The following is a 230,686-nucleotide window of genomic DNA, read 5'->3' as shown; positions in this document are numbered from 1 at the left end:
TTCACGCTCCGCACGATCCACTTCCGCGCGAACGGATTCGCCCACTTTCAATTCTCCCGCTTCCACAGTTACCAAATGTACGTGTTGGCCGTGTGGAGCTTTAAAGAGTCCTTTTACCTTAGCTGTAACTGAACCCCCAGTAAGCACACCCGTGTCACTTACTTGTCCGCCGCTCTCAGCATAGAACGGTGTTGTATCAAGAATAACTTGGCATTCTGCGCCTTCACTGGCGACATCTACCAATTCATCACCCACAACAATAGCCAGGATTTTCGACTCTGTTACCGAGTCATTATATCCAACAAATTCACTTTTAACCGTCAGGTCTGCTAGTGCGCCTCCCTGGATCTTCATGCTGCCGCCATCATGACGTGCAGCTCTCGCACGGTCACGTTGCTCCTGCATAGCCGCATCAAAACCTTCTCGGTCTACAGTTAAACCTTGCTCCGCTGCGAAATCTTCGGTCAGGTCAAATGGGAACCCATAAGTATCATATAACTTAAATGCATCGGCTCCAGCAATATTGCTGAGACCCTCTGCTTTTGCTTTAGCACTGATCTCACCCAAAATAGCCAATCCGTCAGACAATGTTTCGTGGAAACGTTCTTCTTCAGTACGAATAATCTTTGCGATATATTCGCGGTTGTCCACAACGGATGGATAGTAGACACCCATAATTTCGCCAACGGTTTCAGTCAGCTCATACAGGAATGGACGATCCAGACCCAAGGTCTTTCCGTACCGAACAGCACGGCGAAGCAAACGGCGGATAATATAACCGCGTCCTTCATTAGAAGGAAGTACTCCATCCCCGACCGCAAAAGTAACGGTACGCACATGGTCAGCGATTACTTTAAGCGCGATATCCTGCTCAACGTTATCTTTATAAGTTACACCCGCGAGCTGTGCTGTCTTTTGAATAATAGGTTGGAACAAATCAGTGTCGAAGTTGGAATCTACATCCTGTAGAATGGATGCAAAACGCTCCAAGCCAGCCCCTGTATCAATGTTTTTATTCGGAAGCGGCGTATAGCTGCCATCCTTGTTATGGTTGAATTGTGAGAACACCAGGTTCCATACTTCTAACCAGCGTTCATTTTCTCCACCTGGATACATTTCCGGATCGCTCATATCACTGCCGTAAGCTTCACCACGGTCATAAAAGATTTCCGAGCAAGGACCGCATGGGCCTTCGCCAATATCCCAGAAATTATCGTCGCCCAGCTTAATGATGCGTTCAGCAGGCAGGCCAACCTTTTCATTCCACAGCTTAAATGCCTCTTCATCCTCTGCGTACACCGTTACGGAAATACGTTCCGGGTCAAAGCCGATCCACTCTTTGCCGGTTAGGAACTCCCAAGCCCATGTGATAGCTTCTTCTTTGAAATAATCGCCGATGGAGAAGTTACCCAGCATCTCGAAAAATGTATGGTGACGGCGTGTCTTACCCACATTCTCGATATCATTGGTACGAATACATTTTTGTGAGTTAGTCAGGCGCGGATTTTCTGGAACCTCCCGGCCATCGAAGTACACTTTCAAAGGTGCCATACCCGCATTGATCCACAGAAGCGAAGGATCGTTGTGAGGAACGAGGGACGCACTTGGTTCAATCTTGTGACCTTTACTTTCAAAAAACTTAAGCCATTTGGAACGAATTTCACTTGCTTTCATCATTTACAGCTCCCGTCTCATCTTTTTACTTCGGCATTTACACCGGAAATTACAAAATACCTAAAAAATAAAAACAAAAAAACGCCCCTGAATAATTCAGGGACGATTAATATCGCGGTACCACCCTGGTTATCGCCTTGACCCCACTAATGGGACAATTGCAGACGATCGCCTTGTCGCGGCTGATAACGGGCGCCCCCGGTGAGCATTGATCTCACACTCCGAAATTAGCTTTCCACCGGCCTGTCTTCAAGGTTCTCACAGCCATTACGAAACGTTTCGTAAAGGAACCTTTTCTCTGATCAAGCCATCCTCCGGTGTACTTCATTTTCATCAACGATTTGTCCGATTTGCATTTTAACATTTCAAGTATAGCCAGTGCCCTTGCTTCTGTCAATCTGGGGATGGGCGAATGTGAAGAATAACACATGATTTTTGTAACAGTAAACTTGGACTCAAAAAGGATATAGTGAAATCTAAGGTTAATTTGGAATATTTTGTATCAGGAGGACTGCCGTCGATGCTTCACTCCAAGGAGTTCAATCTATCATCGATTTTTGAAGCAAAGCCTACACACTACCTTTTTATAGCGAGCCTCATTTTTATTCATATTATTTTTACTCTTGCGGTTAATCTCATCCTTTTTGAGCATGGATATTTAAGTTTTATTGCCAAAAACACAAACCACTGGATCAATGAAACGTTAGCCGCCAATCTAGTTGGGCTTCTCTTAGAAGTAATTATTTTTTTGATTCTGATAGCTAAAGTTTCGCCCCGGGATTTTGGGTTAAAAATAGAAAAATTAAGAGCCGGACTGCTGGGTACCTTTCTGTTTTGGCTCGCTATAAATATAGTAGATTTGTGTATGGTACACCTGAATCACTCAGAGCTAACACTTAACAATGCTATCTTCAGCCATTCAAATTTAGTTTTCGGTGAAATTCTAGGTCAAGTCTTGGGAAATGCTTTATTGGAAGAAATCTTATTTCGCGGCTTCCTGCTCGTTCAAATCTATCTATACTTAAAAAAAATCAACAACAAAACTACACGGATGATCTCTGCAATGCTGATTTCACAATCGATCTTTGCCACCATACATATCCCAAACCGGATTTACTCAGGATTAGTTGGAATGGAGTTTGTTTATGATTTTATCATGCTTCTAATTCTAGGAATTATATTCGCTCTACTCTATATCTTAACCCGAAATTTATTTTTCGTGATCGGCGTTCACTCATTAATGAATATTCAGATAGTGTTTTGGAACAGCAATTTCACATATACGGCAACTTTATTATGTGTCTTATTACTGACCTGTCTTTTGCTTTGTATAAAAAGGAAAACATTTCGTGCGCAGCAACGGGCGGATATGGGGCTCTGATAATTAGAACTTTAATTATTCACAAAAAGAAGTTCCCCCCTTTAAGCAGGAGGAACTTCTATCACTATTACTATAATGTCTCTATTAATTCGCACCCTCTGCAATAGCTTTATAAGCAGCTAAATCCGTATAAACTTCCTCTTTAAGCGGATTGCGTTTATGCTTGATGATTTTATAGAAATGATAACCAAACACTGCAATATTAGCAGCTAAAGATAATGCACTTACTATCCACAGAGCGGTTTCACTATGAGAGGATTGTACAGAGAACTTTGACTCACCAACAAACGCCGGGAACGACATCGTAAACATCATCCAAATCGCCAAAGTCTGTGCACGATGCTGCAGCCATGCCCCTTTTTTAAAGAAGAACGCCGGGATGGTACAAGAGATCAACAATGCTGCACCTGCATAGAAGGAATGGTCAGAAACTGCATTATATACATAGGCAAAGTTCCAAATGTCATAAGCAATGATCCAGAACCAAAGCTGGTCAGGCCACAACATATCTTTACTCTTATCTTTACTGATCACAATACCCATCCAACCAGAAATCGTAATAATGTTCAGAATACCTGCGATCCCGTTCATAATGTTCCAAGGACCACCTACCATCATTACGCCATCCACCATACCTTGCAAGCTGTACACTTGGAAATCACGAATAACTGCTTCAAGAATGTTAACTGCAAGGATAATAGCCGGGAACATTAATATATATTTATTTTTGTCCCATCCTTTAACATAACGGATAGCCATAAACCCTATACATCCTGCCAAAGCAGAATATACTTTTACCCAGTGAAACCATGTTCCAGTACTGGAGCCTTCTCCTGCCGTATTTGGCCAAACCGCTATGGTAAGAACAATAGGGACAACTATAAACAGAATGATTGAGAACCACTTGCTCTTCCGTGCTATTTCATTTACAAACATTAATCCTGCTAGTACTACTAACCACATTAGCGCAGAGTACCAGGGAATCGATTCGAATAAAAACATGTTTTACTCCTCCTTGTAGGTTGGTGTATGTAATCTGTGTCTCAGGTCCAATATAGCCCATCCCTCTTTAAACGATCAAATCGCTTAAAACGTTGATTTATCAGTGTTTTTTTAGTTTCATTTCAAGTTGAGTTTACACAACCCTAGCACTAGAATTCGCCAAACTTTCTACCTTTCTTCTGAGAAATCTATTAGAATACATGTCTATAGAACTATATACTGCAAACCTAACTTGAATGTAAAAAAACCTTGTCGACAAATTTCTTTGTGGACAAGGTTCCTCTTTAATGTTATTCAAAAGAATCGTTCAACCAAGTGTTTCGCGTATATAATACAATTCTCAAGTGTAGGGAAGTTCATGATTTCTCCAGCTAAATAGATATTGTTTTTCCCCTGCATCTGATCAACCCGTTCATAAAATCCCTCATGTAGCGCATTAGAATCCACATGTGGGAAATGCCTCCAACGCTTCATCATATATAGTCGAATGCTCTCTCCGCCCAGCTCGCGAAGTTTATTTTCTACCGTCTCTCGCATTTCCAGATCAGTCATAGCTTCATTCTCTGCTACATAAACCGTAACTAGATCCGTAGTTCCCATATCTGCCCACCGATAGTACCATGCCATCATATGCCCTTTACGTTCAGGGTACATATTCCGGGGGATATAGCCAGAAAGCTCCGGCAACCCCTTCACTCTATACGCATATACCCTAAACCATTCATAGGTTATATTCGCTAATAAAGTTTTGTCCTCACTTGACAGGCTAACTGTATCGCCCATTTGCTCTAAAGCTGCTGTATAAATGACCTTGTCAAAATAAAAGATGTCCTGACTCGTCTCTACTCGAACCTGCCCATCTTGTTCTTGCTCCATAAAAAGCACTTCACAAGTCAGGCGTAGATCGTTTACTTGGTCGGCCATTCGTCTGATCAGCTCAGTAACACCCTTAGGCCAGGTTATCATATGAGTAATTTCAATAAACGACAACAGATTATCATAGCTTAGAAATTTCAGCACATATGCAGCGGGAACATTATGGATACCACCGAATCCAAAAGTATTAAAATAATGCATGTAGACCTGCTCAAGGACAGACAGCTTATTCTCTACACACCACTGCGAAAATGGCTGACATAAATCTGGCGGTAAGTGGAGAAAACCCGGTTCTTGGAGAGACTCATAGCGTTTCAGAATATCCGGCAATCGTTTGAATTCTTGTGTAAACGCCTCTATCTGCTCCATGGGAATTTGTGAAGTTTTTCTCCCATTATTATCAAAAAATCCACGTTCTAACAATGGTCCCCTATCCATAAGATCAAAATCTCTCATAAAATCCATCGTATGTTTATAGGTAGGCAGGCCGATTAGCGTCCCCATTTCATAACTTTTTCCTTTGTACTCAATAGAATGACACTTTCCTCCTACTCTATCCGACTTCTCCATGAGGGTAATGTTGGTATATCCTTTTTTCGCTAATTCATAAGCAGCCGTAACCCCAGAAATCCCTGCACCGATGATTCCAATTCGGTCTTTATTCTTCGTGTTTGTCATCATCCGTTATCTCCTTGTAAATAACCATAATGGCAAAGTTTCTCGTTGTCCCGTATAGGCAAGTGCGACATCCGATGGTATTTTACCTTGATTAGGTCCGTCTGTAATTTGCCTGCTGAAGTTGTAGGTTCTCAAGTATTCATGTAAGCGCTTTTCTAAAATCTCAAAAGAATCTATCGTATCATCTACCCAAGCCTGCTGGTAGAATTCTTTGGTCAACACCGCCGCAAATTGCTGCAAGGGCTGAAATATCTCTGTTTGGTCTACCGTTATAGCTACTTGATTAATATTGTTCTTATGTAAAAATTCACTATATTTATGTTTTCCTCTGTCCCAGTTCGTAATGAATTCACGGCTTTTGTTCGTAACCAGATTATCGATATGAAAATCTAATGTCTTCATCAATGGGAGAACTTTCAGATGCATAAAATCTATAAAATGAATGGTAGATTTCCGATTGTATAGCTTAACTAGACCTAGTCTGGAGTAGGCATCATAAATTACATATTGATATACCTTTCCGACCCTCGGGAAAACTCCCAAATAGCTAATACTCTGCTGACACATATACCCGGGATGAGCATTTATCGGATTCTTCATCTTATAATCTAGTATTTTCCGTTTCTCTTTAAATCCTTTAGTGTGAGTGGATTGTGCGCCATTCCTCTTCTTTGCTTTGATTTGATTGGCGTAAGCTTCACGTTCTATTCGTTTATTTAGTCCGTTTCGACGTAGTACATTATAAATACCGGATTCCCCTATTTGCATACCTTCATCTTGCAGTTCATAAAAGATGCGTTTAGGCCCATCCTCAGGAAATCTGGCGACGTACTCCAAGATCAATCTTTCCGTTCTCTTATCTACTTTATTAGGCATTACCGGCTTTCTTTTCTTCTCCCCAAGTCCATCCATTCCATGTTGTTGATAAGCTTTAGACCACTTATAATAGATCGTCCGGGAAATGCCAAACTCCTTACAGGTTTCGCTCACATTCTTGCTGATGGCCCCTTGCATGAGGATATGATATTTGCTGTTCGCATTCACCTATTTGCACCCCTCCTATCTTTATTTTATACATAGTTAACGTTTAATTCATTACTATTCTTAAAAAAATGGGAGAACGCTCAAAGCGTCTCACCATTCCGAACAAAATGCGTTATGTATTTCCCTGCGGAAATCTCCAAGCAATTTAGTCGTTGGCCATATGCACAGCCACCATCTATGCCAATTTTATCTCCCAGTGGACTAAACCAGATTTCTTCTGAATCATGCAGATCCATCGTCGAAGTATGACCGAAAACAACCGTTTTGTTAGTGCTAACTACCGGATTCTTATAAAAGGGTTCTCTAATCCAGATAAAATCATAAGGGTCCTGCTGTTTCCAATCCTCTATTAATGGATTAATGCCTGCATGAACAAAAATATGTTCTTCCGTCTCATGATAAAGCGGCAATGTGCTCAGAAAGTCTATATGATGTCTATAGTCCCGCCTAATTTTTTCTTTTAGCTGCATATAATCCTTCCAGCCAAAATCCTTCTGCAAACCTTCGTAGCCCGCCTCGCAATAGCTCATCAGTGTATGAAATCCGCCGTTAGTTAGCCAATGGGTATCCAATTTATCATCATCGCTGGTGAGCGCATCGTAAGCCATTTTATCGTGATTTCCTTTGAGAACTATCGCTCCACATTCTTGCTGCAGAGTCATCACTTGCTCCACAATTCCTTTACTGTCCAGACCTCTATCCACATAATCTCCCATTAAAATAAGCTTATCCTCCGCCGGGCGATAATTCACTTTTGATAATAGGGCATTGAATTCTACATAACTTCCGTGAATGTCACTAATTGCAAATATTCTGATGATAATCACTCCTTGCTCTAAGATGCAAAAAAAGATGTTCCCGCAGGTCTGCAGGAATATCTTTTGATGTTGGGCTTTCTATACTGAATCTATAACTAATGGCTCCTCATCCGACTGTGGAAAAAAATGACGGCTTCTGACCTCATGCACCGCTTCTTGAAAACGATCGCACAAAAAGATCAGCTGGTCGATCTCTTCCTTACCGACCTTTTGCGTGATTTCACTCAAAATGCCGGAATAGGATGCCATCTGCCTGCTATAAATCTGCTCTCCAAGCTCACTCAGACAGATATATACGACCCGACGATCTGTATCGGATGTTGTACGCACTACGTAACCTTTTTCCTCCAAAGTATTTGCCATTTGCGTGGCAGTAGGTCTACTTATCTGGAGCAGGTCACTTAATTTAGAAATCATAACTCCCCGGTGCTGTTTGTCACCTTCAGTGGCTTTCTTTTGCTTCATTACAGTGTGAATGACGTACATCATAACAAACTCTCTATACGATACTACATCAATCGAGTAGGGGCGAGCAGTCAGACGCTTTATATTTTCAAGGGCTATGATCAGCTTCTGCTCTTGATTGTCATGGGTATCCATAGGGCACCTCCAATATACCTCAATCTAATTAGATTACTTACCTATTCCCAAAAAATCAAGTCAAATTCAAATTCTCTTTAAATTAAAATTTAATAATTAACCTGTTGTGCTAATTGATGAATTTGTGTATTATACATAAATGATAGTTTGGCTACCTAATTATTACGACATGAATTCCCAAACTACAATATATAGAAGTTAAAGGAGAGGAACTGCTCTGGAGCATCTCACTCAGAAAAAGAAAGTTACAATTATGATTGCTTTAATGGCGGCTATGTTTTTCGCAGCAATCAACCAGACGATTGTGGGCACAGCAATGCCCCGAATTATTGCGATGCTTGGAGGTATTGAACATTATACCTGGGTAATTACCATCTATATGCTCACCTCAACCATTGCTACCGTACTTGTCGGTAAGTTATCCGATATTTACGGAAGAAAGCCCTTCCTGTTATCAGGGATTGTCATTTTTATTATAGGTGCTTTCCTATCCGGATTGTCGACCAACATTTTTCAAATGATCACTTATCGCGGGATACAAGGTCTAGGCGGCGGGATTCTAATGTCGGCTACCGTAACCGCTGTAGGTGATTTGTTCGCTCCAAGAGAGAGAGCCAAGTGGACTGGAATTATGATGGCGATATTTGGTTTCTCCAGCGTAATTGGTCCTACCCTTGGCGGATTCATGGTAGATCACATGGCTTGGAAATGGATCTTCTGGATCTTCTTACCTTTCGGGATCGTGGCCTTCTTTATGATTTTGAAAATGTTCCCTAAAACAACGCGTTCTACATCTGAGTCCATCGACTACTTAGGCTCCATTTTCCTTTCCCTGACCATCGTTGCGCTCCTGCTGGGCTTTTCATGGGCGGGAACAAAATATGACTGGGGTTCTCCGGAGATTCTAGGCTTGTTTGGGGCTTCCATTCTGGGTCTGATTATCCTGATTCTGATTGAACGTAAAGCTAAAAGCCCAGTATTGCCATTATCCTTATTTAAAAATTCCATCGTATCCATCTCAATGATTGTCGGCTTCCTGATGAATGCTGGTATGATGGGCGCAATGATCTACCTGCCTTTCTTCGTGCAAGGGGTAGAGGGCGTCTCCCCAACTAAATCTGGTTTTATCAATATGCCAATGTCACTTACTATGATTGTACTAAGTACTTTAGTGGGAAGATGGATCTCCAAAACAGGAAAATATAAACGTTATGCTCTAATGGGGATGCCATTCATGGTTGTAGCCATGATATTAATGGCCTTTATGAGTAACATTGCTACGGCTGTAGTCAGCATGATTATCTTCGGGGTTGGGTTAGGACTATCGATGCCTGTATTTACACTAACCGTACAAAATGCTGTAGCGCCTTCAATGCTAGGTGTTGCTACTGCTACAAATACTTTATTCCGTAATTTAGGTGGAACCATAGGTATTGCCATCATGGGTACCATTATGAACTCCTCATTAACGAAAAAATTAGAGGCAGCGGTGTCCTCTGGCAAAGGTCCGGATTTATCCAAACTTGATCCTGAATCCGCTAAACAGCTTTCTGCCTTTATGAATCCTCAAATGCTGCTAGATCAGCCTAAGCTTAAAGAATTGCATGCAACACTGCCAGAGCAAATTCAGCCGCTCTTCAATCAATTGATTGAGATGCTGCGGAACGCACTAAGCGATTCCCTGACAGTTGTGTTCTTAAGTGGTACGGCGCTGTTAGTTATCGCAGCACTGCTCGTTCTGTTCCTTAAAGAGATTCCATTACGTAGTGGAGAGAAAAAAATGGAGACACATGCAGAGGATAAAAACGGGAGTAAAAAACTCGAAAAATCTGTGCCTGCTGCACATTAATCACAAATAACCTTACATTAGAGATGTCCGTAAACAGCTTAGGCTGTGCGGCATCTCTTTTTTTATAAGAAGGGCTAGGATTCGTTTGGTTGATCGTTCAATTCTTCGAAGTAAACATAGACTCCGTTTAACAGCTCCATTAACGTATCCGTCTGTTCTTTGCCCATGTAATCAATCATACCTTTAAAGGTATTCCGGGATTTCGTTACAGCCATCTCAGCCAGATGCTCCCCTTTTTCCGTAAGCGTGATCTCGCTAACTCGGCGATCCTGTGCATCAGAAGTACGCACCACATATCCTTGTGCAATCAGACTATTGAGCATTTGGGTAACCGTAGGAGAGGTGACTTTCAGAAACTTGCTAATTTCCGAAACCGTCTGTCCCTTCTTCCCTTCCCGTTCTTTACCAAGCTTTAAAGAAACCAACATCCGGACCTCACTTGGCTTCAAGCCCCAAATCGTGGTTTTACGCCAATTCATTCTAGCGAATTGTTGGAAAGCCTCCATTAATCCATCCACATTCTGATATTTCTCTTCGTTCATCAGTACACCCCATAAAATCATTTAACACTAAGTATAGCCTAATATGACGTAAAAAAGAATTGATAGATGTCAGATTACCCATTTTCAAAAAATAACTAATGGGATGTATAATATAATAATCATCCTAAATTGAAAGTGGGTATCTAATTTGTCCTTTTCTTACTCTACCTATGACGCTCTAGGACTTGCTTCACTTGTCAAAGCACGTGAAATTTCACCTCGTGAGCTGGTCGAAGCCGCCTTTGCTCGGTTAGATGAGGTCAATCCGGTCATAAATGCGGTGGTGCGCACCCGTCGTGAAGCTGCTCTTAGAGAAGCCGACGAGATGCCTGTTCAGGATAACACTCGGCCGTTTGCTGGCGTTCCGTTTCTATTAAAAGATATTTCCCAATCTATCGCTGGCGAGCCCATCACTTGTGGGGCTATGCTGATGAAGAACAATGTCGCACGGTGGGATTCAAATTATGTTGCACGAATTAGGAAAGCCGGCTTTATTCCACTTGGCCATACGAATACACCCGAGTTCGGCTTAAAAAACATTACAGAGAATGTCCTCCACGGCCCTGCTCGTAATCCTTGGAATCTCGAATATTCTACTGGAGGTTCAAGTGGCGGAGCCGCGGCGGCTGTAGCTTCTGGTATCGTTCCAGTAGCGGGAGCCAGTGATGGTGGTGGCTCCATCCGTATTCCCGCCTCATTCACAGGCCTATTCGGACTTAAACCCACGCGCGGGCGCACACCAGTAGGACCCGGAGTCGGCCGTCAATGGCAAGGGGCTTCTATTGATTTTGCCTTAACCCGGTCCGTTCGCGATAGCGCTGCTATGTTAGATCTGCTGCAGGTTGTGCAGCCAGAAGCCGCCTTCCAGACTCCGTTATACCCGGGCGTATATCTGGATGATCTGTTTAAGCCTACGCAACGTAAACTACGAATTGGATTTACGACTGCTTCCCCAGTAGGTACGCCTGTCTCTGAAGAGGCCGTAAATGCTGTTCTCAAATCCGTGAAATGGCTCGAAGCTGAAGGACATGCGGTTGAAGAAACAGAAAGTCCTGTGAATGGCACAAGACTGATGGAGAACTACTATACGATGAATGCCGGAGAGGTAGCAGCGATGTTCGTCTCCCTGGAGAGAAATATGGGACGTTCCATAACTGCTTACGATGTCGATATCATTACGTGGGTCCTTGGTGAGACCGGAAAAAATGTTTCAGCGGCCGAATTCGTACATAGTCTGGATGAATGGGACGTTGCAGCCGCCCAAATGGCGGAACTGTTTAATCATTACGACTTATATATAACACCTACGAATGCAAACTCTGCTCCCAAAATTGGTGAATTAACGCATAAACCTGCAGAGATAGCAAAGCTGCTGCACGTAAACGAATTGCCAAAAGAAGAACAGAGCCGCTTAATTTACGAGATGTTTGAGCCAAGCCTAACCTATACACCGTTCACCCAGCTCGCAAATCTGACAGGCCAGCCTGCAATGAGTGTGCCCGTCCATAAGTCAGCAAATGGCCTGCCGCTAGGCGTTCAAGTCATGGCGAACAAAGGCCGTGAAGATTTATTGCTTCAGCTTGCTGCCCAGCTTGAACAATCCGCTCTTTGGGTCGGCATGACTGGAAATCCGCTGTTCACCTGATCAATTAAGGGTGATGCTCTCGCAGCTCAAGCTCCCCTTACTCTTTCCCGCAAATGCCATAGAAGAAAATATGGATGGCTTCCTCGATGAAGGCATCCATATCTTCCTGTTTGCTAGCTTCGTCTAGAAGTTCACCTGCATTACGCATATACATCCCCATTAGTGAAAGTATCCCTTTGGTGGATACTTTATTTGAGATTTCTCCCCGCGCTTTCCCATCCTCGACCATCTTCACCAGCACCGGCAAAATGTCATTCGCATATCGTTCCTCAATATAATGGAACATTTCTTGATCCTCAACCATAAGCTCCTTCACAGTTGCGGGAGATAAACCGCTGTAAGTTTCCCTCTCCATGGTTAGAATGTAACCAATAATCTCCTTTAGAGAATGCTCTTGATAAATGTAATCTTCAAATTCCTGAATTTCCTTCTGAACAAAGTCTTTAAAAGACTCACTAAGCAGCGCTTCCTTACTGCCAAAATAATTATAAATCGTCACCTGAGAGACCCCTGCTTCTTTCGCAATATCAGCGATCCGTAGACGTTTCGGTTCCCAGTTCTTGAGCATCTCCATGGTAGTTTTCATAATTTTGAGTTTAATCTGTGCTGCTCTCTTCTCAAATCCATTCATAGTTTCCACCCTAACTTCGTTATTAAGTATGCATATTCAAATTTAATGAAATATTCCATTTCAATTATTTCATAATTATATTGACTTCATTAACCACTAGGAATAATATAACATATGAAATATCTGATTCATAATAGTTCATTATTTTGCGGCGGGGGTGGCAGCATGCTGGTAGTAGAAGGCTTAACTAAACGATTTTCGAATGGCAAAGGAATCGAAGATGTAACATTTACCGTAAATAAAGGCGAGGTTTTTGGATTTCTGGGTCCTAACGGTGCGGGTAAATCGACGACCATACGGCATATCATGGGTTTTATGAAACCAGATCAAGGGCATGCGAGTATCCATGGGCTTGATGTATGGAAGGCACAAGGGACAGTCCAGAAGCATATCGGCTACTTACCCGGTGAAATCAACTTTTTTGATGGGATGACGGGTCTTTCTTTCCTTAAATTTATCTCAGCCATGCAGGGAATCAAAAATACTACCAAACGCGAGCAGCTGATTGAACGTTTGCAATTTGATGCCACCACTCCGATCCGAAAAATGTCAAAGGGAATGAAGCAAAAGGTCGGAATCGTCGCTGCTTTTATGCACAGTCCTGACGTTATTATTCTGGATGAACCTACCTCGGGTCTCGACCCGCTCATGCAAAAGGTATTTATTGATCTGGTACTGGAGGAAAAATCAGCCGGAACCACCTTTCTCATGTCCTCACACAGCTTTCAAGAAATTGAACGCACCTGTGACCGCGCCGCAATTATCAAAGACGGACGGATTATCACCGTAAAAAATATTCATGAACTGCAATCGATGCAACGGAAGCTGTTTGAGGTCATTTTTGCGAATAGTGAAGATGCAGTGGATTTTGCCGCCTCCGGCCTACAAGTGGAAGCTCATGAGGGAAATAAGGTCCGCATAGCTGTGCAGGGCAATTATGACCGATTCATCCGGGAAACTGGAAAATACAATATCCGCAGCATCGACGTATTCACGCAAAATCTGGAGGACATCTTCATGGACTATTATGACCGCGAGGGGGTAGTGTAATGAATCTTCCGCTCTATAAGGAAATGATGCGAGTGAACCTGAAAGGAATATTGAATTACGCCTTTGGTTCTGCCTTCTATATTCTGTTTATGATCTGGCTTTATCCTGGGATTGCGGGGAGTACACAAGCAATTGATGACCTTATTAAGGCGATGCCAGAGGGTGTGGGTAAAGCCTTTGGGCTAAATAGCGGTTTTACTAGTGCAGAAGCTTTTATCTCCGGAGAATATTATGGACTTATACTAGTTCTGATTCTATCCATAGTTTGTGTGCAAATGTCAACGCAGCTTATGGCTCGACTCGTGGATCACGGCTCCATGGCCTATCTGCTCATAGCCCCAACTACACGGAGAAAAGTCGCTACCACGCAGGCACTTGTTCTCACTACAGCATTACTCTTAATTATGGGTGTAACCACCCTCGCCGGATTATTAGGTAAAGCATGGTTCCTTGGCAGTGAATATGACTTTAACAGTGGTCGCTTCGCTCAGCTGAATACCGTGGCGTTTTTATTGTTTTTTGCGGTAGGCGGCCTTACCTTTCTCGTGTCCTCTGTATGTAATGACGAGAAAAAAGCACTCGGAATTTCCGGCGCCATCGCCTTCGGATTTTTCACTCTGGATCTACTCGGTAAAATAAGCGACAAACTGGAAGGACTGCGTTTCCTAACCTTATTCTCCTTCTATCAACCCGGGGAAATCGTTCAGGGCAACGTGGAGATTATTCAGGTCTCCAGTTGGCTGCTGTTGATCGGAGTGTTCACCTTTTCCTTGGGAGTAGAGCTGTTCAGAAGACGGGATCTTCCATTATAAGAGTACCTCATTTGATCAACTCGCTTTTACGCATTCCCAAAGCAACTATCGGACACCGTTGACCTTAAATGCAACTTTATCACAAATTTGCGTACCTAACGGACCCTAAAGTCGTTATTGGCTTGAAGAACAGCAAAAATGAACCTTTTCTAAAGGAATAGCTGCACTGGGGTCCGCAACCTTGCTCAAATGTCCAAAAATTTGCAAATAGCGTCAGCTGAGTCCTTAAGCCTCAGGAGGGTTATAACTATGACTCTTATAAAAAACAACAGAGCAGTGTTTCTCCACCTCTGGGAGAATCATTGCTCTGTTGTTTTATGCGACAAATCCCTTTTTATTTCGTATCCGGTCTAGGTACACCAAAGTTTGGCGTTCCGTCTTCATTCCACTGGATTACTTGCACACGTGCGTGACGATTCGGATCGTAAAGCGGATCACCGACAATTTCCTTATAGCTTCTAGCATGGAAAACAAGGATATCCTGTGTGCCATCCTCAGAGACAGTAAAACTATTATGTCCCGGACCATATTGGCCGTTTTCCTCAGAAGTCGTAAACACAGGTTCAGGTGTCTTGACCCATGATTTTGGATCCATCAAATCACTATTCTCATCAGCAGTCAACAATCCCATACAATAGTTGTGATCTGTTGCACTAGCTGAGAAAGTCATGAAAATGCGTCCATTACGCTTAAGGATTGCTGCGCCTTCATTCACCAAAAATCCGATTTTTTCCCAATCGTATTCAGGAGTGGTGATGCACACCTGCTCGCCTTTTAGTGTCCAAGGGTTCTCCATTTCGGAAATATAAATATTTGAATTGCCAGGGATAGCAGGATCTTTTTGTGCCCAAACGTAATATCTAACTCCTTTATGCTCAAAAGTTGTTGCATCCAAGGCAAAAGATTCCCATTTTGTTTTTATTTGACCCTTTTCGACCCATTCACCCTCTAAAGGATTTGCGGATGAGTTTTCTAGTGCAAACATGCGATGATCAAATAAACCATCTTTCGTATCAGAGGTATGTGCAGCTGCATAATACACGTACCATTTCCCATCAATATAATGAATCTCTGGCGCCCAGATATTAGCACTCATCAAGCCCGTTTCATGCTTAACCCAAATGGTCTTCCCTTCAGCCTCAGCTAATCCTTGAATGGATTCAGAACGGCGAAGCTCAATTCTATCGAACTCTGGAACTGAAGCTATGAAATAGTAGTACCCGTCAGTATGTTTATAGATCCAAGGATCTGCTCGTTGCTCAACTAGTGGATTTTTCACATTAAATTCTCTCACAATGACAACTCCTATATTTATCTCTTTTTTTATATTTGCAGGTCACCAAAACACACCCTTCCTTATAAGAAGTCAAGGTGTATTTAAGTTTAAATTCATTCGATCTAACCTTTGATACCCGAATTCAGGTTGATGGATTGAACAAAGTATTTTTGTGCAAAAACGAATAGCAGCAATGTTGGAATAATCGCCATGATTGCCGAGCCCATTAATTGTCCGATCATACGATAGTTTCCGTAGATATCTTGCAATAAGAGCAAACCAGCGGTAATTGGCATTTTGTCTACATCTGTGTACACAATAACCGGCCAGAGGAAGTCATTCCAAGATCCAGTAAAGGAGAACAATCCGCAAACAATCAATATTGGTTTAACTAACGGCAATATAATTTGCGCGAAAATTCTAAAGTCACTAGCACCATCAACTTTAGCCGATTCATCTAATTCTTTTGGGATACCGTTCATAAACTGTCTGACCAAGAAGATATTACCCATACCCGCAAGACCAGGGATAATCATAGCCCAGGAAGTATTCACCCAACCAAAGGAGTCAATGATTTTATAAGAAGGAATCAAGTTAACAACACCCGGGAAGAAGGAGATCCCCAGCAAAGTAAAGAACAATGTGTCTCTTCCTTTAAACTTAATACGGGTGTATCCAAAACCTGTAATCGAAATAACAATAACAACCAGAATGGTGTGAGATGTGGCAATAAACAATGAGTTACCTAACCAACGTAGAATTGGAGCTGTAGAGGTATTGTTTAGGATTGTAACGTAGTTCTCAAAGACCCACTCTTTAGGAAATAGTCTAAAGCCCGAGGATACTACTTCCGTTTGTGATCTAAATGAGGTGGAAATCCCGAATATAACAGGAATGATCCAAATCACACATAGGATACCTAGAAATATATAGGAAATATATTTTGAAATACTTACACTGGAGGAGCCTTTTATTTTGCCTGTTGTATTTACAACTGGATTTACTGCCTGGTTTGACATTTTAGTACACCTACCTTTTCCATTTCCTTGTTAGTCAATTAGTTTCTGCGAACCTATGAAGCATTTCGGTTCATTACAAAATATTGCAGCGCTGAGATCACCAAAATAACTAATCCCAGTAAAACTGCCATAGCTGATGCCATCCCGGCGATGGACTCACCGTTACCGAAAGCTAATTGACGAATATACATCATTAGAACGTGTGTACTTTGTCGAGGTCCGCCATCGGTCATCATTAACGGTTGGCCGAATACATTAAAGGCACCCGCAGTTGTCATAACAAAGGTATAAATTAATGGAAAACGAATAGATGGCAAGGTAATACTAGTGAATTTTTTAATAGAACCCGCACCATCGAGCTCAGCCGATTCATATAACTCTTGAGAAACGCCACTTAAGGAAGCACGATAGATAATCATGTTGCCCCCAATACCACCCCATAAAGTAATTACAATGATAATAATCCACGCATAGGGTTGATTTGCAGGCCAAGCAATTTGTGATCCAAATAGATTACCAGTGATCCCAAGTTGCTTATTAAAGATCAACAGCCAAATCAGTGCTGCCGCAGAAATTGAAATCAAGCCAGGAATATAAAGAATAGATTGAATTAAGCTCTTCATTTTAACTTTTTTATGTTCCAACGCCACCGCGACCATTAATGGAATAATAATCAGCAACGGAACAGACATAGCAACGAAAATCAATGTATTTTTTAGACCTCTGAAAAATTGAGTATGAAAGGTTGAACTGTTGTCAAAAAGAATAGCCTTATAGTTATCAAAGCCTACCCATACCGGATCACTCATTAAATTCCATTTTGTAAATGAAGCATAAATCCCATAAATCGTTGGCAATAAAATGAAGACAGCAAACAAAATGACATGCGGACCTACAAAGAAAGCAGGTGCCCAATTGATTTTCTTTTTCATAGGAATTCATTTCTCCTTTTGCACAAAGTAATGCACCATAACATGGCACATTACTTCGTACAATCTATTCTATTTTGCTTTATTTTGCTGCACTGCTGCTTTCCGCAATTTTATCTTCAACAAATTTTTGCATCGTTGCCAAAGTCTCATCAATATCAACGTTGCCACGCACGATATCCGCACAGTAAGTATCTACAGCTTCCGCAATGTATGGGTAGTATTCATAGGTGTAAATGTATAGGGATTCGATTTCTTTTTCATCAGATGTAAAGAAGGATTGCATATAGTCTTTGTACTCAGGGCTTTGGTTAACTACGTTACTTGCTACGTTTTGTCCAGCTTTTGCCCATTCCATCGAATTCGTACGAACATATTCCAAGAAGTTAGCAATACCCACTTCTTTTTCGTCTGTTCTCTTATCATTCTTCAACATAGCGAACAAGTGAGAAGAAGATCTGTTGGTGAATTTATCAGGAGTAGGAGAATAAACATTGGTCACGCCAAAGTTCAAGCCTTCAACCCCAGCATGTGCTGTAGAACTCCAAGTTCCGTCTGTCGAGAAAAGTACATTTTGAGATTGGAACATCAAGTAACCGTCTTCACCAAATGGAGTCATCAGGCCAGCATCGGCGATTTTCTTAACATTTTCAAACGCTTGTTTAAATACAGGGGTATTAACAGCCGGTTTTCCATCGACTTGGATATCCCCGCCCAAATCTTGAATTTGAGCCAAGATAACCCAGCCCAGCAAGGCATCATTAACTACGTAATCGCCTTCATCCAATTTACCTTGTAAGGAAAGCATTTCATCAATAGTAACAACGTTATCATCCAAGAAGGATTCAGCGTTATATTTTTTCAGCAAATCTTTATTGTAATACATTACGTTACTATGAATATCAAGAGGAACTGTGTATTGAGTTCCATCGATATTACCAGTGTTCCAAGCTTGTGGTAAGTAATTTTCAGCTTTCAGTTCAGGTTGTGCTGGCAATACGGTATCTTGCATGGATTCCAGTACACCTTGTTTAACAAACCCAGGAACACGGTCAGCGTGGATAATTGCTAAATCAGGAACACCTTTGCTAGATGCCAAAACTGTAGAAATTTTTGTGTACATATCAGCCGTAATAACATGTTTTACTTTGATTTCGGGATTCGTTGCATTGTAGTTTTTAACAATTTGATCCATATAAGCACCGTCATCACCGGTCAGCGGTGTCCAGAACGTAATCGTCTTACTATCATCTTTACCACCGCATCCTGCCAAAACTGTCGATAATGTTAGAACCGTTGCTAATAAAACTCCAAATTTCTTTTTCATTACTCTCTCCCCCTGCAGCTGTAATGTTAAGATAACCATTCATGTTCACTTTCTTTGAAAACGATTAACTTGAGATTAGTATACATTCATTGTGAAAGCGTAGTCAATAACATTTAAATAAACTTAACAGAATTTTTTTTCGTTTAATTAACCTTTTGATTCATCTCTCGGAGATGAAAGCGATATTATATTTACTTCGGTTACCTTTCATGTTACTTTATATATAGATTAATAAACTTTACAGTATATGAAATAACTTTGAAAGAAGTGGGTAAAATGCAGTTGGAAATCGACAAATCCTCTCTTGTTGTTTACGAAGCTTTAGCGAGTGAAGTACGCATCAAAATTATTCAGTTGCTCTCCAAAAATAAGATGAACATCAAAGATTTGGCAGAAGAACTTAAAATAAGCAGTCCTATCGTTACCAAACACATTAAAAAACTAGAAGATGCAGGGCTCATAAAAACTGAAAAGGTGCCTGGTAAATCAGGAATGCAAAAAATCTCAATCCTTAGGGTGGATCATATTGAGATTAACTTCCCGAAAAAAATCTTTCACTCCTTTGCCTCCTACGAGACATCAGTGCCGATTGGTCATTATACCGATTATGATCTGAAACCTACTTGCGGACTTGCTACGGATAAGGAGTTTATCGGCAGAGTAGACGAACCTAAGTATTTCATGGATTCTAAAAGAGTGGACGCAGAGATTCTCTGGTTCACGCAAGGTTATGTGCAATATAATATCGCTAATTTCCTAAAAAAAGAGGAAACCCTACAGCAATTTGAGATTAGCTTAGAGCTTTCTTCCGAATTCCCCTTTGCTAATGACGTATGGCCTTCAGACATCACCTTTTCTTTGAATGGCTTGGAATTAGGGACTTGGACGAGCCCCGGAGATTTCGCTGATGCTAGAGGTAAATTCACACCGGAATGGTGGCCTCACAATATCAATCAATACGGATTGCTAAAAACGATTAGAATTACAAACCACAATGGAACTTATATTGACGGTGACCCGCTGTCTCAGGTTTCGATTGAGGATTTAGATACTAATTGTGATCGTTGGACCTTTCGGATCGAAGTGAAGGAAGATGCAAAACACGTAGGAGGAGCAACGATTTTCGGAAAAAAATTCGGAAACCATGATCAAGATATCATTTTCAAATTGTACTATCTGTAAATTTTTCATTTATGATCTAAGCAAAACTGGTTTTTTTGCGGGGGTGAACAACTAATTAGCTATTCTTCTTTAGCTCCCCCCCACCTGTTATGCCCTATCCCCTCTCTTTATCTTGCTGATATATCCCGCCTAGTCATCCATTCACTGTATTTCACTCTTATCCACTTCAGCAGTAATCACCAGTAGTTAAATCATTTGCCTCTATTTTGAATTTATAATTTATAAAAATATAAAAAGATTCATAAATCATTAAATTTCTGTTTGACTATTTGCTGATATCATGCTTAAAATGAGAGCATTATAAAACGTTTTCCGTATTATGGTTTAGTAATACATAAATTAAAACCATTTTCATATTCGAAAGCGTTTTTTTAGTAGCTAATTATGTAAGCGTTTTACATTTTTTTCAGTAAAGAAGGGAGGAATTGGAAAAATACGCGTGACAAGCTCTACATCACTAGAATCGGAGGATCATACATTTGAGAAAAACTACTGGTAAACTAACCGCTTCCCTGCTTGCACTCACTCTATTAGTGCCTGCTCCATTAATTTCTGCAGCTTCTGCAAGCGATTCCAAATCAGTCGCATTATCCACTCAGCAACAAACCGCCGATTATTCCGGTCACTGGGCACAAAAAGATTTTCAAACCTGGGTAGATAAGGGCTTGATTCAGGGTTACGGAAACGGAATATATAAGCCAAATCAAGAAATCAACCGTGCAGAGTGGGTTACTCTGGTTAATCGGGTCTTTAATTTGCAGGAAAAAGCCGAAATAGGCTTCACGGATGTTTCCACGACAGGTGCTTACTACAGCGATATCCAAAAAGCAACCGCTGCAGGATATGTAACAGGATACAGCGATGGCACCTTCCGACCCGCACAGCAAGTAAGCCGTCAAGAAGCTGCAGTAATGTTATACAGACTGTTCCAACTCAACTCATCTGTTGGCACTTCTGCACCAAAGGATGCTGCTGATTTGCCAGAATGGAGCCAAGAAGCAGTATTGTCTTTACTTGGTGAAGGTTATCTGCAAGGCTACACTGACGGCAGCTTTAAAGGAACTCAGGCTGTAACAAGAGCGGAAGCACTGCGCATGATTGAGAAGCTTGGCGGAGAAATCACGCCTAAGAGCGGAAGCTATTCGGGGATTAACACTCGGAATATGGTTATCAGCAGCCCAGGCGTAGAGTTGAAAAACTCCACAATCTCAGGGAATCTCTACCTTACCGAAGGTATTGCTGAGGGCGATGTCACACTGAATAATGTCACTGTTAAGGGAAAAGTATTCGTTTCTGGTGGCGGTGAGAACAGTGTCGTACTAAGCGACTCCAATGCTGCTGAAATGGTAGTAGATAAGCATAACGGCAAGCTGCGAGTCGTTACTAGAGGCACAAGTGCCGTACCAAACGTACGCGTACATTCCAGTGCAATACTAGAGGAAGATGCATTAACGGGGGCAGGTTTCAGCCGGGTTATTGTTGAGAATACGCTGCCTAAGGATTCCATCCTCAAGCTGAAAGGAAGCTTTGATTCCGTTGAGCTTCAAGCGTTGGGAGAGCCTACACTCCATCTGACAGCAGGCAGTATTGCTGAAGTTACACTGAAGCAAAAAGCCAAGCTGCGTGTAGAGGCAGGTACAGAAATCAAGAATCTAATCCTTGGTTTCAACGATATCCTAACCATCCAAGGCACGGGTAAGGTTATCTTTGATAGCAAGTACAGTCAGTTAATCCATTTTGAAACACCAACTCCAACGGCTACGGCAACCACTGGTACCGGTGGATCTAACGGCGGTTCTGTTGCTACTTCGGCTCCGGAAGTTACAGCTACTCCGGCCCCAACGGCTACACCAGATCCAACGGCTACACCAAATCCGACGGCTACACCAGATCCGACAGCTACACCAAATCCGACGGCTACACCTAGTCCGGGAGCAACTGCACCAGCACTCACCAATGTCTCGGTACATGATCCATCGGTGGTAGTGGATAATGGAACTTATTATGTATTTGGCTCCCATATCGATGCGGCCAAATCAGATGATCTGATGAACTGGACACAGTTCACTAATGGTTATACAACACCGGGCAACGTGATTTTTGGTGATCTGTCCAAGAATCTGGCAGAATCCTTTAAATGGGCTGGAGAGAACGATTCGGACAGTAAAGGCGGATTCTCCATCTGGGCACCGGACGTATTCTGGAATAACGATTATAAGAACGCTGATGGAACAACTGGCGCTTATATGATGTATTACAGCGCTTCTTCTACTTATATCCGTTCGGCGATTGGCTACGCCACTTCGCAAAATATCGAAGGGCCTTATACTTATGGAAATACCGTAATTTATTCCGGTTTCACCAAGGAAGAGGCTTATGACAGTGACAGTAAAGTAAATAAGAAATGGGACAATACAAATATCAAGGACCTTATCGACAATGGAACGTTGGAAGGTGTCAATCCAGATTGGTTTAATGCAGGTGGTTTGTATCAAAACAAAACCTATACAAATGCAATTGACCCAACTATTTTCTACGACAAAGACAACAAGCTTTGGATGACTTATGGTTCATGGTCAGGTGGTATATTCATTCTGGAGATTGATCCAGCTACCGGAGAACCTAAATATCCAGGCAAAGATGGAAAGACCGCTGATGGACGTCTTATCGACCGCTATTTCGGAACCCATATTTCTGGCGGAATGACCAAATCGGGTGAAGGTCCGTATATCGTTTACGATAAGGATACTGGTTACTACTTCTTGTATGTAACTTACGGTGGACTGGACTCCAAAGGCGGTTACAGCATGCGGCAGTTCCGTTCAACAAATCCGGACGGCCCTTATACGGATGCAGCAGGACAGAATGCTGTTCTAACTACCGATGGTGACAACACACCATATGGTAATAAGCTATTAGGAAACTTCATGTTTACAAATCAAAATGCAGACCCGAATTTCCAAACGTATGGTTATGTGTCCTCAGGACATAACTCGGTACAATATGATGATGAAACGGGTAAAATATTTAACTTCTTCCACACTCGTTTCCCACTCCGTGGTGAAACACATGAACTTCGTGTGCATCAAATGTTCACTAACGAAGATGGCTGGCCAGTAACTGCCGTACATCGTTACACGGGTGAAACTATTGGGGCTGTAGCACGGGATAATGTTGTCGGCTCTTATCAGTTCGTTAACCACGGCAAGGATGTTTCAGGCGTTATCAAACCTACAGTAGATATCGAGCTAAAAAGTGACGGAACGATCGCTGGATCGTTAACCGGAACTTGGGAATTGAAGGATGAGTACTTCGCTCATTTGCTCATTAACGAAACGGAAAATGGAAGCACCGTACAACATCTCTACAAAGGTGTATTTGTGAAGCAATGGGATTCCTCACGAAAACAGCATGTTATGACGTTCACCGCAATGTCAGATCAAGGGATCACTATCTGGGGCAGCCAGATGGAATCGATGAGCGTTGAGCAGATTTTGAACAATATTGCTGCAGGCTTGAGTATTGGTGACACAAGAAAAATATACGATGACATCATCCTTCCTACGGAAGGCTTGCGCGGAGCAGAAATTTCATGGTCCTCTTCCAATGAGGCTGTAATTGCTAACAATGGTAAGGTTACTCGTCCTGAACTTGGACTTGGAAACGCTACAGTTGAACTGACTGCTACAATTAAGCTAGGTGAAGTCGCAGTAACTAAGACCTTCACCGCCGTTGTTATGGAAAAAAAGAGCACGCAATTGGAAGACGGCTTAGTAGCTGCCTTTGACTTTGATGGCGACCTTGCAGAAAATGGGGATCGCACAGCTGACGGCATAGTCACCGGAAATCTGATCAACAACACTGAGGATGGAGACATCACTTTTGAGGCTGGTAAAGACGGTCAGGCAGCCAAGTTTGATGGTAAATCCGGTGTTCGTCTACCTGACGGATTAATTCAAAGTAGCGCATATTCGGTAGGGATGTGGCTGAACCCATCCGAATTAAAAGCTTTTACTCCTGTATTCTTCGGTGCTAAAACCGAAACGAACTGGTTCAGTCTCCTGCCATATGGAAACGGTGGAGCAACCACCAGACTCTGGTTCGGTAGCGATACTTGGCTAGATGCTGATACAGGCTTACAAATTCCAGTTAACCAGTGGACGCATATTGCCTTCACTTACAATGCTGGAACAGTCAATATGTACGTAAATGGTATATTGAAATCCTCCGGAAAAGGATTCACAGATATTTTTGATACAGAAAACGGTGTATTTGCTCTTGGTGTGAACTACTGGGATGCACCATACAAAGGTTTGGTTGATAAATTCCGCGTGTATGATAGAGCATTGTCTGCGGAAGCTGTGGGCTGGCTTGTAAACGGTGAGCCTGATACGAACATTAAAGTAAGTAATATTTCATTCAGTGAAGCTGTTAAATCAGTAGCTGTAGGAAATACTTTCACCCCTCAAGTAAGTGTGCTTCCAACCAATGCCGGAAATAAGGCGCTAACTTGGAGCTCTAGCGATTCCAGCGTAGTGGCTGTTGACGCAGCGAGCGGAATAGTAACAGCACTAACTGTCGGTGGCCAAGCTGTAATTACTGCAACAGCGACTGATGGAAGCGAAGTTTCAGCCAGCTACACAGTAAATGTAACTGATGGAAAAGTAGCTCATTATGCTTTTGATGGCGACCTGGATGACTCCTTCCAATTGAACGGAAAAGGCGAAGTTACAGGAGCAAAAGTAGATAGCCCAACAGTAGGCAATATCACATACGGTAACGGTGTCCTCGGCCAAGCTGCAATATTCAACGGTACCTCCGGTATCCGTTTGCCTGATGGATTAATTGACAGCAATACCTACACCGTATCTATGTGGCTAAATCCTGAACAACTTACAGATGCAACAACTACTTTCTTCGGCGCTGCCACTAAAAATAGCTGGATTAGCTTCGTTCCTCAGAACGGTGGCGGTAAAACGTTGTTATGGTCCGGAGAAGCTTGGTATGATGCTATTTCTGCCATGAAGATTCCAGTAAATACATGGACACATGTTGCGTTTACGGTCAGCAATGGTACCGTAAAAGTTTACCTCAACGGAGTAGAGCAGTTCTCTGGTGAGGGCTTCCCGAATGTCTTTAAGAACAAGAACGGCGTTTTCGCTCTAGGCGTCAACTATTGGGATGCACCATTTAAGGGTATGATTGATGAACTGAAGATTTACAGCAGAGCGCTCAAGTCAGATGAAGTACAGGCAGAGTATAGCTCGAACGTAGATTAAGCAAGATTTGATTTGAAAAGAGAGCGGAGCCACAGGCTCCGTTCTTTTTTTAAAGTCCCATATTGTAAAAAAAGTATTTAACTAATATAATCATTAACTATACATCCGAAATAAACGTCGATTTTTATATTGTTATTAATAAATTTCTTAATCATCGGCGATTAGCCCATAAATTTTAATTGGAGGCCATTTATGAAACTTGACCTGTCGGAAGAATCCCTTCCCGTCTATGAAGCTTTAGCCAGCTCAGTACGCCTGCATATGTTGCGTTTGCTTGCCGAAAATCCTATGAATGTTAAGGAATTGGCCGCAGCAGTAAATTTGAGCAGCGCCATTATGACTATGCATGTGCGTAAGCTGGAAGCTGCCGGACTGATCCAGACGCATATGGCACCTGGTCGAAGTGGTCTGCAAAAGATCTGTACTCTAGCTGCTGAAGGAGCAGAAATCACCTTCCCAGGCAGACAGATCAATGAGCGCAAAAGTTATCGCAAGGAAATTCCGGTTGGACATTACTCCGACTTCCTGATCGAGCCAACCTGTGGTCTTGCAACTACTGAGAAAGTGATCGGCAGTTTTGATGATCCCCGCTATTTCTGGGATCTTGAGCGTATGAATGCGGGGATTCTTTGGTTCGGCAAAGGATTTATCGAATATAAAATCCCTAATTTCCTCCTCTCCAGCCAGCATCCTGAGGAACTGATTATAACCATGGAAATTGCTTCCGAAGCACCTTCCATTAATAATAATTGGCCTTCGGATATCACATTCACTCTGAACGGAGTGAAGCTTGGATTCTGGACAAGTCCCGGTGACTACGGGGATAGCCGTGGTAAATATACACCGGCCTGGTGGCCAGCACTCACGAACCAATACGGCTTGCTCAAGCAGCTGCGCATTACAGCAAAAGGTACATTTATGGATGGTTTGAAGCTCTCAGAAGTTACCCTTGATCAAGTGAATATCCGTGACAAACAGTGGTCTTTCAAGCTTTCCGTAGATGAAGATGCCGAGCATATTGGCGGGATTACTCTTTTTGGCAAAGGTTTTGGAAATTATAATGAAGATCTAATCGTTGAGTTGTTCTATACGGATAACCAAGAATAAAGCCGCATTCACCTCCCATTGGAGAGTCGAATGCGGCTCTTATTTTAGCTTAATTCTTTTCGATAAAGGGACCCCACAAGCCACCCCCCGGCAATGGACAACTACGTTCCTTAAGCTTGGCTACTACGGGGATGATGCAGCCGCAAGCGACGCAAGTTACCCCTTCGTGCAGCTTAGGGCAAGTCCCACAAAGGGCAACCCGTTCAGCGTAAACTTCATCCGGAACACAAAACTCTGGCTTAAACATGGAAGAAGACAAGATCCGATTAATCTGCGTTGGCGTAACTTTATAATCCTCTCTGCATCCCTTGCATGTTGATGTTGTTGACATGGTAACACCACCTTAAGCCTTCGGCGTAATCTCCAGCACAGTTACTGACATTGGAGGCAGTTCAACATTAAGAAGATCGCCCTCCAGAGTGAAGGCAGTGAAGGCTTGCGGCACTACCGCCTCCGGTTGGCTGAAGGTATTGTGAGCATCAATTTTATCACCGGCAAGTGTTGTGCCTGTCACTTCAACCTTCTTCCCGGAAAGACCACGAAGCTCAAGTGGAACAGCAGCAGAAGCAGCATGGTTCAAGTTGCAAAGACTGACATGGATGATTCCAGAAGCAGTTACGGAAGCCGAAGCAGATACTTCAGGAATCTCACGGCCTTCAAAGCTGTAAGTGCCACTTTCCAGTGCTAAATCCAGCAACTCCGCATCCTGATGGACTTTAAACATATTAAATACATGATACGTTGGGGTCAGCACCATCTTTTCCCCTTCGGTCAATATAACTGCCTGAAGTACGTTAATCGTCTGCGCAATATTTGCCATCCGTACCCGGTCACTATGTTTATGGAAAATATTCAAGGTCACGCCTGCTACAAGAGCATCCCGAATTGAATTTTGTTGATACAGGAATCCTGGATTCGTCCCCGGCTCTACATCATACCAAGTTCCCCACTCATCTACGATAAGACCTACTCTTTTATCCGGATCATATTTATCCATAATAACGCCATGTCTGGTGATCAGCTCATCCATGCGAAGGGCTTTCTCTAATGTACTAAACCATTCACTCGTTTCAAAGCCTGTAGCTGCACCTTTATTCTCCCATGCTGGACCAGGAATTGTATAATAATGCAGGGTAATCGAGTCCATAAAGCGTGTTGCCTCACGCATCAGAACCTCCATCCAGTGATAATCATCCACGTTAGGACCACAAGCAATCCGGTGAATACGATTGTCCCCGTAATTTCGTACATACGTCTGATATTGGCGATAAAGATCTGCATAATATTCTGGACGCATATTCCCGCCGCAGCCCCAGTTCTCATTCCCCACGCCAAAATAAGTCACAGCCCAAGGCTCTTGATGACCATTCTGCTGGCGAAGCTCGGACATTGGAGATACGCCTCCAAAGGTTAAATACTCCACCCATTCGGACATCTCTTGAACGGTACCACTGCCCACATTACCGTTAATGTAAGGCTCACATTCCAGCATCTCACATAATTCCATGAATTCATGCGTACCAAAATGGTTGTTCTCAACCGTTCCGCCCCAGTGAGTGTTAATCATACGTTTACGACCTTCACGGGCTCCGATACCATCTTTCCAGTGATATTCATCCGCGAAACAGCCACCTGGCCAGCGTAGTACAGGAATTTTAATTTCCTTAAGCGCTTTCACGACATCATTACGAATACCGTTGGTGTTAGGAATAGTTGAATCTTCTCCAACCCAAATCCCTTCATAAATGCAACGGCCAAGATGCTCAGAAAAATGTCCGTAAATATTTCTGTTAATCGTCCCTTTGCGAATGTCAGTATTAAGGATCGCACGTTCTGCCATGGTTAAATACCGCCTCTCAACGTTTATATTTTTATTAACTAATTAATAATTATATAAACATTATAAGACGCTGCTTAGGTATCCGTCAATCTCCAATATGAACAAAAGCTATTCTTTATCAATAGGTTTCTTTATCCCGTCTTCATAATAGTCAAAAATCAGCTGCTGCTGCGTTCCTCTTACCCCGTAAAACACATCAGAAATTTGTTTCCCCTTACGTCTTAACTCGTTCTCCAGCCACTCTTGGGTCAGGCCATTATCCTTAAGATTATCTGCGAGCATTATTCCATCCATAATCAATTCAACGGGAAAGCTCTGAGGAACGGACAACAGCTTTAGATCTTTTCGGGTAACATATTGGTACTCTTGTTTCTTTAATACAGACACCATTCCGTTATCTTCCAGCACAGCGTATTCTACTACCTCTAGATTAAAAATTTCCTTTTCTCTCAAGGCCTGATCCAAAGAGTCCAACGAATACCTTACCTTTTTCATATTTTGCTCAAGAATTTTCCCATCCTCAATAAGTACAGTGGGTGAACCTGAAATCCAGCTTCTCATTTTACGACTTTTTAAAGCGATGATAGATAGTAAAAAAGATGTAACGGTAACAACTATAAGCGCCAGGATCATGTAGGAAGAATGCAGCTGTTTATTAAACGCCAAGTTCGCGGCTATTGAGCCCAATATAATACCCGTCACGAAATCGTGGAAGGTCAAGTTAGATAACGTTTGTTTTCCCAATATTTTGGCGATCAGCAAAAGCATGATCATAGCAACAAACGCCCTAAGCACAATGTCCATATACACCTGCATCTCTATGCTCCCTTCCTATTCAATCCTCCATTATTCACAAACCGAGTAGAAATGAAACCTCGACGAAAGCTCTGCCCATCCAAACCTGCCGATTTCTCTAAACGCCAAAAGGGCTCTGGAATGGTTCTACTGAACCTTCCCAAAGCCCTGGCTTCAAATTCCTACTTTTCAGTCTTAATTGCTAAAAGATTGTATAGAACCATTGCACTCTCAGCTCGAGTTGCTGAGCCTCCCGGAGCGAATTGCTGGTCACTTCGACCCTGGATAAGTCCAAGGGCTTGGGCAGCAATGATCGATTCACGGGCCCATGAGGCAGCCGCACGCAAGTCACCGAATTGGATTACAGGCTTTGGTTCCAACTTTTTCCCGCTGACATATTGGTAGGCTCGCATCACCATGACCGCCATCTCTTGGCGGGAAATAGGGGCTTCTGGAGCGAAGCGAGTCTCACTCACCCCATGGACTATCCCCGCCTCTACAGCCTGCGCCACTTCCTCCGCATACCACTCATCCGCAGATACATCCGCAAATGCTGTAGATGATTTCCCTTCAAGTCCTAGCAAGCGGATCAGCATAGCTGTAAATTCTGCACGGGTCACAGAGCGGTTCGGCTCGAAATTCCGAAGTCCGACTCCTTGAATCAGATGTTTGGCCGTTAGCTCTTGTACAACCGCCGCCGCCCAATGTCCAGAAGGAACATCGTCATACGATTTGTTGTATTCCAGCACGGCATATGTGCCTAAGTGTTCGGTGCGCAGAGCCACCTTGCCCTTCAGCCAGGAACCGCCCGCATACTCTATATTTCCGGAATCCGGAAAATAATAGCCGCCGAGCAAATTCCTTTTGGCCTCAGGGTAGGCGTTAAGCTCTAATGTAACTGGCTCAACAAATTGGTGAAGTATGCTTCTTATACCGTCACTAGCAACAATATACAGGTTAAAAAGAAGGAACTCTCCTGCCTGGTTTAGCACTGCACCAGATTTCTTCTCTGCGCTAGCTAGTATTCTCTGCGCCGCTTCCCCATTCACCTCAGAAGCCTCCAGAAAGATCTGGCTGCCGGCCAATTGCTCCGCAGGAATCAAACCCCGTAATTGTTGAAGCACCGCTGCCGGAAGGGTCACATTAAAGTTAGAAGCCTCTACCCGAAGCGGCTTCTGTTTGAGCATGTCTGCTGCCATCCCCGGCAATACTAGCATTCTCAATTTACCCTCGTAGACAATGGCTGCCGAAAGATCGTTCAACGAAGCTGCGTTTAGTTGCAGCCGCCCCGCCGTTACCTCCGGTACGGAAGGCACTTGTGGTTGCGGACTCGGAACAGTTGAAGTATTGTCTTCCGCTTGTAGAATCTGAAGCCTCAGACTGCTCTGCCGTCCTCCGTAACTTGCAGTAATCACAGTCATGCCCGGATCAAGTGCTTGCAGCTGCCCCGTTGCCGTTACTGTGGCTACCTTCCTGTTACTGCTCTCGTAGATCACACCCTCGGTTACCGTAAGGTGGCTATCATCACTATATACCGCCGTTGTGATCACCTTACCGCTCTGCCCTATTTCCAAGGATGTCGGACCGCTTAACAAAATAGAGACGAGCTCCGGCAGTTGTCCATACACCTTTAATAAATAGGAAGCGGTCATGTTGTCATATACGGATGAAATAACCGAAACGCCCGGTCCTTTAGCTTCAATATGGCCATCTTTGCCTATACTTGCGACGTTAGGATCGCTGCTCTCATAGACTATACCTTCGGTTACTATATAACGGCTGCCATCGCTGTACACTACCGAAGTAACCGCCGTTCCGGTCTCCCCGACAGCCAGGCTTTCCGGGCCGCTAATTGCCGTTGAGACTCTTTCTGTAGGCTCCATGACTGTCACCTGAAGCTGTCGGAAAGGCTCTACATTTCCAGCCTTATCCACCGAACGATAATCGATCCCGAAGGTTCCGGGGTTCTCGATATATACGCTCTGAGTAACCGTATTCCATGCACCACCATTGAGCCGGTATTCTGTCCGCTTGACTCCCCAGCCGACAGCTCCCCCATTGGATTGGTCGGTGACATCAAAAGTGATATTGACTTTGCCCTTATATGCGCCCCCTTCTCCTGTTTCTCCAAGTATGGTAGCCTTCGTGACTGGAGGTGTTGTATCTTTCGGCAAAATTTCCAGATACGCGGCATATTTGCCATTCTCATTCTTACGGCTTCTTATGTCTGTGGCGAGATTATAGCCTACCTGCCTAAGAGCCAGACTTATCACCGGATCGGAAGGGAACTCCGTGCCAACCCATGAGGTAATATCTAACTGCCGCCACTGCTCCGGTCCGGAAAAAGTCTGCAGCGCAGCTTGAGTACCGATTTTTGGAGCATTATTGTAATTTAGCGTTGCCTCCGTCCAATCATCATCTTGGACTCCAAATACACCGATATCGGACAAAGTGCCTGCCCCGTCATTTGTCTTTCCGAACACATTCAGCTTCACAGAACCAACTTCACCGAGAAATGGACTCAGATCGAATTTTAGATAAACCCTTCTGTCTGTGTCCCCGCTGCCATTTCTGATCTGCAAGTAATTGACCGAACTATAATTGACTGCAGCTTTCGATCCTCCATTGACATACGCATCTTCAGAAACATACAGCTTCGTTATTGCCGCTTCGTCTGGTTCCGAATCGGAAGGCTCAGAAGGCTCGGCATTCGGATCAATTCTGAACTTGACAACATGGCTTTTTCCTTTGGACCCGCTGGTATGAATTGCGAGTTCAATCCTCGGTGAGGTCTGCAGTACCGTTACGGTTGGATCTTTCATCAGCTCTTCCAGCGCGGTTCTGCCGACATCCACATTCACCACAGATTGAGACTGTGTCGGATCCGAAATGGCTATCGTCAGTTCATCTCCAGACTCCTTGATAATAATGGAGGCTGGATGATTGGCGCGCACGGATTCGATCATTCCCGGTACCCAGAAGTTCATAGCCGTAAGTCCCAGCTTCTGTTCCTTGACGGCTTGCACACTATCCGTGTTGGCTATAATTTCGATGTCAGGACTACTGCTGTAGCGCGCTGTCGCCGTTTCATCCTGATTCGGCAGAAGCACATACGAATACGATTGATTCACCGGATTCGTTCCTTGAGCAATCGACAGGCTGGCATAATTTCTCGTAATCGGCTCCGTTGATCCCCCTTGATTAATATCCTTCCATGCGCCAGTCCGAGACTCACGCAGACCGTCTATCGTTGGGGCATCAGGGAAATAATAACCGATTCCCGAGCCGGGAACATTGCCTTCCAGATGTGCCCAATGCACCTGATTCATTGACTCAGACCAACCCAGCGCGGATGGCTTGGCCTCTCCGTTGACCGTAAGTACATTGTCTCCGCTCGCCTTGAGCTTACGGTTATCTACGATGGTCTCCACCTTGCGGTTATCCGTGCTTGTAATGCCTGCCCCAAGTGCTACGATTTCATCATCGAACATGAACCAGGACTTTTTACCGGACAATGTGCTGTTATCCGGATCCAGATCCATGCCGGCCGCTCCATAAAGGCCGTCTATGGATGATCCTCCCACCCATGTTTTAGATGTAGTCTTGGCTGCACCGCGACTTGCCCCATCCGATGTAACCCCAGGCAGACGATAAGCGTTCACGGTCGGCCAGAATGCATCTGCATATTGATCCAGATCCTGATTATACAGATAGGTCATGCCTTCGCCTGTATACCAGCCCTTCAGATTCTCTGTGCCCGCTTCATAGTTGGCAATTCGGGCCGAAGACATGCTGATCCCAAAGGCATATCCAGGCCGATGGTGGACAATCCGGTCCATAGCCGAAAACTGCTTATGCACAGTAAGGTCTCCTGATGGCTGCACCTCTGGATCGTCCATAAGCTCCTGGAGCAGAACAATATCGGCTACTCTTAGACCGTCGTAATAACTTACTACCGTATCGGCTTCGAACCAATACTTCACCATCGATTTAAATCGGGCCGCTTGCTCCGGTGGCGCGGAAGAAGCCAGCCGCAAAATATGCGACCAAGGCACGAGCTGCCGGTTTCCCCGGGCTATCGATCTACCGAACACCATATCCATCATTAATTTTCTGTAGACAAGAGGTTCATAAGAATCCATTACCCAGTTGTATACATTCTTCATATTGGTGTCAGTCAGCGGCCAAGAGGACCCTGTCAGCAAAGTCATCATTTTCATCATATCGCCAAGCAATACAGCCCCATAACTGCCGGTATAAGCAATATTATTATGCTGGATAAAGGAGCCGTCCTCATAAAATCCGTCTCCGCGGGTCACATAGGGTAATACTTGGCTAACTGCATCCCGCCCTTGTTTGATCTTCGCGCTGTCACGATTATGAATGCCCCTCAAGACCACTGCCAGTGCTTTATCCAGCCGATTCGCGCCGGTTTCCATCAACGAGGGTTGATTGGTCCGTTTGGTTGGGTCCGGGCAGAATTTATCAATGGCTTTGGTATATTTGGTAATCTGATCGGCTGACAAATACTCGAACATTAAGGCCATCGTATCTCCCAATGCAAGCGGAATGCCGATCTCCCATTCGAACCAATTGCCTTTCTCCAGTTTGGTTTCGTTATACCAATTCGCGTATAGGAAATCTAAACCGTCCAGAATATCTGATTTCAACTGCATATTCTCGTACAATGGTGAGCCGGATGTTGAAAAAGCAATAGCCATATCCTTCAACCGGTTATAAGAGGCTGCCGTATCAAAAGCATCCGCTGTGCTGCCCGGCTTATCGCTCCATAAATAAGTACGGTTCATTTGCTTGTTCATCGTATCCCAGAATCCAGTTCGCTCCTGATTACTGATCTTATCGGATAAAGTCTTTATAGACTTGGCAATGTCCGGGTTATTCGGGTCGAAGGATTGCCCTCCGGTCAAATACTCCACCCATCTTCCACGAAGCTCGTCATATTCGTCTTTTGGAGTCTCTCCTTCAGTAATATTAAATTTCAATACATGCGTTGCCCCTATAGAATTCTTCACATCCACCGTTATAACTGTATTTCCCGAAGCTTGCACTACATCCGTCTTGCTATCTTTGCTGAGCAGTGTCAACCCCGGTATATCCAGTTCCAGGGACAATAGGTTTTGCGACTGAGTAGGATCAGACACCGAAACGACAAGCTCCTGATCGATCTGCCGAATCATCACGGAAGCTGGATTGAGTGCCTTGATGGAATCTACCGTTCCTGGATTCCAGAAATTAGCGGCGGTTATGCCCAGCTTCTTCTCTCTGACCGCATGCACATCCTCTGTATTGCGCAGCACTTCGATATCCGGGTTGCCACTGTAATCCTCAGTACCTGAAATGTCACGATTAGGCAACAGAACATAGGAGTATGAGCCATTCGTAGGCGTATCTCCATGCTCAACTGCCAGGCTTAAATAGTTGCGCGTAATGGGAACATCGGATTGAGTGGCATTAATCTCTTTCCAACTGCCGGTTCTGGCTTCACGTTGCGCCAGTATACTTGGAGCTTCAGGGAAATAGTAGCCCACGTCGGCACCTGGCACATTACCCTCCAGATGGGCCCATTGAATGTTCTTTAACGTCGCTGACCATCCGGACTGTGACGGTTCTACAGCTCCGTTGATTAGAAGTTTGTTGTTTCCCACTTCGTTAAGCATCCGGTTATCGATAATCGTCTCAACAGACTGCGGGCCGGCAGTTGATTTGGAAATTCCCGAACCAAGCGCCACAATCTCATCATCGAACATAAACCAGGATTTCTTGCCTTGCAAATCGCTACCGGTCACTTGGGAGAGTGAGAAATCCATACCTGCTGCACCGTATAGGCCTTCCAGCGACGATCCACCCACCCAGGTTTTCGGATTCATGTAACTTTTCCATTCCACAGGCACCATTCCCTGCCCCGATCCATCCGTTGTCGTGCCAGACAAGCGGTAGGAATTGACGGTAGGCCAGAAGTCATTGCGGTATTGGGTCAGATCCTGATTGTATAAATAGGTCATCCCAATCCCCGTATACCATCCTTTCAGGTTCTCGTTGTTCCCTTTCTCAAACGCCGAGATGCGATTCGAGAACAGACTCAAGCTGAAGCCGTAACCTTCGCGTAGATGAACCACCCGGTCCATGCCGGCGAATACCTGATTCTTAATGAGAGCTCCTCTTGGATTGATCTTCCCGTCATTCATCAGCTTTTTCACAATCGTTATATCGGCAAGCGACAACCCTTCATAATAATTGCCGGATGTCATATTCGCTGAAATCCATTCTTTCGCCGCTTGCTTAATAGATACTGCAATATTCTCCGGAGCAGTTTCAGCCATCCGCAGCAAGGTGACAATTAACCCTCTTGCGCTGCCGCTTCCTTTTCTAGATATACCTCTGCCATTTACCGAATCCATAAAATGACCGTTGTAGATCACCGGCTCGTAAGTCTGAGCCACCCATTCGTAAATGTTCAGAACATTCGGGTCCGTTATTGGCCATGGAGAATCGGTCAGCAGATAAGACATGTCCGCCGTCCCTTTGAGCCAGACCGAACCATATCCTCCCGTATAGGCAATATTATTATGCTGAACGAGGGAACCATCCTTATACACACCGTCACCATGAGTCGTGTACACATACTCGGAGCCAATGGAATCACGGCCCTGAATGATCTTTGCACTGTTGTTGCCAATCACGCCTCTTACCGTGACCACAAGCGCTTTATCTAGTAGATTTGCTCCCGTCATCTTCGTGCCCTTAACGCCAAGAACCGACCCTACTTTGGGGTCTGGACAGAAGGCATCAATAGCCGCAAGATACTGATTGATTTGCTGCGGTGTTAGATAGTCATACATGAGCACCATAAGATCATTCACAATCTGCGGCGTGCCAATCTCCCAGTCCCACCAGTTCCCATAAGCGCTTTTGCTCGGATTATAGCGGTTTGTATACATCCAATTGATTGCGCTTACAATATCGTTCGCCAAAGCGCTGTTGCCGTAAAGCTCCGATCCCTCCACAGAATAGGCCAATGCCATAGTCTTCAAGCGATTGTAAGCGCTTGTAATAAACTGCGAATCTGTAGTGCTCGCGGTATCACTCCACAAGGAAGTGCGGCCGGAGGATTTATCCATACTCTCCCAAAGTGCAGCAGCCGATGCAGCCTGAGCGCTAATACTAGCAGCTATATCAGGATCACTCCCATCGTATTGACCACCACTTAATCGGTCGTACCATTTCAGCCTCAGTTTATTGTAGGCCTGTATCGTGTCGGGAGCTTCGACAGTAACCAGACATTCAGCTGCAAGGCTACCATCCGGTGTGGCGATCTTGATGGTCGAAGAACCGATCCCCGTACCCATTACATTACCAAGTGCGTCCACAGTCGCAGCTTCTGGATTGCTCGAAGTCCACACTACCGTTTTATCCACCGCCGTTATAGGGGATAAAGTCGGCAGAAGTGCAACCGTGTCCCCTTTGACCATAGAAAAGGCCGTACGGTCTAGCGCAATTCCTGTAAGACCCGCATATTCCTCCAATGCGATATCATCTATCCATAGCTTTCCTTTTCCAGTCTCCAAAAAAGGCTCGATGACTAGCTTCGTCGCGTTAGCCGGCATAGTTAGAAGTACTTGCTGCATACTCCAGTCCTGTGTGCCTGTTATTTTGGGAGAGGAAGGTCCATCTCCCACTTTGGCAGTATTGTAATACTGTGTTCTAAAGTAGGCTCCCTGTCCAGTGACGTTGTCCGTCTTTAGCCAGACTTTAAGTCTGTAGGATTTACCGGGGATAACCGAAGTTACCCCCTGATTGATGGAAATCCTGCTTGTGGCAAAGGCATCGAACAGCATGGACCGGGTTCCTTCATGCGCAGTGCCAGCGTCTATCTTGATATTCGCTGTTTTATTCGTGCCTTTCCCGCTACCTGTAGGGACCCATAAGCTCCAGCCCACCGGAGCAGCGTCTGTAACCCCTGTCCAGGTTGAGTCAAGGGCTGTCGTTGTATTCTCAAAGCTTCCGTTAAGCATAAGATTTGATGCAGCCGCAGATGCCCTGCTATGCGAGGGATAAAGAACTCCCCCACAGGAAGAAAAAAGATCAACAATGAGAACTAATACTAAAAATAGACTTGGTTTACGCATTTGTTCACCCCAATCTTAGAATTGGTTAAAGCTAAAGGCATCTACAAGTTATCATCCTGCACAAAATTCAACACGGCGTCATCGACGGCCGAAGTTCTTCCCAGATCAGGAAGGTTCACAAGCTCAATCTCGCAAGTCTCCGCATGGCCATGCAGCTCCAAAAGAACCAGCTCATTGCACCCCTTGCGCAAGAGTGGACCAGGGATATATAGCGCCCGCTGCGGTCCAACGTTCCAGTAACGGCCCAGATTAAATCCGTTAATCCAGGCGACCCCTTTATTCCATCCATCGAATCGTAGAAAGGTATCGCCAATCTCCTCCGCCTCGAAGCTCCCCCGGTAGAATCCGGGCAGACCCGAAAGGGGCGCAGCTTGCTGCTTCTCCACCGGATGCTTCTTGTACGCTAGTGAAGCCAGCTGTTCCTGTTCCAACGGCAAAGTACGAATCGTCCAGTTATATTGCAGCTGGTTATCAATCCGAACCCCGTCCAGAATCCCTTTCGGATCGCGAATGAGCGGCCCGTAATTGATTCGTCCCATGTTCTCGACGAGGATATCCAGCTGCGCTCCCCCAGCGGGGATGGAAAGTTCCAGTGGCAGCGGATTCCAGCGCTCAATCACCCCAAGCACCTGTCCATCCAGGAAGACCTGGGCCCGATCGCGCACGCCCTCGATGTAAAGCTTCTGTCTGGACCGCGGTCCCTGCACAAAAGTGCTGTACAATATAAAACCATAGGATTGTCCGAGCTTCTCCATCGGCTGTACACACACGCTGTTCACCGTCTCTGATAACTTCTCCAGATTGGAAGCCGTGAATAGTTCCGCTCTTTCCGTCAAAGCGACTTTCCCGTAAGAAATCTTCGGAATCGGCTCAGGGAGTGGACAAGTCGGGGCAAATCCATGGTTGCTGAGTACCGACCGGACAGCTTCAAATTTCGCCGTCGTATCTCCCCATTCCGTGAGCGGGGCATCATAGTCATAGCTTGTAGTCGTTGGCTCGTAGGTGACGATATGATTCGCACCATTATAGAAACCAAAATTGGTTCCACCATGGAACATGTACATATTAAATGAGGAGCCCTGGGTCAGAATCTCATCCAGAACACCTGCTACATCCCCGGCATCGCGTACATGATGATCCTCCATCCAGTGATCAAACCAGCCGTTCCAGTATTCCATCACCATAAGCGGCTCTTCAGAGCGGTATTCCCGATATTTGCGGAAGGATTCCTCTGTACTGGAGCCGAAATTGACTGTCGCATGCACATCCTCCAGTGTTCCGCCGAGCAACATCTCATCAGTTGGCCCGTCGGAAGTAAAGAGCAGCACATCGATCCCTCTGTTGACCAGTCCATCACGCATATAGCCCAGGTAGCCACTGTCATTACCATAGCTGCCATATTCATTTTCTACCTGAACGGCCAGAATTGGTCCGCCATGTGTGGAGAGCAGCGGAACCAGCAGAGGAATTAGCTCATCGTAATAACGGTCTACCTTGCTTAAATAAAGAGGGTCACAGCAGCGAAGCTGGAGTTCCCCGTAAGCTAGCAACCAGCCCGGCAGGCCTCCGAACTCCCACTCCGCACAGATGAATGGACTCGGTCTGACAATAACATGAAGCCCAAGCTCCCCAGCCAGCTCGATAAAAGATACCACATCGGCCATGCCATCAAATACGAACTCCCCTTCTTTAGGTTCATGTATATTCCAGGCGATGTAGGTCTCCACGGTATTGAATCCGCAGGCTTTCAATTTCAGCAGCCGGTCTTTCCAATATTCAGGCACAACCCGAAAATAATGAATGGCTCCCGATACGATACGATAAGGCTGTCCGTCCAGCAAATAGTGTCCGTCGTTCCAGGTGAGCAGGCTCATTATCGACAACCTCCTTTATTAATATTTATTCTAACGATTCCCCGCAGTGGTAGACGGCAAGCCGTCTGATCTTGGGGCTTGCGGCAGCTTCTGACACCCGTAAGCGGATTTTCTCTGCAACAACCGGAGGGAAGGCGTCGATTTTCTTATGGCCAATCGAACTGCCACGCTTCAACTCCAGCCACGCTCCGTTGCTGTACGCTTCCAGCATATATCCTTCTACTCTTTCGCCGTAAGCGATATCCTCCATAATCTCGACATGATCAATTACAGTAGCTGCTGGCAATTCCAGTTCAACAATATCTCCAGTACCTGCTGTTACCGCCAGAGCCTTGTCAAATCTGCGTCTTATCTCCTTGCCGAATTCCAGCAGCCGCTGCACATCAGCCTCCGGAAACAGCCCGCGGTTGTCAGGGGCTACATTGAGCAGCAAAGTTGCCCCATGTCCAACCGAACGATAATAAATATCCATTAGCTGCTCCAGAGACAGCAGCAGATGCTCCTCCTCAGGATGCCAGAACCAGCGGTCTTTACGGATGGGCACATCGCATTCCGCAGGCACCCAGCTCGGCGTTCCGGGAAGCCAGTTCAATGAAGCTTCACTGAACATGCTACCCCGCGCAGAATTCGCAGTGTTCCAGCATGGATAAGGAGCAACGCCATCCTCATTGCCAACCCAGCGGATCGTTGGTGCCCCCATATTAAACACCATGGCGCCTGGCTGATGGCGCTTGATCAGATCCATAATCCGCTGCCAATCGTAATTGCGGCCCTCCGACCCTGCGCCGTCGAACCAAATTTCCGTAAGCGGACCATAGCCCGTAAGCAATTCCTGCAATTGCAGGGCATAGAAATCATCGTACGCTTGCGGATCTGCATAACAGGGCTCATGTCTGTCCCACGGAGACAAATAAATGCCGAAGCCAACTCCAAGTTCACGGCAAGCCTCCGCGCATTCCTTGACGACATCGCCGCGCCCTTCTTTCCATGGGCTAGAAGCCACAGAATAAGTACTTGTCGCAGTCGGCCACAAGCAGAAGCCATCATGATGTTTAGCTGTCAGTATAAAATAACGGAATCCAGCTTCTTTGGCTGTACTAACCCATTGGTGGGCATCCAAATGAAGCGGATTGAAGACCGCAGGTGAATCATTGCCTTCTCCCCACTCCTGATCGCAAAACGTATTGATGCCAAAATGGCAAAACATCCCCAGCTCCAGGTCCTGCCACTCCAGCTGTTCCCTAGAAGGCAGCGCCAGTTGCTCTTCCGGCTTGTTCTGTGAAAATCTGCTTTCCATCATTTCTACACTCTCCCATATGTTTGTGTAGGCCCAATATATAAATAAGGCTTTGGAAAGCCAGTTGATGACCTTCCAAAGCCCCGTCCACAACTTGTGATACTTGCTTATTCCCTATTTATTTGATAACACCTTTTTCGTTGATAATTTTTGTTGCTTCATCAACCATCCATTGCTGCACCTTATCAATCGATTCATTTCCAAGCATAAATCTGCTGAAGCCGTCATCGATTATTTTGGTCAATTCGGACGTTGCCGTCGTCATCACCTGTGCACCATCAAGGAACTGGATTGCACTGTCAAAGAGTGTATATTTGAGTGAATCCATATCATACATATCCTCTTTGCCAGCTACCAGCTTGGTCAGCAAGGCTTCATTATCCGCTTTTTTATAACCGGAGAATTCCAGTCTGTTATCACTAACAGCCGTTGACATAAATCTCATCAGTTGGAAAGACGCCTCTTTGTTCTTCGAAGTAGCGCCCATCGCCAGCATATTGCCGCTGGTGAAGTATTTGCCCTCGTATTCTTTTGGTTCCGATCCTGCCGGAGGCACCGGTACCGGAGCAAAAGCTGTCTTGAAATCATGCGGATACTGCTCAGTATTGCCCGGATCAGCAATCGTCCAGTTACCAGCCAGAATCATAGCGGCTTCTTCATTAAAGAATTCCGTGCGGTAATTGAGCTTAGCCGCTAAAGCATCTGCATAAGTTTTCGCAGATTTATCAGCAGACTCCATATCTTTGCGCAGCTGGAAGAAGTATTTATAGGTTGGATCCGCGAAAATGGTCGTCCCGTCATCATACACGAATGGATCTTTCATCATCGTTTGGGCCGGTGCGTTCATATACAACTCCCAGGTGTGGAAGTATGTGCCGTAACGTTTGTCTACGCCTTCACCTTTGGTCAGTTTTTTAGCATAGTCGCGGTAGTCATCCCATGTCCAGCCAAAAGTAGGTACAGGCAGCCCAGCTTCATCCAGTGCATCTTTGTTCAGCATTACATAGTTGCTGCTCTTGGTATATTGCATCCCATAATAGTTGTTGTCTACCTTAGCATTCACATAATATTCATCCTCAGGAACGAGGTTATCCTTCTCATAGAATTCATTCAGCGGGGCAAGTGCTCCCCGGGTCGCCCGTTCAAGTACGCCTCCAAGGCTTGGTACCTGAACAACGTCAATCGCTTCGCCGGATGAAATCAGGAAGTCGAGTTTCTTCAGCATCTCCACAGAATCACCGGGAACGAGTGTCACATGCTCTACCTTGATATTTGGGTTCTGATCCATAAATTCCTGCAGCATGGCATCCGTGCCTGCTGATTGGGCTTCATTGTCCCAGTTGTAATATTTGATGGCGACTTGCTTGTCCACCTTGGTGTTCCCGGTATTCGTACTGGCTTCAGCACCGCCATTCTTCTCTGAATTTCCGGAATTTCCACAGGCGCTTAACGTTAAGGAAACCGCCAGCATGGAGCCTAGTACAACGGATAATCTTTTTTTGCCCTTTGTTTTCATTTTACTTCCCCCCGCACTGAAATTTAAGTATAGTGCCTTGTTCATTTCTTATTATAGGCACCCGCTGTACAGGCCAAGTGCACAATTTTGCTGTAGTAGGATCACATTTTTGACTTTTACCCTCTTTTGCAGACTCGCAAGTCAGCCCTTTACGCCTCCCAAGGAGATTCCGTTAATGACTTGCTTTTGCAGGGCAATGAACACGATGACCAATGGGATGATCGCCGAAACGGCTGCCGTCATCATAATCGCATAGTTGTTCGAATAATCGTCCCGGAACAGTGTCATACCGAGTGGGATAGTGTACAGATTCTTGTTTAGCAAGAAGATCAGCGGATTCTGGTAGTCATTCCAGGTCCAGATAAATTTAATGATCGCCACGGTAGCGAGCACCGGCTTGCAGAGCGGAACAATGATAGACCAGAATATCCGCAAATGGCCTGCACCATCAATTCGCGCCGCTTCAATATATTCGTCGCTGATACCAATCATAAATTGCCGCAGCAAGAACGTGAAGTAAATGGAGAACATACTCATTAATACGATAGCAGCATGAGTATCATAGAGGCCGAACCAACGAATCAGCAGAAAACGCGGAATCAGCGTGGCCTGGTCAGGAATAATCATGAATGACAGCAGCGCCAGAAAGACCATATTCCGTCCTTTAAACTTGATTTTGGTCAAGGCATACGCCGACATAGATGAAATGATCAGTGTGATGCAGGTTGTAATAATCGCAACTTTAAAGGAGTTTAAATAGAAATGGGAGAAAGGTACCCGTCCCATCCAAACCATCTTGAAATTATACGCTACATTGATCTTCTCGGGAATCCATTGGATCGGGAAGCGCATTACATCTTTTTCATATTTGAAGGCTGCGGAAATCATCCAGATCAGCGGAATAAGAAATACAATGGACAAAGCCCCCATGATGCAGGTAGTGATCACTCTGGACATATTTTTTCTAATCAGTTGCATGTTAATCTCCCCCCTTTATTCTTCATTTCTCATTTTCCAAGTGGCTGCGGTAATCAAGCCGATGACAGCGAATAGCAGCCAGGAAATTGCAGAAGCGTAGCCCATGTTGTAGTATTTGAACCCTTCCTCATAGATCCTGAACACAAGCACGGTAGAAGAATTATTCGGGCCACCTTCGGTCAAAAAGGCGATGATGTCGAACACCTTAAACGAGCCAATCAGCATGGTAATAAGCAGGAAAAATGTGGTCGGACGCAGCATCGGAACTGTGATGGCAAAGAATTTTTTCAACGCGCTGGCGCCATCTATTTCGGCGGCTTCGTAGATTTCATCGGAAATATTCGTCAAGCCAGCCATATAGATAATTATGGTGTACCCAAGACTCGCCCAAGAACTGATAATAGCAATGGATAACAGTGAGGTCTTTGGATCAACTAGCCATTTCGGAGGGCTGGAAATTCCAAACTCCATCAGCAACTGATTGATCGGTCCAAGAGACGGATGGAACAATGCACTCCATACGGCAGCTATCGCAATAATCGAAGAAATATAAGGAATAAAGAAAGCCACTTTAAAATAATTTTTGAGGAACACACTGTTTTGAATCAATGCCGCGAGCACCAGCGCAATCGCAATCGGGATCGGCACGGTCATAATCATATAAAAAGCATTGTTCTTCAAAGCTTGAATGATACTCGGATCATGGAACATTTTGATATAGTTATCCAATCCGATGAACTCGATTCCTTTGACTCCCGACAATAGATCCCATTTCGAGAAGCTCAAATAAAGTGAGAATCCAAGCGCAAATACATTAAGAAAAAGCATCCCGACAATTTCCGGTGCCAAAAACAGCCACCCGGTTAAAGCCTCTTTCCGTTGCGGAGTCCAGAATTTCCGCTTCTCTTGCAGAATTTTTGGCACAGGTTGTTTTGCAGCCTCCACGTTGTATCACCTCGACAATTTGATTTGTCATTATAGTAATACATCCGCCTTCCGCAAGAAGGAGTGATTATGACCCGGAATGTGCAAGATTTTGACCTTTGTACGCCGACAACAAAAAACCGCCCTAGAGGGGCGGCGAGTCTGTTCATATCATTAACAATTGTGCTTCTCAGCGTACCGAATGTTTGGATTTATATTCGCTTGGCGTTGTTCCTACATATTTTTTGAACACTTTTGAAAAATAGGTTCTGTCCGAATATCCCAGGCCGACGGCCAGCGATTCCAGGTTCTGGCTGGAGATTTTCAGCATTTTGGTAGCGACCTTCATCTTGTGCTGATGCACATAGTCCGTAAAGGTCAGGCCAGTCATGCGCTTGAAATAACGCGAAAAATAGCTTGGATCCAGAAACAGATAACGTGCCATATCAATTGAAGTGATATTATCGCCTAGATGCTGGTCGATATACTGCTGGATAAGCTGCAGCTTGGGCTCCTGCGGAGAAGTTCCTGCCACCTGCTGCTTGCTGCCTGTAATCTGTACAAGCTTTCTCTCCACCAGTTCCATCGTATCTTCAAGTGTGCGGGTCTGCACGAGATAGACGAACAGATCCTCATCGAACATCAGGCTCGTAAACATTAACTCGATGCCGCGGAGCATAAAGGATAAATCCCGGGCGAAATCGCCAGGATGAATAGACATAACTTTTGCAGTCCTAGCGATTTCCTGTAGAGTGCCACGGATGGCTTCAAGGTCTTTTTTAATCACGGCCCGTTCCATCTGCGGGATATAGCTGTCCAGAAATCCTTGGGGTGCAGGCTGGAAACGTGGAGAAGCGATTTGCAAAGTATCCAGAACCGTGTAATCCGCACTTGCATAGAACTCGCATTTGTCCTGAACAATCTGCCGATGGATCTGGCCAATCGCCTGTAGCTCCATTTTCTCTGTGACGGCAATAATGCCCGGTTGAATCTTAAGAAGATGGGAGCATTCAGAACACAGCCGCTGTAAATAATCGTGAAAATGAAGACTGGCATTCTGCGCCAGATTCACACGGTAATTATATAAAATCACAATATTCTTTTGCTCCAAGAAAGGCGTAACCCCTTCACACGTTTCGGACAATTCCAAGGCTATATTGTAAATAGCATATAAAATAAGTGGATACTCACTCTGCTTGTATCGCTTGTCAAAACTGGAAAAATGAATACTGACCGTGCCCAGCATAAACCACGGATACGTCCAGGATATGCCGATTTGCGCCGCATAGGCCAGTGTGGTTTCAGGCGGAGCACCGCCAATCACCCTTTGCAGCAGGTTCTGCCGGAAGAGCTGGCTGTTGTAGCCTGTCTCCCCATGGCTGATCAACCCGATCTTCGACTTAAGCAAGTGTACGGACTTGGCAAGGCTTTTCTCCAGTTGCTCTTCTGTAAGCTGGTCCTTGATTAAATAATCATCCACTTTCAGCTTTACCGCTTGCTGAGCATAATGGAAATCCTCATGACAGGTCAGGAAAATAATTCTGACCTCCGGCTTCATGCGGGTGAAGCAATCGGCTAGCTCAATCCCGTTCTTTTGCGGCAAACCAATATCCGTGATCACAATGTCAGGCTGCACTTCCTCAAACATTAATAACGCCTTGGCACTGGAATAGGTGCTGCCGACAATCTGCAAGCTATGTGCCTCCCAGTCAATCATCTGCTGAAGCACTTTGAGCATAGGAACATCATCGTCTATGAGCATCACTTTATACATCAATATCCCTCTCTCTCTGACAGATTAACCTGATGATTGCCTTGCGGCAAATACAGAGAAACGGACACCCCACCCTGCGGCAGATTATGCAGCGACAAGCGGGTATCCTGACCATAGGTCAGCCTCAGCCTTTGAACCACGTTCATTAACCCGACCCTTTGATAAGCTTCATCCTGTTCATCGTCCTTATACAGTAACCTGCGGTTCAGGCCCGCCAGAACTTCAGCCCCTGCACCGCAGCCATTATCTTCAACTTCAATCATGATCCCATCAGGGACCGTTCGCGAGCGAACGACAATACGCGGTGCCGGGTGGTCAACCAATCCGTGGACGATTGCATTTTCTACAAGGGGCTGCAAAATTAGCTTAGGGACGATGAGCTTCTCTGTATCCTTTTCCAGATCGACCTCCAGTTCAAGAGGGATTTCGTTACGGATCTTCATAATATCGATATAATGGCCAAGCAGTTTGCATTCTTCCTGCAAGGTAGCCGGTTCATTGACCTTCAAATAAGCCCGGAGCAGACTCATTAATGAATCGATGATCCCGCTATGCAGCTTATCTTTGGCCAAAATAAGGCTACATTTAATCGAATTCAACGTGTTGATCAAAAAATGGGGGCGAATCTGCATAAACAGCGCCTCCAGCTCCATCACCCGCTTCTGTTCCTGCTCCAGCTCGATGTCGTGAATCAGTCCTTGCAGCTGGTCCAGCATAGTATTCAACGTCTGCCCCAGCTCAGCGATTTCATCCTTGCCCTTGACCTCCAGCCTGACATCAAGATTCCCCATCCCGAACTGGCGCACAACGCGCTGCAGCTTCATGATCGGACTATGCAATCTTTTGGCAATCAGCATGGAGGTAGCCGAAAAGACAATAAATAAGAGGAGTACCAAGCCAATGCCACTATAAAACGTCCGCGAGATCTGGCCCGACCATTCTTTCTCCGAAGCTTCATAGATCAGCTGCCAATTGGATTTGTCGATAGCTCTGGCTGTACGAACGCTTCCTCTCGCTTCCTTGCCTTCTGGAGCCAATTCTGAGTTCCCAGCGATCAAGCCTCCTCCAGAATCAAATAATGCAACCTTGCCAAATTCGACGGGTCCGAGCAATTTATTGAAATAGGATTCAGGAATTGAGATCAGCAGCACGGACACCTGCCGTTTCTCCCGGCTGTCATAGATTACTCTGGCAATATAATAGCTGCTGCTTTTACCGGAACCGCTGTCAGCCATCCCAAGCCATTGCAAGGTCTCCGGTTCGTGGATATTGACACGGCTCATCAGCTTGTCCAGGTTAGCATTGATTACAGATAAATTCTCCGTCCCAGAGGAGATCACAAAGTGTTTCCGGTTGACCAAATACATGCGAATATTATTATTCAACGGCTTAGAGTTAATGAGCGAAAACACATCTTGAATTTGCGTAAAATGTACGTAATCCTGATAGCTATTTAGCCGCTCAGTATCCGCAAATGACTTCAGATTAGCGCGGAAATTGGTATCGTTTACAATAAAATGGGAAGCGAACGTCACATCATCAATAGTTTTGTTTAGTTCGTCAATCATAACGTTCAGGAAGTTATCGTTGCTGAGCTGCAGCTTCTCTACCATCGTATCCCGGATGAGCACGAAGGAGATGATCGATACTGCAATCAGCGGGATAAAAATCAGCAAAAGAAATGAAACCTGGATACGTCTATAGTAAGTGAATTTGAACATGTTTTCTCCGCGCCTCTCTCATGCTCTTTTCTTTTATTCTATCAGCCCGTTGTCCAGTATTCATACATTATCTGATTACCGTGACTTTCTTTTGACCGTCTGCAGAAACCATAAGCACTACTTCTCCAAAAATTTGTACGCCTTCCACTACATAGGAATCTAAATGACTGGATGGAATCTCGTGGCTGATCACGATAATATGCTCCTCATTCCTTTCGGGGAGGATGATGCGGCAGGCCTCCGCCTGTGCAGCAGCCACCGGTTCACCCGTATGGCGGTAAATCGGCACCTGTTCGACCAGCGGACAGAACAACTCACCCGCAGGCTGCGGGTACAGCACCTGCATGATCGAGACCGTTCCTTTCCCCTTTCGGGAGTACACAGCATACTGATTGGGTTCCAGCAGATTATATTCGCGGGAGATTACCCCAGCATCCATCCTGCCCTGAAGACCATCAACATGAACAGGAAGGATACAAAGATTGGCTTCCCGCTCATTTTTTGTACGGCATATTAGCGTTCCATCTTCCATCTGAACCGTTCCGGGTGCAAAATGAAAATGCTGGGAAAATGTATGCTCCTGCCGGGAACTGAAGCTGTCCACCAGAAGCCAGTAAAAAGGCTTAATAAATAGGATCCTCCTTAACGGGTAGACCGGATCATCCCAATGACGGTAGCCGTCATGGCTGCCCTCTACATAATCAAAGTCCGGATGGCTGATCCATTGGCAGCCCGTTGGCTTCGCAATCTGAGAGAAGGACCATGTATCCGTGACTTCGGTAAATCCAATTCCGTCGACAGTGGTCGTATTATGGGCAGCGCTTTCTTTTAGCGCTTTTCTAAGTGGTGTATGATCACTATAGTTGTATCTGCCAAGATCGGTAAGCAGATCCCGCCCATAGGCATACAGATCGAAATGTAGCAGATCCGCGTGCCCATGTCCACCCCCAAGCGGTCCGCAGTGAAAATATAGGTACAAATCCTGCTCGTCCCAGCCCGTTCGCATCACATAATGACCGGAATGTGCATAAGAGCGTGACAAGTTTGGCGGTAGCTCCGCATTCAGCCGCTCGTAGCCCTCAACTCCATTTATCCCAAACAACCAGGCATTGTCATAATCCATTTGATCGTATCCGCCAAAGCGGAGTACAGCATCCTGAAATAACCAGCCCGCATAAGTCAAAAGCGAACGGATATCGCTGTCATCACTATCGCCAAGCATCGGCTGCCGGTGATTCGGCTTGGCCCAATACAATGAAGCGACAGCCATTTGCTGAACCTTTTGCTGAAATTCTTCCTGAAGCTCCAGTCCGTTCAATCGGGCTAAGTGGATGCAGTCGAGAAAACATACCAAAACCTCATGGTGATAGGTGGGCGATTGCTCCCAGTGGATGCCGTCCGCCATAATCTGAATTCGCGCCGTCTCTCCCAATCTCTCCTCACTGAGCTGTCGCCAGTTATTGGCGCTAGTGAACTCAGGGAAGTAGAGCGCAGTTTGGAACAAACCACAAGTCTCCAGCACCCCCCAGTTGCTGATCTTCTTCCAGCCCGTAAACGATAAAGCTAAATATTGGCCGTGTTCATGGAGAGATATCATCACTTTGGCCAGCAGCGTCGGTGTGAACAGCGGACTATCCTGTATATAAGACAGTGCTTTAATCCAGTTAGCACAACGAAGGCCCGCTTCAATTGTGCGCCATGTCAGCGAATCATTCGCAGGCTTGTCTGGAACGGGGTTACGGTCTATCCAATCTTCAAGCTGGCAGCAAAATGCTCTTGCATAAACCTCTTTACCTGTTATCGCATATACTTGTCCTAATGCCACCCAGTAGCGGTGGCGATTCAGCATATAAGCCCATTCTACATCCTTGTCCGGAACATGACGCCAGTCAATTTCTTCCTCAAAGGTAACCGGAATGCGGCTGCGCTCCATATCCCAGGGAAAACGAAAGAGAAACGTCTGCTCCACAACTTCATCCGCTGTCTTCATTACAGCTTCCAGCTCGTCTGCACAATAAAGCCGTACATAGTCAATAAGCTGCTGCTTCCGGTTATCCTCTTTCCGCCAGCCCGGCGTGCTCCGTCGGGTCAAATACCGATGTAATTCAGTCAGCGCATCGTCCTGCCGCGCTTGGCTGAGCGCATTCTTCACTAGAGCTAAAGCGGGCAACTCAAGGTCGAGCAGCGCAAAGACGGCATAGGGGGAGATTTGTCGGCCATCAGCGTTCATACCAGTACCCCTTGTTGCCTTTTTGCAGCCGCATCAATGCTTCAAGATAGAAATAATCTCCCCAGATCATGAAGTCATCTGGAGACAGATCGCCGCGCACATGATAAGAACCATGCTTCAGCAGCCCCTCCGCCTCTTCGCCGAGCGTGGAATAGTTCTGCACAAGCGAAGTCATCGACTGCATTAATCCCTGCTGAAAATAAGCCCGCTCCGAATCCTCCCCATCCATTAGCTCCAGCAGTTCCTGTAGTCCGGCTGCTACTATTGCCGAGGCCGAGCTATCCCGGTAAGTATCCGGAGATACCGGAGCATTAAAATCCCAGTAAGCGACATGATCCTGCGGCAAATGCTCCAGAAAATAGCGGGCCATCCGCTTGGACGTTTCCAAATACAACGGATTTTTGGTATAGCGGTAGGATAATGCAAAACCGTAAACACCCCAAGCCTGCCCGCGCGTCCAGGTCGATCCGTTAGTAAAGCCCTGATGAGTGGCGCCGCCAATCGGCTCTCCGGTCTTCGGGTCGAAGAAAAACGTATGGTAAGAGCTGTCATCTCCCCGTACCAGATACCGTCTCGTTTTCTCCGCCTGCATGACCGCCACCTCCCTGTATTCGGAATCACCGGTCTGTTCTTCTGCCCAATACAAAAGGGGAAGGTTTAACAGACAATCAATAATGATCCGCCCGCCTTCCTGAGTATCCCCCTCCGGTCCCCAAGCCTGAATATAACCGCCAGCTGTACGCCAGCGCTTCAGCAGCAGGTCTGCCGCCTGCAATGTCAGTTGACGCGCTGATTCGTCTTTATCTATAATCCACTGGGCTTTAGAGGATAACGAATACAGGAAGCCGATGTCGTGATGATCAAGCACGGTCTTTGCCGCGAAACGGCGGCGGAAATCTTCTACGGTATGGGATGCCGCAATACGGAAGCTGTCATCCCGCGTATATTCATAACACAACCACAACATGCCGCTCCAAAATCCGTTAGTCCAGTCGTCGTTGTTATTGAGCTGATAAGTTCCATTCCTGCTGACATGAGGGAAACTGCCCCCGAACCGGTCTATGTTCTTACGTACCTTCTCTATCGCATCTTCAATCGCACTACTCCACATAAGTTCCTTGCTCCCTTCAGGCTCTTCGTTTCTTACGTTTCATGATAAGGAGAGTGAACAGGATCTAATAGGGGCGATTTTTGCTTTGATGTGCATTATTTTGACTTTTGAATGACGTGAAGTACTGTAAGTTTACTTTCCAATCATAGGCATCAAATCAATATAGTAACAAAAGGTATAACTGTTTATGGGAAAATACGTTAAAATCAGAGAGTGACATACATCTTTCATTCTTTTTTAGAAACGGAGTGTCCTATTAATGAAAAAGCTAGGTGCATTATTTTTATCCATTTTCATGGTTATGTCTGTCTTTACCACTGCGCATGCTGCTGAAAAGCCTGTCGGTGTATGGATTGATGGAACCGAAATAAAGTTAGGCAATTCTAACCCTGTTGTAGAAAAAGGAACGACCCTAGTTCCTATGCGTCCCCTGCTAGAGAAGCTTAATGTAAATATTAATTGGAATAAAAAAACCCAAACCGTAACAGGGACCAAAAATGGACTGGCCCTCTCACTGACCATCGGTAGCACAACCGCAACGGTAAACGGGGAGAAGAAAAAACTAGAGGTGGCTCCTAAAACCATCAACAATGTCACCTATGTTCCTGTCCGCTTTATAGGAGAAACGATCGGCTATAAGGTGGAGTGGAGTCCAGCGCTGCGCACCATCACTTTTGTGGCCGATACTCAAGCTGCCGGAAGCACCGGATTCTTATGGAAAGTGGAGAACAACGGCAACACCGTCTATCTGCTTGGTTCTATCCATGTGGCTAACGACAAAATGTACCCGCTGCGTCCGGAGATTGAAGCTGCTTTTGAAGCCTCGCAATATTTAGGTGTCGAAGTAGATATCTCTAAGATTGATCAAGCTGAGATCCAAAAGTTTATTTTGGAAAAAGGCTCTTATACAGATGGAACCAAGCTCAAGGATCATGTATCCGCAGATACATATAACAAAGTAACTCAGCTGCTAAAAGCAAATGGTCTGGCGGAAAATGCATTCGATTCCTTCAAACCGTGGGTCGTTACCCAAGGTGTCTCAAGTCTACAGATGCAAGTTACAAGTTATACGGCGGATACCGGCATTGATTTATATTTTTTACAAAAAGCAGGCAAGCTGAACAAACCTATTATTGAACTGGAAAACACACAACTGCAGCTGAATATGTTCGACCAGTTCTCAGATGGATTGCAAGAAAAGCTTCTTGTCGACACACTCGGCAGCCTCAATCAAACGGACAATACTTCCGCAGCAGCTTCGCTGGATGCACTATCCCAAATGTGGATGCAAGGTGATGAGCAGTCGCTCGTAGCGATGACAAAAGCGGTCGCGCAAGAGCCAGAGTATTATAAAGGCCTGGTTTCGGATCGTAACGTCAACATGGTGAAGCATGTAAAAGAATATTTGAATAGTGATAAAAAAGCGACTTACCTTGTCGTCGTTGGCGCGCTGCATATGCTCGGTGACGATGGTATCGTGACCCAATTGCAAAAAGATGGCTTTAACGTCGTCAAACAATAATTGTTTTAGCTAAAATAAACAAGGCTGTCTCTTAGTCATCTACGATGATTATGGAGACAGCCTTTTATTTTCACTTTTTTTAGCTCAATCTAAGAGTAGAAGTTGGCTTAACATGTGGACAGAGCGGAGGGCCCTCCGGGATTCTGGAGAAACGCTCCCTACGAACCCAAAGCCGCTTGTTCATAAACGGGCTACTACAATTTTATTAACTGATCTACCTTAACTGGAAGTCCAGTAGCTATTGAACGATTTGCCGCAATCCCGGTCATAATAGACAACGCTCCGTCCACATGGGATGCCGCACGATTAAAGCGATCCTCCAGCGGACGTTCAAAAATATCACGCAGCATCACAGGATCTCCGCCTCCGTGCCCCCCAACTCCTTCTTCAATCTCCACTTCATAAGGTGCTGCGAAATGAGGGAAGACCGTGATCCGCTTGTCTTTTAACGCCCCTTCATCTTCCTTATTTCCTCCGGCATTTACATAAGACTGTTCGACGACCTTTACTTCCATCCGCCCCTTCGTTCCATTAAATACTACAATGAAACCCTCCCAAGGCAGATAAGCATTAAGTGAATAATTCATAATCGTCTTATTTTTGTATTTGACCATAACCGCCATCGTATCCTCAATGCTGATATTATCACCGAACACACTTTGGTCACGCAGGTAGCCATCCTCATGCTCCGTATCCAGATACATCTGCTTTAACTGCTCATTATCTTTAAGATGCAGGGCAAACGGATCGTTTTCCGCCGCACTGCTACCATGAGCACGCTGATAAAACTCAGTCACCCCGCGCTTCTCCGCGTTTTCTCTGCCATAAAATCTTAGATCACCCATCGCATAAACCGTATCTGGGCGCGAACCCAGCCAGAAATTCATCAAATCGAAATGATGTGTGGATTTATGAACCAACAGACCTCCGCTGTTCCGTTTATCACGATGCCATCTGCGGAAGTAATCCGCCCCATGCTGCGTATTTAGCAGCCACTCGAAGTTGACGGAAAGTACTTCTCCAATCGCGCCGTCCATAATGAGTTCACGGATTTTGGTGTTGTGTGGGGCATAGCGGTAATTGAAGGTCACACGCAGCTTTTTCCCAGTCCGCTCAATCGCTTCAAGAATTTCCTGACATTTCTCTTCATCCACTGTCATCGGTTTCTCCGAAATAACATCGCAGCCAAGCTCCATCGCCCGGATAATGTAACGATGATGCGTGCGGTCAATACTCGTGACAATAACCGTGTCAGGTTTGGTTTCCTCAATCATACGGTCAAACTCCTGAGCTTTATAGGTAGGAACCGCTTGATATTTATATTTTTCCTCCAGCAAACGGTTCGCATAATCCATTCTTGCTCCATTCACATCACAAAAGCCTACAATCTCAGAGGTTTCACGATAATTCGTGGTGATCTCACCATAAAAAAACTCCGCTCGGCCGCCGGTTCCTACGAAAGCATATTTCTTGTTGGACATCAGGATCACTCCATCACTTATTGATTTAAAAGCGTTTTCTTCTTATAGTGTATAGTATAAAATATATCTTAATCTAAGCGATTATTAGCAGAAATAACAAAAAATTTGCATATATTATCCTCATTATCAGAAAGGAGCAGATTTAGCATGGAACAGGAGCCTCAGCCTCCTTTTATAATTGAGCAAATAAAAAGAGCCGGTCCATTCAGCATGGATTCCGACCATTATCACGATACTTATGAAATTTATTATTTACTCGCCGGGGAACGCAGTTATTACATTAACAATCTGATCTACACCTTGCGTAAAGGTGATCTGATTTTTATTAACAAGAACGAGCTCCATCGTACCACCTCTAAAGGCTCTGCAAGCCATGAACGGATCTTAATTAACTTTGAGGAAAGCTTTCTGCAAAAGACATTGGCGCACTTCGAGCTAGATTTTCCATTTATGTCTACACAAAGCTTGCTTTTGCGGCCCGGAGCACATGAACAGGGGGCCATTGAATATCTTCTTTTCAGCATGCTAAAAGAACAAACAGAACCACGGACACAGCAAATCCCCTATCTGCAGACGCTGCTCATCCAACTATTTATTGAAATGAACAGAATACAGGAAATAAGCCGCGAGCCCATTGCCCCTGAGAGCAGTGAGAAGCAGCTAAAAGTCTACGAAATTATCGATTTTTTACAAACACATTATGCTGAAAAGCTTACATTGGAGCGGCTATCTGAGACTTTTTTCATCAGCAGCACCTATCTCTGCCGTGTGTTCAAGCAGACAACTGGCTTCACCATCGTAGAATATCTAAACTATATTCGGATCAAGGAAGCCCAACGTCTCTTGCAGAGCACCAACGCTAAAGTTACGAACATCGCCGAGGATACCGGCTTTGACAGCATCGCCCACTTCGGGCGTGTGTTTAAACAAATCGTTAAACGTTCGCCTTTGCAATATCGCAAGCAAAACCGCTGATCCACAGCTAGAAATCACAACCAGTTCTCTTTGTAGCCGCTCCGTCGATCAAAAGTACCTTATGTGAACTGCCATGGGCATGGGGGCATCTGGGACGGGAGCATCGGGAGCATCGGGGGCATCAGGGGCATCAGGAGCATCAGGAGCATCAGGAGCATCAGGAGCATCAGGAGCATCGGGAGCACCGGGAGTATCTGAGCAACAACAATATCCCGTCACTAGATTACCTTTTCGCGCGAACAAAGTTCATGAGGCTATCGGACCCAGTGGACCTTATTCGCAGCATAATCGCTATTTTGGGATTTTATCGGACCCCATAGTCGCTATTGGCATAAAAAGCTACCTATATTAGCCGTTTTCGAAGCAATAACGTCACTGGAGTCCGAAAATGGCCCCAAAAGGCGATAAATCTGCAAATAACGTCATCTGAGTCCGCATAACTTTGTCTAGCAGGAGTAATCGGCGGTTTCGGGGGGCCGGGGTTTCGGGGGTTTAAGCAGCACTGTAACGCATAACAAAGAGCAGCGATCCCCACTAATGGAGTATCGCTGCTCCGCTGTAATTTTGTGATTAATACGGTCGTCTCATTCCTCATCATGCCATTCATTTTGCTTCGTCATGTGATTTCATTTCCAAATCTCGTACGAGCCTGTGAACCTCAATTCCGGCCAGCAGCACGATGCCAATCCCATGTGTATCGTTTAATTGCCAGGTCAATTCATCTTTATAATACAGTTTGTTAAACGAATAACCCGAACCGCGGCAGACACCGTAAACATTGCCTTGTTTGTCAATACAATAACGGGTTAAACCACTCCAGCCGTTGATTGCAGAGGTTACGTATGACTCTGGTTCCAGCAGCCAACCGCAGCGTACGCCTCTAGCAAAAGCGTAAATAAACATAGAGGTACAAGAAGCCTCCGCGTAGGACTTAGGGTCCGTCAACACTTGATGCCATAGGCCCCGCTCATCTTGCAGCTTAAGATAGCCTTTACTAAGCTCGCGGAAATAATCAAGCAAATCAGCTCGCAACGGATGTTGCTCAGGCATAACTTCAAGCAGCTCAGTCAGCGAGAAAATCACCCAACCATTACCTCTGCCCCAAGGCACGCCATTGGGTTTATTAAACTTATAATCATACACATGATGCATAATGCCAAGCTCCGGCTGGAACAGCCGCTCCTTGTAATGTAAAAACTGCACCGCCGCATCATCAAGATAAGCCGCATTTCCGGTCATTTCATAATATTTGCTTAGAAATGGCGTGCTCATATACAGATCATCACACCACATCGTCTGCTGCATAAAATCAACTGTGCCACTGGTCCGATACAAAGCTCCGTCAGGCAGCCTGCTCTGCACTTTAGTAATGTAATTGGCAATTTCAGCAGCAGCTTCCGGTGCGCCCTGTAGTGAACGAAGCTTATGTGCTTCCAGCATCGTTGCCCCGAAGGATCCGCAGTCGTCCAGCGAATCCATCAGCGCCAGCTGATGATTGATGCCCGGAGCGCCATAACGTCCAAGGTCCCATAAGGCATATTTATGGAGCCCTGTACATTGCTCAATATGGTGTTGTGCATATTCGGCATAATGGGGGGCCTTAAGCTCTACTCCTGTTCTCAGCAATCCGTACAGGGTTACGCCTAGAGGGTAATTCCAGCGCCCAAACATAACACTCTCCAAATAAGGCCTAACCCAGCTATTCGGTTGGTCCACACGCCAAAAGGTTACTTCATCCGCTTCCCCAAATAAAGTATCCATAGAGGTCAGTTCTAAGACTTTCGTCGCTGCCTCCTTGGTGAACAATCCAAGGTACAACCATGGATCAGTTAATCCTTCAACGGGATATGGTTGCACGAGACTACTCTGAACACCACCAGACCGTACGTCCAGTTCAAATCCCCAATTCCCCTCTCCACAGATGGACTCCACGACGAGATCATGTAGTCCATAACCAAGCTCCAGTTGGATATCAAGCATACCTTTCACGTTCTGATGCTCAGCTACAAGTTTCCCATTCACATAGATAGAGATTTCAGCCATTCCACGATAGCTACCATGCAGACGAATGTCGTCTTTCTGTAGGCTGTTAACTTCCAGCTTACACCAAGCATACGCCTTGGCTCCCAGCATTTCCCCAAATATGCGTGAACAGTTGCCAGTTGCCTGTTCCTGTGGCGACCATTGCTGTGTCGGAAACCAAACGCAGCGAGCTGTCATTTGCTCTTCAGTGAATTCAGCTTCCAGCCAAGCTGCCCAAGATGTCTGCTGGGGTCCACTATAAATCCAACCTTCACAACCGCTTAACTGCGCCGTTGGAGTAAGAAAGTGTACTGGTGCACCTTTGACACTGCCCGTTCCAAAAACCCCTCCGCAACCTGTACCTGTTGCAACATACTCCAGTACCAGATGGTTCCAGCCTTTATCCATGCCCGCCCGAAAAAACGTCCTTCTGTCCGGAAACACATCATCATTTAGATTGGAGCTAAACACCAGCCGTCCATTTATGTAAACCTTAACTGGACTATAGCAACTAACTGAGAAAGGGGCATCTACCTCATTGTCACTCCACAGCTTTCCCCACACATATACGAATTGTCCTGCCGCTAGCTCCGGCAGTCGTTCTTCCAGATTCATATCGTAACGGCAGTCGCGGAGCCGGTTGAAACCACTCTGCGAATGTACCCGGTACACCGGAGGCTGCGGGGGATAGGCACCGATAAAACGGCTGGCCACTGCGGCCAGTACATTTTCGATTTTGCCCCCATTATATTTGGCAATACAATCAGGATCAGGAAAGTATTCTGGAATATAAGTACTCACTAAGCGTATCCTCCTTCACACCGTTATTTCTCCACCGGGATACAGCGTCGAGTTGTACAATCTTTTAGGCTGAGGTAACGATTTCTCAGAGGCACAGGTACTAATATCTATCCACTCGCTTGAATATACCGTTGCGGACTCATCATTATAAATTACAACCTGTTCCCTGCCACATCCCAGAAGATCGCCGTGAACGGCATAACCTTCCTCCTTGAATTCAGCTACAACCCGCATATGTCCATCGTACAAAGCAGGATATACTCCGCCTCCCCGGCGGTACGCAAGAATATAATCCGGAGAACCCGCTTGCCAGTTGCTCACGGCTTCAACTATAGTCAGCCAACCGTCGCTTGTACGTTCTTCTTTCCACAGTTCCTTGCCATTACAGTCTAGAAGAAACAACGCATCCTTGCCCTTCAGCTCTTTGCCGTCATCTTCGCGGATCATTCGGTCCAGCCCGGCAACCTGAAGGCCAGGCAGTTCAGGCCGGAATCGGCCTAACGCCAGATGCTGTGACTCGATGGAGCCATCATAACGCCAAAGCTCTTGTCCGTCCCGGTCATACATCACCGTTACGCTTCCGCCGACAACCAGTTCAGGATAGCCATCTCCATTCACATCGCCAACCCAAATACAGTCCGCATGGTCATCAAGATCATGGCAGCTCCATAATAAATCACCTTTAGAATCAAGCAGATCATAACCTGCCATCACTTGATCCTGTCCATTTCCATGAAGATCGTGAACCCACGGATAATGTCCTACATTGCCTTTATGCGTCCATAATAAATTGAAATCCTGATCCATGGCCCACAGTTGATGATAACGGTCCTTCAGAATGATGTCGGAAGCATGTTCTTGCCCTGTTAGATTGGCGATGATAATGCAATCATGTGCATGTTCTGCCGGTAAGTCGTATATGGATTTAACCGTTCCTGTTGAACCTTCAAGAATATGAAACCGTCCATCCATTACACATAATACTTCCAGCGCCCCATCACCATCTAAATCATAAATTTGCGCTGGATAGTCCGAGCCTTGGCTGCCAGCGTCAGGATCGGGTGTGCCCACCTGCCACAGCAGCTTGCCACCCATATCAAAAGCAGTCAGGCATTGCACCTGATGGGGAATATAACGTACATCCTGGCGATTATCCGGCTGAACCAGCAGCATTTCCGCACGTCCATCCCCATTCAGATCGCCAATAAGCATTTTGCAGCGTGGACCGGCAGCGGAAATATCTACTTTTGCCAGCTGATAGACTAATTGTGTGTCCTTCGTTTTCATTAGAATCCTCCTGTCTTCTCTCTTCGATTAGATCTCCGGGAAACGGACGGTTTGTCCGCCTGCTACTTCTATAATCAAACCGTCGATTTCCAGCCAGACAGATAGCGCTCCCGGATTATATACAAAATCCCGAGCAGCGGAGAAAATAAGGGCTTCACAAGCCTTCATATAATGAACGAGTTCAATATTTGTCGCGTACCAGATTTCCTCTAGTCCTCCCACTGCTTCACAGAAGCTTTCCATCAGCTCCCAGTTATTATCGTTATCAAATTCATAACTATGGCCCCACACATACATCAGATATAAATACTGCCGTTTATGCAGCTTCACGAACTGCTCCGCATGCTCCAGCAAATGATCATTATGATGGCAAGTCCCCCGCCATTCCAGCCAATCCTCCGGCAGCCCAAAGCCGCCGCCAGTGGTCTGTACCACACGGGCATATTCCATGCCTAAATGAGGCAAAAACTTCTTTATCTCCTTGTTAAAGGAACCGTTAGGATAAGACATTCCCCGTATCGGCACCTGGAGCAGCGTCTCAAAACACTTTCGATCCTCCATAATCTCATGGATGATTTGCTCCTGCGGACAACGGGCCATCGTCGGATGGTGTTGCGTATGAACAGATACCTCATGTCCCTGGTACAGCTCAGTTATTTCATCTGCCGTAATACGATCACCTTCACCCAGCAGGCCAGAATTGAGATGAAATGTTCCTCTAATCCCATGGCGGTTAAATAGTCCTACCAATCTTTCGTCAGCCCGTCTGCCGTCATCATAGCTCATTGTAAGCGCCTTATGTCTGCCCTCAGGGTAACAATAATAAATAATAGACATCAATCTGAAGCCTCCTTCGCATTACTGTCCAAAAACCGTCAGATTTGAGTATTCAGCCATCAGGGGTGCCATCTGTCGGAACCCAATTTTCCCACCTGTCAGTAGCGACCCATAGGTTTCACCATCATCTATCCATGTAAAAACCGGCAGTTCATTGATTGCAAAAGACAGCATAGGACCACGCTTCACCACTAACATCCGGTAGGGCTCAGTCATGTCGCTGACGTCCGGAAGCGGATCAGCTGCCTGCGCAACCAGATGAAAACCATAGCTTTTACGCAAATTACAGGTATGAAATTCACGTTCTTCCACCCAACGCCTGCGAAAATACGAGATATGATACGTATCTATCTGCCCGTGATGGTATTGATCATATTCACCCGTACGGCGAGCAAGCGTGGAATCAAATAAATCCTTCCCACCCTCTCCTTTGGCCGCGATAAACAAAATCGCCAACCCCGGCTCACGCAATGGGCGGAAATTCCAAGATACGGCGAGGTCTGCCGGGAACTCTTCTGGACACCAGAGAACGACATTTGCTTGTTGTCCGGCCTCGGCATGGATAGTACTCTCCAGTCTCATTCGCTGCAAAGGGAAGGAAACCGCTCCCGCTCCCTCCATCTGGAATCCAGCGATATCACTAGTTGAAGCGAGGGGATTATGGTAGATTGGTTTCCATGCTTCAGGGATCAAACCACCTATACCCGTGTCCTGCATCGGCCTAGCCATAAAACATTCCTCCCCACAATGAAGCCTTTAATTCGCGCGTTCCGGTAAAGCACTACCGATTAATTCCAAGGCAATGATCGTATTTAAAGACCACTGCGAGGCTTCATTTGTATTCATCCAATCGATCTCATTTAACTCAGTCATATAAGTGACCCGATCAGCTTCCTCCTGTAGATTCACACAACCAAACGGATTCTCTAACAAAATCGACCAGCACCGCTCTGCCGTCGCTGGATCCTTGCGGTAATATGCTCCATATGCAGCAATGGCTACGCTGAGTACAGGATGCTCAAAACGGAGTTTTCCTGAAATCAACCCTCCTGTAAATGCGTCCTTCTCTTCTTGTGGCAAATTATAAAATACGCCGAACTCAGCCAGCATATCTTCCCAGTCCGGGTCCTCCAGCATTGCCGCCAGCTCGAACCACACCTGCGGACCTCCCATGCTAATCGCTAAATGACGCCCCCAGTTATCGTCGCCCATTCCTGACAATAGGCCAGTTGCCGGATCATAACCATATGTGGGACCAGATAATAGCCGTAAATTTGCCCTTTTGATGCAATCCATGCCTGTTATAATCTTGTCACGATAAGCGATATCCTCGAACCGCTCCCAGCGGGTCATCCAATTAGAGCTAAAGGCTGCCCAGTCCGGACCCACCCTAACATGAGTCGGGAATTCATCCTTCGGAAAATACGCCCGCATCGGGTCCAGAGTAACTGTTGAATAATCAGCATCCTTTACACTGTCCATAATATCGCCGACCCGCTCGTCTCCGGTCAGATAATAATAGTAGCGATGCAGACCCGCCATGGCGATACGAGCCTCTTTGCAGCCGCAGCCCCAGTGGATGACATTATGCCGCGAGCCTAGTCCGGCGTATTCGCCAAAATGATATACATCTACCTCACTCGTATGCCTGGTCATAGCTTCGGCCATACGGAACACATCCGCTCTCCCGGACCGGAGAAACGTTACCCACAACCACATATTTGGCACCAGCTCGGAATTCTGCCAGGCGCAGCCGCCAAGATCATAGTTCCATACATGTCTGACCGGATCGTAGCTGTGCATGAAATCTCCATAGTCCCAGAATCCATACCATTTGCGCTGCTCGATCTCTTCCTGGTAAAAGGAGATGATCCCGTCCAGCCGCTCTTCCAGATATGCCTTGGCTGGCGTGCTCCGATCAGGCAAACTCCAGAAACCAAAAGCACCCGCTTCATGATAATAAGTTGGTTCGCAAACCAGCAATGAAGGTTCTTCAGCTTCTGCCTGCATCCGCTGCAACAATTCAGGCCCGGGAGTCTGCGCCGTACACCAGAATGTTAGCTCGCTAGTATTAGCGATACCAAATGGAGTGGCCCGTAATTCTTCTGCACCTTCATACGAGGATTCCACATGTGTTTTCGTATCATAATGCCGCAAGTCCATAGCTGCCGCATCAGGTGACCAGAACCAGACAGTAAGCGCTGCCGCGTCAGTGGCAATGGAACCAATCTCCATTCCTGCCGGATGCTTACGCCAGAAATTCTTCATCCCGATTGCTAGCCCTCCGCCCTCTGCCCCAACATAACCAAGCCCACCTGCCCGGCGGCCTTCTGCTGCCTTGATCCAAGCGCAGCCATCCTCTGTCCGTTTCCAGATCCCATAATGCTCGGAAGAATCTTGAACCAGCCGAAAGCTGCCCCAAGTGGCGGAGTCATCCAATAAACTAAGGAAATAGGCATCCTCTTCTGGATTAAATTTCACAGCACATCCTGCTACCTGATCGAGGAATAAATCACGGTACTTACCTTTGGTTCGCCGTGTATGCAACGTCTTAGGAGACTCGCTAAACAAGCCGCTATCTCCGGCAAAACGAACATGGCGGTTGTAAAGAGGTCCACGCATCGGCACTGTGAATTCTATTCCCAATCCTTTAATAAAATCCTGCTGTGGATTACCGTCATAATGAAACGTATGAACTAATCGAATAGACTCCAGCCCAGCATAAAAATATAAACGTAACGTATAGGGAAGCCACTCACGAGCACTGTGCGAAGCTTGGTGAAGTCCATCTAGCTTCACCACTGCGCGAACAGGTCCGCCCTGTTCAAGGATGGCACTTAACGTTCGTCCTGCGAATCGCTCCTCACGTATGCTCAGGGTGCCAGCACCCTCATCTCTCTGTTCACGTATACATACAAGCTCGCCATTACTGCATACTTCGGTTCCTTCCGTGTCCGCCGGATTTCTGCGCACAATACTGCGGATAAGACCCTTCCCCTGCTTGTTAACCGTGCAAATAATAACACCTGTATCTATAATGAAAGCTTCCTCTGTTTCCTGCACAGTGAGTCGCTCAGTCACTTCCGTAGCTGGAGTCGCTTGATTTATTGTCATTGTCGCTAATGAATCCTGCTGAACATCCGAATTTTTGTTTACTACCGAGTGCGTGGACCATTTGATGCTCCCGTCTGGCCAAAAAGCTGCTGGCCAGCTTTGCAGCGGCACATGCTTTTCGTTCTTCGGCATACTTAAGCAGAGATTCTTTAACGCTTCCCTGTCGAGCGCTCCTTTTTTCCAAGGAACCCCCCAGGTAACACCCACATCAATAGCGGGCTTTTTTAGCCAATGCAGGCCAATCGGCAGAGCCGTAGGCACAACAACCATCTCCTTCATACGTTCTTCGCCGCACGTCCTCTTTACTTTTAAAGAGCTTCATTATTATGGCTTAGCTCTCTATAGCGGCTTGGGGTTATTCCCTCTTGTTTCTTAAAAATCCGGTTAAAATAGCTATGCTGATAACCCACCTGTTCAGCTACATCGTTAATTCGCAGCGAGGTATCACGCAGCAGCTCCTTGGCTTTATCAAGCCGTAATTCGGTCAGATAATCGATGAAATTTTTCCCGGTGACCCGTTTGAATGATTTACTCAGTAAAAATGGGCTGATCCCTGTATAATCCGCACATCCATCCAGCGAAATATTATCCATATAATGCTCATTGATATACATCATGGCATGCTCAATCGTCCGTTTGATTCCGGCATCAGAACGCTCACTCAGCTCCGTCAGATACGGTGCGACTACCTTTTCCTGAAACCAGGCAAGGATAAGCTTCGGCTCATGAATTTGCGACAGTGCCGCGTACAGATTAGCCCCTTTGAACAGTTGGTTTGGATGAATGCCTGAGACCATAATGGCGTGCTGAATACTGCCTAACAAATGAAGCATGCCCTGCTGCACATCAATCACTTTTGCCCCATTGGCACACAGTGCCTCCAGAAATTCCTCCAACAGCCGGTAAGCCTCTTCCGCTTCTCCTGTGCGCAGGGCCTGAATCATTCCGCGCTCCAAAGTGAACGAATATTGCGGTTCTGGCGTACTTTGCCCCTCACGATCCAGTAGCTCCATATTAATAATCTGGTTCTCACCACCAAACTGGCGATAACTAGCGGCTTGCTTCGCAGCCTCGAACGCTAGCGGAATACCGGATATCCTTCCAACCGGTGCACTAAACGCCACTGTTACCCTCATTTTTAACATGCGATTAATCGTTCCTGTCAGTTCTTCGCTAAAGGCTTGCACCGCTTCCAGCGATGGATTCGCAACGGGTTCGATAAGAAGTAATCCTGCCGTGAGATCATGGAAATTGATAATATCAGCCTGCTTAAAGTGCTCGGCAGACAATTCTCCGATAATATTGACGGCGGCGAATGATACAAGACTTTCATCACCGTTGCGGAACTTCCCCTCCTGGCTGGAGATGCCTGTAAGCTGAATATAAAGAATAATATAATGACAATCCTCTACTTCCCACTTAAAGCGCCGCATCCGGCTTTGCAGATCCTGCTCAGAATAAGAATATAAATACCCCTGAAACAGCTGATGCAGAAAGCTTTCTTTCACATGTGGAAGCTGCTCGGAAAGAGTGTACTTCAGGGCATGGCTCTCCCCGTGCAAGTTCTGCCAATGCCGTTCAATCAGAATGAACTCATCCTCCCTACTCGCAGCCGCCGCTTGGTCAGGCAACAAAGTCTGCAGCAAACGTCCTATCGGTGAATAGATCTTACGGGAAGCAAACCAAGACAGAATCGCCGCCAGCAGCAAAGCACTAAAGCTAACTAAAAATATCAGTCTTGAAATGAAGACGACAGGTGAAGTTATGCTGGTTATCGGTGAAGCGGACACATAGAGCCAGTCTGCGGAGAGTCGGGAAAACTCACCATAAGTCACTGCATATGTAGCCTTACCCCAGTCGAAGAGAAAAGAGGACTCAAGATTTGACTCATGGTTCGCGCCCCGTTCCACAATCTCATTATGCAATGCGGTAAGTAAGGGAGAATCCTCGGCACTGTCTCCAGCAGATACGTACAAATCCCCCGTCGTCTGCAGCAAAAATGTCTCGCCGCTATTATAAGGTGTCATAGTTCGTAGCATCGCAGCTACTTTCTCCGTATCCATGCGGAGCAAAAGAGCCCCGAAGGGCTTCAAGCTTCCGCCCGGAATATGATGGACAAGCGTTAATTCTTTGACATTTGGTTTATTGGGATCGAATGCCCACTGCGTCCAATAGGTGCTTTGTTCAGTATCAATCAATTTGTCATATTGACCAGAAACCATGCTGGAGTCAATCGTGCCATATTCGGGATTAAATAGTAATGGATGATCTCCTGATAGATAGAGTTCAACGTTACTCGTCATCGTGTTCGAGCCCTGCATCACTACGAGTGTCTTCGTAATATCCCAAGCCCGCTCATGATCCTGAATAAAATCAAGGCCATTCAAGCTGTAATCAAACTTGGGATCAAAAGCCCAATGTGCCAGCATCAGCTCCAGATTGGACAGCTGATCATCAATATTAGCCGCCCGCTGTTCAATCTGCCTGTTATGCATCTGCAGCAGCTCGCTCTCCAGACGTCCCCCTGCCATCCAGTAGACAAGCGCACCAATAATAAACCCCGGAATGGATGACACCACCAGCATAATGATCAGGTTTTTCCGATAATACCGGCCTTTACAGCCTGACCAGCCTTTTGTATAACGCTTCCATTTCGCCACATTTCTCATCACTATGCTCTCACCAGCCGAATCGGATAAATTTGAAGTGCAATCGAACCACATTCGTTTTGCTCCTCAGATCCTTTCCAGCCGGATAAAAGCACTAGGAAGGATCTATTGGTCAGCCTTAGCGTATAATTCGTTCATTTCCTTTACTAAATCATCTCCACCTGTTTTTCTCCATACGTCAAATGCGGATTTCAATTCAGCTTCATCAATTTGTCCTACAATATACTTTATGCGTGCATCATTAATTACATTGTCGAGTTGAGCACCCTTTTGCGAATATACTGTGGAAATAAAGGCCTCTGCCGGATTAACCACGATCGAAGCTTCATTTGCCTTTTGAACTTCAGTTTGTTTAAGACGCAGCGGCGTTTGTGCTACAGTCTTGGACTTATCCTCAGGAATATAGGCCAATATTTGGTTTAGACCTTCCACTTCTGACTCCACAAGTACAGTGTCTTTGGAGCGTTCAATAAAACCATCCACCATAGTGTAGTGAGTACCTTCCAAACCAAAACCTAACATCGTTTGTAATTCCGGATTATTGATTTGATCTAGAAAAGCCAGTACCCGTTTCAGTTCTTCTTCGCTCTTCACAGATGATTTTGGAATAGCCAGCATGCCCGAGAAACCAGAGGTCGGCAATGTGTGTAGCTTGCCATCCGTACCTGTTACGCCCCCGCTTACATCTACATAATGTTTATCCGGTTCGTCTTTGCCTTCTTTTTCTAGCGCAGCGTGAATTTTATCATCCACCCGGGCGCCTGTATCGACCACATCGACGATTACTCCTGCCTTATTGTTCACGATCGGATCTGTCCATTTGGCACTGTCCATTACAGCAAAGTCGGAGTTGATCAATTTCTCATCATACAGCTTCTTCATGAACTTAAGCGCTTCCAAATATTCTGGATATTCATGCTCAGGCACCAGCTTGCCATCTTGCACGCCCCATTTATTCGGTGTTCCAAACCATAACTTAATGGTATCAAAACCGCTGGCCCACTGGCCGCTCCATTTGACAAGCACCATGCCATACGTATCCTCTTTACCATTGCCGTCTGGATCTTTTTCCTTGAACGCTTTCAGCATATTGTAGAAATCATCCACCGTCTGCGGTGTTTGCAACCCCACCTTCTCCAGCCAATCCTTGCGGAAAACCATACCGTTACGGCCGAGTACACGCCCCCGATAGATCCCGTAATTCTTCCCATCAATGGCCGAGTTTTTCAGAATAACCGGGTTCGCTTGGCTTAAATTCGGATAATCCTTAAGGTAAGGCCCTACTTCCCAGAATGCACCCGATTTGGCAGCGTTCACAAAACTAGAAGCCTTAACATCCCCCACGTAGATAATGGTCGGCAGCTTCCCAGAAGCTAGCGTAATATTAAATTTATCTGCATAAGATGCATTCGGGACCCACTCAAAGTGGATTTTTGTATTGGTCTGTTTCTCCAGTTCAGCAGCAACCGGACTGCCATCCTTCGGATAATTTGTTTTGAATATCGGCAGCATGAGGGTCAGATCCAGCGGGGACTCGCTTTTCTCTTCTCCAGTATTACTACTTCCCTCACTTTTGCTGTTAGAACCTGCAGATTCATTACCTGAGCAACCTGCAACAACAGTTGTAACCATCATAGCCACAAGTAAAAGTAACAACCAGCGCTTCTTTTTTACCGAACGATTAGCTTCCATTATTATACCTCCAAATTGGAATAAGTTAAGTTTGTTATCCTTTAACAGAACCCAGCATCACCCCTTTAGCGAAATGTTTTTGCAGAAATGGGTACACACATAAAATTGGTAGAGTACCTACTACAATAACCGCCATTTTAATCGACTGCTCCGGTGGCTGCACAAAGCTTGGATCCATAGAACTCATATCGCCAGCCGCAGATTGGGATAACATTACGATCTGTCGCAGCATCACCTGCAAAGGCCATTTTGTCGGATCCGTAATATAGAGCAGTGCCGAGAAGAAATTGTTCCAATGTCCCACAGCATAGAACAACGTAAATGTAGCGAGAACCGGTTTGGATAAAGGAAGGACTATCTTCCACAACAAGCCCAGCTCAGAACAACCATCAATACGCGCCGCTTCTTCCATTTCTATAGGCAGCTCCTGAAAAAAGTTTTTGACAATAATCAGGTTAAAGGCGCTAATTGCTCCCGGTAAAATAAGAGAATTGAGCGTATCCAGCAGATGCAGCTCCCGAATGACGAGATAGGTTGGAATCATTCCTCCACCAAACAGCATCGTAAAAATAACAAGGTTGAGTACCAAATTACGGCCCATCAGATATCGTTTTGCCATCGGATAAGCCATAGTTACCGTGAAGAATAAATTAACGACAGTTCCGATTACCGTAACATAAATAGAAACCCCTATACTGCGCATAATCGTATCTGTTGAAAAGATAAATCGGTAGGCGTCAAAAGAAATCGTGGTCGGGATCAGGAATACGGCACGTTTAGTAATTTCCGCATCTGTAGCGAAGGAGCCCGAAACCACAAAGAGGAAAGGGAGAATCGCTACGATTCCGATAATCCCTAAAAATATATAATTGAATATATCAAATGCAGTTCCACCCGTACTCTTGTATTGTTTGGCCACGGCAAGCTTCTCCCTTCTCAATAAAGTCCAGATTCACCAAATTTTTTGGCGATCCAATTCGTTCCGAGCACAAGCGTCACACCGATTATTGATTTAAATAATCCAACAGCCGTGCTGTAACTAAAAGCTCCCTGGGTAATCCCCAGTGCGTATACATAGGTATCGAACACCTCACCTACTTCACGATTAAGAGCATTCATCATTAAATAAATTTGTTCAAAACCGTTATCCAAAATCGTTCCCATCCGAAGAATAAGTAAAATAACGATTGTACTGCGGATAGCAGGCAACGTAATATGCCAAATCTGCCGCCACCGGTTCGCACCATCTACTACCGCAGCCTCATATTGCTCCACATCTACACCGGCCAGCGCTGCCAGGAATATAATCGTCCCCCAACCGCACTCCTTCCAGATCGTCTGGAGAATAATCAATGGACGGAACCAGTCAGGATTAGCTAGAAAGTCTATTTTCCTGCCTGTAAACGTATACAAAAACTCATTTACAGTCCCGCCTTCCGTAGTTAAAAATACATAGCTCATACTGGCCACAATGACCATGGATATAAAGTGCGGAACATAAATCATCGTTTGTATCGTCTTTTTATAGAAGGAAAGCCGTATTTCGTTTAGAAGCAGTGCCAGAATAATCGGCGCCGGAAAAAAGAAAATCAAATTATAAAACGATAACAATAACGTATTGCGCAGCAGCATAAAGAAATCAGGATTCTGGAAAAAAACACGAAAATGCTCAAAACCTACCCATTCACTTTTCTGAAAACCAAGGAACGGCTGGTAATTCTTAAAAGCCAGCAGCACGCCCCACATCGGAACATATTTGAAAACAAGAAAATAAAGGACTCCAGGGAGCAGCAGAATATATAACCATTTATCACGTTTAAAACGTTTCCATCTTCTTACCCGGATATTTCGATAGGTCTGCGGCTTTGGCTGTTGTTCTGCAGTTCCCGGAACTGTTACGTGCTTCATCCTGTTCACCTCCATTTGTCATGTACAGCTCGCGATTACTGTAGCCATGGATTACTGCAATCACCCTTACTGCGACTCCTATTATGCTGCTAGTGATTTTTTCCAGCAATCGGACTTTTTTGAACGCTTTATATAAGCTAAAAATCCCATTTTATCTAAAAAGTCCAAACCGCGCAAAAGTTTACTATTGTCCGTAAGACATTAAGCACCTATGATTCCAAGTGATGATTTCCAGCAAATGTTTGCCTTAAAGGAGGAACTGAATTGAAGAACAAGCTATACTACGGTGCTGCTTGGTATCCCGAGCTATGGAGTGAAGAGGTGCTTAAGCAGGACATCCTTCTAATGAAAGAAACGGGGATTAATATCGTACGAATCGGAGAATTCATTTGGTCTGCTTTGGAGCCAGAAGAAGATAAGATTGATATCGGCCCCGTCGTGAAATATATCGAAAGGTTACATAGAAACGGAATTGACACAGTAATGTGTACGCCGACACCGACACCCCCCATCTGGCTTACTCATGGACATCCTGAGCGCTGTTATGTGGATGAAAGCGGAACGGTAATGGGACATGGAGCACGGCAGCATATCTGTACGAACAATCCTTATTTTCGTGAGCGGGCAGCCATTATTACGGAGCATATTGCCAAGGAGACCGGAGCACTGCCGGGGTTAACCGCCTGGCAGCTTGATAACGAATTCAAAGCGCATGTGGCGGAGTGTATGTGTGAGACCTGTAAAGGCTTATGGCATATCTGGTTGCAGCAGCGCTACAGCTCCATTGAAAGGTTGAATGAGGCATGGGGAACAGCCGTCTGGAGCCAAACTTATCAACGTTTTGATCAGGTGCCACAGCCAGGACCCGCACCTTTCCTCCACAATTCATCCCTGCGGACGATGTACCGCTTATTTTCAATGGAAAAGATCGCTGAATTCGCCGATGAACAGGCTGATATTATCCGCCGCCACTCCACTGCGCCAATTACCCACAACAGCAGTGTCGCTTTTCATCTAGATAATGAGCGGCTATTTCAAAATCTCGACTTTGCTGCCTACGACACCTATGCCTCACAGGAAAATATGCATGCTTATCTGCTTAACTGTGATCTGTGGCGAAATTTCAAGCCGGGAAAAGATTTCTGGATAATGGAGACCGGACCCTCGTTTGCCGCATCTTTAGTCAGTTTTGGTGTGCCCCATCCGAATGGATATCTGAAAGCAGAAGCAGTTGCCGCCTATGCGCTGGGTGCAGGTGCATTTTGCTATTGGCTCTGGCGCCAGCATACTTCCGGAAGTGAACAAACACATAGCTCGATCCTTAGTGCCTGGGGAGAACCAGCTCTAGGGTACGTTAATGTGCTGGAGGCCAATCAAGCACGGCGGGAAATTGAACAAATTATGCTCTCCACCCGGCCCCTTCGGGCAGATGTTGCGATCACCTATTCGGACAGAACCAAAGCTTATCTCGCAACTGAACCTCATCGGAAGCTAAATTATCGTAGTCTGCTGGGCGATTTCTACAAAAGAATTCTTCATATGGGCATTCACAGGGATCTGCTGCCCGAAGGCGGAGACTTAACCGGATACAAGCTGTTATTCACTCCATTCGTACATTATTTGTCCCCCGAGTATGTGCAAAGTGCCCTGGCCTTCACAGCAGCTGGCGGGATTTGGATTGTCGGTCCTCTTACCGGAGGACGAACGAAGGAGCATACCCTTCATACGAATGCCGGACTTGGGGAATTGGAGCGGTTAGCAGGCGTCAAAACTAAGTTTACCTATCCGCTGGAATCAACAGGCACGATTGGACACGCTTTTGGGGTATCTGCTCCCTTGTCCTTGTGGAGTTCTGTTTTTGAACCCGTTTCAGAGTCCGTTTCCAGTATCGGAATGGTTACGGAGGGGGTGACGCCGGGGTTGTCCTTCCTGACGGAGCAGCCTTACGGACAAGGTACTATTGTTATGCTGGGTTCAATGCCTGCCGGTGAAGAAGGCGACCTAATGTTATATAAACTCATTGATCATTATGCAGAACGTGCTGGTGTCACCCTACGCAGTAATGTCACTAAGGGAACCCTTGTCTGCCCTAGAAGCGATGACCAGGCTGCCGAAGTCTGGACCCTTGTAAATATGGATGGACACGGGGGAAGTCTCACACTCCCGCGGGACGGACATGATGTTCTCTCAGGCAAATCCGTGGCCTGCGGCCCCCTCTCCCTTGGTGCATATGAGTACCGAGTAATCCGGTTATAAATACTTATCCTTGCAGCATAAAAAGCCGCTAACTCCTTGGTCACCCAAGCGGTTAGCGGCTTCGTTTCCGTTATTTCAACTTTTTATAACGCCTTTTTTAAGAATAACGTTCCCATACAACGCTTCCTCACCTGTAACTATCACTGCATAACTTTGCTTAGAACGGTTATAGAAATCAAAACGTTCCTCCTGTTTAATCGTGGCTTCAGCATCATGTTTGGCGATGATAGTCTCGTATGTGGTCCAAATGACCGGCACAGTTGGATCTCCTGCAACCACTGCCATAAAAGCCACCTGTTGCTCTGCGTAATGATCCAGAGGTAACAACTCTAAGATGGCATCCAGCAGTTCGGGAATACCGATGCCATCATATCTCAGTACCCTCGGATTCAACGAATGTCCGGGATAATTCGCATCAGCCAATACAAGCTCATCCCCATGACCCATCTCCATCAGAATGCGTACCAGCTCCGGAGACAGCAGCTTAGGAATTCCTTTTAACATAAGGCACCTCTTTACTTCCCATAAAATGATCGCAACGCTACCAGCTCATCAATCCGATGCTGTGGCAATTCTCTCTCCCCGCCAATCATCCGGGTAATGAAGGTGAGCTTGGCGGTATACTCAAGCCGCTCCATATTCAGATATGCTTCCATAACATCTTCTCCCCAAGTAAGGGCTCCGTGATTCTCGAGCAGAACCGCAGTTTTTTTGCCCAGGAAAGGCATCAGTGAATCTGGAATTTCTTCCGTCGATGGTGTTCCATATTCCGCCAACGGAATATCTCCGATCATAATCACCGACTCTGGCATCATCATCTTGTCGAGCGCCTCACCTTTTATGGCAAATGCAGTAGCATACGGGGGATGTGCATGGACCACACCCTTCATCTCTGGCAGCTCATTATAAATTCTTAGATGCATTTTTGCTTCCGTTGAGGGTCTGTAGCCTTCAGCTGCTTCAAGGACTTCACCTTGCAGATTCACTTTTACAAGCATATGAGGCTCTAAATATCCCTTACTCACCGCTCTGGGGGTAGTCAGAATTACATTCTCTGATAAGCGAGCAGAAATATTCCCATCATTAGCCGCGATAAAATCTTTATTAAACAGGTTTCTCCCGATATCACAAATCTGCAAACGTAATTTTTGTTCCAAGGTATCCATAGGGTTTCTCTCCTCGTATCCTATTTTTCACAAACCTTCACCAAAGAAGGCTGATATGTCTTAAAGGCAAAAGATCTTTCCACTACCTGCTTGCCCCCGGAGATTTCCAGTTCCCCTAGGGCAGCCAGTTGAATAATTATATTGCCAATTGCACTGGCTTCCACAGGCCCCGCTACAACTTTTCTCCCCGTAATATTAGCAGTAAGCTGACAGAGCAGTTCATTCTGAATCCCACCACCGACCATATGAATGATATTGATTTTTTTGCCGGTGATCTCTTCCATTTCGTCAATCGTATGGCGATAGGACTCTGCTAAGCTCTCAAGTATGACGCGTATAATCTCAGCTTTCGTATAAGGGGCTTGCTGGCCTGTTCGTTCGCAATATTCTCTAATCCGTTGGGTCATCACACCGGGTGTACTGAACAGCTCGTCATTCGGATCAATAATTGCTGGAGCATGATTTATGGTTTCGGCTAGCTCAACCATTTGGCCTTGGCTGACGTATTTTCCCGCTTCGGCCCAATTCCTTTGCAGCTCCTGCAAAATCCATAGTCCCGTTATATTTTTGAGCAAACGATTAGATTGGCCGTAACACTGCTCATTTGTGAATCCGTATTCATAGCTTTTCTCTGTAATGACAGCTTTAGGCGTCTCCATGCCCACTAACGACCATGTACCACAGCTAATAAATGCTGCATCTTCCTTTAGAGAATAAGGAATAGAAGCTACTGCTGAAGCCGTATCATGAGAAGCACCCGCAATTACCTCCGTTGAACCTACGCTAAGCTCCTCTTGAATTACCGGAAGGATAGAACCAATAACCGTTCCCGCTTGAACCCGTTGTGGCACTATACCAACCGGGATATTAAGCCTGCTGAATACTTCAGTGGAGACTTCACCAGATACAGCGTCCATTAAGCCACTTGTACTCCAAATCGTGCTTTCTGCTGCCGCGATACCAGAGAATAAATAGTGGAACAGGTCTGGCATCATTAAAATAGTATCTGCAACCTCTAGCAGAGAATCGTTATCCTGAAAATCAGCAAACAGCTGATAAACCGTATTAATCAAGCTCGGTTGAATACCTGTAATGCTAAATTGCTCCCTTGGTGGAAGCAGCGCCTCCAACCCTAGACGATGACTTCTCATTCTCCTATCCCTATAATGATGGGGGGAATAGAGCAACATCCCTCTTTTATCAATAAAACCGTAATCGACTCCCCACGTATCCACGCTTAGAGACCTCAATTTTCCATGCGCCCTATAAGCTCTCTGGATTCCTTTTTTCATTTCGTGGAAGAGCTTCAAAACATCCCAATACAAATGCCCGCCAACATACACCGGCGTATTAGCAAACCGATGAATTTCTTCTATGCGAAGGGTGTTACCGTCATACAATCCCAACATCACTCTTCCGGAACTGGCGCCAAGATCCATAGCCAGAAGCTTAATCGTATCACCCATTTCAAGCACACCTGCTCCACAAGAAGATTTTAATATAGCGGTCCGAAATTCTGACAGGCTCTGTAATCTGCTCCTTCCAGATTCTCCGTCCCAAATAACGACCACACCCGTGGTCTGAAAATACATGATTCCTCAACGTTATGCATACTTACTGGAATGCGTAAAATCGACGCCAGCGTAATCAGATCCGCCCCGATATGGCCATAACTGATCGCCCCATGATTCGCGCCCCAATTATTCATGACATCATATACCGATTGGAATGAACCACTGTTAGTTAGCTTAGGAGCGAACCAGGTCGTCGGCCATGTCGGATCTGTTCTTTGATCCAAAGTATGATGAACCTCTTCAGGCAGCTCTACGGTGTAACCTTCAACAAGCTGAAGAACAGGTCCAAGCCCCTTCACCAGGTTCAAACGAGCCATAGTAACCGGCATTCCGCCTTGGGTTAAATAATCGGTAGAGAAGCCGCCTCCCCGGAAATATTCTTGAGAAGCTGGCCGGAATTGTGTATTGCTTAGACAAGCCTCAGCCTCTTCGTCTGTAATCTCCCAAAAAGGTTTGATTGCAGGCTTACCCTCTATCCTTTGCTCACCTGTACCATCAAGCGCTGCCGAACCAGAGTTGATCAGATGCAGTATTCCGTGAGCTGCTTCTCCTTCCAATTGATGACCCGTCACTCGCTTCACAGCATCGGGACTCCAGAAGGTTCGGACATCCGCAAAGATTTGTGCTGTATTCGTAAGCAAATAATTGAACAGCATCGTTACCCCATTCAAGCTGTCATTCTCTGTCGCTACGAGATAAGGTGCACGTTTGCCGTTCCAGTCAAAAGAAGAATTCAACATCGTCTCCATGAAATCGCCGTTAGGGAAATGGTCCGTCCATTGTCTCTGGCCTTGGAAACCGCCAACAATTGCATTGTGGCCGTTAGCTTCCTCTTCAAAACCAAGCTCAGCGAGAACCGGATTGCCGATCATCAGGTCGCGGGCGATCAATGTCATTTTCACACAGGTCTCCCACTGCTTCTCTTTCTCTTCTGCACTGATTTGCAGATGCGGCGGATTATTATCGGCGCCAACTTGGCAGTTTTCTTTAGTCCACGCTAGCGCACGCTTAAATTCCTCTTTATCATAAATCTCTTCTTCAAAGCGCCGGACATATTCAGACATATCTATATATTCATTGCGCATGCCCAGATACTCTTGGAAAAACTGTTCATTCACAATGGAACCCGCAATCCCCATCGAAACAGAACCCATAGATAAATATGATTTCCCCTTCATTTGAGCAACTGCTAAGCCTGCTCTAGCAAACTGCAGCAATTTAGACTGCACATCCGCTGGAATCTCTTCACTGCTAGACTCTTGAACATCTTCACCATAGATACCAAACGCAGGAATTCCCTTTTGAGCATACGCCGAGAGAACAGCAGCTAGATACACAGCACCCGGCCGTTCCGTTCCGTTAAATCCCCACACGGCATGCGGAATGGATGGATCCATATCCATTGTCTCTGAGCCATAACACCAGCAAGGCGTCACGGTGATCGACACCCCTACGTTAGCCCCGGAGAATTTCTGAGCCGCAGCAGCAGCTTCTTTAACTCCACCGATCGTAGAATCGGCGATGATGCACTCTACAGGACTCCCATTCGGATACCTTAAATTCGCTTCAATAAACTTAGCCACCCGCTGAGCCATGCCCATCGTTTGCTCTTCCAGTGATTCACGAACGCCTCTTCTTCTGCCATCAATGGTTGGGCGGATACCAATTTTCGGATAGTTTTCTATCAATGCCGTTCCTCCTCAAGATCATCTTAGAGTCATCGTTAATAGATCTATTTCTCCTTCATCATAAAATCTGCAAGCGCTTTAGTCAACACAAAACAACATATTACCTAAACAAAAGTGTGGTTTTATGTGATATAATTATTATATATTGTGGTTTTATGTGAATATGTAATTATTTTTAGATTTAAACAACAATGTAGTACACTAGAAAGCAGACGATTTATATATAAAGGTGAGTGAACGAATGAAAGCATTTGAACGACGGGATCTAATTATTAAAGAGCTTTACAGACAGAAGAAGGTCCATGTCGCAGAGCTAGCGCAAAAATTCAACGTCTCGGAAGAGACCATTCGGCGGGATCTAGATAAACTGGACAAAGAAGGCCTTGCCAAAAAAAATTATGGTGGAGCCATTCTCAACGCCCATACCAATGAAGATCCTTCCTACATCAGCAGACATCAGGTCAATATTGAAGCAAAGCGAATCATAGCCGATAATGTACTGCAATTAATCAATGATGGAGACAGCTTAGTGACAGATACGAGCTCAACGGTGTTTGAAGCCTTGCGTAGAATTATTGAGGAGAAAAACAATCTGACAATTATTACGAACTCTCTGGTGGTATTATCCGAATTTCAACACTCCGGTCAAAAGCTGATTTCCACAGGTGGAATTTTAGGTCCCGAGACCAGCTCCTTTGTTGGAAATACCGCTTCACAGACGATTCGAAAATATAATGTGGATGTAGCTATATTCAGCTGTAAAGCATTGTCCATGACAGGCGGGCTAAGTGATTCAAATGAAGAAGAAAGTGAACTGAAGGTGCTTATGCAGCAGCAGGCAAATAAAGTGGTTCTGCTCGTAGATCACTCCAAATTTGACCGGACTGCGTTCATTAAGTTGTTCAGCTTTGATAGAGTGGATTATATTGTTACAGATCAGAAGCCTTCTGAGGAATGGACCGATTTCTTAAATAATTACCATGTATCTCTTATCTATGCGCCCGCTGAGTGATCAGCAGGTGCATAGATAAAGAGAGATAATAACTTTATAACTTAGTTGTTTAAAAGACCACTTTCCAAGACGACCTTCAGCCATTCCCCAGCAATCAGATCATGCCCGGCAGTCGTCGGATGAACACCATCCCAAAGCCAGTAGGCTGCTTCTGCTCTCTCCACAGCTGCATTGAAAGCATCCTGTAAAGGTACATAGACCGTATCAAATTGCTCAGACAGCTGCTTAACCACTCCCTGATAATGTGTAATCTTCGCTTCCCATTCTGCCCACTGTTCAGCTGGAGCTCCGGTATTTAAAATAAAAGGCTCACATAAAACCAGCTTCGTATGTGGCAGAACTTCACGTGTTTCTTCAAGTACATGACGGTAAGCGCGTTCAAAACGGTCCGTAACTCCACTTGGTTCCCCTTTCATCATTCTCCAAATATCGTTAACCCCAATCAATATACTAATGATGTCAGGCTGCAAGCTAATTGCATCTTCATTCCAGCGTGCATATAAATCGGAGATTCGATCTCCACTCACTCCGCGGTTATAGAATACCAGATTCTCTTCTGCCCGCTCATTCCCTAGCTTGCCACCGATGATATACGCATAGCTATGTCCAAGAATATGATTCGGGTCTTCATCACGACCCCGATTCCCATCCGTAATGGAGTCACCCTGAAATAAGATCACTTTTGATTTTTTAGTAGCTGGATTAGTCATTGAATCTTTCATCTCCTTGATTACTAGTATATTAATCATTCAACTTGAATGTCTCCTATAATACAAGTAAAGTTATCATATAGAATACAAGGAGGAAAGAGAAAAATGAAATATAGAAGACTAGGCAATTCAGGGCTCAAAATCAGTGAGATCGGACTAGGCAGTTGGCTTACATATGGAACAGCAGCAGAGCAAAAGGCAGCCGATGCTTGTATCAGCAAAGCTTTTGAATGCGGTATCAATTTCTTTGATACGGCTAATGCATATAACCGTGGTGAAGGCGAAAAAGCGATGGGTGCTGCTCTACGCTCCTATGAAAGATCATCTTATGTGCTAAGTACAAAGGTCTTTTTCCCCATGGGAGACGATGTTAATAACCGTGGTTTGTCCCGGAAGCATATTATGGAGCAATGTGAAGCCAGCCTCCGCCGCTTAGGCACCGATTATATTGATGTATATTTTTGTCATCGCTTTGATACAGAGACCCCTGTAGAGGAGACTCTACGCGCGCTGGATGATCTGACGGCTCAAGGTAAGATTCTCTACTCCGCTGTTAGCGAATGGAGCGCAGCCCAAATCTCCAATGCAGCTGGTATCAGCCGCAGACTGAACCTGCGTCCACTGATCTCGAATCAACCCATCTATAATATGTTCGAACGTTATATTGAAGATGAGGTCCTTGAAGTATCCCAGCGTGAGGGGCTGGGCCAAGTGGTCTTCTCTCCACTAGCGCAAGGAATTCTGACTGGCAAATATAAACCGGGGCAACAACCTCCAGCAGGAACCCGTGCAGCGGATAATTCAGTTAATGGTGTGATCTCCAGCTACCTCCGTGATGATGTGTTGTCTGTGGTTGGACAGCTGGATGAACTCGCTCACAGTTTAGACCTGAAGCTTTCGCAATTGGCATTGGCATGGATTCTACGCCAGCCTGGTGTAAGTTCAGCATTAATTGGTGCCAGTAAGCCAGAACAAGTTGCAGAGAACACCAAAGCTGTAGATGCGGTACTCTCCGCAGATACTTTACAGAAGATCGAGGAGATTCTTAAGCCGGTAGCTGATTTTGCTCCTGCCAGATAACCTTTTGCACAATTGCCATATAGTACACAAAAGAGGTTGTGCCAAAAGCCATCACCATGGCTTAGGTACATCCTCTTTTTCTTTAAGAAATCAATTTAGACTCTTCGGCTTGTTCAGATGCCTTATGGATAAAAGGCTCCAGTGGTTTCTTGAGGAGTAATGCCAGCAAGAGTGCCAGCACACCGAAGATAATCAGATAAATCACATCACGAATCGCCACTTCCGGCAGAATTCCCCCAACCGCCTCCCGCATCAGACTAATTGCATAGGTAAACGGCATATACGGATTTAATATTTGAAAAAAACGCCCAGTCGTACTAATCGGAAATGTGCCGCCGGAGCTAGAGAATTGAAGCACCATGAATACGATCGCTATCCCTTTTCCCAGGTTGCCAAATACAGCGACAAGCGTAAACACAATGGTTACGAACACGATGCTGATTAACACTCCAAAAAGTACAAACCACACCTTATTCACCACATAACAGTGCAGAATAAAAATGTTGCCAAGGACAGCCACCAGCCCCTGAAGAATTCCCACCGTAAGGAAGGTCAGCAGGCGGCCAAAATATAGTTGATATCTTTTGTACGTTAGCCCCCCCGTATCCACACCTGTGCGGAGAAGAGAGACAAGCAGTGTGCCTCCGACCCATAAGGAAAGTACGACATAAAAAGGAGTCATTGCTGAGCCGTAATTCGGAATGGGATATAACTTATTCTCTTTTAACACTACCGGATTGGCCAAAAAATCACTTTTGCTCTTAATATCTCCTCCGAGCAGTTGCGCAATTTCCCCCAGATCAATCTCTTCTTTAATTTGGCGGATCGTGGAGGCGGCTTTTCGAATCGAGTCTTCCAGTACTGGAAGATCATTTCTCACCAAATCTGCGGCAAGCGCCACTCCTTTGTCTGCACGGGGGAGTCCTGTACGTATCAACTCCGAGACCTGATGAACCCGCTCTTCTACAGTAGGCAGATCCTGACGCACGAAATTCGCAGCTTGCTGTATCTTTTCCCCTGCAGTAGGTAAGCTGCTCTCCAATAGCGGAAGTGTATCTCGGATGAAAGCACCAAAGCCCTGGGTCTGATCGGCAACCCCACTGCCTGCTGTGTGGACCGCTTCGCGTATAGCTGGCAAATCCTGCTGCAGACTAGCTAAGCTTGTCTGCCCGAACTCAATCGCCGACATCGTCTCTTCCAGTAGGGTACCCAGCGCGGGTATACGATCTGGCACCTGCTGCAATGCGGTGGCTGTGACATCTGCCGCCGAAGTTATTTGCTCCAGTGTATTTTTTATGGCAGGGATAGTCGACGAATCATATCCTGAGATAAGCTTCGCAATCGCCAGCTTCCCAAGACCAGACTTTAGGAACAATTGGTTAATTGCACTGGAATCAGCGGTATCCTTATTCTGAAGGTCAGCCGCCATAGCATTTACCAAGGACTTCTGACTGTTCAAAACACTGTCTACACCTTTCAATGCCGCAAGATCAGCAATAGACACTGTTTCAGGTGAAAATGTGTTCAATGCATTTAACATAGAAAGTGTGTGTTCAATCACGCTGCTTCCTGCAGCCAACTGTGCTGAGAGTAACTCCAACTGCTCACGTACAGCTTGTGGCTCGTTATCCTCTCCCTTTAACTGTTCAGCAAGCTTGACCACTGAGCTCTCCGTTTGCTGTAGGAGATTAAGATTCTGTTTGACAGCTGCTGGAACAGCTTCAAATGCAGCACTGCTCTTCTCCAAAAATTGTTGAAGCTCCAGAACAAAATCATTTCCGGCAGTGGCAATCTTTTCTGCCTCAGGCAGTGCTGTTAAGGCAGCATTAACGATTTTATGCGCTTCCGTAAGACCTTGCGAGGCCTGAGCCATGATCTGTTCAACTTCACCATAATGGTTATCAAGTTGAACGATTAGCTGTGCCGCTTCTTCAATCTTGGGCAGCTTGTCCTGTAGCCCCCCTAAATGATCTAAGGTACTCGCGATTTGCGGCCAATGCTCAGCAATTTTCTCTAAAGCCTCACCCGCTTTTTCCACCTCTGGCAGCTTATTCTCCAATGTGGAAATACGCTCTGCTGAGGCATGAATCTGCGGCCAATTTTCCTGAATTTTTAATACACGTTTACCTGCGGTTTCAATTTCTGGCAGGCTCGCCTCTAATTTAAACAATCCTTTTTCTACCTTGCGTATAATGGGCAATTCAGATTGAAATTCCTTATCGATTTGACTTAAAACAGTAAATACCGTCTCACTAATCGTTTCCGTGAAATTCTCACTGATCTGTGTGGTGATTGAAGTGGCGCCCTTATCCGTGATTTTAGGAGCAATCGCATTTATTTTCTCATTGACGGTATATTCGATCTCTGGTTTCACAATCGTTCCTTCAAGAATTCCAGTCATTCGTTTGGAGAAATTAGCAGGGATAACAATACTGGCATAGTAGTCTCCGCGTTTGACACCATTATGTGCAGTCTCTGCATCTACAAAGGTCCAGCCCAAGTTTTTATTGCTCCGAAGACTTTCCATGACCTCATTGCCGATATTAAAATCCTTCTCCTGCACCTTAGTACCTTCATCTAAGCTGGTAACAGCAATTTTAATGCCAGAAGTATTGCTATAAGGATCCCATACTGACGCAACGTTCACCCAATCATACACGGAGGGCAATACCACCAAAGCGGCAACCAGCAATACGGCCACAGGAACTCTGAATAAGTTACGCCAATCGTTCCTATAAATCCGTAGTATTCCGCCCATTCGCTGCTCCCCCTAATCTGCATGTTTTGATATTTTAATATGCCCGAGGAGACAAGCTTTTACTATTCATTTTAGGGAACTCATGACTTCTCATTGCTTTTTAAAAAAACTTTTAAAAAAATGCAACAAAAACTGCTCTTCTCACGTAAAGAGTAATATAAAACCCGTTTAAGAAAAAACAGAGCGGGTAATAAGTTCTATACAACGTCTTACATATCTCAAGGGGGAGATTAATAATGTTTAAGAAAAAGTCAGCGTATGTGTTACCGGTTGTTGTTCTGTTGTTTCTTTCCCTCATTACTTCTGCAAGTACCGTTGGAACACGGGTAGATGCGCAAGATAGTGACAAGACCCAGCATCAAACAGTTTACTTTCATACTATTGAATCCGACCATGGCAAGCTCTCCGGTACGACCGATGAAATAAACTGGTATCAGGGTGCTGATGCCGATCGAATCTTTGCTGAAAGAGATCCAGAAGCTGCAGCAGAAATAGGCGGAGCTCCAGACAGTTATTATATTGTAAATGATGTTGATACTCTGACAACTTATCCGATTGCGGATAACGCCACAGTGACGATGCAAATTTTTGATCACACTGGCAATATGGATGACTTGGATATCAACTGGAATGAGTCCATCACCTTACAGCAATTTATGGATCAATTTAATAAAACGGATGTCATCGACTTGAGTCAGTTCCCGTATCACATCACCATTCAGGACGGCGTAATTACTTCTATCGTTCAACAATATATACCTTAAGGTGCAACATAAGAAAGAGGGTTACTCAGCAGCCATGCACATGGCTTATAAGTAACCCTCTTTTTTTATTTCCTTAACGAATTATTGTTTAGCTGCATCCTTAACGGGAACCCCAAAATCCGGCGTACCATCTTCATTCCAATGGAAGACTTGAGCACGAGTATGACGGTTCGGGTCGTACAGCGGATCGCCGGTAATTTCTTTATAATTGCGGCAGTGGTAGATGAGTACATCTTCCCCATTTTCATTTACAGTAAAGCTGTTATGACCCGGTCCATATTGTCCATTCTCTTCATTGGTCTGGAATACCGGTTCCGGCAGTTTGGTCCATGAAGTGGCATCCAGCAGGTCGCTGTCCTCATCTGCAACCAAAAGTCCCATGCAGTAATTGAAGTCCGTAGCGCTAGCCGAGAAGCTGATAAAGATACGGCCGTTACGTTTAAGCACTGCAGCTCCTTCGTTTACCTTGTACCCAATAATCTCCCAGTCATATTCAGGAGTAGCAATCATGGTCTGAGGACCGGTTAGCGTCCATGGATTACTCATTTCCGAAATATACAGATTAGAATTCCCCTCAATATTCAGGTCCTTCTGTGCCCATACATAATACAATTTTCCTTTGTGTTGAAAGGTGGTTGCATCCAATGCAAAGGATTCCCAAGCGGTTTTTACCTGGCCTTTTTCTACCCATGTTCCTTCTAAAGGATTGGCAGATTCATTCTCAAGAGCAAACATACGGTGATCGAATAATCCATCCTTCGTCTCCGTAGTACGCGCCGCTGCGAAATAAATGTACCATTTCCCGTCAATATAATGGAGCTCTGGTGCCCAAATGTTTGCACTAAGCGGACCCGTCTCATATTTACGCCAAGCTACAACCGGTTCTGCAGCAGCCAATCCCTCGATTGTTGTTGCTCTCCGTACTTCGATCCGGTCGTATTCTGGAACAGAAGCAATAAAGTAGTAATAACCATCTGTATGTTTATATACCCATGGATCAGCACGTTGCTCCACCAATGGATTTTTATATTCTACACTCGTATTCATAAACTCTCTCCTCTATTTAACTTTAACAATACAGAACCATGCTGTGGAAGAGTTTGAGAAATACCTTCGTTAACCACTTCCAAATCGCGGCTCTGCCATAGATCACGTATAGTGTTAGGAATTGAAACCTTAAGCTGCTCGAACGACACCTGAAGCGTTAAAGCTTCATCGCTAAGATTAAACAAAGCTACATAGTGGTTACCTTGTTCATCCTCAGATGTCCAGATCGCATGCGCCTCATTTAGCGCTACCTGACTGCCGCCTTTACCATAACGATGCAGATGAAGCACTTCCTTATTGGTCAATAAAGATAATGTCCAATCGTCATTGTCCCGAAGTTCTCCTCCAAACATTAACGGGGAGCGGAAAATACTCCATAGTGTCATCATGGTGACCTGCTCGTCATGAGTAAACCGCGTGAACCGGTCTCCCCCGCCATCTACAGAACGAATGCCCAGATGACCTAACGGCAGCATGTCACAATCCGGCCAATGGCCCGGCTGCACATAAGGAGCCCATTTCTCACAGCGCTCAAACATCCCGCGCAGCAAATGCCAATGATCCCAGTAATCATCGGTCATTCTCCAAAGGTTAGCGTGTCCGGCTAAGTGTTCAGCCTCTTCCACTGGAGCAGGTCCAGGCGAAAGACTGAGCACCATCTCGCGACCGCTGCGGTCAATAGCCTTACGGATCATAGCAACTTCTTCTTTGTGATATCCATAAATGCGAGAAGCGGCAATATCATCCACTTTCACATAATCCACACCCCAACTGGCATACAACTGGAACAGCGAGTCATAATACGCCTGACTGCCTTCTTTTGAAGCATCTACTCCATACATGTCCGTATTCCATGGACAAATAGAATTTGGGTGAGCCACATCGCGTGCGGTTTGCTCAGATCCTAGAATGGCACTGGCCGCATGAGCAGCCTGACGCGGGATTCCGCGCATAATGTGTATGCCGAATTTCAAACCCAATCCATGTACATATTCAGCGAGTGGCGCAAACCCTTTGCCTCCCGCTGCGGAAGGAAACCGGTTCTCAGCAGGTTGAAGTCTAGAGTACTCATCCATAACCAGCGGTACAAAGTTGCGATACTGCGAAGAATTCGCTCCAGGCTCATACCACTGAATATCCACAACTACATATTCCCAACCAAAGTCCTTCAAATGGGTAGCCATATATTCTGCATTGCCTCTTACTTCTTCTTCATTTACACTGGCCCCGTAACAATCCCAACTATTCCAGCCCATCGGGGGCGTAGCAGCTAACAAATTTTGTTTGATGATTTTCACGTCCTTTTCAAAAACTTAGTATTCACTCCCAGCGAGGTGCCAAGGGATAAGGGCAAGTAGAGTCCTGCAATCTTGTTCTTACCTCTACAAGACAGCCACAATAACGGCAAGTGCTACCAAATTGCAGGCCAGAGCAATCTCGGCAATGTTCAATACGCTGCAAATATTGCTCCTCCGGTGCTAAAGGTCTTTCTCTAGTGGCTATTTCTATTAAACGCTCCAATTTTTCTGGGCTTATTCTCATGTTCTCATCACAGCTTTTGCAGCGACGGTTTTTTTCTTGGTTCTCTGACATGATGTTATTCCAGAGTCAAGACTACCACGGAAGCAGGTGGAAGCTCACAGCTCAGCTTTTCACCTAATAAAGACGCACCCTCAAAAGCTACTGGAGTAACTGTATCCGGTGCCTCAAATGTATTGTGCGCTCCCAGCACGGAATGCGTTAAAATCTGACCTGTCACTTTGCTAAAGCTAACCTCTTCAATACCAATACTTAGCGATGCGCTGTCCTTATGGCTCAGGTTACAGAGTGAAACATATACTTTGCCATTCGTATCACGAGATGCAGAAACGCTAATCTGTGGAATTGTAAGCTCCCCAAACGTATAATCAGGGCTCTCAATAGTAACTTCAAGCAGTTCATTATCCTGATGCTCTTTGTACATTTCAAATACATGATAGGTAGGCGTTAGAATCATCTTGTCGCCCTCCGTCAGGATAAGAGCCTGCAGTACATTGACCACTTGAGCCAAATTCGCCATTTGCACACGACTGCTATGCTTTTGGAAAATATTCAGCGTTACCCCTGCTACCAATGCATCTCTGAGTGTATTCTGCTGATACAGGAACCCTGGATTCGTACCAGGTTCACTTAAGAACCAGGTTCCCCACTCATCTATAATCATTCCAACCCGCTTATCCGGGTCATATTTATCCATAACCGCTGAATGTTTAGTAATCAATTCATCCATATGCAAGGTTTTTTGCATAGTCTCAAACCATTCGGCTTCATCAAAACCTAAAGCGTAACGTTTCTCTTCCCAGCTTCCAGGAATCGTATACGAATGAAGACTGAGACCATCCATAAACCGTCCAGCTTCGCGCATTAGCACTTCCGTCCAATTATAATCATCAACGTTGGCGCCACCAGCGATTCTATAGATCTGATTTTCACCATAATTGCGCACATATGTCTGGTAACGTCTGTACAAATCTGCATAATATTCTGGACGCATATTGCCGCCGCAGCCCCAGTTCTCATTACCTACACCAAAATACTTCAACTTCCACGGCTCTTCACGCCCATTTTCACGACGCCAGTCCGCCATCGGTGATTCGCCTTCAAAGGTCATATATTCAACCCACTCCGACATCTCCTGAACAGTGCCACTGCCAACATTCCCGCAGATATACGGTTCACAATCCAGCAACTCACATAATTCAAAAAATTCATGCGTCCCAAAATGATTATTCTCGACGACACCGCCCCAGTGCGTATTCACCATCCGCTTACGGGTTTCTTTTGGACCGACGCCATCCTTCCAATGATACTCATCGGCAAAACAACCCCCCGGCCAACGAAGGACAGGAATATTAACTTTTTTGAGTGCTGCTAGGATGTCATTGCGGAAGCCCTTGGTGTTCGGAATCGGTGAATCTTCCCCCACATAGATCCCGTCATAGATACATCTGCCCAAATGCTCAGCAAAATGACCATATAGATATTTGCTGATCTTATTACTTCCTTTACCTGCATGTAGCTTGATCGTAGTCATCTATTCTCTTCTCCATTCTTTTGCTTACCCCAGATGGAAATTCCATTTTCATTTAATCCAGTAAATACAAGGGTCTGAGTTTCTTTCTCCCAATCCCATGACGGAAGCAATTGCACCTTCTCTATCCGGCCTTCACCCTCGACAACATCATTCCAGACCAAGGTCAGGACTCTGCATCCATCAAAAGACCAGCTTCCCTTTCCATTCGCACCTTCCAGCTTAAAGTCAGAGGATAGACTTATGACGGCAGACTGAATCTGGCCATCCGCTGAGGGGTCCATTACAATCCATTCCCACTGTCCTGCGATTAGCTGTTCTGGAATATCCTGTTCCACTTCACCCGCATACCGTTCTGGAGATACAACAGGCCAACCATCCTCTGTCCACAGAATTCGACGAACCTGTAAATAGGACCAATGTTTATCGATTTCACCACGTGCATGATGAACTATATAATAGCTGCCATCCTCATGAAGAACTGAGTTATGGCCGGGAGCTATCCAACCTGGATCTTGTCCAAAGCGATAGCCACCCAGTATTTTATTGCCGACCTCATATCGGGGTTGATGCGCACTATCAGTCATATCTCGTCCGTTATAATCCACATATGGGCCGGTAATAGTATCTGCACGAGCGACACGAACGTTATAATCCTCAAACAGGGAGTCATAGGAGACGAACAAATAGTATTTTTTGAATTGCTCGTTATACACTATGTACGGTCCTTCAACTGCTCCATCTTTAATGGTATTATCCCGTTTAGCGATCAGCGTACCAAAACCTTCTTGCTTCGGTTTGCCTGTTTCCGCATTCAGCTCAATGATATGAATTCCACCAAAAAAAGAACCATACACCATCCACATTCGCCCATCTGCATCCGTAAGCACATTGGCATCAATCGCATTCAGTGAATCTTCAGCACGCGTCTGAATCGCTACACCTTCATCGGTCCAAGGTCCCTCAATAGAAGATGAAGTTTGAAGTCCGATTAGCGATTGTCTACTTCCGAAAGATGAGGCCGAGTAATACATTCGATACTGTTCACCGTATTTCACCACATCGGGTGCCCATAAATTAGTAGCCCCTGCCCATTCCTTCGCAACTTGGGGAATTCCCGGCAGCGCATAATGAACCCATTCCCAATGGATAAGATCCTGTGATTTCCGAACCATTACGCCTGGACGTAATTCTCCTCCGACTCTTATGTCCGTAGAAAAAACATAGTAACCCTCATCTGTTTTAATAATGCCTGGATCATGTGTGTTGTGAATCGTCCATAAAGACTCGATATCAATCACTGATAGATCATACATTGGCATGTTCCCTGGGGAACTTGGAAAGACAAGATCTGTTGTTTTTTTTACCATTAGATTATCACCTCAGCAATAGCAACAGATTGAGTAACAATAAATATTAAATTTAAAATGAAAAAATATGTATTCGCTTACAATATAAAATAACATATATAAAAAGCCTTGTAAATATATTTCTATAAACCTTTTTATATTTATATGAAATTAAACTCGAAATAAATGAATTATGGCGAAATAACAGCCTTTTTCTTTAGATTAATTCTTCATTCGTTTAAATTTTACTAAATCAAATAAAAATCATGCCAAAAACCCCTCTTATATTCGTACATTCTACAAAATAAGGAAGTATACTTTATTTATATGCCTTATTAGTTTATAATTTTATAAAATAGTATAATTTATGACGTAATCGGAAGAAGGTATTGATAAAATGATCTATATTAAAGATTTAATGAGTGGATTAGAAATTTTTAAGGCACTAAGCTCAGAAATCAGAATCCTCATTTTAGAGCTCCTTGCCACCAATCAAGCCTTGAACCTTAATGAAATTGCCAAAAAACTGAACCTCAGCAACGGCGCCATCACCATGCATATTAAAAAGTTAGAAGAAAGCGGTCTCATTGAGATAAACACATCAGTGGGTAAACACGGTATTCAAAAGGTCTGCTATTTAAATAAGGACAAGCTTATTGTTGACCTTCGCAGCAAGGATGTTGATAATCTTTACGAAGTAGAAATTCAAGTAGGTCATTACAGCAACTATCAGGCTGTTCCAACTTGTGGACTGGCTACCAAAGACAGCATCATCGGGGATTTCGACGAGCCGCGTTATTTTGCAGATCCGCAGCGAATTGAATCCGAAATTATTTGGATGGCCGAAGGGTTCCTCGAATATAGAATTCCGAACTACCTTAAAGCCAACCAAACGTTCCGCGAAATTCAGTTCTCGATGGAGATCGGCTCTGAAGCTCCTGGGTCTAACGATAACTATCCGTCCGACCTTTATTTCTATTTAAATGGAATTGAAATCGGATTCTGGACTAGCCCTGGCGATTTCGGAGATACCCGGGGAACATTTAACCCCGATTGGTGGCCTCCGCACCTAAACCAATACGGTATGCTGAAGCTGATCCGTATCAATAATGAAGGCAGCTTTATTGATGGCTGTCGGATTTCTGACGTGACCCTTGATGATATCCAATTGGATTACAAAAGTGAACTCACATTCCGTATCGCAGTAACCGACAAGCCTACAAACAAACGCGGACTCACGATTTACGGAAAACATTTCGGCAATTATAGCCAGGACCTACTGGCACGTGTGTTGTATGATGTACATGAAGTTGGAGAGGGCCTCCCTCGTAACGCTGTTATAATAGCAGAGTAACCAACCCTGCTTAAATAAAAAGACCCTAGATTCAGCTAACGCTGATTTAGGGTCTTTTTGTGCTTCGTATATTTTTTCGATATTGAACCATAATAACTTTGTCTCCCAAACCACCGAGAAGGAGTGTTTCGAATGCGTGAAGGTCTAATTCCCGCTGTTCTTGGAACCGTCGTAACCGCTTCTAGCGCCGCTTTTCTTGGAAGCAAGTATAAGATGGCAGCAACAGGCGTACTTGGATTTGGTCTGGCTCATGTCGTATTGGGTGCCATTGATCTGTTTGAGCATCGGTAAGGATTGGAAGATGCCGGGTGGTATGAACACTGCCCGGTTTATTTTGTATTTCTTATGTTGGCGCAATTACAATCTGCTCCAACGGATGACGTCATAAAAAAACAGCGGTTCTCCTGATATCGGAGAACCGCTGTTTATGTTTGGGGCGCTAGCTGGTTGCTCCAACCTTGTCTCCATCATCTCACGTATCTCACGTGGCTTACGCGGCTTACGTGGCTTACTGGCTTACGTGGCTTACGTGGCTTACGCGGCTTACTGGCTTACGTGGCTTACGCGGCTTACGTGGCTTACGCGGCTTACTGGCTTACGCGGCTTACGTGACTTACGGACCCAGATGACGTTATTTGCATATTTTTAGCTCTTGGAGCATGTTTTCGGACTCCAGTGACGCTATCCATTGGAAAATGACCAATATTGGACGTTTTTCAAGCCAATAGCTGCAATGGAGTCCGATAGCACCCAAAATATTGGAAAATGCTGCGTATAAGGTCTGCTGGGTCCGATCGCTACTACTAATACGTATATCTGATGGTAGTTGTGCATGCATGAGTGTTGGGTAGTGAAAACCTACATGTTTACGACAGCGGTAATGCATGAGCATTCGAGAGCGAGAACCTACGCTTCCGTAAAAGATAATGCATGAGCATTCGATAGCGGCAACCCACACGCTTCCGCAATGGGCAATATATGAGCATTCGATAGCGGGAACCTACACGCTTCCGCAAAGCGGTAATGCATGAGCATTCGATTGCGGGAACCTACACGCTTCCGCAAAGCGGCAATGCATGAGCATTCAATTGCGGGAACCTACTTGTTTCCGGCAGCGTCAACCTATGTGCTTCTAACAGCAGCATTCCACTCGCTTCCGCCAGCAATAAGCTAAAGTCAAAAAAAGGGGCTGTCCCAGCAGCTATTTTCATAGCTTATGGGACAGCCCCTCTTAGCATTTTGAATAATTATTTTATAGCTACATAAAATAATCGTTCAGCATCATCTTCTGCCTCTACCCACTCGAAATCGGCGTAGATCTTCACATCACTAAACCCAGCCTTAAGCAGCTCTTCCTTCATCCAGTTAGGATCGTAGGCGCGCTGAATATGGGTCTCTTCGAATCGGCGATAGCGATCGCTATGTCCGTCTTCACGGGCAAAAATGGACAAATGATGTTCAATTTCGCGGCGTGGAACATCCATCTCACAAGTCCAAATATAAGAAACAGATGGCTCGTCCAGAATAAAGGGCTGTTCTTCTTCATAACGAATTAGTGTGTTTGGATGATGCACATCGAACAGGAAGGTTCCGCCTTGCTTTAACCCTGCATAGGTACTGGCAAAAACAGCGCTGATGTCATCCTCTTCCAACACATAATTCAGACAATCACAAAAGGAAATTACAGAATCCACCAGCTCCGGAAGCTCCCATTCCTTCATGTTTTGTCTAATCCAACGAACACTGCCTTCGCGCAAAAAACGCCGTCCCTGGGGATGCTCCTCCATTTTGCGCTGTGCCACTGAGAGCATGTCAGAAGATAAATCGATTCCGGTCATATGATATCCTGAACCCGCCAAAGGAATTGTAATACTTCCTGTTCCGCAGCCAAGCTCGGCTACAGTTAACGGTTTGCCGTATTTACTCCATGCGGCTTCAGCAAAGGATATCCAATCTGGATACGGCATATCTGCCATAAGCTCATCGTATACATAAGCAAATTTCCCATAGGAAGACACAATTACACCGCTTTCTATAACAACATTTTATAAATTCCGTCTATTGAATCGTAAGCTTAATCCGTCGTTTCTTCTTGCCCTTCGGTTGTTCCTTCTTCATTATCCTTAGCAACAAGATACGTCCAGTTCTCTTTTTGAGTAATATGGCCTTCCTTCATCAGCTTCCCAAGTGCACGCTTGAAGGCGGATTTACTGATTCCGAACCGTTGTTTGATAATATCTGGCGGCGTAGCATCCGAATAAGGCATCGCTCCACCTGGACGAGCATTTAAGAACTCCAAAAGTGCGGCGGAATCTACATCCATCCCCACTTCTTTACGAAGACCCATAGAAAGGTTAACACGTCCATCTTCACGGATATGAGAGACACGTGCTTCAAACTGCTCACCAAGACGCAGCAGACGGCTCCGCTCCGAGGAATGGACCATACCGATAATCCCAAAGCCTAGCACACCCGCATCCACAAGTACAAAAGTACCCATTTGCAGCGGCTTATACACTCGGGCTGTTACAGTCTGTCCCATCCAAGATTCAGGTGCAGGCAGAGCTAGAGGAGCAAGCTCCTGTTCTCCGGCCAGCTTGGCACGCAGACGCCCCTGTTTATCATGCTCCATGATCGCAAACACATAGTCCCCAACCTGCGGACGCAGCTCTGGAAGCTCTGGAAGCTCACGGATAGGCAGCAGCAGCTGACGTCCAAGACCCATCTCCAAAAAGCAGCCCAGACGCGGATGAATATCAGCCACTTCCAATAACGCCATCTCGCCCAGCGTCAGAAATGGTTTTTTCATCGTTGCCGCAAGACGGTCCTCGGTATCAAAGAAAATGAAAACTTCAACTTTATCGCCGGCTTTTACCTTCTCTGTCAGCTCCGTATAATGCAGCATAACATCTTGGTCTCCAGCATTCAGAAAAAATCCGTATGGGGAAACTTCCCGCTCTACATGAAGTGTAACCGTAGTTCCTGCAATCAGGCTCATACAGTCTCCACAACCTTGGCATCGGACCACAGACGCTCGATATTGTAATATTCACGCTCATCGCGGTGGAATATATGAACGATAACATCGCCAAGATCCATCAGCACCCAGCGTGCTGAATCCATGCCTTCAATCCCTTTGATCACTCCGCCTGCTTCATGAACCACTTTACGGACTTCGGTAGCGATCGCCTGTACCTGAATATCCGAGTTACCGTGACATACGATAAAGTAATCACTGATTGGTGAAACATTACGTAGATCTAGTGCCACGACGTTCATTGCTTTTTTATCTTCAACAGCCTTAAGGGCCAGTTCTAACAGCTTGCTTGGTTGTACACTCATATTTTATCCTCCAATATTCTAACTAAATCATTACGCGCCAGTACCGTTAAGGGGAAAATCACCCGGCGTTTCTCCAGTAACAAACTAATCGTAGAATCGAACCCAGCGACTAATCCTTCTTCCAAACTTACTTGTGCCTTCTCGCGTATCTTATCAACCCCGGGAAAATCACGCCCAGGCTCGATGTAGTCAGCTAGGCAGACGATCTTTTCAAGTAAACTCATGTCTTCACGGCCTGAGGTATGGAAACGAATCGCATTGATAATATCAGGATCCGTAATCCCATAGTCTTTCTCAGCTACAAAGGCGCCTACTTCCGAATGCCACATCTGCTTGTCATACACCAGAAGATCCAAATTTAATTGATTTTGTTCAATGATCTCCTTCATACGCTCAACCGGCCAATACTTAGCCACATCATGCAGAATTGCTGCTGTCTCTGCACGCTCAGGGTCAGCACCATATTGCTTCGCCAGTTGAATAGATGTCTCCATCACGCCGAGTGTATGCTTCCAGCGCTTATCAGGCATCTGTGCGGAGACCGCTTCAATCAGTGCTTCGCGGCTGTATGCCATACAATCCACTCCTTTGAACATAATCGAACACTGCCTCTGGAACCATATAACGAATAGATTTACCTGCTGCCGCCCGTTCTCTTAACATCGTTGACGAAATATCAACCAGTGGCATATCTGCAAGCAATACCTTTTTTGCTATAAAGTCTGGCAATGCATCTAGATCAAGAGGTGTCCCCGGACGACCCACACCAATAAATGTAAGCCGCTGCACCAGTTCTTCAATCTCGTTCCATTTCGGCAAATACTGAACCATATCCGCTCCAATGATGAAATAAAGATCGAAATGCGGATACTCCTCTTGCAGACGTCTTATGGTCTCATAGGTATAGGAGACGCCACCTCTGACAACTTCCCAATCTAATGTGCAAAAAGCTTCGTGATTCTTCACCGCTTCCTGCACCATGGCTAGTCGGTCTTCTCCAGATACACCCGCCTCATGTTTATGAGGCGGGATATGTGAAGGCATAAACCATACCTCTTGCAGACCATAAGTATCTCTTGCGGCTTCCGCTGCCATCATATGACCGATATGAAGAGGATCAAAGGTACCTCCCATAATTCCAACTTTCAAGAGGACGACCTCCTCGGTAAGGTATACTTACAGCTATTAACGCGGCAGCTCAATGGTTTTGTTATCACGTGATTCTTTGTATAGAACGACAGTCTTACCGATCACTTGCACAAGCTCAGAACCCGATTGTTCAGCCAGAGCAGCGCCAATTTCCTTGGGATTCTCAATATTATTGCTCAGTATACTAATCTTCATAAGCTCGCGCTTCTCAATAGCTTCTTCAATATGGCGTACGAGGTGATCATTTACTCCACCTTTGCCCACTTGAAAAATAGGATCGAGATGGTGCGCCAATGAACGAAGATACCGTGTTTGTTTACCAGTTAACATAAATGAATAACTCCTTAATTAACATATATTATTACCTATTATTACCCTAAGTTGATGAATCCATTTCTTACTCATTTCCACCCAAGCAATCGAGAATGGTCTGCCGCATGATTTCCGTAGGTGCAGGCTGCCCTGTCCAATACTCCAGTGCATAAGCTCCCTGATAGACAAACATACCAAGGCCTCCATGAATCGTACAGCCCCGTTCGAGTCCTTCCAACAATAGCCGCGTACGCAGCGGATTATAAATCAGATCGCTTACGACCATTCCTTTACGAAGCAGTCCAGGATCTATCGGTGTCTCATCCATATGAGGATACATACCTACGGAGGTAGTATTGATCAGCACGTCTACACCACTTAGCATTTCTGCTACTTCGTTCATGCTAATCCCGATGACATTCCCTTTGCTCCGGCACTGTGACGCCAAGTCCTCTGCCTTATCAACACTGCGATTAGCAATAATGATTGAAGAAGGCTTCTCCTGAAGTAGTGCGGCAACAATTCCTCTTGCTGCTCCACCGGCCCCGATAACCATAATCTTCACACCAGACAAATCAGAAATAGCTTCCGCTTTGAGCGAACGCACATAACCGATCCCATCCGTATTATATCCGGTGAGCACTCCGTTATCATTAACAATCGTATTGACTGCACCAACGGCTACTGCACTCTCATCTAATACATCCAAATATTGCATCACCGCAACCTTATGCGGAATCGTCACATTCACTCCACGGAAACCAAGCGTACGGATCGCTTGCACCGCATCGCCCAGCTTCTCCGGGCGGATGTGAAGCGGTACATAAGCACCCGGAATTCCCAGCGCTTGCAGCGCTGCTTCATGCATAATTGGAGATTTGGATTGTATAATAGGATCTCCCATTACACCGAGTAGAATATTACCGCTATTGTAGCCTTCGACTGCAGTTGTAGACAATAGATTATCCTCCCTCGTTAAATCATCGAAGGGCGGGTAAGCACCTTCACACCACGCGGAACATGAATGGCCACAACTGCACCTTCAGTTCCATTAACCTTAATCCAGCCCAGACCCGAAATATACAGATCGGCTCTGCTGCCCCGGTTAATCCGGAACTCATGCCGCTGCCAAGGTGGCAGCTTGTCCATCCGGTCACTTCCCGGTGGAGACAGCATTTCACCGCGATGATCCTGATAGAGGGAATCTGCGCGTTCCAGCTTCGTGCGATGGATTTTTAAAGTACCACTAATAAAGCAAGTGAAGGATTGATGCGGGCCTTGTACGAAATCAAAACGTCCCAATCCACCGAAGAAAAGAGTCTGTCCTTCGTTCAACTGATAGACTGTCGGCTTCAAAGGATTGGCAGGCATAACTGCATCCAGATCCTGACGCTCAACTAATTCACTATAACGCCAAGGATACACAATCCCTGGAGTATCTATAATGTAGTGGCCGTCATCCAGTGGAATTTTGACCGTATCGAGTGTTGTGCCAGGGTAACGTGAAGTCGTTAACTCCTGCTCTAAATCGCTATAGTCCGAAATCAGACGATTAATAAGTGTGGATTTGCCCACATTGGTAGCTCCTACTACATATACGTCGCGTTGACCGCGCAACTCCGTTACGGCTTCCAGCAAACGGTCAAAACCTTGATTGCGTTTCGCACTGCAAAGTACGATTTCAGCCGTCCGCAAGCCTTCCTCTTTACAGCGCTGCTGCATCCAGTTACGCAACTTGTTCCAGTTTGTAACCTTCGGCAGCAAGTCACATTTATTCACTGCAAGAATAACAGGGTTATTGCCAACAAACCGCTGCAGGCCGGAAATCAGACTGCCTTCGAAATCGAAGATATCGACAATATGAATAACAAGCGCATTCTTCTCTCCTACTCCACTCAGCAGGCGAAGAAATTCATCCTGATTCACCGAAACAGATGAAGCCTCATTATAATTTTTAATCCGGAAACAGCGTTGGCAAATCACCGGGTCCCGTTCAAGTGCAACCTCCGGAAGGTATCCTGGTTGATCCTTATGTTCCGTCTGAAGCTTGATGCCGCAACCGCTGCACTTCTCAGGACGCTGTGTTTCGCTTTGTTCGTTCATTACTATTTATCCTCCTCGTGCCACAATCCTTTTTTGCGAAGCCGTGTCAGAGCAACCCGCTCTACCCGGCGATTAAACCTTGTGCCGAACCCCTCGTCCTTGACGGAGATTGGCAGTACCAAAACAGTATACAGGCCAAGGCGATTGCCGCCGTATACATCAGTAAGCATTTGGTCTCCCACCACAATCGTTTGTTCAGGGGGCAGCTCCATCTGCTTCATCGCTTTGAGAAAAGGAGCATTACTCGGTTTACGAGCCTGGTGCACAAATTCAATATTAAGCGGTGTTGCAAAGCGGGACACCCGTTCCATGTTATTGTTAGATACGATGATGAGCTTAAAGCCCAGTTCCTTCACCTTTTCGAACCATAACAACAGCTCCGGAGTAGCCACAGGCGCTTTGGCACCGACCAGTGTGTTATCCAGATCCGTGATGATTCCGCGATATCCCTGTCTATACAGCTCGTCCAGAGCAATATCGAATACCGTATTCACCCGGAGTTTGGGAACTAACATTTCAAACAATACGTTCACCTCGATTTCATACAAAAAACTATAACATACTCCTTGCGCATCGCAAATAAATCTGTAGCTATACTTTCACGCAAAGTGTTATTTCTTGGATCTCATTTTTCTCCGCACCCACAAAGCTTCAGTATACACGCTCTGCCAGTCTTTGTCTTCAATAACCTCAGGGCTATATTTCGCCTTTTCGAACATTGTTAGTAGTGAGTATAGATGATCAGCCACTGCCGGCCGTTCTCCACTCCAGCGATCTACGGCTTCACGTAAAGTTTCGTGTTCTTCTTTTAGCATTCCCTTGCGATGCAAATACCTTACCCAACGTTCAGTTTCCACCACTACTTTCTGATCTGGCGTTAAAGGCCGGCCATTGCGCAGCTGCTGCATGAAGAAGCGAAGCTTAAAGCGTCTATGCCAAACTATAAAAATCGCCCAGGACAGCAAAACCACTACAGCTGCCACAACAACCCATAGACCTACATGAAACCCTTGATCTTCTTGTGCATTATTCACAGGCGCTGGTGTAGGTTCTGCCTGCTCTTCTTGATCTTCTGGCTCGACTTCAGGGGTTTGCTCACTCTGAGTTAGAAGCGGAATATTAAATCCAGGTGTAGCTTCAACTGGAATCCAACCATAATCACCAAAATAAACCTCAGCCCAAGAGTGGGAATCCGCATTGGTAATTGTATAGTTATTATTCACTGTGCCGGATTGCTGTTGTGCCGGATTCATTGGGATTTCTGGCTGTTCCCCAGGTGCGTACCCCTTAACCCATCGTGCAGGGATGTTCAGAGAGCGCGCCATAGTAACCAGTGCCGTAGAATAATAATCACAGTAACCTTCCTTTAACTCAAACAAAAACCCTTCTACAAAATCGTTGCTTGTGACACGTGATATATCTGGATTATTGGTATATGGAAAGGTTTGTTGTAAGTATTGTTGCAAAAGCGCTGTTTTTTCATACGGCGTTTTTCCTTCAGCCGTGATTTCCTCAGCCAGCTCCCTGACTCTTTTAGGAAAATCGTTAGGTAGTTGAAGAAACATTTTCTCCAAATCGTTCCCTTTATATAGCTCCTCATACGTCTTTGTTGTCAATTCTTGAACAGGAATTACAGGAACCTCAGACGTCACCTCAAAAGTAGACGGATAAGCGAGTTTTTTCCCATCCACATCCCAGATCAGCTCGCTGTCTCGGCTTCTCCAGGAGAGTCCATCTCCAACTTTTTCCCCATTTAAAGAATCCACCGAAGATACTGAATAAGTGCCAAATAGTACGGGAAATTCATTATTATTAAGCACGGTTACTGTTTGTTTCAGTGTTCGTGTATTTACTTTAGAACCCACACTGCTCTCTAAAGCTTCACCTACATCCACCGCTTCTAGAGGTCCCCGATTTAACCGATCTCTATCGACCCAACCTCTTCCGGAATATAATCTGCGCGTTTCTCCCCGCATATAAATACGCAAATCAGAAACCACTGTCATCACCGGTGTATAATCGAAGGTAAAGCCGCCACCTAGTTGATCATCATTCAGACTGTAGCCTGACGAAGTATTGTTAGTAGGGGAGACAGAACCCATCTCAGATTTCGTGGTCCCAACTGTGCCCTTCCCAGAAGACTTCCCAATCCCATTCCATTCTTGCCAAGCGGTATAAGGATCGGTTAGGGTAGGCCTTACCCCAGGCATATTCACTCCAATTAGGATGACCAAAGAGAAGACGATGGCAATATTAATGACTATTTTCGTGGGATATTTCAGCAGATGCACCCAACCACGCGGATATTGAAGCTGGAAGCTTCTCAGATGCTGGCTGACCAGCCAGCCCATCCCCGCAAATACCGTCCAGGCTACTTCCTGCCACAAAACAATAGATGTAAAGGAATCCAAGGCAGCCAAGGCCACTATGTTCATTCCTATAAACCATAAAATACGTCTTTTTGAGGATACCCACCAAGACGACAACAGCAGCAGGGCTGAGGCTCCGAGAGCAAACCAGATATAGGGCACCATATGAACTGCAATATCCTGCAGTCTGTCCGGGAGGGTTGTTGCCCAAGGATCAGCAACGTATATACCATAATTGATAAGTATCCGATAAACGATATAAATAATAGCTGCCGCTTCAATAAAGAGCCTTATCTGAACTTTTACAGGAATTATGATTTCAATAACAGTGATCGTTATTAATGCAGCCCACACAACAGCAGTTGTCTGTCTTAACCAGATAGGTTCCGTATAAGAGACCCACTGGTGGGCTATAATCAAAAGCCACAATAGACCTAAAGAACGGTGCCAGGAGAATTTCATCTGATTCCACCAGTTTCTCATATCAGACTTCCCCTCCTAATACTATGGGAAGCTCTTGCAGTGAGCTAATGCTGTAGCTTGTAATCCCCCGTGATCTTAGAACGTCTGTCCAATCTGTGCTGCTATTCGTTTCTGATAAATTCCCTATATGAATGTGCGACGGAGTCATCCCTCTGCTGTCAGCCCAACGTAGTGCATCCAGTACAGGCTGACCACGTTGAGGACTAATTAGCACGAAGTATGAGCCTTTAGGGAACATACGGTAACCTTTTTCCAAACGGGATATGAGTGGACCGTGCCCTTCGGCGTTAAGATCGATCAAATATTGAATCATTTTCTGACGCTCAGCAGCACCTTCAACAGGTGCAAATACCTTCGTGGTCTTATCCAAACAGCAAAGACCGATCCCAATTCGCTCTCGAATGCCGAATCCAAGTAGTGAGGCTGCGACGGAGACTGCGAGTTCAAATTGATTCGAATTCGTATAAGCAGAAGCAGAGCCGTCCAGAACTAGAATGGTCTTGGGAATCGACTCATGCTCGAACTCTTTGGACTTCCACGAGCCTGTCTTTGCCGTTGCATTCCAATGAATGCGTGTTAGGCGGTCGCCATATACGTAGTCGCGTACACCGTTAATTTGGGTAGTCTCACGTCGTGATTGAACAACAGAGGTCTGTGGCCCAGAAAGACGGGATTTTCTTTCATATAACTGCCACCGCGGAACATAGATTGCACGAGGCAACACCTGAAACTGGCCTTCAGCCAGAAAAGTACCTTTATGCTCAACAAGGCCAAAAATATCTTGGCTGATGATATCCGTATCTGAAAATGTATAAGTGCCCCGTTCGAGAACTGGTGTCTGAAACCGCAGTTCCCCAAGTCCTCTGAGGCTGGGAATCAGGCTTTCCTCAAATACCCAGGATTCGCCATTATGCCGTTTCAGAACTTCCCTAACAACTACATAAGGTAAAGGCAAAATCCCCGGGATTGTGACCTTCAGACCTACACGAAGATACCCACCGGCAGAGAGCAAATCTCCCTTATCCTGTTCGGCATAAAAACTGCGAACACCCTTAGCCCGCCGAACGCCTCCCAAACCTCCAGCAATCAGATATGCAATAAGTACAGAGACCATAATAAACAACATAAATGCAGTTTTACCGCCCTGAAATAGTACATATAAGAGAGTAATACTCCAAATTACAAGGATGCTGGCGAACTTAGTAGGCTGAATGCGAGCTGCCACCGTAGACAAATAACGTCTCATATTATTGCCTCATCGTAACAGGCACTTGAATGCTCTGCAGAAGCTTTTGAAGCAGTGAATCTACGCTAACATTATCTAGGCGCGACTCTGGACGCAGCAATATACGATGACCCAAGGCAAATGGAGTAAGCACCTTTACGTCATCTGGAAGCACATAATCTCTTCCCTGTAAGAAAGCATAAGCTTTACAAGCCAGCATAAACGATAACGAAGCTCGTGGACTTGCACCGAGCAATACAAGCGGATGCTCTCTTGTCTGGCGCACAATATCTAACAAGTAATTCAGTACAGGATCACTCATATAAATCTCACGAATTTCCTCCTGAATACTAGCGATCTGCTCCATACTAGTGACAGCCGTAAGCCTGTCCACTGGTTGACCTTCTTGATGGCTCAGCAATAGATTTTTTTCGGTTGCTGCATCAGGATAACCAAGACTAATTCTTAGCATAAACCGATCCAACTGAGCTTCCGGCAGCGTGTAGGTTCCCTCAAAATCTATCGGATTCTGGGTGGCGCACAACATAAATGGATGCGGCAGCGGATAGGTCTCCCCATCTACGGTTACATTTCGTTCCTCCATCACTTCCAGAAGGGCGGATTGTGTCTTTGTGGTGGCTCGGTTAATTTCATCGGCCAGCAGGATATTCGTCATCACTGGACCTGGGCGGAAATGAAACATCTCGTCTCTCGGATGATACACAGATACACCGGTAATATCACTCGGAAGAATATCCGGATTACATTGTATCCGGCGATACTCTCCGGACATTGATCTGGAAAGTGCGCGAATAAGCTGGGTCTTTCCTGTTCCCGGTACATCCTCGATCAGAACATGACCACCGGCAAGCAGCGCTGTTAGCAGCAATTGTATTTCAAATGATTTTCCAAGTATGCAGGATTCTAGATTATTACGGACAGCATTCATGATGTGCATTGATTCTTGACGAACGGGCATATATGATCCTCCTAGGTCAGAATAAGCAGTAATATTTATATTTTACATGATTAGGGGACCCAAAGTACATTGTTGAAGCTTACGAAGTGTAAACAAACCAAAAACCCGCAGGACAAAATGTCCCGCAGGTTCTAATCTAAATCGCTAAAATCCCATTATCCTTTAGGCCGAACAACCAATGCAGCCAGGAAAGAGAACACAATCGCTGACGAAATCCCTGCGCTCGTGATATCAAAAATCCCTGTAACTACACCGATCCAGCCATCCCTTTCCAGCTCTGTCAATGCTCCATGGACCAAAGAGTTACCGAAGCTTGTGATTGGAATGGTTGCGCCCGCACCCGCAAATTTCACAAGTGGATCATAGATGCCAAAAGCATCAGCAATCGCTCCGGCTACAACTAATGTACTCATCGTATGTGCAGGTGTCAGCTTCAATACATCAAACATCAGCTGGCCTATAACGCAAATGGCTCCTCCGATCAGAAAAGCCCATAAGTAAATCATCATTAAACTCCACCTCCACTTTCTATAGCAACAGCATGAGCCACACACGGAATGCTCTCTCCCTGCTGGTATGACAATGGGGATAATAAGGCTCCAGTTGCCACAATCAGCACCCGTTTTAGTTCACCTTTTTTAATACGCTTGAGTATATGACCATAAGTCACTACCGCGGAACACCCGCAACCACTTCCTCCAGCGATCACATACTTCTGTTTCTCCAAATCGTAGATAAGCAAACCACAATCATCAAAGGTTGTTTGCTCCATTGGAATCCCTTCTTTAGCTAATAAGGTTTTCGCAATGGGCAAGCCTACAGATGCAAGATCACCTGTAACAATTAAGTCATAATGCCCGGGGGATAGTCCGGTATCCCGAAAATGCGCAGTGATCGTATCCGCCGCAGCCGGTGCCATCGCTGTTCCCATATTAAAAGGATCTGTCAAACCGAGATCCATTATTCGACCAAGGGTAGCCGAGACCACTACCGGATTGTTGCCAGTCCCATCATTCTGTCCTACTACAGCACAGCCCGAGCCTGTGACCGTATATTGCGCCGTTGGCGGCTTCTGTGAACCGTATTCGGTAGGATAACGAAATTGCTTCTCCACCGTACAGTTATGGCTGGATGTTCCCGCGAGCACGTATTTGCTGCCTCCGGAATCAACGATCATAGAGGCAATTGCAAGGCTCTCCATGGAAGTGGAGCAAGCACCGAAAACTCCAAGATAAGGCACACCTAATTTTCTTGCCGCGAAGGAGCTGCTGATAATCTGGTTCATCAAATCTCCGCCAACAAAAAACTCCAGCTTCTCCTTATCCAGGTTTGCATTAATCAGTGCCAGTAGGGAGGCTTTTTCGAAAAGAGTCCGCTCAGCCTTTTCCCATGTTTTTTCACCCATTTCCAAGGAATCAAATATAAAATCAAAATCTGACGTTAATGGACCCTCTCCCTCTTCAGGACCCACTACAGCGGAAGAGCCTAAAATAACGGGACGGCTCGTGAACTCCCAAGTCTGACTGCCAAGCTGTTTCATGTATGTGCACCTCCGCCAACGCCTAAAAAGAGATAGACGATACCAATTATGAAAGCAGCAACGGCACCAAATACGATGACTGAACCCGCCAGCTTGAACATATTGCCGCCCACACCGAGCACAAGTCCTTCCGCACGATGTTCAAGAGCTGCTGAGCACATACTGTTTGCAAAACCAGTAACCGGAACCGCAGTTCCTGCACCGGCCCATTGCGCCAGTTTGTCATACACGCCAAAGCTGGTCAGGATTACAGAAAGTAGAATCATCGTCGCTACAGTTGGACTTGCGGCTTCTTTGGAGGTCATATCGAATATTGCCATATAAGCCTCCTGAATCCCTTGTCCAATTACACAGATTAGGCCGCCAGCAAGAAATGCTCGCACACAGTTTTTGAATACGGGCCTAGCGGGTACAAAGGGCTTGGACAATTTCTCGTAATCTTGCGGGGTCAGGGTATCAAGCTTCAGCTTGACACCCGATTTTTTCGTTTTCGCCGGCATTGAGGGCACCTCCTGAAAGTTAGGCGAAGGGGGCTGACAAGCATCATAGTAGTACTCACTTTGAGCCCCTCAAGTTGTTTCTTCGCTTAGAAGTTTTCCTTATTGTTTGCCATACCCCGCTTCGTTATGTCCCTCCAATTCAGGAAAAATACAGTAACACAACTATCAGCAGCAAGAACAGCACAAGAATAAGCACTGCTTCCTTTTCCAGAGAGTTGTGGCGCCAGTAACGTCTGCGCGCTCCGCTAACCTTTAGGTTTCTTTTGGAGTATCCTCCCTGCACCCTTCTTTTGGGTACACTACCTGCTACCCTCATTTCCTTCGCATCCTTTCTAAAGCTCCTGCCACCAGAGCCCCTATTGCATTGTATTCGCGGAGCGTTCACCGGGTGTTCATTGTCTCTTTAGCATGGACAAGTGAGCTCACAATGTTCATACTAAGTGGCAGGAAGAAATAACGTTGTCGTCCATTTTGGATCGCAACCGTTTCTCGTAAAACTATAAGGATGATGTATAACGCAAAGCTTATACGTCCTTATATTTTAATAAAGGAGTGATTTCAAATGAATCAAGAAACATTGGATCTATTCAAAACACTTACCGAATTCCCTGCAGCCCCGGGCTTTGAGCGCGAACTCCGCGCTTACGTCAAGGATGCTATGACACCTTATACCGAAGAGTTCGTGCAGGATCGTCTCGGAAGTCTGTTCGGCGTATTGCGCGGTGAGGAAAACGGGCCAAAAATTATGGTCGCTGGACATTTTGACGAAGTGGGCTTTATGGTCACCGGAATTACTAACACCGGGATGATTCGTTTTCAACCGCTAGGCGGATGGCTTGCTTCTGCTGTTGCTTCCCAGCGTCTCCAAATCATTACACCAAAAGGCACATTGACCGGTGTTGTTGGCAGCACGCCTATCCACCTACTAAGCGCAGAAGAACGCGGCAAGACGGGCGAAATTAGCAAAATGTATATTGATATCGGTGCAGACAGCCGTGAAGAGGCAGAAAGCTTTGGCGTCAGACCAGGTCAACAAGTACTGCCGATCTGTCCGTTCACCCCACTTGCCAACCCTAAAAAAATCATGGCTAAAGCGTGGGATAACCGTTACGGTGTAGGCCTCGCCATTGAGCTGGTTAAGTCATTACACGGCAAAAAGCTGCCTAATACTGTTTATGCTGGTGCTACTGTACAAGAGGAAGTCGGACTTCGTGGAGCACGTACAGCCGCTAATCTTCTGTCCCCAGACATTTTCTTCGGCTTGGATGCGAGCGCTGCTGCCGATATGACCGGGGATAGCCAAGCCTTTGGCCATTTGGGTAAAGGCGCTCTACTGCGCATTTATGATCCTACGATGGTTACACATCGCGGCTTAATCGAATATGTACAAGACACAGCGGATACTCACAAGATCAAATACCAGTATTTTGTCTCCCAAGGTGGAACAGATGCAGGTCAGGTTCATGTAAGTGGAATCGGCGTTCCTTCCGCAGTCATCGGAATATGCTCTCGCTACATTCATACCGCTTCATCAGTTATTCATAGCGATGACTACGAAGCTGCTAAAGAGCTGTTAGTTAAACTGGTAGAAGGCCTCGACCGCACTACACTGCAAACGATTATTGAGAACAGCTAAGTTCTTATTTTTAAAAGAGCAGCGATCCTTTTTGAAGGATTGCTGCTCTTTTTTGGGTCGGGGCTTACGGACCTGTGTCACTTGCGCCCCAGTGGTGTTTACAAACCCCGATATTACTTCTAAAAACCAATTGTGCTTATGAACCCCATTGCCCGCTGATCCCGCCATTGGTACTACGACGGACCCATGATGCTTACGAACCCACGTTGTTTATTGTTTACGCTCCCAAGTTACTTGCTTACGGCCCCATGTTGTTTATTGTTTACGCTCCCCAAGTTGCTTGCTTACGGCGACACGTGGTTTATTGCTTACGCTCTCAAGTTGCTTGCTTACGGCGACACATTGTTTATTGCTTACGCTCCCAACGTTGCTTCCGGACTCAGATGACGCTATTTGCTAATTTAGAGCCTTTTGAGTAAAGTTGCGGACCTCAGTGACACTATTCCAGAGAAATGGGCTCATAATCGGTGTCATTCATGCTAATAGCGACTATGGTGTCCGATATCCCCCCAAAAGTGGCATAATTCTGCGTTTAAGATCATCTGTGTCCTATAGAGACTCCCCCTATCTCTTTTCATATAAAAAAGCCCGCCTCAACGGCGAGCTCTTTAGCTACTCTCAGACAGCTATATCAACTCATATCCAGTGGCACTTTCCACGAAGGTATCGGGAAAGCCTCATCCAGCTTCCATCTTTCTTCTTCACTCAGCGTAATTAAACCTGCAGCAGCATTCTCAATTACATGCTCACGTGAAGAAGCTTTCGGAATCGTAATGATCTCCTCCTCGCGAATCGTCCAAGCTAACATAATTTGTAGTGGGGTTGCGTTATGAATACGGGCAATTTCCTGAACTGCCTCACTCTCGATAACCCCTTTGCGGAGCGCGCCTGCTTGTGCAAGCGGAGAGTACGCCATTACGGGCATGCGGTGACTTTTCTGCCATGGCAGCAATTCAGCTTCGATGCCTCTCGACCCTAAATGATACAGCACCTGATTCATAGCACAGTGAGTTCCCCCAGCTATACTAAGCAGCTCTTTCATATCGTCAACATCAAGGTTCGATACACCCCATCTTGCTATTTTACCTTGAGAGACCAGTTTCTCCATGCCTTCCACAGTCACTTCAAGCGGAATATCTCCCCTCCAGTGCAGTAAATAGAGATCCAGATGATCCGTATTCAGTCGTTGCAAGCTTTCTTCACAGCTGCGAATAAGATTCTCGTTGCCGGCATTATGTGGGTATACTTTGGATACCAGGAAAACGTCATCCCGAATACCTTTAATAGCATCACCTACTAAAAGCTCTGAGTTTCCTTCCCCATACATCTCCGCCGTATCTATCAAATCCATGCCTAATTCCACGCCTAATCTAAGAGCAGCAATTTCTTCCTCTCTACGGGAAGCATCATCACCCATATTCCAAGTTCCCTGTCCTATTCTAGGCACAGAGGTACCGTCTGGAAGCAGCATGCGGTTAGCTCGGTTCACTTTCACAATTTCAGCCAAATGCTCGATTGAATCCTTAGTCATTGTAAAAATCTCCTTACCGATAAATTGTATACTTACTTTATACGACCTTTATGACCCTTTCGAAACATCTGAATCGTGTCTAATTTATAACTTATCTTTCCTTTAGGAGAGAAAAAGCAACAAATTGGTTGCTAACTACGCTATCAACTTCAGCCCCACTGCGGCTCCCAGTATCATAAAAATACAGATAACCCGCCGCCAGTCTTTGGCCTCCCCATATAAAAGCATCCCCAAAATCGCTCCACCGGATGCACCGATCCCCGTCCATACCGCATAAGCTGTGCCCATAGGCAAACTTTTCATTGCAAATGATAGAAAAAGAAAACTTCCTCCAAAACCAAGGAAGAGCAGCAAAAACGACTGCAGATTCCGGTATTTATTCAACCTGTTGATCATAGCCACTCCGAACATTTCAAACAATCCTGCAACAACCAAAAATGCCCATGCCATTTAAGACTCCCCCTTTATTTCAGTTTCTTTGATATCTTTGGTTTCGTTAGTTACCATTTTCAGACCTATAACTCCTGCCAGCAAAATAACCACCAGTACCAGCTTCATTAGCTTGAAGGGTTCACCGAATAAAACCATGTCCGCAATGACTGTTCCTGCCGTCCCCAGCCCAACAAATACAGAATATACGGTACCCACCGGTAATTTACTGCTTGCTGAAATAATGACATAGAAACTTATGATTATGGCTACAACTGTAATCAGCCACTCCCACACGCTTGAAGCATGCTTTAAACCTATGACCCACATGACTTCGAAAATCGCAGCGCCAACTACCTTCAGCCACTCTGAATTCTTTTTCATTTCAAGCCCTCCTTCAATTCTCCATAACTTATGATTGCCCACGGACAAACAAATAAGCCCGGAAGGTCATCGCCAAATGGCGATACCTCCCGGGCTTTTATCCCTCCGTGTAGACACAAACTTAATGTTCGTGCGTTTTCCCTCGGACCAGACCAGCTGTGCACCCGCTGCGGAACCCTAGAAAACAAATAAATGATTAAGTTACATCGTATGGTAGCAAATCGGGCGTATAAAAGCAACCTTTTTTCTATTACTAGCGTAATTAAATCACAGTATAAAATTCCATAAAATTATAAAATAGATATCAATTTCATTCGATTATCTAGGAAAAGAGGTTAATTCATGTTTCTTTCCAGACATTTTAACTGCGTCCCTCTAGTGGAAGGCATTTATTGCCTTGAAGCGAAGGAGCAAGGCGGAGCCATGAGTAATGCCGGTTTGATAGATATGGGTGATTACACATTAATCTTTGATACATTCAACACTCCACAAGCTGGCAAAGATCTTAGGGATGCCGCTCTGTATTATTTTAATAAACCTATCAGATACATCGTCAACAGCCATTGGCATGGAGACCACGTTAGAGGGAACCAATTCTTCTCGGATGAAGTAATCATATCCTCCAGTAGAACTAGAGAGCTCATGATAAAAACTCAACCAGACTGGCTTGCCCGAATGAAGAAACTGCTTCCTAATCTTGAAGAAGATCTTACGAAGCTTAATACATCTCTCGAGCTCAAACTGAACGATTCCAAACAACGAGAGCTCCTTTCGCAAATAGGTTATTTACAAGAAATCAAAGAGTCTATACTAACGCTTGAAGTAACCCTTCCCCAACTAACTTATGACCGCAAAATGACTATACATGGCTCGGCAAGGACCGTTGAACTCCTATCGGTGGGTACTGCCCATACGGAATGCGATTCTATTCTATTTTCTCCATCCGATTCTTTAGCTTTTGTTGGAGATATTGTCGCAGTTGATAATCATCCATTAGTAGTAGACGGTAATCCCTTATCCTGGTTGGAGGCACTTACTTATGTCGAGCGCTTAGATGTGAACATAATTGTTCCCGGTCATGGGCCCGTTACTCAAAAACATTATCTACAGCAAATAAAACGGTATATAAATGATATAATCCATATTAGCGAATCATTGATACGCGAAGACATGAATGTGGATGTGAACCATATAGAAATTCCCGAGCCTTATCTGGGCTGGAATTATGGGAGTATTTTTTACAGAAATCTTGAGTTTTTGGCGAAAGCAGCTAGTAACTAATTTTTGGAGTTGAAAGGAGCGGTTCGTTATGGTTTTTGGGATACTATTTGTAGGTGTTGCTGTATTTATTATTATACAAGCCGTAATACGTAATGGCTCGAGCTCAAACAAAAGTACCTTTGATAGAAATAGGCAAAATGATGCCGCCAACATGTCTTTTATGGCTGCCAGTCATCCGGATCTGCTGGATCCAAACCACTCTAACCACTCTAATCATTCTAACCACCACCATAATCACTACGGAGATCACTCGCATCACCATTCTGGACCTGACAGCGGGGGGCATAGCTGGGGTGGAGACGGCGGACATAGTGGCGGTGGAGACTTCGGTGGGGGTGGAGATGCTGGCGGGGGCGGTTGTGATTAATTGAAAAGAAACGAAAAGGACATCCCTGATCCTTCAGGAATGCCCTTTTTTTAATGCTCATTTATGATACTGAGAATTTTAGCTTGAGTTTGGCTTAATAACTTTTCGGCACCGTGCGGATGGAGCGTTCTAGCTTATCTTATTGATTAAATTGAAAACGGCTAAGCAGTACCTCACCATTAAAGATGAGATAAACATCGGTAGTTTCAGATTCCACGGACACTTCACCAGTAAGTGTGTTCCACTGCTGCAATACGCCACCCGACGGTACAGTCACAGATCCAACCAGCTTCCCTGCTGGGCTGCCCGTTCTGATCTCAAGGGTGCCACCTTTTGCAGAGGATACCAAGGCTTCAAAAGCTCCTGCCCCTTGCTCGAACAATACATCTTTAAAAGCGATCCAAGCGCCATCTTTTACCGGATGTATGGAAGCACCGCCTGCTTTGCACTCGTCCAGATATACGCCTTCGTAGTCATCGTAATTCTCTGCTTTGGTATTGATATACAGATTACGCGACGGAATAACGTCCCCCTGGACCGATAGTTGAGCGGATAATTGGATGTCAGCAGATGAACGGCCGATCAGAACCATATACTCTCCATTTTCCACGCAATATTGCTCACGGGTAACATCCCAGAATGCCAGCTCGGCAACCGGTAACGTAAACTCTATAGTTTGCGATTGACCTGCGGTTAGGTTTACTTTTTCAAAACCCTTCAACTGTTTAATCGGACGTTTGACCCGGGAATTCAGAGCTTGCACATATAGCTGCACCACTTCGTCCCCATCAACAACGCCTGTATTCTCTACTTGAACAGAAATTTTCAGCGTCTCATTCGCTTGCAGCTCCTTAGCGCTTAGGCTTAGGTTGCTGTAGGAAATTTGGGCATAACTTAAGCCGTGTCCAAACGCATACAGTGGCTCTCCGTCAAAGTACATATATGTTCTTTTGCCTTTGATAATATCATAATCCATCAGCTCAGGCAGCTGTTCTACAGAACGAAACCAAGTCATGTTCAGCTTGCCGGAAGGACTGTAATCGCCGAAAAGAACTTCTGCCACCGCATTGCCCAGCTCTTGTCCACTATGGGAGGTATACAATACAGCCGGAATGTTCTCGTCAATCCAAGTGGAAGTTATCGGGTAACTGCCGACAATGACCACTACCGTATTCGGGTTCGCTTCATAGACAGCTTTAACCAATCGCTCTTGCTCCTCTGGAAGCACAATATCCGGTCTGTCGATTTCTTCTTTTCCGTTAAGGAGTGGATGGTTGCCCACAAAAACCACAGCGATTTCAGCAGTCTTGGCAGCTTCTACTGCAGCCTCTATGCCGTTAGTTACGATGTTCTTTTTAAAAAGACCTGCTTGCGCATTGGCATCCTGATCTGCCACTTGCAGCGTTCCATTTTCCGGATTCACCGAGATCATTTTATCATTCCAGGTCCGCAAAGATACCGTATCTTCGCCTTCCGGAACGATGTTAATCGATTCTTTTACAAACCAGCCGTAAATTTCATCAGCAGATGCTGTGAGAGTCTCTGCTTCGCTTAAAGTTACATACTGACCGCGACTTGTCGCCTTCAGAGTATTGCTAGTCCAGCCCCAAGCTGTATGATGGAACAATTCTCCGTGCTCTGCTATGTCATGTTGTACAGCCAGTCTTCCGTCCTCCCCTGTGATTCCAATGGCTTGGCCGTTTGCGGCTGAAGTAAGAATGATCTGATCTGCGCCACTCTCAAAAGTAACGTGTTTACCAGGCAGCTTTTTGCTAACCCCCTGCAGCGGAGTCACTCCATAAGGTAATGTGCCAGAATACCAGTCTCTAAAAGCTTCATCACCAAGTGGACCAATAATCGCCAATTTGCTCAGACTGCTTTTGTTCAATGGCAATGTGCCTTGGTCATTCTTCAACAATACTATAGATTGTTTCGCAGCTTCCAAGGAGAGTGCGGTATGTTTTTTGCTAAGTATAACGGAATCGTCGATTGCTGCGTATGGGTTCCCTTCAGCCGGATCGAACTCTCCCAGACGGAAACGAACTCTGAAAGTGTTGGCAAGCGCACGATCCAAATCTTCCTCTGCTAAGAGGCCTTGGTCTAGTGCTTCGTGAAGAACCTTGATTGTCTCTGCGGTTTCTTCTGTTACGCTGTCAATTCCATTTTTGATAGATTCAGCCATCGATTGTGCAAAAGATTCATAATACTTGTGATCCTTCACAATCCCAAAAAGATCGCCGGCATCGCTTACGATAAAGCCATCCATTTCCCATTCGCCTTTGACCACATCCATTACTGCCGGATGAAGAATAACAGGTACGCCATTCACCGAGTTATAAGCGGTCATCATGGACTGTGCGCCACCTTCTCGAAAAGCAGGCTTAAACGCTTCCAGATAATACTCCCGCATATTTCTCGGATCAATACTCGCGGAGCAGTTCCCGCGTTCAATCTCATTATTGTTGCCGAGGAAATGCTTCAGCGTTGCTACCGCTTTCAAATAGACCGGGTGATCACCCTGGATTCCCTTCACAAGTGAGGTGCTGAGGCGTCCGGTCAACTCTGGATCTTCGCCGTAAGCTTCCTCGGTTCTTCCCCAACGCGGATCACGTTCCATATCCACCGTTGGCGCCCATAACGTCAGACCGTTCACCGTTGGATTCTTTTTGTAAAAGGCTCTAGCTTCATCTCCGATGGCCGAACCAATCTCCTTCAGCAGCTCTGGATTCCAAGTACAAGCCAATCCGCTCGGCTGAGGAAAAGAAGTTGCTTTTCCAAGCCAAGAAATCCCGTGCGCCGCTTCCGTACCATGCTTGTAAGCCCCAACACCCAAACGCTCTATGGCAGCTTGATACTGAGGCATCAGGCTTACTTTTTCATCAAGTGTTAGTCTGGAGATCAGATCCTGCACTCGCTCATTTAAAGGTAAATCAATCTGTTGAAATGGATATTTAGCTATATCTGTTCCCATCAAAATCGCTCCTTCGTCTCTTGTTGATAGCGGTTTCATTCATTCTCGAGGACAATCCTTCGAAAAAACACCCATACGTCCTATCCATCTAATCATAGAAGATTCCCCTCCTCCGCAACACCTTAACAATCTAAATAGAAATCAGGTCATAATTAGAGATTTAGGGGGCCTCTCTTTCTCCTGGCTCCCACCATTCGGATGATATCTAGAGCATTTTTGCCCTTCTTTTGCCTGACTCCCACCAATCGGATGATATTTAGGGCATTTTTGCCCTTCTTTCGCCTGACTCCCACCATTCGGATGAATATTTAGGGCATTTTTGCCTCTCTTTCGCTTGACTCCCACCATTCGGATGATATCTAGGGCATTTTTGCCTCTCTTTCGACCAATTCCCACCATTCGGATGATATCTAGGGCATTTTTGCCCTTCTTTCGCCTGACTCCCACCATTCGGATGATATCTAGGGCATTTTTGCCCATCTTTCGACTGACTCCCACCATTCGGATGATATCTAGGGCATTTTGCCCTTATTAAAATAGTAGCCTTACCATATCTGATTATCCTTAAAAGAATGCTTATACTCATACCTACAAACTCTACCACTTTCTATTGAAACCACTGGACTAAATATCCCTTTTTCACATAGTGTACCCAATCCTTTTCTAGCCGTACGCGGATGAATTCCAAGCTCCCTCACCAAATCAACAGGCCGAATGTCCCCGCTCGAACGCACCGCAATTTGCAAAATATCACGCTCCAGTCGACTAAACGCCTCCTTCTCTTCTGTCCTTAAAGCGAGGTACGGCATCAGTAATGATCTCAACAAAAAAATAGTATTCTCAGGACTCGCTTCCAGATCATCATATGGTATCGCCACTACCCGATAACCCGCGATTTGTAGATAAGTCTCTCGATTCAATTCCTGCCGATAACGCGTCCGATCTGTGTTTTGCACATGTGGGCCGTAACCTTTTACCTCAAAAGCAAACTTAACCTGCCCAGGCTTCCACGCATAATCAACAAAATAAGGCCATCCCCGCCAATCCAACACTTCATATTCAGGATGAAGATCATTAAAATGACCCATCATTGGCCACCAGACCTTCTCCGCAAACATTCGCTCACCATGCCCATGTCCCCGCTCCAATCTCCCCCGTCTTTCTCCCGTTCTTCGACTAATATGATCTTCCACCCACTTACGATGTTCTTCCGTAAACCCCATAACATTCTCCTCCTCCTTGGCATAAAAAAATCCCGCACCCAATTATGGATGCGGGACGTACTTCGTCCTATTACTCAGAAGTATAGTATTCGCCTTCTTATGCTGTCAATGACACTCTACATTCAACGATAGCACTCAAGCTAAACATGCTTACCTATTAAAAAATCACATTGGTTAAAGTATATTGCATTAAAGTAAGTTCAGCTAGAGGCAGATCACTACAGTCAGTTCAGCTAGAGTTAGATCACTACAGTCAGTTCAGCTTGAGTTAGATCACTACAGTAGTCCAGCTACAGTTAGATCACTATAGTTAGTTCAGCTAGAGTTAGTTCATTACAAGGTTCAGTTACAGTTAGATCAGTACAGTTCAGTTAGAATTAACTCAGCAAGAGCAATCTTGGTTAAGTAAACTACATTTGAGTTAGACGACTAGATTTAGCTCAATATAGTAGGTTTTATATAGTAGGTTTTATATAGTAGGTTTTATATAGTAGGTTCCGTTAAAGTAATCTCGGTTTGACTAAGTTCCGCTAGAATAATATTATTCGACCTACCTTTTTGAAATTGTCCGAAATCGTCTCCCATTCTCCACTATTCACTGGCTATCGACCTGTGCTTTTTCTATTTAATTGTATTTCATGCAACTATTTAACTCTTATCCCCCTAAAAGTCCATTTAGTTGTACTTTCTACAACTAAAAAAGGAAACATTAGGTAGTTAAGCGTAAATGATCAAATTTAGATGTACAAAGTGCAGTTAACTGTTACTTTTCCTAAAACTACTGAAGTTTAACTGCACAAAATGCAATTAAAACTGAGTTCGAGATGAGGCTGACTGGATTGCGACTTAGTTGCATTGACTTAGCCGCCTAGTTATAACATTGCGACTTAGTTGCATTGACTTAGCCGCCTAGCTATAACATTGCGACTTAGTTACATTGACTTAGCAGCCTAGCTACAACATTGCGACTTAGCTACATTGATTTAGCGGCCTAGCTACAACATCGCGACTTAGCTACATTGACTTAGCGGCCTAGCTACAACATCGCGACTTAGCTACATTGATATAGCGACCTAGCCACAACATCGCGACTTAGCAACATTAATTTAGTGATCTAGCTACAACATCATAACTTAGCAACATTAATATAGCGGCTCAACTAGAGTGACATATTGCTCCCTCTTCACTGCCTTCCCTCACCTAGCAAATGTGCAGGCCGAGCCCCTAGCCCATAGGCATCAAAAGAGATCATTCCATCGTCCCCCTGACTTCGACACCCCAGCTTCAACCTGAGACGGGAAATCAATGACCTTAAATCCATTATCCATTATCCTTCACAACAACCTTTCACAGAAATGTCGGAGAGCGTTCTTTTGTTCCCTAACAAATCACCATTTACCGCATATAGCTTACGAAATCCCTGCTTATAAAGAATTCTCGCGGCTTTATTTCTTTTGTAGTAACTTCCTGCAAGAATTAGAACCGAGTCGCCCGGAGATAGACAGTGCTGCCAGACATAGGGTAACCGCCCCAGCGAAATATTTATCGAACCACGGATACTGTCCTTCTGGTAATCAACGGCATCCCTGACATCGAGCATTTTCATAGCCAATGATTGATCCGCTAATTCGCGAACCTCACGGACTTCTATATAAGTAAGTGAACGAACAGGCCAAGCATAACGCAAAAACCTCACAATACTAAAGACAATTAAAATACTCAGTAGGATCCGAACCATCATGCTCATATCATTACTCCCGTACCAAAAAATCATCCGTCCAAGCGCCTAATCCACCCGTCATGTTCACAACGTTATACCCCTTTTCACTCAGCAGCTCACAAGCCAGTCCACTACGGCCACCACTTAAGCACATCACAATTATCTCTCCATGAGAATCCAGTTCATCTGTGCGCATCAATAGCTGTCCAAGCGGGATATGTTTAGCACCCATTACATGTCCCTCCACCCATTCGGCGGGTTCGCGTATATCCAACATGGTAAGAGTCTCGCCATTCTTCAAGCGTTCCGCCACTTGCTGTGGGGTAATTTCCTTTGAAATTTTAAAAGACATCGAGCATCTCTCCTTCACCTTTATAAAAATAACTTGATTTACATATCACTATATCATAATATTACGATATAAGGATATTGTAAAGCGAGGTGTTCGTTACCATGGACAAAAATTTCAAAGCCTATAACCAAACCGCCGAAACCTTAAAGGCTATAGCTCATCCCGTGCGCTTGTGCATCATCAAGGGACTTCTGGAAAAGGGCAGCTGCAACGTGAGCTTCATGCAGGACTGCCTCGATCTTCCACAATCTACGGTGTCCCAGCATTTACAGAAGCTTAGATCACTAGGCATCGTTGAAACCGAACGTAATGGGCTGGAGATTAACTATTCTGTTAAAGACGAAAAAATCAAACATCTGATTCAGTTATTTTTAGGGGAGGAATAAGTCATCATGAGTAAAAAAATATTAATTGTTGGCGGTGTTGCAGGAGGCGCGTCAGCAGCCGCCCGACTTCGGAGATTAGATGAAGATGCCCATATTGTAATGTTTGAGCGTGATCCGTACATTTCTTTTGCCAATTGCGGACTTCCTTATTATATCGGTGGGTCCATTCAGGACCGCTCCAAGCTGCTGGTGCAGACACCGGAGGCGATGCATAAACGTTTTAACATCGATGTTCGGATTCAAAGTGAAGTCGTGTCTATCGACCCCGTGAACAAAAAAGTGCGAGTAGAAAGCATAGAAAAAGGCTCCTATGAAGAGAGCTATGATGCGCTTATTTTATCGCCAGGTGCTAAACCGATTCGTCCGAATCTGCCCGGTATCGAGAGTTCCCAAATACACATGTTGCGTAACATTCCCGACACTGACAAAGTCAAAGCTAAAGTCGCTGCGGAAGGCACACGTTCGGCCGTGGTGATCGGTGGTGGATTTATCGGTGTGGAAATGGCTGAGAACCTTAGAGAAGCTGGTCTGGAAGTTTCCTTAATTGAAGCAGGACCACAAATATTAGCTCCATTCGATACTGAAATGTCTTCTATTTTGGCAAAAGAACTCGACGAGCATGGTGTTAATCTTATTTTTTCCGATAGGGTCCAAGGGTTTGCTGAGGTGGGAGAACAAATACAGGTGCAATTAGCAAGTGGCACTGTACTGCAAAGTGATATGGTTCTGCTGGCTATCGGCGTTTCTCCGGATACCTCTTTTCTGAAGGACAGTGGCTTAGAATTCGGTCCCCGCGGCCATATTTTAGTCAATGAGCGGATGGAGACTAATCTGGATCAAGTGTTCGCTGTAGGTGACGCGGTTGAGGTGGTTGATTTCGTAAACGGAACAAAAACCGCTATTCCACTAGCTGGTCCTGCCAATAAGCAAGGGCGGATTGCTGCGGACAACGTCAGTGGTCTCGGCACAACTTACAAAGGATCACAAGGGACTTCTATTATAAAGGTTTTTGGAGTCACAGGTGCTTCTACCGGAAATAACGAAAAAACATTACAACGTTTGGGTCTGCCGTATCACGTGATTTATATACATCCAAGCTCACACGCAACCTATTATCCGGGGGCAACCCCGATATCTATGAAACTGATTTTTGATCCAAAAGGTACGGTGCTAGGAGCACAAGCTGTAGGTTACAGTGGTGTAGACAAACGTATCGACGATATCGCTACAGTTATTCGTTTTAGAGGTACGGTCACTGATTTGACGGAGTTGGAGCTATCTTATGCCCCTCCTTATTCTTCCGCTAAAGATCCGGTGAATATGGCTGGATTTGCCGCTGAAAATATTTTGCATGGTTTGACTACGGTATTCGTCCCTAAGGATTTAGAAGGTCGTGACAAAAACAATACCATTTTAGTTGACGTACGTTCGGAAATCGAACATGCTAATGGTCATATTGAAGGGTCTATTAACATCCCTGTGGATGATCTGCGTAGTCGGCTAAGCGAGCTTGACTCTAGTAAAGAAATTTGGGTGTATTGCCAAGTTGGACTCAGAGGCTACACCGCTTCCCGGATTTTACAGCAAAAAGGTTACCGTGTGAAGAATCTGACCGGCGGTTATAAAACCTATCAGATGAGCCAATTTACGCCTAAAAAAAAAGATAACTTGACGCCAAACGTTGGTACACCAGCAGCCAGTAAAGAAATCGCAGCAACGGGAGCAATGACGGAGACTGGAACTGGAACTGGAACTGGAACTGGAACTGGGACAGAGACTGGAACTGGCACAGTTACACCAACCGTTAACGCTACAGCTTTCACAACACCTGATTCCGTGCTTGATGCCTGCGGACTGTGCTGCCCAGGGCCGCTGATCCAAGTTAAAATGAGCATGGACCCGCTCTTGGACGGGCAAGTCCTGAAGGTCACTGCTTCCGATCCCGGATTTTATGAGGATATCAAGGCTTGGGCTCGTATGTCCAACAATACGCTTTTGCAGCTAACAAAGCTGCCTACTGGCATGATCGAAGCTTATCTGTGCAAAGGAGTTATCGAGACTTCAGCATCAGCACCAACCGGAGCTTGCGCACAAGTAATTCAAACTAGCAATGCAAGCACAATGGTTGTTTTTAGCGGGGATTTGGATAAAGCGATCGCTTCCTTCATCATTGCCAACGGAGCAGCATCCAGCGGCAAAAAAGTCACAATGTTCTTTACCTTCTGGGGCCTCAATATTATCCGCAAGGATGAAAAGGTGCCTGTGAACAAGAACTTCATCGGTAAAATGTTCGGTGCCATGATGCCACGCGGCAGCCGGAAGCTGACGCTTTCAAATATGAACATGATGGGCATGGGCTCGAAGATGATCCGCTCTCTAATGAAGAGCAAAAATATCTCTTCCTTGGAGGAATTGATTCAGATGGCTATCGACCAAGGTGTGGAAATCGTCGCCTGCCAAATGTCCATGGATCTTATGGGCATCACTCGTGAAGAACTGATTGACGGTGTCGGAATCGGCGGCGTTGGTTATTACCTCGGCCAAGCCGATCAGTCGGGTCATAATCTATTTATCTAAATACCTTACCGCCGCAAAGAGACTCCTCTATTTAAATAGAAGAGTCTCTTTCGTATATAAAAATGAACTCACGAGAATCGGTGATATAGATTTGAATAACCAAATGCAGAAATTGGCTGGATCTGGATACAGAATCTAAAACCTGCTATCCTATTTAATAGGCATTCATCCGAATAACGACCTATTTCAGGTAAATAAAGGAGATTAAATGAATAACCCGATACATATTCTTGTTGCTGAGGACGACAGCGACATCAACCGATTGCTGTGCAACATTATCAAGAAAAGCGGCTATATTCCCCAACCTGCTTACTCGGGAACGGAGGCACTTCTCTATCTGGAGCAACGTCAATGGAGCATGCTGCTACTGGATCTGATGCTGCCAGGCATGTCGGGTGAGGAACTACTTGAGAAGATTGCCGGGCGGGATGATATGTCCGTAATTATCATTTCTGCCAAGGGTGAGCCCCAGACCAAGGTGTCCGCCCTGCGGGCGGGGGCGGATGATTTCATTACGAAACCCTTCGACGTTGAGGAAGTCTCTGCACGGATCGATTCTCATCTGCGTTTGTATTCGCGGATTACGCAATCGGCTTTGCCTAACGTGCTCCAGCATCAGGGTCTTGTACTTCATCGAGAGGCGATGTCGATTACGGCAAATGGTGTGGAACTGACGCTCACAGCTCTAGAGTTTGAAATTCTCTCGTTACTTTTGTCAGCCCCCAAAAAGGTGTTTACGAAAGCGAATTTGTATGAAAGAGTCTGGCACGAGCCATATTACGGGGACGATAATACGGTCAATGTCCATATGAGCAACTTGCGCAGCAAGCTAACCAAGGCCGCACCAGGAAGCGAATTTATCGAGACGGTATGGGGCATAGGTTATCGGCTCAAGCCTTAAGACATTCTTAAGATTTGGCTTTAGCTCTTCTTATGTTTTCAATTCTATACTTGGTCTATCACGAAAAGGAGGCCAAGACGAGATGTACGAGTATGTATTAAAAACAAATCAGCTATCCAAAAAGTTCAAGGGCCATACAGCGCTGGACAAAGTCAATTTGTCAATCCGTAAAGGCTCTATTTATGGTTTTATTGGACAAAATGGAGCCGGAAAATCAACATTAATCCGGATTGTGACCGGACTTGCTTTTCCGACTCAGGGGACGATCGAGCTGTTCGGAGCCAGTGAAGAGCAAGCCCTGATCCAGGCTCGTAAGCGAATCGGCTCGATTATCGAGAGTCCCGCTTTATTCCCCCATATGACTGCGAGTGAAAATTTAGAAGCAAACCGGATTCTACGTGGTATTCCCGGCAAAGATTGTGTTCCTAGAATGCTAGAGCAAGTTGGACTGCAGGGCGCCGGAAAGAAGAAAGCCAGAAATTTCTCACTTGGAATGAAGCAGCGGTTAGGTCTTGCCATCGCCTTACTGGGAGATCCAGAATTTCTGATTCTGGACGAGCCAACTAATGGGTTGGATCCGATGGGTGTCGTCGAAATGCGCGAACTGCTCAAGCGACTAAACCGTGAGCTAGGCATTACGATAATGATCTCAAGTCATATTCTAAGTGAGCTGCATTTAATGGCAAGTCATTATGGCATTATTCATCACGGTCAGTTGCTTGAACAACTCACTGCGGAGGAATTAAACGAGAAATGTCAGCAGTATTTATTTATCAAAGTGGATGATCCGGGCAAGGCAACAGCCGTCATTCAGAACGAGCTGGGTACGGCCGATTTCGAAGTGATGCAGGATGGAACCATCAAGTTGTATAGCCGTATTGAGCAGCCAGGCAAAGTATCAACAGCGTTATTCAATGCCGGCCTCGAGATAGAGAAGTTTATGCCTATGGGTGAAGACTTGGAAAGTTATTTTACAAAGCGGATTGGGGGGAACCCAAATGTATAATCTGATCAGAGTGGAGTTTTTCAAGCTCCGTAAGAATAGATCATTTTGGACTTTTCTATTGGCACTTTCCGTTCTCTCGCTTGCTTACCCATTGCTATATTATTTTGATCATCGGTCCAATGGGGAACCTCAGATCACCGGCGCTGAATTTCTGACTACCTTTATTTCAAGCAATGCCTACATTATTAAATTCGGCGTAGCCATTCTGGCTGGATTCTTTATCTCAAACGAATATTCCACAGGGGTCATGAAGACGATCGCCTCTTCGGGCAACACCAGAGGGCGGCTGTTCGCAGCAAAACTAATCGTATTCGCAGTTGGAGCCATGGCGATTTCGCTCGTCTTTCCTATTGTCAGCACAGTCGAAGTCACGCTGCTTTCGGGTTTCGGTCATCTGCCGGAAGGAAGCACTACACTTTTTATACCGCGAGCCCTCGGGCTAACGTTATTGTACACGGCTGGTTACGCAGCCATCGGGGCGCTGTTCACCGTAATCCTAACCGACAGCGGCAAAACTATCGGCTTCTCAATGATTTTCTTCCTTATGATCGATACGGTTTTGGCTAGTATAGGTTCGAAGATCTCTTTCTTTAGTAATTTGTACGATTATTCCATCTTCAAACGGGTGAGCGATATCGGTAAGCCCAGTATCGACAGTGGAGATTGGCCAGCACTTCTACTCGTGCCGTTGTTGACAATAGCCGTTTCCGGGGTACTCGGTATTCTCGTATTCCAACGAAAAGAAATTAAATAACACAAATAGGAGGTGCAGGAGAGTGTTGCTTATTCTGACAATCATATTGTTTGCGGCAGGAGCTCTCCTGCTTTTCCGTTTGTTGATGTTAAGGCGAGAACTAGGGCGGATAACAGGGCAATTGCATACCTACAACGAGCGAGCATCCGGTAAAAAAATTGATGTGGCTCTATTCGACCAGAAGCTTGAGGCGCTTGCAGGACAAATCAATCGTCAATCTGATTTAATCGTCGAAGCGGACGCCCAGCGAAAACGTGTCGAACAAGAATTCCGTCAGGCTGTTACGAATATCTCACATGATATCCGTACACCCCTCACCTCCATCTTCGGTTATATTCAACTGTTGGAGGATGAGTCTATTACCCCTGATGAAAAACTTGAATATGTTTCCATCGTTAAAAATCGGACGAAACGGCTGCAGGCGCTGCTGAATGATTTTTTTGAGCTTTCCTTGATCGAATCGCTAGATTATCCTCTACATACGGAAAAGCTTGGGATGACGGCCCTGCTCTCGGAAATTCTGGTCGGATTTTACGATTCTTTCAACGAACGCAATATTACACCGGATATACGACTACCTGAGGAAAATGTATCCGTATACGCCGATGAATCCGCTGTGCGGAGAGTTGTCGAAAATTTACTTGTCAATACGGTCAAACATGCGACCGGGTATGTAGAAATCCATTTCGAACGACAGCAGGAAACAGCTGACTTAACAATTGTAAACGATGCGAAGGAACTAGTCGGAAGCGATATTAACCTCTTATTTGACCGATTCTATACCGCAGACCGTACCCGATCTTCTCAAGCTTCCGGGCTGGGTCTCTCCATCGCCAAAAGTCTAATGAATAAAATGGGTGGCACGCTGACAGCCGAAATGGAGGGTGAGAAGCTGATAATGACCTGCCGTTGGAAACTAGGCGATGCTGGCATTAGCTTGGCTACTTAATTCATTTTATAGTTGGTCTAGACTAACCATTGTTCTAACCCGTTTATGGAAGGTAGCTCATTCCCGATAGCCAATGGCCTACAGGTTTTTCCGGACTTCTTCGAACTGATCTCCCACCCGTTCAGGTTCATGGTTCTGAACAAAACTTTATCGAGAAATTATTCAATAAAAGGGTCTCTGAATTTACGAAGCAACCTCCCGGCTATGAATTCTATTTAAAAACACTTATGTTTGAGCTGCTTATTTATATTTATCGCCACCAGGAAGCTCGTGCCTTGTTAATCAATACTGCCTTTAAAGTAGCCAAGATAGCTGAAAATGTTGGATTTGATAATATGACTCACTTTGGTCGGGTATTTAAGGAAATCACCGGGCTTTCTCCACTAAAATACCGCCAGACTTATAAGATAGAAAGTCCATGATGTATCTACGAAAAAGGAGCAGCTGCAATCATTTTTATTACAATATCTAAACCAAAAAGACTCCTCTATTTATATAGAAGAGTCTTTTTTTTGTTACGACAGGCTAACGGATTATGTTTAAAATCTAACTCAGCAAGTTTAGGCTTGCTTCTTCAAGCGAGGGTATAAGAAATTTATGATCGATTGGCGATGACATCACGATCAGAATCGTGTAAGTACCGTATTTGTCACATTGATTTCCGAACTCCTCGAGGGCTCGTGTAGAGTCGGTTACTACCTTCAATAAGTAGTTGTGTTCCCCACTTATACGGTAACATTCGACGACATCAGGACTTGAGCGGCAGAAATCAAGGAATGCATTACAATCCCTAGAATGAAATAACATGTAGGCAGCTGCTTGTTTCCCAATCTTTTCAGGAGAAATTATGGTGCGATATTCGCTGATGATGCCTTTTTCCTCCATACGCCTAACTCTCTCCGTAACCGCAGGTTGCGATAAACCGACACATTTGCCCAGCTCTGTCATAGAAATTCTTGCTTGATTTTGAAGATGGAAAAGAATTTGCTTATCAACATGGTCCATCAAAATCGCCTCCTTTAAATTTAAGGTTTTCTATATTAACTAGATTGTAATTAACCGTTATAAAGCTAATTTAGCTTAGTTGCCTTATGTAATCAAGATAACTTGTTATATATAATAACCCTACAATAGTAAAGTGTTCTTGACTTTAACTATTCCGAAGGGATGAAGACCGTTGAGTATATTGGATTCAAATAAAATAATTACAGAATGTTTATCAGGTCGCATCGATAGAGTAATCGATCGAACCCTCGCTGACAAGCGCTTGGTCGGTGCTGTCATTAAAGTGGCGATAGATGGGGAACTGGTTTATAGCCGTGCTGCCGGTTTTGCCGACCGCGAGCTAGGCCGACTTATGCGAGAAGATGCCTTATTCCGGCTCGCTTCAGTTACTAAACCTATCGTTTCAACGGCAGGCCTAGTATTAGTTGCGCAAGGTCGTCTACAACTGGACGACCGCGTTGATCGTTGGCTTCCAGAGTTTCAGCCGCGTTTGCAGAATGGCGAGTTCGCTTCCTTGACGATTCGTCATTTGATGACGCACACCGCGGGCCTGTCTTACCGATTTTTCCAAGAAGAGAAGGGTTCCTATCAGTCAGCAGGGGTATCAGATGGTATGGATCAGTCCGGCATCACATTGGAAGAGAACCTGCGCCGTCTTGCCTCTGTCCCCCTCCTTTATACGCCAGGTACCGAGTGGAAATATTCCATCGCGACAGATGTGCTGGGAGCAGTAATTGCAAAGGTCACAGAAACACCGCTCAGTGAGGCTGTACATTCACTCGTGACCAAGCCGCTTGGCATGAGCGACACGGGTTTTATTGCAGTCGATCGAGAACGGCTGGCCACTTCCTATGCCAATGATACTCCAGAGCCACGGCCCTTACTTGATCCTGACAGTATTGCCTTTGTGGAGGGAACGGCTGGGTTCCTGCTTGCCCCTAGCCGAGCACTTGACACTACTGCCTATCCTTCTGGAGGAGCTGGCATGGTCGGCAGCGCCGGAGATTTTTTGCAACTGCTGGAAACATTACGTAAGGGCGGAGCGCCGCTGCTACCGGAGTCACTGGTTCACGATATGACGACCAACCAGATCGGTGATCTGCCAATGGCCTTCTGGCCAGGACGAGGCTTTGGCCTAGGCATCACGGTACTAAAGGATCCTGTCGCCGCAGACACTCCAGAATCTCCGGGTACTTGGCGCATGGGTGGTACTTATGGTCATTCGTGGTTCGTAGATCCCAAGCAACGCCTCAGTGTCGTCGCTTTCACTAATACCGCATTGGAAGGCATGTCGGGTCAGTTTACTGTAGACCTTTGTGATGCCATTTATGATAGACGTAATAAATAGAGCATGAACACAAGAAGCCTGGGTCCGGAATGAACCAGCCTAGGCTCTCTGTCCAGTAGACCCTATTCGTCGTCTATATCATTGAGTTTGCTAAAATTATATAAGAGAGGGGCCTCTCTATGAGCCAAAACACATCTTCTGCCACACAAAGTGCCCCCAGCACTCCCTCTTCTGAACGTCTGCCATGGGCTGGATTACTCGCCTTAGCTATGACGGGGTTTATCTGTATTCTTACCGAAACGATTCCGGCAGGCTTGTTGCTCCAAATAGGTGAGGGGCTTGGTGTCTCCGAGGCCCTTGCCGGTCAACTTGTCACTTTGTATGCTCTTGGTTCCCTGTTGGCCGCGATTCCCTTAACTACCGTGACGCGTGGATGGCGGCGGCGACCACTGCTACTAATGTGCATCCTTGGTTTTCTCATATTCAACACCGTCACCACTTTTTCTTCCAATTATATACTTACGCTAACAGCTCGGTTCTTCGCCGGCGTATCCGCTGGAGTCTTATGGGGCATGATAGCAGGTTACGCCCGGCGCATGGTGCCGGAGTCACTCAAGGGACGAGCAATGGCGGTAGCGATGGTTGGCACACCTCTCGCTCTGGCACTCGGTGTCCCTGCTGGAACCCTTCTTGGCACCCTTGTAGGCTGGCGCTCTATCTTCGGGTTCATGTCGCTATTAGCTCTCATGCTGATCGCTTGGGTATTTTGGAAGCTACCGGACTATCCAGGAGAAGCCCCTGATAAACGGCTCCCTCTCTACAAGGTTTTTGTTATTCCGGGAGTACGGCCGGTATTGTTTGTCGTTCTGGTATGGGTACTAGCACACAACATCTTGTATACCTATATTGCCCCCTATCTTACTCAGGCCGGGCTAACCCAGCGGGTTGACTTGGTATTGCTTGTTTTCGGCATTACAGCGCTTGTTGGCATCTGGGTCATCGGTATTTTGATCGACCGCAAACTACGTCCATTGGTTCTGATCAGCCTAGCTGCTTTTGCCTTGTCATCCATTGTACTAGGCATTAGTAGCAGCCAGCCCATAGTGATCTATTTAGTGGTTGGTGTATGGGGGTTGACGTTCGGAGGAGCAGCTACTTTGCTACAGACAGCCGTTGCCGAAACCGCTGGCGAAAGTGCGGATGTGGCCCAATCGATGCTGGTGACGGCATGGAACCTAGCTATTGGCGGTGGCGGAGTGATAGGCGGAATTCTTATTGAAACACTTGGTGTCCGCTCCTTCCCGTGGGTAATGTTTATACTATTGATTCTTGCGCTGCTAGTAGCGTGGCGCGCTAAAGATTACGGATTTCCTTCAAGGAAACGTTGAGGCACACCTATCGAGTTTATGGGTAACGGTATCCAGACAAGAAATTTACACAAATAAGACCAGTGGCACATATTAGATAGGACTAATATGTGCCACTGGCTTACTTCTACTTAGTAGCCAATGTATTAAATTCTTGCAGATCCTTGGCTAAATCTTCTTCCGTGTATTTCCCTTGGCCGAAACCGATCATTGCCCGCAGCGGCATATATTTCATCATCGCCATGTACATTTCCGGGTTATCATCCATCGCACCCTCTAAGCCAAAAACACTGCTGAATTTCTTCACTTTTTCCGCTGTCCGTGGATTATCCAGCAAATCACCAATAGTACTATTCCGATGATAACGCATCGTAAGCGGATTGGTCGATTCCACTCCGATACAAGTTGTCAGACGAATATCCCGCGATGATGAGCCAATAGCAATTTCAAAATTTCCACTTTCCACATGCCAATCACCAATGTTAACGTTGTAATAAGCAAAGGAGCGTTTATCTAACTCAAAGGCTACCTCCTGCTCTTCTTCAGGCTGAAGCTCTAGCTTCTTGAAGCCTTTTAGTTCCTTCAGTGGACGGATCACGCTGCTCTCCACATCACTAACATAGAGCTGAACGATTTCTTTTCCTGCGCGAGTGCCCGTATTTTTAACAGTAGCCTTAACCTGAATAGTCTCGGTGTCCTTTATGCTGCTCTTGGAAATTGTTAAATGACTGTATTGAAACTCTGTGTAGCTGAGACCAAAGCCGAAAGGAAACAGCGGTTTTATCTCTTTTTTATCATAATAACGATAACCTACGAACAAACCTTCCTTATACTCTACCTTATCCCCTTCCCCCGGGAAATTAAGAAAGGATGGATTGTCGCTCAGCTTCATGGGGAATGTCTCTGCCAGTTTACCGCTTGGGCTGACCTCTCCAAACAATAAATCTGCTACGGCACCCCCAAACGCCTGCCCACCTAGATAACCCTCAAGGACTCCTTTTGTTTTATCAATCCAAGGCATCTCTACAGGTGAGCCATTACTGAGTACAACAACGATATTACTCTGCACCTCAGCTACCACATCGATCAGCGCTTTATGGCTCTCTGGAAGAGACAAGTGGCTGCGATCATAACCCTCTGACTCATAATTATCCGGCAGTCCAAGGAACAACACCGCTACATCACCTTTTGCCGCTGTTTCTCGTGCCTCTTGCAGCAAAACCTCATTAATCTCATCATGCTCCAGTTCATATCCTTGGGCATATAGCAGCTCAGCAGACCCCGCAAGACCTCTCATCTCTTCAAAAGCATCATCCAATTGAGTTGGATTCACATGCGAGCTTCCCCCACCTTGATAACGCGGATTTTTAGCAAATTCCCCAATGATCGCAATAGTACCTTGTTTAGATAAGGGTAGAACTTCCTCCTCATTTCTAAGAAGCACCATGCTTTCCCGCGCCACTTTCCGTGCCAGTTGGTGATGCTCTTCAGCATTAAATGAAGTATTATCTTTACGATTGTCTACCGCCTTAAAAATAAAAGTGAGCAGCCGCTCCACCGCAAGGTCTAACGTTTCTTCAGCTAGTTCCCCACCTTGCACCGCTGCGACAATCTTGGCATCGCCAAGTCCTCCCGTTGACGGCATTTCCAGCTCCAGCCCTGCTTGCAGCGCCTTCACTCGCTCATTGACCGCACCCCAATCCGAAACTACAAATCCTTCGAAACCCCATTCATCTCTAAGAATCCGCGTTAGAAGCGTTTCACTCTCAGAAGCGTATTCACCGTTAACCCGGTTGTAAGAACACATTACGCTCCAAGGTTGACTGTACTTAACTGCACCTTCAAAGCTAGCCAGATAAATCTCCCGCAGCGTCCGTTCATCAATAACCGCATCTACCGACATTCTCCGGTGTTCCTGATTATTGGCGGCAAAATGCTTAAGCGAGGTGCCGACTCCTTCGCTTTGCACACCTTTGACATGGTTCCCCCCCATCTCCGCAGAAAGATAAGGGTCTTCCGAGAAATATTCAAAGTTACGACCGTTCAGTGGAGAGCGTTTAATATTCGTCCCCGGTCCCAACAGAACAGCAACGTTTTCTGCCTGGCACTCCTTACCAAGCGCCTTCCCCACTCGCTCAATTAGTTCCCGATCCCACGAAGAAGCCAACCCTGCTGCTGAAGGAAAACAAGTTGCGGGAACACTGTTATGAAGCCCGAGGTGATCGGCACTCTCTTTTTGCTTGCGTAAACCATGGGGTCCGTCCGTTACCATCAAAGAAGGGATTCCGAGTCGTTCAATCCCCTTGGTATGCCAGAAATCAAGCCCTGAACAGAGTCCCGCTTTCTCCTCAAGGGTCAATTGTGATATGAGTTCATGAATTTTGGTTTTCATAAAAATGCCTCCTCTGAATGTATACTATCCCCATTTTAATATACTTCATGCTTGATTTATGGCATTATTATCGTGTTTTTGGTATTCTTGTTAGGCGAGGAGGTCATAACATGTTAGATCATTTGGAGGATAAGGAAAGAGTCCAATATATCTGTAAAGTGATGTATGAGTCACAGCAAATTCCCGTGTTCCTGCTCGACGCCAATCGGGAAATTGAATTTGCTATGCCTTCCTCAATCGAGTGCGCCCCTTGGGTTCATAACCTTAATGAGCCACTTTCTGAAATTACTAAATCTTTTAATCGTGAGAACAACTCTAATGGCAATGGACGAACTTCTACCATACCCATCGTTCGTACCACAAATTTTCTAGAGAATTACATCATTCTCCATTTACCCTCAGACAACAGTAACGAGGGAAGCATTGTGATTGGCCCTTCATTGTATGCTCAACCTACGGAGGATAATGTGGCAAGTCTGATGCGTGATCATGAAGTTCCCCTTAAGTTTCAGGAGCAATGGCTTAACTATTACCGCAGCCTGACCGTGTTAAATAAAATGAGACTATACCATACCGCTATGCTGCTATACTCGCTCGTTACTGGAAAAACCTTGACCCTTAGCGAACTGCTGCTGGACTCCCGCATTCTTGCCTATAAACAACTGCCCTCAGGCAGTTTGGATTTGGATATTTCTTATCGCCGTGAGAATACGTGGCTGCACCACGAGCCTATGCTAGAAAAAAATCTCTTTCACTATGTCAAAAAAGGCAATAAAACTGAGCTGCTACGCGTTCAAGCTTCGTTCTCCGAAGAGAGTTACGGGCTTCTCTCTAAAAGGAGCCAATTACGTAACAAAAAGAATCTGGCAATCTCTTGTATTACACTCGCTACACGTGCAGCTATAGATGGAGGGCTGTACTGGGAAATTTCTTATACCCTAAGCGACTTTCATATCCAGCATATCGAAGAACTAAAAGATATTCCCGCTGTAGATCATGCCGTTCTTTATGCCCTTTGCGATTTCGCAGACCATGTCAAAGAGAGCCGGATGGCGAAACTGTCGCGCACCGTGGCTCTCTGTCAGAACTATATTTTCAATCACCTATATGAGGAACTTTCCTTAGATAGACTGGCTGAGGTTGCAGGATTAAATAGAAGTTATCTCTCCCTATTATTTAAGAAGGAGACCGGCATCACCATCAGCGATTTTATTCAATTGGAGCGGATTGAAGAGGCAAAACGACTAATAGAAGTACCAGAGATAAGCTTATCGGACATCGCCTCACGCCTACATTTTAATGATCAGAGCTACTTTACCAAAGTGTTTAAGAAATATACCGGAATCACCCCTAAACAATTTAGAACAAATAGGGAAAACACACTTTAAGAAAAGTAGACACAACAAAAATTCTAAATGGATATGAAAATAGCAGCTGACATCACAGCTCTGTGATTGCTGCAAGAACAGTATTGTTGAAGTAATCAACATACATATTTTTAAATGGCTTCTGGTGATCCAGCTCTACGGATAAATGAACCGTCACTGTCTGATAAATCGGATCCACGCAGAGGAAAGGACCTGCCGCTCCCCAGTGTGAATAGGCATCTGCAGAGAGCAGATCTCCGCCGTCACGCTTCGTGCCATTAATCGCCCATCCGTACCCCCAGTACGCTTCAGGGAAAACTTCGTCTCTATATTGTGAGGATACGCCCGGAATTTGATTGCGGGTCATTTCTTTTACTGTTACCGGACTAAGCAATCGTACTCCGTTATAAATTCCGCCGTTAAGGAACATCTGGCCAAAAACAGCCAAATCCATAGCCGTTGAGTAAGCGCCGCCCCCCGCAGATACAGAATTCAAATTGTATTCACTGTCTACCCATTCCGCGCATGCTGCCTCAGGGGCACGTCTAACTACTCTGTTCCGCACTTCCTTTGGCACACGATAATATGTATTTTCCATTCCAAGCGGTTTAAAAATAGTTTCCTTTACGAATACATCATAAGCTTGTCCACTAACACGCCGTATAATTTCACCCAATAGCTCATAACCATATCCACAGTAAGACATCACAGTACCTGGCTCATGGCTAAGTGGTGCATCATAACCGCCATTAACCTCAATTCCAGAGGTATGTGTCAACAAATGATGTACGCATACCTTTGTTTTGTTCTCCCCTGTAAATTCGGGGATGTAATCAGAAACCGGCCTGTTTAGGCCCACTTTCCCTTGTTCCACTAACATCATAATAGCGGTTGCAGTAAATAGTTTTGTGATGGAACAGAGTGGAAATATAGCATCCGCTGTTAAATCTGCTGCGTCTGCTTCAGGTCCGAATTTCCCATTCGCTTGATGGACCAGCAGCGTCCCCTTTCTCGCAGCAACAATAACTTGCGCAGGTGTGATATTGTCTTCAACCATTTGTGCGGCGGCTGTACGAATGCGCTCCACACCAAAAGCCGAGACACCCGCCTGTTCTAAAGAATTAAATACTAACCCTCTCATCGGTAGCCCTCCAATATGATTCATTTAATACATATATAAACTATTATACAAATATATTAAATAATCCTGCTAGTTTACTATTATCCTGTGACTGAATTGTTGAGTTTCTATTAACTATTTGCTAAAAAAACTAAAGCTGACCCCGGTTTCTCCCGAAAATCAGCTTCAGCTTAGTTTTTGCTAAGTTACCGCTACCTTAAAAGCATCCACATTAAATGTTGTCCCGTTGATGGATAATGTGGCATTGTAATAACCCCGATCGCCATTTGTTTTGCATTTATATTCCCCAGAACATCCACATACGAAAAATTTAGTTTTGTTGTAACCGGGATATATATTACTAAGCTTTCGGTAAAACAGATGTCCATGATGCGTAAAAATAGCTAACACCTTATCTCTCACTTTTGTAGGAATGGATGAAAAAAACTTATTCGTCTCCGATGCGCTTAATACATGGGTTGGGTCCACCGTAATCCCACTTACTTTGAGAGGCCAATGAAAATCTATAATATAATAAAAACTATCATCTAAATTTCTCAACAAATTTATACTACCCGGAGTAAACCGTCCAAGCGCACAATTAAGCCATACATACTTGACCTTCCCCTGCGTACCCGGAAAATTCATTTGACCTTCAACAGCACCTAAATATTGTGTGAATAAGGACTGTGTGCTTGCCTCCCAATTTCCTATAGATGCTTTATAAGGAATACTCCCAAGCGTGCTTGTTACCGTATCCTTGAAGTCCTTGTAGTAAGCATTCGCATTATTTCCATGATTAGCTCCCGCTTGCGTATTATCTCCTCCAAAAATAACAAATCTCTTATTCCCGTTATTCACAGCTTTAGGCAAAAGATTACTAAAAATGCTTGAGCTGTTTCCATACCCCACATGACTATCACCAATAACCGCAAAGTTAATGATTTGCGCTTTTGCTTTAAGAATTAAACTACGTTTAGGCTGCAGTCTGGAGGCAGGTCTTCTTTTCCTACTAGGTTTCACCTGTCTTTTCATCTTAGATTCACCTCTTTTAAAATGGATGAAGGATCATAGTAGTATTTATATTCGCTTGACCTTAGGGACTCTTGGACCAATGGATTCATCTAGGAGATTAGTTTCTCTTCTACTTTGTGGTCATTTATGCGGCTTGTCCCAAACGAGAGATGTTATAATTAGTCCCATAGAAGTGAAGAATATAATACCATTCATAGAATTATAGGTAACGGAGGCTTAAGATTTGAATAACGTAGTCCCAGAATGGGCGGAGTCCCATTTCCCTTTATATACCGCTGATAGTATTCAGTCGATGTATGGAACCTCAAATCTGCCAAGACTTCAGATTCATGAGCATTCAACCGTCCTACTAGCTATTGCTGCTGGCAAGGGTATGCTTGAGGTCAATCATCAGACTTATGAGCTAATGGAAGGCATTGTCGTCCTTCTCCCCGAGAATACTTACGCCTCTCTAATTACAAATCGCCAGCAGCCGCTTCATGCTTATAAGCTTTCAATCCGGATTCAAGAACAGACACGAGCACTGCCCTCCAGTGCTATGACGCGGACAAGCCAACTGACATCCAATTCAAATATGCTGTTGTTTCCTCATGAACCAGCCATTGTATCTAATATGAAGGAATTGTATCTTCACCGGTTGCCAGATCGTGAAATACGTCATGTGCAGAACCAGATCCTGTTCCATCAGATCCTTCTTCAATTGCTGGAGCAGCAGGAAACAAGATTTGAAGTGAGTGAGCAGCCCTCAATGGAACGCAGTATCACATACTTAGAGAATCACTTCAGTGAAAAAATATCACGTGAGCAATTAGCTGCAATTGCGGGTGTGAGCGGTTCACATTATTCAACGCTATTCAAACAATTCACGGGCTTTACCCCTAATGAATATCTGTCCAGGTTGAGAGTTCACAGAGCGAAGGAACTACTGCTTAATAGTTCAAGCACACTAAGAGAAATTGCTTTAAAGGTGGGCTACAAGGATGAGTTCTATCTTAGTCGGCGCTTTAAGCAGCAGACCGGCGCATCTCCTTCAGGCTATAATCTTATCCCTTTCCAACGTGTAGCGGTGATGCTCACTCCCTATGCCAGTCATTTGCTGCTGCTTGGCCTGGAACCTGCAGTTACCATTTCAGAGAGCAGCGAGTATTTAAATCTTTCTGACCAGGAACCACCACAGTCTATGAAATTCATCCATACGAACAGCTCGGCTGAGCAGATAAAAGCGTTATTACTGGAAGCAAACATTGAATTGCTTATTGCAGCCACACAACATCTGGAAGAATTCGGCTTGAACGCTGAGCAGCTGCGGGCGGTCGCTCCTATTGTTGAAATCTCTTGGCAGGAACTAGGATGGAAAGACCACTTGCGCTTGATCGGCCGTGCCATTCACCGTAGCGAACGTGCTGAGCAGTGGCTGGACGATTTTGAACAAGAGGAGCTGGAAGCTCGGGCCGTGGTGCAGCAAAGCGCGGTGGCTAACGAGATTGTAACCCTTCTGGTCATTAAACCAGATGGACTACTCGTATACGGGGCAAGAAATGTTGGGTATGTGATCTATCAATCGCTAGGTCTCAAGGCTCCTGCCTTGATTGAGGATCAAATAAATAAACTCGGCGACCAGTTTCATTCCCTTGTGATTGACGTCTCTGAGCTGGAGGCTTATGCCGGTGACCGATTGTTAGTCACTGTATTTCCAGACGCAAAAGGCTCCACTGCACACAGTGAAGAAATCTTCCACTCCTCTTATTGGAACCAGCTTTCTGCTGTGCAGAACAAGAAGATCCATCTGCTTAATCTGGATGAATGGGTGCCTTATAATCCAGTTTCCATTCGTTTGCAGCTTGGACGTGCGGTTGCATTATTCGAAGGCCAATAATAGTCCAAGTCTTTTTTCCAACAAAAAGGCATGGTTAGGCACATAAGTGATCCCTATAATGATTACAAATGCGAATGATTCTCATAATCAATCTATGGCACAGCCTGGGATTCATTAAATAATGGAATTATTCACGGAAACATAGTCATTAAAAGGGGAGAATTATTTAAATGAGAAAGATATTTATTCCGTTTGTACTTATTTTAGGGCTTGCCCTTAGTGCTTGTGGGGGAAATCAGGCGAAGAATGAGGTTAGTCCTACAAATAGCCCATCCTCGGCTCCTGCTGCGGAGTCAGAAAGTGCGACTTTTACTTATGAATCGGAAAATGGACCTGTTGAAGTTCCGACACATCCTCAGCGTGTCGTTGTCCTCACTCGATTTTTAACAGGTAATGTTATGGCTCTAGGTGTACCTGTTGTAGGCGTAGATGAAATGTCCAAAACCAATCCGCGCTTTGAAGAGCAATTGAAAGATGTAGAAGCTGTAAGTGATGAAAGTCTGGAGAAGATCATTGAGCTGCAGCCGGATCTGATTATCGGTCTCTCCGATATTAAGAACATCGATAAATTCAAGCAAATCGCACCAACGGTTACTTATACTTATAATAAAGTTGATTACTTAACCCAACAGCTGGAAGTCGGCAAATTGGTGAACAAAGAAAAAGAAGCCCAAGCTTGGGTAGATGACTTTAGTGCCCGCACCAAAAAAGCGGGTGAGGAAATCAGAGCGAAGATCGGCGAGGATGCAACTGTCTCTGTCATTGAAACCTTCAATAAGCAATTGTATGTATACGGGTATAACTTTGGCCGCGGAACTGAACTCCTCTATGGGGACTTCAAGCTCGGTATGCCGGAGACAGTAAAGGAAGGCACCAAAACAGATGGTTACGTGGCCCTCTCAACAGAAGTGCTGAAGGATTATCTAGGCGATTACGTTATTTTCAGTAAAAATGCGGATGAAGATAATTCCTTCCAGGATACAGAAATCTACAAGAGCATCCCAGCTGTCAAAAATAATCATGTTTACGAAGCTGATGCCAAAGCATTCTATTTTAATGATCCGCTTAGCTTAGAATATCAACTGGAATTCTTTGAAAAAGCTTTCTAGGAAAATAATAAAGATGACTACGAAGCAAACTTCCATTCCATTCTTTTATAAGCTGCTTGGTAGCGTGCTGGTAATGGTTATTTGCCTCGTGATCGCGATGTTATTCGGGGCTAAAGAAACCACCCTCCATGATCTGTGGCTTGCCATCACTTCAAGTTCAACGGCAGACAATGTCCTCATTCTTCGTGAGATCAGGCTGCCGCGTGAACTGGCCGCCATGCTGATCGGCGCCGCCTTTGCCGTATCCGGTGCTATTATGCAAGGAGTTACGCGCAATCCGTTAGCCGATCCCGGCCTGCTGGGGTTAACTTCAGGAGCTAATATGGCACTGGCGCTTACCTTCGTATTTATGCCGGGGCTGAACTATTTTGGCACCATGATTGCTTGCTTCTTCGGCGCTGCTCTGGGAGCCGTTCTGGTTCTTATTCTCGGCTCCGTGCGCCAAGGTGGCTTGTCTCCGATCCGTATCGTACTCGCTGGTGCTGCGGTATCTGCATTCCTATATGCTATCGCAAGTGGTGTCAGCATTGCCTTCAAGATATCCAAAGATGTATCCATGTGGACTGCCGGTGGGCTTATCGGCACAACTTGGGGCCAGCTTCAGGCCATTGCACCTGTGATCCTCATCGGGATCGTGGTGGCATTAATATTTTCTAACCAGCTGACTATTCTTAGCTTGAGTGACGAGGTAGCGATCGGATTAGGACAAAACCTTGTTTTGGTTAAAGGGATTCTGTTCACGCTCATTATTCTGCTGACTGGCGCATCGGTCGCTCTAATTGGGGACATGGCTTTTGTAGGGCTAATGATTCCGCATATTGTCCGCAAAATAGTCGGCACCGACTACCGCTATATTCTGCCGATTTCAGTATTCACTGGGGCATCCTTCATGCTACTTGCAGATACGATTGGACGTACAATCCATGCCCCTTATGAAACGCCGATAGTTGCTGTCGTGGCTATGCTAGGACTGCCTTTCTTTTTGTTCGTTGTTCGTAAAGGAGGACAAACACTCTCATGATTTCCTCTGCTCCAGTACGAAAACAACGTCTTATCCTCTGGGTATGCACCGGACTGATCCTGCTTACGGCTATTGCCAGTATGGGAATCGGCTACTCTTCCCTGTCTTTTGACAGGCTGCTTCCCGTTCTCTTCGGTCATGGAACCTTTAAAGAGGACTTTGTATTATTTTCTGTGAGACTGCCACGTATTCTAATTACGCTACTGGCAGGAATGGCCTTGGCCTTATCTGGGTCGATTCTGCAAAGTGTTACCCGAAACGATCTAGCAGACCCCGGTATTATTGGGATTAACTCCGGGGCAGGTGTGGCTGTCGCTGTATTTTTTCTCTATTTCCCGGTTAGCGTTGGAACCTTCATTTATGCGTTGCCGCTGGTTGCTTTTATAGGGGCTATAATTACGGCAGCATTAATTTATCTTTTTTCATATAGTCGGACTAGAGGGCTTGATCCTATTCGGCTAGTTTTGGTCGGGGTCGGATTTTCCCTAGCGCTGTCGGGAGTTATGATCGTAATCATTTCATCCGCAGATCGTGCCAAAGTTGATTTTATCGCAAAATGGATTGCCGGGAATATTTGGGGTACAGATTGGCCCTTCATTTGGGCTTTACTGCCTTGGTTATTACTGCTAGTTCCCTTTACCCTGTACAAATCGCTGCGACTCAATCTGCTCAGTCTGAGTGAGGTATCAGCCATTGGTGTCGGTCTGAATCTGGAGCGCGAACGTATCGTCCTGATTCTTGTCGCCGTCGCAGCTGCCGCCTCCGCGGTATCCGTAACAGGTGGAATCGCTTTTATCGGATTGATGGCACCACATATTGCGAAATCGTTGGTCGGTCCGCGCAATCAGATGTTTATTCCCGTCGCAGTATTGCTGGGTGGCTGGTTGCTTCTGATCGCGGACACCGTTGGCCGCAATCTCGTCTCCCCTGATGGCATCCCGGCTGGGATCATGGTAGCGTTGATCGGCGTACCTTATTTCGCTTATTTATTGATTAAGAAATAAATAAGCATATAGAAAAATCAAAAAGAGGTAACTCAGAAGCCATGAATGGCTATTGAGTTACCTCTTTTAGTTAGAACACTCATTATTAAATCTTCATATCCTTACCCGTATAGTCTACAAACATGAATTGACCTTCCGGTATAGTCCGCTTCTCGATCAAGTCCATGATGCCCTCAGCACTTTGGGTCGGATTCGTTGGCGCCTCTGCCCCGCCCATATCCGTATGCATCCAGCCGGGATGTACGCCGAGTACTTGTACCCCGCGTTCTTTTAAATATACATGCAGCTGCTGTGAGAACATATTAAGTGCCGTTTTGGAGATGGAATAAGGATAGTCTCCGGAATAAGCATTAGTAATGCTGCCTGCTTCCGACGATATGTTGATGATCGAAAGCTCGGGTTCAGTGAGTAGCGGCAAGAAATGCTTAACCACTCGCATCGGTCCATAAAGATTAATATCCATCGTGGTAAGCATATCTTGGAAATCCAGCTCTTCAATCTGTGTGTCCCTTGCAGTCAGTACGGCCGCATTATTGATAATGGCACCAAGCGTCCGGCCTTGTCCTTGCAGATTTGCAGCAATTGCCGCGATTCCTTCTTCATCCGTCACGTCCAGCTGGGCCACAGTCAGCTTCTCCCCGTAGGTCGCAGCGAGCTGAGACAGTGCTGTTTGTTCCTGATCGGGACGGCGAACCCCGGCAATGACTCCATGCCCCCGCTTCAATGCCTCAGCCGCCAGCTCATAACCTAGTCCACGTCCGGCACCAGTAATTAGAATATTCACTATACATCCTCTCCTTTATCTTTATCTTTATCTTTATCGTTCTCCAGCAGCTCCACAATCACCTTTAACTCCTTGAACGTGTCCATATAAGCATAACGCCCCCCGGTATACTCGCCCTTTTGCTGGAGTGGGAACCCTTTGCCTTCGAGCAGCATAATCTTCTCCTTCATTCCTTCAACCACAAAAGCAATATGATGAGGTCCCTCACCATGTTCATTCAAATAATCACGCCATGTACTGGGCTGCTGGTCTGGCTCAATCAGTTCAAGCTGCAGGGAGCCCATATCAAAAAAAGCCAACTTCCCCCGCGCCACCGTCGCCTCGCCATTATACCGAGTCTGCGCCTGATCTTCTGTATCTGTAACGATAATTTCCGGCTTTTCCAGTCCAAAAAACTCCGCATAAGCCGTGCTTACCTTTTCAACATCATTCACCAAAATTCCAATCTGCGTAACAAAATGATTCCCCAGCCATCCTGACATGTACCCTACCTCCCATTTGTCTGACAAGTCCACCATACCGATTCTTTGAAAAGGCTGTCAAGCCCGAAAAGAAATCGCTCCGGGCCAATGAAAATTATCCAGAGAAAGCTCAGCCGACTTCGGCACTATCAAAGGCATTTTTGCCTCTCTTTCCTCCAAATCGCACACTTTCGTCGCTATCAAAGGCATTTTTGCCTCTCTTTCCTCCAAATCGCACACTTTCGGCGCTATCATGGGCATTTTTGCCTCTCTTTTCTCCAAATCGCACACTTTCGGCGTTATCAAAGGCTTTGTGGCCTCTCTTTTCTCCAAATCGCACACTTTCGGCGTTATCAAAGGCTTTGTGGCCTCTCCCGATGCCGCAACTGGTTAAGAATACTCGGTTAGTAATATTACTTTTTGTTTCGGTTAATCACCAATTCGGTTATAGAATGAAAAGTTTAAATTAACAAAAGGGGTGAGGAACGATGGACCATAGAAAAAGATCACGCCTGATGCAGCAGTTTATTTTTGTCGGGCCAACTTCCTTGTTTTTCTTTATTATTGTGCTGATTCCTTTCTTTTTGGGACTCTATTATTCATTTACCAGCTGGAACGGAATCTCGCGGCATGTCGAGTGGACCGGACTACGGAACTATCTACATATTTTCACCAAGGATCCTTCCTTTCTTAATTCATTCTGGTTCACGGCGAAGTTCACTTTCTTCGGTCTAGTGCTGACCAATCTGCTTGGCTTCGCACTCGCTTATGTGCTGACGCGCAAACTGTTCACACGTAATGTCCTGAGAACTGTATTTTTTGTACCGCATGTCATTGGCGGACTTTTGCTCGGGTTTATTTGGCAGTTTATTTTTGTCAGAGGATTCTCCTCTATCGGGCAGGCCACCGGCTGGTCCTTCTTTAATCTTCCCTGGCTAGGCACCGGAGGGACAGCATTCTGGGCGATTGTTATCGTATTTGTCTGGCAAAATGCGGGATATCTGATGGTGATTTACATCTCTGCTATCAACAATGTTCCCCAAAGCCTAATTGAAGCGTCCAAAGTGGATGGAGCCGGACGTTTTCAGGCCTTGCGCCATGTCACTCTTCCACTGGTCATGCCTGCTGTAACTGTCTGTCTATTTCTATCTATCTCCTGGTCCTTTAAGCTGTTTGACCTCAACCTGTCGCTGACCAAAGGTGGACCCTTTAAAGCTACCGAATCTGTAGCCTTGAATATTTACAATGAAGCCTATACCATCAGCAGGTTCGGAATGGGCTCGGCTAAAGCGATGGTTTTCTTCGTCATCGTGGCCGTGATCTCCCTACTACAGGTTAGAGCAACCAAGAAAAGAGAGGTGGAGCTGTAATGGAGACTACCGCCAAGAAATTTAATGTCCCCCTGCTTCTCATCGAAGTGATTGTAATCCTGCTGGGACTTCTATTTTTAGTGCCCTTTTACTTTTTACTGGCTAACTCAGTGAAAAGCTATAGTGAAATACTTTCTGACTCTGCTGCGCTGCCTTCAGCACTCCAGTGGAGCAACTACGCGGAAGCTTGGAAAGCTACCAATTTCCCTCGCGCCTTCCTGAACTCTTTTATCATCACGGTGATTAGTAATGTTCTGCTAGCGTTCCTCTGCTCTATGTGCGCTTACAAAATGGTCCGCAACAACAGCTTGTATAACCGTGTGCTCTATATTGCATTAGTAGCCGCCATGGTTATTCCATTTCAATCTATTATGATTCCGCTGGTGCAGGTCGTCAGCGGTTTGGGCGTCATGGATTCAACCGCCGGTTTGATTTTAGCATATCTTGGGTTTGGCGCCCCGATGACTGTTTTTTTATTCCACGGCTTCGTTAAATCGGTACCTCTCGATATCGAGGAGGCCTCAAGAGTAGATGGCAGCAGTCCTTATGGTACCTTTTTCCGGATTGTACTTCCGCTTATGCAGCCGATTATCGTCACCGTCATCATACTGAATACCCTGTGGATCTGGAATGATTACTTGATGCCATCGCTTATTCTGCAGGATCCGGTGCTTCGCACCATTCCCATCGCCACTTATAGCTTTTTCGGACAATATACGAAGCAGTGGGATTTGGCGCTTCCAGGACTTGTGCTCGGGATTACGCCGGTGGTCATCTTTTTCCTAGTGATGCAAAAATATATTATTGAAGGCATTGCCCAGGGCTCCGTGAAGGGCTAATGATACATGTTGCTTTCAGCCAGAGAGGATGAATGAATATGAGAACAAAACGTGGAATTCTCCTCGCATGCTCCCTGCTGCTGGCTGCCCTGACAGCCGGTTGCGGACGCAGCAGCGACAATGCAGATGGAGTCAAAACCGTACACATCTACCAGTTCAAGGTTGAAATATCTGAAGCGCTGGCTTCGCTCAAGACCGAATTCGAGAAAGAACATCCCGATATTAAGCTTGAGGTGCAAAGCGTGGGTGGCGGGACCGATTATGGCGCCTCGCTGCGTGCCAAATTCTCTTCCGGAGATGAACCGGATATCTTTACCATCGGCGGCAACAATGAACGTGATATGTGGCTGGAATATCTGGAGGATCTGAGCGGCGAAGCTTGGGCCAAGGATGTAAAGCCACTCGCAGCAGAACAAATGACTATAGATGGCAAGCTGTATGGGATGCCGATGAATCTGGAAGGATACGGCTTTATCTATAATAAGGATCTATTTAAAAAAGCCGGAATCACTGAGAAGCCATTGACGCTAACCGCTCTACGCGAAGCCTCCGAGAAGTTAAAAGCGGCAGGCATCACACCTTTTGCGAATGGTTACCAAGAATGGTTCGTGCTTGGCAATCATAATGTAAACGTGCCTTTCGCCCAGCAGCCTGATCCAGAGGCATTCATCGCCGGACTTACAGACGGTTCCAAAACCTTCGCCGGAGACCCTATTTTCTCCAAGTGGATCGATCTACTTGACCTTACTGTTGAGTACGGCAATAAGAACCCGCTCTCAACCGACTATAATACACAAGTCACTATGCTAGCGAGCGGCGAAGCTGCGATGATGCAGCAGGGTAACTGGACACAAGGGCAGATCGACGGCATCGATCCCAATCTAAACCTTGGCATCCTGCCCATGCCCATTGACGACACTCCCGAAGACAACGACAAGCTTTATGTAGGCGTACCCAGCAATTGGGTTATCAATAAAAACTCTCCCGTTAAGGAGGAGGCCAAGGTCTTCCTGAATTGGCTCGTCACCTCCGAGACCGGAAAAAAATATATCACTAAGGAATTCCAATTCATCCCTGCGCTCGACAACATTAAGGGAACCGAAGAAGATCTTGGAGCACTAGGTGCTGAGGTGCTGGCTTATACCGATAAAGATCAAGCGCTGACTTGGAACTGGACCCGCCTGCCGAACGGGATGCCACAGGAATTATCCAGCAGCATTCAAGGGTATCTCGGCGGTAAGCTGACCAAAGAAGGGATGTTGAAGGAATTCCAAATCAACTGGGATAATCTCAGTGTGCAGTGATTTACCTGCTCTAGATACAACAAACAGCCGCGCAACGATGCGTGGCTGTTTGCGCTTGTTCATTTAATTCCTCTCCGTTCATTAGTCGGAACCCGTTGCTAGTTCGCACGCAGCATGCTAATTTGTCTGGCAAGATACACAGGCGTATAGGGCATGTCATCTCGGAGCCAAGAAATAACCGTGCCAATTAGAGCTGCTGAACCGTACCAAACGGCAATGTCCTTTTGTATCGGTACCTTTGAATGATCAACGGCCCCCTCCTTTTTCTTCTGGTGTGCAGAAATGATTTCCGCCATCAAATTAAACAGGCGATCTGTAAAAATCGGGCTTCGTTTCGATGTGAGTATGACTTTGTAGAATTTTGCATTTTCCGCAATATGCTTAAGCAGACTCTCTAATATTCTCAGATTCTCTTCATCAACCGATTCATCATGGTTGCCATCGTTGTTCACCACTTGTAGAATGTCCTCCACCATCTCATCCGCCATCTTTTCTAACATATCCGGGAGATCCCGGTAGTGCAGATAAAAAGTAACACGATTGATTTTAGCCCGCTCTGCAATACGGTTTACGGATATTTTCTCAATATCCATTTCCTCAAGCAATTCAATTACAGCATCTCTAAGCAATTGACGTGTCCGAAGTACCCGGGGATCTGTACGTTGCGTTGTGTTATTCATCTTCTACTCTCCAATCTTTTACTTTCATATTGTAAGCTACATATTTTAGATAATTGTTGTTTTTTTAAAAGAAAAAACTACATTTTCACAAAGAATGTAAACTACTTTACATTTTTTCGCAAATTGTTGCTTGATTACATGAAAATTTCATTTATAATCTAATTCATGCATTGTAAACTATACAACACACTGTAAATTTAGTCCATGATCGACGAGTTGAAAGGATGGAGTGGAGTGAGTACAAAGAGAGAAGTAACAAGCAGTTCCGTGAAAAAGGGCCCCATCTTATTCATTATGATTTTGGGCGCCTTTCTTGCGACACTGAATCAAACGGTAATGAGCGTTGCCGTTCCGGAGTTAATGCATGATTTTAATATCTCGGCGGCTACAGCTCAGTGGCTGACAACGGGGTATATGCTCGTTAATGGTGTTCTAATTCCAATTACAGCTTATCTAATGCAACGGTTTACGACGCGGGAGCTTTTTCAAGCTTCTATGTTTATATTTTTGGCTGGAACGATCGTATCGGCCGTCGCGACAAACTTCCCTGTTCTGTTGACCGGGCGTATGATTCAGGCAGCTGGTGCCGGGATTATTATGCCACTGCTCACGAATGTCATCTTGACCCTGTTCCCTCCTGAAAAGAGAGGGGCTGCCATGGGGATGGTAGGGTTAGCCATCATTTTCGCACCTGCGATTGGACCTACTCTGGCTGGATATATTTTGGAACATTATTCTTGGGAGACAATGTTTTATGGCATGATTCCTTTGACCGTCATTGTAATCATATGCGGATTTATTTATTTAAAAAATATATCGGAACGCATCTTTCCCAAGTTGGACATTGTTAGCGTAACTCTTTCTACCATCGGTTTTGGAACCTTGCTGTATGGCTTCAGCCGCGCTGCCAGTGCGGGTTGGTCGAGCGCAGAAGTGTTATTGTCTTTAGCAGCAGGTGTGCTTTCCCTTGGCTTGTTTACTTGGAGACAGTTGGCTTCCCAAAATCCACTGCTTGATCTCCGGGCCTTTAAATACAATATGTTCTCCTTAACAACTGTCATCAGTATCGCAGTTACAATCGTGATGTATGCGGATATGATGCTGCTACCTTTGTACCTGCAGAATGCCCGCGGTTTTACAGCGATGGAGTCCGGCTTGTTGCTACTTCCTGGTGCACTCGTAATGGGATTGTTGATGCCGGTAACCGGCAAGCTGTTCGACCGGTTCGGGGCAAAATGGCTCGCTATTATCGGTCTTCTGATTACAATTGCAACGACTCTAAGCTTTGTAAATTTAACAGACTCAACCAGCTACATGTATCTGGTATACATGTCAACAGGCCGCCGGATCGGGATGGCTTTGCTCCTCATGCCTATACAAACTCTGGGTCTAAATCAACTCCCCGCCAAGCTTAGTGCGCATGGTACAGCGATTTCGAATACCATTCGACAAGTAGCTGGCGCCGTTGGGACTTCCCTGCTCGTCACCGTAATGACAAGCCGTACTACAACGCATATGAAGGATATGCTGGCCTCTGGCAGTACACAGAACGGAACACAGGAACATATGATTATGGAAGCATCCATTCAAGGGATCAATGATTCCTATCTAGTGATTGTGGGAATTGGTATCCTCGGTCTGCTGCTATCTTTCTTTATTAAACGTGTTGGGCAAGCGCCTGACCCTGAGCAAGAACCCAAGGTGAAGCTCAAAAAAATCATTGCCAAAGAAGCTTGATATAAAAGTTATCAGCACTGTGTAAGCCTCATAAAAAAAGAGATCAACGATGAATAACATCGTTGATCTCTTTTTCTGCTAACTTGCATAACTATTTCAGTTTAAAATAGATGGATCTTTTGTCGGACTCAAGCTTACTATCGTTTCTATAAAGAATAAGGGTGTTCTCCTTGCCTTTGATTATTGGCAGAACAACTTTACCCGAAGCTTCAAAAGAACCCGGTTTACTTGGGGTGACTTCAGGAAAATCAGCCAACAGCTTTTCGATATTTTCTCCGAGAGATCCCTCAAAATAATCACTAGAGCCACCAATATAGTATTGTCCACTGGATGTTTCTACCCCCCAAATGGTAGGTGTAAAACTTGAAAGGAACTTCCGCCCTTGGTCCTCACTACCTTTTACAAGAGTGGCGTTTTTCACCTTAAGCGTTACATCAAGCAGGACATAATCTACAGCTACATCGGGATCAGTGACATGTTCCTCAAACCCAAGAGCATGTAATTGTCCGAGAGTAGTCGACGTAACCTTATTGATAGTGAAAGTATATTGAGCAGATGTTGAATCACCCTTAGGGCTATAATTGTTATCAAGGTCCGTATAAGTAAAAGAAGTACCCAACTTCACTGCATCTGCAAACGAAGCGCCGCTGTTACTGGAAGTCGTAGCGGAAGATGATGCAGCAGGCTTTGGTGTTGCTTGCGGAGTGGGCTCGGTTGCAGGCGGAGTAGATATGGTTGCCGGCTTCGCAGTAGCTTGTGCAACAGTATTGTCCTTATCCGGGACAACGGATGTAGATGTTCCGCCGTTCGCCGATGTGATCACAACAGCTTGACGACTGTTATCCCATTTCACGGTTGCCCCCAGTGCTTCAGATACAGCCTTGGCGGATACATAGCTATGTCCCTCATAGATAATTGGGTACATTGTTCCTTCACTACTTGACAGGTTCACTTTCTGATTATCCACTTCAATGCTGATGGCCGCATTCTGATATGCAGAAATCTTCTTCAATGTCGTGTCTGCATAAGCGACTGCACCCACAGCCAACAGCATTGAGCTAACTGTAATAATTGACATGACTTTTTTGCTTGTTACCTTTAGCATCTTACACTCTTCTTTCATGTTTATGTATATGAATCTCGAAAATTATATCACTTTATATCGAATTTTGTAAATATTGGAATGATAGGATATTCGTTCTTTATTTGTGAATACTTAAAAAAGACACATTTCCATTCTCCAACGCCAAATTCCCCCTCAAAATGGTCGATATTCTGGTAAGCCTTAATAACTATGACCTTGTTGCTAGAGTCTGATAATATTTGAAAAAAGATAGACTTTCTTTTCGTGACATTTTTTTTCCTTTTCAGCTCCAACTCAACGGAACATACACAAAAAAATCGCTGCCCCTCTCCGCAAGGAGGTGAGCAGCGATGCTTAATACAGAAGAATGCAAGGGATGGTTGCACACGTATTTCCACTCTTCAGACTAAATATGACCTTGAGACAATTCAGACTTTTTTTCTGTGATGCCGGGACTACAGCTTCCAGATACGGTACAGAATGACTGCCGCTTCAGCACGGGTAAGCGTATCGTTCGGCGCAATTCTATTATTCTTTCCGTTTACGACTCCGGATTGGATCAACAATGATGCGCTGTCTTTTGCGTAGCTGGAAATACTTGCTTCATCAAGATAAGCAGCAGCTACAACGCCGCTCGCCTTAACTTGCTTACCGGCTGCCGCCAGCGCTCGTGCTGTCAGCACCATCATATCTTGTCTGGAGATATTGCTATTGGGTCTAAACGTATCATCTTTAAAACCTGTAGCAATTCCCAATTCCTTCGCGATGACCAGTTCATCATAATAGTAGTCTGTCTTTTGGACATCGTTGAACATTATTGCACTTTTACCCGTTCTCTTCAGTTCAAGCGCTCTTACGAGGAGAGTAATGAAATCCGCTCGTTTGATTGAATCTGCAGGTGAAAAGCTGTTCGTGGACGTTCCTTTGATGATATCGCGAGCCGCCATAACGTCTATAGCTTGTTTGGCCCAAGAAAGATTCTGCAGATCTCCGAAGTTTTTCTTTACGAAGGTTACTGCATAAGTGCTGAAGTGGGTTGTTTGAAAGACAACCGTTTGGCTTGCAGCATCATATCGGCCATTCGAAACCGGCAGTACGTTGCCTTTGCCATCGATGTACCAAACGACGATAAGCTCCGGATGGCTTAGCTCCTCCGCTGTCGGCACGTAAGGAATGGCTACCGTTACAGGTGCTTTAGGGTTATTCCAAGGAATAACTTTGTCACCTGCTACTACGCTTAGACCGATAATTGGACGGTTGCCAATCATATTGCGGGTAGCTGCTTCCAAGCTGTCCGTGGTGACTTTACTTATTCGTATAGATACTTGCTCAGCATTATCTGTTATGTTGGACAGCATATTGCTTGGAATTTGAATTGTGGCATTTTCCGTCTTAAGCCATAGTTCAAAGTTTTCTTTCCCCGTTAGGCTTTGGGTCGGTAATTGTATATCATACCCTTTCCCGTCCGTTTGCTTTGGCACTTCAATGATAATTTGTTTCTTGCCGTTTGCCGCTACAGTAGCCTGCTCAAGCGCTTTTTTCATGTTGTCGCTGGAGATCGTACCTATAACCCGCCCGTTATCGGACTTTACCTCCAGTTTAATCGTAACAACACCATCTTTGTTTGTAATGGCTCCAGGCTGTGGAGTTGATACTACATTACCCGAGTTACTGCTACCCGTTGGCGCATTTGTTGGTGCTGGCGTCGCTGTTGGAACAGGTGTCGGGGTTGCCGATGGTTCCGTTGGGTTTGTTGGATCGGTTGGATCGGTTGGATCGGTTGGGTCAGTTGGATCGGTTGGGCTCGTTGGTGTCGGTGTCGGTGCTGTTGTCGGCGTTGGAGTGGGTTCCGGCCCCGTAGATTTACCCTTTAGAGTAAGCACACCATAAACGGATGTGTCCATATATCCAGTTCCGCTCGTATCGTTCCACGCCGCGACACTTTGACGTGAGCCCTCTTTAGCGTCGTTGATCTGTACATCGAAACCAAGCTTTTTATCGTTGTCCGGAGTGATCCCTTGAAGTGGAATCTTCACTTCAACCGTATAGTTGGTTCCGGAAATCTGGGTTGCCGATTCAAAGCCGGCTGCGATACTTGCAGGATTAAATGAAGTTTCGTTGTCAAAATTGATTCTGTACTGGCCGTCATCATCTTGATAGAACGTCGTTTTCCCATTATTTTGGTCCACGAAGATTTCGACCGAATCCTGTTCATGTGCATTCACACTGCTCTTATCAAGCTGTGTATCACTCACCTGGATCAGGACATATAAATTTTGATCATCCCAGAGTGCTTTTGCCACTCCACTCGCTCCTTGCCAAGCGGTTTGATACCGATTGACCGGAATCTCAGCGGTCTGGCTCCAGATCTCGTCAACTGTTCCGTCTATAACAGGTGCAGCAAATTTAGCGGTAGATTGATTGGCTTCTACTGTTTCAGGCTCATGCTCTTCAATGAAGGTATCAGGATCGATAACGCCATAGTAAGCTGGCTTGGCTTGCAGATTTTTATCGAATAACAACGGATTGGATGAAGCTCTCCAGCTTGTGTTATCATCCATTCCCCAGAAGGTAACACGTTTGATAGAATCAGCGTGATCCCTGAAGATATTTAACAACTGCGCATATAGATAGCCCTGCGCATTAGCAAGCTTTTCAGAGAGCTGATAGTTGGTTCCGGCCTGAATGTCCAGCTCAGTTATGCTTACTTCGACACCCAAGGAAATGAACTTTTCCAAGGAAAGCTTCACATTCTCTGGGTTCGTATTAATGCTGTAGTGCCCCTGCATACCAACACCGTCGATAAGCAATTTGCCAGGGTGAGTCAGCAGGTACCTATCATTGATTTCTTTGACCATACTGTAGATGGCTTGCGCTTTATTCTGATTATCTTCGTTATAATCGTTGTAATAGAGCTTAATATCCCAATCTGGATGCGCGTCCAATACTTCTCTTGCCGCCAGGAAGGCTTGCTCTACGTAATCTGCTCCAATGGCACTTTTCCATGGGGCGGATCGCAGCGCTGTTTTCCAATCTGTTGGGTTGGATGGATTATCGCTCATCGCCTCGTTTACAACATCCCAAGAGATCACCTTGTCACCAAAATGCTCCATAACGGTTTGGATATGGGTCTGCAAATTCACAAGAGCTTCATCCCGTCCCAAGGGGATTGTGTTGTTAGCTGCGTCTGTTGTTGTATTCAGCCATGCAGGCGATTGTTGATGCCATACCAACACATGTCCATGCATCTGCATGCCCTCAGCCAGTACTTTATCTACAATTGTATCTGCCGCGATAAACGTGAAGTTGTCCTTAGTAGGCTGCAACGCGTCCGGCTTCATGGCATTACCTGCCGTAGCAACATTGTGATGCATTTTCAAAAGCTCAAGTCTGACACCTTCCAGATCCTCAGCGGTTATCGCATTTCCGATCAGAAAATCATTCTGATAAGCATCCTTAATCGGTATAAGATCTTTTTCGATATCTACCGGGCCAGAGCCTACCTTTTCAAAATTAATATCATCAATATAAAAAGAGGCCGTGCTATTACTGGAGCTTTCCACATAAATGGTCAAATACTCACTGCTTACATTGTTATAACGGTAGGATCCCTCAAACTGAATCCAGCCATCGCTTGCACTGATGGTTTTAGGTGCGAGCTGCACATAATTGGCGCTGCTGCCATTGCCAACCTGCGTGGACAGCTGGAGCTGCGAGCTTGCAGGCTGGATCAGCTTGACCCATAACGAAATTTTATATTCGTAGCCTTTGTCCACATACTTCTCCACACGTAATGTCGGCCCATGCCATGTACTGGTTCTTCCCTCAACCTTCAAAGCGTATGAACCATCATCCGTATGGTTCGCTTCATTAGTAACCGTAAGCGTTTCTGTACCTGCCCTGCCTTCAAAACCACCTGCCGTTTGATCCTCAAAAGTAACAGTGGTAAAAGGTAAAGCTGGGTCTCTAGGTGTTTCTGGTGTTGGAGTTGGCTCTACTGTAGCCACCTTTTCTGTGACCAATACATCCCCAATGTAGAACGGAACCGTTTTCCCGTCATCATTGGATTGAACGCGCAGTGTCGTATCTTTGTCCGTATCCACGGTAAATTCTTTCTTCAATATGACCGCTTGGCCTGCTTCATAATTCACATTTGCCAAAAGAGCATAGCTGCCTATCGCTTGAAGATAAGCTTGGGCACCGCTGGGTACAATCACATCAGCGTCTACATACACGGATGCAGTTACCGTGTAGGTTTTGCCGTTCTCTAGGCCCATGTCGCTGAATTTAAAATCAGCCGCGTCCCAGTTATTCGCTCTGTTGCTTACATATAAAGCTGCCCCGTCAGCATTGCCCGCAAAAACCTTTCCGGTGACAGGGGTTAGGTTAGCGCTGCCTGATTGTGAGGCTAAACCTTTGCCACTCGCAAAAGTTTCGTGATAGATTTCTTTATCCGTTTCCGTCACTGCTTTTTTTGCTGTAATGAGAAGCTCCCCAATGTAGAACGGAACCGTTTTCCCGTCATCATTGGATTGAACGCGCAGTGTCGTATCTTTGTCCGTATCCACGGTAAATTCTTTCGTCAATATGACCGCTTGGCCTGCTTCATAATTCGCATTTGCCAAAAGAGCGTAGCTGCCTATCGCTTGAAGATAAGCTTGGGCACCGCTAGGTATAGTAGCATTAGCATCCACATAAACGGTTGCAGTCACCGTGTAGGTTTTGCCGTTCTCTAGGCCCATATCGCTGAATTTAAAATCAGCCGCGTCCCAGTTATTCGCTCTGTTGCTTACATATAAAGCTGCGCCGTCAGCATTGCCAGTAAAAACTTTATCATTCACAGGTGTAAGGCTAGCACTGCCTGCTTGAGCTGCAATCCCCTTGCCACTCGCAAAAGTTTCATGATATACCGTTACCCTATCTGATGATACTGTCGTATCCTGCGCCGCAGCTTCAGTAACCGGAGCGATCCAGCTTGTCGGAATAAGCAAGGCAGCTGCGAGTAAGATCGAGATTACTTGTTTAAGCATTCTACTCATTTAATGCATTCCTCCTCTAGTGATTTTCATAAAAATCAGTTAATGACCTACCTTATTAGCACCAGCCCTATATTCCCACGCTAATTTCCTTACCTGCTAAATCCTTAATTTCAACAGTGGTACAATCATCTCGAAGAGCAGTAGAACATCATCACAAATGAATCTTTTTACTTACAGATCCCCTCCTTATATGTAAACGCTTTCATATCTACTCACACTATTTTACAGCCTCGCTGCTACGCACTACTACGCTAATATTAAAGGTGTTACCCCCCATAATTATAGGAAAACATAGGTATGATTAAAGATTCTACAAATTTAACCCAAAAAGAAAACCCCACTTACGGACCGTTGAACGTAACGGAAGGTAACGGGGAATTGGTTTGTTAGTTGTTCTGCCGCATAATTAAATGGTCTGTTTGGATAACGCTCCAAAATATTCTACAACTACCTCCCGAAATTCCAAAGCGGCCTGAGAAATGTACCGACTCCTGTGCCACAATAAAGCTATCTCCCTTTCCAATTCGTGATTCTCTACTTGGAGGTATTGGATATCTTCCCGTGAATTCCGTGCCGTGCTTGGTATGAAAGCTAAGCCAATTTCAGCTTCCACAAGAGTGCTAAGCCTTGCGGGTTCATCTCCCTCATACACATATTTAGGCACAAATCCAACTGATTTGCATACAGAGTCTATTAAATCGCGAGTACCATAGCCACTCTTTACACCAACAAACCACTCATCCCTTAGCTCTATCAAAGTTACGCTGCTTCGATTGGCCAGCCGATGCCCCTTTGGAACAGCCACAAGAATTGGATCGATAAAGACGATTTGACATTCGATGTCATCCCCTTTTATTGGAGGTGAGGATAAGCAATAATCAACTTCTCCTCTATTAAGAAGTGTAACCATTTCCTGCGTGGTTAGCATTTGCACATGGTATTGAATATCAGGCCGCTTTTTCCGAAACTCTCGCAGGATATTGGGTAATGTGCTTGCGGTCGTCACCGCTAATTCGAGTGTGCCATGTTCAGGACTGGATAAATCGCTAAGCTCCTGTTTTCCCTGCTCCAATTCAAACAATGCCCTTTCAGCTCGGCGAAGGAACCGGCTTCCGGACTCATTCAGTCGCAGCTTTCTTCCTACCCGATCGAATAAAAGTACCCCCAGATCCTCCTCCAAACGCTGAATCGTTTTGCTTAGTGAAGATTGAGTAACGTGTAGATTTCGTGCAGCTTCAGTCATATGTTCCAACCGAGCTACCGCGAGAAAATATTGCAGTTGCAAAAGTTCCAATTCGCACCTCCGTTCATTCCCTCAAGTCAATGAGATCATAACATAAAATGCGTTGGAATGAATAATCGATTTCAAGTACGATGACATTAATAAGCTTTAGGGGGATTTAAAATGAGTGTTCGCAACAGGTGGTTAATGATTTCAGTAGGTCTGGGGATTTTATTGAACCCTTTAAATTCTTCGATGGTATCTGTGGCTATTCCAAGGCTGCAAAATGTATTCCAGCTTGACTATACAGGTGTTTCCTGGATTATTTTTTCTTTTTACATTGCAAGTAGCATCGCTCAACCTGTCATGGGAAAGGCCAGCGATTTATTCGGCCGGAGGAAAATATTTCTTACCGGGCTTGTCGTATCCTTCATTGCAGGTTTATTAGCTCCTTTCTCCCCAAACTTTGGCTGTCTCATCGTGTTCCGTATTGTGCAAGCCATTGGAACTAGCATGATGGTTGCCGTTGGAATGGCCATTGTGCGGATTCATATTACGGAGAAACAAGCGACCGCACTATCTGTTTTATCCATCTTCCTATCCGGCGCGGCAGCAATTGGTCCCTTTATTGGCGGGGTTATTATTCACTGGTGGGACTGGCCAGCTATCTTTTTCGTCAATATTCCATTCGTGGTCGCTAGCTTTCTATTATCTTGGAGGCATATCCCCAAGGACGAACCGTCAACAACCGTTACCCGGGGAATGTCCCTGCGCAAATGGTTTGATTTGATTGATGCGTCAGGAATCCTGCTCTTCACTGTGGGGCTGATTGCCGTGCTCCTTGGATTGCTTTCAGCAAAATCATCCGGACATATCTCATTAATACATGTCATTACCTTGCTAACAGGACTCGTTCTGCTAGGAGTATTCGTCCGGCATGAGCTAACAGCGGCATCACCCTTTATTCCTTTACGTACATTTGCCAAATACCCGGCAATGACTTGGGTTAATGTTGAATTCATGCTCGTTAATGTACTTTTTTACTCACTCTTTTTCGGGATCCCATCCTACTTGCAAATGGTACGTCATGTCAGTGAATTCCAAACAGGAATTCTCATGCTAACGCTGGGATTATGCTCACTGATTACTGCTCCAATAGCAGGACGCTGGATCGATAGATCAGGACCCCGGCCAGCATTGCTAGTGTCCGGGGTCCTGATGACATTGGGATCAGTGTGGCTTGTGGCCTTAAATCAGTCTTCACCAGTTATCAGTGTATGTGTGGCTTTAGCTGCATTCGGTATTAGCAACGGATTGAACAATGTCGGCCTGCAAGCAGCCTTGTTCCAAAGTTCTCCAAAAGAAATAATCGGTGTAGCCTCCGGATTATTTAATACATCGAGATACCTGGGAACCATTCTCTCTTCATTGTTAATAGGTATCATAATGGGAGGTAAGTTTAGCTTCGAGGGATTTCAAGTCCTTGGGGTTATCCTCACGGTAATTGCATTGTCTTTGGTATTCATGAGTCGGAAGCACCGTGAGTCAGGGCAATTGCAGAAATCGGCTAATTCGGGCGCTAAAAAATAGGAAAGTGCAGACAAATAAGACCTGTCATCAGACGGGTCTTGTTTTGTTATTTTAATGCGTAGCCTCAGCTCTTTATGAGTTTTATTTAACTCTTCAAGGTGGGGATAAACTCGATTCATAAATAGGATAATAAATAAAGCGCCCATAGTAAACTTGTGCTCGGTGAGCCAAAAACATAATGAAGAAACCAGATTTACATATATTTTTCCGTCCAATTTCAAGCTCAAAAGACACATTTATAATGTGAAAACAGTTTCGGCAGCTCGATATTTTGAAACTTGTCCCGGGTTGAACCGTAATTTTTAAGAACAAAGACACAGCACAGCAGAGAGGAGCTATCATTAGTGGAATATTACCGCAACAATGTAGCCGACAGTTTACAGGATGTTCAGAGTTCAGCTAACGGGCTTACTTCGGCAGAAGTCGACAAACGTCTGAAAGACTATGGTTTTAACGAATTAAAAGGAAAGAAAAAAGATCCTGTTTGGAAGCTTTTTCTTGAAAACTTCAAAGACCCTATGGTAGTCGTACTGCTTATAGCGGCCATTGTCCAGATTGTTATGGGACAAGTTATGGAGTCGCTTATTATTTTCCTCGTGTTGATTCTCAATGCAGTTATAAGTGTCATCCAGACCCGTAAAGCGGAGAGTTCACTTGATGCCTTGCAGCAGATGTCAGCACCCGAGGCCAAAGTGCTGCGTGATGGAGAATTAAAAACCGTCCCGGCAAGGGAACTTGTACGCGGTGATATCGTATGGCTGGAAGCCGGCGATTTCGTACCCGCCGATGGCCGGATTATAGAATCGGAAAGCTTAAAAATAAATGAGGGTATGCTAACCGGAGAATCCGAAGCTGTGGAAAAGCATACGAATATCATCGCGAAAGAATCTCCGCTTGGAGACCGGCGTAATATGGCGTTCAGCGGTTCACTAGTTGTATATGGCCGCGGAAGCCTGGTAGTAACGGGAACTGCACTCACTACCGAAATCGGTAAAATTGCTGAACTCATTGAAAGCGCCGAAGCCAAGCAAACGCCGCTGCAGCGCAAGCTCGAAACATTCAGCAAGCAGCTGGGGGTAGCAATTATACTCCTGTCCATTGTAATCTTTGCCATCCAGGCCGGACGTGTTTGGTTGTCGAATGATACTGTGGATACAACAGAAGCTATCCTGAATGCGTTAATGTTTGCAGTCGCTGTAGCGGTTGCTGCGATTCCCGAAGCTCTTTCCTCAATAGTAACTATTGTCCTATCCGTAGGTACTAACAAGATGGCTAAGCAACATGCGATTATTCGTAAGCTGCCCGCTGTCGAAGCCCTTGGGTCAACCAGTGTCATCTGTACAGATAAAACCGGTACCCTCACCCAGAATAAAATGACTGTTGTAGATTACTTTTTGCCAGAAGGGGACCGTGATCAATTCAATCAAGCGCCTGAAGAATGGTCTGAAGAAGCCCGGCGGCTCCTGCATATTGCTGTGCTCTGCAACGACTCTAACATTAATGAGGATGGTAAAGAGCTGGGTGATCCTACAGAGGTAGCGCTTATTGCCTTCAGCAACAGCAAGAATAAAGATTATAAGGAAATACGCGATAATTTCCCGCGCGAAGCCGAGCTACCTTTTGACTCGGATCGCAAGCTAATGACGACCTTGCATACTTTTAACGGGCAAAAAGCAATGATTACTAAAGGCGGGCCCGATGTGCTCTTTGGTCTATGCTCGCATGTACTGTTAAGTGGAAAAGAAGTGCCGATGACACCAGAAGTTCTTGAACGCTTCTTCGAAGCCAATGAGGAGTTCTCCAGCAGAGCACTACGTGTACTTGCCTATGCCTACAAAACCGTACCAAATACGGTTACTGAAGTAGGATTAGAGGATGAACAAAATCTGGTGCTCGTAGGTTTGACAGCTATGATTGATCCACCTCGGGATGCTGTCTACGGCGCGATCGCAGAGTCTCAGAAGGCTGGCATCCGAACCATCATGATTACCGGTGATCATAAGACAACCGCACAAGCGATCGGCCGCGATATCGGTCTGATGACTGAAAATGAAATTGCCGTAACCGGCCAAGAACTCGATGCCATGTCTGACGAGGAACTTGATCAAAAACTCGAACAGATTGGTGTGTACGCCCGTGTCTCCCCGGAGAACAAGATCAGAATTGTCCGCGCGTGGCAGCGGAAAGGCAAAATAACAGCCATGACAGGTGATGGTGTAAATGACGCGCCTGCTTTGAAACAAGCAGATATCGGAGTTGCCATGGGCAGTGGAACCGATGTTGCCAAAGATGCGGCTGCCATGATTTTGACCGATGATAATTTTGTATCTATTGTCAATGCTGTATCTGTGGGCAGAACGGTATTTGACAATATCAAAAAAGCGATCGCCTATTTGTTTTCAGGTAACCTGGGTGCAATTATCGCCATCCTCTTTGCCCTTATTTTCAACTGGATTAATCCTTTCACAGCGATTCAGCTTCTATTCATCAATCTGGCGAATGATTCTCTGCCCGCCATTGCTCTCGGGATGGAAAAACCTGAACCTAATGTGATGAACAGAAAACCAAGAGAGCTCAAGGAAGGAATATTCGCAGGAGGAATGATGCAGGCCATTGTCACTCGTGGTCTACTCATAGGTATAGCTGTAATCATATCCCTGTATATCGGACTTCAGGATTCGCCTGATATGGGCGTAGCTATGGCATTCACAACCCTGATCTTGTCTCGTACGTTGCAGACCTTTGCCGCCCGTTCGAACAGTCAAACTGCTATTGAAGCTGGGCTTTTCAGCAACAAATACGTCATCGGAGCCGTTCTGGTCTGCTTTGCCTTTTACGGCATTGCAGTTCTGCCAGGGGTTAGAGAAATCTTCTCGATTCCGGCTTCATTTGGAATGTCAGAGTGGCTGGTTGCAGCAGGCTTAGCCCTCGGCTCCCTCATCCTAATGGAAATAACGAAGGTTGTTCGAAGAGCTTTTACACCCAAGTCTGTTGAACAGAATCCTGTAAATTCCTGAGTAAGCTATAATCGACCGAAAAGACAAAACAGCGATTCTCCAATAATGGAGTATCGCTGTTTTTCTGACATCTAGAGTTAAACCTAGAAAAGCTTCTGTTGATTTTAATCAAAATAAAATAATTCTTCGAATTTTTTATCCAACGCAATACATAAAATCAAAGCCAATTTTGCAGTAGGGTTAAACTGTCCGGTTTCAATCGAGCTTATAGTATTTCTTGAGACACCCACCATTTCTGCCAATTGTGCTTGCGATAATTTTTGTTCTGTTCTAGCTTCGCGCAGTTTATTTTTTAAAACCAAATGTTCACTCATACTAATCACTCATTCCATAAAAGTAAATAAACAAAAAATAAACACTTATAATTAATCCTAAAATGAATTTGAGTAAATCCATCTTTTTCTTAGTTACAGAATACATTCCAAGACCTTCACAGCCCAAATATCCAAAAAACATAGCTATCATAGCTTTTAATGCAAAATTTGTTTCCTGACTATGATTATATAAATTGAAGACACTCAGAATGCAAAATACAATCAACATTCCAATGAATCCGCTTTTTCTGCCTTTAGCAAATACAAATTCTTTTCCTTCGTCTCCTTTTTCATTTCTGCTTTTTTCTAATATTTCTTCCTTTTTCATAAAAATTTCTCCTTTCAAATTGAAAAGATGATGACAAGTTTTCTTGTCATCATTATTATAATACGCCAAGTTTTCTTGTCAAATAAAAAAATAGCCCACTCCAATCCAAAGATTGGTAGTGAGCTATTTTCTATACCTTCATATATTCGTTATATAATTGCTCGAAAGTATTGTATCGTTCGACTTTCCTGCCTACCTTGTTGTATTCCTCCAGATATTCATCCATGACCTTCAGAAACTCATTCTTAAAGACTTGAAGATGGTCAGAATCAAAATACTGCATGATATCAAACTTTTTGGTTCCCTTCCATTCTGTCATTTCATCAAGAAAACCTTGTATGCCCATTGCTGCTAGATACGCATACGATCTATCACCCGATTCTACACTTGCTATAATCTTATTGCGGTAGTTGCACCATAACTCCTCATAAGTTCCGCCAAGATTATCATAGCTTGGGACAGGCTGCACTACAAAATCCTTATACATTTTATTATATAAATCATTGATGTTTTTAAGTGCCTTATATGCTGCACTTCTGATTTCATCGATAGTCTTCGCCTCTATCACAGCCATATATGTCTTTTCAAAATCATCAGGAACATAACGGTACGTAGCTATTTCCTCCAAATATCTTTTCATTCCCCGTTTGAAATAAGTATTGTTCAAATGAGTTAGCGCATTTAACAAATTGTATAAAACTTCGCTTGAAGCATACCTTACTGCTCCTATATCTTCAGAAAGTAATGTATTCGCATATTCCTGTTTTGCTATGTCTATACACTTTTTCGCTCTACTGATACATTCTCTCCCTATAGGCATTGCCAGAGCATCGAGTGCTCTCTGTTTATATAAATTTAGCTTTTCCAAATATTCGGGTTTTGCACAGTATAACACCTGTAAATCCACCAGACATGAAATCATTGGACTCTCGAGATTGGCTTGATCTTCTATCCTTGTTTCCCATGGCGTACAATATAGATCGTATCCAATATCATCCAAAATAAAACACGAAGATATTCCCCAGCCTTGCTCTGTGTTATTAATTATGATTAGATCAAGATCGCTTTTTTCATGAAAATCCCCAGTACTAAAAGAACCTGTAAGCCCAATAATTGCAATATCATCAGAAAAATCTCTCTTAGCCCGTTCAATGACCATGCTAATAAGCTTTTCATTTTTGATTAAGATCTTTTCTTTATGAACAGCATCCATATCCATGTCCCCTCTCCAACCTTATTAATTCTATTGTATAAGCATGTTGTTAGAGTAGGTATTCCAACTTTAATTATATTAAATCTATACCAAGCCCTTCCTCTCTCCTTCAAAGAAAACAAAAAACGCGCTGGCAAGAGCATAATTAGCTTCTCTCCAACGCGATTTATAGTCATTAGTGAATATTTTTCTTTTTGAAACTGCCGCCCTTAACTTCTGCAACATCGTAGACTACTACAAAGGCATTCGGGTCAATTTCACGAATAATATCTTTTATTTTACTTTCTTCCAGACGGTTAATTACACAAGTAATTTCTTTGAATTGTTCATTGGAGTAGCCGCCATAAGCATCTGTATAAGTTGCTCCACGACCCAATCGGTCACGAATAGTCTCGACCATGATTTCCGGTTGAATGGTGATGATTTTAAACGTTTTAGAGCCACTCAAACCTTCTTCAATAATATGAATGACCTTAGAAGCAATAAAATAAGCAAGCGCTGATAGAATAGCCCCTTGTAGGCCAAATACTGTTGAAACAACAATAAAGACAAACATGTTTAGAAATAAGATTAAATCACTGGTCCCAAAAGGTAATTTTCGTGAAAGTAAGACAGCTAACATATCTATCCCATCTAATGCTCCACCATTACGTAAGGCTAAACCCATACCAAAACCGATAATAATCCCGCCAACAACGGTAATTAATAAGGTATCACCTTCTATAATCGTCGGTACATGATGCATAAGACTAGTGCCAATAGCCAGTGAAGCAATACCGATAACGGAGTAAAGAGCAAAGCTTTTACCAATTTGCTTATATCCTAGCCACACAAAAGGGATATTAATTATGCCAATTAGCAGCCCTAGCGGTAAGCCAAACAGTTCAGAGCCAACGATGCTTAGACCTGTGACACCTCCATCTGAGACGTTGTTGGGTATCAATACGGATTCTAGACCATAGGCAGCTATTAGCGCCCCAATAATAATCATGAATACTTTTGAGAATATCTTGAGTTTATTTGATTTCTGTTTTCGCGTTTCAATCATTAAATTTCTCCGTTTCACATTGCTTAATTTAGTCCATAAAAATTTCCTCTAAAGGTCTTCCGTCACCTGGATTAAAATCAATCCCTAAAATCTTTGCCATCGTGGGGGCTATATCTACCATTTCGATGTCCCCTATATGATGCCCATTTCTAATCTTTTCCCCGGAGACAACCAAGTTGCATCTATAGCCGTCTTTATCAGGAGAATAGCCATGCGTGGCAAATTTAACGCCTTGTTTGTCCAAATCAACAATCGTTGGTTCATCCATACTTTCGTCGAAACAATAACCTCTCTTAGCCTCAAGCATATACTTTGTGGTTTGGCCCACATGAAAATAATCCAGTTCATCTCTAGCATACAATTTCTCTATACCTGAAGATTCATCTCTCATATTATCTCCAATAACAGCTAATGCTATTTGCTCAGCTTCTTCATCGCCCTGCCGGATATGCAAGTAAGCCGCTCCACCCCCACACTGAAAGTAAGCTCTCCACTTCATTTCGCCGTTCTCTTCATAGATCAGGCCCTTTTCCTGCAAAAGGTTGTTTAAATGCACCTTGTACCTAACATTAAACTGGCCATGGTCCCCCAAAATTAAAAAAATCGTATCATCCTTTATCCCCGCTTCATCCACTGCCTGCATAATATCGCCTACCCTTTTATCCATACGTGTGATTACCTGCATCACTTCGTCACTGTCAGTTCCATAAGCATGTTTGGCATCATCCAGATCGATCAGATGCATCATTAGAAGATTAGGTTTTTTGCGCTTAATCGTGTCTATAGCACATTTGGTCGTGAAGTCATCCAGATAGGGCTGCTCAATCCCCTTGCGGATCCGGCCATATTTCAGCTCCATATCCACGCAGTATAAGGGGCTTCCGCTTTTTAATATCTTCAGTGCCTGATTTTCGCTTTTGATGGCTCTGATTTCAGGTATATTGTATTGGATGGAGGATTTACCCGATACTGGCCATAGGATTCCGGCGGTGCTCATCTTATGCTCGCGCGCAACATCGTAAATCGTTGGCACCTTGATCGCATTTCTAAACCAGAACCAATTCTGCTCCTCTTCCTTAATAAAGGGCTGAAACGGATTGTTGTGATGGATGCCATGCTTATCCGGATATACACCGGTTGCTATGGTGGTGTGCACTACATATGTGAGCGTGGGATACACACTTTTCAATTTATGGCTGTGGGCTCCGTTTTTAATTAATTCCGCTAAGTTTGGAAGCCGGCTGGCCAATGCCCAGTGGTCTTCTGAAAAGGCATCGTAAGAGATGACGATCAAATGCTTGGCCATAGCCGTTTGTGCTTTAATTGACTTCATAGAATAAGCCCCTTAGGTTCGTCATGTTCAGGCTGCTCTTTAGGTAATGTTATAAATACGAATAATCCAATAATAAAAAGTGGGATAATCGCTAAAATACTAAATTTAGCATTACCTGTTAAGGTTGTTGTTAAAGACATTACAGCAGGACCAACAATGGCCGCGAACTTGCCAAAAATATTGTAAAAACCAAAGAATTCATTGGAATTCTCCTTTGGAATGATCTTCGCATAATAAGACCTGCTGAGCGCCTGAATGCCTCCCTGAGCGGAACCAATTAGCGCACCTAGAATAAATATATGCCACACTGAAGTGATAAAAAAAGCTGCGATGCAGGAAATGATATATGTAACAATCCCCACGATGATCAAAGTCCTGGCGGAGTATTTTTTGGCGAGATTACCATACAGGATTGCACAAGGAAAAGCGATGATCTGGATAACTAATAATATCCCCAGTAAGGTAAAGGTGTCAAAAGCATCCGCACCCAGAACCGATGTGGCATAGGGCACCACCATTTTAATAATCGTATCTACCCCATCAATATAAAGAAAGTACGCAATTAAGAAAACAAATACACCTTTATGCTGTCTAACATTCCTAAAGGTGTCTCCAAGTCTTTTAAAACTGTTGATTACAGGTCTTGGTTCAGGCTCAATATAATATCTCTGCTTCACATCTCTGATCATGGGTATGGTCAACAGCCCCCACCAAAGAGCAGTAATGATAAACCCAATCTGATAACCGATCGACTTATCCATCCCCATAAACAGAATCAATAGCAGGCTGATGCCAAATGGAATGACGCTGGCGATATATCCATAAGCAAAACCTTTTGTGGATACCTTATCCATCCTTTCATCAGTGGTTATATCCACAAGAAAAGAGTCATAAAAAATATTGGCTCCGGCAAAACCTATGACAGACAGGATGTAAAACACAATCAATAACTGCCACTGCCCGCTCGCAGGTGCAACGAATGCCAACGAAGCCGTAGCCAGCACACCGATCAAAGAGAAAAATAAGAAAAAGCGCTTTTTCTTATCCTTGTAATCTGCGATCGTGCCTAAAATCGGACTAAGGATAGCCACAAGAATACTAGCAATGGAGTTAAAGTACCCTAAATCCATGCTGCTGTTAACATTTGAAAACATGCCAAATACAATAGGCAATAATGCAGTTGTAATCGCCATCGAATAGGCTGAATTCCCGCAGTCATATAAAATCCATGATTTTTCCTCTTTGCTAAGTTTCATCTAACAGCCACCTTTTCACCTATTTGTAACTGTTATATCATTTCAGCATAAGAGCCATGTTAAATGAATGTTAATTACATCACAACTTCTTCATAAAAAAACGACCTTTTAAAATCGAAAGGTCGCTTACTCGCTTTTATATATGAATTTAATATTTGACGATATATTCGCAATATTCATCCCCATTAACATTACATTTTATTTCCCGGACGGAAACCCGCTTTCCACGAATTTTAGTAAGTGCTCCTTCGATAATGGCTCCCTCCAGGTCACAAACCATTTTCCCTTCCATAATAGGTAACCCTTCGCAGAAACAATCGTGTACTGCAATCGTCATCCCCTTGTCATCTTCATGGGTTATTATAGGAATCCCTATCTTCAATTGTTCGAATAACTCGAATAGTTCATTAACCGAGGTAACACCAAACTCTTCCCCAATTTTTCTTCCTATAGTCAACGTTGTACCCTTACCATTCATGGGTAACGCTTGATATAAACCAATAAGTCTAATCGTTCTGAAAAGCTCCAAAGGTACGACATTACCTAAATTTTTTCTCTTTATTTTTTTCATATCTGTAAAAGTAAATTGATCCATGCCAGTAGCCTCCAATTGCTTATGTAATTTATATTTCAAATTTAATTGATATATTGAGTATAAACGTATCCAATAATTTCTTTGTGATCTTACGCACATCCTGATTTTTTGTAGAACCATAACAAAAAAAGCAACTTCCCTGTTGGCAAGTCGCTCCTTCATTCATTAGATGCAGCAGCATCTCAAATATGATAATCATAAACCCAAGGCAAAATAACCCTCACGCTAGTTCCAACCTGAACCTCTGAATCTACCTTAATATGCCCCCCATACATTTCAATTAATTGTTTACAAATCGATAATCCAATCCCTGTCCCTTTTTGCTTGGTAGTAAAGAAAGGGTCAAATATCCGTTTTAATTTATCCTGTGGAATTCCTTCTCCGTTGTCTTTAAAGAGTAGAATAATTTCGTTTGTCTCAGCAGCTGTGGTAACAGAAATATCTATTCTGCCTCTAAAAGCTGTGAAGGAATCGATACTATTTTTCAAAATATTAAGAATTACCTGCTCTAGCTGAGAGGCGCTTCCAAACGTTAGTACTTTTTCTAAAGAGCACTCTACTGAAAGTATAATATCATCACTAAGTATGAGTTGATTCACAATGTTATTAACTCTATGTATAACCTCCATAACGTTAAATACTACGCCGTTATTTTTCGTACTGTCACCTTTTCGAGCCAGTATTAGAAAGTCCGTTACTAATCCATTCAGAGCATCAATCTCTTTGATGGTGATATCCAGATATGCACGCAATTCATCCGCTTTGATCTCCGGCTCATTTAGCCTGATATTTACAAGCTGAGCAAAACCTTTAATCGAAGCTAGCGGATTTCTTATTTCATGCGCCATTCCTGCTGCCATTTGTCCCATAACAGCAATTTTTTGTTCATGTAAATTGTCAATCTGTTGATTTTTATTAGACAAATAACCTTGTGCAAAGCCAGTAAAACGGGTCCAGTTGCATTCCATTAAACGATTATAAAAAAACAATCGGATCGCGGAATCATCTACAAACTCTTCAATGATCTTAAACATAATATTCTGAGCGGTTAAATTTAAATCCTTGCTCATATCAAGTAAAATATCAAAATGATCACCGAATATTTCTGCAGTATAAACCCCTTGCTCAGCCCCCTCTTTTTCTAGCAGGTTTAAGTATTGATCGTAACCAAAAGAATCAAAAAACAAGGCTTCTACCATACTCATTAATATCGTACTGAATGATGAATCTAACAATTCCTTATGCGTCTCTACAAACCAGGAGAATTCGATGTTTTTCATAGTCATGGAATGATAATGCCTGTTTAAAATGATTGGAACTGCTAAGATTAATGACGAACGCAATTCATTTTCTTTGTATGACATTGTCATCCTCCTTCTTTGTAGTTTGTATTCAAGATATGTGTATATTTTCCTGCTTCAAAAACACAGTAATTCACTTTGTTTTAATTATCATATTATATTCTGGACTTGACTGTTAGAGTGGCATCGAAGATAATTACAACCTCACCAAAAAACCAAAAAAACTATAATTAGGAAGATCATTGATTTTGAAAAGGGGCGGTCGTCATTAGCTGGTTAAGTGATCTCTATAAATTACAGAAGCAGGAGCTAAAGAAGGACATCGAGCCCTCTTTAGTCAATGCTATCTTTCGCATGTATGATAAATTTCCCAGGATTGGACTTAAAGAGCGGATCGGCCAGCAGGATATGTCTCTAGATATCGCTGATGCCTATATTAATGGTCGTAACGCGATGATTGAAGCTGGAGTCGGCATCGGCAAGTCCTTCGCCTACCTCATTCCCAGCCTGCTTATTAACCAAATCTCAAGGCAACCGGTTATTATCGCGACATCCTCCATACAACTTTCAGAACAAATACATAAAGATCTGAGATTCATCGGAAGTCGGCTCGGATTTACAAGGGTACGTTCGGTAGTTGGAAAAGGCATGGGGCAGTATGCTTGCCGGTATAGGGCAGCAGATCTGTTCCAAGCGGATGATTCAAACGCCCCTCTGTCTGCGCTTGCTCAACAGATTGTCAATTATGAAATTGATGAGCGGGCAGATATTAAGGGCGGGGTTAGTGATGCAGTATGGTCTAACGTTTGTGTGAATGATTGCAAATTTGAACGTTGCCATTATAAAAGTACATGTACGTTTTATGAGATGAGAGCTAAAATTAATGCCAACGCGAGCGATATGGATTTTATTATCGTAAACCAGGATCTGCTCATCCGTGATTTAATCAAGAAAAAGGAAGGAACGAAGGGGTTAATCACTGAACGGCCGGCTCTGATCGTAATTGATGAAGCTCATAATCTGGAAGCAAAGGTTAGAGATGCAAGAACGGTCGAATTTACATACCGGGGAACCTGCCGTATTCTGGATGACGCCTTACAGATTCTCTTCAAGCAATCTGCCGATACGGAGCTTATGCCGCAATTTAAATTTATAAAAAGATGCGTTGGCCATATTTTCAAACAAGTTGAGGCAGACTTACTGCAAACAGCCAAGCAGGACAATGACCGTATAAAAATATCGCAGATCACAGGAATCCCCTTAAAACGAGCAGCACAGGTTTTAAAAGATTTTAATCTCAGCCTTTCCGTCTTAACTTCACGGCATGAGCGGGAGATTGACAATATTTTCGAAGCCATGAACGGACTTATCGACCTCTTTGATGTACTCGACGGAGTAGAGGATAACTATCTGATCTGGGCAAGCAATACCCAGCGGGAGAGTACCCTTAGTATCTGCCCTAAAGGGATAAGCCAGTTTCTGAAATATACCTTATTTAACGGGAAAACCTCTGTTATTTTAACGTCAGCAACGATGTGTCAAAACGGAGAAACGCTGGAGGAACAATACGCTTATCTGACTGAGTCCCTCGGTTACAGGGGAGATTATATGGAGCGCCAAGCTTCACCGTTTGATTATGATAACCACACCATGCTGTATATTGCCAAGGACATCCCCTACTATAACCATCAGCGGCGGGAAGATTATCTTGAAGCGGCATACAAGGAAATGATGAGGCTCTGTAATTTAACAGACGGGCGGACATTGGTTCTTTTTTCAGCTAAAGAGGATATGAAGTATATTCATAAGAAATTAAACTCTGAGAAGCTTGCGTGGGCATTACATGTTCAAAGGGAAGGCTCGTCCCAAGACGGGGTGATCGCTGACTTTCGGGGCAGTAAAGGCGTTCTACTTAGTACCGGTGTATTCTGGGAAGGTGTGAATATCGAAGGTTCCGATTTGTCGCAGTTAATCATTTTCCGTCTGCCTTTCCCTGTTCCTGCCGATCCTGTCTATGAATATAAGACTTCGATGGCAAAGAATCCCTTGAAAGAGGTTTTTGTACCGGACATGCTGCTTCGGTTGAGACAAGGAACCGGGCGCCTGATCCGCAGTGAAACTGACCTTGGTGTACTCAGCATACTCGATTCCCGCCTGTCCATTGCCGCCAAAAAGGATTACCGGGATCAGGTACTGGAAGCCTTACCTTTTAAAAAGGTTACTGAGGATTTCAAGGTTCTGGAGAAGTTTGTGAAAGAAAAAGGGATACAGCTTAGTGATACGTAAAGAGATGAAAAAAAGCAACCCATCCGCAGACAAGTCGCTTCTAAACCCTATAACGTTATCTGGCAATTAAACTACTTTATGTTTGTATACCCGCATCGCTATTAAATAAGCAACTACTAGAATGGCTATGCACCATATGATGGCTCCCCAAATATCATTGCCGACAGGCTGCCCCATCAGGAGGGAGCGAACCGCCTCTACTATAGATGTAACGGGTTGATTTTCAGCAAAGGCGCGAACGACTGGCGGCATCGATTCGGTAGGCACAAAGGCCGAGCTGATGAAAGGAAGGAAAATAATCGGGTAGGAAAAAGCAGTCGCGCCGTCCACCGATTTTGCGGATAGTCCAGCAATTGCTGCGACCCAAGTTAGAGCCAGCGTAAACAATATCAGGATGCCGGCAACCGCCAGCCATGATAGCACTCCTGCCGATGAACGAAACCCCATAATCAATGCAACAAGAATGATGACGCTAACTGAAATCGCATTGGAAATCAGGGAGGTCAGCACATGTCCCCACAGCATGGTAGAACGTGCAATCGGCATAGAATGGAATCTCTGAAAAATCCCTTTTTGCACATCATTAAACAGGCGGTAAGCCGTATAAGTTACACCACTTGCAATAGCGATCAGTATGATCCCGGGCAATAAATAATTCACATAGTTATCCGTACCCGCCTGGATGGCCCCACCGAACACGTAAACAAACAACAGCATAAATGCAATTGGCATGATAGTTACCGTGATGATGGTATCCATACTGCGGAGAATATGGCGCATAGAGCGTCCGAGCATTACACTCATGTCACTGAAAAAGTGCTTCTTAATCATTTCCATTTACTTTCCCTCCTTTTTGCCGATGATTGCGAGGAATATTTCCTCCAGCGTCGGCTGCTTTTCAATGTACTCAACTTTTGCGGGCGGAAAACGCTTTTTTAGTTCTTCGAGTGTACCGCTCGCAATAATTTTACCTTCATGCAGAATGGCGATTTGATCAGCAAGCTGCTCTGCCTCTTCCAAATACTGCGTCGTCAAAAAGACAGTCGTACCGCCGTCGGCAAGCTCCTTAACCATCTTCCATACATCCATCCTTGCCTCAGGATCAAGTCCAGTGGTTGGTTCGTCGAGGAAAATAATCTGCGGTTTTCCAACAAGACTCATCGCGAGATCTAATCTCCGGCGCATCCCGCCTGAATAAGTGGATACCTTGCGATCCGCGGCAGCGGTCAAAGTGAAGCGTTCCAGCAGATCGTCCGCAACTTGACGCGGATGCTTCTCATGGCGGAGCCTCGCAATCATGATCAGATTTTCCCGGCCGGTCAGAATCTCATCCACGGCAGCAAATTGACCCGTCAGGCTGATGGACTGGCGTACATAATCAGGCTTTGTGGCGACATCAAATCCGTTCACTGCAGCAGTCCCGCCATCTTGATTCAGCAAAGTGGTGAGGATTTTGACAATGGTGGTCTTGCCTGCACCATTGGAGCCCAGCAGAGCAAAAACGCTGCCCTGCTCCACTTCAAAATCCACCCCCTTTAAAACTTGAAGCTGTCTGTAGGACTTTTCTAACCCAACCACTTTAATGGACTTGTTCATTGCATTCCCTCCTCAAGGTTTTGTTAGCATATCTTTATGGAATTCTCCCCGCAAAACTCACTTCGGAAGCTCAGGCTTATAGAACTGTAACCTTTGTCAAATCAGCTTCCATGCCTTTGAGCGCAGCAAAGGTCAACTTATCCATCATTGCACCATCAAAGTTGATCGTTTTGATTGCACGATAAAACTTCTTGGATAACGAAAACCCGGAGAGGAATGACACATTTTTTAACGTCGCACCTCTAAACGAAATATCGTTCAGCGCCGACTTTTCAAACTTAACCCCGATAAAGGTCTGGCCGTCAAAACATAATCCCCGCAGATCAGAGGTTTTAAATTCCACACCGTCAAAGATACAGTTCTCAAAGATTGTTTTCGTGAGATCAGTCGTACACAGCTTGACGTCGGTCAGTCTTGCGCTGATAAATTTCACCCCTGTAAGTCCTGATGAGCTAAAGTTGGTGCGAACAAGAATAGATTTGTGAAAGCTCGCATTTGCCAGTTCAATGCCGGACAGATTGCAGTCGGTCAGATTAGCGCTGTCGAACTTGGCCTCGCCTACGTCACTGCCCGCGAAAGAACTGCCAGTCAAGTCAGCGCCTGTAAAATCGGAACCCCGCAACGCGCTCACTTTAAAATCCCCTTTATGGGCGGTAACGCCTGCAAAATCACTCTTCGATAAGTTGCTCGCCCTAAAGCTCGTCACCACCTGCCGCTCAAGTGAACGGGAGAGATTGGCAACCTCCTGCACCGTCTGTTCAATGTCGCCGATGCTGTCTATCGTCATCTTAAACGCCGTTTCATCATCCTTGCCTTCAGCCTTGAGTTCACTGAACCGCTCCTGCAAATCGGAAAGGAGGTCACTCTTTAATTCAGCAACGCTTTTTATCCCGTCATAGGGTGCGAATACGCCATTTAAATACATGTTTAATTTCTCATTCATATTATCAAGTCTCCTTATAATAAGTTTTCAAGCACACGCTTTGCGTACTCCCAATTAGTCTTGTTATTGGCGTAAACAGCTTTCCCCTTCTCGGTAATCCGAAAATACTTCCGTCGTCCCCCCTGAGACTCATCCCCCCAATACCATTCAATGTCACCGTCTGCCTCAAGCCGCCGGACGCTGGAGTACATCGTAGCTTCTTTTAATTCATACTCGCCTCCGGAACGCTCAGCAATCAATTTGACGATTTCATATCCATAACGATCGGCTTCGGACAAGAGCCGTAATACCATCGTATCGGTATGCCCTCGCAGCAGATCGGATGTGATTTTGTTCTCACTCATTTCATCACCTCATAATCGCATTGTATATCACACTACTGTGACAGTCAAGGTACTTTGATCATCATGTTTATACAAAATAAAAAAATGCCGTCCTTAGTTGTCTAAGGCAGCATTTTTCTCTTTTAAGTCTGAAGTTCCAATTTACGCTAACCAGAAATAAGTTGATTTATGTCTGCTGGTAATTCACAGCTACCTGCCGGCAACCCTCACACAAAAATGCATAATAAATCCCCTCGCTGTCCTCGGCCTGTTCCATGTCCATTTGGGCAATAAACTTCATCGTCGTCGAACAGCAAGGGCACACAGGATATTCCGCATCCTGAATCCAAGCCGGATGTCCTCCAATCTGCGACGCAGGCGCCTCAAGCATCCAATACGAATTTTCATAGGTTCCCATCTGCCGTTCCGATAGCTGCATGGCATGCCATGCTATTTCTTCCCTGTCTTCATTTGCAGGCAAAAAATCAGGAACGGTATTATATTCACTCCACGAATATTGGCCATCCAGCTCCGCTTTCATAAACACGGTGCCATAACAATTACAATGCATGCAAGCTGCAATCCTTAACTGCTGGCCGGAAAGCTTCATAAATTGAACCAGTGGATTCTGCAAATCGTAATCAAACAGCACTGTCAATTTACCGCCACACCAAGGGCAGGAATGCTCACCCTCCTGCAGCGCCGCTACCGCCGTATGATCCCGATCCAGCCCATTTTTTCCGTCCCTGTTTACTTCAAAATGATAACTCTCGGGGTAAAAGAGCAGCCTTTTCCCACCGTCGGGATCTAATTCCCATCCTGCTTCGTGAGCATAGGTTTCCGGAGCCACATTTAACTCCGATGTCCATCGAGGCGGATGCTGCCGCCATGTCTCGAACTGCCGTACAACCTCTTTATCGCCAATCCAGGCCAATGCAAGCAGCAAATGATTACGGTTTTCCGAGTCATGCTCTAACTGATGAATGATCATATCGCGGATCTCCTGACCCGCTTCTTTATAGAGAATACCGGGATAATACTTCCCTTTGTGAAAAAAAACCTCCAGCCCCCGTTCAATGCACGCACTTGAAAAACATATAAGCGACAGTAAAATAGCCTCAGCCTGGTCAAAATCATCTTCTTCCATCAATTCAATGGCGTAGGATTCCAATCGCTCCCTTTCGCTTTCAGTCAGTTGACGATACAACTCTTGCGCGGTTTTGTGATAGGAGATTTCGTGTTCAAGCGGGCTCCATCTCCGCGGTTTGTGCATGATTTTAAGAATTTCAACCGGATCATTCACACCTGCGTACAAATCAATGTCTTTTCGATTTTGTTCAATATAAGCCTTTTGCTCCAGCGCAAGCTTCCTTTGATGACAGGGCATGCAGATTCCCCCCGTCTTTAAAGCAGTTGCAGGAAGTATGCTTCCCTTGCAGCCTGAGGTTTGGCAGGGTATACGCTCGCTCATCGTATCTCTCCTATTCTGTATAAGTTATTCTCAAAGACTATTATTAATAAGCTAAACTGCATTATAGAATTAGCTATATTATAGAATTAGCTGCATTAAATATACCACCGGATTTAGCAGCTTTAAATTCATTTCAGATTTCAATTGGATATATCCCCCACCATCACCTTAAACGGAAACAAAAAAAGGTCAACCAAATATTTCTGGTTAACCTGATAAACGAAAACTCCCCCGGATAAAGAAGAACCGGTGCCCTTGTATTAGGCTTAATCCGTAATCTTTACATTTCCAAACACAGCCTTATTCCTCGAGTCATCCCCGGGATTGCTAAGTGCTATGCCAATATACACCTTGCGGTTCATCGGAATCTGAACAGTTCCGACCGTTTGCCAGTTATTCCCGTTCGTCGAAATAGCCCCTTTGAAGGTATTTCCACTTCGGGTCAGCTTTAGCCATCTTGGAGCCGAGGCAGCCGCAGTCTGATCAACCATATTGCCCGCAGTCTCTGCACGATACTGGAAGGTGGCCCCATTCTCGGGGGTAAGCATCATATCTGCGTGCTTCGAATTATGACCCAGCGACTCCCGAATCATAATGCCGGCCTTGGCCCAGCCGTCCAATCGGCTAGTGGACTGCACTTTAACAATAATCTCCGCATCGCCCCGCACGGATTGGTATATATAATTCAGTTGATCTCCATTTCCCCAGATATCCGTAGAGCTGCTGCTGAGTGTAAATTGCTTATTGGAAGAATTGTAGGTAACGTTCCCCGGCATGGAACCAATATTTCGCGCCTTCCACCCTGCTGGTAATTGAGCCGGATAGTCTTGTTCTACCGGAGGCGTCCAGCCTGGCGTAGGCCAGGTTTCACGTTCTTTGATATTGGCTAGCTCATCTTCTGGCCAGGCCCCGTAAGCAAAGAACGACAGACGCTTCACACCTGGATAATTCTCGCGGATTCCCTTGTAAATCTCCTGATATTGATCATCTGTCCAATCATTATCCAGCGTCGCAACAATTTCCACGTCACTGCCGCTAATCCGGTCGCTCGTATCCTTCAGGATTCCGTAGGAAGTGCTGTATACCCAATCACTGTTGAACTCCCAGTCATCAAAGTACGCCATTGGTGCAACAAAGTCGATATCATCCTTGAATTTGGCTACATTCTGCCCAACTTCAATGAATTCTGGCGGCAAAATATACACGCCGAGCTGCACATCCGGCTTCGAGGACTGTGTGATATCCTGACGGATATCGCCCACATACTGTCCGATTTGTTCGGTTCTCCATTCATTCCACTGCTCACGCTGAGGCGAATCTGTCTCGAAGTCAATGCTGAGCGGTGAATACCCGAACTGCGCCTGATACTTCAGGGCCGTGTAATCACTGACGTCCATGTTGTAATTGTCGAAGCGGATCCAATCCAGCACAACGCCATCCACATCATAATTCTCGATTACTTCCTGAATAATGGAACGCTCATACTCCTGCACTTCATGGTGAATCGGATTGACGAAGTATTCGTTGCCGTTAGAACCTGTAAACGGTGTCTGAACCCCGTCAACCAGCGCCTGCATCTGCCATTCATCGTGCTCCAGGAAAGCCTGCTGATCATGGAACTGCGGAATCCAGGCATGAACCTTGATTCCTACAGCATGGGCTGCCGTAATGACAGCCTGCAGGGCATCGAAATTCTGGTAGCCTTGGGCAATTGGTGCGATATCACTCTGATAAAATACACTTCCAGACGGAACCTCATCATCTTCATCCTGCTTCACGTTCATGCTAATAACATCGACGCCATAGCTTGTAGACAGCGCGATGAAATTCTGGACATCCGTCATGTTCTTAAACTGGTTTACGGTCCGTACAATAACTTCCGTTTCGAAAGGGGGGTTACTCTCCTCTTCGGCCATAACAGGAACGGAACCACCGGCTATCGAAGAAACCAACACGATGCTTAACAGTGCTATGAACCTCGATCTCAACGCAAATGCCATAATCTCGCCTCCACAATTATAAGATTTTATAAATAGTCTTATTTCGTCACGTTGATTTTCTTAACATTTTCCTGCCATTTTTCGGTTCTGAATTCAAGCAGCTTAGCAAGCCCCGCTTTTTCGGTGTTCTTTTTAGCTGTCTTTAGCGCCGACAACACCGCTTCATCCGACTTCGCCTGAACCATCTGGGCGTAAGCAAGGGTATAAATATCCCCGATATTCTGTGCGATGATGCCGATCTCTGTATCCGGAATCGGATCGGTATTTACAAACTCTGTGATATCCAACGCGGTTTTCCAGGTCACCGTGGACTGCGCCACGGTCTCCCAGGATTTCTGGTTCGCGGAAAGCAGCGCCTCGAGGCTCATTTTCGCCGTATCAATAAAGGTCGTATTTCCCGCCCAGTTAAAGTCCTCGAATTTCCGCATCGTTTCCGTACGCTCGTTAGCAGGAGTCGTCTTGTATTTCTCGTTCGGGATTGGAGCTCCGTCCGCATCCTCTTCATCCCAGTACAAGCCTTTAGGACCGAAGAAAAGCACCTTCTGCCCCTCCGGACCCGTAATCCAGTCAAAATAAGCGAAGATGGCCTCCGGATCCTTGGCCTTTTTCGTAATGACATTAACGTTCCAACCCAGCGTCTCAAAGCCGCTTACAAACACTCGTGTTTTGTCTAGTCCGGATTTATGAATCGGCCATATAATCTCATAACCGCTGTCCGGATTATTCGCTGTCAGTGCCCGGTGTCCCTCTGCTCCATACGTAGTGATATTGGATTCGACCATGACTGCTACCCGGTTGGTATTGACCTTTTCTTTGACCGCATCCTGGGTTTGCTGCAGTGCATCCTGCGTAATCAGCCGTTCACGATACAGCTTATTAATATACAGCACCATCTCTTCGTAAGCAGGATCATCCAAGATAGATGACAGCTTGTCGCCATCCGGATATCCCATGAGTGAAATAAACTTACTGGTGGAGTTCTCCTTAAAACCACCATACATAATTTCCAGACCTGCCCCCTTCTCCCCAACCTCCAGAGGTACTACATCCGGATACTTTTCTTGCACCTTAAGCAAATATTGATACAAATCATCAAAGGTCTCCAGCGCCGGTCTGCCGAGTTCGTTATAAATATCTTTATTCACCATCCATCCGCCGTTGCCGAATTGCCCGGATGTATACCAGTTCGGGATTTGATAGATTTTCCCGTCTTCTGAACGGAGCAAATTCAGGGTGGATTCCTTCACATATTTCTTGAAGTTCGGATACTTCTCATAGTAATCATCCAGCGCAACGAGTTGTCCTGCCTGCACCAGCCGCTCCACTGAGGATCCCCGGTCAGTAAAAATGACATCCGGTAAATCACCGCCGACGATCATCGTGTTGAGCTTTTCTCCGGCCGCTCCTCCGGATTGTATGGGTTCAACAGTAACCTTACGGTTCTCCTGAATCCATTTTGTCGCCTCATTATCCCCCCAGGGTGATGTCGTAAGCCAGTCATAGTTTCCATAGAAGCTGAAGGTGACGGGCTTGATCCCGCTGCCGTCATCTGTGGCGGCCTCAGTATTCAGATTTTTCTCGCTTGTGTTTGATGAAGTGTTAGAATTTCCTCCTCCGCTACAGGCAGCGAGAAGAAGCACCAGTGAAGTCAGCAAAAGAGATACCCATTTCATACGATTGCGCATCTTTTCCCTTCTTTCTACATAATATGGAGACTGCTATTCTTTCATCGAACCAATCATTACGCCCTTAACAAAGTACTTTTGGAGAAAAGGATACGTCAGGATAATTGGAATGGTAGCGATCATCATCGTAGCCATAGTCAGTGACTTCGTGGTAATCGTCCGATTCCGGTTCATATGATCCAGCGCGATAGCATTCGATGAGCCAATTTGGGTCATGATGTTGGAGTTCATAATCTGGCGCAGCAGGGTCTGTATAGGGAGCAAGTGATCCTTTGTAATATAGATCGCTCCCGTAAACCAGTCATTCCAATAACCTACTGCGGTGAATAAGGCAATCGTGGCCAGCACCGGGCCGGAGACCGGAATGACGATTCGGAAAAAAATGCCGTAGTTGCTGCTGCCGTCGATTTTGGCAGATTCCTCCAAACCCTCCGGCAGAGCATGGAAGAAGGTGCGGATGACAATCATGTTCCAGACACTGATGATGCCGGGGATAATCAGCACCCAAAAGGTGTCCAGCATACCCAAAGAGCGAACTAGTAAATAACTAGGGATGAGCCCTCCACTGAAGAACATCGTAATCATGAAGAACACCATATATTGTTTTCGAAAAAGCAATGTCTTCTTGGACATTCCGTAGGCTAACAGTGCCGTGAAAAAGACAGACAATGCCGTGCCGCTTAACGTTCTAAGAATGGTGATCAGAAAAGAATTCAGCAGGCGTTGATCCTGAAACACAATATAATAATTTTCCAGGGTAAAAGCTCTCGGTAACAAGGTTACACCGCCGAGCGCCGTATCGCTCCCTAGATTAAAGGAAATGACCAACGCATTCCAAAACGGGTATAGCATGAGTAACGCCAGCAGCGTCAAAAGGGTATAAATACTCCGCTGCATGATTTTGTCGCCTAGGCTTAGTCTCATTGTTCACTCCTCCTAAAAGGTTTATGGAGCATCGGAAGCATTCGCTATGAGTAGTAGTACTACCAGAGACTAACATCTGCCCGGCGAGCGATTTTGTTGGCCGTCACTAGCAGAATGACACTGATCACCGCCTTGAATAGCCCTACAGCTGTCGCATAAGAGAATCTGGCATTTAAAATCCCAACACGGTACACATAGGTGTCGATAACATCGGAGTAGGGTCGCAGAATTGGATTGGTTGCCAGCAGCAAAATGTCCTCGAAGCCCGCACTGAGCAGACTGCCGATGGCAAGAATCATAAAGATAATGATAATGGGGGTAATGCTGGGGAGTGTAATCAAGTGAATTTGCTTAAACCGGCTTGCTCCATCTATAGAAGCGGCCTCATATAGGGTTGGATCAATACCTGCAATCGCGGCCAGGTAGACAATGCTCCCGAATCCGACCTCTTTCCATACATTTACGCTTACTAGAATCGACCAAAAGTATTTGGGTAACGCCAGGAAGTTAACTGGCTCCCCTACCAAATTGAATCGCTCCAGCAAATAGTTCACCGTTCCGTTATCAACGGATAACAGCGAAAATACAAAACCGGATACAATAACCCAGGACAGGAAATAAGGTAAATAGCTGACGGTCTGGATAATCCGTTTAAAGCCCATATTCCCGATTTCATTCAGCATCAGTGCAAGAAGAATCGGGGCAGGAAAAGAGATAATCAATTTAAGCAAGCTAATCACAAGGGTATTTCGCATCACATTCCAGAACTCCGGCGCCTCGAAGAACATTCTGAAATGCATAAATCCAACCCAGGGGCTCTTCATAATGCCGCCAAAAATATCGTATTGCTGGAATGCCATAACCACGCCATACATCGGAATGTAGCTAAAAATGAATACAAAGATAATTCCCGGCCAAACCATGGACTGCAAATCCAATTGACTGATAAATTTCTTCCATCTACGCGGTTTCTCGGCCGTGTTCATCCGCTTTTCCTCCTCTGGACGATTCTAGTGAAACAACGGCAACAACGATTTGTTCTTCTCCAGCATTTCATCCAGCAGTTGTTCAGCTACGGTGACCGAAGGCACGAGCGGATGATGAACCATAGCCTGTAGGGCTATATCCCGGTCTCCGTGCACAGCCGCCTCGATGGTGAGGCTCTCGTATTGCTTGACCGCGGCCAGCAAGCCTTTGATGGGCTGAGGAATTATACGCAGCGGAATCGGCAGCGGGCCTTGCTTGGTTACCATACAGTTCACCTCAATAGAGGCATCGTCCGGCAAGAAGTCAATCATTCCGTTATTCCTTACATTCAACGTCTGGATATCGCGGGAATCATTATAAATGGAGCGCATCAGCAGCACTGCCGCCTCCGAGTAGTAGGCTCCGCCGCGCTGTTCCAACTGCTTGGGCTTTTCCTTCAGCGCTACGTTCCGGTACAGTTCAAACAGCTCTTCCTCCACCTTCTTCACTACCTCAGCGCGCGATCCAGTCGTTGCTGCTGCTTCCTTCTGTTCCGCAAGCATCGCGTCCGTCATATAGTAATAGCTCAGGTAATAAGAGGGAATCGCTTTCAAAGCATTCAGAAACCGGTAGTCCCAGGAATCAAACGGCACATTGCTCGCCTTGTAACTCTGCGGGTAATCAATGAGCTCCTGCAACTTGCTTTTACCGTCAATCACGATATCGGATACCCAGTGCAGATGGTTGATGCCGACAAACTCCGCGTAGATCTTCTCCATAGGAAGTCCGAAGAATTCGGAGAGCCACTTTTGAAAACCAATCGGCGAGTTGCACAAGCCTACGCTTTTTACCGATGAGTATTTGTGAACAGCTTCAGTCACCATACCGGCCGGATTCGTAAAATTCAGCAACCAGGCATCCGGAGCCAGCTCCTCAATGTCTTTGCAAATATCCAGAATGACCGGGATGGTCCGTAGACCTTTCATCATCCCTCCGGGACCTGTCGTCTCCTGGCCGATGACATTGTATTGAAGCGGAATTAATTCGTCCCATTTGCGCGCTTCCAGCATGCCTACCCGGATTTGCGTACATACAAAGTCCGCTCCGGCAATGGCCTCCCTGCGCTCAAGTGTCTGGACCACGGTAATCGGCAGTCCGGACTCAGCAATCATGCGTTTGCTCAGTTCTGCAATCGTATGCAGCTTCTCCCTTCCCTCCTCAATATCCACCAGCCATACTTCGCGAATGGGAAGCTCTTGGTGATGCAGGATGATGCCTTCAATAAGCTCAGGCGTATACGATGATCCCGCTCCGATGACAACCAGCTTCAATGTTTCCTCCATGATAGACCCTTCCTTCATCTTTTTCATTTTGGTCTTATAAAAACTAGCCTATTGTGTTCAGTACTTTCCCCTGTGATAGATTATCTAGAACCTTCTGATCTACACGCATACCGCTGCTTTCCATAGCCAGAACGACCGATCCTACAACCGGCTCCCGGGTCAAAATCCTTAAAGTGCCATTCGGAGCCGACAACTTCACTCTTCTCTCAATGGCCCGCCGGATGATGCCTGAGCGGTCTCCCTTTGTCAGCAGGCTGCCTGCAAGTACGATGTCGAAGAAGTCCTCCTCCATGCCCAAGCGATGGATGGCCGATGCCGCGGCCAAACCCAGCTCATCCCCTTGCTTGACCAGCAGCTCGGTGGCAACCTGGTCCCCTTCCTCTGCCGCTTGAAACAATAGTTCAGCAATATGGGGAGGCAGGTCTCTGAAATGATCCAGGTAATCCTCTCTTAGCTCCGAAACATTGGAATAGCCCAACAATTCCGTTAAGCGTTCGGTTAGGACCGTCTCCTTCTCTCTTCCCTCATCCGCCCGAAGGACGCTACGGAATACCTCAATACTTAAATCATAGCCACCGCCATAATCCCCGAACCGGTAGCCGAATCCACCACATTGGTATGTAGCACCCAACGGATTTTTACCACTACAGTTCACGCCTGATCCGCAAATCAGCACGATCCCGTAGTTCTTCTCTGTACCTGACCGCAAGGCAATCCAGGTGTCGCAGGAAATCTCAGTTTGGGGAAGATCAAAGCTGCTGATGATCGGTCGCAAAATCCGGAAATCAGCCTCTCTGTCCGCTCCCGCTAAGCCGAACCAGGAGTAATCCAGCTGATCCTTGGTCAGCCCTGACGCCATAATTGCTTCCGATATGGCCTGCTGCAAACTGTTCACCGCCTGCTCACGGTTTATTTGATGATTTCCGATCCCACCCTTGCCAACTCCGATGACCTTCCCTTGTTCATCTGCAATCATTGCGTGGGTTTTACTGCCTCCTGCATCAACTCCCAAAAAATACTTCACGGATGATTTCACTCCTAAAATTCAAGGTAATCTAACAGATGCGGTGGATTCACGAATGAGTAGCTGCGGAGCAAGCTTCGTTACAGCGGGCGGCATCACCTCCCCGTTGATCATTTTTAGTAGTAAATCAACGCCTATATTGCCCATTTGTGCCTCAGGTTGTCTGACCGTCGTTAACCGCGGGTAAAATTCACCTACGAACTGCTGATCATCAAATCCAACAATTGAGATATCGTGGGGTACTCGAATTCCCTCTTCCCGGAGAGCCTGAACCATTCCAAGAGCAATAAAATCGTCCCCGGAAAAAAAAGCTGTCGGCAGCTTATCTTCGCGGATCCATCTCTTGGCCACCTCATAGCCGCCGCTTACTGTAAAACTGCAGTATTCCGTTCCGAATGGCGTTAACCCGGCATCCTCGAGCGCTTGGACATAACCGCGCTTACGCTCCGCTACACTTAGAAATACCGAAGGGCCGCCAATATAGGCGATTTGAGTGTGCCCAAGATCGAGCAAGTGCTTTGTAGCCTCATACCCGCCTTGATAGTTATCGACCACGACGCTAGGCACATCCTCATGCTGAAACTGGTTATCCAGCAATACAAACGGAATATTTTTTCTTTTCAGTTCCTCTACATATGCCTTTTCTTCAAGTGGGGACAACAGGATAATTCCATCAACGCGATCCTTCTGAAACAGGAAATTATCGCCTTCATCCTCATTCTCGGCGATCGATAGGGCTAAAAAATACCCTTGCGCCGCCAGCTTCCGGTTCACCACGCGAATAACCCGGTCATAGAAAGAGTCGTTAAAGTTGGTAATCGACATCCCGATGACTCCCGTTTTGCCTCTCACAAGACTCCGCGCTGCTGAATTGGGCTGATAATTTAATTCCTCCATAGCTTTCAGTACTTTCTGTCTATTAGCTTCCCGTACAGAGGGTAAATTGTTAAGCACCCTGGATACGGTCACTACAGAGAGTCCCGACTTTTTGGCTACATCATGTATATTCATCTTAGCTTCCATACCTCCGTCACCCGAAAGTTTAAACGATTAAACTTTTTAGGTAAATAAAAAAACCTTACCTTTCGTGATATTTCTATGTTCTGATTGAAAATTGCACACTGAATGTCAGCTTTGCCTTTATCAAGAACACCAAAATTCTTTACAAAAGTTTTAAGGTTTTAACTAATTTACATTCTACTTACATTTCCAATATCCGTCAATACATAAAATGCAGCCAAAACAAAAAGCAACTCATCCGCAGACAAGTTGCTTTTTAGACACGCTATTCCCCCTTCCATTGCTTCTATCATCCTCAGGTTAATTGGTAATTACCCATTTTTGTCGATCAAGAGTAGGATCAAGCTCGCTAAGGGACAGTGTCGACCCATCCGCTGATACTTCCATCGCTTTCTTATGATGAGCAGAAATAATACTTACGGTACCATCATCATTTTTGTGAAAAATCCAACGCTGATTGTTATATCCGAGATAAGGGTATAACTGAATTTTATTTTGCCCTGTGTCTAGATCAAGCGCCTGACCGGCTGTTGTACGAATAGAATAGGAACCTGCATCGTCCCCCGTCGGCACGAATACCCACTTCTGATCCGTAAAATCATTCGCATCCTTCAGTGTAACAGCTTCACCATTTGCGAGATTTGCTGTATAAAGGGATTTCTCTAGTTCTGCATTTACTAGACTGGAAGTGGTTAAATCGGCAGGTGTTTCTCCGCTCACGTTAACGTTTTGATATGAAACATTTCCGCCAAATACATGTAGTCCAAAGCGGCCTTCTGCAAATACGCCGTCCTGGAGGTCGATCACTTTCTGCCCATCCACATAAACCACGATATGCGGGCCCTTCGCTTCGATTTTCACTTTGTAGGTTTGACCCGGCTGAATGAACGTCGGAACTTTTGCTAGAATCTGACGCTCTTCAAAACGGCCGTCGATTTTATAAAACAGACGGATGGACTTCATATTCGGATCCAGATTTAAGTAGTATCCGCTGCGTCCATCTTCGCTGGCACGGAACAACATAGAGCCTGCTCCTCCGGATCTCCCTAACATCATCTCTGCTTCATAAGTAAAATCTCCTGCCTGCTTCTCTGCGATATAATTCGCGTCACTCCAGTAATTTCCACGAATCCCATTTTCACCAATGACCCAGGAGGCTGCAGATAGATCTTTAGTCCACCCACTTAAGTTCGTATGAAATTTACCCCCAGATACCTTAACTAATAAGCTAGCCGATGTCTTCCCATTTGGAGTAGAGACGGTAATGATAGACTCGCCTTCTTTTTTAGCTACAAGGGTTGCCTGGGAGTTATCCACCACGTTTAGTTCAACAACATCCTTGTTACTGGAATTCCATTTAAGCGGCTGTGCCCCATTACCGGTACCATTCTCTACCATCGCCAAAAGTATGTCGCTTTGCCCCTTGCTCAGTTCGCGATCACTTGTATCCATCATTATCTTGGTAGCTGAGCCCGTCTCCTGATTCCATACAGAGCCTAACTGATTCACCTTCAGAGATACGACTTTTACGTTGCCTCCTTTGGTGTAAAAACTCAAAGCTCTGCTGGCTGGATCCGGAAAAATGACGTCAGAGAAAACAACTTTACCGTTGTTGCCAAAAACCTCAATAGAAGACTCATCTACAAGGATACGCAGCTTAACTCGCTTGTTCTCCGTTTGCATTGCCGCTTCATGTCTTGTACTAAATAGACTCGAAAAATCCGTCAAACCAGATGCAGACCGATCCACGAAAATCCGACCCTCACCAGGTTTATATCCAACAACCGTTTTTTGACTTCCCCCTACACGAACGTTAAAGCCAAATTCACTAACCTGACTACCTGCTGGAATTTCTACTTCAGCTTCAATTTCGTATGCACCAGAGGTAACCCCTTTCAATAGATTCTGAGAAGAAGGACTCACCTCTTTGTTGGCAGTAGAATACAGCTGACTACGCAGCAATCCCAACTCCTTGATCGGGCTTTGAGCGAGCTGAATCCCATCTTTTGTCGTTACTAATGAGACTTCTCTTGGGATTGACAGTACGCCTTTCCAATGGCTTGTTGGAAAAGCAAACGGATAGTCCCAGTTTGTCATCCACGCCATCATTACGCTGCGATGATCTGGCATGTTTGAAAAAGACATTGAAGCGTAGAATTCTTTTCCAAAATCTGTTCGCAATACTTTCCCTGCCGGATTATCATTAACGAATTTACCATCCGCTGTTAAATGACCCACAAAATATTCAGCATCTGATCCGCCTGTTTTTGAATTCGCTCCTGTACTAATCATCAGAACCCATTTCTTCTGTGATGTTCCGTCTACCGAAAGCTGAAGCAGATCCGGACATTCCCATACACCGCCGCGAACATAGTCCCCGTAACCCCAACTATCTGTCAGGTTCCAATCAAGTAGATTTGTTGAAGTAAAGAAACGAATATGATCTCCACCGGATACAACCATTACCCACCTGTTATTGTCATTATCACGAATCACTTTAGGATCACGGAAATCCCAGCCTCCCGGCTCCCCTCCATTATCGCCTGGATTTCCGATAACCATTGGACGCGTCTTGGAATATTCCCAAGTACGACCTTGGTCCTTGCTGTATGCAAGACCGATACGCTGATTCCCATTCGGGCCATCGGGATTATAGGAAGTGTAGTAGGCAATTAGACCTTTACCTCCTGAATCCCCGAACAAACCTGATGCATTCGTCAAATCTGCCACAGCTGATCCAGACCAGACATGCCCATGATCATTCCACGGCAGCGCAATCGGAAGCCGCTTCCAGTTCAGCATATCTTTACTGACAGAATGTGCCCAAGTGCCTCCGTCCTGATGGAATAGATGATATTCACCTTCGAAGTAGACAAGTCCGTTCGGATCACTGGCAGAACCACGAATTGGCGTATAGTGGTATTGAGGACGATATTTTTCACTATAATAATTGCTGCCATCCGTCACATAGGTATCCTGGAAGTAAGCTGTTCCCTGTTTAACAACGATTCCTGCATATCCATCGGTATAGGTTTCATCTGTTAGATCGATTGCGGCCGGGGTGTATCCGTCTAGAAAGATCTGAATTCTGTTTCCCTTCGCCTTTATCTCTACATGATGTTTTGCTCCGGCCTGACTTGGATAGGTATGCTGTGAACTTGCAATCGTTGTTCCGCTAGCTTTCGTCAGACTTACACGAACCTGATTTCCTTCCTTTGTCAGGGCTGCTTCATATCCCTTTGTTCCATCAGCCGATGAACGAAAGGCGAGCGCTGCAACAGAATCAGGACGAAGAGATAGATTTCCTTCATATACAAAATCAGCAGCTTGTTTATTATAAATTTGCTGTGACTTCATCTGCTTTACTGCCATTCCTTTCTTGCCGTTGATATTAGGCTGCCATTGTCCTTTATTTGTAACCACAGCACCCAAATTTCCTTTCAGGTCACTCACGAAAATATTTTGGAACAAAACAGAACCATTCCATACATTGAGTCCCAGCTTACCAGTACGATACGCATCATCCTGAACCTCAATCAAAGGTTTATATTCGTTGTCCCAATATACTTTCAGTGATGAACCCTCTGCTTTCACCTTGAGATGATAGATCTCTCCTGCCTTAATAGTAACCTTCCGCTCCTCTTTTAATTTCCCTTCACCATCACTTGCGTCTCGTAAGCGGATCATACCTGCATTCGGAACAATTTGGAGCATGTAGGAACCCCAGCCATCTTCATTAGAACGGAACAATAAGGTCGCGTCCGCTTGCATATCCTTGATCATGACATCAGCTTCATAGATAAAATCCTCTGACACCGTTTCGGAGATTGCCATTACATTTTCTTGTGGATCGGAAGTCAGTAAAATCCCTTCCACAGTATCCGCCAACTTACCTTTTCCTTTTATTTGCCAACCTGTCAAGTTTGTGTTTGTTTTGGTTACGCTTTCAAAAATAGAAAGCCCCTCCTTAGCTTGTTTACTTACCTCCTGATCAGCGGGCGCAGCCCAACCCATACCGGGATTGGCTACATATATGCCTGCGGAAGTCATAACAAATCCTGTTGCCATGAGAAAGGATAAAACTACTTTTCCCTTATTAACCATCCTCTTCACCCTCTTTTTCTATCATCAATCATTTCTTTTATTGTAAAATAAGAAGGAGGCCAATTCATTGCACTGACCTCCTCTCTATATTCTTTTACAATTGAGCAGAACTCTGACTTTCCAGTGCTGTGAGTCCAAGAGCGAGAGCACCACATAATCCCGCCTGTTGGCCTAGTCCTGGTGGAACGATATACTCATCTATGTGTTCCAAAATAGTACTTGAGCTGACATAACCGTTCAGGTTCTGTAGCACGGCCTGCCGAATAAGTGGAAATAATTGTGACTGCTGCATAACACCACCACCCAGAATGATTTTCTGAGGAGAGTTAAGTAATATAGCACCCGTAATCGACTGTGCAATATAAAATGCTTCCATTTCCCATGCAAGGTGATCTATAGGAAGTTCATGTCCCTTCTTCCCCCACCTTGCTTCAATAGCAGGACCTGCCGCCATCCCTTCTAGGCAGTCCCCATGATAGGGACATCCCCCTGGGAATTCATCTTCAGGATGGCGTCTTGTAAGAACATGACCCCCTTCAGGATGCACAAGACCATGAATAAGTTTACCTTCTGAATACACTCCCACACCAACACCCGTGCCAACTGTATAGTACAAACAGCTGGATAACCCTTGGGCTGCGCCCCATTTGGCTTCACCAAATGCCGCTGCATTGACGTCCGTGTCCCAACCAAAGGGAACCGAAAAGTTTCTTTTCAAAGTGCCCAGCATATCGTAATTTCCCCAACCTGGTTTTGGTGTTGTTGTAACGTAACCATACGTCGGACTATCTGGGCTTATATCGATTGGACCAAACGATCCAATTCCGATAGCTTCTACTGGTTTGTCTTGAAAATATTGAATAACTTTGGGCAACGTCAACTCAGGATGTTCTGTCGGGAAACTGATCTGATCTTCAATGATCCCATTTTCATTCCCGATGCCACATATAAACTTCGTTCCGCCAGCTTCAATCGCTCCTATACGCATATACAAGACTCCTCTCGGTGACTAATTCTTGTCTTGCTCAGCAGAGAGAGTAAGCTCATAGATATCCAGGGAAATCAGCAAGTCATTCTCATTTTCTGCAAACACAGCAATACCTTTAGATTCTAGTCCAGGGAATATAAGATCCGTAATCACTGCCTGGCCTCCATTACTAAACGCCTCAACGGAAGAGCGATCCACATAAATACGGAGATCATTTGACTCATCAAGCGCTGCGAGTTTGGCTGAATGATGTCCTACGAAATGTTCATGGAAATCATGCTGGCCCGAAGCCTTCCTGTCTACATAAAGTTCCTCTCTCTCACCGTTGATACCGATCACTGTTTGTTCATCCGCACCAACTCTTACCTTGAAACCTACAGATTTACCCCGAGCGAACTCAGCTATAATCTCATAAGATTCCAAGTGAATCTCTTTAAGAAGAGTATTGATTTCTTGCACCGTTGCATTTTTTATAGAAAGGACTTGTACACGAGCTGATTCCAACTCTTGTACCGGCTTCTGCACAAGAAAGGTTCCCCCTTGTCTTGATTCGAGCTGAAGTTCTCTTGCAATTGTCATCGCGCCACGGAATTCTTCTGCTGGCGTCTTGTTAGCATACATCCAGTTGCTCATCCAGCCGATAAATAGCCTTCTTCCATCTTCCGCCGGTATATCGGACCAACTTACACCTGCATAGTTATCTCTTCCATAATCAAGCCAGCGAACTTTTATCGAATCTTCATCTGGCGTGAACACTTCTCCATCAAAATCCCCTGTAAAATACTGTGTTCTTGATCCTTCCACAAAAGCGGGATCCGCACCGATGCTCACTAGCATCACCCATTTCGTGTTCGAAGGATCGCCATCAATGGCTAGCGGGAACAAGTCCGGGCATTCCCATACCCCGTCATGAGAACCGATTCCTTCTCCGAATTCACTGGCAAATGTCCAGTTCATCAGATCAGGAGAATGATATAGACACACCGTTTGACCACAAGCTACAATCATCACCCATTGATTAGTATCTTTATTCCAAAATACTTTCGGGTCACGGAAATCAATGAATGTATCATGTTCAAGCACCGGGTTTCCATCATATTTCGTCCAGGTTCTTCCGTTATCCTTACTATAAGCCAAGCTTTGACGCTGAATGGCTGGCTTGCCTTCCGGCATATCCAAATGGTGTGTAAAAATCGCTACTAGACCTGGTTTATCTTCAAAAAATCCAGTCGTATTATTCCAGTCAACTACGGCACTGCCGGAAAAAATCATACCTAACTCATCTGGAGCAAGAGCGATAGGCAGCTCCTCCCATGTAACCAGATCCTTGCTGACCGCATGGCCCCAGTGCATAGCGCCCATAGTCATTCCACCTGGATGGTGCTGGAAGAACAAATGATATTCATCCTCAAAATAAACCATTCCGTTTGGATCATTCATCCACTTTTCCTTAGGGGAAAAATGATACACTCCGCGGTAATTTTGTTTCGCAATCGTAGACATTATTGTTTTCTCCTTTACTCCCGAACACGGTCTTTACCGTATATTATTTATAGTTTATTATTTGCTTGCTCTGTCATAGCCGCCTTGTTTAATTTCAAGCCATTCTTGCAGGCCCAGACGGTCCAATTCTTTCAAATATTCATCCCACTGCGCTTCGACTTTACCGTTTTGGTACCATTCAGTACGCATTCTAAGCACGTAGGCAAAAAGATCCGTCTCAATTGTCGTAAGGCGATCAAGCTCTTGAATGGAATGGAATACACTCGGCATTACGTTTTCTGCTTTCATTTTAGGCGCCATGATGTTCTTGATAATATCCATTCTGCCTTTGGCATCATCCGGCATGGTTGTGTATTTGCCATAATAGGAATCAAGGATAGCTAAGGGTCCACCGACACTTGTTTTCTCACGTAGTTCTACAGGAGCTGCACCCTCCAGCGGCAAATGCTTCAGCATTTCTTTTTCTTTATCAAATTCGAAGATATTTTGCTGTTTATCGTCTCCATACGTTCCCCAGTTGTTCTGTACAGATTGAATCGGATCGTAGAGTTGATCAACCCATTTCGCTGTCGTTTCTAAGTTCTTATTGGCGCTAGTAACAACCATCTTACCTCTGCCCAAACCAAGCGCGTTCGTTCTTGTTACGTTAACTTCACCATCTGGTCCAGCAAGTGGAGGCATAACCTCGTAAATGTCATTTGCTCCAGTGATGTTAGCTTTATCCCATGAGAAGTAAAGTCCGTATCTCTGATCCTTCCCTTTTGCAAGGTAAGTACTCCAGTCCTGTGTATAGGCTTCAATATCAATGAGTCCTTCTTTATACAGCTCGTTAATAAAAGAAACGGCTTCTTTGTAATCATCTTGTGCCGCCGTAAATATTACCTTTCCATCATTGTTTACAACCGCATGGTCAGGGTTCTCACCCAATCCGAATGAAGCAAATAGGAAAACCAGATCTTCTGCTCCAGGCTTGTTAATAAAGGACAAAGGAATTTCGTCAGCCTTACCGTTGCCATTTGGATCTTTTGTCTTGAAGGCAATTAATACTTCTTTTAATTCTTCTGTTGTTGTAGGCATATCAAGGCCCAGCTTCTCAAGCCATTCCACATTGATCCAAGGCATACTGTCTACCGCCTGGATTCTTTCTTTGCCATTGCCCAGCTCTTCGATCCACGGAAAGGCATAAATATTACCGTCTGGTGCCGTAATCATACTCTTGTATTCCGGTGCTTCTTCCAGCACCTTTTTGAAGTTGGGCATATTGTTCTCGATAAGCTCATTCAGCGGAATAATGGCACCATCTTTAGCAAGCTTGAGCAGCTCATAGTCGCTATAGTCCGCATTAAAAATTGCATCAGGAAGATCGCCGCTTGCCACAGCCAGGTTTCTTTTTTCAACAAATACGTCTTTCGTGAAATTCTTCCAATTAATATGAACATTCGTCTTTTCTTCAAGACGCTTATTAATCAGTTTTTCATTTGGATCAACGGGTGCAAGTGGAGAGCTTTGCGTAATAAAGTTCAAAGTTACTTTACCGCTGGCGTCCTGTTCTTTACTAGCTGCACTTCCCCCTCCTCCTCCTCCACCGCATGCAGTAAGGAACATAAACGAAGCAAGTACAGATGCAGAAGCTACTTTCGTTGATACTCTTGATTTCTTAATTCTTTTCATAGGGTATGACCTCCAAATTAGATATGAATGAATTAATCTTTATCTATGTGCAGCCTGTTTCCTACTTAAGGGAACCGACCATAACACCTTTTTCAAAGTACTTCTGGAAGAACGGATACATAACAATAAGTGGCAAACTGGAAACAACAATGGCAGCGTACTTGATGATTTCAGACAATCGTTTCATTTCCGCCATGGCGAGTTGATCGCTGATCATGCCCGGATCTACCTGATTCTGGATCAAGATGGACCGCAACACGAGCTGCAGTGGATGAAGATTCGGATTATCTAAATAGATCATGGCGTCAAAGTAGGAATTCCACTGGCCCACAAAAGCATAAAGAGCGAGCACGAAAACAATCGGTTTGGAGAGCGGTAATACAACACTGAAGAAAATCCGCATCTCCGAAGCTCCGTCGACATTAGCGGCTTCCTTCATTTCATTCGGTACTCCTTTGAAGAAAGTTCTAGAGAGAATGATGTTCCATACATTGACTGCTCCTGGAATGATCACCGCCCATACTGTATCAAGCAGACCAAGATTCTTAACGAGCAGGTATGTAGGTATAAGCCCACCCCCAAAGAACATGGTGATAATAAACAAGGTCATGAAGAATCCTTTTCCTTTGAGCCTGTCATCAGACAGTGCGTACCCTGCACAGATTGAGACGAGAACGGTAAGCATAGCAAATGAAACAGAGTATAAAACAGAGTTTCCAAAACCTCGGATCATGGCCGGATTAGAAAGAATTTTTATATACCCTTCTAATGACCAGTCCGAAAGGTTGAATGATAATCCTTTACTGAGCAGAACTGATGGATCCATAAAAGATGCAATCACTACATAAATCAAAGGAAGTACAATGATAAGTACGGCCAGTGTCAGGAAGATCGCGTTCAGCACGACGATAAAGCGATCTAATCCGGAATGTTTAATGGGCATAGCTTGTTGCTCCTTTCTTAGTAAAGACCTTCGCCCTCATTCAATTTCTTCACGGTAAAGTTAACGGTGATGAGCAAGACGATGTTGATGATAGAGTTAAACAATCCTACTGCGGCTGAATAGGCATAATCGCCCGACTGCAAACCAATTTTATAAACGTAAGTCGGAATGATTTCTGAGGTTGGCAAGTTCATCGCCGTTTGCATGAGATAGGCTTTTTCGAAGCCAATGGACATAATCCCACCAGCTGCAAGGATAAATACAATAGCCATAATTGGACGAATGGTTGGCAAATCGATATGGCGTATTCTTTGTAGAAGATTAGCGCCGTCAAGATTGGCTGCATTATGTAACTCAGGATCGACATTAGCAAGCGCTGCTACATAAATAATGGATGCCCAACCGGCTCCGGTCCAAATATCGGACAGAATGTAGATCGAACGGAAGTACTCCGGACGAGACATGAACATGATTGGTTCACCTGTAAGCCACGTAAAAAACTGGTTAATCGGTCCCGTTGGGGACAAGAAGATAAACAACATCCCGACCACAACGACAACAGAAATAAAGTTAGGTGCATACAAGAACAACTGAATGTTCTTTTTGACGCCTGCACGGCGAATTTGATTTAACATCAACGCAAGCAGGATTGGAATTGGAAAACTCAGAATTAATCCGAAGAAACTTAATTTAAGCGTATTCATAAAGATAACTTCGAAGTTGGGGGATGACAGGAATTTCTCGAAGTTGTACAAGCCTACCCATTCACTCCCCATAATCCCTTTGATTGGGCTGAAATCTTTAAAGGCGATAATCGCACCATACATAGGACCGTATTTAAAAATCAGGGTCAGGATCACAGCTGGTGCGAGCAAAATATAAAGAAAGTAGTATTTCTTTAGATAGTCTAGTAAGGAGCTCTTATGTTTGGTCACCATTGTTCTGTGTTCAGCTTCTATTAGGTTTTGCAATGCCTTTACCTCCGTTCTTATCAATGTTTATATCTTGATGCAGTAAGGGCTTTCAATTGGCTTATGTCCTGCTGCTTTTACAATTTACCAAACACTTAATCGTTCGTCAATACATTTTGTAAAAATATTTATGTGCATATGACAAAGAATTATGTTCATAAATGATGCATATAATTTTACATAATTACAAATACAGCCAATTTAAATAGGATTATATACTTTAAAGTCAACATATTCTCATGAAGATGAAAATAATAATACATTTTTTGCACATTTATTCGCTGATAAAATGTAAACTAAATTGTTCATTTGTAAATATCATATTGCTATTTTGAGTAAACTAATATACATTAAAGAGAGTTGGAATCATGCCAAACAGTACACTATTTGTGGCGAAGGTTAAGAACAAGAATATAGAGGTGAATTACATAGATGGCCAGGGAAAAAGTAACCATACAAGACATCGCGGATGCTTTAGGAATCTCTAGAAATACAGCTTCCAAAGCCTTAAATGGAACGAATGGTATACCTGATGAAACTAGAAACAAGGTTATAAAGAAAGCGATAGAGTTAAAATATAAACAATTTGCTTTTATGGACACCGAGAGTGTTCAACCAAGAAACTCTGGAAATATCGCTTTATTAACAGAAAACTTACCTAACACTTCCCACTTTGGATCGAAACTGATCAGTGGCATGGAGAAACGAATCAGTGCAGAAGGATATAATTTATCCATGCACATTATAAGAGACATTGATCAGGAGTCCTTGTCTCTTCCAAATAATTTTGATGTCGCCAATGTAGACGGAATTATTTGTATTGAGTTGTTCAATTCCGAATATAGTAAGCTGATTACAAGTCTAGGCATTCCAACTATTTTCATCGACTGCTCTGCCGATATCTGCTACCCTGAATTCCAAGCAGATGTACTTCTCATGGAAAACGAACACAGCACATATCAACTTACAAAAAAGTTAATTGATGGCGGTTACACATCACTGGGGTTCATCGGGGACTATAATCACTGTAGGAGTTTTAATGAAAGATGGGTGGGCTTTAATCGCGCATTGATAGAATCTGGGATTCATCTCGATCTCTCACAATGTATTCTCGATGACGATCGACTATTTTTTTCGAGTCCGGAGTGGGCAGATGCTAAGCTAAGCCAAATCAATCAGCTTCCTTCTGCTTTCGTGTGTGCTAACGATTATATTGCGGTTACCTTTATGAAGTCACTCAAAAATATGCTTTCCATTCCTAATGACCTCGTCATTTGTGGTTTTGATAATGGTCCTGAATCAAGCATTGTAGAACCCCATCTCACCACTGTTCATATTTATAGTAATCAGATGGGTGTCAAAGCAGCTGAAATGCTACTTTCCCGAATTCATGATCCGAAGCAACCCTATCAGGTTTCTCATATTTATACCAAACTCATCCTAAGAGAATCTACACCTAATATCAGTTGATGAATTTAAAAAGAACCCAAGCGATTAAAAATTCCGTCGCTTGGGTTCTTTTTTTTCGTTGAATTGTTCCAATTACAATTTCCTGTATTTATAATCCCACAATTAGTTCAAGGAAGGATTGTATTCTTCATAAGAAAGAACAATATGCTCACTTTTTAGCAGACAATGCTCTATGATCGCCTTACGTTTCGCTTTCAGGACAATTTGTTCAATATCAGCAAAACTGCAACCGGAAAGACGTTCACATGCCTCGTCCATCAACCCAGCTTCACTTTCAAAGTCATTAATTAACAGTTCGACATATTGACGCCTACTTGATTCATCCGGGTTAGCATAAATCATTTTTGTATCAAACCTTCGCCAAATAGCTCTATCCAGTTCATTTTCTAGATTCGTCGCTGCTACAAAAATGCTATTGTCACCAAAATCATCGAGACATTGCAGCAGTGTATTCACCGCACGAGCCATTTCTTTAACCTCGTCATTACTCTCCCGTGTTCTTGCAATGGCATCAAACTCATCCAGGAAAAGAACACAAGGAGATGCTTTGGCATACTCAAATATTTTCCGGATATTACTTCCAGTCTCGCCCAAATGGCTGTGAATAATTGCATCAAGTCGAACCAGGATAAGTGGAAGCTCCAGCATTTGAGCCATATAAAATGCCGTCAGTGTTTTCCCTGTGCCCGGTGGACCATACATAACCACTTTATTGGGAATGGGAACTCGATGCTCTTCAAATCTTTCCCTCATACCTAAGATTGTGATGAATTCTTCGACAATCTTTCGATTCATATCGGGTAGGATCAGATGTCTAACCTTTTTGGCACATTCTTTGGGTGTATAATAGGTACCCATATCAATCCCTTTTGCTCTGGGTAGACGTTGATTGGTGCTGCTTTTATTCATTATTTATTGAAGCTCCTTTAAAATGGTTATTTTCAAGAAATCCAAAAGATCCTTTCTGAATCCAGTTCAACCTGCTCTAATTGCCGCTCGAAGTTCTCGTGAGGAACGATAGAGTCCGCTTGTGACCATTCATTATCCACAAATCAATTCAAATACACATTGTTTTTATTCGTAATTATTACGATTTAAAATATCATACTTTCTTTTTGTTTATAATGTCAACCAGTAGCACAAAAAAGAGCCTTTATAATTCCAAGGCTCTTTTAGGGTATATCTATTAAATCGGCCATCCAGGCAAAGCAGAAGTTCCAGCATCTTGCCTTCACATATTGTAAGTCCTGGCTAGCTTGGACTTAGCTCTGAGCCGGGTGAATTCCTTAGTTACCAGGATTACCGTCCACACTACAACCACAGAATCAATTACAAGCGAACCCCAATATACTCCGGAGACGCCTAACCATCTTGGCAAAACAAGCATCACTGGCACATAAAAAACAAGTTGTCTGGTGATGCCGATAACGGCTGCCGGCTTCCCTTTATTAATCGCAGGGAAAAAGGTCATGGCCATAAAAATGAGCGACAATAACGGCAGAACCGCCATGTTCAAACGGAAATATAACATTTCGCTGGTCTTAAAGATTTGATCCGGCAGCACCAGCCCCAGAATGGAAGCCGGCGAGATCATGGAAATTATCCAGAAAGGCAAAGTCAGCAGCATGGAAACGAGTGTGAATATTTTATAGGCTTTGATGGCGCGCTCATACTGTTCTGCTCCAAAATTTATGCCGATGACTGGCTGCAAGGCGCGCATTAATCCGAATATCGGCGTCAACAGGAAGGTGAATACACGAAAAACCACTCCATAAAATGCAATATCTGCTGTAGTCCCATATCTCGACAGTGCATTAAATACTACAACAGCCTGTACCAGATTCATAAAGTTCATAATGAAAGAGGACATTCCCAGACCAATTATGGATTTGATTGTGGCAGCATCCCGATAGATTGCAAAGACATTCGTTCGGAATGAGGCAAATCCTTTGCCAAAATAAATCCATCCCAGCAAGGTGTAGACCAGCATCCCGATATTTGTAGCCCAGGCAGCTCCCTCTACTCCAAAATCCAGCCAGGCTACCAGAATATAATTGGACAATACATCAACTGCCAGTCCAATGCCCATTACCACGGCTGCCGATTTCATTTTCCCTTCGGCACGTACAATCATGTTGGCAGCCAGTCCATAAATCCAGAAAAATGAACCAATCACCGTAATTCTAAAATAGCTGTCTCCAAGAGCCAGAGTTTCCCCTTCTCCTCCCATGATTCGCACCAGCTGTGTAGAGAAAAGCAAACCCAATACCATATAGACAAGCGTTACAAGGATGGACAGATAATTAACATTCCCCATCAAACGCTTCTGCATTTCTTTGTCCTGCCTGCCGAGGGCTAAACTTAAAGCAGAACCGGCACCCACCCCAATCAAGGAGCCCAGTCCCAAGCTGATCTGGGTTAATGGATAAGCTACCGAAACCCCAGCCAGTGCTTCCTCTCCGACAAACCTTCCCACAAATACAGCGGCAATAACCGCATTTAAGCCATAGAGGACCATTGCGATGATAGCGGGCCATGATAACTGGACCATAATATTCCAAAGATTACCGTTGAGAATAAAATGCGTCTGCTTGTCTTTGCTGTTTTTTATCTGTGTTACTGTGTTCATAATATGAATTTTCTCTCCTTCTTTTGACTGAATATGCAAAGTCGTCGTTCAAAAATTATACGGGACTCCTTGCATTAACTAGTCTATAAGACATGTTGGCTAGCAACTACCGCAAAAAGGATTGTTTCTATCTCATATAGGATTTTATCTTTGAATTAATATAAATCTCCCCGGAATAGCCCCCTCTCATTTCCATTCCTATTAAAAAACTGCAGCAGGAGTGGTCGCGGCTCCGCAAGTTTCCGGTACATGGTCAATTTTGAATGCTAGGCAATCATTTAGTCTTCCCTACTTAACTCAACAAAAAAAGCAACTTCCCAGTTGGCAAGTTGCTTTTAAAAAAACTCTTTTGTGATAAAGTAACGATGAAAAAAAACGATTGAAGTCAAAAACCGACCTAATAAGCAGCGAACGGATCCGCATTATTCGAAAGGAACTGAGCCCATGTGAATTTGAATTCAGGACTGCCTACAACACTTTCTGCTATATCACCTGGAACAAAAAACACAGTGAATCCTGCATTAGTCAAGTAGAAGTTATCCAGGTATGCATTAGAATCTTTAGTTAACTTATTGAACAGGTCAATAGAGTAGATAGAAGACTCAGTACCTTTTTGGACTTGTTCTTGAAGTGATTTCTTAATAACCTGACTGTAATTGCTATTGGATTTCAGCAAATCTCCCAGCTTCATTGTCGTACCATCCTGCAGAGAGTAAGTAAGACCTGTTTGTGAGCCGCCTCCATGAGCTCCGCCGAGGTATTGATAATTGGTAAGCAGGAAGCTAATCACTCCATTTTGATTGTAAGTCACCTTGTAGGCCAGTTCGAAATCGTATGTCGCTCCTTCCGCTGGAGCACCAGACTTAGCCAGTTGTTTTTCCGAGGCATCTAGAAACTTCTGTGCCTGAGCTTTCACCGCTTTATTAATTGCCGCTTCGGCATTTTGATTCGCAAGCTGCGATACAACTGGATATACGATATTGATGGTTACATCCTTATGGGAATTAGAAGACTGGAGTTTACCGGCAGTTATAGTCAGTTCATTCATTCCTGCATTCGTGATATTGACAGTACGGGTTTGTCCGTTCCATTGGGCCAAATATCCGAAAGGTTCAACCAAGGCTTGCACTGCAACAAAAGAAGTTCCTCCGATTACCTGAGCTTCGTATCTTTGTCCCAGACCGCTTCCATTTAACTTTACAAGTGCACTGTCGATATCCAGTGAATAATTTACAGTATTCTCTCCCAGGGTAAGCTCTACACTATGATTTTTGTTATCGTATTTAACAGCTGCGCCTAATGCTTGCGCTGCGTCTTTAAGCGGAATGAGTGTATTACCTAATGGGCTTAGGAAAGCCTGAGTCCCGATTGCTTTACCTTTAACCTGGACATTCACCCTGGAGGTTATTGTTGCAGTAGTGGCTGCAGCATGAACTGATCCGACAGACACGGGTAAAGCCGCCGCTGTGCCAACTGCAGCCAGTGCTGCTGACAATAGAAGTACGGACATCCGCTTTTTAGTTGTGAATTTTTTAACTTGAGTTTCCATTTTGAAGATCCCCTTTTAGTCATTTTCTTACTATCACACTATAATCCCGTCATTTCCCGGATGGTTTACAGTATTTTCAGAAAAAGATTACAATTTTTACATGGAATTCGCTAATCAATGATGCATTGAAACCATTAAGGCAAATCCAAAAAGTGTCCAGTCATTTAGCACATGCACTATAAACGATGTCCAAATGTTTTTAGTCTTAATGTATGGATAGAGCAGAACAATCCGTACAATGCCGATACCGAGAATGGCTTGTGCAATATTCCAATTATAAGTTGGTAAATGGTATGCGCCAAAAATAATGGATACTACAATCCACGCTAAGATAATCGCAGACTTTCTGTTCAGTTTAAGTTTTTTTACTCCTAAGTACAAAATGACTAAGAATGGAAGGATCGTTATTAATTCTTCTCCAAACAGCATCGGGAGCATTGTCAGGAACGTCGTAATTGTATCGGAAAAATTACCATTGAATCCTTCACTCACTGGATTTGCACTAAAATTAAATAATTTCGTAATAATAAAACCAACACCATAGGTCACAATAAGATTTACAATGTACGTCCCAAGAATTAATATAATATCTTTAGCAACTAATTTTCTGAAAAGTAATGTCCACTGACTCCGTGCAACAAAGATAACTGCTGCTAATGGGAAAATCACATTTATAAAAGGATGTCCATAAGTACCTCCAAACCCAATAAGAAACAATGCAAAACCTGCAGCAACAGCTATCAGAAATATTAGGCTGGTTTTCAAATTTAGAGTAGGGGATTGCAGTTCACTGTAGAACGGAAAATCATCATTTTTACGCTCAAATCTAAAAAAATTACTTTTACTCATCATTAATCAAATCCTTCCTGAAAATAATGAAAAGCTATACTCTCTGAATACTAAAACCAATGATGCGGAGAATAGAAATACAGTCAGCTGTTTTTTGTACTATCACACTATACTCCCATTTTTTTCTGAAACATTTACAATTTTTTCAGAAAATAATTACAATATTTACACAAGTTTTTAATAAACTGAAATTAATTCATCACTTAATTTTGCAAATTCATGAAAATGTTTAAAAAAATGAATCTATTTCAGAAATAATTATGTTGTTTTGATAAAATAGACAGGTAATAATAGAATAAACAGTTCTCTTGTTAAAAAACTAAAAAGCGAGGTTTACCAATGTTATGGACCTGAAGCTGTTAAAAAAAATTAAAACAATAAATTTCTTCACATTCTTCTTTTTTTGGACTGTCATCTTTTTTGCTCTTGCGGATAAGCCACCACCTGCTGGTTTCTATGGGCTTATTGCCCTATTATTAGTTTATGGTATTTTACTTATTATCTATTTAAATGATTTTATTGAAAGCTTGATTAAGAAGCGAAGAGGAGTTTTTCTACTCAATTTGTTATATTTCTCCTTGGGAGGTTTTGCTTTCAGTCTAATTCTTTCAATTATTGTCATTAATCTTGTTTCAAATGTAGAAAATGAAGGATATCTAATCTCGGCATTCAGTTCAACCGTAATAGGATTGCTTAACGGGTTATGTTTTTATTTTTTCAACAAGCTGCTTGTGAAGAGGTACAATCTAATGATTGAGCAGAACCGCTCTGAATAATAAAAGAGCCGAATTAGCTAAAGAATGACGTATCGTCAAAAAGCAACTTATCCGCAGATAAGTTGCTTCTTTATCATGATTTTTAACTTCTACACTATATAAATAAAGTAACGTAAACCGACGAATCCCCTGTCCTCACAGGTATTAATCTATTCCCAGACTTTGTTTCTTAAATTCACTCTCGAAACATAACTCCGTGAGATCCCCAGCTCCTTCGCTATCTCCCGCTGTATCCGCTCTTCTCGATCTTCAGATATACTCCCTTGAGCAAATCATCCACTTCCGAATCAAAATATCGATAAGTGTAATGTTTAAAAAACTATATTTACAATTCAGAATGCTCGTGTTTCGCTTTGAGACGACTCCAGCGGCGCTGAACTTCGCTCTCAAAGCTGCGCAGAGCCGGTTCGTTCTCAGGCTTGAGCAGATGGCGGGTCTTACCCATCGTCTTCAGCCAGGCAGAGACTTCAATACGTTTGTCCTTGTTCTCCGGATTGTACGTAATGGTCGTTGTGCCTTGTTCCACTTCATACAGCGGGAAGAAGCAGGATTCAACCGCCAAGGATACAATATCCGTCCCATCCTTGTCTTCGGTCATCCAATTCAACGGGCAGGCAATCAGAATCTTGCCGTAGACCAGACCTTCATTCTGCGCGTACCATTGGGCCTTAGCTGCTTTTTTGAGCAGATCCTGCGGGTAGGCTTCACAGCCGGTGAATACATAAGGAATATTAGTGGCTGCCATGATCTGGGCAGTATCTTTATGCTGGGTGACTTTACCCTGCTGGGTCTTGCCGATGCTTGAAGTAGAAGTCCGGTGACCGAGCGGTGTTGAATAAGACTGCTGTGCACCAGTGTTCATATAACCTTCATTATCATACTCGATGATAATCATTTTATGTCCGCGCAGTGCAGCACCAATGGCTGGTCCCATCCCGATATCCATACCTCCGTCGCCTGTTACCATAACGAAAGTAAAGTCATTCCTCAGGCCCAGTCCATCCAGCTCTCCGCGGCGTTTGCGTTCCCAGAACATTTCTACCACCCCGGACAACGTAGCCGCACCGTTCTGGAAAAGGTTATGGATGAACGTTGACTTGTGCGACGAATAAGGATAGCCGTTTGTTGTAACCATTGCGCATCCTGTATGGTACAGCGCAACGATATCTCCTTCAATTCCCCTGAAGAACAGCTCAAGACCCGAGAAAATCCCGCAGCCCGGGCATGTGCCGTGACCCGGAGCCAGGCGTCTTGGTTTCTTCATCAAACTGCGGATCGGGGGAATCTTCACGGCCAGCTTTCCGGTTTCTTCATTTTTAGTAACAGTAATGAGGCCCGTCTTCAACAAATCGAAATTCATCGGCTTAAGCAGGCGCTGCGGTGCCTTTTCCGGTTCACCAGGATTGTGGCCGTAGTAATCAAACGGTACTTCAACACGGTCAGCAACAACAGCATCCAACGCCAGCTGGAAGAAATGATGGCCATCTTCAGCATAGAAGTCCTTGCCGCCTAATCCGTAAATCCGGCTGATGACTTTAGTCGTTGTATTCCCGTAAGTGAACAGCGCTGCCTTGATTTCGTTAACCATGTTGCCGCCGTGTCCGCCGAAGGAATCCGCACGGTCACCAACAGTAATGGCTTTGACATTCTTCAGTGCTTCCGCGATCTGCTTCTGCGGGAACGGACGGATCATGTTCGGTGAAATCGCTCCGGCTTTGACTCCCTGCAGTCGCAACTGATCCACAACATCCTTAATGATCTCGGACGCGGAATTCATCAGGAAGACAGCCACATCGGCATCCCCCATCCGGTACTGCTCAATCACCTCATAATGGCGTCCGGTCAGATCAGCAAATTCCTGAGCGATCTCTTCGAACACTTCACCGGCATTGTACATGGCCACAGACTGCTGATAGCGATTATTGATATAATCCGGTTCATTCATGTAAGGACCAACAGTAACCGGATTGTTGCGGTCAAGGGTATCGGTTGAGCCGGCTGGCGGCTGTTCGCCTACGAATTTATGCACATCTGCGCGGTGCGCAAAAGCCTGTACGCGGCGCTTCTGGTGAGAAGTGAAATATCCGTCCGAAGCTACCATAACCGGCAGGCGGACTTTGACATGCTCAGCCAGCTTCAGTGCCATCAGATTCATGTCGTAGACCGACTGCGGGTCACGGCACATCAGAATCGGCCAGCCGGTATTGAGTGCAAAATACAAATCGGAGTGGTCCCCGTGAATGTTCAGCGGTCCGGAGATGGAGCGGCAAATCAGGTTCATAACCATGGGCATCCGCGTACCGGCTTGTACAGGCAGCTGCTCAAGCATGTACATGTAGCCTTGCGCACTGGTGGCGTTAAATACGCGTCCGCCGGCTGTAGAAGCGCCATAACAGATACCTGCCGAGCTGTGCTCACCATCTGAGGGCACGAGCATAATGTCATGCTGGCCGCTGGCTTTCATCGTATCGAGGAATTGGGCAACCTCTGTCGATGGCGAGATCGGGAAATACCCCATGACATGATAGTTGATCTGATGCGCAGCATAGGCCGCCATCTCATTGCCTGATTCATATAGGAATTTCTGTTCTACTTTGGCAGAACCTATTTCTTTTTCATAATCAATAGCCATTGTTCATTCCGCCTTTCTAACCAGATTTACGCTTTCGTGATGAGATCGAATGGATGATGCACTGTATGGCTGTCGGCATAGCCTTCCTTCTCGCGCATGCTTGAGAGTGCCGAGGTCGGGCAGGCGCCTACGCATTTCAGGCAACCCTTGCAATATTGATAATCGATGCCCCGCAGGAACATCTGTGAGCGCCCCTTGCGGTCAAGCCGTTCTTCCCACACAAAACACTGGTCAGGGCAGACGGTGTCACACTGTGCACAGTTAATGCAGGACTCATTTTCATAAGCCGGAATCATTCCGGAACGGGAAATGCTCAGGTTCTTGAGGAAGCTACTTCCCGGATTGATGATCGTACCGCCTATAGGCTGAGTTTCATAGCCAAACGGCGAAATGTCGGAACGCACATATTCAGGCATGCTGTCCCCTGCCTCCAGCTCGAAGTGCATAAACTTCACTTCATTGTAGCCGCGCTCAAAAGTCGTAATAGCCGATTGTACAGCCTGCGGATATTTTTTGCCGAGCGATTTCTCAATAACGCCCTTCATCGTTTCAGCAACCAGGAATGGGCAGAGCCGGAACAGGGCACCCAGCATCGCCATGTTTACACGGTTTTTCTCTTTCAGTGCGATGCTTGTCGCGTCGATCACAGCAATGGTTCCGGCTTTCATCTTCAGCAGCTCTTTGAGTTCTTCCGGCGTCTTGGCCGAGTTCACAAGAACAGTGCTGTCTTCATTAATCCCGCTGGTGACATTAACGGTCTTGACAAGCGCTTCGTGGAACACCCCAACCACATGGGGACGCTCTACCGGCGAAGTATCACGGATATGCGTGTTTAAATCACAGAAGCGGATGTGGGCCTTTACAGCAGAGCCCTTTTTCTCTGATCCATAAGACGAGAAGCTTACGCCGTTCAGCCCCGCTCCGACGACTCCCGCTTCTGCGAGCATTTTACCCGCCAGGTTAGCTCCCAAGCCTCCAATAGACTCCAGTCGAATTTCAAAAAATCCGAGATCGTTAATTCGTGGTAATTCAATCATAAATGAACTCCTTTCACTAGAAGACTAGTAATACTCTTGCGAGCATTAATCCCGTTCAGGTCTGGAATAAGCTAAATAATTTTTGTACTTCTTCAACCGTTCAGGCAATTCGTCAGCCTTTGGATTACGTTTTAAAGAAACTTGATATAATTCATCTGCGTGGCCAAGCTTTCCGGAGATTAGAACATGGGAATGTGCTCTATCTTCCTCGGCGATATCAAATCTTACTTTACCGTCTTCCACCTCCAGAGTCCCCCTGACCCCGCAAATTCCACATATTGCTGGGTAATTATCATCATGATTTCTGATTTCTATGAGTTTGGAATGACAGATTGGACATAAACCAGGTTCGCCAATATACTTCGCTTCCGTATCTGGATTCATGAGTGTTTCAGCCACATGACGACCGGATTGTCTTGCTCTCTTAAGTTCTTCCTCCCTGAACACAACTGCTCCAGGTAAGCCAACCCAATTGACCAGCATTTTATCTATTACATTAATTTGCATCGGCAACGTAAAAAGGTGGAGCATCGGCAATGCGAGTGTGTCCCACTCACTTCCTCCTACAGCAATAAGAGAAGCTACTCTTGTTTTAAAGCTTCTTTCATCCGGGCCTTTGCCGGTAGTAATCCCTCTTTCCTCGCGTTGCTTCTTGGCAATCATCCGGAAAGCAATGTCATGAGAAGGCCCCATCCGGTCATTCAGAATCTTCAATAATCCGTTAGGACTCTTTTCATAAATGGCTGAGCTCAAGATTAATCCGTCGCATTCCATTAATTTTTCATCAATAAATCCATAGTCATCATTCTTTATCACACAGTCTCCTGAGCCACACTTTTCAAGCAGACTCACTACACAAGCATTACAACCGGTGCAAGGTTTAATATGTAAATCATTAAGACGCACAAGTTCTACTTCGGCACCAAGCTCCTCAGCACCCATTAAAGCTTCTTTAACAAGGATTTCTGAATTGCTCATTCTTCTTCCGCAACTGATCCCTAAAATTTTCATTAGTAGCCTCCTACAATTCGAATTTGTTAAGCATATTTTCAGAAACTGATCCACGAGATCGTTTCAGCTTTTTCACAAGAACTGGAGTGACAATTGCACTGGCAACAACTGCGAATGCAATTTGTGCGCGGGCACTCTCAACATAAGGCAGATATGCCTGATCGACCTCTGCCATAAGTTGAGGTACCGTTATGGATAACCCGGCTACACAACAAATCGCCGCAGAAGCATGCCCGTCTTGTTTCAGACAGAATCGGTCAACTAACAACATGGGGATGTTATTAATCAAGGTAAAGATCAAGAACAAAATCAGCCCCAGCCCACATGAGCTGAGTGCGCTCTTGAGATCGATATTCGCCCCAAGGCAAAACCCCAGAAAAGGCACCATAAGTGAGGTCCCTGATTTGGAAAAATTACGAACAGCAGGATCAAACATACCCAGAAGAAATCCGACTACAAACGGAATTAAAGTAGCCATGATGCTTCGAGCGTCAATCCCATTTCCGGAAGAGAAACCAAGAATACAGACGGGTATGAACGGTAGCCCGATAAGGTTCAGCAGAGCAAACGCAGAAATGTCAGTGTCATCACCATAATTCTCCATCAGCGCGAGGTACATGCCGGGATTGCAACTAGTGATGCAAGCCACAAGTGCCAGGGTAGAGATTCCTCCAAAACCCGCCAAACCGAAAAGCTTCATAACAACGATCCCAAAAACAACACTAAGAACAAGTTTTACCGCAACTAGTATGCCGCCCCGCCGCAGAGTTGTCACAAGCTGTTGAGGTTTGAACTGAATACCACAGAATACTAGCAGAATTCCCACGATCGTCATCGTTCCCGCATTCGAAAATACAGCAGTGGACGGATTGCCAACCATCAAGGTTCTCGGATAAAAAGTATGCATTATTGCAGCGATTCCCATAGGAAGCAGCATCATTCCGCCTGATATTCCCTGTATTCTCTCTAATATTTTCATGTACGGCGATTCCCTTCTTCCAAGTAATCGTGTCCTTCCTCTATCTGACTGTTACTCTTGCGCATGCTTTATTCCCGGCAGCTTTGGCTAGAGGTGTCATGATCATGGTCATTAGATAGGAAACCAAATAAAGCACCGGATAATTCCCAGTAAATGAGGTGAGAAAGCCTGACAGGTTTGATGTGCCAAGCAGAGCCATCACTCCGCTGATTACAGTTACAGGAATGAAGTTTATTAGCAGACAGCCGACACATTGACCCGCCAGTAAATCCTTCTTTAGAGCAAAAAGCCCCGTAAACCAGTCGCTAATCCTCATCAAGGGAATAAAATCGTTAATAAGACAAGCCAGCGAGAAACCAACCAGGGTGAACACCCATGTTCGTCCATTAATCCCCTCATTCATCAGGGAAGCTGCAAGCGACATCGCCGCCGCAGAGGGAAGATTCAACACAAGCTTAAAATACAAAGAATATGTCTTACTCATTTTCCTGCACCCGCAGCCGATATGGCATGCTCTTTCCATTTTTCTGTTACTTACTTGAATCTGCCCACCCTGGTCAGCTGTTTGGGGACACGGATGCGACCAGATGCAGTGACAATCGCATTCTCTTCACAGACTTCCGTACACCTTCCGCATTTTTCACAAATCGCCGGATCGATCATATGGATATAGCCTGATTTCCCTTGGATTGCATTTTCCGGGCAGACATCAAGACATTCCCCGCAGCCGCTGCATAATTTCGGATCAATGACATAGGCAAGAAAATGGGTACACACCGAAGCCGGACAGGTCTTGCGTACAATATGGGCTTCAAGATCAAGACGGGAGCAGGCAACAGCAGATAACGCCGGCCCCACCATATTTCTTCCAAATGCGCAAAAAGATCCTGCTCCGATTAATTCGCCAATATCTGTTACTAAATCAAGATCCTCTTTTTTTGCTCGCCCTTCGGTAACATCAGTGAAGACTGCTTTGAGTTGCCAGCTCCCCTCACGGCAAATCACACATTTTCCACAGGATGTCTCCGCTGCAGCGCTAAGTAACCCTTTGGCGATAGTTGCCATACAGTGCTTGTCGGTAAAGATTCGGATACTGTCATAAACAGAATCATAGCTTATGAATTCCGAAGTTAAGGCCGGAGCCGATGCGAAGTGCCCGAGCATGCCACCCAGCAGCAGGGGCTTGGCTGGCGCAAGTTCAAGCTCCTCTAACAGAGCAGACACAGGGGTGCCAAGTGCAACTGCCACAACCCTGGTTCTCTCATCTGTTGTAATCATTATTAATTTCTCCTGACGGCGGGAACTGCTTACACCTTCGTAAATCCAGTACGCAGTCTCCACATCCAGCAGGAAGGTAGGTCTCCCTTGCCAGCCTTCGGCACTGAAGCTTTTCACCCATAAGTCACAACGTATTACACCATTGTCTATGGCATTGTATAATGCTGTTTCTTCCCGCAGGACAGGAGAAGCCGGTCCGTACTTCACTGATATAAGCGAGGCCGGAGCTATCTCACGCAGCGGTGCCGCCAACATCTCAGCTTGCGCCTCTGTCTCGGCATAGATCAGAATCTCACAATCCATGCAAATCTTCGCAGCCATTGCCAGCCCTGCTGCTATTCGACTCGCGACATGCGCAAGAATAAAGTCCGTGAATCCATCTAACTCCTGTGCGAGAGAGCAGATTAATACGGGTCTCCCGTCATCTGGATTGATTGCGGATAAACGTTCATCGAGAAGCACTCCTTGTTTATCCGTCAATGCAAGTGCTCTAATTCTTACTGCCGCGTCCGAAGCTGAAATTGCTAGCCTATTCTCCAAAAGCTCCTGAATAGCAGGCTCTTCAGCATTCGGGAAAGGCGACAGAAAATGGGGAGTTCGGCTGACTTCATGTGGCATCTTTATTCACCTCTGGCAACACTCGAATAATCATTCCAAAATTTTTGCGCAGCTATTTCTAGTCGCAGATCACACTGCAGACAACGTTGCGCCTCATCCGGTACTTGCGCCTCAGAATAACCCAGATCCATCGGATCAAAGCATTGGCAACGCTCCTCTGGCGCAACAATCTGTGTTTTCTTTCGCTTTCTATCACTCATGCCTTTAATTGCACCAATTCTCGGGCAAACCGCCTGCTCCGGTGAAAGATTTTCCTCAATATTGCCGTCCCCGCCGAGAAACCGGTCCATCTCTGAAGCAGCCAGGCGCGCCCCTGCTATGGCACGAATAACTGAATCTGTGCCTGTTACACAGTCTCCGGCTGCGAAAATACCGGGAATGCTTGAAGCACAGCTATTCGCTTCGACAACAATGCGGCTGCCACGACCAAGGGCTAACCCACAGCCCTCTACCAAATCAGGTCCTTGACCTACTGCAAAAATCACTGTATCAACCGGGAGTATCGTTTCGCTGCCAGGTATAAGATCAATGACACTCCTGCCATTCTCATCAAACTGGAAGCCTTTCACTTCTGCCATCCGCAGCCCGTTCACTTTACCGTCGCCGCTGCCGTTAATGGCGAGAAACGTTCGGCTGTTATGCACCAGCACTCCCTCTTCTTCAGCCCAGCGAAGCTCTTCAGGAGATGCGGTCATCTTATTTCGGCTTTCAAGGCAAGCCAGATGAACGGTTTCCGCGCCAAACCGTTTTGCGATTCCTGCACAGTCCAAGGCAACGTTTCCCCCACCCAGAATAATTACGTTCTTACCGACAGTCGGAGCCTCCCCCTCTGCCGTCTGGCGCAGAAATTCAATATTCGTATATACGCCTTCCAGCCCGGCGCCCTTCAGTGGCAGACGCGCTCCCTTATGAGCCCCTACGGCTACCAAAACAGCATCAAATCCTTCTGAGATCAGGGAGGCCGGAAATTCAATCCGAACACCGGTCTGTAATTTCACACCCAACTCCAGGATCATGCCGATTTCTCGGTCAACGATCTCCCGGGGAAGACGATACTGTGGAATCCCGTATTGCATCATACCGCCAGCCTTTTGGCGTTCTTCATAAATAGTTATCTCATGACCTAGCTTTGCAAGGTACATGGCAGCCGTCAGACCAGCAGGACCTGCACCAATAATAGCGACCTTTTTGCCAGTGGCCGATTTTTGGAAAGAACGAGTTTTCCAACTACCGTCATCATGCTCGCAGGCATGGCGTTTCAGGTCACGTATGGCCACCGGTTCATTGAGAAAATTACGTTTACACTCCAATTCGCAGCGATGGGTGCATATGTACCCGAGCGCGTGGGGAAACGGTACTTTTTCGCGCATGACGGCAGCCGCAGCCGGATAATTTTTTTCCCGTATGAACCGCAGATATTTGGGTATATCAATATGGGCAGGACAAGCCGCCCGGCATGGAACCAGGGCATCTGTACGGGACTTTCCAGTCATCTTCTGCGTAATGGCCTCGTGTTCACGAATAGCTCCTGTGGGGCATACCTCTACACAAGCACTGCAAAAGCGGCAATCTGCATCCTGCAGGGAATTACCATCTACTACAACCTGCAACCGGCCCTGAACCTTCTCAAAGCGGATAGCTCCCACACCCCGCATCTCTTCACATGCACGCACACATCTTCCACATAGAATACAGCGGGTCATTTCATGAAGAATAATCGGGTTCCTGACATCCTCAGCAATACGGATCGGGTTGGCCCGGAGGCGGCGCCCCGTATCTCCGACAAATTGGGAAATGGATTGGAACTGGCAGTGTCCGAATTTTGGACAGCCTGTACACTCACTTGGATGTGTTTTGAACATTAAATCAACAGAAAGCTTTCGTACGTTTTCAGCGAGAGCATCCTTACTGTCAATGACCATTCCTTCTTCCGCCTTTACAGCACAGGCAGCCACGACACCCTTTTTCCCTTCCTGACGCACCATGCAGAGTCGGCAGGAGGCAGTGTGACGAAGATTCTCATGGTAACAGAGGTTCGGGATATAGATACCGTTTGATAGTGCAGCTTCTAGAATCGTTCCACCTGTACGCACAGATACGGTCTTTCCGTCAATCACCAGTGTCACTTGTTCGTCCTTCATCGTTTATTCCTCTGCTCTCACATATTCAGCGGCACTTTCACCAGCAAAACGTCCCGTATTCAAGCAATAACCCATCGTGTTTCCGGGTAAAAGAAACATATAGCTGTCCCCGTAAATGGTACAGGTATCTGTACCGGCAGCGTACAGACCGGGTACAGGCAACCATTCCTTATCCAGCACTTCTGCTCTATCGTTTATTTTTATACCGCCAAGTGTGCCATACGCGCTGGGACGAAAGCATCCGGCATAGAAGGGTGCCTTCACAACAGGCTTCATATAAGTCTTGTTTTTGAAGAAGAGCTCATCACTTCTATCACACATATCGTTGTATTCATCAACTGTATCGAGCAAAGCCTCTGGAACGATCCCAAGTTTTTCAGCTAGCTCCTCAATGCTGTCTGCTTTGATAATGTCCGGATTGCCCTGAAGGATGTAATCCTCTACGACCTCATCAAAATCACTGACATCATCCGGGTCATGCACAAAGTTTATGACATCAAGACCATTGCGCTTATACCCCTTTAGAATAGTGGAATCAATAATGGAATAACCTACACGCCCTTTTTGAATAGCGATGGCGTTGCCGGTGAAGGTATTGTTCTGCATTTCTTCCTCATTAATAAAACGTTTGCCGAGTTGATTCACCATCAGGTTAGGTTGCATCAGTACGGCAGGCACACTATCCGGACCGGTATCCGAATGTGGCAGAATGTAGATCATTTCAACAGTCATATCGGTTGTCGCAGCCCCTGCCTCGCAGGCCATACGAATTCCGTCACCCTTGAGTCCGGGTATTGCAAAATTGAACATATCCTCCTTGTAGCTATAGCCGGTGCGCTCCTTAATCATCTCTGGATTATCACCTGCACCTCCCGTAGCTACAACAACAGCCTTGCATCGGAACTCAGTTTCTTCACCATCAGGCCCTCTGCCAATAACTGCGCAGACCTTGCCCTGTCCATCTGTAAGAATACGCTGAGCAGGGGATTCAAGATAAAACTCAACCCCATGCTCACGTGCGTATTCCATGATTGCTTTATTCATGATGGCACCGCCATTGCGGCCAATGCCACCGTTCACTGCTACGATATGCCAGGTCTGCTCAGATTTCGGAAAATATTTGTATGCGCCAGCAAACTGGACGCCCATCTCTTCTAGCCAGGTAATGGTATTGGCGGAATTTTCAAAATACCTTTTCACAAGAGTGGCATCTACGCGCCAATGCGTATATTCCATAAACATTTTGAAGGCCCGTTCTACACTGATATCTACCATCATGGATTTTTGCTGCCGCGTACCTATCCCCAGAGGTCCCATCCCCATATTTGCTGCGCCACCTACCGTACTGTTTTTCTCCAGCACTACTACCCTCGCTCCGTTCTCAGCAGCTTGCGCAGCGGCTGCCAATCCGGAAGGTCCTGCGGCAATTACAACTATTTCTGTCTCGATCCGTCTCATATAAAGTTCCTTTCCTAGAAACATTAATTTAAATACATCCTTAACCATTGCGCACTCCATTCCACCGCCTCATTTGCCAGCTCACGGAAGTTGATTGCATGGGTTTCTTTTGTATCTATGGGAAGTTCGTTATAACAGGCACTATTAAAAGCATCTTCTATATAGCCATGGTGCGCAGCTTGCATCTGCCGTATAAAGACTGGAACGCCTGCCCTGGACAAACGAATTGCATATTGTTCGCCTTCATAGCACAACGCATCACACTCGGCAAGTACTATAATGACCGGCGGCATATTAGTAATGAACCGTTCAGGCGCATGGAGCGGTGATACATAGGGTTCCTTCCGTTGCTCCTCACTTGAATATAGAAAAGTAAACGCTTTCATCAACTCTGGGGCCATATCGGACAAACAGCGCTCCTTCGCTGCCGGATCAGTTACGGCATCAAGATAGGGGTAATGCAAAATCTGGCAGCAAATAGAGTAGCGATCCTGTTCCCTTGCCTTCATTGATGCGGCTGTAGCAAGAGTCGCCCCTCCACTGAATCCCATAACTGCAAACCGTGAAGGGTCCATACTGAAGCTTTCAGCATTTTCGGCAAACCACTTCATTACTCCACAGACGTCATCTAGCGCTGCAGGGTAAGGATTCTCAGGAGCTTTGCGGTAATTTATCCCTACTACGTGACAGCCAATAAGAGTTCTGACTTCCTCGCACAGGTTATCATCCTTGGCAGCATCGCCAAGCACTAGCCCCCCGCCATGCAGCTCAAAAAGTACTGGCGAGTTTTGCCGCTGGGCACGATGCAACCAAACTTCAACACTGTGGCTTTCACCGCAAGGTATTTCCAGCCGCTCTCCATGAATATGCTGTGACAACAGGACCATTCTTTCAGATGCACGAATGGAGGGTATGATTTTAATGAAGCTTTGCAAGAAATCATCCATTTGATTTTCCTGTTTCTGTTCTGTTGAAACCTTCCCATACGGGATAACCCGTATACACTTTGGTTTCTTCTTCACCGTTCAGAGCACGCACAGTGCCTGCCGCAAGTGCCTCCATTTCAAAATCACCCCCGTACACCTTAACAGGTGCGATCCAGCCACAGTATAGCTCCACAAAACCTGTAAAATAGAGGTCATTGCTGACGCCGCCTGTGAGAATGATCCCGTCCACTTGGCCTTGAAGAACTGCTGCGCAAGCACCGACAGCTTTGCATAACTGATAAGCCATAGCATCATAAACAAGCTTCGCATAAGTATTTCCGCTAGCAATTATTTTTTTGATCTCCATGGTGTTATCTGTACCGAGATGACTGACTAGTCCTCCTGTCTTGCTGATCTTCTGGATCATTTCCTGATGGGTGTATTCACCGGAGAAGCACATATCAATAATGGGGACGGCAGGGACTGAGCCAGAACGATTCGGCGCCATAGGACCTTCTCCATTTAGTACATCATTGCCGTCTACCATTCTTCCCTTCTTATGGGCAGTAACAGATAGTCCCCCGCCCACATGCGCCACAATAAAGTTGCATTCCTCATACGGTCTGCGTAGTTCTTTGGCATACCGCATGGCGACTTCTTTCTGATTGAGCACATGTACTCTACTCTCTCGATAAATGCCCCTTATCCCTGTAAAACGGGCCAGCTCCTCATATTCGTCAACATCAGGCGGGTTGACCAAATATGCAGGTGCTCCGCCAAATTCATCCGAGAATGCTTGAATAAGCTGTGCGCCGAGAATTGCCGGATGCTTGACCGTTCTTCCCTCCCGGGAATGCTTAAGAATGGCTTCATTAATCGGATAAATGCCACCAACCATGCTTTCCAAACCTCCACTGTACGCAGCGTAAGCATCCATAGCAGTAAGGCTGATTTTAGCCTTATATAACTCCGATAGAATCGTCTCGCGCCGGTAAGGAAGTTGGTCGCCAATAGTTGCAAAGGTCTTTAGAACTGCCGGGTCATGGGCAACATTCGCTTTGAATACTTGTGTGTTGTTCTCAAAAACCGCCAATTTTGTTGAAGTAGAGCCTGGGCTGAGCGTAAAAATTTTATATATCCTTTCCATGTCTTCACAGTTCCTTTCCATGCTGTGCGCGTACAATTAGCATAATAATATTGCCCATCATTTCGGAAAGCGGAGCACTGCGGGAAAAATCGCAGATCGGCTGTGCAAAGCCTTGAAGTACAGGCCCATATGCATCGGCTTTACCAAAAAGCTGTATCAGCTTGACACCTATATTCCCGGCATGCAGATTTGGAAATATAAGCACATTTGCCTTGCCAGCGACATCACTTTCACGCTTCACTTTGTTTGCAGCCACCCCTGGGGATATAGCTGCATCAAGTTGAAATTCACCATCGATCTTCAAGTCCGGCACTCTGCCATGTACAATATCGATTGCCTTGCGGATAACATCAATACTCTCATGCTCCGTGCTGCCACATGTAGAAAAGGAAAGCATAGCAATACGAGGCTCCCAGCCGAGCAGCGTTTTGACAGTATATCCAGAGGATATGGCGATGTCAGCAAGTTCGTCAGCATCGGGAGCGGCATTCACCGCACAATCAGCTATAGCAAGCAGCTGACCTTCAGGACCCTCAAAGCCCGGCACATTCACAATACCAAGACTTGAAATGCTGCTAAAGCTTTCCTGCATCCCGATAATGCTTTGAGCCGCCACTATAACCTCAGCCGTAGTATACTCGCGTCCAGCAGCTGCACAATCAGCCCTGCCGGTCTTAACCAGCAGCATCGCACAGTTTACTGGATCTTTTGCCTTGCGCAGGACCGCTTTTCTGCTCAACTCATCAAAACGTGCTGTATATTCGTCAGCGAGTTCTTCTAACTGCTGCTCATTCGAATTATTGAAGAAACTGAATGCCTCAGTCGAAATTCCAAGTTCCACCGCACGCGCACTGATACTCTCTGAATTGCCAATTAGCACAGGTTGGCCTATCTTGCGTGCGACCACCTCCGCGGCGGCTTTCAAAATCATTTCATTATCACATTCCGGGAAAACCACCCTTTTGGGATGAAGACGTGCTTTTTGCTCGAGCGTTTCCAGCAGGCTCATTTATATACTCCTTCCATCTGCAGCTATGGCAAAGGCCACCGCGTAGTCTGTATCATAAGAAAGGGAAATTTTCACTTGCGCACATGAGCTTTGCAGCGCCCGTTTGGCGATTTCCCCATGCAGTATCACATTAGGCCGCCCTTCGGCATCATTAAGGATTTCAATCTCTTTGAGACTAACTCCCTCGCCACTGATAGCTAGAGACTTGAACACCGCTTCCTTGCCGGCAAACCGCGTTACATAGTAATAAAAAGGCTCCGGACGGCTTATAGCTTGCGCGATCTCATTCGGAGTATATGTTTTTTGTATAAATGGATCTTCCTGCACCAGCGTAATGGCTCGCAGATGAGAAAAATTCACGATATCTGTCCCCACACCGATCATCGGACTTTCCTCCATATCTAACGGTAGATATATTCACCAGATTGATAACGTGGCGGAATTACCGGTACCTGAAGGAAGGATTGATATTCCCCGCCAGTGCGAATGATGTGTCTGCCCTTATTGTCTGTGTCCCACGCTAGAGGCTCGAACCAACCCTCCCGGATATAGCGGCCTGCCACCTGCACCCGCAGTTTCTCACCTTTATGCCAGATCCGGCTGGAAGGTACAATTTCGATATCCACCGGAACTACCTCTCCCCCAGTGAGCTTCAGCTCACGTTCGTGAGAAAGCACAGGCTGATAGTGGGTACTAAGCTTTGAATCAAGCTCTCTGTGCGAAACACGAATCTTACCCCATGCTCCGGGATGCGGCTCATCCAGTACATGCCAGGGAATCCAATTGCCCTCTCCATCAGCCTTCTGAATATTAATGAAAAGATCCATGTCGTCATGCCCGGCTGCTTCAACATAAAGCCGTAAAAACATATAACCGGTCAGCTCAGTATCCTCTTTAATTTCCATATCAAAGATTGCTTCTCCACTGTCCGAGTCGTAAGTTGCTTCGGATGCGGCAGAAACAGGACCTTCTTGCATGCTCATGCTGGCCGCATCCAGGTAGTAACGTGTATATTGAGTTCGCTCCAGAGGAAATCCTTTTTCCTTGCGCTGTACCTGGTAATCACAATCGAAAGCATCCATAACATCAAGCCGGACACGGGGGGTTAATTCCCAGCCATTATGAATGTCTTTCAGGTAGCGGTCATAGAAGCGCTTCAGGTCCTCAAGATTGTAAGGATCATAAGCATCTGCCCATTCAAAATCGCGATGTACGCGCAGCCATTTCTGCTTCGTCTTAATTTTACGATAGCCCTGAATTGAACCACGCAGATGAAAATGACTCCAGCCGGCGGTACAGTAACACGGAATCGTAATCTTGCTGAAATCAGGAATTTTGTCACGCCAGTAACCGTTCATTAAAGGATATTTCCGTGCCATAGCCACTTGATCATCGACACCGCCATTCCCCGTAACCGAAGCTGCGATGAATTCATTGAAGCTAAGTGCTGGGATGCCCCCTTCATAAATTGCTTCCCGGTACACATCAGTCGTGCCTTCCCACGGGGCTATACAGGCGAGATGGGGAGGTTGATAAGCTGCTACACGATACTGGGTCATGGCTACACCAGAGTTTCCTCCCATACCCACTCGACCGTTACACCAGTATTGAACACCCAGCCATTCGATAAAATCATAGCCATCCTCACAATCCTGACGACTGAACATGCTTACATCACCTTCGGAATGACCTGCACCGCGAGTATCAACGTTGGCAACGGCGTAACCCATTCGGCACCAATACATAGGGTCCGGAGACTCGAACTTTGCGAGTTTGGATACGGTCTGCGGAGGAACGCCCATAATCTGCCACTCACTCATTCCTTCTCCTGGCCTTTTCCCGAAAAAACTCCAGGAAACTAGTGCAGGAATCTTGTCTATTCGGTTTTCCGGCATATATATATCACAGTAGATAGTCACCCCGTCACGCATTTTAACGGGTACGTCTTGCTGACAGATCACGCCTTCACCCGCAATGTATGTTCGTTGGTTGAAGGGAGGACAGAAACCTTGTCCCATTGCATCCATTGGATTTTCACTTGCAGAAAGATCAATATCCTGCTCTTTATTAACAGGCCGACGGGCCACACGGTAAATACTCTCAAGCTCTTCGCCCTGAAACATTTCTTTCTTTGTAAAAAATTTGTTCATTGTCCTTCTCCTTATCCGTTCTCGCAAATTTCCAGCACATAATCAACAGCCTCAGCGATGGTTTGTTTCCGGCGAAATTTCATATATGGAATTTCAACATTAAAAGCGTCCTCCAAGAAAGTAGTGATCTGCGAAAAATGCACAGATTTTGCCTGTAAATCACTCGTAAATGAAAGACTTTCCGACAAATCCTCCGGCTTCTTCCCGAATAAAGGCGAAGCTCTTTCCACCAGCTTCGCATAAATTTCTTCACGTAATTCCAATACAATCCCTCCTTGTTGAATACAGCTCATCACACATTTTCAAGCTAAAGTGTCATTTATTGCTGCATGTGATAATTTCAGTATATATAATGAGAGCGTTATCTCCCATGTACTGCAACTTAATCGTGATCGGTTATTTCAACAAAGTTTTGTAAAATTGCACAAAGGTTCCTAGTGCTATTGGAGGCTGTTCTCGTGAATCTTCAAAAGATCATCAGAAAACTTAGCGACTGTTGTCTTGCCTGGCCGGAAGAGGCATTACAAACCAAAGAGATTAACGAATTTGCTATCCTGCGACCCTACTCCGTATTCAAGACTGACACTGCCTATTTAGGCAAGCTTTCAGATATACCAAGGGACTTTCCAACAGACACCCCACTTTTCTGTATTCAGGATTGTGACGCATCTGTTGATTCTTATACTTGCCTTACCCTTCTGCCAAATGAACTGGATTTGCTGGATCTTTCAGAGAAAATCTCTACTATCCTTGCTCATGAGAATCGGCTTATTGAGCATATGCACACGCTTATCTCTGCACTTAACTCCAACAAAGGATTGCAGCACATGACGAATGAAGCCACCCGCATCTTTGGTAATCCGGTTATCATTGTTGATGCTGGCTATAAATTACTTGCTATGTGTCAAGCACCTATTCCCAGCCGACCTGATATTGAACAACAGAGACACTTAGGTTATGTCCTTGACCGAAATATTCAAAGCATGAAGAAATCCAATTTATACGAGCGGACCCGGATGGCTCTTTTTCCTTATTACTCTCGTGATCCCGAGACCAAGAACGGTTGGATTACAGCTTTTGTGTACGTCCACGGTATAGAATTTGCACAGGTTAGTGTTATGGAGCTTGATCGTGAATTTACTGATATTGATTTTGAACTAGTAAAATTTCTTTGCGAACTGGTTTCGGTAGAATTGCAGAAGAGTGATTTCTATAAATCCAATCAAGGAATGGTTCATAGCTTTCTGCTTACCGAACTCCTTACTGGTGATCTCTATGATGCTAATGTCATTGCAATGCGCTTGGCTCATATGGAGTGGCCGCTGTCCTCTAACTTGCGTGTGTTGACCTTAATTGACCAAAACAACGGTTTTTTTGAGGGAAAAGTTCAACTGGTCGCGCAGCATCTAAGTCAATTCCTGCCAAACAACCGTTGGATCGTTTTTCAAGGGCGCATTGTATTTCTAATCTCTCTCACCGATTCATCCCACGAAATAATTACTAAAGAAGAACGGATTCTGGAGTTTCTGCAAGTAAATAGTCTGACTGCTTCAATGAGTGATTCCTTCAGTCAATTAAATTTTTTGCGAAAATATTACAAACAATGTCTGGCTGCCATCGACTTAGGACTCCAACTTGACTTTAACAAGTCAATCTATGTGTATGAGGACTATCTCTGTGAGCATATTGGAAAAATCATATCTGAACATCATGATCTTGCTGATTTCTGTCATCCGGTTATTCAGAAGCTTATTGCTTATGACCATACCCACAAAACAAGTTTGCTGCCTACCCTTGAAGCCTATCTTCAGTATGTGGACACTCCAGCTCTTGCGGCAAAAGCACTTTTTATCCATAGAAACACTTTGTTCTATCGTATCAACAGGATCCGGGAGCTTTTCCAATTAGACTTAAGCAACGGTGATATTCGTCTCAAACTGCAATTGACATTTCATTTTCTGAACTTAAAATACGAAGTACATAAATAAAACTAATCTTCGAGGAATTTGTATGGACGTTCCAATTCAAAGAGAGGACTCGTCCCAGCAAACCTATATAACTTTATTCATAATCTGTAGAAGCTTTTACAGCACAAATAAAGGGCACCTTATACCGCCGGGCTCGGAACTTAAGCCTTAGCAGAAAGGTGCCCCCATTAATACTTCAGAGCAGATTACAGTGCGCTATCTTTAGCCATTGAAGCTAATTTTTCAGTCCTGTCAACGTGATTCCTTCTACGAAATATTTTTGACCAATCAGATAAAAAATGACACCCGGCGCAAAGGACATACACGTAGCCGCCATCGTCAGCGACCAGTCCTGCTTTAGTTGGCCTCTAAAGGCGGTTAGTCCCAAGGCTATCGTATACTTATCGCTTGAGTTTATGTAAATCATCTGTTGAAGTAGATCATTCCATAAACCGATAAAGATAAATAATGCGACGACGATCATCGCAGATTTAATGGCCGGCATAATAATGCTGAACAAAATGCGGTAATATCCAGCGCCATCGATCGTTGCTGCTTGATCAAGCTCTCTCGGTATAGACATGATAAACTGCCTGATCAAAAAGATATTAAAAGCCCCGCCACCACAGAAATAAGGCAAAATCAACGGCAGATAGCTGTCATGAATTCCTAAGCCTCTCGTCCACCCAATATATAGCGGAATAAGTGTAACCATGGCAGGTAGAAGCATCGAACCGACACAAAGAGCCCAAATCAATTTTTTGCCCCGAAAACGCAGTCTTGCAAAGGCATAACCGCATAAAGTCGCTGTAAAGGTTCCTGCCAGACAGGCGGGTACAATAATAATCATAGTGTTCCATAAATATTTCCAAAACTTAAAGATCTCTAGCGTTTCTGCATAGTTTGAAAACAACCAATTTCCTGGCAGCAGTGAAGGCGGATATTGGTATATCTCGGCATTCGACATGAGCGACGTGCGAAATATCCACCAGATTGGAAAGAGCACGAGTATAGTAAAAAAAATAACAACGACAAACGAGATCAGGTTCATCCATTGATTATTACGTTTTTTGCTCTTTAATCTTCCGTATGAGGCTACACTCATTTGTCATCGCCCCCTTCATTAAAGATCCATAGGTTGGAGGTTTTGAATAATACACCAGTAAAGCCTGCAAGAATAACAAAAATAACGGCTGTTGTCGCACAAGCATACCCCAATTTATAATTTACAAAAGCTTGATCATACATCAGATAAGTTAAAAAGCGTGAAGAATTACCCGGGCCCCCATTCGTTAATGAAAGAGCCGGCGTAACAATTTGGAGATTGGCAATCAAGCTCATTAGCAAATTGTAAAAGATAATGGGCGACATGCACGGTAAAGTGATATGCAAGAATCGTTTCCATCCATTCGCACCATCCATTTCAGCCGCTTCATGGTAGACGACCGGAACATTTTGCAGCCCAGCTAAGAAAATAACAATTAAGTTACCTGACAGCCAAACCGAAATCAAGGATAGGGATGGAATGACATAGCTGGAATCCGCGATAAAAGAAACTTTGTTCAAACCCATCTCAGAGAGAATAAAGTTAAAAAATCCAAAATTAGCTTCGTATAACCAGGACCATCCTACATATATTGCGGCTGCCGGCAAAACGTACGGTACATAGAACACAGCCCGGAAAAACCCTCTAGCCGGAATTTTACGATTCAGTAGCATCGCAATAAAAAGTGAATAAATCATGCCTCCAACTACCGATAAGACGGCAAAGTAGACCGTAGCGATAATAGAATCTTTAATATAAGGATCAGTGGTAAATAGATTAATATAATTCTCGAAGCCAACAAATTTGGGGTCTGAAAGTCCCGTCCAATTCGTTAAGCTGATCCCGAGCACCCCAATAAGAGGTAGATACGTTAGAAAGATCAGCCCAAGGAAGGCAGGGATCAATAATATATACGCGGCTCGTGCCTCACCTGCATGAATACGTGAACGACGTTTCGGAGATTTATTAATCATTTCCATCTCTATCTCCCCACCTGAAGATCATAATATGGCCGCCGCGTGTGTGAGCTTGGCAGCGGCCAGTCTTTTACGAACTTTACTAATTGCCTGAATGGGCTGCTTTCAACGCATCGAGATTTTTAGAAATAGCATCCTTAGCGGTCGTCTTTCCAGTCCATACATCCCCTAGAACCGACCCGAGCAAGGTGTTAAACTCCGTCGTATGATTCGTATAGAACCACGCTGCAGGCTTCACAGCAGGTGATTGCGCATAATCGACTACTGCAGATTTATATTCGTCATAAACAGGGAAGTTAGGATTTTCGACCCATTTACGGGTAAGGGTCTCATCCGTGTACCACTTCTCCAGTGTTGGCATCCAGATCCCCGAGCTAATGAGGCCCCAGTTATTTTCTTCTGAGTTGTACCATTTCAGCCATTCCATCGCTTCTTTTGGATGCTTAGTCTGGGAGAAGACGACATTGGCGCCACCCGTGTTGAGAGTAACCTTATCCTTCATGTAAGGCAATACTGCGACGCCATAGTTCAAGCCTTCATTCTTGGCCGTATTCAGACTAGTTCCCACGTTCCACGCACCGTTAGTAGCCATGGCAACAGTTCCCGCGATGATGGTTCGTTGAATGCCATCATCAGTCTGTCCGACAGACAACGGAGCAACATGATCCTTCAAGTAAAGATCTGCAACCTTCTGAATTCCCTCTATACTGGCGTCTTCTCCAATTCTCACCTCAGTCCCATCACCCGAATAGAACCCTCCACCATTACCAAGCGCCCAGGTCTCAAGCTGCCATGGTAAGTTTTCAACGGATGCGCCAAACTGTACGATACTCTGCTCATTAAAGCCACTCTCATCAGGATGTTTACCATTTTTATCAAGGGTCAGCTTCTTTGCTGTTGTTACAAATTCGTCCCATGTCCACGCTTGGTCTAAAGCGGCTGGGGGATAGGGTACATTGGCTTTGTCAAACATATCTTTGTTGTAATAGAGGAGTAAGATTTCATTGGCAGCCGCGTAGGCTACGGTTTTCCCTTGATATTTGTAGGCTAAGCTATCGAGTGGTTTGCTGTCGCTTCCTTCGTACATTGTATTTACATCATTCAGCATGCCTTGGGTAGACCACTGAACGACCCCATCTTCTCTGAGCATCCCTGTGTCAGGCAATTGCTCTGCCGTAGCCATTGTATTCAGCTTAGTCATGTAGTTTTCCCAAGGAATTGCTTGTACTTCTACTTCAATTCTGTCTTGAGAAGCATTAAACTTATCCGCCACTCCCTGGGTTACATTTCCCTCTTCCGCACTTCCCCACATCGAATAGATAATTTTGACCTTCTCCTCAGGCTTGGAGGTTGCGTTCTCAGATGCTTTGGGTGCATCAGATGCCTTGGTTACTGTGTTTGTCTCGTCTTTCGCGCAGCCAATGACACTTAACGCTATTGCAGTTGAAAGAATACCTGCCCCGAATGCTTTACCTACTTTCATTTCCCTCTCCCCCTTCATAATTACATAGATATGTCTAACCGTTTGACCCCTTAAGTTATTGAGTTAAACGTTTAGTACCAACTTTTTTAATAATTTCAACCTTTGCTTGGAATCCGAAATTTCGGCCTGCAGATACGACTTTTAATATCGTGAATATTTTCAAAAAGTGGTATAGAGTCTTCATGAACTTGGGATATTTTAATGAAGTAAGCGCTTTATTGTTATTGTGTCATGATTTTCTATTAGGGAAAATAGCATTTTTCAACCTGATTTTTAAAAATTCCAACCTTTAAAGAATCAGCTTTTTCATAAAAACGGCAGAATCAGCTGAACCAAAATATTCAATTGCAGCAACGACAATAAGCAGAGCCGTCCTCCTACCCCAATGGTAGAAGCACTGCTCTGCCTATTTAGCATTTATACACATATGCTGCTGTATGCAACAACGCCTTTTTTCTCTTCTCGAAACATAACTGCGTGAGATTTCCAGCTCCTTAGCAAATTCCCGCTATGTTATCGAATTTCTTGAGGTTGTGGCCACGAACCGAGGTCAAGAATGAAGGCGTCTCTTATTCGTTCCCCATCGTGCTGATGTCGATGACAAACCGGTAACGGACATCTGAAGCAAGCACACGCTCCCAAGCTTCATCAATCCGGTCAGCAGAAATGACCTCGATTTCAGAAGCAATATTATGTTCAGCGCAGAAATTAAGCATTTCCTGCGTTTCACGGATTCCGCCAATCATCGATCCGGCAAACGAACGGCGGTGGCCGATCAGCGAGAATACGTTAACTGCCAATGGATCAGCGGGCGCACCAACATTGACCAATGTACCATCCAATGCCAGAAGTGAAAGATAAGCATCAATATTAATCTGTGCGCTTACTGTATTCACAATAAGATCGAATGAACCGGCAAGCTGCTTAAATGTCTCCGGATCGCTTGTGGCATAATAATGATCCGCTCCTAATTGCAATCCGTCTTCCTTCTTCTTCAGTGACTGTGATAACACAGTAACCTCAGCTCCCATGGCATGAGCAATCTTCACAGCCATGTGTCCAAGCCCGCCAAGACCCACTACAGCTACTTTTTTGCCGGGAGCGGCTCCCCAATGGCGCAGCGGTGAATAGGTGGTGATTCCTGCACACAAAAGCGGTGCAGCCGCGTCAAGCGGAATAGCATCAGGAATCCGGACCACGAAGTCTTCTGTTACAACGATGTGTGTGGAATATCCGCCCTGAGTATAGTGACCATGCCGGTCGATAGCTCCATAGGTGCCCGTATTTCCACTCAGGCAATACTGCTCCTCACCTTTTTGGCAATTACTGCACTCTCCACAGGAGTCAACCATACAACCTACCCCTACACGATCGCCAACTGCGTACTTTGTAACTTCGGAACCGACCTGGCTGACAATACCGGCGATCTCATGCCCTGGAACAAGTGGATACTTAACCGGTCCCCACTCCCCGCGGGCTGTATGAATATCCGAGTGGCAAATGCCAGCGTATTTAATCTCAATAAGAACATCGTGCGGCTGCAGATTCCGGCGTTCAATTGTAGTTAGCTTGAACGGGCCTTCCTGACTGAATGTAGCACGTGCATTAACCTTTATCATAGTGAAACCTCTCTTCTAGTTAATATAAAAAACTGTAACGCCGACTTTACAAAACCTATGTTATTACTTAAAGTTAACTCTAAGTCAAGCATAAAATATAATTAAGACTGGAGATAGATGATGAAGACATACTCCATAAGTGAAGTTGCAGAATATTTTAATATGACATCACATACCCTGCGTTACTATGACAAAGAGGGGCTTTTGCCTTTTATAGAAAGAACCCCCAGCGGGAAACGCATTTTCAAAGAAACGGATATGGACGCTTTAAAAGTAATTGAATGCCTGAAGTCATCCGGGATGCCGATTAAGGAAATAAAACATTTCATTGAGTGGTGCTCTGAAGGGGACTCCACCTTGCAGCAGAGATATGACATGTTCTTAGAGCGGAAAGCTTCTGTAGAAGCACAGATGGAAGAATTGAAAAAAACGATGGAAGTCATAGACCATAAATGCTTCTACTACAAGACCGCCTTGGATAGCGGCACGGAAGATGTTCATAAAAAAAATAACATTAAGAGTGCATTTACTCATTAAAAATGGACCTTCAAATTACAGTAAAGGCGGGGCAGATTGGTCTGCCCCGCCTTTCTTAATTTGGACGCTTTTTTGCCAGCAGCTTCTCCGTAAAATTCACATCAAAAAAATGAATAATGGGTCCCAAACCAAGTGCGGACACTAGAGTACCTAAGCCTATAACGCCTCCTGCCAGGAAGCAAATCAAAGCACAAAGAGCATCCGTAAACATCCGGTGCCAAAAATAAGATATTTTCGGGACGTTATCCCTCATAATCAGGGACAGGCTGTCGTAAGGAGCGACTCCCACAGCCGATGTCTGATACAGGGATACCCCAAAACTGCATACCACCACGCCAATCGCTACGACGACCACCCGCTGCCATAACAGCTGAGGTTCGCCTAACAGAGATAGCCAAGTACTATGAAAGAACGTAGCGATATACCCCAAAAAGATTGCGTTTACAAAAGTCCCTGCTCCAATATACCTTCGTCCGGTGATGAATTCGATTACAAACAATACCAGGTTCAGCAAGATCAGAAAATTTGCATATGTTATACCCACGCACTCTGCAAGAGCCATCACCATGCCGCTAAAGGGATCATTCCCCATGCCGGACAGCTTAAAAATACTAATTCCCATGCCCAGAAATACATTGCCGATAACCATAATAATCAATCGTTTTTTATCCACGTTATAAAGATAACCCTTCATATTGCCCATCCTATTTTTCATATTAAAATTGCACCTTACAACAACCACGTCATTATATCATATATTCTATTGTTTGACGGTTATCTTTATTGATAGTATTCAAGAATGAAGGCGTCGAAAAAGTCCACAAGTCTATATTTCTCAACAACTTCATCGTCATCTCCTCGATCTGTTATGAGACCTAATAAATCGAGTAAAAAATATGGGTCTACGATCTTCAACTTGCACACACCTACATTAAATTATTTCATTTGAGTTAAGGAATTGAACTTTTCAAGTATTAGTAACCTTTATTTGCTGTCTTGTCCTTTTGCGAGTAACCGGTCTCCTCTCACGAACGTAGATTATTGCATTATGCTGTTGCCACTCAACCTTTCTTATTATAGAAAAGATTCCTGTTTCCCTTAAGTTGTTTTCACAATAGGAAGAAAAATGAATAAAAACAAATTAAAAATCTTGATAGGATTTATAACTTTCATAATTGTTTATACAGCTGGAATCCTTCTTTTTCAGGTTCTATCTTATGGAGGATATTTTTTCATTGAATAGAATTCCTACATGATGACTCTTTATACTTTTTTAGTGGGGGTTGCCTGCCTGCTATTTATAGCGCTTTGGATTAAAACTGAACGTAAAAAAATAATAATTATAAATATTGCTATTGCTATGCTCTTATTCACCCCAGTCATTACAAACACATGCTACACAGCAAAAGAAGAAATTCGAATAATGTTCCATTCAAATTACAAAAATGAAATTCAAGCGATAGAGACAAGTATTAAAGTCCAATATCTTCCCTTTTTCATCTACAAAATGAGAGTCTCCAAGATTCAAAATATTATAACTATCTCTCCAGCCTAGTAGTTAAAACCTCAGACAGTGAGCTCACTTATGAGGAGATACAATCATTTATTGGTAAACTACCCAAAAGTAAAATGTCGATCTCTTTTAGTGATAAAGTAAACGGAAGCGTAGTAATTATTCAAACAGATGAAAATCGGAGCATAACAAATTGTACACCGGAAGAAACTTGTAGCAATCTTCAAATTAAATAAATATTCCCAAATCGTTAAATTAAGTTTTCGCGGGTCGCACGACATCTCCGCCAACTCTGGTTCACTGCAAGGCGGGTCTTTGTCTGCGGACCCTTCGGGATTCTCCCTCACGAAGACATCCTACCAATCAAAAGAGCAATCCCCAGTTGGCAAGTTGCTTTTTGAGGTAATGGACACGATAGGATGTAATAACCTAGAAATGAACTGGATTATGCGTGCCTCTAGGCACGCAAACAATTAAAAAGCCCCATGGAGTTGTTACGCTCCTATGTGGCCTTTCACTTAACTATCTTGAATTTTCTCCTTCAATTACAATATTTCTAGTACTGTTTTCCCAATCATATTTTTTTCCAAACATTACCTACATACCGCAAGTTGTACAACTAAATAGATATCTAGATTGTATTGATTCTTCTTCTCCCTCACAATATTCTTAACCAATCAATCTTAATAATACTGTATAAAAGTAAGGTTGGCATTGCATTCTCGTATGTCATAGTTATTACAGTCGTATGCGACTAAAGCACTACTATTCTTGCAAATAAGGTGTTTCAAAACTCTCAACAAATAAACCTGAACTACTGATCTTTATTAAAGAATCATTACATTCCTTCACACTCCCAATATACATGTAATAATCAAAACCAAAGTGAACAAACATCTCTCTACTTTGAAATTTACACCAAATCTTTTCTCTTAAAATTAATTGAGAAAGTAATTTCAACTCATACACAGAGATATAGTCGCCATTTTTCACACTGTTATAAATACTTTTCATCTCGTCAGTGTAGATGGAATGGAATTCAGCTTTCTCCACGTCAAAGTTATATTTTTCTAGATCTACTACTTGAATTGTGTATAAATTATTCTCAATCATTATTAAATTTATAGCCGTTATATATAATGATTCAGTTTCTAAATAATTTTCAATTAAAAAATCTCCAGATGGATACAAATTCCCGACATCACTTATTGAGGTCCATTCATTTTTTGTGTATACATTATTAATACGGTTAGCTGGGTTATATTTAGTAATCCTCCAAAAGAATTTATACATTTCAATCTCCAATCCTATTTAATAAGGCATCATAAGTACCCAAACGAGTATCTTTACTAAACTAAATATACCTTTTTTGAATCTATTTCCATATACCTCCGATCTGCAAATCAAGATCTTGAGCAATAGAGGGTTTACCATTTTTATACACTAGTTTATCCTTAATTTTTACTTTCGTCTTTGTAAAACCCTAATATTCCGCTAACATATCTGTTTCTTTATTTATTAATCTTAAGGTTTTACCGCTTACTTGAGTTTTTAAAACTTTATCTTTACTTCCACCGGTAAATAGAAATAGAAATAGAGCAGCGCCAAGCATAATATCGTCCATAGCTTGAACTCTTCCATAATCTCTCATTAATTGATCAATCTGCCCTTCATACATATCCTCATTTAAACACCTCCCTTCCCTATACATTATTTTGGAAATAATAAGGGTAGAAAAGTCTCCATTGCCCGCCAGTTAGAGGCCGAGGCCAGCTATCGCTTTGAGCAATGCTGTTTTTCCGCTGCCATTGGCTCCCTCCAGACCATACCAGCCTGGCGGCAAAGCCAGATTCACATTCCCTAGCAGCAAGTGACCATTATCTGCAAGAAGTTCAACCGCGGTAAGTTTTAGCTCAGCTCCTCGCACCACTCTTCCCTCCTATCCATATTGCTTGTAATGATGCCGATGGCACAGCAAAATACTTGTAATAACACCAAGCACTATTGCCAGACTAACAGCAACAAGCTTGCTTGCAAGCCAGTGTTCTGACCCGTATTCGCTGAACAGTTGAAATACACCAAGCCTCTCGCCAGCAGAAAACTAGATGACGCCCACTGCGAGGACAGCCGCGGGATACGTCTTTCCGCGTTTTCTTTAAGGATCTAAGGTGCATGATGGAGATTAAGTCCCCCATGTCTTCCCCAGTGTTATCGAATTTCTTGAGGTTGTGGACACGATACGATGTCAAAATCCACTTTCTTGATAGAAAAGCGTTGATAGAAGTATGAAGGTTTTACCGGATGGATGGCTCTTTTTTTTGTTATTCATTGTCCTTTTTTTAATAGTCACTTCGTTTTCTTAAATTTTCACTTGATATCAACAACTTAACAGTTGAAAGACATGATATTTAACATAGTTTGAGCATGTTTACAGTCACATCCGGGAAAGAATTAGCTGTGTTACGATATATCTTATTACTCTAGAGGAGTATTAATAATGTCAACAACTTGCAAAAGAGGTGTGTAATTGAAACTTCCAACAATCCAATTCGGACATATTAAATCGAGAGTTCCTGTTATTCAAGGTGGAATGGGTGTAGGCATATCCTTAAGTGGACTAGCCGCTGCTGTAGCCAATGCAGGCGGGATCGGCACCATCTCTGGTACAGGGATTACTCCTGATGAGCTGAGAATGCATATTCGCAAAACAAGAGAACTCTCTAAAGGGAATGGCTACATCGGTGTGAATGTACTATTCGCAGTGAAGGACTTTGCCGAAAAAATGAAGATTGCTTTGGAGGAAAAGGTTGACTTTATTATTTCCGGAGCCGGAATTTCTAGAGATATTTATGCTTGGGGTAAAGAATATGGTACTCCTGTCGTAACTATTGTTTCATCCGCCAAATTAGCCCGAATTTCCGAAAGACTTGGTGCCTCCGCAGTCGTTGTGGAAGGGTTCGAAGCTGGAGGCCATTTAGGTACAGACAGATCCATGTTTGATATCCTTCCTGAAGTCTTAGAGGCCGTTTCGATTCCTGTTATTGCTGCGGGTGGAATTCTAACAGGGGATGATATCGCAAAAGCCATTCGGATCGGCGCATCTGGTGTTCAAATGGGTACCCGTTTTGTGGCTAGCCTTGAGTGTGATGCTCCCTTAGCCTTCAAGCAAAAGTATGTAGATGCTCAGCAAGGAGATACTGTCCTAATCAAGTCTACTGTGGGTCTAGAAGGTAGAGCGATTCGGAATGATTTTACGGACCGGATCAGTGATGATGCCAAATTAAAGATAGTCAAATGCTATAATTGTCTAAAGGTTTGTTCACATCGCTTCTGTACAATGGAATCCCTGCTCACTTCCCTTAGAGGAGATGTTAAGAACGGATTGGTTTTTGCTGGGTCCAGAGTTCATGAGATTAAAGAGATTTTGTCCGTACAGCAGATTATCGACAATTTAATGGATGAGTATCAAGGGGCATTGAACCCGACAACTTAAGGTTGTTATAAGATTCAAAAGCACGATTAACCACTTAAGCAAGCTTGGGATTTCCGAGCATAAGTGGTTTTTTTTATTTCGCTTGATACTCAAATTTAGTTATATTTAATAAGCTTTTGTGTTGTATTAACCAAAGATTTCCGTACCTTTCTTTTTAATTGCAACAACAGCTAAATATCTTCACAGCCAAAATGCAATATGCCCAATCGCAAAAGATGACTGGATATATGTACTCTTCAGAGCACCACTTAACAATTTTCCCTCCCCCTTTCTCATGTATTTTTATGAGTTGGTTTAATACAAAAATTCGCTGAACTATATCTTCTCTAAAAAATTTAAATATGGTCCTTGAAGCTTTCTATGTATGCCGGTTAACGGATACTACCTTGTGATTATGAGTTTACCGCTCAGCCTTATAAAACTCCTGATAAAGCTTCATGAGCGCCCTCTTCTCTATCCTCGAAACATAACTCCGCGAGATCCCCAACTCCTTAGCAATCTCCCGCTGTGTCCTCTCTTCTCCACCTGTATCCAGCCCAAACCTACCCACCACAACTTCTTTCTCCCGGTCATCCAGAATATCTAGGTTGCGATATATTTTACTCTTCTCGATCTTCAGATCGACTTCTTTAATGACATCATCAGCTTCGGAGCCAAGAATATGGATAAGTGTAATTTCATTACCTTCTTTGTCCGTCCCAATTGGATCGTGCAGGGATACGTCTTTACGTGTTTTCTTGAGCGAACACAGGTGCATCAGGATTTCGTTTTCAATACAACATGCTGCAAATGTGGCTAGCTTTGTTCCTTTGTTTGGACGATAGCTCTCAATAGCTTTAATCATTCCGATGTTGCCAATGGAGATCAGATCCTCCATGTCCTCCCCAGTGTTATCGAATTTCTTGAGGTTATGGGCACGATGTGATGTCAAAAAATAAACCAATTACGATCGATTCTGATTCGAATTGGTTTCCTTTTGCATATTATATTTAATTTGTAGTTTCCGATTGATTTCTTGTGTACATCTTGGTAATCCATTTAAATAACACTTTACTTGATCAATCAACTCTAAGTAAGATATCAGATTATTCATACTTGTTAAATTGCGTCTAACAATATCCTCGGTTTCAATATGATAGCTAACGTTTTTCACACGTAGAGCAATACATTCAATATTTAGCCGAACATCTGCTAGTCCCATATAAAACACAATAATTTCAAAGCCTTGTTCCTTTGCATCCTCATCTGCCTTATAACGTTATCACCCGCTAAAATGGTTTCCACAATGAAATCCCACTTATTCCAGATACACTACCTGGCTATTCTTATGGCTTCTTTCCCAGCAGAAACTTTACTCTTTTCAGGATGCCCATTAGTGATCTTGCGGCTATGCATCTGGAATCATCAGTGATTCTGCTTTATGCCATGCTCCGATATAGAATCTTCCACTTTCATGAAATGAAAAAAATAATATTCTCCGTTAATTTTTAGCTGTTCCTTTTCTTTTTGATTTCGTCAAATTCACATAGAGATAAGTGAAATTCAAGGTTTTTGGTGATGCAGCCGGATGATGATACTCAATATCCTATAGACACTCCAAAACCTATCATAAATTGTAATCTATTTAACACAATAGTTTACATATACGTTACACACAATAATTAAAAGAGCCGTTTTTTCCTTTTCACAAACTCAAAATATATTAAATTTATAATATTCATTGACTGAAACAAATACTAGTGTTATATTTCCTAACATTAAATAATAAAATACATACAGGAAAAGGAGATTACGCACATGAATAAGTTCAAACGTCTACGTGAAACTAAAAGAGAGCATTCTGGTTCCACCCGATCTGAATATTCACCAGCAAAAAAAAATTGGAGTAAAAAGCAATTTATAGCTACTTCAATTGTGTTATCTGTTATTGCTACGAGTGTAATTCCGTTCCAAACAGCTGACGCTTTAACTAGAGTTACTTCAGAAAGTGGCACAGTATGGGAGATTCACGATGTTTTTGCTCCTAGCTTAGACACAGGAAGTTTACGTACAGTTGGTGCTACACAAGTACAAGGTTTCGGCAATATCTTTGTTAAAGTGTCCTCGCCTTCAGCTCCGCTGATGAATGGTCAAATGATGCGTGGGTTTGACTTGAAATATGACGGCGTTAATAAGTTTACTTCGGCTCAATCTGTAAATCTAGGAAATGTAACAGTAACACGTGAGGTGTATGTGGATACTATTCATAATCGAACGAGATTCTTTGATACTTTCACTAATAAAAATGATGTGGCAATAAAAGTTGATGTATCATTCGGTGGCTCTTTAGGATATGGTACAACAACAAATGCTTCAGTAGTTAAGGCAACCTATTCAGGCGATCTAAAGGTAACTACAGATGATTCATGGATTGTTGTAGATAGTAGCGCCAAAAACAATAAGCCGCTAGGCGTTGCAGTGGGATCTCCAAAGCCGTTTGATAATGGATTAACCGGTCTAGGTAATCAGCAACAGGATCCCTTCACAATACCCTTAGCTGAGTATGGAAATGAAGCGAATTTCTATGGGTTCATTAATTCACTAAATATTGGGCCGGGCGAATCGAAATCCCTAGTAAATTATGTACAAGTTGGAGAAGCTGGTGAAGAAGGGTTGAAAAATCTGGTTGCAATGCTAGATGGACTTAATAGTCTGCTGGATGTAACAGGATTAACAAACGCACAAATTCGGTCAATTAGCAACTGGGATATATCTGCTATAGAGGGACTTGATACTGGAGATCATCTGGTTATACCAAATGCTCCTGCGCCTAAAGAATTAGTAACTTCATCGCCGTATGATGTTAAGAATAAAGCAATTGCAGAAATGCAACAGGATATGATTACTGGCAAAACTACCTCTGTACAAATTACTCAAGCCTATTTAGATAGAATCAAGGTATACGATGAGGGACAATTGGGATTCCATGCATTCCTGCATGTATCTGAAACTGCGCTTAACCAAGCAAAAGCTGCTGACGATGCCCGTGCACAAGGTGTAAAAGGTGATTTATTGGGTATTCCAATTGCGATAAAAGATATTTATGATACAAAGGATATGCCTACTACCGGTGGCAGTAAAGCTCTTGAAGGCTGGCAGCCTGATTCTGATGCATTCCAAGTGAAAAAACTGCGGGAAGCTGGAGCTGTAATTATTGGTAAAGTAAATACTTCTGAGTTTGCTAACAGCGGAAGTTTTAGTGAAAGCGGCTGGCAGCAAACATGGAATGCACTCTATCCATCGAAAACATCTTTTGGCTCAAGCGGCGGGTCTGCAGTATCTGTTGCAGCTGATTTTGCAGCAGCAGCAATGGGATCGCAAACAGGGGTATCTCTCTATGCACCAACTACAGGCGCTAGCTTAAAAAGCTTCCGGGGTACAGACGGTATGGCAAGTACTACAGGTGTACTGCCACTCACTTGGGGACAAGATTATGCAGGTCCCATTGCTAAAACAGTAACTGACCTAGCTATTATATTGAATGCTACAACGGGTACGGACCCACAGGATATTTTCACAGTCACTGCTGATGCAGATCATAAGCGTCCAGTGGATTGGAAGGAATCTCTGGATGTTAATGCATTGAAAGGAAAGAAAATTGGATACATTCCTGCATCCTTTGTATCTGCATATGCTGATGATGATACTGGACAGGCAGTGATGGATAAGTTCTCAGAGCTTCAAGCAGCGGGTGCGACTATGGTTGAAATGTCAGCTGTACCATCAGGCCCTAGTCGTCCTTCAGGTATTAATGGATCTACTGAAGGTTGGGCACGTTATATTGAGTTGCATAAGGACTTCCCTTATATTGATGGAGCAAGTGTACTAGCTTCAGATAAAGTGCTTATCTATAATCAAAGAGGATATAGTACCCCAACTCGTATGACTGAACAGGCTGTACAAGATTACATTAAGTATAGAGCTGACTATAAGGATGTTATTAAAAGCTGGATGGACGCCAATGGCGTTGATGCTGTTGTTTATGCAGGTTTTATTAGTGACGTATATAACAATGACGCAGCAGCTTCTCAATTAAGTTCAGACCGTAACACAGGCGTATTAACCTCTACTATGGGTCTACCTACGGTAGTTGTTCCTGTAGGAACGAATGACAGCGGATATTCTATCTCTATGCAACTGGTTGGTAGAGCATGGGACGATGCAAAAGTTTTAGGCATGAGCTACGCTCTTGAGCAACAAAGTCAAGCTAGACTACTTACAACATTTGCTCCAGCACTTCAATACGTTTCAAACTCTACTAATCCTGATCCAAACACAGATAATGGACCAACCCATCCAAATACTGGAGGAGGTACGGTGACACCTCCAGCAATAACAACGCCTATAGAAACACCGGCACCTGCAGAAACAATAACACCAGCAGATAAGCCAAAAGTTGTTAGTTTTGTAGATACCATGAATCATTGGGCAAAAACAAGCATTGACGCACTAATTGCTAAGGGATTATTGACGGGGTATTCCGATGGAACATTCCGTCCAAATTCAGGTTTGACTCGTGCGGAAGCCATCAAGGTAATTGCAACGCACATGAAACTTGAAGGACAAGAAAGTAACTTTATAGATGTATCTCCAACTCATTGGGCGAATAAGTTTATTGGTGCAGCTGCTAGATCAGGCTTGATGAACGGATATAGTGACGGAAGCTTCCGTCCAGATGAGAAGATTAGTCGTGGTGAATTAGCGGCACTAATCACTCGAGCTTTTAAGCTAACAGGTACTGGAAACACATCATTCAAAGATGTTACAAGAAATGCATGGTATTATGATTCCATTGATGCACTCGCATCCAATAATATTATTACAGGATACGCAGACAGTACATTTAAGCCTGAAAAAGATATTACTAGAGCAGAGTTTGCAACAATTGTTTCCAGATTACTAGAGACTACTAATTAAAAGAAATTCAATTAAAAATGACAGAGTACTCGAGTAACCACGTTTACAGGAAAGGCCATCCCGAAAGGGATGGCCTTATAACTTGCCGTTACAGATAGTGCGATGAACCGTACCACAAGTAGGGCTAACCCTATCCACACAAAAAACGACTCATCCGTAGACAAGTCGCTTTTCAAGTTTTATTATTAATAGATTATTACTGTGTAATTGTCATCAGTCTCACCGCTTCGCCTTATAAAACTCATGATACAGCTTCATCAGCGCCCTTTTCTCTATCCTCGAAACATAACTCCGCGAGATCCCCAGCTCCTTAGCAATCTCCCGCTGCGTCCTCTCTTCCCCGCCTGTATCCAGCCCAAACCTACCCACCACAACTTCTTTTTCCCGGTCATCCAGAATATCGAGGTTACGATAAATCTTACTCTTTTCGATCTTCAGATCGACTTCTTTAATGACATCATCAGCTTCGGAGCCAAGGATATCGATAAGTGTAATTTCATTACCTTCTTTGTCCGTCCCAATTGGATCATGCAGGGATACGTCTTTACGTGTTTTCTTGAGCGAACGCAGGTGCATCAGAATTTCGTTTTCAATACAACGTGCTGCAAATGTGGCTAGTTTGGTTCCTTTGTTTGGACGATAACTCTCAATAGCTTTAATCAGGCCGATGGTGCCGATGGAGATGAGGTCCTCCATGTCTTCACCTGTGTTGTCGAATTTCTTGAGGTTATGGACAGGATACGATGTAAGATCATCTGGTTTTCTTAGAAGTCTTATTTAAGATGCTTGTAGTGAATGTTTAGCCCCCCCCCCGAGCCTTGAGATACAGTAACTGTCGGAAACGCTTTATCCCAATCTATTCCATTAACAGAGGTAAAGTAATCAAAGTAATTACTTTCTTTATTTGAATAGGTTATCGCCTGAAACACTTTTAAACCTGTTTGCTTCCACACAATTTCATCATCAGTAAGCATAGTTCTCGCAGCCCGTGAATGATCGTTATCAAAATACGCCGCATTACTCTCATCCAAATATAACGAATTG

181 protein-coding genes and 1 riboswitch (2 of these 182 cut by a window edge) are annotated in these 230,686 nt (G+C 44.8%); of the genes, 46 read left to right on the top strand and 135 right to left on the bottom strand.

The window, feature by feature from the left end:
* Positions 1 to 1,674: the 5' portion of an alanine--tRNA ligase gene (gene alaS, locus NST25_RS07890; protein WP_339190188.1), read on the bottom strand. 960 nt of this gene lie to the left of the window's left edge; 1,674 of the gene's 2,634 nt are visible here — the first part of the coding sequence; it begins with the start codon at positions 1,672 to 1,674; the stop codon falls past the left edge of the window.
* A 520-nt stretch (positions 1,675 to 2,194) separates the two neighbouring features.
* Here alaS and NST25_RS07885 point away from each other — a divergent pair.
* Positions 2,195 to 3,055: a type II CAAX endopeptidase family protein gene (locus tag NST25_RS07885; protein ID WP_339190186.1), complete on the top strand. Its 861-nt coding sequence runs from the start codon at positions 2,195 to 2,197 to the stop codon at positions 3,053 to 3,055.
* A gap of 84 nt (positions 3,056 to 3,139) precedes the next feature.
* Here NST25_RS07885 and NST25_RS07880 read toward each other — a convergent pair whose 3' ends face one another.
* From NST25_RS07880 to NST25_RS07860, 5 genes are all read right to left on the bottom strand, one after another.
* The gene (locus tag NST25_RS07880; protein WP_076134042.1) at positions 3,140 to 4,057 is read right to left on the bottom strand and encodes a DUF5692 family protein; all 918 of its coding nucleotides are present in this window, start codon (positions 4,055 to 4,057) and stop codon (positions 3,140 to 3,142) included.
* 294 nt (positions 4,058 to 4,351) lie between these two features.
* Positions 4,352 to 5,614: an FAD-dependent oxidoreductase gene (locus tag NST25_RS07875; protein WP_076184718.1), complete on the bottom strand. Its 1,263-nt coding sequence runs from the start codon at positions 5,612 to 5,614 to the stop codon at positions 4,352 to 4,354.
* Positions 5,615 to 5,617: 3 nt separating this feature from the next.
* Entirely contained in the window at positions 5,618 to 6,655 is a 1,038-nt protein-coding gene (locus tag NST25_RS07870; RefSeq protein ID WP_339190184.1) for a helix-turn-helix domain-containing protein, read from the bottom strand.
* Between the two features lie 80 nt (positions 6,656 to 6,735).
* Positions 6,736 to 7,482 carry a metallophosphoesterase family protein gene (locus NST25_RS07865; RefSeq protein WP_340393729.1) on the bottom strand — a complete coding sequence of 249 codons (747 nt, stop codon included), beginning with the start codon at positions 7,480 to 7,482 and terminating at the stop codon, positions 6,736 to 6,738.
* A gap of 69 nt (positions 7,483 to 7,551) precedes the next feature.
* Positions 7,552 to 8,073, bottom strand: coding sequence for a MarR family transcriptional regulator (locus NST25_RS07860; RefSeq protein ID WP_076126288.1), 522 nt, complete (start codon positions 8,071 to 8,073; stop codon positions 7,552 to 7,554).
* A 217-nt stretch (positions 8,074 to 8,290) separates the two neighbouring features.
* On the opposite strand from NST25_RS07860, the gene NST25_RS07855 reads away from it, so the two are divergent.
* A complete protein-coding gene (locus tag NST25_RS07855) occupies positions 8,291 to 9,922 on the top strand; it encodes an MDR family MFS transporter (protein ID WP_076192880.1) in 1,632 nt (543 codons plus the stop codon).
* Between the two features lie 74 nt (positions 9,923 to 9,996).
* Here the strand turns inward: NST25_RS07855 and NST25_RS07850 are convergent, their stop codons facing one another.
* The gene (locus tag NST25_RS07850) at positions 9,997 to 10,464 is read right to left on the bottom strand and encodes a MarR family transcriptional regulator (RefSeq protein ID WP_076126284.1); all 468 of its coding nucleotides are present in this window, start codon (positions 10,462 to 10,464) and stop codon (positions 9,997 to 9,999) included.
* A 148-nt stretch (positions 10,465 to 10,612) separates the two neighbouring features.
* Between NST25_RS07850 and NST25_RS07845 the strand changes: the two genes are divergently transcribed.
* Complete coding sequence (locus NST25_RS07845; protein WP_076303816.1) at positions 10,613 to 12,109, top strand: amidase; 1,497 nt, start codon at positions 10,613 to 10,615, stop codon at positions 12,107 to 12,109.
* 37 nt (positions 12,110 to 12,146) lie between these two features.
* Here the strand turns inward: NST25_RS07845 and NST25_RS07840 are convergent, their stop codons facing one another.
* Positions 12,147 to 12,740 carry a TetR/AcrR family transcriptional regulator gene (locus NST25_RS07840; protein WP_076126280.1) on the bottom strand — a complete coding sequence of 198 codons (594 nt, stop codon included), beginning with the start codon at positions 12,738 to 12,740 and terminating at the stop codon, positions 12,147 to 12,149.
* A 165-nt stretch (positions 12,741 to 12,905) separates the two neighbouring features.
* Here NST25_RS07840 and NST25_RS07835 point away from each other — a divergent pair, with 165 nt between their 5' ends.
* Together NST25_RS07835 and NST25_RS07830 are read left to right on the top strand one after the other, a co-directional pair.
* Positions 12,906 to 13,790: an ABC transporter ATP-binding protein gene (locus tag NST25_RS07835; RefSeq protein ID WP_339191141.1), complete on the top strand. Its 885-nt coding sequence runs from the start codon at positions 12,906 to 12,908 to the stop codon at positions 13,788 to 13,790.
* On the top strand, positions 13,790 to 14,602 hold the full coding sequence (locus NST25_RS07830) for an ABC transporter permease subunit (RefSeq protein WP_076281115.1): 813 nt from the start codon (positions 13,790 to 13,792) through the stop codon (positions 14,600 to 14,602). The genes NST25_RS07835 and NST25_RS07830 overlap by 1 nt, the downstream gene beginning before the upstream one ends.
* A gap of 334 nt (positions 14,603 to 14,936) precedes the next feature.
* Here the strand turns inward: NST25_RS07830 and NST25_RS07825 are convergent, their stop codons facing one another.
* The 4 genes from NST25_RS07825 to NST25_RS07810 all read right to left on the bottom strand — a co-directional run bounded on the left by NST25_RS07825 (position 14,937) and on the right by NST25_RS07810 (position 19,153).
* Entirely contained in the window at positions 14,937 to 15,896 is a 960-nt protein-coding gene (locus NST25_RS07825; protein ID WP_076184723.1) for a family 43 glycosylhydrolase, read from the bottom strand.
* 104 nt (positions 15,897 to 16,000) lie between these two features.
* Positions 16,001 to 16,897: a carbohydrate ABC transporter permease gene (locus NST25_RS07820; protein WP_036675639.1), complete on the bottom strand. Its 897-nt coding sequence runs from the start codon at positions 16,895 to 16,897 to the stop codon at positions 16,001 to 16,003.
* A 53-nt stretch (positions 16,898 to 16,950) separates the two neighbouring features.
* Positions 16,951 to 17,829 (bottom strand): sugar ABC transporter permease, encoded by an 879-nt coding sequence (locus tag NST25_RS07815; protein ID WP_076138280.1) that lies wholly within the window; start codon positions 17,827 to 17,829, stop codon positions 16,951 to 16,953.
* Between the two features lie 79 nt (positions 17,830 to 17,908).
* On the bottom strand, positions 17,909 to 19,153 hold the full coding sequence (locus tag NST25_RS07810) for an extracellular solute-binding protein (protein WP_036675642.1): 1,245 nt from the start codon (positions 19,151 to 19,153) through the stop codon (positions 17,909 to 17,911).
* 276 nt (positions 19,154 to 19,429) lie between these two features.
* Between NST25_RS07810 and NST25_RS07805 the strand changes: the two genes are divergently transcribed.
* The 3 genes from NST25_RS07805 (at position 19,430) to NST25_RS07795 (ending at position 26,721) form a co-directional block, all read left to right on the top strand.
* Positions 19,430 to 20,335, top strand: coding sequence for an ArsR family transcriptional regulator (locus NST25_RS07805; RefSeq protein WP_076126270.1), 906 nt, complete (start codon positions 19,430 to 19,432; stop codon positions 20,333 to 20,335).
* A 479-nt stretch (positions 20,336 to 20,814) separates the two neighbouring features.
* Positions 20,815 to 25,614: a LamG-like jellyroll fold domain-containing protein gene (locus NST25_RS07800; protein WP_340393727.1), complete on the top strand. Its 4,800-nt coding sequence runs from the start codon at positions 20,815 to 20,817 to the stop codon at positions 25,612 to 25,614.
* Positions 25,615 to 25,806: 192 nt separating this feature from the next.
* A complete protein-coding gene (locus tag NST25_RS07795) occupies positions 25,807 to 26,721 on the top strand; it encodes an ArsR family transcriptional regulator (RefSeq protein ID WP_076100540.1) in 915 nt (304 codons plus the stop codon).
* A gap of 49 nt (positions 26,722 to 26,770) precedes the next feature.
* On the opposite strand, the gene NST25_RS07790 is transcribed toward NST25_RS07795, so the two are convergent.
* The 13 genes from NST25_RS07790 to NST25_RS07730 form a co-directional block, all read right to left on the bottom strand.
* Positions 26,771 to 27,052 carry a DUF6171 family protein gene (locus NST25_RS07790; RefSeq protein ID WP_076100542.1) on the bottom strand — a complete coding sequence of 94 codons (282 nt, stop codon included), beginning with the start codon at positions 27,050 to 27,052 and terminating at the stop codon, positions 26,771 to 26,773.
* A gap of 12 nt (positions 27,053 to 27,064) precedes the next feature.
* A complete protein-coding gene (locus NST25_RS07785) occupies positions 27,065 to 28,561 on the bottom strand; it encodes an alpha-N-arabinofuranosidase (RefSeq protein WP_076104908.1) in 1,497 nt (498 codons plus the stop codon).
* A 108-nt stretch (positions 28,562 to 28,669) separates the two neighbouring features.
* Positions 28,670 to 29,377 (bottom strand): DUF421 domain-containing protein, encoded by a 708-nt coding sequence (locus NST25_RS07780; protein WP_076126261.1) that lies wholly within the window; start codon positions 29,375 to 29,377, stop codon positions 28,670 to 28,672.
* Between the two features lie 161 nt (positions 29,378 to 29,538).
* A complete protein-coding gene (locus NST25_RS07775; protein WP_340393725.1) occupies positions 29,539 to 37,503 on the bottom strand; it encodes a polysaccharide lyase family 8 super-sandwich domain-containing protein in 7,965 nt (2,654 codons plus the stop codon).
* Positions 37,504 to 37,544: 41 nt separating this feature from the next.
* Positions 37,545 to 39,377: a beta-galactosidase family protein gene (locus NST25_RS07770; RefSeq protein WP_339190176.1), complete on the bottom strand. Its 1,833-nt coding sequence runs from the start codon at positions 39,375 to 39,377 to the stop codon at positions 37,545 to 37,547.
* A 25-nt stretch (positions 39,378 to 39,402) separates the two neighbouring features.
* Positions 39,403 to 40,677: an alpha-L-fucosidase gene (locus NST25_RS07765; protein WP_339190174.1), complete on the bottom strand. Its 1,275-nt coding sequence runs from the start codon at positions 40,675 to 40,677 to the stop codon at positions 39,403 to 39,405.
* Positions 40,678 to 40,792: 115 nt separating this feature from the next.
* Positions 40,793 to 42,190: an extracellular solute-binding protein gene (locus NST25_RS07760; RefSeq protein WP_076192894.1), complete on the bottom strand. Its 1,398-nt coding sequence runs from the start codon at positions 42,188 to 42,190 to the stop codon at positions 40,793 to 40,795.
* A gap of 141 nt (positions 42,191 to 42,331) precedes the next feature.
* On the bottom strand, positions 42,332 to 43,168 hold the full coding sequence (locus NST25_RS07755) for a carbohydrate ABC transporter permease (RefSeq protein WP_036675652.1): 837 nt from the start codon (positions 43,166 to 43,168) through the stop codon (positions 42,332 to 42,334).
* Positions 43,169 to 43,183: 15 nt separating this feature from the next.
* Positions 43,184 to 44,113 (bottom strand): sugar ABC transporter permease, encoded by a 930-nt coding sequence (locus NST25_RS07750; RefSeq protein ID WP_051490863.1) that lies wholly within the window; start codon positions 44,111 to 44,113, stop codon positions 43,184 to 43,186.
* Between the two features lie 169 nt (positions 44,114 to 44,282).
* Complete coding sequence (locus NST25_RS07745) at positions 44,283 to 45,866, bottom strand: response regulator (protein ID WP_076279771.1); 1,584 nt, start codon at positions 45,864 to 45,866, stop codon at positions 44,283 to 44,285.
* Positions 45,866 to 47,587 carry a histidine kinase gene (locus NST25_RS07740; protein WP_076281121.1) on the bottom strand — a complete coding sequence of 574 codons (1,722 nt, stop codon included), beginning with the start codon at positions 47,585 to 47,587 and terminating at the stop codon, positions 45,866 to 45,868. The genes NST25_RS07745 and NST25_RS07740 overlap by 1 nt, the downstream gene beginning before the upstream one ends.
* A gap of 67 nt (positions 47,588 to 47,654) precedes the next feature.
* On the bottom strand, positions 47,655 to 49,817 hold the full coding sequence (locus tag NST25_RS07735; RefSeq protein ID WP_339190172.1) for an alginate lyase family protein: 2,163 nt from the start codon (positions 49,815 to 49,817) through the stop codon (positions 47,655 to 47,657).
* On the bottom strand, positions 49,807 to 50,928 hold the full coding sequence (locus NST25_RS07730; protein ID WP_076184732.1) for a glycoside hydrolase family 88 protein: 1,122 nt from the start codon (positions 50,926 to 50,928) through the stop codon (positions 49,807 to 49,809). The genes NST25_RS07735 and NST25_RS07730 overlap by 11 nt, the downstream gene beginning before the upstream one ends.
* Before the next feature lie 259 nt (positions 50,929 to 51,187).
* Here NST25_RS07730 and NST25_RS07725 point away from each other — a divergent pair, with 259 nt between their 5' ends.
* Positions 51,188 to 52,450, top strand: a complete 1,263-nt coding sequence (locus NST25_RS07725; RefSeq protein WP_036675660.1) for a TraB/GumN family protein — start codon at positions 51,188 to 51,190, stop codon at positions 52,448 to 52,450.
* Positions 52,451 to 52,644: 194 nt separating this feature from the next.
* On the opposite strand, the gene NST25_RS07720 is transcribed toward NST25_RS07725, so the two are convergent.
* The gene (locus tag NST25_RS07720; protein ID WP_340393724.1) at positions 52,645 to 53,931 is read right to left on the bottom strand and encodes a Gfo/Idh/MocA family oxidoreductase; all 1,287 of its coding nucleotides are present in this window, start codon (positions 53,929 to 53,931) and stop codon (positions 52,645 to 52,647) included.
* A 147-nt stretch (positions 53,932 to 54,078) separates the two neighbouring features.
* Here NST25_RS07720 and NST25_RS07715 point away from each other — a divergent pair, with 147 nt between their 5' ends.
* Positions 54,079 to 54,906 (top strand): AraC family transcriptional regulator, encoded by an 828-nt coding sequence (locus tag NST25_RS07715; RefSeq protein ID WP_340393723.1) that lies wholly within the window; start codon positions 54,079 to 54,081, stop codon positions 54,904 to 54,906.
* 603 nt (positions 54,907 to 55,509) lie between these two features.
* On the opposite strand, the gene NST25_RS07710 is transcribed toward NST25_RS07715, so the two are convergent.
* Genes NST25_RS07710 through NST25_RS07670 form a run of 9 tightly spaced genes read right to left on the bottom strand, consistent with a single transcriptional unit; the run spans position 55,510 to position 69,236 of the window.
* Positions 55,510 to 57,729: a glycoside hydrolase family 88 protein gene (locus NST25_RS07710; protein ID WP_340393722.1), complete on the bottom strand. Its 2,220-nt coding sequence runs from the start codon at positions 57,727 to 57,729 to the stop codon at positions 55,510 to 55,512.
* Between the two features lie 15 nt (positions 57,730 to 57,744).
* Positions 57,745 to 59,016 carry a hypothetical protein gene (locus tag NST25_RS07705; RefSeq protein ID WP_340393721.1) on the bottom strand — a complete coding sequence of 424 codons (1,272 nt, stop codon included), beginning with the start codon at positions 59,014 to 59,016 and terminating at the stop codon, positions 57,745 to 57,747.
* Between the two features lie 27 nt (positions 59,017 to 59,043).
* Entirely contained in the window at positions 59,044 to 59,853 is an 810-nt protein-coding gene (locus NST25_RS07700) for a polysaccharide deacetylase family protein (protein ID WP_340393720.1), read from the bottom strand.
* A 21-nt stretch (positions 59,854 to 59,874) separates the two neighbouring features.
* Positions 59,875 to 60,582 (bottom strand): DUF1961 family protein, encoded by a 708-nt coding sequence (locus NST25_RS07695; RefSeq protein ID WP_340393719.1) that lies wholly within the window; start codon positions 60,580 to 60,582, stop codon positions 59,875 to 59,877.
* A 27-nt stretch (positions 60,583 to 60,609) separates the two neighbouring features.
* On the bottom strand, positions 60,610 to 63,237 hold the full coding sequence (locus NST25_RS07690) for a hypothetical protein (RefSeq protein ID WP_340394374.1): 2,628 nt from the start codon (positions 63,235 to 63,237) through the stop codon (positions 60,610 to 60,612).
* Between the two features lie 38 nt (positions 63,238 to 63,275).
* Positions 63,276 to 65,690, bottom strand: a complete 2,415-nt coding sequence (locus NST25_RS07685) for a helix-turn-helix domain-containing protein (protein ID WP_081386502.1) — start codon at positions 65,688 to 65,690, stop codon at positions 63,276 to 63,278.
* A 51-nt stretch (positions 65,691 to 65,741) separates the two neighbouring features.
* Positions 65,742 to 67,328, bottom strand: coding sequence for an extracellular solute-binding protein (locus NST25_RS07680; RefSeq protein ID WP_076220261.1), 1,587 nt, complete (start codon positions 67,326 to 67,328; stop codon positions 65,742 to 65,744).
* A 34-nt stretch (positions 67,329 to 67,362) separates the two neighbouring features.
* Positions 67,363 to 68,247 carry a carbohydrate ABC transporter permease gene (locus tag NST25_RS07675; protein ID WP_076130713.1) on the bottom strand — a complete coding sequence of 295 codons (885 nt, stop codon included), beginning with the start codon at positions 68,245 to 68,247 and terminating at the stop codon, positions 67,363 to 67,365.
* A 17-nt stretch (positions 68,248 to 68,264) separates the two neighbouring features.
* Entirely contained in the window at positions 68,265 to 69,236 is a 972-nt protein-coding gene (locus NST25_RS07670) for a sugar ABC transporter permease (protein ID WP_036675672.1), read from the bottom strand.
* Between the two features lie 264 nt (positions 69,237 to 69,500).
* Between NST25_RS07670 and NST25_RS07665 the strand changes: the two genes are divergently transcribed.
* A complete protein-coding gene (locus NST25_RS07665; RefSeq protein WP_340393717.1) occupies positions 69,501 to 71,492 on the top strand; it encodes a beta-galactosidase in 1,992 nt (663 codons plus the stop codon).
* A gap of 75 nt (positions 71,493 to 71,567) precedes the next feature.
* Here NST25_RS07665 and fucU read toward each other — a convergent pair whose 3' ends face one another.
* The 4 genes from fucU to NST25_RS07645 are packed head-to-tail and all read right to left on the bottom strand — an operon-like array spanning position 71,568 to position 75,920.
* Positions 71,568 to 71,996 carry an L-fucose mutarotase gene (gene fucU / locus NST25_RS07660; RefSeq protein WP_076185289.1) on the bottom strand — a complete coding sequence of 143 codons (429 nt, stop codon included), beginning with the start codon at positions 71,994 to 71,996 and terminating at the stop codon, positions 71,568 to 71,570.
* Positions 71,997 to 72,007: 11 nt separating this feature from the next.
* On the bottom strand, positions 72,008 to 72,658 hold the full coding sequence (locus NST25_RS07655) for a class II aldolase/adducin family protein (protein ID WP_038569477.1): 651 nt from the start codon (positions 72,656 to 72,658) through the stop codon (positions 72,008 to 72,010).
* 20 nt (positions 72,659 to 72,678) lie between these two features.
* Positions 72,679 to 74,124, bottom strand: coding sequence for a rhamnulokinase family protein (locus tag NST25_RS07650; protein ID WP_340393715.1), 1,446 nt, complete (start codon positions 74,122 to 74,124; stop codon positions 72,679 to 72,681).
* A 29-nt stretch (positions 74,125 to 74,153) separates the two neighbouring features.
* Positions 74,154 to 75,920, bottom strand: a complete 1,767-nt coding sequence (locus NST25_RS07645) for an L-fucose isomerase (RefSeq protein ID WP_340393714.1) — start codon at positions 75,918 to 75,920, stop codon at positions 74,154 to 74,156.
* Between the two features lie 241 nt (positions 75,921 to 76,161).
* Here NST25_RS07645 and NST25_RS07640 point away from each other — a divergent pair, with 241 nt between their 5' ends.
* Positions 76,162 to 76,932, top strand: coding sequence for a DeoR/GlpR family DNA-binding transcription regulator (locus NST25_RS07640; RefSeq protein WP_076130709.1), 771 nt, complete (start codon positions 76,162 to 76,164; stop codon positions 76,930 to 76,932).
* Between the two features lie 41 nt (positions 76,933 to 76,973).
* Here NST25_RS07640 and NST25_RS07635 read toward each other — a convergent pair whose 3' ends face one another.
* A complete protein-coding gene (locus NST25_RS07635; RefSeq protein ID WP_076220130.1) occupies positions 76,974 to 77,681 on the bottom strand; it encodes an SGNH/GDSL hydrolase family protein in 708 nt (235 codons plus the stop codon).
* A 66-nt stretch (positions 77,682 to 77,747) separates the two neighbouring features.
* Between NST25_RS07635 and NST25_RS07630 the strand changes: the two genes are divergently transcribed.
* Positions 77,748 to 78,722: an aldo/keto reductase family protein gene (locus tag NST25_RS07630; protein WP_076130707.1), complete on the top strand. Its 975-nt coding sequence runs from the start codon at positions 77,748 to 77,750 to the stop codon at positions 78,720 to 78,722.
* Positions 78,723 to 78,804: 82 nt separating this feature from the next.
* Here NST25_RS07630 and NST25_RS07625 read toward each other — a convergent pair whose 3' ends face one another.
* Positions 78,805 to 81,480, bottom strand: a complete 2,676-nt coding sequence (locus NST25_RS07625) for a YhgE/Pip domain-containing protein (protein ID WP_340393712.1) — start codon at positions 81,478 to 81,480, stop codon at positions 78,805 to 78,807.
* A 236-nt stretch (positions 81,481 to 81,716) separates the two neighbouring features.
* Between NST25_RS07625 and NST25_RS07620 the strand changes: the two genes are divergently transcribed.
* Positions 81,717 to 82,244, top strand: a complete 528-nt coding sequence (locus NST25_RS07620; protein ID WP_076185295.1) for a hypothetical protein — start codon at positions 81,717 to 81,719, stop codon at positions 82,242 to 82,244.
* Positions 82,245 to 82,325: 81 nt separating this feature from the next.
* Here the strand turns inward: NST25_RS07620 and NST25_RS07615 are convergent, their stop codons facing one another.
* The 5 genes from NST25_RS07615 to NST25_RS07595 are packed head-to-tail and all read right to left on the bottom strand — an operon-like array spanning position 82,326 to position 87,731.
* Positions 82,326 to 83,291, bottom strand: coding sequence for a family 43 glycosylhydrolase (locus NST25_RS07615; protein WP_340393710.1), 966 nt, complete (start codon positions 83,289 to 83,291; stop codon positions 82,326 to 82,328).
* Entirely contained in the window at positions 83,288 to 84,580 is a 1,293-nt protein-coding gene (locus NST25_RS07610) for a glycoside hydrolase family 27 protein (RefSeq protein ID WP_340394372.1), read from the bottom strand. The genes NST25_RS07615 and NST25_RS07610 overlap by 4 nt, the downstream gene beginning before the upstream one ends.
* 31 nt (positions 84,581 to 84,611) lie before the next feature.
* Complete coding sequence (locus NST25_RS07605) at positions 84,612 to 84,884, bottom strand: DUF6171 family protein (protein ID WP_076125168.1); 273 nt, start codon at positions 84,882 to 84,884, stop codon at positions 84,612 to 84,614.
* A gap of 4 nt (positions 84,885 to 84,888) precedes the next feature.
* Complete coding sequence (locus NST25_RS07600; RefSeq protein WP_076280583.1) at positions 84,889 to 86,364, bottom strand: alpha-N-arabinofuranosidase; 1,476 nt, start codon at positions 86,362 to 86,364, stop codon at positions 84,889 to 84,891.
* Positions 86,361 to 87,731, bottom strand: coding sequence for an arabinan endo-1,5-alpha-L-arabinosidase (locus NST25_RS07595; protein ID WP_340393708.1), 1,371 nt, complete (start codon positions 87,729 to 87,731; stop codon positions 86,361 to 86,363). Before NST25_RS07595 ends, NST25_RS07600 begins: the two co-directional genes overlap by 4 nt.
* 376 nt (positions 87,732 to 88,107) lie before the next feature.
* Between NST25_RS07595 and NST25_RS07590 the strand changes: the two genes are divergently transcribed.
* Positions 88,108 to 89,064, top strand: a complete 957-nt coding sequence (locus NST25_RS07590; RefSeq protein ID WP_036675692.1) for a winged helix-turn-helix transcriptional regulator — start codon at positions 88,108 to 88,110, stop codon at positions 89,062 to 89,064.
* A 132-nt stretch (positions 89,065 to 89,196) separates the two neighbouring features.
* A complete protein-coding gene (locus NST25_RS07585) occupies positions 89,197 to 89,355 on the top strand; it encodes a hypothetical protein (RefSeq protein WP_036675694.1) in 159 nt (52 codons plus the stop codon).
* Between the two features lie 758 nt (positions 89,356 to 90,113).
* Here the strand turns inward: NST25_RS07585 and NST25_RS07580 are convergent.
* The 16 genes from NST25_RS07580 to spoVAC all read right to left on the bottom strand — a co-directional run bounded on the left by NST25_RS07580 (position 90,114) and on the right by spoVAC (position 103,066).
* Positions 90,114 to 90,275: a hypothetical protein gene (locus NST25_RS07580; protein WP_175617354.1), complete on the bottom strand. Its 162-nt coding sequence runs from the start codon at positions 90,273 to 90,275 to the stop codon at positions 90,114 to 90,116.
* Positions 90,276 to 90,311: 36 nt separating this feature from the next.
* Complete coding sequence (locus tag NST25_RS07575) at positions 90,312 to 91,082, bottom strand: class I SAM-dependent methyltransferase (RefSeq protein WP_038569469.1); 771 nt, start codon at positions 91,080 to 91,082, stop codon at positions 90,312 to 90,314.
* Positions 91,083 to 91,138: 56 nt separating this feature from the next.
* Positions 91,139 to 92,062: a S1-like domain-containing RNA-binding protein gene (locus NST25_RS07570; protein WP_036675697.1), complete on the bottom strand. Its 924-nt coding sequence runs from the start codon at positions 92,060 to 92,062 to the stop codon at positions 91,139 to 91,141.
* The gene (gene rsfS / locus NST25_RS07565; protein WP_036675699.1) at positions 92,059 to 92,406 is read right to left on the bottom strand and encodes a ribosome silencing factor; all 348 of its coding nucleotides are present in this window, start codon (positions 92,404 to 92,406) and stop codon (positions 92,059 to 92,061) included. The genes NST25_RS07570 and rsfS overlap by 4 nt, the downstream gene beginning before the upstream one ends.
* Complete coding sequence (gene yqeK / locus NST25_RS07560) at positions 92,403 to 92,981, bottom strand: bis(5'-nucleosyl)-tetraphosphatase (symmetrical) YqeK (protein ID WP_076125176.1); 579 nt, start codon at positions 92,979 to 92,981, stop codon at positions 92,403 to 92,405. Before yqeK ends, rsfS begins: the two co-directional genes overlap by 4 nt.
* Positions 92,953 to 93,555, bottom strand: coding sequence for a nicotinate-nucleotide adenylyltransferase (locus NST25_RS07555; protein ID WP_076125178.1), 603 nt, complete (start codon positions 93,553 to 93,555; stop codon positions 92,953 to 92,955). The genes yqeK and NST25_RS07555 overlap by 29 nt, the downstream gene beginning before the upstream one ends.
* A 36-nt stretch (positions 93,556 to 93,591) precedes the next feature.
* Entirely contained in the window at positions 93,592 to 93,885 is a 294-nt protein-coding gene (gene yhbY / locus NST25_RS07550; protein ID WP_036675703.1) for a ribosome assembly RNA-binding protein YhbY, read from the bottom strand.
* A gap of 67 nt (positions 93,886 to 93,952) precedes the next feature.
* The gene (gene aroE / locus NST25_RS07545; RefSeq protein ID WP_076307066.1) at positions 93,953 to 94,825 is read right to left on the bottom strand and encodes a shikimate dehydrogenase; all 873 of its coding nucleotides are present in this window, start codon (positions 94,823 to 94,825) and stop codon (positions 93,953 to 93,955) included.
* A gap of 17 nt (positions 94,826 to 94,842) precedes the next feature.
* Positions 94,843 to 95,970, bottom strand: coding sequence for a ribosome biogenesis GTPase YqeH (yqeH, locus tag NST25_RS07540; protein ID WP_076125182.1), 1,128 nt, complete (start codon positions 95,968 to 95,970; stop codon positions 94,843 to 94,845).
* A gap of 2 nt (positions 95,971 to 95,972) precedes the next feature.
* On the bottom strand, positions 95,973 to 96,494 hold the full coding sequence (locus tag NST25_RS07535) for a YqeG family HAD IIIA-type phosphatase (RefSeq protein ID WP_036675921.1): 522 nt from the start codon (positions 96,492 to 96,494) through the stop codon (positions 95,973 to 95,975).
* 87 nt (positions 96,495 to 96,581) lie between these two features.
* Entirely contained in the window at positions 96,582 to 98,822 is a 2,241-nt protein-coding gene (locus tag NST25_RS07530) for a transglutaminase domain-containing protein (protein ID WP_248547715.1), read from the bottom strand.
* A gap of 1 nt (position 98,823) precedes the next feature.
* Entirely contained in the window at positions 98,824 to 100,068 is a 1,245-nt protein-coding gene (locus tag NST25_RS07525; protein ID WP_340393702.1) for a DUF58 domain-containing protein, read from the bottom strand.
* Position 100,069: 1 nt separating this feature from the next.
* Positions 100,070 to 101,026: a MoxR family ATPase gene (locus tag NST25_RS07520; RefSeq protein WP_076125188.1), complete on the bottom strand. Its 957-nt coding sequence runs from the start codon at positions 101,024 to 101,026 to the stop codon at positions 100,070 to 100,072.
* 155 nt (positions 101,027 to 101,181) lie between these two features.
* The gene (gene spoVAE, locus NST25_RS07515) at positions 101,182 to 101,532 is read right to left on the bottom strand and encodes a stage V sporulation protein AE (protein WP_036675923.1); all 351 of its coding nucleotides are present in this window, start codon (positions 101,530 to 101,532) and stop codon (positions 101,182 to 101,184) included.
* A 2-nt stretch (positions 101,533 to 101,534) separates the two neighbouring features.
* Entirely contained in the window at positions 101,535 to 102,566 is a 1,032-nt protein-coding gene (gene spoVAD, locus NST25_RS07510) for a stage V sporulation protein AD (RefSeq protein WP_340393700.1), read from the bottom strand.
* Entirely contained in the window at positions 102,563 to 103,066 is a 504-nt protein-coding gene (spoVAC, locus tag NST25_RS07505) for a stage V sporulation protein AC (RefSeq protein WP_076125192.1), read from the bottom strand. The genes spoVAD and spoVAC overlap by 4 nt, the downstream gene beginning before the upstream one ends.
* 562 nt (positions 103,067 to 103,628) lie before the next feature.
* On the opposite strand from spoVAC, the gene NST25_RS07500 reads away from it, so the two are divergent.
* Complete coding sequence (locus tag NST25_RS07500; RefSeq protein ID WP_076125194.1) at positions 103,629 to 104,702, top strand: M42 family metallopeptidase; 1,074 nt, start codon at positions 103,629 to 103,631, stop codon at positions 104,700 to 104,702.
* A gap of 631 nt (positions 104,703 to 105,333) precedes the next feature.
* On the opposite strand, the gene NST25_RS07495 is transcribed toward NST25_RS07500, so the two are convergent.
* The 3 genes from NST25_RS07495 to NST25_RS07485 all read right to left on the bottom strand — a co-directional run bounded on the left by NST25_RS07495 (position 105,334) and on the right by NST25_RS07485 (position 107,046).
* Positions 105,334 to 106,233: an aldo/keto reductase gene (locus tag NST25_RS07495; RefSeq protein ID WP_076307070.1), complete on the bottom strand. Its 900-nt coding sequence runs from the start codon at positions 106,231 to 106,233 to the stop codon at positions 105,334 to 105,336.
* Between the two features lie 135 nt (positions 106,234 to 106,368).
* Positions 106,369 to 106,683, bottom strand: coding sequence for a multidrug efflux SMR transporter (locus NST25_RS07490; protein WP_076125196.1), 315 nt, complete (start codon positions 106,681 to 106,683; stop codon positions 106,369 to 106,371).
* Positions 106,684 to 107,046, bottom strand: coding sequence for a multidrug efflux SMR transporter (locus NST25_RS07485; RefSeq protein ID WP_036675723.1), 363 nt, complete (start codon positions 107,044 to 107,046; stop codon positions 106,684 to 106,686).
* An 84-nt stretch (positions 107,047 to 107,130) separates the two neighbouring features.
* Positions 107,131 to 107,238, bottom strand: a riboswitch (guanidine-I (ykkC/yxkD leader).
* Between the two features lie 150 nt (positions 107,239 to 107,388).
* Between NST25_RS07485 and NST25_RS07480 the strand changes: the two genes are divergently transcribed.
* Entirely contained in the window at positions 107,389 to 108,327 is a 939-nt protein-coding gene (locus NST25_RS07480) for an MBL fold metallo-hydrolase (protein ID WP_076220328.1), read from the top strand.
* Positions 108,328 to 108,355: 28 nt separating this feature from the next.
* A complete protein-coding gene (locus tag NST25_RS07475; protein ID WP_076185308.1) occupies positions 108,356 to 108,694 on the top strand; it encodes a hypothetical protein in 339 nt (112 codons plus the stop codon).
* 139 nt (positions 108,695 to 108,833) lie between these two features.
* Here NST25_RS07475 and NST25_RS07470 read toward each other — a convergent pair whose 3' ends face one another.
* From NST25_RS07470 to NST25_RS07450, 5 genes are all read right to left on the bottom strand, one after another.
* Complete coding sequence (locus NST25_RS07470; protein WP_340393696.1) at positions 108,834 to 111,665, bottom strand: glycoside hydrolase family 3 C-terminal domain-containing protein; 2,832 nt, start codon at positions 111,663 to 111,665, stop codon at positions 108,834 to 108,836.
* Positions 111,666 to 111,806: 141 nt separating this feature from the next.
* Positions 111,807 to 112,145, bottom strand: coding sequence for a hypothetical protein (locus NST25_RS07465; protein WP_340393694.1), 339 nt, complete (start codon positions 112,143 to 112,145; stop codon positions 111,807 to 111,809).
* A 65-nt stretch (positions 112,146 to 112,210) separates the two neighbouring features.
* Positions 112,211 to 112,888, bottom strand: coding sequence for a hypothetical protein (locus tag NST25_RS07460; RefSeq protein WP_340393691.1), 678 nt, complete (start codon positions 112,886 to 112,888; stop codon positions 112,211 to 112,213).
* 1,327 nt (positions 112,889 to 114,215) lie between these two features.
* Entirely contained in the window at positions 114,216 to 114,635 is a 420-nt protein-coding gene (locus NST25_RS07455; RefSeq protein WP_076185312.1) for a rhodanese-like domain-containing protein, read from the bottom strand.
* A 4-nt stretch (positions 114,636 to 114,639) separates the two neighbouring features.
* Positions 114,640 to 114,960, bottom strand: coding sequence for a rhodanese-like domain-containing protein (locus NST25_RS07450; RefSeq protein WP_076185313.1), 321 nt, complete (start codon positions 114,958 to 114,960; stop codon positions 114,640 to 114,642).
* Positions 114,961 to 115,061: 101 nt separating this feature from the next.
* Between NST25_RS07450 and NST25_RS07445 the strand changes: the two genes are divergently transcribed.
* The 7 genes from NST25_RS07445 (at position 115,062) to NST25_RS07415 (ending at position 121,955) form a co-directional block, all read left to right on the top strand.
* On the top strand, positions 115,062 to 115,346 hold the full coding sequence (locus NST25_RS07445; RefSeq protein ID WP_036675735.1) for a metalloregulator ArsR/SmtB family transcription factor: 285 nt from the start codon (positions 115,062 to 115,064) through the stop codon (positions 115,344 to 115,346).
* A gap of 6 nt (positions 115,347 to 115,352) precedes the next feature.
* Positions 115,353 to 117,923: an FAD-dependent oxidoreductase gene (locus tag NST25_RS07440; RefSeq protein ID WP_340393687.1), complete on the top strand. Its 2,571-nt coding sequence runs from the start codon at positions 115,353 to 115,355 to the stop codon at positions 117,921 to 117,923.
* 208 nt (positions 117,924 to 118,131) lie between these two features.
* A complete protein-coding gene (locus NST25_RS07435; RefSeq protein ID WP_076125214.1) occupies positions 118,132 to 118,824 on the top strand; it encodes a response regulator transcription factor in 693 nt (230 codons plus the stop codon).
* An 82-nt stretch (positions 118,825 to 118,906) separates the two neighbouring features.
* A complete protein-coding gene (locus NST25_RS07430; RefSeq protein ID WP_340393685.1) occupies positions 118,907 to 119,830 on the top strand; it encodes an ABC transporter ATP-binding protein in 924 nt (307 codons plus the stop codon).
* Positions 119,823 to 120,584 (top strand): ABC transporter permease, encoded by a 762-nt coding sequence (locus tag NST25_RS07425; RefSeq protein ID WP_340393684.1) that lies wholly within the window; start codon positions 119,823 to 119,825, stop codon positions 120,582 to 120,584. Before NST25_RS07430 ends, NST25_RS07425 begins: the two co-directional genes overlap by 8 nt.
* Positions 120,585 to 120,606: 22 nt before the next feature.
* The gene (locus NST25_RS07420) at positions 120,607 to 121,533 is read left to right on the top strand and encodes a HAMP domain-containing sensor histidine kinase (protein WP_340393682.1); all 927 of its coding nucleotides are present in this window, start codon (positions 120,607 to 120,609) and stop codon (positions 121,531 to 121,533) included.
* Positions 121,534 to 121,760: 227 nt separating this feature from the next.
* Positions 121,761 to 121,955, top strand: coding sequence for a helix-turn-helix domain-containing protein (locus NST25_RS07415; RefSeq protein WP_076193432.1), 195 nt, complete (start codon positions 121,761 to 121,763; stop codon positions 121,953 to 121,955).
* A gap of 124 nt (positions 121,956 to 122,079) precedes the next feature.
* Here NST25_RS07415 and NST25_RS07410 read toward each other — a convergent pair whose 3' ends face one another.
* Positions 122,080 to 122,538: an Lrp/AsnC family transcriptional regulator gene (locus NST25_RS07410; protein ID WP_076185318.1), complete on the bottom strand. Its 459-nt coding sequence runs from the start codon at positions 122,536 to 122,538 to the stop codon at positions 122,080 to 122,082.
* Between the two features lie 172 nt (positions 122,539 to 122,710).
* On the opposite strand from NST25_RS07410, the gene NST25_RS07405 reads away from it, so the two are divergent.
* On the top strand, positions 122,711 to 123,886 hold the full coding sequence (locus NST25_RS07405) for a serine hydrolase domain-containing protein (protein WP_248547722.1): 1,176 nt from the start codon (positions 122,711 to 122,713) through the stop codon (positions 123,884 to 123,886).
* Positions 123,887 to 124,005: 119 nt separating this feature from the next.
* On the top strand, positions 124,006 to 125,214 hold the full coding sequence (locus NST25_RS07400) for an MFS transporter (protein ID WP_076185319.1): 1,209 nt from the start codon (positions 124,006 to 124,008) through the stop codon (positions 125,212 to 125,214).
* A 106-nt stretch (positions 125,215 to 125,320) separates the two neighbouring features.
* Here the strand turns inward: NST25_RS07400 and NST25_RS07395 are convergent, their stop codons facing one another.
* A complete protein-coding gene (locus tag NST25_RS07395) occupies positions 125,321 to 127,585 on the bottom strand; it encodes a glycoside hydrolase family 3 C-terminal domain-containing protein (protein ID WP_340393678.1) in 2,265 nt (754 codons plus the stop codon).
* A 110-nt stretch (positions 127,586 to 127,695) separates the two neighbouring features.
* Here NST25_RS07395 and NST25_RS07390 point away from each other — a divergent pair, with 110 nt between their 5' ends.
* Positions 127,696 to 128,973 carry a helix-turn-helix transcriptional regulator gene (locus tag NST25_RS07390; protein WP_340393676.1) on the top strand — a complete coding sequence of 426 codons (1,278 nt, stop codon included), beginning with the start codon at positions 127,696 to 127,698 and terminating at the stop codon, positions 128,971 to 128,973.
* A 52-nt stretch (positions 128,974 to 129,025) separates the two neighbouring features.
* Here NST25_RS07390 and NST25_RS07385 read toward each other — a convergent pair whose 3' ends face one another.
* Both NST25_RS07385 and NST25_RS07380 read right to left on the bottom strand, forming a co-directional pair.
* A complete protein-coding gene (locus NST25_RS07385; protein ID WP_340393673.1) occupies positions 129,026 to 130,093 on the bottom strand; it encodes a serine hydrolase domain-containing protein in 1,068 nt (355 codons plus the stop codon).
* Between the two features lie 180 nt (positions 130,094 to 130,273).
* Complete coding sequence (locus NST25_RS07380; protein ID WP_076220365.1) at positions 130,274 to 131,107, bottom strand: metallophosphoesterase; 834 nt, start codon at positions 131,105 to 131,107, stop codon at positions 130,274 to 130,276.
* A 223-nt stretch (positions 131,108 to 131,330) separates the two neighbouring features.
* Between NST25_RS07380 and NST25_RS07375 the strand changes: the two genes are divergently transcribed.
* The 4 genes from NST25_RS07375 to NST25_RS07360 all read left to right on the top strand — a co-directional run bounded on the left by NST25_RS07375 (position 131,331) and on the right by NST25_RS07360 (position 136,117).
* On the top strand, positions 131,331 to 132,983 hold the full coding sequence (locus NST25_RS07375) for an AraC family transcriptional regulator (protein ID WP_076279579.1): 1,653 nt from the start codon (positions 131,331 to 131,333) through the stop codon (positions 132,981 to 132,983).
* A 170-nt stretch (positions 132,984 to 133,153) separates the two neighbouring features.
* Positions 133,154 to 134,092, top strand: coding sequence for an iron-hydroxamate ABC transporter substrate-binding protein (locus NST25_RS07370; protein ID WP_340393670.1), 939 nt, complete (start codon positions 133,154 to 133,156; stop codon positions 134,090 to 134,092).
* Positions 134,093 to 134,105: 13 nt separating this feature from the next.
* A complete protein-coding gene (locus NST25_RS07365; RefSeq protein ID WP_076185325.1) occupies positions 134,106 to 135,113 on the top strand; it encodes an iron ABC transporter permease in 1,008 nt (335 codons plus the stop codon).
* Positions 135,110 to 136,117, top strand: a complete 1,008-nt coding sequence (locus NST25_RS07360; RefSeq protein ID WP_076125241.1) for an iron ABC transporter permease — start codon at positions 135,110 to 135,112, stop codon at positions 136,115 to 136,117. Before NST25_RS07365 ends, NST25_RS07360 begins: the two co-directional genes overlap by 4 nt.
* An 85-nt stretch (positions 136,118 to 136,202) precedes the next feature.
* On the opposite strand, the gene NST25_RS07355 is transcribed toward NST25_RS07360, so the two are convergent.
* Positions 136,203 to 136,901 (bottom strand): SDR family oxidoreductase, encoded by a 699-nt coding sequence (locus NST25_RS07355; protein ID WP_340393668.1) that lies wholly within the window; start codon positions 136,899 to 136,901, stop codon positions 136,203 to 136,205.
* Positions 136,901 to 137,383, bottom strand: a complete 483-nt coding sequence (locus NST25_RS07350; protein ID WP_340393667.1) for a VOC family protein — start codon at positions 137,381 to 137,383, stop codon at positions 136,901 to 136,903. The genes NST25_RS07355 and NST25_RS07350 overlap by 1 nt, the downstream gene beginning before the upstream one ends.
* 467 nt (positions 137,384 to 137,850) lie before the next feature.
* On the opposite strand from NST25_RS07350, the gene NST25_RS07345 reads away from it, so the two are divergent.
* Genes NST25_RS07345 through NST25_RS07335 form a run of 3 tightly spaced genes read left to right on the top strand, consistent with a single transcriptional unit; the run spans position 137,851 to position 140,875 of the window.
* Positions 137,851 to 138,732, top strand: a complete 882-nt coding sequence (locus tag NST25_RS07345) for a sugar ABC transporter permease (RefSeq protein WP_076125253.1) — start codon at positions 137,851 to 137,853, stop codon at positions 138,730 to 138,732.
* Positions 138,732 to 139,571 carry a carbohydrate ABC transporter permease gene (locus NST25_RS07340; protein ID WP_076141188.1) on the top strand — a complete coding sequence of 280 codons (840 nt, stop codon included), beginning with the start codon at positions 138,732 to 138,734 and terminating at the stop codon, positions 139,569 to 139,571. The genes NST25_RS07345 and NST25_RS07340 overlap by 1 nt, the downstream gene beginning before the upstream one ends.
* A 38-nt stretch (positions 139,572 to 139,609) precedes the next feature.
* The gene (locus NST25_RS07335) at positions 139,610 to 140,875 is read left to right on the top strand and encodes an ABC transporter substrate-binding protein (RefSeq protein ID WP_076301948.1); all 1,266 of its coding nucleotides are present in this window, start codon (positions 139,610 to 139,612) and stop codon (positions 140,873 to 140,875) included.
* Positions 140,876 to 140,973: 98 nt separating this feature from the next.
* Here the strand turns inward: NST25_RS07335 and NST25_RS07330 are convergent, their stop codons facing one another.
* A complete protein-coding gene (locus NST25_RS07330; RefSeq protein ID WP_076125257.1) occupies positions 140,974 to 141,555 on the bottom strand; it encodes a TetR/AcrR family transcriptional regulator in 582 nt (193 codons plus the stop codon).
* A 294-nt stretch (positions 141,556 to 141,849) separates the two neighbouring features.
* Between NST25_RS07330 and NST25_RS07325 the strand changes: the two genes are divergently transcribed.
* Positions 141,850 to 143,292: a DHA2 family efflux MFS transporter permease subunit gene (locus NST25_RS07325; protein WP_248547961.1), complete on the top strand. Its 1,443-nt coding sequence runs from the start codon at positions 141,850 to 141,852 to the stop codon at positions 143,290 to 143,292.
* A gap of 91 nt (positions 143,293 to 143,383) precedes the next feature.
* Here NST25_RS07325 and NST25_RS07320 read toward each other — a convergent pair whose 3' ends face one another.
* From NST25_RS07320 to NST25_RS07310, 3 genes are all read right to left on the bottom strand, one after another.
* Positions 143,384 to 144,397: a stalk domain-containing protein gene (locus NST25_RS07320; RefSeq protein WP_340393663.1), complete on the bottom strand. Its 1,014-nt coding sequence runs from the start codon at positions 144,395 to 144,397 to the stop codon at positions 143,384 to 143,386.
* A 434-nt stretch (positions 144,398 to 144,831) separates the two neighbouring features.
* A complete protein-coding gene (locus NST25_RS07315) occupies positions 144,832 to 149,415 on the bottom strand; it encodes an endo-1,4-beta-xylanase (RefSeq protein WP_340393660.1) in 4,584 nt (1,527 codons plus the stop codon).
* A 406-nt stretch (positions 149,416 to 149,821) separates the two neighbouring features.
* Entirely contained in the window at positions 149,822 to 150,709 is an 888-nt protein-coding gene (locus NST25_RS07310) for a LysR family transcriptional regulator (RefSeq protein ID WP_340393658.1), read from the bottom strand.
* 111 nt (positions 150,710 to 150,820) lie between these two features.
* Between NST25_RS07310 and NST25_RS07305 the strand changes: the two genes are divergently transcribed.
* Together NST25_RS07305 and NST25_RS07300 are read left to right on the top strand one after the other, a co-directional pair.
* Positions 150,821 to 152,227 (top strand): MFS transporter, encoded by a 1,407-nt coding sequence (locus NST25_RS07305; RefSeq protein WP_340393655.1) that lies wholly within the window; start codon positions 150,821 to 150,823, stop codon positions 152,225 to 152,227.
* A 344-nt stretch (positions 152,228 to 152,571) separates the two neighbouring features.
* A complete protein-coding gene (locus NST25_RS07300) occupies positions 152,572 to 155,244 on the top strand; it encodes a cation-translocating P-type ATPase (protein WP_340393653.1) in 2,673 nt (890 codons plus the stop codon).
* 104 nt (positions 155,245 to 155,348) lie between these two features.
* Here NST25_RS07300 and NST25_RS07295 read toward each other — a convergent pair whose 3' ends face one another.
* The 8 genes from NST25_RS07295 to NST25_RS07260 all read right to left on the bottom strand — a co-directional run bounded on the left by NST25_RS07295 (position 155,349) and on the right by NST25_RS07260 (position 162,695).
* The gene (locus NST25_RS07295) at positions 155,349 to 155,558 is read right to left on the bottom strand and encodes a helix-turn-helix transcriptional regulator (RefSeq protein ID WP_076125269.1); all 210 of its coding nucleotides are present in this window, start codon (positions 155,556 to 155,558) and stop codon (positions 155,349 to 155,351) included.
* A 1-nt stretch (position 155,559) separates the two neighbouring features.
* Entirely contained in the window at positions 155,560 to 155,886 is a 327-nt protein-coding gene (locus NST25_RS07290) for a DUF6442 family protein (RefSeq protein ID WP_076219426.1), read from the bottom strand.
* A 130-nt stretch (positions 155,887 to 156,016) separates the two neighbouring features.
* A complete protein-coding gene (locus NST25_RS07285) occupies positions 156,017 to 157,105 on the bottom strand; it encodes a nucleotidyltransferase domain-containing protein (RefSeq protein ID WP_248547736.1) in 1,089 nt (362 codons plus the stop codon).
* Between the two features lie 169 nt (positions 157,106 to 157,274).
* Positions 157,275 to 158,147, bottom strand: coding sequence for a YitT family protein (locus NST25_RS07280; RefSeq protein WP_036675789.1), 873 nt, complete (start codon positions 158,145 to 158,147; stop codon positions 157,275 to 157,277).
* A 28-nt stretch (positions 158,148 to 158,175) separates the two neighbouring features.
* Positions 158,176 to 159,480 carry an ectonucleotide pyrophosphatase/phosphodiesterase gene (locus NST25_RS07275; RefSeq protein WP_340393651.1) on the bottom strand — a complete coding sequence of 435 codons (1,305 nt, stop codon included), beginning with the start codon at positions 159,478 to 159,480 and terminating at the stop codon, positions 158,176 to 158,178.
* Positions 159,477 to 160,736, bottom strand: coding sequence for an MFS transporter (locus NST25_RS07270; RefSeq protein ID WP_340393649.1), 1,260 nt, complete (start codon positions 160,734 to 160,736; stop codon positions 159,477 to 159,479). The genes NST25_RS07275 and NST25_RS07270 overlap by 4 nt, the downstream gene beginning before the upstream one ends.
* Before the next feature lie 148 nt (positions 160,737 to 160,884).
* Complete coding sequence (locus NST25_RS07265) at positions 160,885 to 161,331, bottom strand: V4R domain-containing protein (RefSeq protein WP_076185335.1); 447 nt, start codon at positions 161,329 to 161,331, stop codon at positions 160,885 to 160,887.
* A 182-nt stretch (positions 161,332 to 161,513) separates the two neighbouring features.
* Complete coding sequence (locus tag NST25_RS07260) at positions 161,514 to 162,695, bottom strand: ATP-binding protein (RefSeq protein ID WP_076125275.1); 1,182 nt, start codon at positions 162,693 to 162,695, stop codon at positions 161,514 to 161,516.
* 345 nt (positions 162,696 to 163,040) lie between these two features.
* Between NST25_RS07260 and NST25_RS07255 the strand changes: the two genes are divergently transcribed.
* Positions 163,041 to 164,918, top strand: a complete 1,878-nt coding sequence (locus NST25_RS07255; protein WP_340393647.1) for an ATP-dependent DNA helicase — start codon at positions 163,041 to 163,043, stop codon at positions 164,916 to 164,918.
* Between the two features lie 66 nt (positions 164,919 to 164,984).
* Here NST25_RS07255 and NST25_RS07250 read toward each other — a convergent pair whose 3' ends face one another.
* The 18 genes from NST25_RS07250 to NST25_RS07165 form a co-directional block, all read right to left on the bottom strand.
* The gene (locus tag NST25_RS07250; protein WP_036675795.1) at positions 164,985 to 165,755 is read right to left on the bottom strand and encodes an ABC transporter permease; all 771 of its coding nucleotides are present in this window, start codon (positions 165,753 to 165,755) and stop codon (positions 164,985 to 164,987) included.
* Positions 165,756 to 166,514, bottom strand: a complete 759-nt coding sequence (locus tag NST25_RS07245) for an ATP-binding cassette domain-containing protein (protein ID WP_076185338.1) — start codon at positions 166,512 to 166,514, stop codon at positions 165,756 to 165,758.
* Positions 166,515 to 166,590: 76 nt separating this feature from the next.
* Positions 166,591 to 167,457 carry a pentapeptide repeat-containing protein gene (locus NST25_RS07240; protein ID WP_076279563.1) on the bottom strand — a complete coding sequence of 289 codons (867 nt, stop codon included), beginning with the start codon at positions 167,455 to 167,457 and terminating at the stop codon, positions 166,591 to 166,593.
* 14 nt (positions 167,458 to 167,471) lie between these two features.
* Positions 167,472 to 167,801, bottom strand: coding sequence for a PadR family transcriptional regulator (locus NST25_RS07235; RefSeq protein ID WP_036675798.1), 330 nt, complete (start codon positions 167,799 to 167,801; stop codon positions 167,472 to 167,474).
* Between the two features lie 166 nt (positions 167,802 to 167,967).
* Positions 167,968 to 169,251 carry a DUF1963 domain-containing protein gene (locus NST25_RS07230; RefSeq protein WP_340393641.1) on the bottom strand — a complete coding sequence of 428 codons (1,284 nt, stop codon included), beginning with the start codon at positions 169,249 to 169,251 and terminating at the stop codon, positions 167,968 to 167,970.
* A 266-nt stretch (positions 169,252 to 169,517) separates the two neighbouring features.
* Positions 169,518 to 171,251, bottom strand: a complete 1,734-nt coding sequence (locus NST25_RS07225; protein WP_340393638.1) for a family 10 glycosylhydrolase — start codon at positions 171,249 to 171,251, stop codon at positions 169,518 to 169,520.
* Between the two features lie 38 nt (positions 171,252 to 171,289).
* Positions 171,290 to 172,936, bottom strand: a complete 1,647-nt coding sequence (locus tag NST25_RS07220; RefSeq protein WP_340393636.1) for an extracellular solute-binding protein — start codon at positions 172,934 to 172,936, stop codon at positions 171,290 to 171,292.
* Positions 172,937 to 172,969: 33 nt separating this feature from the next.
* Positions 172,970 to 173,860 carry a carbohydrate ABC transporter permease gene (locus tag NST25_RS07215; protein ID WP_076185342.1) on the bottom strand — a complete coding sequence of 297 codons (891 nt, stop codon included), beginning with the start codon at positions 173,858 to 173,860 and terminating at the stop codon, positions 172,970 to 172,972.
* 59 nt (positions 173,861 to 173,919) lie between these two features.
* On the bottom strand, positions 173,920 to 174,846 hold the full coding sequence (locus tag NST25_RS07210) for an ABC transporter permease subunit (protein WP_076185343.1): 927 nt from the start codon (positions 174,844 to 174,846) through the stop codon (positions 173,920 to 173,922).
* 24 nt (positions 174,847 to 174,870) lie between these two features.
* Positions 174,871 to 176,169 (bottom strand): 6-phospho-beta-glucosidase, encoded by a 1,299-nt coding sequence (locus NST25_RS07205; protein ID WP_076307094.1) that lies wholly within the window; start codon positions 176,167 to 176,169, stop codon positions 174,871 to 174,873.
* Between the two features lie 43 nt (positions 176,170 to 176,212).
* Entirely contained in the window at positions 176,213 to 177,193 is a 981-nt protein-coding gene (locus NST25_RS07200) for a BadF/BadG/BcrA/BcrD ATPase family protein (protein ID WP_076125294.1), read from the bottom strand.
* 21 nt (positions 177,194 to 177,214) lie between these two features.
* On the bottom strand, positions 177,215 to 178,216 hold the full coding sequence (locus tag NST25_RS07195; RefSeq protein WP_076125296.1) for a LacI family DNA-binding transcriptional regulator: 1,002 nt from the start codon (positions 178,214 to 178,216) through the stop codon (positions 177,215 to 177,217).
* Between the two features lie 297 nt (positions 178,217 to 178,513).
* A complete protein-coding gene (locus tag NST25_RS07190) occupies positions 178,514 to 182,317 on the bottom strand; it encodes a GH32 C-terminal domain-containing protein (RefSeq protein ID WP_340393631.1) in 3,804 nt (1,267 codons plus the stop codon).
* Positions 182,318 to 182,411: 94 nt separating this feature from the next.
* Positions 182,412 to 183,305 carry an ROK family protein gene (locus NST25_RS07185; RefSeq protein WP_076309640.1) on the bottom strand — a complete coding sequence of 298 codons (894 nt, stop codon included), beginning with the start codon at positions 183,303 to 183,305 and terminating at the stop codon, positions 182,412 to 182,414.
* Between the two features lie 21 nt (positions 183,306 to 183,326).
* Positions 183,327 to 184,808, bottom strand: a complete 1,482-nt coding sequence (locus NST25_RS07180) for a glycoside hydrolase family 32 protein (protein ID WP_340393629.1) — start codon at positions 184,806 to 184,808, stop codon at positions 183,327 to 183,329.
* A gap of 57 nt (positions 184,809 to 184,865) precedes the next feature.
* A complete protein-coding gene (locus tag NST25_RS07175) occupies positions 184,866 to 186,479 on the bottom strand; it encodes an ABC transporter substrate-binding protein (RefSeq protein ID WP_076220048.1) in 1,614 nt (537 codons plus the stop codon).
* Positions 186,480 to 186,540: 61 nt separating this feature from the next.
* Entirely contained in the window at positions 186,541 to 187,422 is an 882-nt protein-coding gene (locus NST25_RS07170) for a carbohydrate ABC transporter permease (protein WP_036675818.1), read from the bottom strand.
* 17 nt (positions 187,423 to 187,439) lie between these two features.
* Entirely contained in the window at positions 187,440 to 188,360 is a 921-nt protein-coding gene (locus NST25_RS07165) for an ABC transporter permease subunit (protein ID WP_051490892.1), read from the bottom strand.
* Positions 188,361 to 188,825: 465 nt separating this feature from the next.
* Between NST25_RS07165 and NST25_RS07160 the strand changes: the two genes are divergently transcribed.
* Positions 188,826 to 189,863 (top strand): LacI family DNA-binding transcriptional regulator, encoded by a 1,038-nt coding sequence (locus NST25_RS07160; RefSeq protein ID WP_076279555.1) that lies wholly within the window; start codon positions 188,826 to 188,828, stop codon positions 189,861 to 189,863.
* A 102-nt stretch (positions 189,864 to 189,965) separates the two neighbouring features.
* Here NST25_RS07160 and NST25_RS07155 read toward each other — a convergent pair whose 3' ends face one another.
* The 4 genes from NST25_RS07155 to NST25_RS07140 form a co-directional block, all read right to left on the bottom strand.
* Entirely contained in the window at positions 189,966 to 190,772 is an 807-nt protein-coding gene (locus NST25_RS07155) for an ATP-binding protein (RefSeq protein WP_340393625.1), read from the bottom strand.
* A 322-nt stretch (positions 190,773 to 191,094) separates the two neighbouring features.
* The gene (locus tag NST25_RS07150; RefSeq protein WP_340393622.1) at positions 191,095 to 192,492 is read right to left on the bottom strand and encodes an MATE family efflux transporter; all 1,398 of its coding nucleotides are present in this window, start codon (positions 192,490 to 192,492) and stop codon (positions 191,095 to 191,097) included.
* A 397-nt stretch (positions 192,493 to 192,889) separates the two neighbouring features.
* Entirely contained in the window at positions 192,890 to 194,041 is a 1,152-nt protein-coding gene (locus NST25_RS07145) for a DUF4163 domain-containing protein (protein ID WP_076193514.1), read from the bottom strand.
* 114 nt (positions 194,042 to 194,155) lie between these two features.
* Positions 194,156 to 194,893 (bottom strand): CPBP family intramembrane glutamic endopeptidase, encoded by a 738-nt coding sequence (locus tag NST25_RS07140; protein WP_076276587.1) that lies wholly within the window; start codon positions 194,891 to 194,893, stop codon positions 194,156 to 194,158.
* Positions 194,894 to 195,234: 341 nt separating this feature from the next.
* Between NST25_RS07140 and NST25_RS07135 the strand changes: the two genes are divergently transcribed.
* A complete protein-coding gene (locus NST25_RS07135) occupies positions 195,235 to 195,666 on the top strand; it encodes a hypothetical protein (protein WP_076125314.1) in 432 nt (143 codons plus the stop codon).
* 325 nt (positions 195,667 to 195,991) lie between these two features.
* Here the strand turns inward: NST25_RS07135 and NST25_RS07130 are convergent, their stop codons facing one another.
* From NST25_RS07130 to NST25_RS07065, 14 genes are read right to left on the bottom strand one after another with little or no spacing between them, the layout of a single operon-like run.
* Positions 195,992 to 198,298 carry a thiamine pyrophosphate-dependent enzyme gene (locus NST25_RS07130; protein WP_340393618.1) on the bottom strand — a complete coding sequence of 769 codons (2,307 nt, stop codon included), beginning with the start codon at positions 198,296 to 198,298 and terminating at the stop codon, positions 195,992 to 195,994.
* A 26-nt stretch (positions 198,299 to 198,324) separates the two neighbouring features.
* Positions 198,325 to 199,335, bottom strand: a complete 1,011-nt coding sequence (locus NST25_RS07125) for a 2-oxoacid:acceptor oxidoreductase family protein (protein ID WP_340393616.1) — start codon at positions 199,333 to 199,335, stop codon at positions 198,325 to 198,327.
* 45 nt (positions 199,336 to 199,380) lie between these two features.
* On the bottom strand, positions 199,381 to 200,346 hold the full coding sequence (locus tag NST25_RS07120; protein WP_076125319.1) for a flavodoxin family protein: 966 nt from the start codon (positions 200,344 to 200,346) through the stop codon (positions 199,381 to 199,383).
* A gap of 10 nt (positions 200,347 to 200,356) precedes the next feature.
* Positions 200,357 to 201,325 carry a 2-keto-3-deoxygluconate permease gene (locus NST25_RS07115; protein ID WP_076125321.1) on the bottom strand — a complete coding sequence of 323 codons (969 nt, stop codon included), beginning with the start codon at positions 201,323 to 201,325 and terminating at the stop codon, positions 200,357 to 200,359.
* Positions 201,326 to 201,365: 40 nt separating this feature from the next.
* Positions 201,366 to 201,809 (bottom strand): hypothetical protein, encoded by a 444-nt coding sequence (locus NST25_RS07110; RefSeq protein WP_076125323.1) that lies wholly within the window; start codon positions 201,807 to 201,809, stop codon positions 201,366 to 201,368.
* 50 nt (positions 201,810 to 201,859) lie between these two features.
* Positions 201,860 to 203,221: an NADH-ubiquinone oxidoreductase-F iron-sulfur binding region domain-containing protein gene (locus NST25_RS07105; protein ID WP_076125325.1), complete on the bottom strand. Its 1,362-nt coding sequence runs from the start codon at positions 203,219 to 203,221 to the stop codon at positions 201,860 to 201,862.
* Between the two features lie 2 nt (positions 203,222 to 203,223).
* Positions 203,224 to 205,362 (bottom strand): FAD-dependent oxidoreductase, encoded by a 2,139-nt coding sequence (locus NST25_RS07100; RefSeq protein WP_081386478.1) that lies wholly within the window; start codon positions 205,360 to 205,362, stop codon positions 203,224 to 203,226.
* Positions 205,363 to 205,365: 3 nt separating this feature from the next.
* On the bottom strand, positions 205,366 to 206,880 hold the full coding sequence (locus NST25_RS07095) for an FAD-dependent oxidoreductase (RefSeq protein ID WP_217696513.1): 1,515 nt from the start codon (positions 206,878 to 206,880) through the stop codon (positions 205,366 to 205,368).
* A complete protein-coding gene (locus NST25_RS07090; protein WP_076125327.1) occupies positions 206,844 to 207,767 on the bottom strand; it encodes an alpha/beta hydrolase in 924 nt (307 codons plus the stop codon). Before NST25_RS07090 ends, NST25_RS07095 begins: the two co-directional genes overlap by 37 nt.
* Positions 207,760 to 208,893 (bottom strand): butyrate kinase, encoded by a 1,134-nt coding sequence (gene buk / locus NST25_RS07085; protein ID WP_076193519.1) that lies wholly within the window; start codon positions 208,891 to 208,893, stop codon positions 207,760 to 207,762. The genes NST25_RS07090 and buk overlap by 8 nt, the downstream gene beginning before the upstream one ends.
* Positions 208,894 to 208,897: 4 nt before the next feature.
* A complete protein-coding gene (locus NST25_RS07080) occupies positions 208,898 to 209,902 on the bottom strand; it encodes a phosphate acyltransferase (protein WP_076125330.1) in 1,005 nt (334 codons plus the stop codon).
* Positions 209,903 to 210,286, bottom strand: coding sequence for a holo-ACP synthase (locus tag NST25_RS07075; RefSeq protein WP_076125332.1), 384 nt, complete (start codon positions 210,284 to 210,286; stop codon positions 209,903 to 209,905).
* Between the two features lie 17 nt (positions 210,287 to 210,303).
* Complete coding sequence (locus tag NST25_RS07070; RefSeq protein ID WP_076193524.1) at positions 210,304 to 212,052, bottom strand: CocE/NonD family hydrolase; 1,749 nt, start codon at positions 212,050 to 212,052, stop codon at positions 210,304 to 210,306.
* 11 nt (positions 212,053 to 212,063) lie between these two features.
* A complete protein-coding gene (locus NST25_RS07065; RefSeq protein WP_081386479.1) occupies positions 212,064 to 212,315 on the bottom strand; it encodes a hypothetical protein in 252 nt (83 codons plus the stop codon).
* Positions 212,316 to 212,510: 195 nt separating this feature from the next.
* Between NST25_RS07065 and NST25_RS07060 the strand changes: the two genes are divergently transcribed.
* A complete protein-coding gene (locus NST25_RS07060) occupies positions 212,511 to 214,040 on the top strand; it encodes a helix-turn-helix domain-containing protein (RefSeq protein ID WP_076193529.1) in 1,530 nt (509 codons plus the stop codon).
* Positions 214,041 to 214,254: 214 nt separating this feature from the next.
* On the opposite strand, the gene NST25_RS07055 is transcribed toward NST25_RS07060, so the two are convergent.
* The 4 genes from NST25_RS07055 to NST25_RS07040 form a co-directional block, all read right to left on the bottom strand.
* The gene (locus NST25_RS07055; RefSeq protein ID WP_076125340.1) at positions 214,255 to 215,124 is read right to left on the bottom strand and encodes a carbohydrate ABC transporter permease; all 870 of its coding nucleotides are present in this window, start codon (positions 215,122 to 215,124) and stop codon (positions 214,255 to 214,257) included.
* The gene (locus NST25_RS07050; RefSeq protein WP_254847734.1) at positions 215,121 to 216,038 is read right to left on the bottom strand and encodes a sugar ABC transporter permease; all 918 of its coding nucleotides are present in this window, start codon (positions 216,036 to 216,038) and stop codon (positions 215,121 to 215,123) included. Before NST25_RS07050 ends, NST25_RS07055 begins: the two co-directional genes overlap by 4 nt.
* 85 nt (positions 216,039 to 216,123) lie before the next feature.
* Positions 216,124 to 217,524, bottom strand: coding sequence for a sugar ABC transporter substrate-binding protein (locus NST25_RS07045; protein ID WP_076282274.1), 1,401 nt, complete (start codon positions 217,522 to 217,524; stop codon positions 216,124 to 216,126).
* Between the two features lie 569 nt (positions 217,525 to 218,093).
* Positions 218,094 to 219,143, bottom strand: coding sequence for an NAD(P)-dependent alcohol dehydrogenase (locus NST25_RS07040; RefSeq protein WP_076185356.1), 1,050 nt, complete (start codon positions 219,141 to 219,143; stop codon positions 218,094 to 218,096).
* Positions 219,144 to 219,263: 120 nt separating this feature from the next.
* Here NST25_RS07040 and NST25_RS07035 point away from each other — a divergent pair, with 120 nt between their 5' ends.
* Positions 219,264 to 219,680 (top strand): MerR family transcriptional regulator, encoded by a 417-nt coding sequence (locus tag NST25_RS07035; RefSeq protein WP_076279552.1) that lies wholly within the window; start codon positions 219,264 to 219,266, stop codon positions 219,678 to 219,680.
* Positions 219,681 to 219,735: 55 nt separating this feature from the next.
* Here NST25_RS07035 and NST25_RS07030 read toward each other — a convergent pair whose 3' ends face one another.
* The 4 genes from NST25_RS07030 to NST25_RS07015 all read right to left on the bottom strand — a co-directional run bounded on the left by NST25_RS07030 (position 219,736) and on the right by NST25_RS07015 (position 223,120).
* A complete protein-coding gene (locus NST25_RS07030) occupies positions 219,736 to 220,395 on the bottom strand; it encodes a hypothetical protein (protein WP_248547753.1) in 660 nt (219 codons plus the stop codon).
* 1,563 nt (positions 220,396 to 221,958) lie between these two features.
* Positions 221,959 to 222,486: a hypothetical protein gene (locus NST25_RS07025; RefSeq protein WP_340393602.1), complete on the bottom strand. Its 528-nt coding sequence runs from the start codon at positions 222,484 to 222,486 to the stop codon at positions 221,959 to 221,961.
* A gap of 190 nt (positions 222,487 to 222,676) precedes the next feature.
* A complete protein-coding gene (locus NST25_RS07020; RefSeq protein ID WP_340393600.1) occupies positions 222,677 to 222,871 on the bottom strand; it encodes a hypothetical protein in 195 nt (64 codons plus the stop codon).
* Positions 222,872 to 222,949: 78 nt separating this feature from the next.
* Positions 222,950 to 223,120, bottom strand: coding sequence for a hypothetical protein (locus NST25_RS07015; RefSeq protein ID WP_326047429.1), 171 nt, complete (start codon positions 223,118 to 223,120; stop codon positions 222,950 to 222,952).
* Between the two features lie 600 nt (positions 223,121 to 223,720).
* Between NST25_RS07015 and NST25_RS07010 the strand changes: the two genes are divergently transcribed.
* Positions 223,721 to 224,686, top strand: coding sequence for a nitronate monooxygenase (locus tag NST25_RS07010; RefSeq protein ID WP_340393596.1), 966 nt, complete (start codon positions 223,721 to 223,723; stop codon positions 224,684 to 224,686).
* A 400-nt stretch (positions 224,687 to 225,086) separates the two neighbouring features.
* On the opposite strand, the gene sigK (NST25_RS07005) is transcribed toward NST25_RS07010, so the two are convergent.
* Positions 225,087 to 225,629, bottom strand: coding sequence for an RNA polymerase sporulation sigma factor SigK (gene sigK / locus NST25_RS07005; RefSeq protein WP_340393593.1), 543 nt, complete (start codon positions 225,627 to 225,629; stop codon positions 225,087 to 225,089).
* Positions 225,630 to 226,483: 854 nt separating this feature from the next.
* Here sigK (NST25_RS07005) and NST25_RS07000 point away from each other — a divergent pair.
* The gene (locus tag NST25_RS07000; protein ID WP_340393591.1) at positions 226,484 to 229,642 is read left to right on the top strand and encodes an amidase family protein; all 3,159 of its coding nucleotides are present in this window, start codon (positions 226,484 to 226,486) and stop codon (positions 229,640 to 229,642) included.
* 219 nt (positions 229,643 to 229,861) lie between these two features.
* Here NST25_RS07000 and sigK (NST25_RS06995) read toward each other — a convergent pair whose 3' ends face one another.
* On the bottom strand, positions 229,862 to 230,419 hold the full coding sequence (gene sigK, locus NST25_RS06995) for an RNA polymerase sporulation sigma factor SigK (RefSeq protein ID WP_340394370.1): 558 nt from the start codon (positions 230,417 to 230,419) through the stop codon (positions 229,862 to 229,864).
* On the bottom strand, positions 230,416 to 230,686 hold the 3' portion of the coding sequence (locus tag NST25_RS06990; protein WP_340393588.1) for a hypothetical protein. 62 nt of this gene lie beyond the right edge of the window; only the last 271 of its 333 coding nucleotides appear in the window; the start codon falls outside the window, past its right edge; the stop codon is at positions 230,416 to 230,418. The genes sigK (NST25_RS06995) and NST25_RS06990 overlap by 4 nt, the downstream gene beginning before the upstream one ends.

Origin of the sequence: Paenibacillus sp. FSL E2-0190 (genome assembly GCF_037992965.1) — a bacterium.
Lineage (GTDB): Bacteria > Bacillota > Bacilli > Paenibacillales > Paenibacillaceae > Paenibacillus_AQ > Paenibacillus_AQ odorifer.
The sequence above is the reverse complement of the archived record's forward strand: the minus strand, read 5'-3'. Positions and strand labels throughout refer to the sequence as shown.

Excerpts from the sequence above, each read along its gene's own strand:
- NST25_RS07885 (WP_339190186.1), top strand. The coding sequence starts at position 2,195 with ATGCTTCACTCCAAGGAGTTCAATCTATCATCGATTTTTGAAGCAAAG.
- NST25_RS07880 (WP_076134042.1), bottom strand. The coding sequence starts at position 4,057 with ATGTTTTTATTCGAATCGATTCCCTGGTACTCTGCGCTAATGTGGTTA.
- NST25_RS07875 (WP_076184718.1), bottom strand. The coding sequence starts at position 5,614 with ATGATGACAAACACGAAGAATAAAGACCGAATTGGAATCATCGGTGCA.
- NST25_RS07860 (WP_076126288.1), bottom strand. The coding sequence starts at position 8,073 with ATGGATACCCATGACAATCAAGAGCAGAAGCTGATCATAGCCCTTGAA.
- NST25_RS07850 (WP_076126284.1), bottom strand. The coding sequence starts at position 10,464 with ATGAACGAAGAGAAATATCAGAATGTGGATGGATTAATGGAGGCTTTC.
- NST25_RS07840 (WP_076126280.1), bottom strand. The coding sequence starts at position 12,740 with ATGAATGGATTTGAGAAGAGAGCAGCACAGATTAAACTCAAAATTATG.
- NST25_RS07835 (WP_339191141.1), top strand. The coding sequence starts at position 12,906 with ATGCTGGTAGTAGAAGGCTTAACTAAACGATTTTCGAATGGCAAAGGA.
- NST25_RS07830 (WP_076281115.1), top strand. The coding sequence starts at position 13,790 with ATGAATCTTCCGCTCTATAAGGAAATGATGCGAGTGAACCTGAAAGGA.
- NST25_RS07820 (WP_036675639.1), bottom strand. The coding sequence starts at position 16,897 with ATGTCAAACCAGGCAGTAAATCCAGTTGTAAATACAACAGGCAAAATA.
- NST25_RS07815 (WP_076138280.1), bottom strand. The coding sequence starts at position 17,829 with ATGAAAAAGAAAATCAATTGGGCACCTGCTTTCTTTGTAGGTCCGCAT.
- NST25_RS07810 (WP_036675642.1), bottom strand. The coding sequence starts at position 19,153 with ATGAAAAAGAAATTTGGAGTTTTATTAGCAACGGTTCTAACATTATCG.
- NST25_RS07805 (WP_076126270.1), top strand. The coding sequence starts at position 19,430 with ATGCAGTTGGAAATCGACAAATCCTCTCTTGTTGTTTACGAAGCTTTA.
- NST25_RS07795 (WP_076100540.1), top strand. The coding sequence starts at position 25,807 with ATGAAACTTGACCTGTCGGAAGAATCCCTTCCCGTCTATGAAGCTTTA.
- NST25_RS07790 (WP_076100542.1), bottom strand. The coding sequence starts at position 27,052 with ATGTCAACAACATCAACATGCAAGGGATGCAGAGAGGATTATAAAGTT.
- NST25_RS07785 (WP_076104908.1), bottom strand. The coding sequence starts at position 28,561 with ATGGCAGAACGTGCGATCCTTAATACTGACATTCGCAAAGGGACGATT.
- NST25_RS07780 (WP_076126261.1), bottom strand. The coding sequence starts at position 29,377 with ATGCAGGTGTATATGGACATTGTGCTTAGGGCGTTTGTTGCTATGATC.
- NST25_RS07775 (WP_340393725.1), bottom strand. The coding sequence starts at position 37,503 with ATGCGTAAACCAAGTCTATTTTTAGTATTAGTTCTCATTGTTGATCTT.
- NST25_RS07770 (WP_339190176.1), bottom strand. The coding sequence starts at position 39,377 with ATGAGCCTGCTCACCTGGAACGACGGACACTATTTGCTGGACGGACAG.
- NST25_RS07765 (WP_339190174.1), bottom strand. The coding sequence starts at position 40,677 with ATGATGGAAAGCAGATTTTCACAGAACAAGCCGGAAGAGCAACTGGCG.
- NST25_RS07760 (WP_076192894.1), bottom strand. The coding sequence starts at position 42,190 with ATGAAAACAAAGGGCAAAAAAAGATTATCCGTTGTACTAGGCTCCATG.
- NST25_RS07755 (WP_036675652.1), bottom strand. The coding sequence starts at position 43,168 with ATGCAACTGATTAGAAAAAATATGTCCAGAGTGATCACTACCTGCATC.
- NST25_RS07745 (WP_076279771.1), bottom strand. The coding sequence starts at position 45,866 with ATGTATAAAGTGATGCTCATAGACGATGATGTTCCTATGCTCAAAGTG.
- NST25_RS07740 (WP_076281121.1), bottom strand. The coding sequence starts at position 47,587 with ATGTTCAAATTCACTTACTATAGACGTATCCAGGTTTCATTTCTTTTG.
- NST25_RS07735 (WP_339190172.1), bottom strand. The coding sequence starts at position 49,817 with ATGAACGCTGATGGCCGACAAATCTCCCCCTATGCCGTCTTTGCGCTG.
- NST25_RS07730 (WP_076184732.1), bottom strand. The coding sequence starts at position 50,928 with ATGTGGAGTAGTGCGATTGAAGATGCGATAGAGAAGGTACGTAAGAAC.
- NST25_RS07725 (WP_036675660.1), top strand. The coding sequence starts at position 51,188 with ATGAAAAAGCTAGGTGCATTATTTTTATCCATTTTCATGGTTATGTCT.
- NST25_RS07720 (WP_340393724.1), bottom strand. The coding sequence starts at position 53,931 with ATGTCCAACAAGAAATATGCTTTCGTAGGAACCGGCGGCCGAGCGGAG.
- NST25_RS07715 (WP_340393723.1), top strand. The coding sequence starts at position 54,079 with ATGGAACAGGAGCCTCAGCCTCCTTTTATAATTGAGCAAATAAAAAGA.
- NST25_RS07705 (WP_340393721.1), bottom strand. The coding sequence starts at position 59,016 with ATGAAAACGAAGGACACACAATTAGTCTATCAGCTGGCAAAAGTAGAT.
- NST25_RS07700 (WP_340393720.1), bottom strand. The coding sequence starts at position 59,853 with ATGTCTATTATTTATTATTGTTACCCTGAGGGCAGACATAAGGCGCTT.
- NST25_RS07695 (WP_340393719.1), bottom strand. The coding sequence starts at position 60,582 with ATGGCTAGGCCGATGCAGGACACGGGTATAGGTGGTTTGATCCCTGAA.
- NST25_RS07690 (WP_340394374.1), bottom strand. The coding sequence starts at position 63,237 with ATGGTTGTTGTGCCTACGGCTCTGCCGATTGGCCTGCATTGGCTAAAA.
- NST25_RS07685 (WP_081386502.1), bottom strand. The coding sequence starts at position 65,690 with ATGTGGTTCGATTGCACTTCAAATTTATCCGATTCGGCTGGTGAGAGC.
- NST25_RS07680 (WP_076220261.1), bottom strand. The coding sequence starts at position 67,328 with ATGGAAGCTAATCGTTCGGTAAAAAAGAAGCGCTGGTTGTTACTTTTA.
- NST25_RS07670 (WP_036675672.1), bottom strand. The coding sequence starts at position 69,236 with ATGAAGCACGTAACAGTTCCGGGAACTGCAGAACAACAGCCAAAGCCG.
- fucU (WP_076185289.1), bottom strand. The coding sequence starts at position 71,996 with ATGTTAAAAGGAATTCCTAAGCTGCTGTCTCCGGAGCTGGTACGCATT.
- NST25_RS07655 (WP_038569477.1), bottom strand. The coding sequence starts at position 72,658 with ATGGATACCTTGGAACAAAAATTACGTTTGCAGATTTGTGATATCGGG.
- NST25_RS07650 (WP_340393715.1), bottom strand. The coding sequence starts at position 74,124 with ATGGGTGATACGATTAAGCTTCTGGCTATGGATCTTGGCGCCAGTTCC.
- NST25_RS07640 (WP_076130709.1), top strand. The coding sequence starts at position 76,162 with ATGAAAGCATTTGAACGACGGGATCTAATTATTAAAGAGCTTTACAGA.
- NST25_RS07635 (WP_076220130.1), bottom strand. The coding sequence starts at position 77,681 with ATGATTAATATACTAGTAATCAAGGAGATGAAAGATTCAATGACTAAT.
- NST25_RS07630 (WP_076130707.1), top strand. The coding sequence starts at position 77,748 with ATGAAATATAGAAGACTAGGCAATTCAGGGCTCAAAATCAGTGAGATC.
- NST25_RS07625 (WP_340393712.1), bottom strand. The coding sequence starts at position 81,480 with ATGGGCGGAATACTACGGATTTATAGGAACGATTGGCGTAACTTATTC.
- NST25_RS07620 (WP_076185295.1), top strand. The coding sequence starts at position 81,717 with ATGTTTAAGAAAAAGTCAGCGTATGTGTTACCGGTTGTTGTTCTGTTG.
- NST25_RS07615 (WP_340393710.1), bottom strand. The coding sequence starts at position 83,291 with ATGAATACGAGTGTAGAATATAAAAATCCATTGGTGGAGCAACGTGCT.
- NST25_RS07605 (WP_076125168.1), bottom strand. The coding sequence starts at position 84,884 with ATGTCAGAGAACCAAGAAAAAAACCGTCGCTGCAAAAGCTGTGATGAG.
- NST25_RS07600 (WP_076280583.1), bottom strand. The coding sequence starts at position 86,364 with ATGACTACGATCAAGCTACATGCAGGTAAAGGAAGTAATAAGATCAGC.
- NST25_RS07595 (WP_340393708.1), bottom strand. The coding sequence starts at position 87,731 with ATGGTAAAAAAAACAACAGATCTTGTCTTTCCAAGTTCCCCAGGGAAC.
- NST25_RS07590 (WP_036675692.1), top strand. The coding sequence starts at position 88,108 with ATGATCTATATTAAAGATTTAATGAGTGGATTAGAAATTTTTAAGGCA.
- NST25_RS07585 (WP_036675694.1), top strand. The coding sequence starts at position 89,197 with ATGCGTGAAGGTCTAATTCCCGCTGTTCTTGGAACCGTCGTAACCGCT.
- NST25_RS07580 (WP_175617354.1), bottom strand. The coding sequence starts at position 90,275 with ATGAAAATAGCTGCTGGGACAGCCCCTTTTTTTGACTTTAGCTTATTG.
- NST25_RS07570 (WP_036675697.1), bottom strand. The coding sequence starts at position 92,062 with ATGAGCCTGATTGCAGGAACTACGGTTACACTTCATGTAGAGCGGGAA.
- rsfS (WP_036675699.1), bottom strand. The coding sequence starts at position 92,406 with ATGAGTGTACAACCAAGCAAGCTGTTAGAACTGGCCCTTAAGGCTGTT.
- yqeK (WP_076125176.1), bottom strand. The coding sequence starts at position 92,981 with ATGGCATACAGCCGCGAAGCACTGATTGAAGCGGTCTCCGCACAGATG.
- yhbY (WP_036675703.1), bottom strand. The coding sequence starts at position 93,885 with ATGTTAACTGGTAAACAAACACGGTATCTTCGTTCATTGGCGCACCAT.
- yqeH (WP_076125182.1), bottom strand. The coding sequence starts at position 95,970 with ATGAACGAACAAAGCGAAACACAGCGTCCTGAGAAGTGCAGCGGTTGC.
- NST25_RS07530 (WP_248547715.1), bottom strand. The coding sequence starts at position 98,822 with ATGAGAAACTGGTGGAATCAGATGAAATTCTCCTGGCACCGTTCTTTA.
- NST25_RS07525 (WP_340393702.1), bottom strand. The coding sequence starts at position 100,068 with ATGAGACGTTATTTGTCTACGGTGGCAGCTCGCATTCAGCCTACTAAG.
- NST25_RS07520 (WP_076125188.1), bottom strand. The coding sequence starts at position 101,026 with ATGCCCGTTCGTCAAGAATCAATGCACATCATGAATGCTGTCCGTAAT.
- spoVAE (WP_036675923.1), bottom strand. The coding sequence starts at position 101,532 with ATGATTTACTTATGGGCTTTTCTGATCGGAGGAGCCATTTGCGTTATA.
- spoVAD (WP_340393700.1), bottom strand. The coding sequence starts at position 102,566 with ATGAAACAGCTTGGCAGTCAGACTTGGGAGTTCACGAGCCGTCCCGTT.
- spoVAC (WP_076125192.1), bottom strand. The coding sequence starts at position 103,066 with ATGCCGGCGAAAACGAAAAAATCGGGTGTCAAGCTGAAGCTTGATACC.
- NST25_RS07500 (WP_076125194.1), top strand. The coding sequence starts at position 103,629 with ATGAATCAAGAAACATTGGATCTATTCAAAACACTTACCGAATTCCCT.
- NST25_RS07495 (WP_076307070.1), bottom strand. The coding sequence starts at position 106,233 with ATGACTAAGGATTCAATCGAGCATTTGGCTGAAATTGTGAAAGTGAAC.
- NST25_RS07490 (WP_076125196.1), bottom strand. The coding sequence starts at position 106,683 with ATGGCATGGGCATTTTTGGTTGTTGCAGGATTGTTTGAAATGTTCGGA.
- NST25_RS07485 (WP_036675723.1), bottom strand. The coding sequence starts at position 107,046 with ATGAAAAAGAATTCAGAGTGGCTGAAGGTAGTTGGCGCTGCGATTTTC.
- NST25_RS07480 (WP_076220328.1), top strand. The coding sequence starts at position 107,389 with ATGTTTCTTTCCAGACATTTTAACTGCGTCCCTCTAGTGGAAGGCATT.
- NST25_RS07475 (WP_076185308.1), top strand. The coding sequence starts at position 108,356 with ATGGTTTTTGGGATACTATTTGTAGGTGTTGCTGTATTTATTATTATA.
- NST25_RS07470 (WP_340393696.1), bottom strand. The coding sequence starts at position 111,665 with ATGGGAACAGATATAGCTAAATATCCATTTCAACAGATTGATTTACCT.
- NST25_RS07465 (WP_340393694.1), bottom strand. The coding sequence starts at position 112,145 with ATGGGCAAAAATGCCCTAGATATCATCCGAATGGTGGGAGTCAGGCGA.
- NST25_RS07460 (WP_340393691.1), bottom strand. The coding sequence starts at position 112,888 with ATGGGGTTTACGGAAGAACATCGTAAGTGGGTGGAAGATCATATTAGT.
- NST25_RS07455 (WP_076185312.1), bottom strand. The coding sequence starts at position 114,635 with ATGAGCATGATGGTTCGGATCCTACTGAGTATTTTAATTGTCTTTAGT.
- NST25_RS07450 (WP_076185313.1), bottom strand. The coding sequence starts at position 114,960 with ATGTCTTTTAAAATTTCAAAGGAAATTACCCCACAGCAAGTGGCGGAA.
- NST25_RS07445 (WP_036675735.1), top strand. The coding sequence starts at position 115,062 with ATGGACAAAAATTTCAAAGCCTATAACCAAACCGCCGAAACCTTAAAG.
- NST25_RS07440 (WP_340393687.1), top strand. The coding sequence starts at position 115,353 with ATGAGTAAAAAAATATTAATTGTTGGCGGTGTTGCAGGAGGCGCGTCA.
- NST25_RS07435 (WP_076125214.1), top strand. The coding sequence starts at position 118,132 with ATGAATAACCCGATACATATTCTTGTTGCTGAGGACGACAGCGACATC.
- NST25_RS07430 (WP_340393685.1), top strand. The coding sequence starts at position 118,907 with ATGTACGAGTATGTATTAAAAACAAATCAGCTATCCAAAAAGTTCAAG.
- NST25_RS07425 (WP_340393684.1), top strand. The coding sequence starts at position 119,823 with ATGTATAATCTGATCAGAGTGGAGTTTTTCAAGCTCCGTAAGAATAGA.
- NST25_RS07415 (WP_076193432.1), top strand. The coding sequence starts at position 121,761 with ATGTTTGAGCTGCTTATTTATATTTATCGCCACCAGGAAGCTCGTGCC.
- NST25_RS07410 (WP_076185318.1), bottom strand. The coding sequence starts at position 122,538 with ATGGACCATGTTGATAAGCAAATTCTTTTCCATCTTCAAAATCAAGCA.
- NST25_RS07400 (WP_076185319.1), top strand. The coding sequence starts at position 124,006 with ATGAGCCAAAACACATCTTCTGCCACACAAAGTGCCCCCAGCACTCCC.
- NST25_RS07395 (WP_340393678.1), bottom strand. The coding sequence starts at position 127,585 with ATGAAAACCAAAATTCATGAACTCATATCACAATTGACCCTTGAGGAG.
- NST25_RS07390 (WP_340393676.1), top strand. The coding sequence starts at position 127,696 with ATGTTAGATCATTTGGAGGATAAGGAAAGAGTCCAATATATCTGTAAA.
- NST25_RS07385 (WP_340393673.1), bottom strand. The coding sequence starts at position 130,093 with ATGAGAGGGTTAGTATTTAATTCTTTAGAACAGGCGGGTGTCTCGGCT.
- NST25_RS07380 (WP_076220365.1), bottom strand. The coding sequence starts at position 131,107 with ATGAAAAGACAGGTGAAACCTAGTAGGAAAAGAAGACCTGCCTCCAGA.
- NST25_RS07370 (WP_340393670.1), top strand. The coding sequence starts at position 133,154 with ATGAGAAAGATATTTATTCCGTTTGTACTTATTTTAGGGCTTGCCCTT.
- NST25_RS07365 (WP_076185325.1), top strand. The coding sequence starts at position 134,106 with ATGACTACGAAGCAAACTTCCATTCCATTCTTTTATAAGCTGCTTGGT.
- NST25_RS07360 (WP_076125241.1), top strand. The coding sequence starts at position 135,110 with ATGATTTCCTCTGCTCCAGTACGAAAACAACGTCTTATCCTCTGGGTA.
- NST25_RS07350 (WP_340393667.1), bottom strand. The coding sequence starts at position 137,383 with ATGTCAGGATGGCTGGGGAATCATTTTGTTACGCAGATTGGAATTTTG.
- NST25_RS07345 (WP_076125253.1), top strand. The coding sequence starts at position 137,851 with ATGGACCATAGAAAAAGATCACGCCTGATGCAGCAGTTTATTTTTGTC.
- NST25_RS07340 (WP_076141188.1), top strand. The coding sequence starts at position 138,732 with ATGGAGACTACCGCCAAGAAATTTAATGTCCCCCTGCTTCTCATCGAA.
- NST25_RS07335 (WP_076301948.1), top strand. The coding sequence starts at position 139,610 with ATGAGAACAAAACGTGGAATTCTCCTCGCATGCTCCCTGCTGCTGGCT.
- NST25_RS07330 (WP_076125257.1), bottom strand. The coding sequence starts at position 141,555 with ATGAATAACACAACGCAACGTACAGATCCCCGGGTACTTCGGACACGT.
- NST25_RS07325 (WP_248547961.1), top strand. The coding sequence starts at position 141,850 with ATGATTTTGGGCGCCTTTCTTGCGACACTGAATCAAACGGTAATGAGC.
- NST25_RS07320 (WP_340393663.1), bottom strand. The coding sequence starts at position 144,397 with ATGCTAAAGGTAACAAGCAAAAAAGTCATGTCAATTATTACAGTTAGC.
- NST25_RS07315 (WP_340393660.1), bottom strand. The coding sequence starts at position 149,415 with ATGAGTAGAATGCTTAAACAAGTAATCTCGATCTTACTCGCAGCTGCC.
- NST25_RS07305 (WP_340393655.1), top strand. The coding sequence starts at position 150,821 with ATGAGTGTTCGCAACAGGTGGTTAATGATTTCAGTAGGTCTGGGGATT.
- NST25_RS07295 (WP_076125269.1), bottom strand. The coding sequence starts at position 155,558 with ATGAGTGAACATTTGGTTTTAAAAAATAAACTGCGCGAAGCTAGAACA.
- NST25_RS07290 (WP_076219426.1), bottom strand. The coding sequence starts at position 155,886 with ATGAAAAAGGAAGAAATATTAGAAAAAAGCAGAAATGAAAAAGGAGAC.
- NST25_RS07285 (WP_248547736.1), bottom strand. The coding sequence starts at position 157,105 with ATGGATATGGATGCTGTTCATAAAGAAAAGATCTTAATCAAAAATGAA.
- NST25_RS07280 (WP_036675789.1), bottom strand. The coding sequence starts at position 158,147 with ATGATTGAAACGCGAAAACAGAAATCAAATAAACTCAAGATATTCTCA.
- NST25_RS07275 (WP_340393651.1), bottom strand. The coding sequence starts at position 159,480 with ATGAAGTCAATTAAAGCACAAACGGCTATGGCCAAGCATTTGATCGTC.
- NST25_RS07270 (WP_340393649.1), bottom strand. The coding sequence starts at position 160,736 with ATGAAACTTAGCAAAGAGGAAAAATCATGGATTTTATATGACTGCGGG.
- NST25_RS07265 (WP_076185335.1), bottom strand. The coding sequence starts at position 161,331 with ATGGATCAATTTACTTTTACAGATATGAAAAAAATAAAGAGAAAAAAT.
- NST25_RS07260 (WP_076125275.1), bottom strand. The coding sequence starts at position 162,695 with ATGTCATACAAAGAAAATGAATTGCGTTCGTCATTAATCTTAGCAGTT.
- NST25_RS07255 (WP_340393647.1), top strand. The coding sequence starts at position 163,041 with ATGTCTCTAGATATCGCTGATGCCTATATTAATGGTCGTAACGCGATG.
- NST25_RS07250 (WP_036675795.1), bottom strand. The coding sequence starts at position 165,755 with ATGGAAATGATTAAGAAGCACTTTTTCAGTGACATGAGTGTAATGCTC.
- NST25_RS07245 (WP_076185338.1), bottom strand. The coding sequence starts at position 166,514 with ATGAACAAGTCCATTAAAGTGGTTGGGTTAGAAAAGTCCTACAGACAG.
- NST25_RS07240 (WP_076279563.1), bottom strand. The coding sequence starts at position 167,457 with ATGAATGAGAAATTAAACATGTATTTAAATGGCGTATTCGCACCCTAT.
- NST25_RS07235 (WP_036675798.1), bottom strand. The coding sequence starts at position 167,801 with ATGAGTGAGAACAAAATCACATCCGATCTGCTGCGAGGGCATACCGAT.
- NST25_RS07230 (WP_340393641.1), bottom strand. The coding sequence starts at position 169,251 with ATGAGCGAGCGTATACCCTGCCAAACCTCAGGCTGCAAGGGAAGCATA.
- NST25_RS07225 (WP_340393638.1), bottom strand. The coding sequence starts at position 171,251 with ATGGCATTTGCGTTGAGATCGAGGTTCATAGCACTGTTAAGCATCGTG.
- NST25_RS07220 (WP_340393636.1), bottom strand. The coding sequence starts at position 172,936 with ATGCGCAATCGTATGAAATGGGTATCTCTTTTGCTGACTTCACTGGTG.
- NST25_RS07215 (WP_076185342.1), bottom strand. The coding sequence starts at position 173,860 with ATGAGACTAAGCCTAGGCGACAAAATCATGCAGCGGAGTATTTATACC.
- NST25_RS07210 (WP_076185343.1), bottom strand. The coding sequence starts at position 174,846 with ATGAACACGGCCGAGAAACCGCGTAGATGGAAGAAATTTATCAGTCAA.
- NST25_RS07205 (WP_076307094.1), bottom strand. The coding sequence starts at position 176,169 with ATGGAGGAAACATTGAAGCTGGTTGTCATCGGAGCGGGATCATCGTAT.
- NST25_RS07195 (WP_076125296.1), bottom strand. The coding sequence starts at position 178,216 with ATGGAAGCTAAGATGAATATACATGATGTAGCCAAAAAGTCGGGACTC.
- NST25_RS07190 (WP_340393631.1), bottom strand. The coding sequence starts at position 182,317 with ATGGTTAATAAGGGAAAAGTAGTTTTATCCTTTCTCATGGCAACAGGA.
- NST25_RS07185 (WP_076309640.1), bottom strand. The coding sequence starts at position 183,305 with ATGCGTATAGGAGCGATTGAAGCTGGCGGAACGAAGTTTATATGTGGC.
- NST25_RS07180 (WP_340393629.1), bottom strand. The coding sequence starts at position 184,808 with ATGTCTACGATTGCGAAACAAAATTACCGCGGAGTGTATCATTTTTCC.
- NST25_RS07175 (WP_076220048.1), bottom strand. The coding sequence starts at position 186,479 with ATGAAAAGAATTAAGAAATCAAGAGTATCAACGAAAGTAGCTTCTGCA.
- NST25_RS07170 (WP_036675818.1), bottom strand. The coding sequence starts at position 187,422 with ATGCCCATTAAACATTCCGGATTAGATCGCTTTATCGTCGTGCTGAAC.
- NST25_RS07165 (WP_051490892.1), bottom strand. The coding sequence starts at position 188,360 with ATGGTGACCAAACATAAGAGCTCCTTACTAGACTATCTAAAGAAATAC.
- NST25_RS07160 (WP_076279555.1), top strand. The coding sequence starts at position 188,826 with ATGGCCAGGGAAAAAGTAACCATACAAGACATCGCGGATGCTTTAGGA.
- NST25_RS07155 (WP_340393625.1), bottom strand. The coding sequence starts at position 190,772 with ATGAATAAAAGCAGCACCAATCAACGTCTACCCAGAGCAAAAGGGATT.
- NST25_RS07150 (WP_340393622.1), bottom strand. The coding sequence starts at position 192,492 with ATGAACACAGTAACACAGATAAAAAACAGCAAAGACAAGCAGACGCAT.
- NST25_RS07145 (WP_076193514.1), bottom strand. The coding sequence starts at position 194,041 with ATGGAAACTCAAGTTAAAAAATTCACAACTAAAAAGCGGATGTCCGTA.
- NST25_RS07140 (WP_076276587.1), bottom strand. The coding sequence starts at position 194,893 with ATGATGAGTAAAAGTAATTTTTTTAGATTTGAGCGTAAAAATGATGAT.
- NST25_RS07135 (WP_076125314.1), top strand. The coding sequence starts at position 195,235 with ATGGACCTGAAGCTGTTAAAAAAAATTAAAACAATAAATTTCTTCACA.
- NST25_RS07130 (WP_340393618.1), bottom strand. The coding sequence starts at position 198,298 with ATGGCTATTGATTATGAAAAAGAAATAGGTTCTGCCAAAGTAGAACAG.
- NST25_RS07125 (WP_340393616.1), bottom strand. The coding sequence starts at position 199,335 with ATGATTGAATTACCACGAATTAACGATCTCGGATTTTTTGAAATTCGA.
- NST25_RS07120 (WP_076125319.1), bottom strand. The coding sequence starts at position 200,346 with ATGAAAATTTTAGGGATCAGTTGCGGAAGAAGAATGAGCAATTCAGAA.
- NST25_RS07115 (WP_076125321.1), bottom strand. The coding sequence starts at position 201,325 with ATGAAAATATTAGAGAGAATACAGGGAATATCAGGCGGAATGATGCTG.
- NST25_RS07110 (WP_076125323.1), bottom strand. The coding sequence starts at position 201,809 with ATGAGTAAGACATATTCTTTGTATTTTAAGCTTGTGTTGAATCTTCCC.
- NST25_RS07105 (WP_076125325.1), bottom strand. The coding sequence starts at position 203,221 with ATGCCACATGAAGTCAGCCGAACTCCCCATTTTCTGTCGCCTTTCCCG.
- NST25_RS07100 (WP_081386478.1), bottom strand. The coding sequence starts at position 205,362 with ATGAAGGACGAACAAGTGACACTGGTGATTGACGGAAAGACCGTATCT.
- NST25_RS07095 (WP_217696513.1), bottom strand. The coding sequence starts at position 206,880 with ATGGAGTGCGCAATGGTTAAGGATGTATTTAAATTAATGTTTCTAGGA.
- NST25_RS07090 (WP_076125327.1), bottom strand. The coding sequence starts at position 207,767 with ATGGATGATTTCTTGCAAAGCTTCATTAAAATCATACCCTCCATTCGT.
- buk (WP_076193519.1), bottom strand. The coding sequence starts at position 208,893 with ATGGAAAGGATATATAAAATTTTTACGCTCAGCCCAGGCTCTACTTCA.
- NST25_RS07080 (WP_076125330.1), bottom strand. The coding sequence starts at position 209,902 with ATGAGCCTGCTGGAAACGCTCGAGCAAAAAGCACGTCTTCATCCCAAA.
- NST25_RS07075 (WP_076125332.1), bottom strand. The coding sequence starts at position 210,286 with ATGATCGGTGTGGGGACAGATATCGTGAATTTTTCTCATCTGCGAGCC.
- NST25_RS07070 (WP_076193524.1), bottom strand. The coding sequence starts at position 212,052 with ATGAACAAATTTTTTACAAAGAAAGAAATGTTTCAGGGCGAAGAGCTT.
- NST25_RS07055 (WP_076125340.1), bottom strand. The coding sequence starts at position 215,124 with ATGAGTGTAGCCTCATACGGAAGATTAAAGAGCAAAAAACGTAATAAT.
- NST25_RS07050 (WP_254847734.1), bottom strand. The coding sequence starts at position 216,038 with ATGATTAATAAATCTCCGAAACGTCGTTCACGTATTCATGCAGGTGAG.
- NST25_RS07045 (WP_076282274.1), bottom strand. The coding sequence starts at position 217,524 with ATGAAAGTAGGTAAAGCATTCGGGGCAGGTATTCTTTCAACTGCAATA.
- NST25_RS07040 (WP_076185356.1), bottom strand. The coding sequence starts at position 219,143 with ATGATAAAGGTTAATGCACGTGCTACATTCAGTCAGGAAGGCCCGTTC.
- NST25_RS07035 (WP_076279552.1), top strand. The coding sequence starts at position 219,264 with ATGAAGACATACTCCATAAGTGAAGTTGCAGAATATTTTAATATGACA.
- NST25_RS07030 (WP_248547753.1), bottom strand. The coding sequence starts at position 220,395 with ATGAAAAATAGGATGGGCAATATGAAGGGTTATCTTTATAACGTGGAT.
- NST25_RS07025 (WP_340393602.1), bottom strand. The coding sequence starts at position 222,486 with ATGTATAAATTCTTTTGGAGGATTACTAAATATAACCCAGCTAACCGT.
- NST25_RS07020 (WP_340393600.1), bottom strand. The coding sequence starts at position 222,871 with ATGTATGAAGGGCAGATTGATCAATTAATGAGAGATTATGGAAGAGTT.
- NST25_RS07000 (WP_340393591.1), top strand. The coding sequence starts at position 226,484 with ATGAATAAGTTCAAACGTCTACGTGAAACTAAAAGAGAGCATTCTGGT.